General features: G+C 39.2%; 191 protein-coding genes (2 of these 191 running past the window's edge). 65 read left to right on the top strand and 126 right to left on the bottom strand.

Annotated features, from left to right (window positions below):
* From hisC to HQN86_RS09185, 8 genes are all read left to right on the top strand, one after another.
* On the top strand, nt 1-43 hold the end of the coding sequence (gene hisC / locus HQN86_RS09150) for a histidinol-phosphate transaminase (RefSeq protein ID WP_172660695.1). 998 nt of this gene lie to the left of the window's left edge; 43 of the gene's 1,041 nt are visible here — the last part of the coding sequence; the start codon falls outside the window, past its left edge; the stop codon is at nt 41-43.
* Nucleotides 43-1,176 (top strand): bifunctional histidinol-phosphatase/imidazoleglycerol-phosphate dehydratase HisB, encoded by a 1,134-nt coding sequence (hisB, locus tag HQN86_RS09155; protein ID WP_172660696.1) that lies wholly within the window; start codon nt 43-45, stop codon nt 1,174-1,176. Before hisC ends, hisB begins: the two co-directional genes overlap by 1 nt.
* Before the next feature lie 62 nt (nt 1,177-1,238).
* The gene (hisH, locus tag HQN86_RS09160; RefSeq protein ID WP_172660697.1) at nt 1,239-1,832 is read left to right on the top strand and encodes an imidazole glycerol phosphate synthase subunit HisH; all 594 of its coding nucleotides are present in this window, start codon (nt 1,239-1,241) and stop codon (nt 1,830-1,832) included.
* Between the two features lies 1 nt (nt 1,833).
* Nucleotides 1,834-2,583: a 1-(5-phosphoribosyl)-5-[(5-phosphoribosylamino)methylideneamino]imidazole-4-carboxamide isomerase gene (hisA, locus tag HQN86_RS09165; RefSeq protein WP_172660698.1), complete on the top strand. Its 750-nt coding sequence runs from the start codon at nt 1,834-1,836 to the stop codon at nt 2,581-2,583.
* Between the two features lie 3 nt (nt 2,584-2,586).
* Nucleotides 2,587-3,342 (top strand): imidazole glycerol phosphate synthase subunit HisF, encoded by a 756-nt coding sequence (gene hisF / locus HQN86_RS09170; RefSeq protein ID WP_172660699.1) that lies wholly within the window; start codon nt 2,587-2,589, stop codon nt 3,340-3,342.
* A gap of 131 nt (nt 3,343-3,473) precedes the next feature.
* Nucleotides 3,474-4,064 carry a bifunctional phosphoribosyl-AMP cyclohydrolase/phosphoribosyl-ATP diphosphatase HisIE gene (hisIE, locus tag HQN86_RS09175; protein ID WP_172660700.1) on the top strand — a complete coding sequence of 197 codons (591 nt, stop codon included), beginning with the start codon at nt 3,474-3,476 and terminating at the stop codon, nt 4,062-4,064.
* A 4-nt stretch (nt 4,065-4,068) separates the two neighbouring features.
* Entirely contained in the window at nt 4,069-4,971 is a 903-nt protein-coding gene (locus HQN86_RS09180) for a WD40 repeat domain-containing protein (protein ID WP_172660701.1), read from the top strand.
* Between the two features lie 57 nt (nt 4,972-5,028).
* The gene (locus HQN86_RS09185; RefSeq protein WP_172660702.1) at nt 5,029-5,505 is read left to right on the top strand and encodes an OsmC family protein; all 477 of its coding nucleotides are present in this window, start codon (nt 5,029-5,031) and stop codon (nt 5,503-5,505) included.
* Between the two features lie 25 nt (nt 5,506-5,530).
* Here HQN86_RS09185 and HQN86_RS09190 read toward each other — a convergent pair whose 3' ends face one another.
* Nucleotides 5,531-6,310: a C40 family peptidase gene (locus HQN86_RS09190; protein WP_172660703.1), complete on the bottom strand. Its 780-nt coding sequence runs from the start codon at nt 6,308-6,310 to the stop codon at nt 5,531-5,533.
* A gap of 82 nt (nt 6,311-6,392) precedes the next feature.
* Between HQN86_RS09190 and HQN86_RS09195 the strand changes: the two genes are divergently transcribed.
* The gene (locus HQN86_RS09195) at nt 6,393-6,848 is read left to right on the top strand and encodes a universal stress protein (protein ID WP_172660704.1); all 456 of its coding nucleotides are present in this window, start codon (nt 6,393-6,395) and stop codon (nt 6,846-6,848) included.
* Nucleotides 6,849-6,903: 55 nt separating this feature from the next.
* On the opposite strand, the gene HQN86_RS09200 is transcribed toward HQN86_RS09195, so the two are convergent.
* Nucleotides 6,904-7,254, bottom strand: coding sequence for a 4Fe-4S dicluster domain-containing protein (locus HQN86_RS09200; RefSeq protein ID WP_048904300.1), 351 nt, complete (start codon nt 7,252-7,254; stop codon nt 6,904-6,906).
* A 77-nt stretch (nt 7,255-7,331) separates the two neighbouring features.
* Here HQN86_RS09200 and HQN86_RS09205 point away from each other — a divergent pair, with 77 nt between their 5' ends.
* Nucleotides 7,332-8,351, top strand: coding sequence for an acyl-CoA reductase (locus HQN86_RS09205; RefSeq protein ID WP_172660705.1), 1,020 nt, complete (start codon nt 7,332-7,334; stop codon nt 8,349-8,351).
* 68 nt (nt 8,352-8,419) lie between these two features.
* On the opposite strand, the gene HQN86_RS09210 is transcribed toward HQN86_RS09205, so the two are convergent.
* Genes HQN86_RS09210 through HQN86_RS09225 form a run of 4 tightly spaced genes read right to left on the bottom strand, consistent with a single transcriptional unit; the run spans nt 8,420 to nt 14,847 of the window.
* The gene (locus HQN86_RS09210) at nt 8,420-9,406 is read right to left on the bottom strand and encodes a DUF5007 domain-containing protein (protein ID WP_172660706.1); all 987 of its coding nucleotides are present in this window, start codon (nt 9,404-9,406) and stop codon (nt 8,420-8,422) included.
* 27 nt (nt 9,407-9,433) lie between these two features.
* Nucleotides 9,434-10,093, bottom strand: coding sequence for a fasciclin domain-containing protein (locus HQN86_RS09215; RefSeq protein ID WP_172660707.1), 660 nt, complete (start codon nt 10,091-10,093; stop codon nt 9,434-9,436).
* 23 nt (nt 10,094-10,116) lie between these two features.
* Complete coding sequence (locus tag HQN86_RS09220) at nt 10,117-11,646, bottom strand: RagB/SusD family nutrient uptake outer membrane protein (RefSeq protein ID WP_172660708.1); 1,530 nt, start codon at nt 11,644-11,646, stop codon at nt 10,117-10,119.
* A gap of 39 nt (nt 11,647-11,685) precedes the next feature.
* Nucleotides 11,686-14,847 carry a SusC/RagA family TonB-linked outer membrane protein gene (locus tag HQN86_RS09225; protein WP_172660709.1) on the bottom strand — a complete coding sequence of 1,054 codons (3,162 nt, stop codon included), beginning with the start codon at nt 14,845-14,847 and terminating at the stop codon, nt 11,686-11,688.
* 852 nt (nt 14,848-15,699) lie between these two features.
* Between HQN86_RS09225 and HQN86_RS09230 the strand changes: the two genes are divergently transcribed.
* From HQN86_RS09230 to HQN86_RS09255, 6 genes are all read left to right on the top strand, one after another.
* On the top strand, nt 15,700-17,619 hold the full coding sequence (locus tag HQN86_RS09230) for a gliding motility-associated C-terminal domain-containing protein (protein WP_172660710.1): 1,920 nt from the start codon (nt 15,700-15,702) through the stop codon (nt 17,617-17,619).
* A 48-nt stretch (nt 17,620-17,667) separates the two neighbouring features.
* Nucleotides 17,668-17,871, top strand: a complete 204-nt coding sequence (locus tag HQN86_RS09235; RefSeq protein ID WP_048904292.1) for a hypothetical protein — start codon at nt 17,668-17,670, stop codon at nt 17,869-17,871.
* A gap of 2 nt (nt 17,872-17,873) precedes the next feature.
* Nucleotides 17,874-18,557, top strand: a complete 684-nt coding sequence (locus HQN86_RS09240) for a cell division ATP-binding protein FtsE (protein WP_048904291.1) — start codon at nt 17,874-17,876, stop codon at nt 18,555-18,557.
* Nucleotides 18,558-18,686: 129 nt separating this feature from the next.
* Nucleotides 18,687-19,286, top strand: coding sequence for a nucleotide exchange factor GrpE (locus HQN86_RS09245; protein ID WP_172660711.1), 600 nt, complete (start codon nt 18,687-18,689; stop codon nt 19,284-19,286).
* 4 nt (nt 19,287-19,290) lie between these two features.
* Nucleotides 19,291-20,454 (top strand): molecular chaperone DnaJ, encoded by a 1,164-nt coding sequence (gene dnaJ, locus HQN86_RS09250; RefSeq protein ID WP_172660712.1) that lies wholly within the window; start codon nt 19,291-19,293, stop codon nt 20,452-20,454.
* A gap of 75 nt (nt 20,455-20,529) precedes the next feature.
* Entirely contained in the window at nt 20,530-21,444 is a 915-nt protein-coding gene (locus HQN86_RS09255) for a Ppx/GppA phosphatase family protein (protein WP_172660713.1), read from the top strand.
* Here the strand turns inward: HQN86_RS09255 and HQN86_RS09260 are convergent.
* The 13 genes from HQN86_RS09260 to HQN86_RS09320 form a co-directional block, all read right to left on the bottom strand.
* Nucleotides 21,433-22,002 carry a Maf family protein gene (locus tag HQN86_RS09260; RefSeq protein ID WP_172660714.1) on the bottom strand — a complete coding sequence of 190 codons (570 nt, stop codon included), beginning with the start codon at nt 22,000-22,002 and terminating at the stop codon, nt 21,433-21,435. The genes HQN86_RS09255 and HQN86_RS09260 overlap by 12 nt on opposite strands.
* A 69-nt stretch (nt 22,003-22,071) precedes the next feature.
* Nucleotides 22,072-22,473, bottom strand: coding sequence for a periplasmic heavy metal sensor (locus tag HQN86_RS09265; protein ID WP_172660715.1), 402 nt, complete (start codon nt 22,471-22,473; stop codon nt 22,072-22,074).
* A gap of 116 nt (nt 22,474-22,589) precedes the next feature.
* The gene (locus HQN86_RS09270) at nt 22,590-23,117 is read right to left on the bottom strand and encodes a KdsC family phosphatase (RefSeq protein WP_172660716.1); all 528 of its coding nucleotides are present in this window, start codon (nt 23,115-23,117) and stop codon (nt 22,590-22,592) included.
* 6 nt (nt 23,118-23,123) lie between these two features.
* Entirely contained in the window at nt 23,124-23,366 is a 243-nt protein-coding gene (iscX, locus tag HQN86_RS09275; protein ID WP_048904286.1) for a Fe-S cluster assembly protein IscX, read from the bottom strand.
* Between the two features lie 26 nt (nt 23,367-23,392).
* Complete coding sequence (locus HQN86_RS09280; protein ID WP_048904285.1) at nt 23,393-23,725, bottom strand: 2Fe-2S iron-sulfur cluster-binding protein; 333 nt, start codon at nt 23,723-23,725, stop codon at nt 23,393-23,395.
* A gap of 40 nt (nt 23,726-23,765) precedes the next feature.
* Nucleotides 23,766-24,527 carry a Rossmann-like and DUF2520 domain-containing protein gene (locus tag HQN86_RS09285; protein ID WP_172660717.1) on the bottom strand — a complete coding sequence of 254 codons (762 nt, stop codon included), beginning with the start codon at nt 24,525-24,527 and terminating at the stop codon, nt 23,766-23,768.
* Nucleotides 24,527-26,998, bottom strand: a complete 2,472-nt coding sequence (ccsA, locus tag HQN86_RS09290) for a cytochrome c biogenesis protein CcsA (RefSeq protein WP_172660718.1) — start codon at nt 26,996-26,998, stop codon at nt 24,527-24,529. Before ccsA (HQN86_RS09290) ends, HQN86_RS09285 begins: the two co-directional genes overlap by 1 nt.
* A 5-nt stretch (nt 26,999-27,003) precedes the next feature.
* Entirely contained in the window at nt 27,004-27,414 is a 411-nt protein-coding gene (locus HQN86_RS09295) for a cytochrome c maturation protein CcmE domain-containing protein (RefSeq protein ID WP_172660719.1), read from the bottom strand.
* 124 nt (nt 27,415-27,538) lie between these two features.
* The gene (msrA, locus tag HQN86_RS09300; RefSeq protein WP_172660720.1) at nt 27,539-28,198 is read right to left on the bottom strand and encodes a peptide-methionine (S)-S-oxide reductase MsrA; all 660 of its coding nucleotides are present in this window, start codon (nt 28,196-28,198) and stop codon (nt 27,539-27,541) included.
* A 129-nt stretch (nt 28,199-28,327) separates the two neighbouring features.
* Nucleotides 28,328-29,749, bottom strand: coding sequence for a Glu/Leu/Phe/Val family dehydrogenase (locus HQN86_RS09305; protein ID WP_048904281.1), 1,422 nt, complete (start codon nt 29,747-29,749; stop codon nt 28,328-28,330).
* A gap of 149 nt (nt 29,750-29,898) precedes the next feature.
* Nucleotides 29,899-30,117: a CcmD family protein gene (locus HQN86_RS09310; RefSeq protein ID WP_172660721.1), complete on the bottom strand. Its 219-nt coding sequence runs from the start codon at nt 30,115-30,117 to the stop codon at nt 29,899-29,901.
* 1 nt (nt 30,118) lies between these two features.
* Nucleotides 30,119-30,778, bottom strand: a complete 660-nt coding sequence (gene ccsA / locus HQN86_RS09315) for a cytochrome c biogenesis protein CcsA (RefSeq protein WP_172660722.1) — start codon at nt 30,776-30,778, stop codon at nt 30,119-30,121.
* 52 nt (nt 30,779-30,830) lie between these two features.
* Nucleotides 30,831-31,490: a heme exporter protein CcmB gene (locus HQN86_RS09320; RefSeq protein WP_172660723.1), complete on the bottom strand. Its 660-nt coding sequence runs from the start codon at nt 31,488-31,490 to the stop codon at nt 30,831-30,833.
* A gap of 99 nt (nt 31,491-31,589) precedes the next feature.
* Here HQN86_RS09320 and HQN86_RS09325 point away from each other — a divergent pair, with 99 nt between their 5' ends.
* Complete coding sequence (locus tag HQN86_RS09325; protein ID WP_172660724.1) at nt 31,590-32,105, top strand: DUF421 domain-containing protein; 516 nt, start codon at nt 31,590-31,592, stop codon at nt 32,103-32,105.
* 4 nt (nt 32,106-32,109) lie between these two features.
* On the opposite strand, the gene HQN86_RS09330 is transcribed toward HQN86_RS09325, so the two are convergent.
* From HQN86_RS09330 to HQN86_RS09340, 3 genes are all read right to left on the bottom strand, one after another.
* Complete coding sequence (locus HQN86_RS09330; protein ID WP_172660725.1) at nt 32,110-32,523, bottom strand: hypothetical protein; 414 nt, start codon at nt 32,521-32,523, stop codon at nt 32,110-32,112.
* 5 nt (nt 32,524-32,528) lie between these two features.
* Nucleotides 32,529-32,864, bottom strand: a complete 336-nt coding sequence (gene gldC / locus HQN86_RS09335; RefSeq protein WP_048904276.1) for a gliding motility protein GldC — start codon at nt 32,862-32,864, stop codon at nt 32,529-32,531.
* Nucleotides 32,865-33,151: 287 nt separating this feature from the next.
* The gene (locus tag HQN86_RS09340; protein ID WP_172660726.1) at nt 33,152-34,474 is read right to left on the bottom strand and encodes a DEAD/DEAH box helicase; all 1,323 of its coding nucleotides are present in this window, start codon (nt 34,472-34,474) and stop codon (nt 33,152-33,154) included.
* Nucleotides 34,475-34,643: 169 nt separating this feature from the next.
* On the opposite strand from HQN86_RS09340, the gene HQN86_RS09345 reads away from it, so the two are divergent.
* The 4 genes from HQN86_RS09345 (at nt 34,644) to dnaK (ending at nt 39,518) form a co-directional block, all read left to right on the top strand.
* Nucleotides 34,644-35,978: a dihydroorotase gene (locus HQN86_RS09345; protein ID WP_172660727.1), complete on the top strand. Its 1,335-nt coding sequence runs from the start codon at nt 34,644-34,646 to the stop codon at nt 35,976-35,978.
* Nucleotides 35,978-37,051 carry a DUF3810 domain-containing protein gene (locus HQN86_RS09350; protein WP_172660728.1) on the top strand — a complete coding sequence of 358 codons (1,074 nt, stop codon included), beginning with the start codon at nt 35,978-35,980 and terminating at the stop codon, nt 37,049-37,051. The genes HQN86_RS09345 and HQN86_RS09350 overlap by 1 nt, the downstream gene beginning before the upstream one ends.
* Before the next feature lie 184 nt (nt 37,052-37,235).
* Nucleotides 37,236-37,565: a DUF4143 domain-containing protein gene (locus tag HQN86_RS09355; RefSeq protein WP_172660729.1), complete on the top strand. Its 330-nt coding sequence runs from the start codon at nt 37,236-37,238 to the stop codon at nt 37,563-37,565.
* A 93-nt stretch (nt 37,566-37,658) separates the two neighbouring features.
* Nucleotides 37,659-39,518, top strand: a complete 1,860-nt coding sequence (dnaK, locus tag HQN86_RS09360) for a molecular chaperone DnaK (protein ID WP_172660730.1) — start codon at nt 37,659-37,661, stop codon at nt 39,516-39,518.
* Between the two features lie 506 nt (nt 39,519-40,024).
* Here dnaK and HQN86_RS09365 read toward each other — a convergent pair.
* The 8 genes from HQN86_RS09365 to HQN86_RS09400 all read right to left on the bottom strand — a co-directional run bounded on the left by HQN86_RS09365 (nt 40,025) and on the right by HQN86_RS09400 (nt 47,443).
* Nucleotides 40,025-40,681 (bottom strand): DedA family protein, encoded by a 657-nt coding sequence (locus HQN86_RS09365; RefSeq protein WP_048904269.1) that lies wholly within the window; start codon nt 40,679-40,681, stop codon nt 40,025-40,027.
* 81 nt (nt 40,682-40,762) lie between these two features.
* Nucleotides 40,763-41,446: a DUF4397 domain-containing protein gene (locus tag HQN86_RS09370; protein ID WP_172660731.1), complete on the bottom strand. Its 684-nt coding sequence runs from the start codon at nt 41,444-41,446 to the stop codon at nt 40,763-40,765.
* Nucleotides 41,447-41,522: 76 nt separating this feature from the next.
* Complete coding sequence (dnaN, locus tag HQN86_RS09375; protein WP_048904267.1) at nt 41,523-42,647, bottom strand: DNA polymerase III subunit beta; 1,125 nt, start codon at nt 42,645-42,647, stop codon at nt 41,523-41,525.
* A 34-nt stretch (nt 42,648-42,681) separates the two neighbouring features.
* Nucleotides 42,682-44,364 carry a gliding motility-associated ABC transporter substrate-binding protein GldG gene (gene gldG, locus HQN86_RS09380; protein WP_172660732.1) on the bottom strand — a complete coding sequence of 561 codons (1,683 nt, stop codon included), beginning with the start codon at nt 44,362-44,364 and terminating at the stop codon, nt 42,682-42,684.
* Nucleotides 44,358-45,086 (bottom strand): gliding motility-associated ABC transporter permease subunit GldF, encoded by a 729-nt coding sequence (gene gldF / locus HQN86_RS09385; RefSeq protein ID WP_172660733.1) that lies wholly within the window; start codon nt 45,084-45,086, stop codon nt 44,358-44,360. Before gldF ends, gldG begins: the two co-directional genes overlap by 7 nt.
* 10 nt (nt 45,087-45,096) lie before the next feature.
* Complete coding sequence (locus HQN86_RS09390; protein ID WP_172660734.1) at nt 45,097-45,618, bottom strand: hypothetical protein; 522 nt, start codon at nt 45,616-45,618, stop codon at nt 45,097-45,099.
* A gap of 461 nt (nt 45,619-46,079) precedes the next feature.
* Entirely contained in the window at nt 46,080-46,616 is a 537-nt protein-coding gene (locus HQN86_RS09395; RefSeq protein ID WP_172660735.1) for an outer membrane beta-barrel protein, read from the bottom strand.
* Nucleotides 46,617-46,732: 116 nt separating this feature from the next.
* Nucleotides 46,733-47,443 (bottom strand): ATP-binding cassette domain-containing protein, encoded by a 711-nt coding sequence (locus HQN86_RS09400; protein WP_172660736.1) that lies wholly within the window; start codon nt 47,441-47,443, stop codon nt 46,733-46,735.
* Between the two features lie 105 nt (nt 47,444-47,548).
* On the opposite strand from HQN86_RS09400, the gene HQN86_RS09405 reads away from it, so the two are divergent.
* Nucleotides 47,549-49,030: a glycine--tRNA ligase gene (locus tag HQN86_RS09405; protein ID WP_172660737.1), complete on the top strand. Its 1,482-nt coding sequence runs from the start codon at nt 47,549-47,551 to the stop codon at nt 49,028-49,030.
* Between the two features lie 158 nt (nt 49,031-49,188).
* Here the strand turns inward: HQN86_RS09405 and HQN86_RS09410 are convergent, their stop codons facing one another.
* The 10 genes from HQN86_RS09410 to HQN86_RS09455 form a co-directional block, all read right to left on the bottom strand.
* Nucleotides 49,189-49,935, bottom strand: a complete 747-nt coding sequence (locus HQN86_RS09410; protein ID WP_172660738.1) for a succinate dehydrogenase/fumarate reductase iron-sulfur subunit — start codon at nt 49,933-49,935, stop codon at nt 49,189-49,191.
* Nucleotides 49,936-49,943: 8 nt separating this feature from the next.
* Nucleotides 49,944-51,860 carry a fumarate reductase/succinate dehydrogenase flavoprotein subunit gene (locus tag HQN86_RS09415; RefSeq protein ID WP_172660739.1) on the bottom strand — a complete coding sequence of 639 codons (1,917 nt, stop codon included), beginning with the start codon at nt 51,858-51,860 and terminating at the stop codon, nt 49,944-49,946.
* Nucleotides 51,851-52,534 (bottom strand): succinate dehydrogenase cytochrome b subunit, encoded by a 684-nt coding sequence (locus tag HQN86_RS09420; RefSeq protein ID WP_172660740.1) that lies wholly within the window; start codon nt 52,532-52,534, stop codon nt 51,851-51,853. The genes HQN86_RS09415 and HQN86_RS09420 overlap by 10 nt, the downstream gene beginning before the upstream one ends.
* A gap of 10 nt (nt 52,535-52,544) precedes the next feature.
* Nucleotides 52,545-53,975, bottom strand: a complete 1,431-nt coding sequence (locus tag HQN86_RS09425) for an anion permease (protein ID WP_172660741.1) — start codon at nt 53,973-53,975, stop codon at nt 52,545-52,547.
* Nucleotides 53,976-54,004: 29 nt separating this feature from the next.
* The gene (locus HQN86_RS09430) at nt 54,005-55,123 is read right to left on the bottom strand and encodes a porin (protein ID WP_172660742.1); all 1,119 of its coding nucleotides are present in this window, start codon (nt 55,121-55,123) and stop codon (nt 54,005-54,007) included.
* 205 nt (nt 55,124-55,328) lie between these two features.
* On the bottom strand, nt 55,329-57,767 hold the full coding sequence (locus tag HQN86_RS09435) for an outer membrane protein assembly factor BamB family protein (protein ID WP_216854365.1): 2,439 nt from the start codon (nt 57,765-57,767) through the stop codon (nt 55,329-55,331).
* A gap of 10 nt (nt 57,768-57,777) precedes the next feature.
* Nucleotides 57,778-59,577 (bottom strand): RagB/SusD family nutrient uptake outer membrane protein, encoded by a 1,800-nt coding sequence (locus HQN86_RS09440; protein ID WP_172660744.1) that lies wholly within the window; start codon nt 59,575-59,577, stop codon nt 57,778-57,780.
* 17 nt (nt 59,578-59,594) lie between these two features.
* Nucleotides 59,595-63,032, bottom strand: coding sequence for a TonB-dependent receptor (locus HQN86_RS09445; RefSeq protein ID WP_216854366.1), 3,438 nt, complete (start codon nt 63,030-63,032; stop codon nt 59,595-59,597).
* A gap of 131 nt (nt 63,033-63,163) precedes the next feature.
* Nucleotides 63,164-64,084, bottom strand: a complete 921-nt coding sequence (locus tag HQN86_RS09450; RefSeq protein ID WP_172660745.1) for a FecR family protein — start codon at nt 64,082-64,084, stop codon at nt 63,164-63,166.
* Between the two features lie 54 nt (nt 64,085-64,138).
* Nucleotides 64,139-64,681 (bottom strand): RNA polymerase sigma factor, encoded by a 543-nt coding sequence (locus HQN86_RS09455; RefSeq protein ID WP_172660746.1) that lies wholly within the window; start codon nt 64,679-64,681, stop codon nt 64,139-64,141.
* 348 nt (nt 64,682-65,029) lie between these two features.
* Here HQN86_RS09455 and HQN86_RS09460 point away from each other — a divergent pair, with 348 nt between their 5' ends.
* The 6 genes from HQN86_RS09460 to HQN86_RS09485 all read left to right on the top strand — a co-directional run bounded on the left by HQN86_RS09460 (nt 65,030) and on the right by HQN86_RS09485 (nt 71,412).
* Nucleotides 65,030-65,719: a CAP domain-containing protein gene (locus tag HQN86_RS09460; protein WP_172660747.1), complete on the top strand. Its 690-nt coding sequence runs from the start codon at nt 65,030-65,032 to the stop codon at nt 65,717-65,719.
* Between the two features lie 98 nt (nt 65,720-65,817).
* Entirely contained in the window at nt 65,818-67,746 is a 1,929-nt protein-coding gene (locus tag HQN86_RS09465) for an LTA synthase family protein (protein ID WP_172660748.1), read from the top strand.
* Between the two features lie 4 nt (nt 67,747-67,750).
* Nucleotides 67,751-68,233: a GtrA family protein gene (locus tag HQN86_RS09470; protein ID WP_172660749.1), complete on the top strand. Its 483-nt coding sequence runs from the start codon at nt 67,751-67,753 to the stop codon at nt 68,231-68,233.
* A gap of 85 nt (nt 68,234-68,318) precedes the next feature.
* Nucleotides 68,319-70,106, top strand: a complete 1,788-nt coding sequence (locus tag HQN86_RS09475; protein ID WP_172660750.1) for an aromatic amino acid hydroxylase — start codon at nt 68,319-68,321, stop codon at nt 70,104-70,106.
* Nucleotides 70,106-70,807, top strand: a complete 702-nt coding sequence (locus HQN86_RS09480) for an SDR family oxidoreductase (RefSeq protein ID WP_172660751.1) — start codon at nt 70,106-70,108, stop codon at nt 70,805-70,807. Before HQN86_RS09475 ends, HQN86_RS09480 begins: the two co-directional genes overlap by 1 nt.
* 62 nt (nt 70,808-70,869) lie before the next feature.
* On the top strand, nt 70,870-71,412 hold the full coding sequence (locus tag HQN86_RS09485) for a C40 family peptidase (RefSeq protein ID WP_172660752.1): 543 nt from the start codon (nt 70,870-70,872) through the stop codon (nt 71,410-71,412).
* Here the strand turns inward: HQN86_RS09485 and HQN86_RS09490 are convergent.
* On the bottom strand, nt 71,407-72,294 hold the full coding sequence (locus HQN86_RS09490) for a flavin reductase family protein (RefSeq protein WP_172660753.1): 888 nt from the start codon (nt 72,292-72,294) through the stop codon (nt 71,407-71,409). The genes HQN86_RS09485 and HQN86_RS09490 overlap by 6 nt on opposite strands.
* Before the next feature lie 133 nt (nt 72,295-72,427).
* On the bottom strand, nt 72,428-73,426 hold the full coding sequence (locus HQN86_RS09495; protein ID WP_172660754.1) for a fumarylacetoacetate hydrolase family protein: 999 nt from the start codon (nt 73,424-73,426) through the stop codon (nt 72,428-72,430).
* Between the two features lie 330 nt (nt 73,427-73,756).
* On the opposite strand from HQN86_RS09495, the gene HQN86_RS09500 reads away from it, so the two are divergent.
* The 3 genes from HQN86_RS09500 to HQN86_RS09510 all read left to right on the top strand — a co-directional run bounded on the left by HQN86_RS09500 (nt 73,757) and on the right by HQN86_RS09510 (nt 77,140).
* On the top strand, nt 73,757-74,923 hold the full coding sequence (locus HQN86_RS09500; protein ID WP_172660755.1) for a homogentisate 1,2-dioxygenase: 1,167 nt from the start codon (nt 73,757-73,759) through the stop codon (nt 74,921-74,923).
* A 124-nt stretch (nt 74,924-75,047) separates the two neighbouring features.
* Nucleotides 75,048-76,178, top strand: coding sequence for a 4-hydroxyphenylpyruvate dioxygenase (gene hppD, locus HQN86_RS09505; RefSeq protein WP_172660756.1), 1,131 nt, complete (start codon nt 75,048-75,050; stop codon nt 76,176-76,178).
* A 41-nt stretch (nt 76,179-76,219) separates the two neighbouring features.
* Nucleotides 76,220-77,140, top strand: a complete 921-nt coding sequence (locus HQN86_RS09510) for a YihY/virulence factor BrkB family protein (RefSeq protein WP_172660757.1) — start codon at nt 76,220-76,222, stop codon at nt 77,138-77,140.
* On the opposite strand, the gene HQN86_RS09515 is transcribed toward HQN86_RS09510, so the two are convergent.
* Nucleotides 77,137-77,418, bottom strand: coding sequence for a hypothetical protein (locus HQN86_RS09515; RefSeq protein WP_172660758.1), 282 nt, complete (start codon nt 77,416-77,418; stop codon nt 77,137-77,139). The genes HQN86_RS09510 and HQN86_RS09515 overlap by 4 nt on opposite strands.
* A 110-nt stretch (nt 77,419-77,528) precedes the next feature.
* Nucleotides 77,529-78,116: a porin family protein gene (locus tag HQN86_RS09520; protein WP_172660759.1), complete on the bottom strand. Its 588-nt coding sequence runs from the start codon at nt 78,114-78,116 to the stop codon at nt 77,529-77,531.
* A gap of 156 nt (nt 78,117-78,272) precedes the next feature.
* Here HQN86_RS09520 and HQN86_RS09525 point away from each other — a divergent pair, with 156 nt between their 5' ends.
* Complete coding sequence (locus HQN86_RS09525) at nt 78,273-80,042, top strand: sensor histidine kinase (protein ID WP_172660760.1); 1,770 nt, start codon at nt 78,273-78,275, stop codon at nt 80,040-80,042.
* Nucleotides 80,043-80,082: 40 nt separating this feature from the next.
* Here HQN86_RS09525 and HQN86_RS09530 read toward each other — a convergent pair whose 3' ends face one another.
* Nucleotides 80,083-80,382 (bottom strand): hypothetical protein, encoded by a 300-nt coding sequence (locus tag HQN86_RS09530; RefSeq protein ID WP_048904240.1) that lies wholly within the window; start codon nt 80,380-80,382, stop codon nt 80,083-80,085.
* A 181-nt stretch (nt 80,383-80,563) separates the two neighbouring features.
* Between HQN86_RS09530 and HQN86_RS09535 the strand changes: the two genes are divergently transcribed.
* Entirely contained in the window at nt 80,564-81,709 is a 1,146-nt protein-coding gene (locus HQN86_RS09535) for a tetratricopeptide repeat protein (RefSeq protein ID WP_172660761.1), read from the top strand.
* Here the strand turns inward: HQN86_RS09535 and HQN86_RS09540 are convergent, their stop codons facing one another.
* Genes HQN86_RS09540 through HQN86_RS09550 form a run of 3 tightly spaced genes read right to left on the bottom strand, consistent with a single transcriptional unit; the run spans nt 81,710 to nt 84,834 of the window.
* Complete coding sequence (locus HQN86_RS09540; RefSeq protein ID WP_172660762.1) at nt 81,710-82,294, bottom strand: riboflavin synthase; 585 nt, start codon at nt 82,292-82,294, stop codon at nt 81,710-81,712.
* Nucleotides 82,295-82,299: 5 nt separating this feature from the next.
* Entirely contained in the window at nt 82,300-83,784 is a 1,485-nt protein-coding gene (accC, locus tag HQN86_RS09545; protein WP_172660763.1) for an acetyl-CoA carboxylase biotin carboxylase subunit, read from the bottom strand.
* 9 nt (nt 83,785-83,793) lie between these two features.
* Complete coding sequence (locus HQN86_RS09550) at nt 83,794-84,834, bottom strand: threonine aldolase family protein (RefSeq protein WP_172660764.1); 1,041 nt, start codon at nt 84,832-84,834, stop codon at nt 83,794-83,796.
* Nucleotides 84,835-85,267: 433 nt separating this feature from the next.
* Between HQN86_RS09550 and HQN86_RS09555 the strand changes: the two genes are divergently transcribed.
* Nucleotides 85,268-86,125 (top strand): N-acetylglucosamine kinase, encoded by an 858-nt coding sequence (locus HQN86_RS09555; protein WP_048904235.1) that lies wholly within the window; start codon nt 85,268-85,270, stop codon nt 86,123-86,125.
* A gap of 77 nt (nt 86,126-86,202) precedes the next feature.
* Here the strand turns inward: HQN86_RS09555 and HQN86_RS09560 are convergent, their stop codons facing one another.
* Nucleotides 86,203-86,892: an NUDIX hydrolase gene (locus tag HQN86_RS09560; protein WP_048904234.1), complete on the bottom strand. Its 690-nt coding sequence runs from the start codon at nt 86,890-86,892 to the stop codon at nt 86,203-86,205.
* Between the two features lie 254 nt (nt 86,893-87,146).
* Between HQN86_RS09560 and pfkA the strand changes: the two genes are divergently transcribed.
* From pfkA to gap (HQN86_RS09575), 3 genes are read left to right on the top strand one after another with little or no spacing between them, the layout of a single operon-like run.
* On the top strand, nt 87,147-88,133 hold the full coding sequence (gene pfkA / locus HQN86_RS09565; RefSeq protein WP_172660765.1) for a 6-phosphofructokinase: 987 nt from the start codon (nt 87,147-87,149) through the stop codon (nt 88,131-88,133).
* 2 nt (nt 88,134-88,135) lie between these two features.
* Complete coding sequence (locus HQN86_RS09570; protein ID WP_172660766.1) at nt 88,136-88,978, top strand: hypothetical protein; 843 nt, start codon at nt 88,136-88,138, stop codon at nt 88,976-88,978.
* Between the two features lie 4 nt (nt 88,979-88,982).
* Complete coding sequence (gap, locus tag HQN86_RS09575) at nt 88,983-89,981, top strand: type I glyceraldehyde-3-phosphate dehydrogenase (protein WP_048904231.1); 999 nt, start codon at nt 88,983-88,985, stop codon at nt 89,979-89,981.
* A 100-nt stretch (nt 89,982-90,081) separates the two neighbouring features.
* On the opposite strand, the gene HQN86_RS09580 is transcribed toward gap (HQN86_RS09575), so the two are convergent.
* Nucleotides 90,082-90,435 (bottom strand): DUF6717 family protein, encoded by a 354-nt coding sequence (locus HQN86_RS09580; protein ID WP_172660767.1) that lies wholly within the window; start codon nt 90,433-90,435, stop codon nt 90,082-90,084.
* Nucleotides 90,432-90,929, bottom strand: a complete 498-nt coding sequence (locus tag HQN86_RS09585) for a GNAT family N-acetyltransferase (RefSeq protein ID WP_172660768.1) — start codon at nt 90,927-90,929, stop codon at nt 90,432-90,434. The genes HQN86_RS09580 and HQN86_RS09585 overlap by 4 nt, the downstream gene beginning before the upstream one ends.
* 167 nt (nt 90,930-91,096) lie before the next feature.
* On the opposite strand from HQN86_RS09585, the gene HQN86_RS09590 reads away from it, so the two are divergent.
* Nucleotides 91,097-91,906 (top strand): hypothetical protein, encoded by an 810-nt coding sequence (locus HQN86_RS09590; RefSeq protein WP_172660769.1) that lies wholly within the window; start codon nt 91,097-91,099, stop codon nt 91,904-91,906.
* A 94-nt stretch (nt 91,907-92,000) separates the two neighbouring features.
* A complete protein-coding gene (gene dcp, locus HQN86_RS09595; RefSeq protein ID WP_172660770.1) occupies nt 92,001-94,145 on the top strand; it encodes a peptidyl-dipeptidase Dcp in 2,145 nt (714 codons plus the stop codon).
* A 21-nt stretch (nt 94,146-94,166) separates the two neighbouring features.
* On the opposite strand, the gene HQN86_RS09600 is transcribed toward dcp, so the two are convergent.
* Nucleotides 94,167-94,802 carry a Pr6Pr family membrane protein gene (locus tag HQN86_RS09600; RefSeq protein WP_172660771.1) on the bottom strand — a complete coding sequence of 212 codons (636 nt, stop codon included), beginning with the start codon at nt 94,800-94,802 and terminating at the stop codon, nt 94,167-94,169.
* A gap of 156 nt (nt 94,803-94,958) precedes the next feature.
* On the opposite strand from HQN86_RS09600, the gene HQN86_RS09605 reads away from it, so the two are divergent.
* A complete protein-coding gene (locus tag HQN86_RS09605; protein ID WP_172660772.1) occupies nt 94,959-96,746 on the top strand; it encodes an alpha-L-fucosidase in 1,788 nt (595 codons plus the stop codon).
* Nucleotides 96,747-96,762: 16 nt separating this feature from the next.
* On the opposite strand, the gene HQN86_RS09610 is transcribed toward HQN86_RS09605, so the two are convergent.
* From HQN86_RS09610 to HQN86_RS09690, 17 genes are all read right to left on the bottom strand, one after another.
* Nucleotides 96,763-97,509: a LytR/AlgR family response regulator transcription factor gene (locus HQN86_RS09610; protein ID WP_172660773.1), complete on the bottom strand. Its 747-nt coding sequence runs from the start codon at nt 97,507-97,509 to the stop codon at nt 96,763-96,765.
* 140 nt (nt 97,510-97,649) lie between these two features.
* On the bottom strand, nt 97,650-100,637 hold the full coding sequence (locus HQN86_RS09615) for a sensor histidine kinase (RefSeq protein WP_172660774.1): 2,988 nt from the start codon (nt 100,635-100,637) through the stop codon (nt 97,650-97,652).
* Between the two features lie 70 nt (nt 100,638-100,707).
* Nucleotides 100,708-102,117 (bottom strand): c-type cytochrome domain-containing protein, encoded by a 1,410-nt coding sequence (locus HQN86_RS09620; protein ID WP_172660775.1) that lies wholly within the window; start codon nt 102,115-102,117, stop codon nt 100,708-100,710.
* Nucleotides 102,118-102,120: 3 nt separating this feature from the next.
* Nucleotides 102,121-103,059 carry a sugar phosphate isomerase/epimerase family protein gene (locus HQN86_RS09625; RefSeq protein WP_172660776.1) on the bottom strand — a complete coding sequence of 313 codons (939 nt, stop codon included), beginning with the start codon at nt 103,057-103,059 and terminating at the stop codon, nt 102,121-102,123.
* Nucleotides 103,060-103,094: 35 nt separating this feature from the next.
* Nucleotides 103,095-104,603, bottom strand: a complete 1,509-nt coding sequence (locus HQN86_RS09630) for a DUF1501 domain-containing protein (RefSeq protein ID WP_172660777.1) — start codon at nt 104,601-104,603, stop codon at nt 103,095-103,097.
* A 5-nt stretch (nt 104,604-104,608) separates the two neighbouring features.
* Nucleotides 104,609-107,347 carry a DUF1553 domain-containing protein gene (locus HQN86_RS09635; protein ID WP_172660778.1) on the bottom strand — a complete coding sequence of 913 codons (2,739 nt, stop codon included), beginning with the start codon at nt 107,345-107,347 and terminating at the stop codon, nt 104,609-104,611.
* Between the two features lie 271 nt (nt 107,348-107,618).
* On the bottom strand, nt 107,619-109,610 hold the full coding sequence (locus HQN86_RS09640) for a heavy metal translocating P-type ATPase (RefSeq protein WP_172660779.1): 1,992 nt from the start codon (nt 109,608-109,610) through the stop codon (nt 107,619-107,621).
* Nucleotides 109,611-109,655: 45 nt separating this feature from the next.
* Nucleotides 109,656-110,087, bottom strand: a complete 432-nt coding sequence (locus HQN86_RS09645; RefSeq protein ID WP_172660780.1) for a Fur family transcriptional regulator — start codon at nt 110,085-110,087, stop codon at nt 109,656-109,658.
* Between the two features lie 29 nt (nt 110,088-110,116).
* A complete protein-coding gene (locus HQN86_RS09650; RefSeq protein WP_246269527.1) occupies nt 110,117-110,584 on the bottom strand; it encodes a VOC family protein in 468 nt (155 codons plus the stop codon).
* Nucleotides 110,585-110,593: 9 nt separating this feature from the next.
* Nucleotides 110,594-111,220: a class I SAM-dependent methyltransferase gene (locus HQN86_RS09655; protein ID WP_172660781.1), complete on the bottom strand. Its 627-nt coding sequence runs from the start codon at nt 111,218-111,220 to the stop codon at nt 110,594-110,596.
* Between the two features lie 35 nt (nt 111,221-111,255).
* Nucleotides 111,256-112,842, bottom strand: a complete 1,587-nt coding sequence (locus tag HQN86_RS09660) for a CotH kinase family protein (RefSeq protein ID WP_172660782.1) — start codon at nt 112,840-112,842, stop codon at nt 111,256-111,258.
* A gap of 80 nt (nt 112,843-112,922) precedes the next feature.
* Nucleotides 112,923-113,849: a TIGR01777 family oxidoreductase gene (locus HQN86_RS09665; RefSeq protein WP_172660783.1), complete on the bottom strand. Its 927-nt coding sequence runs from the start codon at nt 113,847-113,849 to the stop codon at nt 112,923-112,925.
* A gap of 5 nt (nt 113,850-113,854) precedes the next feature.
* The gene (locus tag HQN86_RS09670; protein WP_172660784.1) at nt 113,855-114,676 is read right to left on the bottom strand and encodes a thiol-disulfide oxidoreductase DCC family protein; all 822 of its coding nucleotides are present in this window, start codon (nt 114,674-114,676) and stop codon (nt 113,855-113,857) included.
* Nucleotides 114,677-114,952: 276 nt separating this feature from the next.
* Nucleotides 114,953-115,492 carry a tetratricopeptide repeat protein gene (locus HQN86_RS09675; protein ID WP_172660785.1) on the bottom strand — a complete coding sequence of 180 codons (540 nt, stop codon included), beginning with the start codon at nt 115,490-115,492 and terminating at the stop codon, nt 114,953-114,955.
* 31 nt (nt 115,493-115,523) lie between these two features.
* Entirely contained in the window at nt 115,524-117,431 is a 1,908-nt protein-coding gene (glgB, locus tag HQN86_RS09680; protein ID WP_172660786.1) for a 1,4-alpha-glucan branching protein GlgB, read from the bottom strand.
* The gene (locus HQN86_RS09685; protein ID WP_172660787.1) at nt 117,431-119,887 is read right to left on the bottom strand and encodes a glycoside hydrolase family 31 protein; all 2,457 of its coding nucleotides are present in this window, start codon (nt 119,885-119,887) and stop codon (nt 117,431-117,433) included. Before HQN86_RS09685 ends, glgB begins: the two co-directional genes overlap by 1 nt.
* A gap of 203 nt (nt 119,888-120,090) precedes the next feature.
* Nucleotides 120,091-122,991 carry a TonB-dependent receptor gene (locus HQN86_RS09690; protein ID WP_172660788.1) on the bottom strand — a complete coding sequence of 967 codons (2,901 nt, stop codon included), beginning with the start codon at nt 122,989-122,991 and terminating at the stop codon, nt 120,091-120,093.
* 210 nt (nt 122,992-123,201) lie between these two features.
* Between HQN86_RS09690 and HQN86_RS09695 the strand changes: the two genes are divergently transcribed.
* Genes HQN86_RS09695 through HQN86_RS09705 form a run of 3 tightly spaced genes read left to right on the top strand, consistent with a single transcriptional unit; the run spans nt 123,202 to nt 127,011 of the window.
* Nucleotides 123,202-125,643: a penicillin acylase family protein gene (locus HQN86_RS09695; RefSeq protein ID WP_317171686.1), complete on the top strand. Its 2,442-nt coding sequence runs from the start codon at nt 123,202-123,204 to the stop codon at nt 125,641-125,643.
* Nucleotides 125,644-125,647: 4 nt separating this feature from the next.
* Nucleotides 125,648-125,998, top strand: a complete 351-nt coding sequence (locus tag HQN86_RS09700) for a hypothetical protein (RefSeq protein ID WP_172660789.1) — start codon at nt 125,648-125,650, stop codon at nt 125,996-125,998.
* 29 nt (nt 125,999-126,027) lie between these two features.
* On the top strand, nt 126,028-127,011 hold the full coding sequence (locus tag HQN86_RS09705) for a LuxE/PaaK family acyltransferase (protein WP_317171687.1): 984 nt from the start codon (nt 126,028-126,030) through the stop codon (nt 127,009-127,011).
* An 8-nt stretch (nt 127,012-127,019) separates the two neighbouring features.
* Here HQN86_RS09705 and tyrS read toward each other — a convergent pair whose 3' ends face one another.
* Nucleotides 127,020-128,306, bottom strand: coding sequence for a tyrosine--tRNA ligase (tyrS, locus tag HQN86_RS09710; protein ID WP_172660791.1), 1,287 nt, complete (start codon nt 128,304-128,306; stop codon nt 127,020-127,022).
* A 104-nt stretch (nt 128,307-128,410) separates the two neighbouring features.
* Here tyrS and HQN86_RS09715 point away from each other — a divergent pair, with 104 nt between their 5' ends.
* The 3 genes from HQN86_RS09715 to dapA all read left to right on the top strand — a co-directional run bounded on the left by HQN86_RS09715 (nt 128,411) and on the right by dapA (nt 132,073).
* Nucleotides 128,411-129,097 carry an ACP phosphodiesterase gene (locus HQN86_RS09715; protein ID WP_172660792.1) on the top strand — a complete coding sequence of 229 codons (687 nt, stop codon included), beginning with the start codon at nt 128,411-128,413 and terminating at the stop codon, nt 129,095-129,097.
* Between the two features lie 71 nt (nt 129,098-129,168).
* Nucleotides 129,169-131,181, top strand: a complete 2,013-nt coding sequence (gene ligA, locus HQN86_RS09720; protein WP_172660793.1) for an NAD-dependent DNA ligase LigA — start codon at nt 129,169-129,171, stop codon at nt 131,179-131,181.
* Nucleotides 131,182-131,191: 10 nt separating this feature from the next.
* Entirely contained in the window at nt 131,192-132,073 is an 882-nt protein-coding gene (dapA, locus tag HQN86_RS09725) for a 4-hydroxy-tetrahydrodipicolinate synthase (protein WP_172660794.1), read from the top strand.
* A gap of 189 nt (nt 132,074-132,262) precedes the next feature.
* Here the strand turns inward: dapA and HQN86_RS09730 are convergent, their stop codons facing one another.
* The 19 genes from HQN86_RS09730 to HQN86_RS09820 form a co-directional block, all read right to left on the bottom strand.
* The gene (locus HQN86_RS09730) at nt 132,263-132,439 is read right to left on the bottom strand and encodes a hypothetical protein (protein WP_048904203.1); all 177 of its coding nucleotides are present in this window, start codon (nt 132,437-132,439) and stop codon (nt 132,263-132,265) included.
* 259 nt (nt 132,440-132,698) lie between these two features.
* On the bottom strand, nt 132,699-133,940 hold the full coding sequence (locus HQN86_RS09735; RefSeq protein ID WP_172660795.1) for an aminotransferase class I/II-fold pyridoxal phosphate-dependent enzyme: 1,242 nt from the start codon (nt 133,938-133,940) through the stop codon (nt 132,699-132,701).
* 159 nt (nt 133,941-134,099) lie between these two features.
* Nucleotides 134,100-135,734, bottom strand: a complete 1,635-nt coding sequence (gene ftsZ / locus HQN86_RS09740) for a cell division protein FtsZ (protein ID WP_172660796.1) — start codon at nt 135,732-135,734, stop codon at nt 134,100-134,102.
* Between the two features lie 129 nt (nt 135,735-135,863).
* Nucleotides 135,864-137,222, bottom strand: coding sequence for a cell division protein FtsA (gene ftsA, locus HQN86_RS09745; RefSeq protein ID WP_048904200.1), 1,359 nt, complete (start codon nt 137,220-137,222; stop codon nt 135,864-135,866).
* A 51-nt stretch (nt 137,223-137,273) separates the two neighbouring features.
* Nucleotides 137,274-138,152, bottom strand: coding sequence for a cell division protein FtsQ/DivIB (locus HQN86_RS09750; RefSeq protein ID WP_172660797.1), 879 nt, complete (start codon nt 138,150-138,152; stop codon nt 137,274-137,276).
* Nucleotides 138,145-139,500: a UDP-N-acetylmuramate--L-alanine ligase gene (gene murC / locus HQN86_RS09755; protein ID WP_172660798.1), complete on the bottom strand. Its 1,356-nt coding sequence runs from the start codon at nt 139,498-139,500 to the stop codon at nt 138,145-138,147. Before murC ends, HQN86_RS09750 begins: the two co-directional genes overlap by 8 nt.
* A complete protein-coding gene (gene murG / locus HQN86_RS09760; RefSeq protein ID WP_172661078.1) occupies nt 139,500-140,615 on the bottom strand; it encodes an undecaprenyldiphospho-muramoylpentapeptide beta-N-acetylglucosaminyltransferase in 1,116 nt (371 codons plus the stop codon). Before murG ends, murC begins: the two co-directional genes overlap by 1 nt.
* A gap of 9 nt (nt 140,616-140,624) precedes the next feature.
* Entirely contained in the window at nt 140,625-141,791 is a 1,167-nt protein-coding gene (locus HQN86_RS09765) for an FtsW/RodA/SpoVE family cell cycle protein (protein WP_052334066.1), read from the bottom strand.
* A gap of 3 nt (nt 141,792-141,794) precedes the next feature.
* A complete protein-coding gene (gene murD, locus HQN86_RS09770) occupies nt 141,795-143,138 on the bottom strand; it encodes a UDP-N-acetylmuramoyl-L-alanine--D-glutamate ligase (protein WP_172660799.1) in 1,344 nt (447 codons plus the stop codon).
* The gene (gene mraY, locus HQN86_RS09775) at nt 143,138-144,409 is read right to left on the bottom strand and encodes a phospho-N-acetylmuramoyl-pentapeptide-transferase (protein ID WP_172660800.1); all 1,272 of its coding nucleotides are present in this window, start codon (nt 144,407-144,409) and stop codon (nt 143,138-143,140) included. The genes murD and mraY overlap by 1 nt, the downstream gene beginning before the upstream one ends.
* Nucleotides 144,409-145,866 (bottom strand): UDP-N-acetylmuramoyl-L-alanyl-D-glutamate--2,6-diaminopimelate ligase, encoded by a 1,458-nt coding sequence (locus HQN86_RS09780; RefSeq protein WP_172661079.1) that lies wholly within the window; start codon nt 145,864-145,866, stop codon nt 144,409-144,411. Before HQN86_RS09780 ends, mraY begins: the two co-directional genes overlap by 1 nt.
* A gap of 1 nt (nt 145,867) precedes the next feature.
* The gene (locus HQN86_RS09785; RefSeq protein ID WP_172660801.1) at nt 145,868-147,964 is read right to left on the bottom strand and encodes a penicillin-binding protein; all 2,097 of its coding nucleotides are present in this window, start codon (nt 147,962-147,964) and stop codon (nt 145,868-145,870) included.
* Nucleotides 147,954-148,364, bottom strand: coding sequence for an FtsL-like putative cell division protein (locus tag HQN86_RS09790; RefSeq protein WP_048904192.1), 411 nt, complete (start codon nt 148,362-148,364; stop codon nt 147,954-147,956). The genes HQN86_RS09785 and HQN86_RS09790 overlap by 11 nt, the downstream gene beginning before the upstream one ends.
* Nucleotides 148,361-149,266, bottom strand: coding sequence for a 16S rRNA (cytosine(1402)-N(4))-methyltransferase RsmH (gene rsmH / locus HQN86_RS09795; protein ID WP_172660802.1), 906 nt, complete (start codon nt 149,264-149,266; stop codon nt 148,361-148,363). Before rsmH ends, HQN86_RS09790 begins: the two co-directional genes overlap by 4 nt.
* On the bottom strand, nt 149,256-149,729 hold the full coding sequence (mraZ, locus tag HQN86_RS09800) for a division/cell wall cluster transcriptional repressor MraZ (RefSeq protein WP_172660803.1): 474 nt from the start codon (nt 149,727-149,729) through the stop codon (nt 149,256-149,258). Before mraZ ends, rsmH begins: the two co-directional genes overlap by 11 nt.
* Nucleotides 149,730-149,941: 212 nt before the next feature.
* Nucleotides 149,942-151,135 carry a phosphoglycerate kinase gene (locus tag HQN86_RS09805; RefSeq protein ID WP_172660804.1) on the bottom strand — a complete coding sequence of 398 codons (1,194 nt, stop codon included), beginning with the start codon at nt 151,133-151,135 and terminating at the stop codon, nt 149,942-149,944.
* An 87-nt stretch (nt 151,136-151,222) separates the two neighbouring features.
* Entirely contained in the window at nt 151,223-152,218 is a 996-nt protein-coding gene (gene gap, locus HQN86_RS09810; protein ID WP_172660805.1) for a type I glyceraldehyde-3-phosphate dehydrogenase, read from the bottom strand.
* Complete coding sequence (locus HQN86_RS27150; RefSeq protein ID WP_172660806.1) at nt 152,215-152,376, bottom strand: DUF4974 domain-containing protein; 162 nt, start codon at nt 152,374-152,376, stop codon at nt 152,215-152,217. The genes gap (HQN86_RS09810) and HQN86_RS27150 overlap by 4 nt, the downstream gene beginning before the upstream one ends.
* A 174-nt stretch (nt 152,377-152,550) precedes the next feature.
* Nucleotides 152,551-153,102, bottom strand: coding sequence for a dihydrofolate reductase family protein (locus HQN86_RS09820; protein ID WP_172660807.1), 552 nt, complete (start codon nt 153,100-153,102; stop codon nt 152,551-152,553).
* A gap of 155 nt (nt 153,103-153,257) precedes the next feature.
* On the opposite strand from HQN86_RS09820, the gene HQN86_RS09825 reads away from it, so the two are divergent.
* On the top strand, nt 153,258-153,626 hold the full coding sequence (locus tag HQN86_RS09825) for a VOC family protein (RefSeq protein ID WP_172660808.1): 369 nt from the start codon (nt 153,258-153,260) through the stop codon (nt 153,624-153,626).
* On the opposite strand, the gene HQN86_RS09830 is transcribed toward HQN86_RS09825, so the two are convergent.
* The 4 genes from HQN86_RS09830 to HQN86_RS09845 all read right to left on the bottom strand — a co-directional run bounded on the left by HQN86_RS09830 (nt 153,623) and on the right by HQN86_RS09845 (nt 161,875).
* Nucleotides 153,623-155,002, bottom strand: a complete 1,380-nt coding sequence (locus HQN86_RS09830) for a trehalase family glycosidase (protein WP_172660809.1) — start codon at nt 155,000-155,002, stop codon at nt 153,623-153,625. The genes HQN86_RS09825 and HQN86_RS09830 overlap by 4 nt on opposite strands.
* A 4-nt stretch (nt 155,003-155,006) precedes the next feature.
* Complete coding sequence (locus HQN86_RS09835) at nt 155,007-156,995, bottom strand: glucosidase family protein (protein WP_172660810.1); 1,989 nt, start codon at nt 156,993-156,995, stop codon at nt 155,007-155,009.
* Between the two features lie 119 nt (nt 156,996-157,114).
* Entirely contained in the window at nt 157,115-158,773 is a 1,659-nt protein-coding gene (locus HQN86_RS09840) for a RagB/SusD family nutrient uptake outer membrane protein (protein WP_172660811.1), read from the bottom strand.
* 18 nt (nt 158,774-158,791) lie between these two features.
* Nucleotides 158,792-161,875 carry a SusC/RagA family TonB-linked outer membrane protein gene (locus HQN86_RS09845; RefSeq protein ID WP_172660812.1) on the bottom strand — a complete coding sequence of 1,028 codons (3,084 nt, stop codon included), beginning with the start codon at nt 161,873-161,875 and terminating at the stop codon, nt 158,792-158,794.
* 227 nt (nt 161,876-162,102) lie between these two features.
* On the opposite strand from HQN86_RS09845, the gene HQN86_RS09850 reads away from it, so the two are divergent.
* The 3 genes from HQN86_RS09850 (at nt 162,103) to HQN86_RS09860 (ending at nt 166,591) form a co-directional block, all read left to right on the top strand.
* Entirely contained in the window at nt 162,103-163,119 is a 1,017-nt protein-coding gene (locus tag HQN86_RS09850) for a GntR family transcriptional regulator (protein WP_172660813.1), read from the top strand.
* Nucleotides 163,120-163,128: 9 nt separating this feature from the next.
* Nucleotides 163,129-164,727 carry a solute:sodium symporter family transporter gene (locus HQN86_RS09855; protein ID WP_172660814.1) on the top strand — a complete coding sequence of 533 codons (1,599 nt, stop codon included), beginning with the start codon at nt 163,129-163,131 and terminating at the stop codon, nt 164,725-164,727.
* 364 nt (nt 164,728-165,091) lie between these two features.
* Nucleotides 165,092-166,591, top strand: a complete 1,500-nt coding sequence (locus tag HQN86_RS09860) for a serine hydrolase (protein WP_172660815.1) — start codon at nt 165,092-165,094, stop codon at nt 166,589-166,591.
* Here the strand turns inward: HQN86_RS09860 and HQN86_RS09865 are convergent.
* Nucleotides 166,588-167,046 carry an SRPBCC family protein gene (locus tag HQN86_RS09865; RefSeq protein WP_216854367.1) on the bottom strand — a complete coding sequence of 153 codons (459 nt, stop codon included), beginning with the start codon at nt 167,044-167,046 and terminating at the stop codon, nt 166,588-166,590. The genes HQN86_RS09860 and HQN86_RS09865 overlap by 4 nt on opposite strands.
* Before the next feature lie 131 nt (nt 167,047-167,177).
* On the opposite strand from HQN86_RS09865, the gene HQN86_RS09870 reads away from it, so the two are divergent.
* The 3 genes from HQN86_RS09870 to HQN86_RS09880 all read left to right on the top strand — a co-directional run bounded on the left by HQN86_RS09870 (nt 167,178) and on the right by HQN86_RS09880 (nt 173,415).
* Entirely contained in the window at nt 167,178-168,215 is a 1,038-nt protein-coding gene (locus tag HQN86_RS09870) for a bifunctional transcriptional activator/DNA repair enzyme AdaA (RefSeq protein WP_172660816.1), read from the top strand.
* An 81-nt stretch (nt 168,216-168,296) separates the two neighbouring features.
* On the top strand, nt 168,297-169,706 hold the full coding sequence (locus HQN86_RS09875; RefSeq protein ID WP_172660817.1) for an MFS transporter: 1,410 nt from the start codon (nt 168,297-168,299) through the stop codon (nt 169,704-169,706).
* A 73-nt stretch (nt 169,707-169,779) separates the two neighbouring features.
* Nucleotides 169,780-173,415 (top strand): CheR family methyltransferase, encoded by a 3,636-nt coding sequence (locus tag HQN86_RS09880; protein ID WP_172660818.1) that lies wholly within the window; start codon nt 169,780-169,782, stop codon nt 173,413-173,415.
* 50 nt (nt 173,416-173,465) lie between these two features.
* On the opposite strand, the gene HQN86_RS09885 is transcribed toward HQN86_RS09880, so the two are convergent.
* From HQN86_RS09885 to HQN86_RS09895, 3 genes are all read right to left on the bottom strand, one after another.
* Nucleotides 173,466-174,653, bottom strand: a complete 1,188-nt coding sequence (locus HQN86_RS09885; protein ID WP_172660819.1) for an efflux RND transporter periplasmic adaptor subunit — start codon at nt 174,651-174,653, stop codon at nt 173,466-173,468.
* 8 nt (nt 174,654-174,661) lie between these two features.
* Nucleotides 174,662-179,047 (bottom strand): CusA/CzcA family heavy metal efflux RND transporter, encoded by a 4,386-nt coding sequence (locus HQN86_RS09890; protein WP_172660820.1) that lies wholly within the window; start codon nt 179,045-179,047, stop codon nt 174,662-174,664.
* Between the two features lie 94 nt (nt 179,048-179,141).
* On the bottom strand, nt 179,142-179,459 hold the full coding sequence (locus HQN86_RS09895; RefSeq protein WP_172660821.1) for a hypothetical protein: 318 nt from the start codon (nt 179,457-179,459) through the stop codon (nt 179,142-179,144).
* A 151-nt stretch (nt 179,460-179,610) separates the two neighbouring features.
* On the opposite strand from HQN86_RS09895, the gene HQN86_RS09900 reads away from it, so the two are divergent.
* Nucleotides 179,611-181,107 carry a sulfatase family protein gene (locus HQN86_RS09900; protein WP_216854368.1) on the top strand — a complete coding sequence of 499 codons (1,497 nt, stop codon included), beginning with the start codon at nt 179,611-179,613 and terminating at the stop codon, nt 181,105-181,107.
* A 52-nt stretch (nt 181,108-181,159) separates the two neighbouring features.
* Complete coding sequence (locus HQN86_RS09905; protein WP_172660823.1) at nt 181,160-181,711, top strand: hypothetical protein; 552 nt, start codon at nt 181,160-181,162, stop codon at nt 181,709-181,711.
* A 7-nt stretch (nt 181,712-181,718) separates the two neighbouring features.
* Here HQN86_RS09905 and HQN86_RS09910 read toward each other — a convergent pair whose 3' ends face one another.
* The 11 genes from HQN86_RS09910 to HQN86_RS09960 form a co-directional block, all read right to left on the bottom strand.
* Nucleotides 181,719-183,119, bottom strand: coding sequence for a sialate O-acetylesterase (locus HQN86_RS09910; RefSeq protein ID WP_172660824.1), 1,401 nt, complete (start codon nt 183,117-183,119; stop codon nt 181,719-181,721).
* A gap of 10 nt (nt 183,120-183,129) precedes the next feature.
* The gene (locus tag HQN86_RS09915) at nt 183,130-184,368 is read right to left on the bottom strand and encodes an MFS transporter (RefSeq protein ID WP_172660825.1); all 1,239 of its coding nucleotides are present in this window, start codon (nt 184,366-184,368) and stop codon (nt 183,130-183,132) included.
* Nucleotides 184,365-185,390, bottom strand: a complete 1,026-nt coding sequence (locus tag HQN86_RS09920; RefSeq protein WP_246269529.1) for a galactose oxidase — start codon at nt 185,388-185,390, stop codon at nt 184,365-184,367. The genes HQN86_RS09915 and HQN86_RS09920 overlap by 4 nt, the downstream gene beginning before the upstream one ends.
* 38 nt (nt 185,391-185,428) lie before the next feature.
* A complete protein-coding gene (locus HQN86_RS09925) occupies nt 185,429-186,340 on the bottom strand; it encodes a dihydrodipicolinate synthase family protein (protein ID WP_172660826.1) in 912 nt (303 codons plus the stop codon).
* A 25-nt stretch (nt 186,341-186,365) separates the two neighbouring features.
* Entirely contained in the window at nt 186,366-187,532 is a 1,167-nt protein-coding gene (locus tag HQN86_RS09930) for a sialidase family protein (protein WP_172660827.1), read from the bottom strand.
* An 11-nt stretch (nt 187,533-187,543) separates the two neighbouring features.
* Nucleotides 187,544-188,482 carry a dihydrodipicolinate synthase family protein gene (locus HQN86_RS09935; RefSeq protein ID WP_172660828.1) on the bottom strand — a complete coding sequence of 313 codons (939 nt, stop codon included), beginning with the start codon at nt 188,480-188,482 and terminating at the stop codon, nt 187,544-187,546.
* 21 nt (nt 188,483-188,503) lie between these two features.
* Nucleotides 188,504-189,973, bottom strand: coding sequence for a RagB/SusD family nutrient uptake outer membrane protein (locus HQN86_RS09940; RefSeq protein WP_172660829.1), 1,470 nt, complete (start codon nt 189,971-189,973; stop codon nt 188,504-188,506).
* A 10-nt stretch (nt 189,974-189,983) separates the two neighbouring features.
* Complete coding sequence (locus tag HQN86_RS09945) at nt 189,984-193,355, bottom strand: SusC/RagA family TonB-linked outer membrane protein (RefSeq protein WP_172660830.1); 3,372 nt, start codon at nt 193,353-193,355, stop codon at nt 189,984-189,986.
* A gap of 75 nt (nt 193,356-193,430) precedes the next feature.
* Nucleotides 193,431-194,693, bottom strand: coding sequence for a sialidase family protein (locus HQN86_RS09950; protein WP_172660831.1), 1,263 nt, complete (start codon nt 194,691-194,693; stop codon nt 193,431-193,433).
* Between the two features lie 156 nt (nt 194,694-194,849).
* Nucleotides 194,850-195,536, bottom strand: a complete 687-nt coding sequence (locus tag HQN86_RS09955; RefSeq protein WP_172660832.1) for a FadR/GntR family transcriptional regulator — start codon at nt 195,534-195,536, stop codon at nt 194,850-194,852.
* A 92-nt stretch (nt 195,537-195,628) separates the two neighbouring features.
* Nucleotides 195,629-196,471 carry a hypothetical protein gene (locus tag HQN86_RS09960; RefSeq protein WP_172660833.1) on the bottom strand — a complete coding sequence of 281 codons (843 nt, stop codon included), beginning with the start codon at nt 196,469-196,471 and terminating at the stop codon, nt 195,629-195,631.
* A gap of 184 nt (nt 196,472-196,655) precedes the next feature.
* Between HQN86_RS09960 and HQN86_RS09965 the strand changes: the two genes are divergently transcribed.
* From HQN86_RS09965 to HQN86_RS09975, 3 genes are all read left to right on the top strand, one after another.
* Nucleotides 196,656-197,264, top strand: a complete 609-nt coding sequence (locus HQN86_RS09965) for an RNA polymerase sigma factor (RefSeq protein WP_288879864.1) — start codon at nt 196,656-196,658, stop codon at nt 197,262-197,264.
* The gene (locus HQN86_RS09970; RefSeq protein WP_172660834.1) at nt 197,251-198,492 is read left to right on the top strand and encodes a hypothetical protein; all 1,242 of its coding nucleotides are present in this window, start codon (nt 197,251-197,253) and stop codon (nt 198,490-198,492) included. The genes HQN86_RS09965 and HQN86_RS09970 overlap by 14 nt, the downstream gene beginning before the upstream one ends.
* Nucleotides 198,493-198,806: 314 nt before the next feature.
* Nucleotides 198,807-199,223 (top strand): DUF1801 domain-containing protein, encoded by a 417-nt coding sequence (locus HQN86_RS09975; protein ID WP_172660835.1) that lies wholly within the window; start codon nt 198,807-198,809, stop codon nt 199,221-199,223.
* A 45-nt stretch (nt 199,224-199,268) separates the two neighbouring features.
* Here HQN86_RS09975 and HQN86_RS09980 read toward each other — a convergent pair whose 3' ends face one another.
* On the bottom strand, nt 199,269-199,775 hold the full coding sequence (locus tag HQN86_RS09980) for a DinB family protein (protein WP_172660836.1): 507 nt from the start codon (nt 199,773-199,775) through the stop codon (nt 199,269-199,271).
* A gap of 273 nt (nt 199,776-200,048) precedes the next feature.
* On the opposite strand from HQN86_RS09980, the gene HQN86_RS09985 reads away from it, so the two are divergent.
* Nucleotides 200,049-200,318: a hypothetical protein gene (locus tag HQN86_RS09985; protein WP_172660837.1), complete on the top strand. Its 270-nt coding sequence runs from the start codon at nt 200,049-200,051 to the stop codon at nt 200,316-200,318.
* A 4-nt stretch (nt 200,319-200,322) separates the two neighbouring features.
* Here the strand turns inward: HQN86_RS09985 and HQN86_RS09990 are convergent, their stop codons facing one another.
* Genes HQN86_RS09990 through HQN86_RS10005 form a run of 4 tightly spaced genes read right to left on the bottom strand, consistent with a single transcriptional unit; the run spans nt 200,323 to nt 205,820 of the window.
* Nucleotides 200,323-200,700 (bottom strand): c-type cytochrome, encoded by a 378-nt coding sequence (locus HQN86_RS09990; RefSeq protein WP_048904159.1) that lies wholly within the window; start codon nt 200,698-200,700, stop codon nt 200,323-200,325.
* A gap of 59 nt (nt 200,701-200,759) precedes the next feature.
* Complete coding sequence (locus HQN86_RS09995) at nt 200,760-201,875, bottom strand: Gfo/Idh/MocA family protein (RefSeq protein ID WP_172660838.1); 1,116 nt, start codon at nt 201,873-201,875, stop codon at nt 200,760-200,762.
* 32 nt (nt 201,876-201,907) lie between these two features.
* Nucleotides 201,908-202,765 carry a sugar phosphate isomerase/epimerase family protein gene (locus HQN86_RS10000; protein ID WP_172660839.1) on the bottom strand — a complete coding sequence of 286 codons (858 nt, stop codon included), beginning with the start codon at nt 202,763-202,765 and terminating at the stop codon, nt 201,908-201,910.
* A 28-nt stretch (nt 202,766-202,793) separates the two neighbouring features.
* Nucleotides 202,794-205,820, bottom strand: a complete 3,027-nt coding sequence (locus HQN86_RS10005; protein WP_172660840.1) for a PVC-type heme-binding CxxCH protein — start codon at nt 205,818-205,820, stop codon at nt 202,794-202,796.
* A gap of 121 nt (nt 205,821-205,941) precedes the next feature.
* Here HQN86_RS10005 and HQN86_RS10010 point away from each other — a divergent pair, with 121 nt between their 5' ends.
* The 5 genes from HQN86_RS10010 to HQN86_RS10030 all read left to right on the top strand — a co-directional run bounded on the left by HQN86_RS10010 (nt 205,942) and on the right by HQN86_RS10030 (nt 212,010).
* On the top strand, nt 205,942-206,817 hold the full coding sequence (locus HQN86_RS10010) for an AraC family transcriptional regulator (RefSeq protein ID WP_172660841.1): 876 nt from the start codon (nt 205,942-205,944) through the stop codon (nt 206,815-206,817).
* Between the two features lie 285 nt (nt 206,818-207,102).
* A complete protein-coding gene (locus HQN86_RS10015) occupies nt 207,103-207,309 on the top strand; it encodes a hypothetical protein (RefSeq protein ID WP_048904154.1) in 207 nt (68 codons plus the stop codon).
* 63 nt (nt 207,310-207,372) lie between these two features.
* Nucleotides 207,373-208,545 (top strand): HlyD family secretion protein, encoded by a 1,173-nt coding sequence (locus HQN86_RS10020; protein ID WP_172660842.1) that lies wholly within the window; start codon nt 207,373-207,375, stop codon nt 208,543-208,545.
* 7 nt (nt 208,546-208,552) lie between these two features.
* Nucleotides 208,553-210,718 carry a peptidase domain-containing ABC transporter gene (locus HQN86_RS10025; protein ID WP_172660843.1) on the top strand — a complete coding sequence of 722 codons (2,166 nt, stop codon included), beginning with the start codon at nt 208,553-208,555 and terminating at the stop codon, nt 210,716-210,718.
* 59 nt (nt 210,719-210,777) lie between these two features.
* Entirely contained in the window at nt 210,778-212,010 is a 1,233-nt protein-coding gene (locus HQN86_RS10030; RefSeq protein WP_172660844.1) for a TCR/Tet family MFS transporter, read from the top strand.
* Here the strand turns inward: HQN86_RS10030 and obgE are convergent.
* The 10 genes from obgE to HQN86_RS10080 all read right to left on the bottom strand — a co-directional run bounded on the left by obgE (nt 212,007) and on the right by HQN86_RS10080 (nt 226,418).
* Nucleotides 212,007-213,005, bottom strand: a complete 999-nt coding sequence (gene obgE, locus HQN86_RS10035; protein WP_172660845.1) for a GTPase ObgE — start codon at nt 213,003-213,005, stop codon at nt 212,007-212,009. The genes HQN86_RS10030 and obgE overlap by 4 nt on opposite strands.
* Before the next feature lie 104 nt (nt 213,006-213,109).
* The gene (locus HQN86_RS10040; protein WP_172660846.1) at nt 213,110-213,679 is read right to left on the bottom strand and encodes an adenylate kinase; all 570 of its coding nucleotides are present in this window, start codon (nt 213,677-213,679) and stop codon (nt 213,110-213,112) included.
* Nucleotides 213,680-214,017: 338 nt separating this feature from the next.
* On the bottom strand, nt 214,018-215,589 hold the full coding sequence (locus HQN86_RS10045) for a right-handed parallel beta-helix repeat-containing protein (protein WP_172660847.1): 1,572 nt from the start codon (nt 215,587-215,589) through the stop codon (nt 214,018-214,020).
* 84 nt (nt 215,590-215,673) lie between these two features.
* Nucleotides 215,674-216,981, bottom strand: a complete 1,308-nt coding sequence (locus HQN86_RS10050) for an IPT/TIG domain-containing protein (protein WP_216854369.1) — start codon at nt 216,979-216,981, stop codon at nt 215,674-215,676.
* 32 nt (nt 216,982-217,013) lie between these two features.
* A complete protein-coding gene (locus HQN86_RS10055) occupies nt 217,014-218,885 on the bottom strand; it encodes a RagB/SusD family nutrient uptake outer membrane protein (RefSeq protein ID WP_216854370.1) in 1,872 nt (623 codons plus the stop codon).
* Between the two features lie 24 nt (nt 218,886-218,909).
* On the bottom strand, nt 218,910-222,338 hold the full coding sequence (locus HQN86_RS10060) for a TonB-dependent receptor (protein WP_216854371.1): 3,429 nt from the start codon (nt 222,336-222,338) through the stop codon (nt 218,910-218,912).
* 222 nt (nt 222,339-222,560) lie between these two features.
* On the bottom strand, nt 222,561-223,736 hold the full coding sequence (locus HQN86_RS10065) for a FecR family protein (RefSeq protein WP_172660850.1): 1,176 nt from the start codon (nt 223,734-223,736) through the stop codon (nt 222,561-222,563).
* Nucleotides 223,737-223,797: 61 nt separating this feature from the next.
* A complete protein-coding gene (locus tag HQN86_RS10070; RefSeq protein ID WP_172660851.1) occupies nt 223,798-224,385 on the bottom strand; it encodes an RNA polymerase sigma factor in 588 nt (195 codons plus the stop codon).
* 89 nt (nt 224,386-224,474) lie between these two features.
* Nucleotides 224,475-225,575: a glycoside hydrolase family 2 TIM barrel-domain containing protein gene (locus HQN86_RS10075; RefSeq protein ID WP_172660852.1), complete on the bottom strand. Its 1,101-nt coding sequence runs from the start codon at nt 225,573-225,575 to the stop codon at nt 224,475-224,477.
* 27 nt (nt 225,576-225,602) lie between these two features.
* On the bottom strand, nt 225,603-226,418 hold the full coding sequence (locus HQN86_RS10080) for a phytanoyl-CoA dioxygenase family protein (protein WP_172660853.1): 816 nt from the start codon (nt 226,416-226,418) through the stop codon (nt 225,603-225,605).
* A gap of 155 nt (nt 226,419-226,573) precedes the next feature.
* On the opposite strand from HQN86_RS10080, the gene HQN86_RS10085 reads away from it, so the two are divergent.
* Nucleotides 226,574-227,437 (top strand): AraC family transcriptional regulator, encoded by an 864-nt coding sequence (locus tag HQN86_RS10085; protein ID WP_172660854.1) that lies wholly within the window; start codon nt 226,574-226,576, stop codon nt 227,435-227,437.
* On the opposite strand, the gene HQN86_RS10090 is transcribed toward HQN86_RS10085, so the two are convergent.
* The 3 genes from HQN86_RS10090 to HQN86_RS10100 form a co-directional block, all read right to left on the bottom strand.
* A complete protein-coding gene (locus HQN86_RS10090; protein ID WP_172660855.1) occupies nt 227,434-229,347 on the bottom strand; it encodes a GxGYxYP domain-containing protein in 1,914 nt (637 codons plus the stop codon). The genes HQN86_RS10085 and HQN86_RS10090 overlap by 4 nt on opposite strands.
* A gap of 51 nt (nt 229,348-229,398) precedes the next feature.
* A complete protein-coding gene (locus HQN86_RS10095) occupies nt 229,399-229,869 on the bottom strand; it encodes a carboxymuconolactone decarboxylase family protein (protein WP_172660856.1) in 471 nt (156 codons plus the stop codon).
* 101 nt (nt 229,870-229,970) lie between these two features.
* Nucleotides 229,971-230,686, bottom strand: partial view of a M14 family zinc carboxypeptidase gene (locus HQN86_RS10100; RefSeq protein ID WP_172660857.1) — the end only. Its footprint extends 1,939 nt past the window's final position; the window shows 716 of its 2,655 coding nt (coding positions 1,940-2,655); the start codon falls outside the window, past its right edge; it ends in the stop codon at nt 229,971-229,973.

A 230,686-nucleotide genomic window follows, 5' to 3' on the forward strand; every position in this document is an offset into this window, starting at 1 on the left:
CCAAGAAAACGAAATCCTCTTAAAAGCCCTAAAAACACTATAATGAAGAAAGTATTATTTATAGACCGTGATGGTACACTCATTAAAGAACCCGCGGATGAGCAGATTGATTCATTTGCCAAATTAGAATTTTACCCTAAAGCACTATACTATCTTTCAAAAATTGCAGCAGAGCTGGATTATGAGCTGGTAATGGTTACTAATCAGGATGGTTTAGGCACAGATTCTCATCCTGAGGAGCACTTCTGGCCGGTACATAATTTCATTATGGATACTTTTGCCGGTGAAGGCGTAGAATTTAGTGAGGTAATTATCGACAAAACCTTTGCCCACCAGAATGCAATAACACGCAAACCCAATACAGGACTATTGCAACATTATTTTACCGAGGCCTATGATCTGGACAATTCATTTGTAGTTGGCGACCGTATAAACGACGTTATCCTGGCTAAAAACCTTGGTGCAAAAGCCATATGGATCTGTAATAATGACCAGCTTGGCGCTAATGAAAAGCTTGAAAAGGCGGAGCATTTAACCGAGTATATTGCTTTAAGAACCCAAAATTGGGTGGATATCTATACCATGCTTAAGGCTGGAACAAGAACAATTACTCATGAACGCAATACCAATGAAACAAAGATTAGCATTGGCATTGATCTGGATGGAACTGGCAAAGCTGATATCGATACAGGCTTAAATTTCTTTAACCATATGCTTGACCAGATTGCGCGTCACGGAAGTATTGATTTACGAATCAAAACCAATGGCGATTTGCATATAGATGAGCACCATACTATTGAGGATACTGGTATTGCACTTGGAGAAGCTTTTGCCAAGGCTATAGGTAACAAACTTGGTCTTGAGCGCTATGGTTTCTGCTTGCCTATGGACGATTGTTTAGCTCAGGCAGCAATAGACTTTGGCGGGCGTAACTGGATTGTTTGGGAAGCAGATTTTAAACGTGAAATGGTTGGCGATATGCCTACGGAAATGTTTTATCACTTCTTTAAATCATTTAGTGATGCGGCAAAATGCAACCTGAACATTAAAGCTGAAGGCGAAAACGAGCATCATAAAATTGAAGCTATATTTAAAGCCTTTGCCAAGGCAATTAAAATGGCCATTAAACGTGATGCTGAAAAGCTGGTTTTACCCAGCACTAAGGGAGTATTGTAATTAGATAGCCGTCATCTCGACTTTAGGAGAGATGATGGGAACGAGAAATAAAGAATTGAATAATGATTGGAATAGTAAACTACGGCGCCGGCAACATCTTTTCCCTTACTTCTGCATTGGAAAGGTTAGCTATACCCTTCGGAATGGTAAACACAGAAACTGACCTGGACAAATACACCCACATCATTATTCCAGGTGTGGGACATGCCGGAGCAGCAATGAACAAACTGGAGCAAACAGGGCTTGTTGAGCCAATAAAGGCATTAAAAAAACCGGTACTTGGCATCTGCGTGGGCATGCAATTACTTACCGAACATTCGGAAGAAGGAAATGCCGACATGATGAATATAGTACCTGTTAAAACAAAACTATTCGATAAGAATCAAGGGATTAAAATCCCGCACATGGGTTGGAATAATATAGATCATAAAAACAATTCCTTGTTTGAAGGTGTTGAAAATCTGACACAATTTTACTTTGTGCATTCGTACTTTATTGAATATAACCCTACTTTTGATATCGCGACTGCAAATTATGGAAAACCATTTTCTGCAGCAGTGCAAAAGGATAATTTCTATGGCGTACAATTTCATCCAGAGAAATCTGGTATCGCCGGAGAGCGTTTATTAAAGAATTTTTCAAACTTAAAACAGTAAAATGTACATAATTCCCGCAATTGATATTCTAGATGGTAAGGTAGTTCGCCTTAGAGAAGGTGATTATAACCAAAAAACAGTATATGATGTTTCCATCGCTGAAATGATAGACACTTACCGGTCTAATGGTACAGAATTCATACATATTATTGATCTAAATGGAGCAAAAGGAGATTTCAGTAACCAGGCAGCGCTTTTTGACATCATTAGGAAAACCGACATGCGTGTTCAGTATGGAGGTGGTATCCGCACAATTAAGCAAGTTACAGATTTGCTTGACGCAGGTATTCATCGTGTTATTGTTGGCACACAGGCCATTACCAACCCTGATTTCTTAAAAGATCTTAGTGCTGAAGTAGGCAAAAAATATGACTATGCCAACCGTATTGTTATTGCTATTGACGTATTAGACGAAGTAATTAAATACTCAGGTTGGATGGAAAGTTCACCAATTAAGCTAATGGATTATGTTGACAAGTGCTTACAACTTGGCTTTTTCAGGTTCCTATGTACAGATATCAACAAAGATGGCAAACTAGGTGGCGCAGCCGTAGATTTGTATAAAAAACTATTGGAGCACTCTCCGTTTATAAAACTGATTGCATCGGGTGGTATCAGTTCAATGGCCGACATTGAAGAACTGGCAAACCTGGATATCCGTTCAGTAGTTGTTGGCAAGGCAATATATGAAAACAGGATTTCTATTGATGAAATTAAGCAATGGAATCTGAAGCAAATGACCTCTCTTTAACCGATGTTAAGCAAACGTATTATTCCATGCCTTGATGTTAAAGATGGGCGCACGGTTAAAGGTGTAAATTTTGTTGACCTTAAAGATGCCGGGGATCCGGTTGAACTTGCCTGGCAGTATGCGCAGCAAGGAGCTGATGAACTGGTGTTTTTAGACATTACCGCAACTCATGAAAGACGTGGTACCACGATAGAAATGGTGAAGTCGGTAGCCCGTCAGCTAAATATCCCGTTTACCATAGGTGGGGGTATAACTACCATTGCTGACGCTGAAGCACTATTGAATTCCGGTGCTGACAAGATCAGCATTAACTCTGCGGCAGTCAGAAACCCCTCGTTAATTGAGGATTTAGCTAAAGCATTTGGTGTTCAGTTTGTAGTGGTGGCTGTTGACACTAAACTGGTAGATGGCAAAAATATGGTTCACCTTAATGGCGGACGGTTGATTACTGAACTGGAAACAGAAGACTGGATTCTTAAGGCTGAAAGTTTGGGAGCAGGTGAAATTCTATTGACTTCAATGGATCACGACGGCACTAAAAATGGCTTTGATTGCTTATTACTTGATAAAATAGCACGATCTATCAACATCCCTGTAATTGCCTCGGGTGGCGCAGGGAAGGTTGAACACTTTACGGAGGTATTTTTAGAGACAGGTGTTGATGCTGCTTTGGCAGCCTCGGTTTTTCACTTTGGTGAGATTCCTATCCCCTATTTAAAAAGCGAATTAAAAAAACACAATATACCGGTAAGGTTGTAGCAAAATCTTGTAACTAAAGCGGCCGTCATCCTGAATTTATTTTAGGATCCCGCAAGAGAAAGATAAATAACATGGCCGGGATGCTGAGATAAATTCAGCATGACGAGATCGTGTAAAGAGTTAAAAAAGATATGAACATAGATTTTGAAAAAACACAGGGTTTGGTACCTGTAATTATACAGGATGTACAAACCCTGGAAGTTTTAATGCTGGGTTATATGAACCAGGAAGCATGGGATAAAACACTTGCAGAGGGAAAAGTTACTTTCTTTTCGCGCAGTAAAAACAGACTATGGACTAAAGGTGAGGAAAGCGGAAACTTTCTTTTTGTAAAGGAAACGCATATAGATTGCGATAATGATACAATTTTAATAAAAGCTACGCCGGTAGGTCCTACTTGCCATACAGGTTCTCGTAGCTGCTTTAAAACTGACTACAACCAGAACTTTATATTTGAGCTGGAACAGATCATTGCCGATCGCTATGAAAACCCTTCTGAAGAATCTTATGTAAATAAGCTTCGTTCAAAAGGGCTCAATAAAATTGCACAAAAAGTTGGTGAAGAAGGTGTTGAAACTGTTATAGCTGCACTGGCCGAAACTGATGTGGATTTCGTTAACGAAAGCTCCGACCTGATCTTTCATTTATTGGTTTTACTTAGAGAAAAGGGCAAAACCCTGGCAGATATCGGCTTAAATCTAAAAGGTCGACATAGCAAATAATTATATGTTAAAGCACTTACATACACTTAGCGGTCATCAAAACCCAATTTATGCACTTGCAAGTCCTGCTGCAAAAGAAGGCTTCTTCTTTAGCGCAGGCAATGATAAAGGCGTAGTAGAATGGTCATTAAAAACAATGACCTTTGTTAAGGTTCTGGTGCCCGTACAAAGCTCCGTATATGCTTTACATAGTTATAAAGATTTACTCTTTATAGCACAAAGAAGTGGGTTAATTCTTGTATTTGACATAAAGCTTGAGAAAACCATTGCTACTTTAAGTCATCACCAAAAGGGAGTATTCGATCTAAAAACCATTGCTTATAAAAACGAACTTTTAAGTACCGGAGAAGATGGAACAGTGGCTGTATGGTCGCTCAGTGATTTCTCATTGCTATATAATTTCCCTGTTTTACACAATACAGTTCGTACCATTGCGATAAGCAATTCAGAAGAAGAAGTTGCTTTTGGTTGTAAAGATGGAATTATCAGAGTTTACAATTCTTTGGATTATGGCTTAAAGATTGAGTTGAGCAGTCATAAACTCCCAATCACTTCATTGCAATATGCTCCGAATGGAGCATCTTTAATTTCGGGTGGCCGTGATGCACAATTAAAGGTATGGAACTTACCAAACTATGAATTGGCAAATAACATAGCAGCACATATGTTCAGTGTATACACTATCGCCTTCCACCCTACTCAGCCTTATTTTGCTACCTGCAGTCAGGACAAGAGCATTAAGCTATGGGGAGCCAATGATTTCAAACTATATAAGATCCTTAGTTTAGAAAAAAATACGGAGGGCCATTTCCATTCTATTAACAAACTCATCTGGAGTTCAGATGGTAAATACCTGATCTCTACAGGCGATGACCGACAGGTAATGGTTTGGGAGTTTAATTCTTAAAGTATACTATTTTTTTAAGGAAAGTTTGTTTAAATTGGAGGCTACTAAGTATAAGTTATGGCCAAAGAACATCTATATCAAACGAGTTTAACATGGACAGGTAATAAAGGTTCAGGAACAATGGACTACCGGTCTTACGAAAGAAGTTATATCATATCAATAGACCATAAAGCGGATATCCAGGGATCATCAGATTCGGCATTTTTAGGGGATAAAACCAAACACAATCCAGAAGATTTGTTGGTTTCATCATTATCATCATGCCACATGCTTTGGTTTTTACATCTATGCTCTCAAAATGAGATCATAGTATTGGATTATACCGACAATGCCGTAGGAAAAATGGCCGAAGAACCTAGTGGAAGCGGTCATTTTACCGAAGTTATTTTAAACCCTGTGGTGGTAATTAACAATGAGGACCACGTAGAAAAAGCGAATTCATTACACGAACAGGCAAACAAGATGTGCTTTATTGCTAATTCTTGCAATTTCCCCGTATCCCACAACCCTAAATGTATAGTAGAAAAGGGTTAAATTGATCGAGCTTAACTTAGAATCGTTAAGTTAATCGCTTAATGATTCTAAGCTTATGAGAATATCTTCCTAATTCAGCATTGTAAATACCCTGATTATCCATTGGATCTATCCTGACTTTACCTGAAGCGTGAATTATATCAGTTGCATTTAACATAATACCAACATGAATAATGCGACCATCTTCATTATCGAAGAAAGCTACATCCCCTGGTTTAACTTCAGGCAAAAAATCAACTGTGGTACCTTGTTCTGCCTGCTGCCATGCATCTCTGTTTAACTGTATCCCGTTTAGTTTAAAAACGATCTGCACAAATCCGGAACAATCCATTCCAAACAAATTTTTGCCCCCCCATAAATAAGGAACGTTTTGAAAGAAAAGTGCCGTATTTATAACATCGATTTGGTCCGAAGGAGGAACTACTCTTGGACTAAACAAAACCTTGTACTTTTCAGTGCCTATACTGCAATAACCATTATTAAACGAAGGAAGATTACTACCTGGAGAGATATAATATTTACTGCCCTGCTCATCTGTTATTACATTCCCTATTTCGGCCGGGGCCAGGTATTTGCAACTATGATTACTTACGAACTCTTCTAACGATACTTCTGTTAACTGCTTAAAGTCTAACCAACCCTCATATCCATCAAAAGCATTGCGTACTTGCCACCACTTTTCATTTCGTTGCAGTATCTCCACATGATCTCCAAAAAGCAATTGAGATGCAATTTCAGCTCTGTCTGATGGTTCAGATCTTAAGGGTGCAACTGCCACCCTACATATTCCATAGTATTGTTCCATAGCATAAAATCAATGGTATAAATGTAAACTTTTGCACAGTTATTTTGTTATTTTTATAGTATAAACCTTAATCTATAAGACGATGAACCTCAAAAAAATTTTAATTGCTGTTGATAATAGTACTTGTTCAGAAAAAGCAGCAAAAGTTGGTTATGAAGTAGCGAAGACGTTTGGCGCAGAGGTTGCACTTGTCAACATTATAGAACCCGTGCCTGCGAACATCAGCCCTGACTTAACACTGGCCCCTGTTTTTCTGGAAACTTACGACAACAGTGAAGAAAACAGTCATTTATTATTAAAAGAAATTGAAACTAAATTTAGTCATGGCATAGCTACCACCTATTTAAGCGTGGTTGATAGTGCTGCACACGGGATTATACAGCAATCTGATGAGTACGGTTCTGATCTTATTGTAATTGGTACTTACGGCCGAACAGGTTTATATCATTTTTTAATGGGAAGTGTTGCTGAGCACGTAGCTAGAAAATCTGCATGTCCCGTTTTAATTGTTCCAAACAAGTATGAAGAAAAAGCTTAAATAAAAAAGGACACCCTTTGGGTGTCCTGTATAAATTTGATTATAAAAGCTAAAACTAGTTCTCTTGGTGTAACCAAGCTTTTTTAGCCAATAATTCTTCTTCTGTTTCGCGAACATCCTCGTCATCAACGCAGCAATCTACCGGACAAACCGCAGCACATTGAGGTTCATCATGAAAGCCTTTACATTCTGTACACTTATCTGAAACAATATAATAGACCTCATCAGAGGCTGCATCCTGTGCAGCTTCAGCATCTATTTGTTTGTCGCCAAAGTCGATAATACCATTTAAGTTAGTACCATCAGAAAATCTCCAGGCAGTGCCTGCATCGTAAATTGCATTATTTGGGCATTCAGGCTCACATGCTCCGCAGTTAATACATTCGTCTGTTATTTTAATAGCCATGTCTTCGTGTAAATCTATTGCTAAGGGTTACCTTTGCATTGCAAATATAACACTTAAACTTTAAAATTGTTGGAAATATGCCAATCCTTACTACGGAAAAACTAATTATTGCTTTAAAAAAACTTAGTGACTATATAGCCAATCCCGATCAGGGATTCAAAAACCTGATTTTAGCGGCTCAAAACAGCAATGCCTGGTTTACTATAGATGAGGTTGAAAGATCATTAAATGCTTTGCATAAAATGCTTAACCAACAAGATCTGGAAACCTGGTTCAGAAATATTACGATTAATAAAAACCCTAAAAAAGTTGGACTAATATTGGCAGGAAACATCCCTCTTGTAGGTTTTCATGATGTATTATCTGTTTTGGCGACCGGAAACATAGCGCTTATTAAGCTCTCATCATCTGACGATAAATTGCTGCCTGCCCTACTCGCTCAGCTAATTATTATTGAGCCTCAACTGGCAGATCATATTGTTTATGTTGAACGTTTAAAAGATTTTGATGCTGTGATTGCTACCGGCAGTAATAACACTTCAAGATATTTTGATTTTTATTTTGGTAAGGTCCCAAATATCATTCGAAAAAACAGGAATAGTGTTGCAGTCTTAAACGGACAAGAAAAGCCTTCTGAAATCGCATCACTTGGTCATGATGTATTTGATTATTTTGGGTTAGGTTGCAGAAATGTTTCTAAACTATTTATCCCGGAGGATTATAGTATCAAAGAGTTCTTTGAACCAATAGAACATTTCAAAGAAATTATTAATCATTTCAAATACAACAACAATTACGATTATAACAAATCTATTTACCTGGTAAATATGGCTGAGCACTACGATAACGGTTTCCTATTGTTAAAAGAAGATTCAGGAATGTCATCGCCATTAGCTGTATTGTATTATGAGCGTTATAAAAACATCGATGATGTTGCAACTAAGCTAAGGGCAGAAGAAGAAAATATTCAATGTGTAGTAAGTAACATCCCTTTTGAACTAAAAACCGCTGTATTATCATTCGGAGAAAGTCAGGTTCCAAAACTATGGGATTATGCAGATAATGTTGATACCATAGCATTCCTTAAAACGATATAAAAAACCCGGCATACTTAACATATAAACGATATATTAAGTATGCCGGGTTTTGCTTTTGATACAACCTATTATTTGTGTATTACGCCATTTAATTTAATGGTTATTAAATAGGTACCCAGTTGCTTAATCTGGAATCCAAATCTTGGATTGATACTAAATGTGGTTCCAGGAGGATGATTTGCCGGGAATGTAGTTAACGACGCAAACTTACTTGGTATTCTGTAGTACATTAGAAAATCTCCATATCCGCTAATTCTCTTTATCGGGAAAGGCGTAATCTCAAAATTACAAACCATCGAAGTATCTGTATACGTTACAGGGTTAAATTTCGCATAAGATTCAAACGTCGGCCTATCTCCTCTTTTGATGATCTCTCCTGTCTTAGGGTTAAATGGAACTCCATTTTGATCCACAATCTTTACAATTGCATTTGTACCCTGGTCACTGATTTTTTCAATGATCATTTCTGGATTAGCAGACAATGCGCCATTGTCAGTCGCAACTCCATTATCATTAAACCAGCTTGCTGCTATTGCATAAGGCTTAAACAATTCCGGATCTCTAAAATGAATTTCGCCAATGTTTTTAAACACCTTTGTCCCGCTCTCATTACTTACCTCTACGTCAAATTCATATTCAGATCTTGCTGGCAAAAATGCGGTTCCTGCATTAAACAGAAATTGTCCGCTAGGCAAAAACTCAAAAGGAGGCAGCATTTTCTTCTCTCTTTTCGCATTTACCTGCGCAATGGTAGTATCTACGTCCGGATCAATTGGCTGTTTGTAAACATAAACCTCATGTTCTGCATAAAATTCCTCAGCTTTTTGGCTTGTTCCTTTTTTTCTTACTTCCAGTAACTTAACTAAAACAGGAAGCGTTGACCCATCTAAATTTAGTGAGCTTGTTACTACTTTTACATTACCCTGTTCAATTGAAAAGGGGCTGTCTTTATAATACATTGTTTCTCCAATAAAACCTACAGGGATCTTTTTACAACCCACCCAGGCTAAACTTGCGCATACAATTAGTATTAGTGCATATCTTATAATTTTCATTTCGTTCAATTTAATTGAGTAAAAGATTTACCAGTAAAATTTGTGGGTATTATTTAATACGTGGAGTACCCCGTTGGTAGTCAAAATCCCTGAGGTCTGAACCAGCTCTATTATATCCCTGTCCTCATCCAGATAATCATCAGGAATTGGATTCGGGTCCAGACCATTCCTGATCTTGGTTAGATAAAGATACTGTGGTCTAGTGGTTACAAGCCCGGTATAGCTATCAACTTGTTTTAGTAAAATAGAAAAATCCTCGCCAGACAGACTCTTGAAAACTTTATTTTCTAAAGAAAGCTGCTCACGATTAATCTTACCGGTAAAAAGATGAGATCTTAGTGAATCTCTTAGCTCCGGAACAGGCAAACTATCCAACGTATACTTGATATTCTCATCCTGATACTTCTGTTGAATAATTAGTGTTCTTCTTGCCAGAAGTGCTTTAATTGAATAATCTGTAGGAGCAAAAAAGGTATTATTCCCGTTGATTTCATCTTTCAATCCAGCCTTATCAATAAGAACTACCAGGGTATCAAATAGAGGTTTGGTTTTAAGAAAATCATAAGTCGTCATATTTACATGTGGATCATGTAAATCGCCTCCGATGATATAGTCGTTCTTTTTACAGGCGGTAAATGCAACACAAAAAGCGACTAGAGTTAAAATGTATGATAATTTAATTTTCATGATATTTAATTTAAGTGACCAGGTTATCTTAATTTTCCGATCCAGTATTTATTTTGTGTCAATTGTTTATTATCAACAAATAATCCTCTGTTAATAGGCCATTTCCAACCTTCCTCATCGTATCTTGATTGAGGGAAGCGACTAGCATCAAGATAGTCAACGACCATCTTGTTTCGCACCATATCGTACCAGGTATGGCCTTCACAAAACAATTCGCGGAAAGTCTCATCAAATATTTCATATCTAAGATCTTCTCCACTTCCGGCATAATTCTCAAGATTAGACCTTCTTTTAACTTCATTTAAATCTGTGAGTGCCTGACCATCTTTATTTAGTAATGCATTACACTCTGCCCTTAACAACAACATTTCTGCTAATCGGAAAATGCTGATATTACAATCTATTACCGCACCTGTCTGGGCATTAGGATCTTTAAAAGTTAAATTCTGTTTGTTTTTACCAATGTATTTTGTGAGAATCATATCTTCAGGTTTAGACCTGTCGAAATAATAGTTATATCTCGCATCCGAATCATCAGCAAAAATTGCATTAACCATCTCCCTATCAAAAATGGTTGATTTAGACTGTCCTGGTATGTAAGGAATGCCTAGGGTATAATTATAAAAACCGCTTTCCTGATACTCGCCCTGACCGAAACTTGTATTGATCTCAAAGATGCCTTCTGATGATTTACCTTTAAATAATCTGGCAAAATTTGAAGCTGGCTCCAGCATGTACTTCCCAGAAGCGGTTATAGAATCTATTGCTGCAACCGCATTATTTAATAATCCTTGGTCAGCATCTTTAGTTACAAAATACTTCCATCTATTTAAATGAGCCATTAGCGCAAAAGCAGCACCTTTATCAGCCCTTACTATCTCCTCGTTACTGGTTTTCCAATTTAAAAGTTTAACTGCTTTATTCATGTCCACAACACAAGAATCTAAAACTGTAACCTCTGAGGTACGCGCAATATTCTTAGACGATACAGGATCCGGGTCAAACTGAAGTACCAACGGCAAATCTCCCCATATACGAACCATATAAAAATAGGTGTAGGCACGAATAAAATAAGCCTCTCCAATAATCTTCCTTTTATCAGCAGGTGTCTTAAATACATTATCAGGCATTTTACCTACTTTTTCGATTACGGTATTTGCTTGTGTTATTGTTTTATAAAAGGGAGTCCAGGTTTGGAAATCATCCAGATAATCACCTCTAAAATCATTAACATTTAATCCTGTTCCATAATACTGGTCTCCTTTAACAAGGAAATTTAATGCATAATCACCTCCCTCGGTAAAAACTCCCGCGGTAAAATCGCCAAACACAAAATTTGACATACCTTGTCCGCCAAGAGTAAGCGACTTACGCAATAAGGAATAGGCCCCCATTAAGCCAGAAGTTGCATCATCCTGAGTTTTCCAATACACTCCTTCATATACCGAACCTTCAGGTTTTAAGTCTAATAATTTTTTGCAGGAAAATAGTCCTGTGCAAAGCATTCCTCCTAAAAGAAAAATACTTAATGCTCTATATTTTGATAAAATCATGATCTATGTTCTAATTATTAATTATTTATTTAAAGCCGCTTAAAAAGATGCCTGAATACCAAAGGTGAATTTTCTAGGTACCGGATAACTATCTCCTGTATATATTCCCAGCTCATTCACTGCTTCAACATCCGGTAATGTTGATTTCTGGAAAGAGTAAACATTATCTATGATGGTATAAACCTGCAAGCGTTTCATTTTTAATTTTTCCAGCAACTTGGTCGGAACATTATAAGCTAAATTGATGTATTTAATTTTCGCATAAGATCCATCTTCCATATAGGCTGAAGAGAAATTATTAAACTGATAATAATAATCACCGTAAGGATTTAAGTCGGCGTAGGTAGCCTTATCGCCCGGTTTACGCCATATAGGCAATTTATCCAGATTGATAAGCCCAGTGTTTGGGAAGCTTCCAAGTTGTTTATATTGATCAAGTAAACTTGAGATATAAGTGTTATACACCTCTCTGCCTAATAAGAAGGTTGTAAAAACTTCAAGAGAGAAATTTTTATAAGTAAAGGTATTGCTTAAACCACCTGTAATTCTTGGATTCGGATTACCAACCCTTACTTTATCAAAATGATCCCATACATCATAGTCAAAGTTTTGATCTATCCATCTGTATGAGCCAGGTTTTGCAGTCTGCGATCCGTTCCAATAAGTAATCAGATCTCCAGTGCGCGGATCAAAAGGGATTTCATTTTTATCTGTATATACCCCTGCCGATTTAACCAGGAAATATTCATAAATAGGACGCCCTTTTGTAAGTATAAAAGTAGTACCTGTATTACCATCTGTAACCATAATGTCTCTATTACCATTAGGCAACGACATGATTTGATTTTTGTTGAATGACATTACCAATCTTGGATTCCATTGAAATTTGCTCTCAGGACTGAATACTCTTCCTGTAACATTTAAATCAACCCCTAAATTCCTAACATCAACAGCATTAGTTCTAACTTTATCATACCCGCTGGTAACCGGCATAATCAAATCGAAAATAAGGTCTGATGTACCACGGTTATAAGCATCAACAGATATGTTTAATCTGCTTTTAAATAATTCTGCATCAATACCAATATTCGATTGGATTGATCTTTCCCATGTTAAATTATCTTGTGTAATAGATCCGGGATTATAAGTTACCGAGTTTACACCATTGTAGGTATTTGTAGCGGCAGAGCCTTGATACCCTGCACCACCATTTCCGGTAATGTATGAGTTAAATGGCGCATAGTAATCGGCCGGTAAGTTACCTGAAACACCATAACTACCTCTTATTTTCAGTAATGACACCCAATTCTCTGCTGATTTCATAAACGGCTCGTCAGATATTACCCAACCTGCCGAAACAGAAGGAAAGTGGGCCCACCTGTAATTCTTACCAAAACGAGATGAGGCATCGGCACGGAAACTAACAGAGAAGAGATACTTATCTTTATAATCATAACTTGCTCTTCCGAAAAACGACAGCATTCCTGAAGCTTCGCGTTTAGACCCCGTTATCATATTACCGTATGGATCACTATACGCATATTCATTAATACCCTGAACAGTAGAAATTACATTATTCCCTTTTCCAATCCCCCCAATCCCTGTATATTCTCTTGTCAGGTAGTTTATCGTATTTCCACCCAGTACGGTAATGTGGTGGTCATTATTCACCGAAGTAGTATACGAAAGAAGGTTGTCTATATTAAAGTTATCAAAGTTCGATCTAGACGATTGAGCATAAAAATTACCCTCCGCATCCAAAATACTTGGCCTAAAGATGTCTCTGCCGCCTTTGCTTGATTGCAACGATCCTTGTGTTTGAAAATGAAACTTTTTACTGATATCGTAATTTAGTGTTATACTAGACGTAATATCATCATTGATATTCTTATCCTTAACCTGATCCAGCACACCTGTAAAGTTTTGCATATCCACATCACTTATATATAACAGTGAAGTTGGAAACGTCCCTGCATTTATTGGAAGAGGGTTTTCCCAAGGTGCTTGTCCACGTCCTCTGGCGCGGTCTCCCCTCGACAATCTAAATAATGCATCAAGTTTAAGACGCTCTGAAAGCTTAACTCCCATTGATCCCGACATGGTATAACGTTTAAAACCTGTTCCTTTAATAATACCACCCTCGTTGTAGTAGTTACCACTAAAGCGATAATTCATAGTCTCTGAGCCACCAGATGCAGAAGCATCATAATTTTGAATGATACCTGTGCGATAAAATATTCCCTGCCAATCGTTCGCATTATTAAATGCAGGATTTAAACTATCGGTTAGTATCATAGGATATAGCCCCTGTTGCTCATGGCTGGCGTACTTGTTCAAATAATCCATTTTATACCTGCGCTCCTGAGCACCTGTGATGTACTCTTGCATCTCACCTTGTTTAGAAACACCGGTATACGCACTTACATTAATCTCAGGTTTACCAGACTTACCACGCTTAGTTTTAACAACTACTACTCCGTTTGCACCTCTTGATCCATAGATTGATGCGGCTGCAGCATCTTTTAAAACATCAATGGATTCTATATCATTAGGATTTATTCCTGCAATGAAGTTGGTTCCTGTTAAATCTCCAAATGAGGTTACATCCTCACTTGAAATAGGAATTCCATCTATCACAAATAATGGGCTGCTTAAGGCACGTGCTGCATTTACTGCTCTTCCGATTGATGAATTACCACGTACAACAAATGTTGGTGTACCACCGGGCTCACCTGAGAATGCCTGAACATTTAGTCCCGCCACCCTACCTTGCAAGAGTTTATCAAATGTTGGAGATGGTAAATTTTCAATGTCTTTAGCTTTTACTGTAGATACTGCTGCAGTAGTTTTTTTCCTTGATACTTCCTGGTATCCAATTACGACTACATCTTTAAGCGCATTTGCAGAAGGAGCCAATTGAACATTGACCTCAGTTTGCCCGGCAATGTTTACATCCTTGGCATTATATCCTATATATGAAAAATGAAGAACACCATCTGCAGGTGCATCAATTGTAAATTTTCCATTTCCATCTGTACTAACCCCCTTAGAGGTTCCTTTTAATGTAACGGATACTCCTGGAAGAGGACCACCGTCGTCTGATCCTTTAACTGTTCCGCTAATCTTTTTTTGTGCGAATGCAATTACAGAAAACAGTAGCAACAGGCAGGTCAAGAGTTGCTTCTTGTAAAAATTATTCATAAACATTTTTTTAGTTTAAAATCAAATAGTTGAATTCAATGAAGAGCGATTTTCTTTCAATCTGTTAAGTGGCTGGACTATTCCTGGATAGCCATATTCACCAATTGCAGTTAGGTGACTTGATTTTTCATGGGTTGGTTAGTTGTTAGTTTAAGTTAGTTTGTTAATACAATTAAGGCATAGGAATTCCCCGGCTATATTTATTGTAAATAGCTAATTGAGGTTTACCTAATTCCCTCGTTTAAAATTATATATGGTTATTTGTTGTTCTGGTTTGATGCCCTAAATCAAATCCTGGTTAATGGTTAATAATTAATTCTCAAGCTTTTATGTGCTAAAAATATTATTGCTGTTTTAGTTGATAGCCCTAATCTAGTGTTATTGAAATGTCATTTAACAATCTTTAACAACGCAACCGTTTGCATTAACCAAATAAGATTATACATAGTCCTCATATCAAGATATAAGTCTTAAACAATATTGGAAATAATTTAACTATAAAGACATATTCATTCACAATTCATTACATATGCAAATGATAGGAAAACCAAATAAGTTAGATATATCAATAATTCAACACAAACGGTTGCTTTAGATAAAAAATGTTACTTTACGGTATTTAAGACGGTTTTTAGCAATACGTCCATTCTTGTGCTCTTTCGTTAAAAAAACACCTCAAACAACTAACAATAAGGCACTTAACTAAAATAATAATTTTAGCCCATTATAATTTGTCTTCTATGTTATTATGGTAGACGGCATAAGTAAGATTCAGACGGGTACATTAGGTATAGCAAGGCTGTTTAAAATACAGAGAATAAGCAGTATATTGTATTAGCTTAAATAACTGTATTGACCTGGGGATATACAAAACTTACCGCATTGTTTTTACTGCTCACCTTTAGTGCTGCAAAGGTGAAGGCACAGGTATGTACCGGCTCTTTAGGAGATCCGGTAGTGAACATAGATTTTGGAAGAGGAAGTGCGGATGCTGGCCCCGATCCTGGCTTTAGCAGTTATACCTATGTAAGCGACAGAAATGTACGGGACGGCACCTATACTATTGCAAAAACAACTATTGGCATGAACAGGAATTGGTATGCAGTAACCAATCATACCCCTGATGATGTAGACGGCTATATGATGGTTGTAAATGCAGACCGCAATCCTGGTATTTTTTATGAATCAGATGTACAGATTAATCTCTGTCCAAATACCAAATACGAATTTGCTGCATGGCTACTGAACATGCTTGACTATTCCGGCTTAAAGCCAAATATCACATTTGTAGTATTAGATATGAATGATATAGAATTAGGTAGTTATAACACTGGTGACATTCCGGATCAAGACCGTAATTGGAGGCAATATGGGTTCATTTTTCAAACCACAACTTCAACACGCGTGAAAATCAGAATGATCAATAATGTTTTTAATGTAAATGATGCTGGTGGAAATGATATCGTGATAGATGACATCACATTCAGAGCCTGCGGACCAGATATTAAAGCTGGAATAGGCACTAGTTTTAATCGAGTTCAAGATATTTGTGAAGGGACCACCACAACCTTAAATCTGTCGGCTCAAACAGTGGGTTCGGGAACCCTCCGGTACCAGTGGCAAAAAGACAATGGTGGCAGCTGGGCTGATATTCCCGGGGCTACAAATCCTTCAAGTTATAATGAGTCATTTACTAATGCGATTCCTGGATTGTACAATTACAGATTAACTGCAGCTGAACCAGGAAATTTTAATTCTCCTAATTGCCGAACAGTATCCCCTATCTTAACCGTTAAAGTAAACTCGCCCCCAATGGTAAACGCAATAAGCAATGGGCCTGTATGTATAGGAGATGCCATAATGTTTGATGTAAGTACAGACGGTACCTACGAATGGCGAAGGCCCAATGGAACTTTATTTTCGACAGAAAAATCGCCTGTAATTCTAGATGCTACAGCAAGTATGTCTGGCTCCTATACCCTTACCGTAAAAAGTCTGGGATGTGAGGTTACTTCCGCAATAAATGTGAACGTTATTCCTCCACCAATTCCGGTTGTAGACAATCCGGCACCCCAGATTTGTGAGGGAACTAGTGTACAACTGAATGCTTCAGGGGGTACAAGCTACTCCTGGTCGCCGACAATTGGGCTTTCAGATCCAAATGTTGCGAATCCCATCGCTTCGCCAACTGTAACTACATTATATACAGTTCAAGTAAAAAGTGGTACGTGTTACAGGGAGGCCCAGGTAGATGTAATTGTTAACAAAGTACCAGCTGCTGATGCGGGTCCTGATAAAAAAATATTAAGTGGATATGATGTCAAACTAAACGGAAGTGTGTCAGGAGATGGAGTAAGGTATTTCTGGACACCGAATACTGATATTGATGATAAAAATTCCCTTACTCCCAGGGTATCGCCTAAAGAGGATACAGACTATATCCTGCACGCAGAATCGACTATGGGCTGTGTAACCGCTCTGGACACGGTATTTGTTAAGGTCTATAACGGACTTACAGTTCCAAATGCTTTTAGTCCAAATGGCGACAATATTAATGATGCGTGGAATATCACCGCTATAGATGCTCTGGATGCCCCTGTGGTAAAAGTCATGAATCGTTATGGAACCCTCATCTTTGAAAGTACCGGCTATGAAAAGCCCTGGGATGGGAAGTACAGAAATGAGGATGTTCCTGTTGGTGTTTATTACTACATCATCGATCTGAAAAATGGCATGAAACCAGTTACCGGATCGCTTACCTTGATTAGATAAATACATCACATGCCTTAATTCTCAATTTGAAATACTATTTTTGACCTAATGTATGTTATTAAAGTAAAAGGCATTGCCAAGATCCCTGATTACGTACAATTAAGGGATGATAAATTTACCTTATTGGCCTACTTTAGGGTAGACAGGCCTGATAAATCGCTTGAAAAATTGGGCTTAGGTGATAAATTGCCCTACATTATGAATTTTGTAAATGATTTGCCCTTTGGACAAATTGCTAAAATAGATATTTAAAAATGACAGGAAACGCAGTTATAAATCTAAAGAATGTAGATGTATTTCAACAAAAACATCTGGTCTTATCAGATGTAAATTTAAATGTTGATAAAGGAGAGTTCGTTTTTTTAATTGGCCAAACCGGTTCCGGGAAAAGCAGTTTACTTAAAATCATTTACGGAGATCTTCATATCGGTAATGGCGACGGACAAATTGCTGGCTTCGATTTAAAAAACCTGGCCATTAAAGATGTACCCTATTTACGCAGAAAATTAGGAATTGTATTCCAGGATTTTCAACTGCTTACCGACAGAACAATTGAAAAAAATCTTGAGTTCGTATTAAAAGCTACAGGTTGGAAAGATCAAGCCTTAATTGAAGAACGTATAAAAGATGTTCTTGAAAAGGTAGGCTTACGATCAAAGATCAGAAAAATGCCGCATGAGCTTTCGGGCGGCGAGCAGCAACGCGTTGTAATTGCACGTGCATTATTAAATAACCCAGAAATAATACTTGCTGATGAACCTACAGGGAACTTAGACCCTGATACATCAGAAGAAATAGTAATGTTGCTTAAACAGATTAGTCAGAGTGGAACTGCCGTACTTATGGCTACCCACGATTATCATATTATAAGAACTTTCCCTTCAAGAATTATCAAATGTGAAGGTGGAATTGTGCATGAAGATGCACAAATTGTTTAACCGCCAAAATCTGACAAAACATTCCTTTTCAGTCATTCGCGTCAGTTTATTTTAAATAAAACTGACACCATGACTGATATATTTCATTGGCAAAACTTTTGAGTTTACAATCAAAAATTCTACTATACCATGTTTAGCAAGAAGAAAAAGAACGATAACACAGATCCAATTGTGAAAAATAACGCTGAAGAGCAGATGAATAATACCGAAGATCAAATAAATACTGAAGAAGTAACTGCAGAAAATCCAGTTACGGAAACCGAAGTTGTGCCAGAGCTTTCTGCCGAAGAAAAATTACAACAAGAGAATGCAGCTTTAAACGATAAATATCTACGCTTGTTTGCCGAGTTTGACAATTTCAAACGTCGTACCCAAAAAGAGCGTAGTGAGCTTTTACAAACTGCGGGAAAAGATGTAATAGTTTCACTGTTACCTGTTTTAGACGATTTTGATCGTGCCACCAAGGCCATAGAAACTGCTACTGATATAAATCCAATCCGTGAAGGCGTTGCGTTAGTACATAGCAAGCTAAAAAGCATTTTAGCTCAAAAAGGTTTAAAAGAAATGGAAAGCATCAACAATGTTTTTGATACTGATAACCATGAGGCTATTACTAAAATACCTGCCCCAAATGAAGAGTTAAAAGGAAAAGTAATTGATGAATTAGAGAAAGGCTACACTTTAAATGATAAAGTGATTCGCTTTGCTAAAGTTGTAGTGGGTAGTTAATATTATGAGTAAGAGAGATTTTTATGATGTACTTGGTGTAACCAAAAGCGCATCTGCCGAAGAAATTAAAAAGGCTTATCGCAAACTAGCCATCAAATTTCACCCTGATAAAAACCCTGGGGATAAGGCTGCCGAAGACAACTTTAAAGAGGCTGCCGAGGCCTATGAAGTTTTAAGCAATCCGGAAAAGAAACAACGTTATGACCATTATGGGCATGCTGGCGTTGGCGGAGCTTCTAGCGGTGGATATGGCGGTGGCGGCATGAACATGGAAGATATCTTCAGTCAATTCGGGGATATTTTTGGTGGTGGTGGCAGTCCTTTCGAAAGTTTCTTTGGAGGCGGCGGTCAGCAGTCGCGCGGCGGCCGACGTGTAGCTAAAGGAACTAACCTGCGCATCAAAGTAAAACTCACTCTTGAGGAAATTGCCAACGGTACAGAGAAAAAAATCAAAGTAAATAAGCAGATTAGCTGTAAAACATGTGACGGAACAGGAGCTAAAGATCGCTCATCGGTAAGTACATGTAAAACCTGTGGTGGAAGCGGTGCAGTTCGCAGAGTGACCAACACAATTCTTGGTCAGATGCAAACTACCTCTACCTGCCCTACTTGTAATGGTAGCGGACAACAGATCACGGCTAAATGTACATCATGCCATGGTGAGGGTATAGTTCGTGGCGAGGAAACAATTACAATCAATATCCCAGCTGGTGTAAGTGACGGTATGCAATTAAGCATGAGCGGAAAAGGTAATGCAGCACCTAGCGGCGGTATCCCCGGAGATCTGATCATCCTGATTGAAGAAATACCTCATGAAACTTTAAAACGCGAAGGCAATAATGTAGTTTATGATTTACACGTTTCTATCATTGATGCTGCATTAGGCTATAGTGCCGAGGTTCCAACCATTGATGGTAAAGCAAAAATCAAAATTGAACCAGGTACCCAAAGCGGAAAATTATTACGCTTAAAGGGTAAAGGTATTCCTGAAATCAATTCATATCACAGAGGCGATGAGATTATCCATGTAAATATATGGACTCCAAAAGCGCTAAGTTCTGAAGAAAGAAGCATGCTTGAGAAATTAAGAGACTCTCCTAATTTTAAGCCACAACCTGGTAAGCACGATAAGAGTTTCTTCGAAAAAATGAAAGAATATTTCGAATAATAATTAAATAGTTTTTAGAAAGCCGTCCAGTAGGATGGCTTTTTTTTTGCACTTTTACCATCAAATAAACCTTTAATGAAAGCCGCAGTTATTGATCTTGGTACAAATACCTTCCACCTGATAATAGCAGAAATATCTGCTACAAACGTCCAGATAATCTATAAAACAAACGTACCCGTTAGGCTTGGTCAGGGACGCATTAACGAAAACATCATTATACCCGAAGCATTTGAACGAGGAATTGAAACCTTAAAAAACTTTAAACAGAAAATTGACAAGTACCAGGTTCAGCAAACACTGGCAATTGCTACCTCCGCAGTAAGGAGCGCAGCCAATGGAATTGATTTTGTTGAATCTGCAAAGAAAAACGCAGACATCATTATAGATGTTATTGATGGTGATAAAGAAGCTGAATACATCTATAAAGGAGTAAAAGCCACAGGTACAATCAATGGAACATCATTGATTATGGATATCGGCGGAGGAAGCACCGAATTCATTATCTGTAATGATAAAGAACTGCTGTGGAAGAAAAGCTATAACATAGGTGCAGCCAGATTAATGCAGGCTTATTTCCATTCAGATCCAATTAGTGAGCTGGATAAATCAGCTATTATTAACCATCTGAACAATGAGCTCACAGATTTAAAAGAAGCTTGTACACTGTATAAACCTGATCATTTGATTGGTTCTGCCGGCGCTTTTGAAACCTTTGCCAGTATGATTTTAAAAGAAACACATATAGAAAACATAAAATCTGCGCCTATAGAATTTACTGCTTACAATAGCCTTTCAGAAAAACTAATTACGTCTACCCATGCAGCACGCCAAAACATGCCTGATCTAATAAAATTAAGGGTTGATATGATTGTGATTGCCGCAATTCTTACCAATCACATTTTATCACTGTCTGAGATTAAACAGATCAGTTTGTCCACTTACGATTTAAAAATGGGCGTTCTATATTCGCTATCAGAATTAAAATCCTGACAAAGCTTTGTATAACTTTTCAGTTGGCAAACCCATTACATTTGTATAAGAACCAATAATCTTATCGACAGCTACAAGGCCTATCCAATCCTGAATACCATAAGCACCGGCTTTATCAAAAGGATTAAAATTGGCAATATAAAAATCAATCTGTTCTGCTGTAAGTGGATTAAAAAACACTTCAGTAACATCGTAAAAAGAATGCATTTTATCCCCATAAGCAATGCTCACACCAGTGTATACCTGATGGTTTGTACCAGACAGTTTGGTTAGCATTTCAGTAGCATGAGTTACATCCTCAGGTTTACCCAATATTTCATTATTATAGGCAACAATAGTATCTGCAGTAATCACTATGTTTTCATGGCTATCATCTGCAAAAGCTGCTGCCTTCTTTTCGGCAATATAAACCGCAATTTCGGCCGGGAGCAAATCTTTCGGATAGCTTTCATCAACTTCCTTCAAAACTACTTTAAAATCAAGGTTCATCGATTTCATCAATTCTTGTCTGCGTGGAGATTTTGAGGCGAGTATTATTGGAAGTGTCTGCTTATACATAATTAAAATTTGCTCAAAAATAACAAAAGCGGCCATATGCCGCTTCTATTATTTTAAATGTTTTAATGATTATTGACCTCCGCCATTACCATCTTGTCTTTTTTTCATTGCTTCTTTTCTCTCTTCTTTCCAGGTAGTGTAAGCTTTTTTCTGGTCGTCGTTTAACAAAGCATTAATTTTAGTATCGCTTTCCTCGTTAGATTTCACCATTGCAGCCCGCATTGCGTCTCTATCTCCTGCCGCATCTTCACGCAATTTTTTCATCCCCTCGGCTTGTTTCAGGTAAATGGCGGAAACTTTGGTTTGCTGATCCGCCGTAAGATTAAGCTTTTTAGTCAACATTTCGGTATTTCTTTTTGCTCTCTCTTCAGGTGTTCCTCCTCTACGACCACCTTGACCCTGACCCTGTTGTGCTTGTGCAAATGTTATTACACTAAATAACAATCCGCAGATAATCAATAATTTTTTCATACTCTTTTACAATTTTTAATAGTTATAAAGCTTTTAGCTTCGGTTTTGTAAGAGATTGGAGTATGAACAGTGGAATAGGTTTAATCTAACAGAAGTAACATAATTGTTGCAGGCTGCTACTTTCCCGAATCGGCTGCAGAAGGGTTCTCATCGAACCATTTTTGCTGTACTTTAAGCACCTTTTCAATAATATCCCGAACTGCAGTTTTACCTCCTGAATATGGAGAAATATATTCAGAAATTGCTTTTATTTCGGGTACAGCATCTGAAGGGCACGTTGGCAGCCCTACCAGTTGCATCACTTTAAGATCGGGAATATCATCCCCCATATACAATACTTCGTCGGCCGTAATGTTATGCTTAGCCAAAAGAGAATTAAATACATCTACTTTATCTGAAACACCAAGGAATACTTCCGCAATACCTAAACCTTCAAAACGTCTTTGCATTGCCAAACCCCGCCCTCCGGAGATGATACAAATAAGGTAACCCCTTTTCACGGCCAGCTGTAAAGCATAACCGTCTTTAATGTTAAATGTGCGCAGAAACTCCCCACTGTCTGATGCAATAATATCACCATTTGTGAGCACACCATCCACATCAAAAATAAGGGTGGTAATGTTTTTAAGTTTCTGCAGGAACATATCTTACTAATCCTGGTTATCTCTCCATTCGTAAACCCAGGCCGACTGGATTTGCTCCAAATGACCTTCACTGCTTTCTTCTCTGGTCCCTTTAAAATTAGGTAATTCCAATACCCATTCTATTAACTCAGTGAATCTGATACGGTATATTTTGGCTTCATTAAAATCATCACCAAATTTCTCATATAACTCCTGGGCTATATCCTCATGGTCATTCCAGTATATTGGTAAAGCAAATTTATCTTGCATGTCTTTGTATAATTTATTGATTTATATTAGTGACCTAAAAATTCTGATTGATCAGGGATTGTTACTTCTATGTCTCCATCTATAACAACACACTGGCAACCTAATCTTGAAGTAATTCTAGGACGAACAGCTCTGTCAATAAAATCTTCTTCTTTATCAGAAATTTCCTGGATATTATCCATTCCCTTTAGTACGTAAACATGACATGTACTGCAGCCGCATACTCCGCCACAGTTATGCTGTAATTCTATTCCGTGATCTAAACAAGCATCAAGAACCGATTCTCCACTTACAATAGGTAATTCAAGAGGTTCTTTTCCTTGTTCTTCAAAATTTATCTTTAATTTAAAAATACTCATAATTGTGTTCAAAAATAAGCACGAAAAACGGCATTTATAACTATAAATGTGTTTTTTTAATGCTTTTACTTAAAGTTTGATAGATTTCTTTTAATTCAGGCATACCATTCAGTAAAACCTGATGTTTAATCATAGTTTGCTCATCATCCCGAACGGCAGGTCCGGTTTGTACATTTATAGGCAGTTCAGTCTGTACTTTTAATGCAGTCTCCATTATTAATGGCTTAAGCATCTCAAAGTCGAGCTCAAAATGTTCCACTATCTTATCACTCAATGTGTAAAGATGGTTAACAAAATTACAGGCAAAAACTGCCGCCAAATGCAATATTTTCCTTTTCTCGCTATCCACTTCATAAACAGGCGAAGAAAGCATATCCGCGACACTTCTTAAGACCTCCAAAGTATGTACATTGCTTGCCTCAATACATAATGGAACGTTAGCAAAATCAATTGGCTTGGCTTTAGAAAAAGTTTGCAGAGGATATAAAACACCGTAATTTTTCAATGCCGACAAGGCATCTATTGATGTAGCTCCCGAGGTATGAACTACCAATCCATTTATTTCTCTTAAGCTATCAGATACTGATGCAATGGCATCATCTTTCACCGCAACAATGTATAAATCAGCCGAACGGTCAATTTCATCCAGATTTGAGATAGCTACAGAGTTTGTGTTCTTTGCCAGCTCAGAGGCGTTCGCCAAATCACGGCTCCATATCTGAATCAGATCTACACCCTTTGCTTTTAGCGCATTAGCCAAATGCGTTGCCACATTACCAGAACCAATACAGACTACTTTCATTAAACAGCTTTAACTTCTTTTTGTCTCCTGAAAATGGATATTAAAAATCCTGCAACCATCACTATTGTACCAATCCAATATAAATTGATGTAAGGGAACTCAATAGATTTAAAAACAACCCAGTCCTTCGCCTGCTGAGGTTTTTCAAAAACCTGCAATTCTACTTTGCCTTGATCAGGAATTACTTTTGTAAACCTAACCCTTAACCCTAAATCATCAATATTACGGGCAAAGTCAAATACGTTATTTCCTTTAACCAAAAAGATAGGTTCAGTTTTATATATTTTACCATTAACGTCAACCTCAATTGGCATACCTACAGCTAAATCCTTAGGACCAATTATTAAATCTTTTGCCTGCGGTTTTGGATTTAGTGCTTTAACAGTAAGTACCCCACTACTTGTATGTAAAGTATCACCAACGCTAACTGTCACAATTCTAGGAGCCTTATAGTTTTCTTCTTCACTATGTCCTTCATGGTCTCCATGCTCCTTGTCTTCTTTCAAAGGAGCGCTGGTAACGTGAGTATAAATATCGTAGGTTAAGTAATGTTTAGTGTCAGGTGAAGCAATAAGCCCCATTTTCTCGTTCGACTGAATATGAGGATTTACTTCGAAATCTTCTTTTACTTTGCCAGTACTTTCATCATAAACTTTAAAGTTCAATTTGTAAAAAGTATTTGGAGCAACGGTAGTATCGCTGATATAGGTAACGGTGTACTTACCCATTTTCTTTGGCTCATTTTTGTAGAGAACAATGTTCTCTCCAGGTTTCTCAGCCTTCTCGAAATCTTTAACCGGAATAAAGTTAGATGCATTTAAAGAGATTGGTTTGTTAGTAGCGGCAGCTACCAAAGCGCCAAGCAACAACAAAGCAAAACCAATGTGTGCAACGGCCGCACCTACCAATTTCCGCTTACCTCCAAAACCTTGTCCCAGAATCTTCGCGTTAGACATAACTGCAAAAACACAGCTAAAGGTTAAAAGTATATACATCAGGTTATGATATACATTGGTGATATAAACAAAACCAGCAGTAATTACAATTGAGAAAACCACAGTAGCCGCAAGACTGCTGTAGAATTTACGGATATCAGTTCTCTTGTACTTCATGAACTGGGTGAATCCAGATATGACCGTTACTAAAATAGCAAACGGAGCCTGCCATTGGTTGTAGTACTTAATGGCATCTATAGGAGGTGCAAAGTTAGTTCCAAATGCTGCGTTAAACACAGGTACAGAAGTAGAGAAAATTACCTGAATACAAGCTACAGTAATTACTAGTGCACCTATAAACATCCAGAATTCTCTTGAATAAGTTTCTTCGTCTTTATTGGTAATTGGCAACTCTTTCCATCTTACAATCAGTAAAATTACAGGTAAGGCCAAAAAGACAACATTGTATAATATAAGGTGCCCAAACATACCTAGATCTGTAAATGAGTGGACAGATGTTTCGCCCAAAATACCACTTCTGGTAAGAAATGAAGCATATAATACCAATACAAAGCTGAGGAAGATCAATACAATTGCAGTAAAGAATGCATGCCCTGTATTTTTAAAGGCAATCATTACGTGTACACCTGCTATGAGGGTTAACCAGGGAATAATAGAAGCATTTTCTACAGGATCCCAGGCCCAGAAACCGCCAAAATTAAGTGCTTCATATGCCCAAAATGATCCCATAATGATACCCGTCCCCAAAATCATTACGGCAAACAATGCCCATGGCATTGCTGGTTTTACCCATTCTTTATATTTCTTTTGCCATAGCCCCGCAATTCCATAAGCAAATGGCACAACCATGCTGGCAAAGCCTAAAAACAAAGTCGGTGGGTGGATAACCATCCAATAATTTTGAAGTAGCGGATTTAATCCGCGTCCGTCGGTTATAAATTTAAGGTAGTTTTTAAAGTTTTCAGGATCAGCAAATACAACTGGCGCCATCTCCTTAAGGTTTAAAGCATCTCTTAAAAGGATGAAGGGAGAGCTACCTATTCTTTCGCCAAAGATTTCAACACCTAATAACATTGAAGTTAAAAATGCTTGCGAGAACGCGACAATGGTCATTACGCCAGTTTCCCAGGTTCTGGCCTTCCACATTAATATTACGCCCAGTAATGATTGCCAAAACGCCCATAACCAGAAACTTCCCTCTTGCCCTTCCCAAAATGCTGACACAATATAATATACAGGCAGCTCTTTCGAAGAGTGTGAATAAACGTAATAGTATTCGTTGTAATGATTTAATATTAGAAAAAAAAGTGTAGCTCCGATGCCTATTACACTAAACCAGTTTATTAGAAATGAGATGCGTCCGATGCGTTTCCATGATTGATCTGCAAGATCCTTATTTTGGGTAGCAAAAAAATAAGAGATGGCTGATAGTAACGACGCAGCGAATGCTAAAACAATAAAGAATTGCCCGACTTTACCCGGAAGGAGGTTCTCTCCAATAAATTGTATATCCATTAAGATTAGTTGTATTTTTCCACTTTACCGTCCTTCTTGACTTCTACAAGATCATTATTATATTTAGATGGACATTTCATGAGTATTTTAGAAGCGTAGAAGGTATCATCTTTCATCTTGCCGATTAATACCAGTTTTTCGGAGCGTTCAAAGTCTTGAGGTTTAGTGCCATTGTAAACAACTTTATTCACAATGCCTTTTTGATCCTTCATGTAAAAAGCAAAGTGGTTAGCATCTTTCTGAGCGTCGTAATATGTACCCTTTTCTTTTTCCCAGTATCCCATTACGTGAAATTCCTTAGGATCTTTTGCAGCTTCAGTAAATGTAGAATAGCTATTTGTATCAGCATTTAGACTAACTAAAAAACCTACACATATCGCTATAGTAATTAAACCAACAATTGCACTTTTTCTCATGGTCGTAATAAAAATAAATTGAACCCTACAAAGATAAAAAATATAAGTACCTAAAGTCTTTTAGCTACATCCAATTCGGGATGATGACAGTTTATTGATAGTTCTCTGACAAAAAGCTCATTTTTTAGTCTTTATATTCAGATTTTATGAGGTAAGGCATAGTTTTTCTGAGTTTTAGCACTTTTGGGCGAGAAACATTTCTAATGTATGGATCCCAGCTACGTCTTCTATAATAATCCTGATGTTCGGTTTCGGCTGGATAAATGACTTTAAATGGAATCACTTCAGTTACCACCGGCCTGTTGTAACCATTTATAGAATCAATTCTACTAATTAGGTTGTGAATTATTATTTTCTCTGAAGGCGACCGATAAAAAGCGATCGAACGATAATCAGGGCCCAGATCAGGCCCTTGTCCATCCTCCTGGGTAGGATCGTGTGCATTGAAAAATGCTTCGGTTAGTCTTTCAAAGCTTATTACGTTGGGATCATAATAAACCTGTACCGCTTCCGCATATCCGGTAGTTTTAGACAATACCTCATTATAACCCGGATTTGGTTTAGTACCGCCCGAATAGCCACTTATAACCTTACTCACTCCCTTTAACTCCAGCATACATTCCTGCATTGCCCAGAAACAGCCACCAGCATAGGTTGCCACAGCTTCTCCCCTTTTTGCTGCTGTTATTACTGCAAATCCATTTTTAGTTTCCAGTTTTTGCGCCTCATTACAAGCGCAAGATAAAGTAGTCAGAAGTATCCAAAATATTAGCTTAACTTTCATAATCAGGCTTTATGTAATATACGCTGATAAACGCATTTTAATTTTAACATCTGTTTAATTAGCAAACTGATGACAAAAAAAATCCGCATCACTATGTGTGATGCGGATTAAAATAGCTGTCTTTAAAACCTACGGCCAGATACCAAGGTTCATATAAGAAACTGCGATCTTATCAATTGAACCCACAAAAGCAGCGGTCCTTAATGTTTGAACACCAGGTTTGGTAATTAAATTCTCTCTGATCTCATGGTAGGAATGAATCATTGTGTCCTCTAATCCTGAATTTACAAGCTCCATCTCAGAAGCTCCCTTAACAATCATTAAACGATTTTCAGCTGGGATCTTTTTACCAGTAAGATTTTCTAGGGTATTGATTAAGTTGGCATTAGAATTCTCTGCATAACGGTTTTCCATGCGTCCAAATGCTACGTGCGAGAGGTTTTTTAACCATTCAAAATAAGAAACAGTAACACCACCTGCATTACAATACATATCAGGTATGATGATCCCTCCCATTTCGGTAAATATTTCTTCAGCCTCAGGCGTAGTTGGCCCATTTGCACCTTCAGCAATAATTTTTGCTTTTATATTGCGAATGTTGTTTACAGTAATTTGGTTTTCTAAAGCGGCCGGAACTAAAATATCGCATGGTTGCTCTAATCCTTCCATTGAATTTTTGAAATCAGTAGCTCCAGGGAATCCCAATATCGATCCTGTATTTTTACGATGAGCAAAAACTTCATCAATATTTAATCCATTTTCGTTGTAAATTGCCCCCTCATACTCGCAAAGACCAACAATTGTTGCTCCGAACTCTGAAAGGAATTTAGCTGAATGATAACCCACGTTTCCTAAGCCCTGAACAATAACACGTTTATCGCCTAATCCTGCTTTAAATCCAATCTTTTGCATATCCTCGGCTACATTAACGCATTCCTTAACAGCGTAAGCAACACCACGTCCGGTAGCTTCTTTACGGCCGCGAATGCCATGTAAAGCAATTGGCTTTCCGGTAACACAACCTAAAGCATCAAGTTGCCCCGGATTCATAGTCATATATGTATCTGCAATCCAGCTCATTTCACGTTCACCAGATCCATAATCAGGAGCCGGGACATCAATACCAGGACCAATAAAATTTTTCTTTATCAACTCAGTTGTGTAGCGGCGTGTTATAGTTTCTAGCTCGGCCACAGAGTAGTTCTTAGGATTAATACAAATACCACCTTTTGCCCCGCCAAAAGGAACATTTACAATAGCACACTTGTAAGTCATTAGGGCTGCTAAAGCCATTACCTCATCTTCATTTACCATCTCACTGTAACGGATACCACCCTTTGTTGGGCTCATGTGATGAGAGTGTTCTACTCGCCATGCATCAATAACTTCAAATCCATTTCCTCTTCTAATTGGGAACTGGAAACGATACACACTGTTACAGGCTTTAATTTGATTTAATAGTCCCTCGGGATGGGAAGTGAACTGCGCTGCACTGTCAAAATTTTTACACACGTCGGCAAAAAATTTTGTCTCATTTGCTGAATTAGCCATTATTTGTTTTTTATGAATTTTGAATAAGTTCTCAGTTATGAGTACAAAATTGCACTAAAAAAAACGATTATTACAAATGCGGAATTACTTAGTGTACGCCACACACTAGCCTTAAAAAGGTATAAAAACGACGATTAAACGATTTAAAATTAGTTTTTGTCAGATGATTTCTTTTCTATTTTTTTTAATCTTTTATCTAGAGAGAATAGATAAATCAATAAACCAACAAGAATTATGACAATGCAGATCACAACAACATATATCTTTCCATTGCTGCGTAAAGCATCAGCCATCTCCACATCATTAGATTGAGCAAATAATTGTACTGAACTTAATAGCAGCATTAAAGCAAATATGATCTTCTTCATCTTATGAATTTTGTTTGTTTTCTATTGTACGAATTCTAAATCTAATGGTATAAATCCAATACCCAATTATCGACCAGCCAATGAAAGCCGGGTATAAAACAGCGCGCATGCGGCTATCTAAATCGTAGCTGTTAAAGCCCGGATTACCACCGTTTCCGGGGTGTAAGGAGTCTGACAAACGAGGCAATACCATTATAAGCACTACCATCATCGGAAAGGCAAAAATATTGTAAATAGCCGATATCTTAGCCCTTTTTTGTTGCTCATCAATCGCATTTCTAAGTACCAGATAGGCAAAATATAAAAGTATGGCAACTGCTGTAAAATTCTGTTTCACATCAAAACTCCAGAACTGTCCCCAGGTAAATTTAGCCCAGACTGCGCCTGTAATTAGACCCAGTATACTAAAAATGATCCCCACATTTACACTCTCTATTGCTCTGATATCATCCGATTCCTTACCGTATAATAAATATTTAACACTGTAGAATACCGAAATAGAGAACAATGTAAGCATCGCGAACCACATGGGTACATGGAAATACAGGTTACGAATTGTCTCATTTAATATGGCCAAATGGGGTACTCCGGATAGTAATCCTGCAATGGCGGTATACAAAACTAATACCGACCCTAAAATCTTCCACCAAATCTTGTTCATTATATAGGCTTAATTGTAACAAAGGTAATAACTGGGCAGGGGATTTTAAAGCTCAATCTCTCCATAAATAAGGGAATAGCAGTAATGTTACCGCCGCAACCAGTGCATTTATAATCAAAAGCAGGCCAATTTCATCTAAACTCACACTTCTGTCCAGGCCGTCAATTGCATTTTTTGTAAGCTTAATCAGTACAATTAACACAGGTATAATAACAGGAAAGCTAAGAATAGCCATTAGCATACCTCCGTTACCTGCTTTAGAGGCAATTGCTGAAATCATTGTAAAAATAGTTGAAAAGCTTAAACTACCCAATACCGTGGCTATGATGTAGAGTCCAAGATCCTGAGGCACATAATCGAAGACCATCACGTAAAAAAACAAGGCTATAAGGGTAAGAAGCATCATCAAAAGCACATTGTATACTGTTTTGGAAATGATGAGTGCAAGTGGACTTGCAATGGTATAAATGTATAATTGCTGCCCTTTGCTTTCGTGTAAAAAACCTTTTGAAACTGCATTTATGGAAGCAAAAAGCATGATAATCCAAAACAATGCATTCCAGGTAACTGGAGCTATGCTTACAAACGACAAAAAACAAACAAAAACAGTTGATACTACATACAGCAGAACGCCATTAAGTGCATATTTGGAGCGCCATTCCAGCAGTACTTCTTTCTTAATTAAATATTTTACCTGATGTAGTAATTGCATACTGTGGCAAAGATAATTTTTAATCGGTTATTTTCGATTCAAATAGGTGTTTTGTAAACTAAATATGAATAATATTGTATTAATAAACGCATCCTGATCATGAATCAATATCTTGACATCATTTTAAGAAGCTTGGCAGTTTATGCCTTTATGCTTGTTGCAATTCGCTTAACCGGCAAAAAGGAGCTTTCACAGCTCAACACTACTGATGTGGTATTGATTTTACTGATCAGTAACGCTGTTCAAAATGCTATGGTTGGTAACAACACAAGCTTATTGGGAGGATTAGTTGCTGCAGCCGTTTTGTTTGCTTTAAACTACGCTTTAAAAAAGCTCATGTTCAAAAACAAAAAGCTGAGAGACTTTATCTCTCAGCATCCTGAAATCCTTATCCACAATGGTAAATTCAATTTCGACAAACTCAGCAAGTTGGATATTACCAACGAGGAACTTGAAGAAGCCATGAGGGAGCACGGAATTGAAAAATATAAAGATGTAAAATTGGCTATTCTTGAGGTTGATGGTAACATCAGCATCATCAGCGGTGACGAACATCTAAAACAAACTCAGTTTAAAAGGAAAAGAAAACACAAATCGCTGGGCGATTTGAATTAACAATTTACTTTACCTCAACCCCTTCATTTACCAAAACAACTTTCGGTTTTCTTACAGTGATCAATATAAATGCACCGGCGGCAATAACATACCAACCCCATTTTAATTTTACCATACCTGCACCAAAGTTTATTAGTTTCTTAAAATGAAGAAAACCAAATGAATCATGTGCCTTAAAGTATATGCCAGCCAGGGTAATTAGAACTAAAACAATTCCTCCCCAACCGGCCAATTTTATCAGTCCGGCTTTATTTGCGAAGGCCCCTATCAATCCAATTACCACCAATACATAAAAAGCAATGGCTAACCTCTGGTCTATATCAAAATAATTCCAGCTGCCAATAATTGGAATACGCATAAGTGGGCACATCCCTCCTACGGCCATAAGTACTGAACCAATAATTCCCTGCAGTCTCATTTTATCTATCCTTGAGTATTGATCCCCATTTTATCAGCAAAATGCGCACAGTAATCACGCAAATCTTCTACTATAAGCGTTTCGCCTGTAGCTTTTAAAAAACTATCGCCCATAGTTTGCAACGTTTCGTAAAAAAAACGTTTCATCTCATCAACAGGCATGTCTTTAGTCCAAAGATCAATACGCATTGAGTTCTTATAGTTGTGATCCCACAATGCAAGCATCATAGACTTAACCGGAACTTGTTCCTGAGTTTGTGCATCTGTAGATTCCCAAAGAATATTATCAGGAACATTATTATCGTCTAATTGAACGGTGATTTTAATTTCTGCTTGCTTCATTAACTTATACTAGCTTTTATTATAAATATTAAAATGATGATGAAAATAATTAACACGCCTTCTACAACCCATAGTTTCTTTAGATTTAAAATAAACCTTCTGAAAATTTGATCTGATATGAAAGCAACAACTGCGGTTAAAAAGCTAAACCCAATAAGAATTCCTGTAATATCCACATATTTGGGATTTCCCTCATCTTTCTTATTTATCAGCAGCATTATGGCAATAACCAAACAGATGGCTGAAACAATATTAAGCGGGGTCAGTCTTACTTTCAATGTCTTTAACTATTTTTTGAATTTCTTCTTTTTCCATGCAGGCTGCTTATTTGTTTTATTTCTTGCAGCAGCTGCAATGGCGGCAGCATGTTTTTTCTCATGGAATGCACCTTTAAAATCAGGATCTTCTTTACGCTTTTGATCGTCTATTGCACGATTTATGGCTTGCTTCTCCTCATAAGGGGTTTCTTCCACAAAAACCTCAGTCGGCAAAGGTACAACAGGAATTTCTTGTCTTATTAATTTTTGTATTTTCTCAATGTAATATTTTTCGGCTGGCGTACAAAAGGTAAGCGCATCTCCTTTTGAATATGCTCTTCCGGTACGGCCAATTCTATGCACATAATCTTCAATGATAATTGGAACATCAAAATTAATCACATGACTTACTTCCGAAACATCAATACCTCGTGATGCAACATCAGTTGCTACCAATACCCGGATATTACCTTCTTTAAAATTATTTATAGAATTAATCCTGGTATTCTGGCCTTTGTTCGCATGAATTACCCTAACAGCCTCTGCTCCAAACCTACGCTCAATGAAACTAAAAATGTTATCGGCTACCGTTTTGGTTTTACAGAAAATGATCAGTCGTTTAAACTCCTCATCATTTTTCATTAAGTGTTGCAGCAGGTTGATCTTGGTTTTAAAGTTAGGCACTTCGTACAAAGTTTGAGTAACCGTTGCAGCTGGCGTAGCTTGCTCAGCTACTTCAATTAAAGTTGGATGTTTTAAAAAGTCGCCCGCAATCTTTTGAACAAGATTACTCATAGTAGCCGAGAACAAAAGGTTCTGCCTTTTACGAGGTACAATCTCTAAAATCCTATGAATAGAACCAATAAAGCCCATGTCCATCATTTTATCTGCCTCATCTAACACCAAAAACTTTATGTATTGGGTATTGATATGGCCGGCTAAATAAATATCTAAAAATCTTCCAGGTGTAGCTACAATAATATCAACACCGGCTTTAATCTGTTCAATCTGAGTTTTAGGTCCAAGTCCACCATAAACCACAACAGTACGCAGATCCGTGTATTTAGAGAAAATCTGGATATGCTCGGTAATTTGCATGGCCAACTCTCTTGTTGGAGCTAATATTAATGCACGTGCTGAGTCTCCCTGCGCATATTTCAACTGCATTAGAATGGGCAAAACATAAGCTGCAGTTTTACCTGTTCCGGTTTCGGCAATACCGAATATATCCTGACCCGATAATACAGGGGCTATTGCTTTTTCTTGTATAGGAGTAGCAACAGTAAAGCCTGCATCAGCTACAGCATTTAAAATCTGTCGATTTAGGTTAAACTCTTCGAAATTCTTGGCCATTCGGCAAAAGTAGTCAAAATTTATTTCCTAGCCCTTGTATTTAACCTCCATGTCATCCTGAATCTATTTCAGTACCCTGCACCTGCAATGCCTCCTTTCTCTTTGGAGGCCCTGAAATAAATTCAGGATGACGTAAGCTGAAAAGAATATTTTATTTAAGTTTGACACCATGAATACCATACTTATAAAAGCTGCTTCAATTGTAAATGAAGGCCAAATAGTAGTCGCCGACGTACTCATCAAGGCTGGGTTTATTGAAAAAATTGCACCAAACATTGATGAGCCTGCAGATCAGGAAATCAATGCGGAAGGATTACATCTTTTCCCTGGAATGATTGATGACCAGGTACATTTCAGAGAGCCTGGACTTACAGACAAGGCCGATATCTTTTCTGAAAGTATGGCAGCAGTTGCAGGTGGCATTACCTCTTTTATGGAAATGCCCAATACAATACCTAATACACTAACGCAGGAATTACTTGCAGATAAGTATCAGATTGCGGCTGAAATGTCTCTTGCCAACTACTCTTTCTTTATGGGTGCATCAAATACCAATATTGAAGAAGTACTAAAAACAGACCCTAAAAACGTTTGTGGAATTAAAGTTTTCATGGGTTCATCAACAGGAAATATGTTGGTTGATAATGAAAAAGTTTTAGAAAACATCTTCAAAGAAGCACCCATGCTGGTAGCAACTCATTGCGAAGATGAGCAAACCATAAGAGCCAACATGGCCATATATAAAGAAAAATATGGCGAGAACATAACCATTGATATGCACCCACTTATCAGAAGTGCAGAAGCTTGTTATATTTCTTCATCAATGGCTATAGAGCTTGCTAAAAAACACGGAACCCGCTTACACATATTACACATATCCACTGCTAAGGAAGTTGCATTGTTCGACAATATAACTCCTTTAAAAGATAAAAAGATCACAGCAGAGGCCTGCGTTCATCACCTTTGGTTTGACGACAGGGACTATGCTACCAAAGGAAACTGGATAAAATGGAACCCCGCCGTAAAAACCGCAGAAGATAAGGATGCCATTTTAAAAGGAGTACTAGACAACCATTTAGATATTATAGCTACAGATCATGCTCCGCATACCATAGCAGAAAAGGAACAGCCTTACCTGAAGGCCCCTTCCGGTGGGCCATTGGTACAGCATGCATTGCCTGCTTTATTTGAAATGTATCATCAAAAGAAGATCACTTTAGAAAAGATTGCCGAAAAAACTGCACATAATGTGGCTATTTGTTTCAATATCGACAGAAGAGGATTTATTAGAGAAGGGTATTGGGCAGATCTGGTATTGGTAAACCTGAATGATCCGTTTAAAGTGACCCGGCAAAATGTGCTTTATAAATGTGGATGGTCTCCTTTTGAGGGTCAAACATTCCAGGCCGAAGTAACACACACCTTTGTATCGGGCAATCTTGCCTATCAGAAAGGACGATTTACAACAAGAGAAAACGGGAAAAGATTAACCTTTAACAGGTAATGAATGCAGCTTATAAACCTGAAATACGGAAATTTGTTATCCTCTTATCGCTTTCAGTAATTGTATTTTTAGCCGGCTTTTTCAGCCGGTTCATTGAAAACATTTATTCAGAGGGACTTTATCAGGTCAGTTCTGTTATCCAGCGTTTTATAAGCTCATTAGTTCCTTTTGCCCTTGGAGACTTTCTTTATCTGCTGCTCATACTTTTTGTAATCAGAAGCTTATTTCTATTCTATAAAAAGATAACCCATAAATCATTAAAAAAAGCTGATCGGGTAAAGGTGCCCTTACAGGTAATTAACTTTATTCTTATTCTTTATTTAATTTTTAAAATTCTTTGGGGTTTAAACTATTCACGTCCTTCAGTTTCAAAACAGCTGGGCATCAACAATGAAAAATACAACACACCTGAGCTGGTTTTACTGGGTAAATTTTTCATCAGTAAACTAAACCATCTCCAAAAAGTAAAGAAAACAAGATACAACATTAAGGAATTAGCGATTAGAGCTAAAGCTGGTTATGACTTGATGGAACAAAGAAATTCCATTTTCAAATACCGCAGCCCTGCGGTAAAACCGGTATTAAATAGTTGGATAGTTACTAAAATTGGCATCGAAGGATATTACAATCCAATCTCGGGAGAAGCAAATGTAAATATGAGATTACCGGCCATAGCCCTACCCTTTGTTACCTGTCACGAAATAGCCCATCAGCTAGGCATTGGTCGCGAAGATGAGGCAAACCTTATTGGTTATCTTGTAGCCGCAAATAGTGCTGATCCTAATTTTCAGTATTCCGCATCCTATGCCATGTTAAAAAGCATACTGTTCGAGATCAGGATCAAGTCTCAGAAAGATTATGATGCTTTGTATACTACCATTAATCCTGGTACAATACAAGACTTTAAAAACGACCGTGATTTTTGGCGCAAGTATAACAGTGAGATGTTTGGATACATGGATGTTGCTTTCGACAGATTTCTAAAACTAAACAATCAGGATAAGGGAACAGACAGTTATCAGGATATTGTACTTTGGCTTTATAATATTCATAAAAAGGAGCTTGACCTTTAAAAATCAGCCGTTCAATTAAAATATTTCTTTAGAAATTACGAATTACTCAATACATTGAGTAATTCGTAAATCATGTTGCAAAGACCTCATATTAAAGAACTTACATCTAGAATCTTAGAGACAAGAAAACACATCCAAGTAGTAATTGGCCCACGTCAGGTAGGAAAAACCACATTAGTTAATCATGCGCAATGAGCTTTTCGATGAAGTTAGGCAAGATCCAAAAGAATGGGGTAGAATGGCAGAATCTGCCATAGGAGCTCATTTGGTTAATTCAGCGCTTACCGAAGGCTTTAAAGTATATTATTGGCGCGAGCGCAACAATGAGGTAGATTTTGTATTGGAGCGTCGGGGAAAAGTCATAGGGCTCAAAGTAAAAAGTGGCCAAGATTTAAGTATATCCGGTTTAAATGAATTCCAAAAACAATTCAAACCTGAGAAGATATTACTCATCGGAAAAAGCGGACTGAGCATAGAAGAGTTTTTGAAACTTAATCCCGTTACTTTATTTTAAACCTCGTAATAGAACAAATTAATTCCCAGGATCTGAAAAACATTACAACCTTAAAACAAAAAAACAGCTAAACATTCCTAAATTTGCCGAACTATGGCAAAAATATCCATCAACCTGGCAACAGGCTCATTCCAGCAAGAAGAAATCATCGTTGGGATTGATTTAGGGACAACAAATAGTTTGGTTGCCTTTATCGATCCGGACAAAAACCCCAAAGTGATAAACGACACTGGTAAAGGCTTATTGGTTCCTTCTATTGTACATTTCAATGGGCAAGGTGATGCTTTGGTTGGAAATGAAGCCAAAGAATTTTTAATTACCGATCCTTCAAACACCATATTTTCTGTTAAGCGCCTACTGGGAAGGTCATACAAAGATGTAGCCAGTCATCAGGATACCTTCTCTTATAAAATAATTGATGATGAGAACGATTCCCTGGTCAAAATTAAAGCCGGCGATAAGTTCTATACACCAATTGAATTATCAGCTGAAATACTAAAAGAGCTTAAAGCCAGAGCAGAGCACGCACTTAAAACCCCTGTAAACAGAGCAGTAATAACTGTTCCCGCTTATTTCAACGACAGTCAGCGACAAGCAACCCGTGATGCAGGAAAACTAGCCGGACTTGATGTTTTAAGGATTGTAAACGAGCCTACAGCTGCTAGTTTGGCCTATGGACTGGGCCTGGATCCTACTCAACAAAAGACAATAGCCGTTTATGATCTTGGTGGAGGCACTTTTGATGTATCTGTACTTTCAATTCAAAACGGGATATTTGAAGTATTATCAACTAATGGCAATACTTTTTTAGGCGGAGATGATTTTGATCGCGCCATCGTTCATTATTGGATAGACAAAAACAAACTAAACAAACAAGACCTTGCTGCAGATTCAGGTTTAATGCAAGCTTTAAGGTTAAAAGCCGAAGAAGCAAAAAAAGCTTTAACCACTCAAAATTTATTTAATGAGAGGCTTGGCGAAATCTGGTGCTCAATAGATAAACAAACTTTTGAACAACTAATTGCTCCCAAAGTTCAGGAAACCATAAACTCTTGTAAACAGGCCTTAACTGATGCTAAATTAGACATTGAAAATATTGATGAGGTGGTTTTAGTTGGCGGGTCTACACGTACCCCTTATGTTAAAAAACAAGTTGCAGATTTCTTTGGCCGCACTCCTCACGATCAGATTAACCCTGATGAGGTAGTTGCTTTAGGAGCAGCCATACAAGCAGATATCCTTGCTGGAAACAGGTCAGATATCCTTTTATTAGACGTGACCCCTTTATCACTAGGAATTGAAACTATGGGTGGCTTAATGGATGTCATTATTCCAAGAAATGCAAAAGTTCCCACCAAGGCTGGCAGGCAATACACTACCTCAGTGGATGGACAAGTAAACATGAAAATATCTGTATTCCAGGGCGAACGCGATCTGGTTCAGGAAAACAGAAAATTAGCAGAATTTGATCTTAAGGGAATCCCATCTATGCCGGCTGGGCTACCAAAAGTAGATATCAACTTCCTTTTAAACGCCGATGGGATTTTAACTGTCCAGGCTGTTGAACTACGCTCTGGTGTAAAACAGGAAATAGACATTACTCCTAGTTACGGTTTAACCGATGAAACTGTCGAAAAAATGCTGATCGATAGCATTACTCATGCAAAAAGTGATGTAGAACAAAGGATGCTGATTGAAGCCAGAAGTGAAGGCGAACAATTAGTTTACACGGCCGAACGCTTTATCGAAAAACATGGAACTTTCCTTACCGCAGATGAAATCGAAAACACCAACATCCATATCCTGGCACTCAAGGAAGCACTTGCTAAAGCAGAGAAAGATGAAATCCTTAAGAAAGCCGACGAACTAAATGAATTTACACGCCCATTTGCCGAAAGGGTTATGGATGTAGCTGTTTCTTCGGCAATGAAGGGGAAAAGCATCGATAAATAACCACATTAAAGGTTTCTTCATATAGTTTTACGGAAATGAAATATCCTTTTATTTCCGTAACGCTTGTTACAACAATTATTCTGTTTAGCGCCAGGGGCTTCTTTGCTCACATGAGAATTAACTACCTGGCAGTTTTCACGCTTCCTTCCGGCATTAATATATTCTTCAAAGCGACATAAAACGTTGTGCTGAACATGTGGATGACCACAGACAAACGTCGATATACAGATACTGTAGCGCATCCTGGCACTATCTTGACGTTGATTATATGAACCACCTAGGTCGCTGCTGAGAAGCTAATTTGAACAAATATTTCCCGGTCATAGAAAGTGTAGCTTTTCTGAAAGAAACAATCAAGTGCATAAGCAATACTCCATAGAATAATACCAAAGCATCTCATACTTCGATGAACAGTGTGGTAGACAGGCAGACGAAATCAGCGATATTAACCATAGGATCATCCTGGTACCCAGCATGGGTTGATGTGGGTTACCCCTGCTACTAATCTACTCTTTTACCTCTTTCTTTTTAAACTTAGATCTTAAAGCTGCAAATATTGCGGGGAAAAAAGTAACAACAGCAATCACTACAATTACTATGTCAAAGTTCTTTTTAACCACAGGAATCTGCCCCAATAAGTATCCCGCCATAAGTAAACTTGTTATCCAGGCAACCCCTCCAATAACATTAAAAAGAGTAAATCTTCCAAACGGCATCTTCGCAACACCCGCAACGAATGGAGCTATTGTTCTGAAGATAGGTAGGAAGCGACTAAAAATAATGGCTTTACCACCATGCTTTTCAAAAAACATGTGCGATTGATTATAATATTCGAGTTTTAGTATTCTGTTGTTCTCTTTAAACACCCGAACACCAAAATAACTACCTAATTTATAATTTAATGAATTACCTAATATAGCCGCCACAATTAAGAGGATCAGCATCACCCAAATACTTAAACCTGTATTTTCTCCGGCAATTAAAGTTCCCATGGCGAACAGCAAAGAATCGCCAGGTAAAAAGGGAGTAACTACAAAACCTGTCTCGGCAAAAATGATTAAAAAAAGAATGGCATATGTCCAATTCTGATAATCTCTGATGATCTCCTCCAAATGCTTATCAATATGAAGAAGAAAGTCTATTAAAAAAGTGAAAAATTCCAAGTTTTATAAATTAAGCCCAAAAATAAAAATATCATGCTTATTACCATGATATTTTTAAACTTAGAAATGTCATTTAATTAATTAGTGTGCTATAACGTGTCCTGTTAATTCCGTTGCTGTAACCCCATCAACCCAAATGGTATAATTTTTATTGGCTTGCAAATTCGCATCAAGTTCAGCCGAAACTGGTGAATCTACTATATCCGCAACAAACTTAAATTTAGTACCCGGGTCAAGATCGATATAAGACGATGCACTTTTAAAAGGTATTTTTTCTGAGATCTTGGTAGTTCCAGATAAAACCGAAATCGTATTAGCTAATAAGTAATTCAAATTAATGAACCTCACTTTAGCTTTACCCGCAACTGCCGAAGGTTTCATATCATCATTGATGATTGTTGCCATGTGCAATTCCTTCTGGGTGGTCTGACTCTTTGATTCGGTATAATAGAAAACGGTTGCGTTAATTCCTATTGGAACACCTACAACCGGTGTAGCAGCATTAGCTGTATCTGAACTTATATTACCAAAGGCAAACTGACTATTTCCTGAAGTAACAGTAATATAGCCACTGGATGCACCATACGGAATAGGAATAGAATTTTTCTTGCTTCCATTTAAATAAAATTCCTGCGGACTCGACCCTCTCACTGCGTTAACAGCATTAACATATGCGTCTCCAACAGGCTCTGGTTTGGGTTCTTTAAAACAAGAGCTCAGGAGTATAACACCCAGAGTTAAGCATAAAAAGAATGATTTTTTCATAGTAGTATTATTAAAATTACACTAAACAACGATGACCTGGTCAAAAACCAAGCCATCCAAAATATTTAAATGAGTATTAATTATAATTATTCAACATTACTGGCATAACCAACATTAAAACATCTTCATTTTCATCATTAGTCTGAGGAATTAACAATCCAGCGCGATTTGGCGTAGAAAGCTCCAAGGTAACTTCCTCTCCACTCAAATTGCTTAACATCTCAATTAAGAAACGTGCATTAAATCCTATTTCCAGATCTTCACCTTCGTACTGGCAACTTAAACGCTCATGCGCTTCATTCGCAAAATCTAAATCCTCAGAAGAAATGTTTAATTCACTTCCATTGATTTTTAGTCTTACCTGGTGAGTGGTTTTATTAGCAAAAATAACTACCCTGCGTAGTGTATTCAAAAACAAAGCCCTGTCAATCACTAACTTATTCGGGTTATTAGCCGGTATTACCGCTTCATAATCCGGATAACGCTCATCAATCAAACGACAAACCAGGTTTATATTCTCAAATTTAAAGAAAGCGCTTGTTGCATTATAATCAACAGAAACATTCACATCAGTTGATGGTAATGCCGCTTTCAATAAAGTTAAAGCTTTTTTAGGAAGGATGAAAGAAGATGTTTTATCTGCTTTACTATCCATACGTCTGTATCTTACTAATTTATGTGCATCAGTTGCTACAAAAGTGATGTGTTCTTCAGATAATTGACAAAAAACACCAGTCATGGCCGGTCTTAACTCATCATTACTTACCGCAAAAATAGTTTTGGTAATGGCCTCGGTCAGTACAGACGCTGGTAAGTTTACAGACGAAGCATTTTCTACAACCGGTATTTTTGGAAAATCATCTCCATTTTCACCGCTCAGTTTATATTTACCGTCTCCTGCACTAATCTCAATAGAGAATGATGCATCGTCAATATTAAAAGAAATAGGTTGATCTGGTAAAGTCTTTAAGGTATCTAACAGTATTCTTGCCGGCACAGCTACTTTACCGCCTTCTTTAGATTCAACAGCCAAAGAAGTGGTCATGCTGGTTTGTAAGTCCGTTGCAGATATCGTTAAATTTCCGTCTTTAATTTCAAATAAGAAATTTTCCAGTATAGGCAAAACAGTACTGCTGCTTGATGCACCATTTACTGTTTGCAAATGTTTTAATAACGTTGATGTGGATACAATAAATCTCATAGTATGATCTTGTCAGTTCTCAAAAATATAAAAATTACCTTGCATACTTATGTTTGCGGTAATAATGTTGAAAAATTGCGAACGATATTAACAATAGTAAAGGAAAAACGACATTAATAAGCTGCCATTGTAGCTTTTCGGTACGCAAACGCACCTTGTCCAACAACCTGATCTTAACTTCTTTATTGCGTAAAGAGATCAAATTATCATCATTAGATAAAAAGTCGGCAATATTTAATAACAATGCCTTATTTCCATAGTTTCTTTCTGTATATCTGTCAAAACCCAATGGAAAAACAGATCCGTCTCTGGCACTTATTTGATTTTTGAAGACATCTCCATCCCCAATCACTATCATTTTTGTGGCTTTACTCTCTGCAGGCACACTGTATTGTTCAGTAATTCCGGCAGGAGCCGACCTGTTTAGAAACACAGATTGAAATTTGCCCTCCAAGAGTACGCCAACAGTTCGCTGCACGCTGGCATACTCGCGCGGATCTGGCTGTTCCGCAACCATTTGCAGCGAAAGCATCTTTGGTGTATGATGCACCTTATTATAAGCTGAGCTTTGTAAAATCACCTTTTTATTAACTCCTTTTACTCCAATAGTATCAACAGTGCTAACAAATTCACTCCTTATTCCATCCATATTTTTTACGAGGCTATTAGCTGTATCAGGCATCAGTATTGGATAAAACACCCATGGTGCCATTTGAATCTGTCCCTGCTGTCCACCCATGCTTAAAGGAATTTCTGCACAGTTGGCATCAGCTATAAGATCATAGTTAATTCTTGCGCCATATATAAACAGCATATCATCAAGATTCAGCTTTTTGTTAAAAGCCAGTTGTTCTCCTGCCCCCCTTAAACTATCTAAGCTGGCGCTCACCTGATCTATACTCCAAACTACCCTGCCACCGTTCATTACAAAATAATTGATCTTGTATTTTTCGGCTTCTGTAAATTCCTTTTCGGGTTTTGCAATTATCAATAACTTTAATTTATCTAAACCCGCCTTATCAATTTGGTTAAGGTTTACCCTACCCACGTCATAACTATCCGACAAGCTTTTTATCGCATCATTCAACAGCAAATCAGAGAGCTCACCATTTCCTTCCGTAAAACCAATTCTTGGATGCTGTCCGCTCAATACCTTTTGAATGGCTGATGTAAATACATATTCCAGGTTTTGTATAGAATTATTGATATTTTCTTCATAGTTGCCTGAGGCATCCAGGTTTTGCAATAATTTTAAAGCCAGCTGATTTCCATTCCCTTCAACCATTGCCATTGGAAATATGGTTTTTTGAGCAAACCCGTTATCGTTCTTAATATTTAAGGTGGTAGGCTCTATTCCTACCTGATATAGATGATTAATAACTGTGTCCTGCTCGGCTGCAGACAGCCCGGATATCGGATCAACAAATTCAACGCTAATATCAGTACCTGCATAGGCTTTGTAGTCAGTTAACAGATCTTTTGCAGCATTTCTCAAACGCTTAAAAGCCGCTGGTAAATCGCCCTCCAGAAAAATAGTAATTGTTATTGGTTTCTTAGCTTCTTTTAAAATCGTTTTAGATTTTGGTGTTAACGTAAAACGCTTCTCTTTTGTAAAGTCTATCCGGGTATAAACATACTGTGATACAACATTCAATAATATTAGCCCTGCCAAAAGACCAATTAATCCGGCACTCTTGCTGTTCTTCAACTTTACCATTTTCTCCCTCCCATTACCAGCTTGGTAATTCCTAAAAAGAAGAATACAAAACTTATAAAATAAACAAGATCACGAGTATCCAAAACTCCTCTGCTTATAGATTGATAGTGCTCATTTACACTTAATCCTAAAAAAATACTTTCCAGGTAACGCATCGAAAAAATTTTGCTCAATGCATCAAAACCGCTGTACGCTACAAAGCAGATAAATACTGCAACTGCAAAGGCAATAACCTGATTTTTAGTAATAGATGACGCAAATATGCCAATGCCAACAAAAGCACTTCCCAGTAGCAATAAACCCAGATAAGAACCAATTACCGCGCCAGTATCAATATTCCCGGCTGGCAAACCCAGCTTGTAAATAGAATAATAATAAATTATAGTAGGCACCAATGAAAACAACACCAGTACCAAACATGCAAAATACTTTGCCAGAATAATTTGCCAATCTGTTAATGGCCTTGATGCCAGTAAAATATAAGTACCTTCTCTCCTCTCTTCAGCAAACGAACGCATGGTTATTGCAGGGATCAGAAACATGAATAGGAATGGCACCAAACTAAAGAACCCGGTGAGTTCAGCATATCCATACTCCAATATCGAGGTATCAGGAAAGAACCAAAGCAGCAAACCTGAGGTTAGTAAAAACACACCAATGGTAATATAAGCCATTAATGAATTTAACAAACTGAATAATTCCCTTTTAAAAACTGCGTACATTCATTTGCTTTTAAAAATTGTATCCGGCTCTTAAACCAATAAATGATAAAGTTCCCGTATTTTTTGTCCACCCTTCATATCTGGCTCCAATGTCTAAAGAACCTGTACGTGAAACAGGAATTTCAACGCCCAAACCAGGTGTATAAATAAAAGAAACTCCACTGCCATTAGCTGTCGCGATAGACGACCCCACTTCAGCTGTTCCGTAAATATTTTCGGTGATGAAATATCTTGCTCCAACTTTAATCGGAATAAAACTTTGCCTGTATTTCAAGGTACCAATAGTTTCTTTGCCATTGAATCTGATATAGCCTACATTTCCGGTAATGTTTAATGACTTTGATACCGGATGCTGATAAAGTAGAGAACCCCCTGTTCCATAATTTGCAAAGTCTCCAAAATCGCCGATAGGTAAGCCTACGTCAAACCCAATTCCCAATCTCGGCTCTGCAATTTGAGCGCTAGATTGTGCCTTAACATCAACCAACTGGAAAAATCCCGCAGTAAGAATTAAGAAAAATATTTTTTTCATTAGTTAAATTTCAATGAGCTGCAATATTATAAAATATAGCTAGTATAACAAAGCTTTGGATAATTACCAGGTTGTCTTCTTTTTTATGATAACACCATACTATAGGCAAAGATGCTTTTAAGAAAATACTCAACTTATATTCTGTTAAATAAGATTACAGTATAACCTCATATTAACAACATAACGAATACATAGTTGAAATACCATTGAAATAGTATGTTAATTATGTTCTTTATTTGTACTTATATTGTTATTATTATATTTTCATTATTAGCGTGGTAATAACTGCATATCAGAGGTAGTACTACCTTTCTTAGTTCCTAATGCATTAGGGAAACGGTAATTTGCAAGATGATAGTTTACATGGAGGTCAGAAACGAGGTACTGATTAACAAAAAAAGCCGCTTGAACTTAATCAAGCAGCTTTTTTTATTCGTTTAAACGAACCTTTTGGTTTTTGATTATAAACCGAAATTATATGCTAATCTTAATCCGATGAAAGAGCTGGTTCCATTATTAGACCATCCTTCATAACGTCCACCTAATTCTATAGTTGATTTATCAGCAACAGGAAACTCAACACCAATACCTGGAGAATATGCAAATGCAGTTCCTACACCACTTTTTGTTGAGAAAACCGCTCCTAATTCTCCGTTAACAAAGATGTTTTCGGCAAGAAAATATCTTAATCCAGCTTTAACCGGGATAAAACCAATGCTAGGATTTTTAAATGTAACCCCCATAGCACTTACTTCTTTACCAGTGAAATCTAAATAACCAGCGTTACCAGTTAAATTTAGATTAGCAGCTATCGGGTGTTGGTACGTTAGTGAACCACCATATCCTAATTTGTATCCATCACCAAAGTCGCCCATTGGAAATGCAAACTCAGCTCCAATACCTAACTTTGGACCTGTCATAGCAACATCTTTTTGAGCCTTAACGCTCGAGAATGCAAAAAGACCTGCAATTGCTGTTAGTAAAAATACTTTTTTCATTTCTGTTTAATTTAAATTGTGTAATTATAATCCTTAGATACAAAAACTTGGCCAATCGTTACAAAAAATAAAACTCTACAGTAAATAATTATTAACAAACGCACAATTGACTTATTTTATTGAGAAGTCAGTTTTCTAAAAATCTCTTCAAGAGACGAAGATTGGTGTTGCTTTTTAAGTTCATTGATTTCGGCATTTGCTACAATCTTTCCTTTATTGAGGATGATGACCTCGTCGCAAACTGCCTCTACTTCTTGCATAATATGTGTTGATAGGATAACCGTTTTGTCCTTTCCCAGCTTCTTAATCAGTTCCCGAATGTCGGTAAGCTGATTTGGATCTAAACCTGATGTAGGTTCATCAAGTATTAAGATCTCGGGATTATGAATAATTGCCTGAGCCAATCCTACCCTCTGCTTGTAGCCTTTAGAAAGCATATTTATTTTTTTGTGCTGCTCGGCCCCTAAGCCAACGGCATCTATTGTCTCCTTAACTTTTTGCTCGGGGTGCTGAAGCTTATAGGTATTGGCAACAAACAATAAAAACTCTTTTACATACATATCTGTATATAAAGGCGTGTTTTCTGGCAGGTAACCAATAATACGTCTAACATCCAAACTCTGGGTTTGCGAATCGAAGCCGCACAACTCAGCGGAGCCGGAGGTTGGCTTCAGATAACCGGTAAGCATGCGCATCGTGGTAGATTTTCCGGCACCGTTTGGCCCAAGGAAACCTAATATCTTTCCGGGTTTAACCTCAAAACTAACTTCATCGACAGCCTTTTGCTTATCGTAATACTTAGACAAATACTGTACTTTAATGCTCAATTTATTTAATTTTTAGGTTTACCGGAGTGCTCATTTTCAAAAGTAGAAAAAACACCACTGCATTCATGAAAACCATTAAAATATTTTATCTAAGTTTGCATCATTATGGCAAAAAACACTAACGACGAGCAATTTAAAAATGTAATATCACACGCCAAGGAATATGGTTTTGTATTCCAAAGCAGCGAAATATATGATGGACTAAGTGCTGTATACGATTACGGGCAGTTAGGGGCAGAATTAAAAAACAACATCAAAACTTATTGGTGGAAAGCCATGGTACAAATGCATGAAAATATTGTAGGCATTGATTCTGCAATATTTATGCATCCAAAAATATGGAAAGCAAGTGGTCACGTTGACGGATTTAACGATCCTATGATCGATAATAAAGATTCGAAAAAACGCTACCGTGCTGATCAGTTATTAGAAGATAAAATTGCACGTTACGAAAAAGACGGCAAAACAGATAAAGCTGCAAAGCTACAAGCTGATATGGATGAGGCTTTAAAATCTGAAAACCTACAGCAATTAAAAACATTAATTGAAGAACACGAAATAGCATGCCCGGTAAGCGGCACAAAAAACTGGACAGAAGTACGTCAGTTTAACCTGATGTTTAGTACCCAGTTTGGTGCTATGGCCGAGGGGGCAGAAGAAATATACTTACGTCCTGAAACTGCTCAGGGTATTTTTGTAAACTTCCTTAATGTTCAGAAATCGGGAAGGATGAAGATTCCTTTTGGTATTGCACAGATAGGAAAAGCTTTTAGAAACGAGGTAATTGCCCGTCAGTTCATTATGCGTATGCGTGAGTTTGAACAAATGGAAATGCAATTCTTTGTACGCCCGGGTGAAGACAAAAAATGGTTTGCATACTGGAAAGAGGCTCGTTTAAAATGGCATTTGGCTTTAGGCACCTCTGCCGAAAAATACAGATACCACGATCATGTTAAACTTGCTCACTATGCGAATGCAGCTACCGATATTGAATTTGAATTCCCGTTTGGGTTTAAAGAGGTAGAAGGTATTCATAGCCGTACAGATTTCGATCTTTCTCAGCACCAGGAATTCTCTGGCAAGAAAATGCAATATTTCGACAATGATCTTAATGAAGAGGGAAAACCATATGGCAACTATGTACCTTATGTGATAGAAACTTCTATAGGTTTAGATCGTATGTTCCTTTTAACCATGATCAATGCTTTTGAAGAGCAGGACCTTAGTGATGGAGAAAAACAAGATAGCAGGACCTTATTGCGTTTACACCCTTGCCTTGCTCCTGTTAAAGTAGCGATATTCCCACTTACTAAAAAAGATGGTTTACCGGAAAAAGCAAGAGAAATTATGAACAGCTTAAAGCTGGATTTCAACTGTGTATATGAAGAAAAAGATGCCATTGGTAAGCGTTACCGCAGACAAGATGCTATTGGTACTCCTTTCTGCTTAACAATTGACCATCAGACACTGGAAGATGATACGGTAACCATTCGTCATCGTGATACAATGGAGCAACAACGTATTGACATTAAAGATCTTCAAACATTAATTGAAAGCAAAACAAGCTGGAAAAACTTGTTAAGGTAATATTTGCTAAAGCATTCGTCATGCCGCTGAAGAGCGGTATCTCGCTTTTTCCAGGCAAACTTTCCCTTGAGGGATGCTGAAATAAATTCAGCATGACGACCGAGCTCTCAGGATGACGAAAGCACAAAGTAGAGGGGGCAGTAAACTGCCCCCTCTACTTATTTTTTCAAAACGCTACTCAATGAATATTCCCAGTTCATTCTTGCAATATTAAGAACTGAAATCTGTTGGGGGCATTCTACCTCGCAGGCCTCTGTATTACTGCAGTGTCCGAAATTCTCTTCATCCATTTGTTTTACCATAGAAAGCACCCTTTTCCGCGACTCCATTTTTCCTTGAGGCAATTTTGCCAGGTGGGAGATTTTGGCTGATGTAAATAAGGCCGCACTTGAGTTTTTACAAGTAGCAACACAAGCGCCGCATCCTATGCAAGCAGCAGAGTCAAAAGCAGATTCGGCCTGTTCATGTGTAATGGGTATTCCATTTGCTTCAGGTGCCTGACCAGTATTTACAGAAACAAACCCACCAGCCATAATAATCCTGTCAAATGCTGACCTATCAACCCTTAGATCCCTTTTTATAGGAAAAGCCAAAGCTCTGAATGGTTCAACATAAATGGTGTCGCCATCTTTAAACTCACGCATATGAAGCTGGCAGGTAGTAAGATTTGCTATGGGGCCATGTGCTTGTCCGTTAATCATCATTCCACACTGCCCGCATATTCCTTCCCTGCAATCATGGTCAAATTCAACAGGGCGGTCACCTTTTAAAACCAGCTGCTCATTTAAGGTATCCATCATCTCCAGAAAAGACATATGAGGGATCACATTATCCAGTTCGTAATCTACCAGCTTACCCTCGCTGGCAGCATCACTTTGTCTCCAAATTTTTAGATATAACTTCATCAGCCTATTTATTTATAGCTTCTTACTGCCAGTTCAACATTTTCAAAGTGTAATGGTTCAGGGATCAGCAATTCTTCCTGTCCTTCTCCCCGCCATTTCCAGGCAGATACGAAACAGAACTTTTCATCATTCCTTAAAGCCTCTCCTTCCGGAGTTTGATATTCTTCTCTAAAATGGGCACCACATGATTCGTCTCGAGTTAAAGCATCCAGGCACATCAACTCTGCCACTTCGAGGTAATCACCAATACGACCTGCCTTTTCCAATTCTCCGTTCATCTCATCTTCATCGCCAGGAACTTTAAGGTCTTTATAAAAATCAGCCCTTAGCTTTTTTATTTCGTTTATGGCGTGGATTAATCCTTCTTTGCTTCTTGATAAACCACAATAATCGTATAATAACTTGCCTAAAGTCTTATGGAAATAATCGGCCGTTTTAGTACCATTTATTTCCAGCAGTTTACTTAGTTGCGCTCTTACCTGAACTTCGGCATCGATAAATGCCTGATGATCTATCGGCACTCTTTCTGATTTAATTTCTCCGGCCAGATAATTTGAAACCGTATATGGTGCAATAAAATAACCGTCTACACATGCCTGTAACAAAGAATTTGCACCTAACCTGTTGGCTCCATGATCAGCAAAGTTAGCTTCACCAAGCGCAAACAACCCTGGTATGGTCGTCATCAGTTCATAATCAACCCATAGTCCGCCCATTGAGAAGTGAGCCGCAGGAGATATCATCATAGGCTCTACATAGGCGTCGGTAGCCGTAATTTTGCGGTACATGTCAAACAGGTTGCCATACTTCTCTTTAATACGCCCTTTTCCCTGCTCCTTAATCGCCTTGGAAAAATCCAGATAAACGGCATTCCTTTGCGGCCCTACTCCAAATCCTGCGTCTATGCGTTCCTTTGCCGCTCTCGAGGAAATATCGCGTGGGGCAAGATTACCGAAGGCAGGGTAACGTCTTTCCAGGTAGTAATCACGTTCTGATTCAGGAATATCATTAGGTTTCCGGTTTTCAGAAGGTTTTAAAGGCACCCAAATTCGCCCATCATTCCGCAGCGACTCAGACATAAGTGTGAGCTTAGATTGGTAATCGCCCGATTGTGGTAAGGATGTTGGGTGTACCTGGGTCCAGCTTGGACATGCCATTAATGCACCCTTCTTGTGTGCACGCCATATGGCAGATGCATTGCATCCCATTGCAAGGGTTGATAAATAATAGATTTTACCAAAGCCCCCGGTGGCCAAAATTACGGTATGAGCACTATGCCTTTCTATCTCTCCTGTATCAAGATTTCTTACAATAACGCCTCTTGCTTTTCCATCGATAACTACTACATCCAACATTTCATGCCTTGTGTAAAGCTTAACGGTTTTGGCAGCAACCTGACGCATTAAAGCCTGATAAGATCCTAAAAGCAACTGTTGTCCTGTTTGTCCTCTTGCATAAAAAGTCCGGCTAACCTGTACACCTCCAAAAGATCGATTATTCAGATACCCGCCATATTCTCTGCCAAAAGGCACACCTTGGGCAACTGCCTGATCTATTAACTGAGCCGAACATTCTGCAAGCCTATAAACGTTTGCTTCGCGTGACCGGAAATCGCCGCCTTTAATGGTATCATAGAACATACGATAAACACTATCTCCATCATTCTTGTAATTCTTGGCCGCATTTACTCCACCTTGTGCAGCTACTGAGTGTGCACGCCTTGCTGAATCCTGAAAACAGAAAGATTTAACATTGTATCCCATCTCGGCCAATGATGCCGCAGCAGCACTACCTGCCAGTCCGGTACCAATAACAATAACGTCCATTTTTTTTCGGTTGGCGGGATTAACCAGCTTAGCATGGTCTTTATAGAAACTCCATTTATCTTTTAATGGTCCCGGTGGTATTTTAGCGTTCAGTTCCATAAAACATGTTGAGTTAAGTAAATATAAATTGGAATAATAGCGAAACCGATAGTGATGATATAGCTATAGCCTGTACCAAAAGTCCTTACCCACGAAACATATTTAGGATGATACAAACCCAGTGATCTGGCTGCACTATAAAAGCCATGCAGCAGATGATAACCCAGCGCGAACATAGACAGCACATAGAAAAGTACATACCACCAGTCGTGATAGGCTGCCACCACTATTGCGTATAGGTCTTTATGCCCACTTTCATCTTTCGGTAAGCTTCCGAACTTGTACTGATACCAAAAATCCCTGAAATGAAATACCAAAAATATCAGAATTAGTGTGCCAAGTATCCCCATATTTCTTGAATACCATTTGCTGGCTTTGCCCCTGTTATCCACGGCATACCTGCCTGCTGTTTTTTTATTTTTAAGCGTAATTATCAATGCATCCAGGCAATGAATTACAATAGATGCATAGAGAACATAAGAAATGATCTTTATAAAAATATTGCCGGATAGCAGCTGAGAATAACTGTTAAAGCTGGCTTTTGCTTGTTCGGCAGGTAATAATAACTGCAGATTTCCAAGCAAATGAATGACAAGAAAAAAACACAGAAACAACCCCGTAACTGCCATTAGCGTTTTTCGCATCAGTGTAGATGCTCTGTTTTTATTATCCATAAGCTTTAAATTAATACAAGCCGATCATCTTCCACCACAGCCCGCCTATTCCCATCCAGATCAAAAGAAAAACGATACTCAAAACAAATCCCTTTGACCACCAGTCCTTGACATCAACGAATGTACTTCCAAAAAATACCGGTGCCGGACCATGCCCGTAATGGGTTAATGTTCCAAAAATACCACCACAAAAGCCCAGCGATAATGCAAGCAGCATGGGCGGAATGCCAATGGTGATACCCACGCCAAGCAAAGCTGCATACATAGACGCAACGTGCGCTGTTGCACTTGCAAACAAATAATGACTGTAAAAGTAAACCAGAATAATAATAGGAAAAGCCATGGTCCAGCTCAGCCCTCCTATTTTTGCCCTTACCAATTCACTGAACCATGGGATTAATCCCAGCGTATTCAAAGAACTACCCATCATTACCAAGGCCGAGAACCATACAATTGTATCCCATGCGCCCTTTTCACTTTTCACATCTTCCCAGGTTAAAACCTGCGATAACAACAGGAATACCAGACCAATAAAGGCAGTAGTTGTGGCGTCGATTTTAAAAATATCTCCTGTTATCCATAAAAAAAGCAAGACAACAAATGCAGTTAACATCAACCATTCGTTGCGTGTTACAGCTCCCATCTCTTTCAATTTTTCGGAGGCCATTTTAGGTGCTCCTCCCGTCGATTTTATTTCCGGAGGATAGATTTTGTATAAGATATATGGCACCAGAATCAAAGAGATAATTCCTGGAATTATTGCGGCCCACATCCAAGACATCCATGTGATATTTATACCAAGATCTGCAGCAAATTTCTGACACATGGGATTACTCGCTGTACCTGTTAGAAACATTGAGGACGTGATGAGGTTGATGTTATAACAACTTAATGTTAAATAGCCTCCTAGCTTACGGTGCGTTTCCGGTTTTTCTGGAACTGAATCGAAATTAAGGGCCATAGACTTCATGATCGGATAAATAATACCACCCCCTCTTGCAGTATTACTTGGAATAGCGGGTGCCAGTACAAGATCTGCAAGGCCCAATCCATAACCCAAACCTAGAGAGCTTCGGCCAAACACTCTGATAAAAAGGTAGGCAATTCTGCTTCCAAGACCCGTTTTTATAAAGCCCCTTGCGATGAAAAATGAAATGCCAATTAGCCAGATAACCTTATCTCCAAAACTACTTAAGGCCATTGAGATCGATTTACCCGGGTTTCCTGGTGCCAACACCCCTGTTAAAGCAACTATTGCGATAGCAATCATAGACATGGTACCCATGGAAGCTGCTTTTAAGATAATACCTAAAATAGTTGCTAAAAAAATAGCCAGCAAATGCCATGCTTCGGGCTTTACACCTTCTGGTACTGGTAAAAACCAGATTAACAACCCAAAAGCCAATGTAGCCAGCATCATTTTGTAGTTGATCTCTTTCATAATTTAACGGATTAGAGTGAATTAGATAATTAAAATCTTGCCTGAACCTGGCAAATAATCCTATTTGTATTGTACTGCGTTGTATTGGGGATATTTCTTTCGTATCTGTCCATTAGCAATCCCAATTGAACTCTAATGGCGTATGCTTCAGCAAAGGCCGCACTGATCATTGGAATATAACTTTGTCGGGAATTTCCCACTTGCTTAAAATCTGAATCGAGGTATTCATATCGCACTGCAAATTCCAAACTTTTGAGTCTAGCATTTTTAATACTGTAAGCCACATTTGGCAATACATAGATGCCGCGCATTGCATACTCACTTACCGGGATTACCGGATTTTCCTGGCCAAAGAATGCAACACTGTTTATCCCTTGTTTATATTCTGAAACAAGTTCTATACCCCACCGCTCATTCAGCTGCTTTTTATAATCAACATCGGCACCATAAGCCCATATTTTTTGGCCCATGTTTTTGCCAACTCCACCACTGGCACCCAACTGCGTAGTTTTACCTAAACCAACTACAATTCGGGCAGGAATTATTTTACCGTCGTCGTTATCACTTACCTGATTTCGGTTGTTGCCATTAAAAATACCTATATAATATTTTACAGGAACATCAGTATTTTTAATCTCTCCAAAATAAGTGGCACCTATTTGAAAGCTCTGCCAACTGTTTGAACCAAAAAGATAATATTGATTTGAATAATCAATGGAACGCACAAAATCAACAGGATAATTATCTTCCTGACCAAATTGAGGCCTGAACTGACCGAATTGGAAATTCACATAATCATTAATACTGTACTTAATGTATGCGTTTTCGAGCACTTTGTTTTGAGGGTTGCCTGTAAAATCACCAAAGTTGACCAGTATAACAGCATTAATTCGATCGTTTATAGTAGCATTCAATTGTAAACGTGCCCGTTTTACAGAAAAAGAATTTCTGGAAAAATGCTCATCGCCGGCATGATGCATACCAGCAATATCAATATCGTCATCAAGCGAATAATTAAATTGAGTTTGCAGCATTCCTGAAAAATTGATCTTGGCTTTTTCAGAAACGGGAACGCTTATTCCTTGTGCTTTACTTAAAAGGGGGCTGCAGAATAAAAAGACGGCCAGGAGGTGAGAACGACATTTCATAGGGATGATTTACGTAAGTGTTTCCGTTAAAGCAAATTAATAAAAATTTGAGGCTAAAAAAAGTGTTCAGAGTTATTATTTTTAATAATGTATATCATTTTATTATAAAATGTTTCATTTTGAAAAATGTCCACGCTCATCTAAAGTAAAACAGCCCTGTCGCTATTTGCAACAAGGCTGTTCCGGAATTTAGCAATCGTTATTTCTAGAAATTTGTGAGGGCAAATACATTCCCTGCAAAATCTGCTACATAAAGGGTGTTTTCAACAACTGATAAATCAGCAAATATTGGAGCGCCCAGATTAATTTTCCTCAGTACATTTCCAGAATTTTCATCCAAGACATAGATATATCCATCAGAGGCTCCAAGAAGAAGCTTATTTTTATACTTAATAACTGAACATTCTACAGTAGCCGACTCGGGACCTGCATACGGAGCAGAATAAACAAGCGCATTGCCAGTTGTAGTATTCCACGTTTCTTGTAAAGTATTAACATCATAAGCAACAACTCCATGTTTAGCGGTTGGCATAATAATATGCTTATCTGTAACCAAAGGTGCTGCCATTACCTTAAATTCATAATTGGCATCAATTTTTTGAAGTGTCTTTCCTGTTTGAGGATCTAACACAAAAATGGCGTTCAGACCAGTGATGTATAATTTACCATTTACATACTTCCCGGTACTGCTTCTAAAACGCAAACCTTCGTCACTTCTTTTCCATAGTAATTTACCAGTTCTTTTATCATGACCGAATAGACTTTGCCAATTACTGCCGGTAATTATGACATCGCCCGCAATTGTCATCTTTTCAGGTGTACCTTCTCCTCCTTGCCACTCTTTATTTACCCAAATAGTTTTACCTGATTTAACCTCAAGTGCCTGGAAATAACCTTCAGCCCCTGTATAATAAATACCGTTCTCTGCTACCCCTGCAGAGATGTAGCCAGGCAAGCTCTTCATGCCCAGGTCTTTCTTCCAAACCAATTCACCAGATGATGCTTCTAGCGCATAAGTAAAGCCTTCCATATCTGTACATAGTACCAATCCGCGGTCATAAGCTATTTCATGTTTGATGGAGTTACGGGTTTTATAATGCCATAAAACTTTTCCACTCTGCGGATCAAGTGCTGTAATTCCGCAATTGATATTGTTACCATCATCTATTGTAGCCGCAAATAGTCGCCCTTCGGCAAACAGGGGTGCAGTTTTCCATATATTTCCTTTTATGTTACTTATCCATTTTAATGATGTTTCTGTATCAATTTTAAAAGACTGTTTCTGTATGTGCTGCTCGCCATCTGCAAAAACAACTTCGGTTTGTATTGTTAAAGGTTTCCCTTTTGCCAACTTAGTCACGGGTATTTTCCCTTCCCAATTCCAATCAGTATTTGCGGTCAAAGCTGTTTCGGCCAGCTTATTTCCTTTACCATCATAGATTATGCTCTTAACATTCATTACAGTAGTTTCACTATCGTAAACATTCGCATTTACGATTAGTGCTCCGTTTTTCACCTTTACCATATCCGACCCGGATGGAGTAGTTACCACCAGGTGCTTATGCAAATAAGTATAATGTGGTTTTACTTTTTTTACACCATTTTTATCAATTTCTATAGACAGGAATTGTCCTGCAGAGTTATCTATTCCCCCTTTATCAGGTGGTGCAGATGAAATGTAATGAATCCCTGTCTTTTCGCTTTTCCTTACAAAATTATTGTGCCAATGGCCATAAACCCATGCTTTTAAATTATTATCATTTAAATTGATAGAATCGTTTTTACCTTTTAAAATGAATTGATCGTTGTAAGTAAGGAGATCATGATTAAAGATAATTACGGGTTTGTTTTTATCTACAGCAGCAAGGTCATTTTTCATCCAGCTGATTACCTCATCCACTGTATACGATGGCTGAAAATCGCCAGACCTCATTGGAGTTACAATAAAATGTGCTGGTCCGGCATCAAAAGAGTAATATACCGGGCCAAACAAATTTTCAAACAGTTCCTCGCCATAAGCCCCTTTAACGAGGTCATGATTACCAATACAGTAAAAAATTTGCTTACCCAATGTTTCAGATGTAATCTGGTTGGCATGGAAGTTTAATCCCTTTTCGTAACAGATATCGCCGGTATGAACAATAAAGCTGATGCCCTGTTTTTTTGCATAGTTCTTTACATTCACAATCCAATCGTTGTACTTATCAGTCTCGGTATCCGTAATCTGAAGCATTTTAACAGATGTTCCGGCACTTGTAGGATCTTCAACTAAACCAAAATTATATACCTTATCTGTCGTCTCACCTACTTTGATATAATGTTTATCAGTTAGTTTATAACCAGCAGGAATAGTAATGAATATAAACCTCGTTTTTGAATGACCAGGCAGGTTAAAGCTACCCTCTTTATCTGTGCTTAATACATTTTGCCCATCAGATACGGCTACATTGGCTATACCCGGCTCAGATGTATCAGCAAGTTTGTTCTTATTTTTATCTAGAAAAACCTTTCCCTTAAATTGGGCATTTGCTATACCAACAAAAGATAAGTAAAAAAATAAAATCGCTAGTATTCTCATGGTTTGTTTGTGTGTAAATTTAAAAAGCAGCAGGCGATTAAACCTGCTGCCGGAGAGTGCTGTCATTTTAATATTATTACCAGCCAAACACTTGTTTTAAGGCCGGGTTAACTACAGTTTCACTTATTGGTATTGGCCTGTAATAATACTTTGGTTCAATAAATGTTCTCGGCTGATCTCTATCGCGCGTAAATGCTACAAAACCAGAAGTGCCATTAGTAAGGTAAAAATTCTGGTCCTTACCGTCTTTATCTTTTAAGTAGTATTTAGATAGGTTCTTTTTCACATCCTCTGGGAGATTTGCGATCGCAGATTCATCATTAGGAGAGGTTAGAATTGCAATATCAGGTATACCATCTCCTGTAACATCCAATCCACCCATTGCCGGAACATACATCCCTTGCTGACTGTTTTGTAAAACTTTACCTACTTTCCAACGAACTATATCATCATACCTTAAACCTTCGCAAGCCATCTCCACCCTTCTTTCCCTGCGAATTTCAAGCAATACCGCTGTATTTGCTCCCATGGCATTAGGGTAAGTAGCTGAAAGTACCGGATCTAGTGCTACCCCCATGCTTAATGCAGGCATTTGCACCCTATTCCTTAACTTATTAATTGTCTGATCCAGGTCGGCTTGAGTAATCGTTCCGGATTCAGCCTTTGCCTCTGCATTTATCAAAAGAACCTCAGCATATCTAAATATTGGCAAGTCTGTGTAGTTCATTACCCAGCCTTGCATTAAATCAGCAGAACGGGGATAAAATTTAATTTGATTATAACCTCCAAGGGTTGGCTTTATTCTATATGGCGCCGTAGCATTATTCGGCCCTCTAAATGCCGGATTAATAATAGTTTCTGCCATACGAGGGTCGCGACCGGCAAATACTTCTGTATATAACTTGGTATTGTAGCCGGGTGTTGAGGTGAATGGAGAACCATCTGTTTTAAGATAAGTATCTGCCAGATTTTTACTAAGAGACCAGATATAGTCTAATACTGTATGGCTATTGTTACCAACTCCAAGTTCTTTTCCATAATCAGCCCACATAATCATCTCTTTATTCGCGGCTAAATTTGCACTTGAAAATAGGGCACGATAGTCTTCACCAGCCTTTCCTGTATTGTAGATAACAAAGCCACCGTCTTTTATAATTTGGGCTGTAGCGGTTATAGCAACGTCAAGAAAACGCTGATAGTCGTTTGTTAATGCTATCTCATCATGGTATTTCCTAAAAGTACCCTCGTGAAGCGCAAAGCGTGCCAATAAAGTAAGTGCCGCCCATTTGGTGACGCGTGTATTGCTTCCATCTGCTTTAATATTATTTGCGGCATAAGTAAGATCGTTCAAAACCGAATCGGCAACCGTTGCTCGTGGATCCTGACCTTTATAAAGATTAGGATCTTCGGAACTTACAACCTTTGAAAACCATGGTACATTGCTATAGGTTTTGATCTTTTTAAAATAATAAAAGCCACGGAAAAAACGGGCAATACCTACATAATGATTAATTAGTGTTTGATCACCTTTTACCTGATTAATATGATCAAGCATATAGTTAATTTGACGCAAATCTGCCCAGTCCTTTTTATCCCAGCCACCAACGTTTGAAGATGATATGCCGCCTCTTACCAGATTATCAACCTCACCATTTGCATTATAGTTAGCAATATTATCAGAGTTAATATCATCGTACGAAGGGCTCAACTGCTTGTAAAAGCCATTGCTATATGTTTCGAGGTCTGATGGTGACTGAAAAAAGACGGCGTCAGTAATTTGTGTTTGAGGATTACGTTGCAAAAAATCCTTCTTGCAGGCTGTTATTGCTATAGCTATAAATCCTATTATAAGGATATAATTTATTCTTAGTTTCATAATACTTTCTGCTTGAGTTAAAAATTAAGGTTTAAACCAAAAGAAAAGGTTTTTTGGAATGGATAGACCTTACCATCGAGCCCTTCAGGATCCAGATTTGCTTTAATATGAGATACATCAAATATGTTTTCTGCACTGAAGTAAAGGCGCAGTTTATCCAGTTTTATCCGATTCGTTAAAGTTTTTGGCAGTGTATAACCAAGTGTTAGGTTTTTTAACCGTAAATAAGAAGCATCCTGCAAATATTTAGTCTGTGGATTTCCAAGTTCAGTAGCATCTTCTGCAATATAGGCTTTAACCCTCGGGAAGTAAGCATCTGGTGTTTCGGGAGTCCAGTGGTCAAGATTATGAACCTGAACATTGGCCCATGGTTGTGCATAAACGCCCCAGAAATAATGGTTGCTTGGACCAGGATACCAATCTCTTTTACCAACACCCTGGAAGAATACCCTTACATCAAATCCCTTCCAGCCTGCGTTCAAGTCTATTCCATATTGGTACCTTGCCCTATTATTACCAATGATCTTCTGATCTCCATGATCGGCAAGTGTATTTTTACCTTTATCTATTTTGCCATCACCATTTAGGTCCTTAAATTTTAAGTCACCCACATCAAATTTATACCCTGTATCATCAGCCCCAACAGCAGTTTGGTCAGCATGGTTAGCAAGTTCTTCTTTGTTCTGGAAAAAGCCTTCTGTTTCCAAGCCCCATATCTCTCCGATTTCTTTACCAACATAATGATCAGATAACAAACCATTTGGATTATCAAATCTGGTAATATACGAACGACTATCGCCCATATTAAATCCTATGTTATAGTAAAATTGGCTTTCAGCGAGCATAAAACCATCTTTCCAGCCCAATCTTATTTCCCAGCCTTTTGTTTTCAAATCTGCAGCATTTACTTTTGGTTCATTAACACCAAAAGGGCCAGGTAAGGTTTTACCCTTTGTAAGCATACCCTCTGTGTACCGGGTATAAGCATCAAAACTCAAATCAAAACGATTTTTGAGAAAGCTTACATCACCACCAAAGTTAATTGTTGATACCTTTTCCCAGGTTAAACTTGGGGCAACTGCTCCTGGAGGGAGAACTTGAATGGGTCTTTTGCCATCAAGAATCTGATCAATCTGCCCAGATGCCATTGAAGGAATGTATAAATATGAATCCACATCCTGATTACCCAATGAACCATAAGACGCACGTAGTTTTAATAAATCAAGTCCGATGCTTTCTGCTACAGGCTTAAAGAAATTTTCACCCGTTACTACCCATGCAGCTGAAGCTGAAGGGAAAAATCCCCAACGATCGTCGCTTGGGAAACGTGAAGTGCCATCATAACGGCCATTTAATTCCAGAATGTATTTATTATCAAAAATATAATTCAAGCGATAAAACCATCCCCTTACTGCCCAATCTTCAATTCGTTCGCTACCGGTCATATCACCGGTTGCTAAAGAAATAGACGGTAGTGTATTGCTGATCAATCCCTTGCGTGTAACAGAATTAGTGGTACGATATCTATATTCCTGATTAAAGCCTGCCAATACTTGCAAATAGTGTTTTAAACCAAAGGTTTTATGAAAATCTGTATAAATGTTATAAATATTATGTCTCACAAGCCTAGTATCATTTTGAGCCCAGGTTGGGTTCGAACCACTATAACTTATGGCCGAATTAGGTCCTGTTTTATATGGTACGGGTACATCAAACGATCTGCCTGCAGTATCTATTCTTCTAAAGGTAGCATCAGCCTTTAAATCCCATACATCCTTTACCAGTTCAGCTTTGGCATTAAATGTTGTTTGAAAATTATTGCTTCTGGTTACACTACGTCCGCCACTTTGTAATCTTCCCAATAGAGCGGCACCGGTCGAGGTCCAGCTTCCATCAGGGTTCTTTGGAACATCAAGAGAACTCTGCCTGTTAACATTATGAAAGAAGCCTTCCCCGCCATAAACAGATTCATCATAAGTGCTAGACATAAAAGAGGTATTATTACCAAGAGTTAACCAATTCCTTAGCTTATAATCTGCTTTTGCTCTTAAATTATACCGATCATAGTTATCATTTCCGTAGCGCAACATTCCTTCATTTGTGAAATATTCACCTGAAGTATAATAGCTTAGTTTTTCGTCTCTTTTAGATATGCTGAAATTAGCGCTATAAGTTGGGGCAGTGTTATGATACACCTCATTCATCCAGTTTGTAGATCCATAATATGCCCATGCATTAGGATCTGTTGGCGATATAATTACAGACGGAAGAGAAGGATTTTCTGAACGTTGTCTGGCATACTCTCTTACATTTTCTGGAAACAGGTTGTATAGCGGATAAGCAGCATCGTGCTTAAACTCCATGGTTTTAAGGGGATCAGTTACAATATCAGGAACCTTACCCAAGGTACGTATTGCGTAATAAGTATTTGCAGATACCTTAAGATCGTTACTCTTAGCAGTTTTTGTTGTAATCAAAATTACGCCAAAAGCTCCTCTGGCACCGTAAATTGCAGCTGATGCTGCATCCTTTAAAGTCGACACACTCTCTATGTCATTAGGATTTAAAGCCATTAATTCATCGGCAGTAAATGGCACATTATCAACCAGAATATAAGGTGATCCGCCATTTAGTGATGTATAACCTCTGAGGTTAAAAGCTGGTGCTTTATTAACCTGTCCACTTGAAATAGTTATATTAAGGTTTGGAATTAGTCCCTGTAAACCAGCTCCTACGCTTGAAAAAGGCCTGTTTTCGATTTCTTTACTGGTTATTCCATCAACTGCACCGCTCAAATTTATTTTTTTCTGTGTGCCATATCCAACCACAACAACTTCATTCAGAATCTTCTGATCGTCTTTTAAAACGACATTGATCTGTTGTTGTGTACCTACAACAACTTCCTGAGTGGTTAAACCCATATAAGAAAACACTAAAATATCAGCAGAGGACGCTACATTAAGTTCATAAACTCCATTTACATCAGTAGTTACAGAAGAAGTGGTCCCTTTAATCTGTACCGTTACTCCTGGCAATGGTATACCAGTTTCGTCGGTTACTTTTCCCTTTATCAATTGCTTCTCTCCAGACAACTCATTCCTCTTCCTGAAGATCACAATATTTTGATCTATCTCCCTATAGGAAAATGGCGTCTGATCTAATAAACGTACAAGCACTTCGGTTATCGGCTCGTTAGATACGTTTATCACAATTCCTTTTACCTTTCGTAATTCATTGTTGTTATAAGAAAAGTCAAGCTTACTTGTTTTACTGATCTTTTCAATTGCTCTTTCTAATGATTCGCCATTAAGGTTGAGAGTTACCCTAACATCTTTAAGATTCTGGCTAAAAACAGTTTCTGCTAAAAGGGTTCCGGCAGAAGTAAGTAAAGTAGCAAACACTATTAATCCTACCTTCATTATCTTAAGAATTAGTGTAGTAATGTTTTTTTTCATATTTTTAATCGTTTTATAGTTTAAATGAAACACAAAACAGCCATACGGAAGATTTTTCGACGAATTACCCGCATGCTGTACATTTAGATCAGTATCTGCTCCAACAGGTACTGATCATTATTTTTTCTGGTCTAATTACACCCGTTTCCTGTTATCAGTACCTCCTTTTCTTTAATTTGATAAGTAATTCCCTGAATCAGGGCGATTAGATCTAAAGTTTCTTTAAGACTTTGTTTCGCGTTAATGTTGAAGGTATTCTGGCAATTCTTAAATAATTCCTTGTCATAATCTATTTTAACTCCGTATGCATTTTCAACAGCGAGAACAGCCTCTTCAAAATACACTCCGTTTAAATTAACTTTGCCATTATTCCATTCTGTTTTTTCAACAGCCTTAGTTGTAAGTGTTTTCGGCTTGTGGGTAACTTTATTATACACCACCTCTTGATTGGGGGTAAGTACACTGATCTGTTTGTCATGATTACTAACCGCTACCTTTCCGGTTACAACAGATACTGAGGCTGTAGAGAGGCTTTTATAAGATTTAACAACAAATGATGTTCCCAGAACAAATGTTTTTAACGATGAGGACTCAACAATAAAAGGTACTTTTTCATTGTGAACCACATTAAAGAACCCCTCCCCGTCTTCCAGATAAACTATCCTTTTCGCTCCAAACTTTTTGGGATATTTTAAGGTACTAGCGGCGTTAAGCCAAACAGTGGAACCATCGGGTAGTGTAACCAATTGGGTTTTGCCCATAGGCACTTTAACTATTACAAAGTCGTTGGCTTTAAAATAAGAATTGTAATAAAACACGATACCAGCCGAGAGCAGAACAAAACTAATGGCCGCAGCCATTGCCAGCATCAATTTCTTACTTATACGTTTTTGCTTGTTTGCGGATTGTTTGTCATGAGCATACCTGCTTGCAGTAATGCGCGCAAGCATCTCCTTGCGTAACTGCTCTTTGTCATCCTGATCCTCAAAAAATTCTGAAGGATCGGAAATGCCAAATTCTTTATAGATTTCTTTTTTATTCTTAGCGTCCATTCTAAATACATAACGAACAAGAATTAAAGAGGTACTATGTAGAAATAAAATATTTTAATTAGCCTGATATTTAGACCTAAGTCTTTTAAGAGCACTCGTAATTTGATTTTTTACGGTTTGAGAAGAAATGGATAATTTACCGGCTATTTCATTAACCGAAAGCTGTTCTTCCCTACTCATTAAAAATACCTTTCGCATTCCGGAAGGCATATCTTGAATTTCTAATTGCAATTGCTGTGCCATGTCCTTAGATACAAGTTGGTCAAACACATCATTATCTGCGAAAGGATGGGTCTTTATTGCTTCATCATCGTGCTTAATACGAAGTGTTTGCCTGCGATTAAGATCGGTAAGCTTATTTTTGAGGATCACGTAAATGTATCCGACAAATGTAGTGGTGATATTGATCGAATGACGTTTAACCCAGATGAGCATAAACAGATCATGTACAACATCCTTTGCCTCTTCACGGTCATTTAGTTTTTTACAGGCAACAGCGTACACCAAGTCCCAATAGCGTGCATAAATTTCATTAAATGCATCATCGCTATCATCTTTTAGTAAATCCAATAAAGCTAAATCAGTCAGGCCCTTCAAAAGATGTTGGTTTTAAAATCGTTTGGTCATCACAATGTATTAAAAATTTCAACAAAAGTAAAACTCTAAAAAAGCTTAAAGACTAACGATACATTAACTTTTTATTAACTTATGGAAACTATTTAAAATTTCACATCGCTCTGGATTTGCCCTGATTCTTAAGCTAAAACGGATGTGCTGTAACTTTAACACATTGCACTTACGGCATAAACAGAAGTTGTTTTATTATTTAAATAGTCCTAAATATATTTACTGAACTCATAAACCCACATCAAATGGTGGGATAAACATAATAGCATTACGTATTGTAACCCCAAGTATGGCCTGGCTTTTGCTATTGGTCAAAACATGAAACTGTTTTCGATATCTATCCTTTTTCTATTTTCTATTTTTACAAGTACGCAAGTCAAAAACACATCCGACGACTACACATGGTCTAAAGAGGAGCTAAAAATGGCCAACACCGCGGGTAACTCCAGTTACCTTACCGGGGAAGAAAAGGATCTGGTTATCTATATGAATCTGGCGCGTATGGATGGCGAAAAATTCTTTAATACTTATTTTCAGGATTTTGTGGAGGCACACAACAAAAAAGCCATGAAGTATAGCAACTATGATGAGCTTAAAATAACCACAAGTAATAAGTACTACCGGAGTCTGGCACAGCAGATTAGAGCGGTAAAGGATCTTCCAATGCTTTGGCCAGACGAGGCTTTAAGCATAGTAGCAAAACAACATGCAAGGGATATGAACCGCAACAATTTTAGCGGGCACAATTCCAGTGACGGAAGGTCGGTTAAAGATAGAATATCAGAGATTTACCCTAAAAGATCCAATGGTGAAAACCTTGCATTTGGTTTTTCTTCGGGTCTGGACAACATTTGTATGTTATTGCTTGATAAAGGTGTTCCAGATCTTGGACATAGAAAAATGATCTTAAATGATTCCTATGGGTTAAACTATATTGGGGTAAGTATTCAACCTCACAAAAAATACGGCTATTGTGCAGTAATTGATTTTGTGGCATTACCCAGGTAGTTCCTCGTCATCAATATTTCAAAAAGAACATATCGTAAATTTATTGTTAACAAATCGTTTTCAAAATACTTAGTTTTACTGCCTCTAATTAAAGGCAGTTGAAAATTAAGAACACAAAAGAGGTAAATCTTTACCTGGCACTGGCATACCGGTTTTTTATTGTATTGGTTTTATATACGCTTTGCAGATTGGGCTTTTATGCCTTCAACCATAGCTTATTTCAAGGCATTACTTTCTCTAAATATCTTGTTATCCTATATGGAGGTGTGAAATTTGATGTTTCCGCCCTGCTGTACATTAACCTTATATTTATATTATTACATGTTATTCCCTTCACTTTCAGGTACAAGGAAGGATATCAAAAGTTCTGCAAATGGCTTTTCATTATCACCAACAGCATAGGTATAATGGCAAACTTTGCCGATTTTGCCTATTATAAGTATACCTTAAAGCGTACCACAGCAACAGTTTACAGTCAGTTTAAAAACGAGCAAAACAAGCTTAAACTATTAGGTGACTTTCTTGTCGACTATTGGTACCTTCTGATCCTTTTTGCGGTGTTTGTGTGGTTATTTATTAAGCTTTACGATCTTATTAAAATTAACAAAGCACCTCGTTTCACCTGGCCTGTTTATTTATTACATACCGCGCTTATGCTAGGTATAGCGCTAGCCTGCCTTACTGGAATAAGAGGCGGCTGGGGTTTTGGAACTAGGCCAATTACACTTAGTAATGCCGGTGAATTTGTGGATACACCTGATCAGATGAACCTGGTTTTAAATACACCATTTTGCATATTCAGAACACTTAAAGCTTCTAAGTTAAAACCTGTTCATTTTTATGATGAACAGACATTAAATTCTATTTACAATCCGGTCCACATCCCTACTGATACCGGTAAGTTTAAGCCGCTCAATGTAGTTTTTCTAATTATTGAAAGTTTAGGGAAAGAGCACGTGGGAAGCCTAAATACTGATCTGGACGGAGGAAAATACAAAGGCTATACTCCTTTTCTTGATTCTTTGATTTCCCAGAGTTACACCTTCACTCATACCTATGCCAACGGCCGCAAATCTATTGATGCTTTGCCTTCTGTTATTACGGGTGTTCCAAGTATCAGAGAGCCCTTTATTCTTTCCATCTATTCTGGCAATAAAACTACCAGCATTGCTAAGCTATTAAGTGATAAAGGATATGAGACGGCATTTTTTCATGGTGCCCCAAATGGTTCAATGGGTTTTTCATCGTACACCCACCTTGCAGGTATAAAACATTACTTCGGACAAAACGAGTATAAAAACACTGGTGATACCGATGGTACTTGGGGAATTTGGGATGATCCTTTTATGCAGTACATGGCGCAAACCATGAATACCTTTAAACAGCCGTTCTTTTCAAGTTTCTTTTCTTTATCATCTCATCATCCGTTTAGGTTACCGGATGAATACAAAGGCAAGTTTCCTAAAGGCCCTCTTCCGGTACAGGAAATTTTTGGCTATACAGATATGGCTTTGCGCAACTTTTTTAAAACAGCGTCAACTATGCCTTGGTATAAAAACACCTTGTTTGTCCTTTGTGCAGACCATGCAACTGTTTCTTACTACCCTGAATATCAAACAACACCAGGATATTTCTCAATCCCAATTGTGTTGTATTATCCGGGCGGAAACTTAAAAGGAAAAGCTGATAAAGTTGTGCAACAGATAGACATCATGCCAACCGTATTAAACTATTTACATTACGATAAGCCTTATTTTGCTTTAGGTTTTGATGCATTTAAAGAAGGTAATGATAACTTTGCTGTGAATAATAACGATGGTACTTTTAGCTTTTACCAGGGCGATTATCTGTTAATTAATGATGGGAAAGAAAATAACGCTTTGTATAATTTAAAAACAGATCGTTTAACAAAAAACAACATTCTGGAAAAAGAACCGTTAATTGCAGAGAAAATGGAGAAATACCTGAAAGCATTTATCCAGCAATACAATAACAGGATGATTGAAAATAAACTAACAGCAAACTAATTGCATGAGGAAAGCCTTATTAAAAATAATAGATTTCTTTTATCCTCCATTCTCTCGCTGGCTACCCATTCATACATTCAGATACATGGTGTCTGGCGGCACCACTGCAGCCACTGGAATTGTAGTATATTATATTTGCTATAACTGGGTATTACATCAAAAAGATGTTCATCTCTCTATACCTTTCTTTCCGAACCTAATTACTGCGCCAACAGCAGCTTTGGCCATAGAATCTGTAATTACTTTCTTTATTGGTTTTATATTAAATAAGTATTTGATTTTTACAAAATCAGACTTAAAAGGACGGATCCAGTTGTTTAGATATGGATCTGTAGTAGCTACAAATATTCTGCTCAACTATGCCCTGCTTAAGGTGTTTTTATCTTTCGGATTTTACCCAACTATTTCTAAGATTATTATTACCACTATTCTAACTGTTTTCAGTTATTTTTCTCAAAAACACTTTTCGTTTAAAGTAAAAAAGTAGTTCGCTGTGTCTATAATCCAATTAATTTTACTTGTTTAAAGCCTGTTATAGCCTTAACTTAGACGCTTCATATTCAATTTTAGAAATGAGCGATTTTAATGACTTTAATAATCCACAAGTAGCTAAGTTGCCAACGCATCTAAAGCAATTTATTGTAGAGCAACATTACGAAAGATATACGCCAGTTGATCAGGCAGTATGGAGGTATGTGATGCGTCAAAATTATAGCTATTTAAAACATGTTGCTTATTATCCATATATAAAGGGCTTACAACGGGCAGGTCTTAGTATTGAACATATTCCTGATTTGCAAAACATGAACGACAATCTTGGCAAAATAGGCTGGGGTGCAGTTACTGTGGATGGATTTATTCCACCTTCGGCATTCATGGAATATCAGGCATACCGTGTACTTGTTATTGCAGCCGATATCCGTCAGATTAATCATATAGAATATACTCCTGCTCCCGATATTATTCATGAGTCGGCAGGTCATGCACCAATTATTGCGGATACTGATTATAATAATTACCTAAGTTATTTCGGCTCTATTGGTGCCAAGGCGATGTTCTCTTCAAAAGATTTTGAGTTGTACGAAGCTATACGACACCTCTCTATATTAAAAGAGGCTGCCGATGTTCAGGAACAGGAAATTGCAAGGGCTGAACAGCGCTTACAACAAATCTCTGAGGATATGGGCGAGCCTTCAGAAATGGCTTTATTGAGCAGATTACATTGGTGGACTGTAGAGTATGGCCTGATAGGCACCTTAGAAAACCCTAAGATTTACGGGGCTGGCCTGCTATCATCAATTGGAGAAAGCTCCTCGTGCATGAAGCCTGATGTAAAAAAATTATGGTATAATAAAGACACCATAAATTACGCATACGACATTACTAAGCCACAGCCTCAATTATTTGTAACCGAAACTTTCCAAAATCTGATTGATGTTTTGGAAGATTTTGCAGATACAATGGCATTCAGGCGCGGAGGTTCAGAAAGTATTGTTAAAGCTATTGAATGTAAAAACCCGGCAACTGCTGTTTACAGTTCTGGTTTACAGGTAACTGGAGTATTTACAGATATGGGTGTCGATCAGAATGATGAGCTTACGTTTATAAAAACCACCGGACCATCGGCCCTTGCTTTTGAAGGTCAACAACTTGAAGATCATGGCAAATTTCATCACAAAGATGGTTTCTCATCGCCGGTAGGTAAACTGAAGGGAATGGATACGCCGCTGGAAGATATGGACACATTTCAATTATTGAAATGCGGTATCAAGCCTTTTAATCTGGCCATCCTGGAGTTTGAAAGTGGTATTTCTGTAAAAGGTATTGTTAAGATCATCCATCAGAAAAATAAAAAAACTTTCCTTATCAGGTTTGAAGATTGTACAGTTAAGGAAAGTAACGGAAATATACTTTTCCAACCAGACTGGGGCGTATACGACATGGCTGTTGGTGCGACCATTGTTTCTGTATTTAATGGTGCGGCAGATAAAGGTTCTTATGAGGAAATTACACATGTGAGCGATAAGCACACTCATAAAGTAAGTTACGACGAGAATACACAAAAGCTTCATGACATCTATAAAAGCATGCGTTTGATAAGAGAGAACGAGGCAGGCTTTGAGCAATTACCTGTTTTGTTTGAAAAAATAAAGACAGAACATCGCCAGGATTGGCTTTCCGCACTTGAAATGCTTGAAATTTTACACCATAAAAAACTTTTCCCTGAATTGGAAAAAGAGGTCCGCAATTATTTAGAGCTTAAGTCTGAGAACGAAGCTGAACATAAAAAACTGATTAATGATGGATTACATGTAATCGAAAATCCCATTAGTCAATTAATCACTGAAGAAGATAATTAATGAATATAGTATTAACCGGTGCAAGCAGCGGAATTGGTTTTGAAGCCGCTTTAGAATTTACATTAAGTAGTGAGAACAAGGTAGTATGCATTGCCCGGTCTTCTGATAAGTTACGTAAACTTTTGGAAATAGCAAAAGGCATTAATCCTGATTGTACACTGCTGCCCGTAGAGTTTGATATTGTAAATGATGACTATGCGGCCCTAATCCCCTTTTTAAAAGAAAGACTTGGCAAGGTTGATATTCTAATAAATAATGCTGGCGCATTAATTAATAAACCATTTCTGGAAACTACTCATGCTGATCTTTATGAGATGTTTGAAAGCAATGTTGTGGGGCATTTTAGTATGATCCAAAACCTAATTCCTTTGATGGGTGAGAGTAGTCATATCGTAAACATTGGCAGTATGGGTGGGTTCCAGGGAAGTGTTAAATTTCCGGGGCTTTCGGCCTATTCTTCGAGCAAATCTGCTTTACATACTTTAACTGAATGCCTGGCATTTGAACTGGCAGAAACTGGTATTAAGGTAAACTGCCTGGCTCTTGGTTCTGCGCAAACAGAGATGCTTGAGCAAGCATTCCCGGGTTACCAATCGCCGGTTTTAGCTTTCGAAATGGGTAAATATGTCGCTGATTTTGCCAGAACAGGACATAAATTTTTTAACGGAAAAGTAATTCCTGTTGCGGTAACAACGCCATAATCAACAACTTATCAACATTTTTAGGGTTCAAAGATAATTTTAATATCTTTAACCCTATTGATATGAAGAAAACCATTATTCTATTCAGTGTAATACTTTTAAGTTTTACGGCAGCTAAGTCGCAAACTTCTATACCCGTTCAATTTCAGGAACTGGTGCATAAGCTTAGCCAGGAAGTACCAGATCAGGATAAGAAATCAGCAATCAATGCTTCGCCAAATCGCTTATTGGAATTTGCAAGATCTATGCTTGGTATCCGGTACCGCTCGGCTTCCAGTAGTCCTAGCAAAGGTTTTGACTGCTCCGGCTTTGTCAATTACGTTTTCAGCAATTTTGGTTTTAAAGTGCCTCGTTCATCCAGAGAATTTGCAACAAGTGGTGAAGCCAAAAAGCTAGAGGACGCAAAAATTGGAGATGTAATCCTGTTCACCGGAACGAATAGCAGATCAAGAACCCCCGGCCATGTTGGGATTATCTATTCTATAGATGGAGATGAAATCAAATTCATTCATTCTTCTTCGGGAAAGAAAAGAGGAGTAACGATTACCAGTCTGGATGATGGTTTTTACAAAAAACGTTTTATAAAAGTAATCAGTATCCTATAGCAATACTATCTTTAGCGCGTCGTTCACCTTGCCCTGCGCCAGCCACTCTTTAGCAAGTTCATGGAGCTCACGTTCACGATTATTAGCATCACCAATAGTTGCGTCTAAAATCTCCTTAACATCTGGTACATTTCTGAATGCGTCAATTTCATCGTCAGTTGGTAAATGTTCCATATTACCAAGTTTCCCTAGGTCGTTACCCGTTAATACAGTTGAATTACGAACTGCTTTAGGTAATGCGTCCACACCTATTCCAAGTGTTGTTAATGGCTTAGCTACTTTAAACAAATTTTCTGGTGTAACCCTGCAATACCAATCGCCCCCTAAACGTGCTACAAGATCAATTTTCGCCTGATCAATTTTTCCCTCTTCGTCTAATATCTCTTCTTTAATGTGAATTAGCTTTACCTCGGCCAATATAAGGTTCCCTGCCCCTGGATTTTCTCCCAGGTGAATTACTTCCCTGACCACACATTCCATCTGCACAGGAGCCTCTGCAACCCTTGGTGGCTTAACCAATTGTGAAGGGAGCATAGTAAACCCGGCCTTTTCAAATTCATTTATTCCTTTTGGGTATTCAGTACTCGCTAAACTGGTTTGCTGTACCATAGGATAATTTACAATATTAATAACACACTCCTTAACCTCTAATATGTTTTCGAGTGTATGTTTGGTTGTATTGTCCCGTACCCTTCTTGCCGGAGAAAATATACACAATGGCGGGTTGGTACTAAACATATTAAAAAAACTAAAGGGGCTCAAATTAATATTTCCAGCCTGATCGATAGTTGTGGCAAAACAAATTGGTCTTGGTGCAATTGCATATTGCATATAGTTCTGCAATTGCAAAGGGCTTAAATCGGAAGTATTGAGGGTTAGCATAAAGTTATTGATTGATATATGTTATGTCATCACGACAAGAGCCCGTCATCTCTCCTATCGTCGAGATGACGTAGACATACGAGATGACGTAGACATACGAGATGACGTAGACATAATAGTCGAAAGGAAATAATTACTTCTTCTTCAAGGTCAAAATAGAAAAATCGGTATCGACCTTCTTAATGGTATTACTTAAATGACCAAGACCTGTGATTTCCATTTCTACAACATCACCGTCCTGCAGCCATTGAGGCTTAAAATTTGGGTCATTTAATAATCCTGTACCATTCAATTCAAGAAAACATCCTGTTCCAACAGTACCGGATCCGATTACATCGCCTGGTAAAATATCTACACCATACGCGCAACGTTCAATAATTTCAGCAAAAGTCCAGTCCATATCTGCCATGTTTCCTGCAGACACTTGTTTACCGTTCACGGTACATGTCATTTCAAGATTATAAGTATTACCAGTGTGTCCTGATTTAGCTGAGGTTTTGTATTCTAACAACTCATCTGGAGTTACCAGCCATGGTCCTATTACGGTAGAAAAATCTTTGCCTTTGGCAGGCCCAAGATTTAACAGCATTTCTTCCATTTGTAATGTTCTGGCACTCATATCATTCATAATGGTAAAACCAGCTATATAATCATCTGCCTCTGCAGCTGTAATATTTCTTCCTTTTTTGCCTATTACTGCGGCTACTTCCAATTCAAAATCAAGTTTTTGGAAATGATCGGGCATACATTCAATTTCGCCGGGACCCTGGATGGCATTATGATTGGTAAAATAAAAGATTGGATATTGGTCAAACTCCGCAATCATATCAACTTTACGATTTCTTCGGGCAGCAGCTACATGCTGACGAAATGCATAACCATCTCTGCACGAGGCTGGATGAGGTACCGGAGCAAGCAATTCAAAAAAAGCTTCCTGCTTTGGTGACAGCTCTCCTGATTTGATCTGACTATCAACTTTTTTTGCACGGTCCATCAAAACTTCACCACCTTGCAAAAAGGCATTCATCTCATCAGGCAATTGTTTATCGCATGAATTTAAATTGTAAATGTGTCCGTTTACAAAAACACCAAGGTGTTCTCTGTCTTCTGTTTTATAGGATACCAGTTTCATATGATCAATAGTTTTTTGTAGTTATTCAAATCTATATAAAAAATAAGGCAAACAGACTAAATAATTTTCGCAGAGAATTATCGCCTACAATTTGTTGATTAGCAGATTAAATACTTAATTTAGCCACCGCAAAAGAAAAATGATACAAAGCAATTTTATATATCAGAGTCAGATAGCCAGGCAAGCATTGGCTTCATTTAGATATGCCATGCTTTCCAAAATCATTTTCGCGCAATATTCCCTTTAAGCTCCAAACCATCCTGCTTTATTTAAAACGTTTTGCACGTTTTAATCGTTATTAAATTACATTTTAACCAAATACCTACTGCTATGCCTATATATCATACCTTAGGAACTATACCTGCTAAACGCCATACTGTTTTTCGTAAACCAGATGGTAAATTATATGCAGAAGAATTAGTCTCTACTGAAGGGTTTTCAAGCCTATATTCACTCGTTTATCACTGCCATCCACCTACTATTGTAAAGTCATTAGGAGAACCATATTCTGTAGAGCCTAAGATTGCCCGTGAAAAACATTTACGCCATACCAGTTTAATCGGTTTTAATATCAAACCTGAAGATGATTATTTACAAAGTCGTAAACCAGTATTGGTAAACAGTGATTTACACATTTCTCTGGCCGCTCCAAGAAAATCAATGACCGATTATTTCTATAAGAATAGCCAGGCAGATGAGGTAATTTTTATACATGAAGGTACCGGCACCTTAAAAACAGGCTTTGGAAAGATCCGCTTTGAATATGGCGACTACCTGGTAGTGCCACGGGGAACCATTTATCAGATGGAATTTGATGACGAAAAGAATCGTTTGTTTATTGTAGAAAGCTTTAGCCCTATCCGATCACCTAAGCGCTATCGTAATGAATATGGACAATTAATGGAACACTCCCCTTATTGCGAGCGGGATATTAAGCGACCAACAGATCTGGAAACCATTGATGAATTTGGTGATTTTAAGGTGCTGATTAAAAAACAAGGACTAATGTATCCTTATATCTATGGAACCCACCCTTTTGATTTTATAGGATGGGATGGCTTTCATTACCCGTGGGCATTCTCTATTCATAACTTCGAACCAATTACTGGTCGTTTGCATCAGCCACCGCCTGTTCATCAAACATTTGAAGGACACAATTTTGTTATCTGTTCTTTTGTGCCCCGCAAATACGATTACCATCCCCTTTCTATACCTGCTCCTTATAATCATAGTAATGTAGACAGTGATGAAGTACTTTATTATGTTGACGGAGATTTTATGAGTAGAAAGAGCGTAGTTAAAGGCCAGATTACTTTACACCCGGGAGGTATTCCGCATGGCCCACATCCGGGTGCAGTTGAAAAGTCTATAGGCAAGGAAAGTACAGATGAGCTTGCAGTTATGATAGATCCTTTCAGACCATTAATGCTTACTGAAGATGCGGTTAATATTGAAGATGAAAGTTATCATAAAAGCTGGCAGGAAAATATCGAGTAAAAAATTCAGCTGTTGCTCGCTTCCTCAAAATCTTGAAGGGAAGATTTTGTATGTCAGTTCACAACACAGAATTTTTTAAGGAAAAAGAAGATAAAAACTAACTTATTATTCAAATAATACTAAAATGACTACACAAACATTTGCAGAAAAGATTGCCAAAGCGCAAGATTTTCTTCCTATAAATGGAACAGATTATATAGAGTTTTATGTAGGAAATGCCAAACAGGCTGCGCATTTTTATAAAACAGCATTTGGCTTCCAATCATTAGCATATGCAGGTCCGGAAACAGGGGTACGTGATCGGGCATCTTATGTACTGCAACAAGGAAAAATCAGATTGGTATTAACAACGGGGTTAAAATCTGACACCCAGATTTCTGAACATGTAAAAAAACATGGTGATGGAGTTAAAATATTAGCCTTATGGGTAGACGACGCTTACAGCGCTTTTGAAGAAACCACCAAAAGAGGCGCTAAACCGTATTTAGACCCGGTTACCAAAACTGATGAGTATGGAGAAGTACGCATGTCAGGTATTTATACCTATGGCGAAACGGTACATATGTTTATCGAGCGTAAAAACTATAATGGTTCCTTTTTACCGGGATATCGGGATTGGGAAAGTGATTACAACCCCGTTGATACGGGTTTGCTTTATATAGACCACTGTGTTGGCAATGTGGGCTGGAACCGAATGAATGAAACTGTTAAATGGTACGAAGATGTAATGGGTTTTGTAAACATTCTTTCGTTCGATGACAAACAGATCAACACAGAATATTCAGCCCTGATGAGCAAGGTGATGAGTAATGGGAATGGCTACTCTAAATTCCCGATCAATGAACCAGCAGAAGGCAAAAAGAAATCGCAGATCGAGGAATATCTGGAGTTTTATGAAGGCGAAGGGGTGCAACATATTGCTGTAGCAACTAAAGATATTTTAGCTACGGTAAAGGAATTAAAAGCTCGAGGGGTTGAGTTTTTAAGTGCACCCCCTGAAGCCTATTACAATATGATGCCAGAACGAGTTGGAGAAATTGATGAAGAAATAGTACAACTAAAAGAACTTGGAATTCTTGTAGATTGTGACGAGGAAGGCTATTTGCTCCAAATATTTACTAAACCGGTTGAGGATCGTCCGACTTTATTTTTTGAAATAATACAACGTAAAGGGGCCCAATCTTTTGGTGCAGGAAATTTCAAAGCACTGTTCGAGTCTCTGGAACGCGAACAAGAACTAAGAGGGAACTTATAAAAAAAATAGTTACTTTCGGGGTTCAAGGCTATAATGTGCAAATGGAGATTAATAGAGTTAACAAGATAATGCTGTTTTGTATACATTTCAAAGCAGCATTTAAATTATTTCAAAAAAACGATCCATTACGTTTAGCTGGGGCCACCGCTTTTTTTGCAAATTTTGCACTACCTCCTATCCTGATTATATTAATTAGACTTTTTGGGTACTTTATTGACAGAAAAATACTCGCTTCAAGAATGTTCGAGCGTCTGGCCAGTATTTTGGATGATACCAGTACAGGGCAAATCAGACAGACCTTAAGAAATATAAGAGGAATTGATCATAAATGGTATGCAACTTTACTCAGCTTTATTTTCTTCTTATTTGTAGCCACTACACTGTTCACCGTTATTAAAAATTCTATGGACCAAATCTGGTCTATTGCAAATAAAGAACATGCAGGGTTTATGTTTAAAATGAAGTTAAGGGCACGCTCAATGATAATCATTTTACTGGCCGGACTGTTATTTACGATGGGTTTTATAACCGATAGCATTCAGGCATTTATTGGTTCGTACATAAACACGGCCGCTCCTACTTTTGGAAAAATATTTCTTTCAATGTTAAATCAGCTTTTATTTATAGCCATTGTAATGATCTGGTTTACAGTACTGTTTAAATTTTTAACTAATGGCCGGCCAACCTGGAAAGCTGCACTAAAGGGCGGTTTGTTAACAGCGGTATTATTCACAATAGGTAAATATATACTAAGAATAATGCTTCCGCTCAGTGGAATAGGCAACATTTATGGTACTTCTGGTTCTATTGTTCTAATTATGTTGTTTGTATTTTATTCTTCTTTTATATTCTATTTTGGGGCTTGTTACATTAAGGTACTAAGTGATTCCAAAGAAACCCCTATACGCCCGATAAAAGGGGCGTTTGAATATGAAATAAAAGAAGTGTTAAAAAACACTTAGCATACCTGTGGTTTGGAAATCTGCTCAAACCCATGCATTTCAAATACTGCCAGCTTACTTAATAAATTGTAATGTAAAGTACCAAAGAAGTTAACAATCCCATCTTTGTTTTTACCTTCAATACAAATGTTTTCTTTAACAATCTCCTGGTGTTCTAATTTATGATCAGCAAGAAGGACATCTTCATCCTGAATTTTCACATCATTTGCCTCGATTGAGAACTGATTTAGCAGCTTAGAGAAGCTTTGACCGTTTAGCAATAGTTCTTTGATATTCATGATCAATTTGATTTAAGTAGGGACGGAAGCATCATCAATTTTAAAGCCAAAAAGAAAGGGTAAATGATTTACATTTACCCTTTATACAAAATGTGGAAAACTTTTATTTACTAGAACAACCTGTAAGCCAGTCCGAAAGTAAAAAGGCTCAGTTTGGTATCGTTATAGCCATCTTTTCCGATTTTAGAAAGTCCGGCTTCGTATCTTAGATCAAGACCTAAATTACCAATATCGACACCTGCGCCAAATTGCCAGGCGAAATTCTGTCCTTTAAAATTACCTTTAAATACGCTTCCTGCAGCTTGTCCAAATGACTGTTCATCGTCCAAAATAAAGGAAACTACGGGGCCTGTATTTAACCTTAGGCCAACACCAGCTGCGCCAAGTTTTGTACCTACCAATATAGGTACATCTAAACTGGTAAACTTAACTTTATTTTCTTCACCTGAACTCGCTTTTAATGTGGTGTTTTTACCACTCAAATAAAGCTCTGGCTGCAAATGAATACCTGCTGCACCGATGCGGGTCCATATACCAGCATAGTAACCAGCCCTATTGTCGCTGCTAAATGTATTTTCTGTACTTAATTTTGAAAGGTTTGCTCCGGCCTTTAACCCCATTTGGAAGCTAGGCAACACCTGACTAAAAGCAACCAGATTAAAGCAAACAAATAATGCTGATAAGATTAATTTTTTCATATTAGAATGATTAGTATTTTATTAATTAAACGACTATTACTATGTAAAACTAAGAATATTTTTAATTTGTATCTAAAATACGTAGTTTTATCTTAAAAGATCAACACAATATCATTGTTGTCCTCTTATCCCTCATTATTATTACCCTACTGTTTAATGGATTTTACATTTAATTTATACTCGATTGTTCTAATTTTATTTGGCACAGCTACTCTCCTGCTATCTTATTATATCTATAGAAAAGAAGGAGGAGCCGTTCGCTTTTTTGGCATTATGATGTTCTCAAGTGCCATATGGTCATTTGCGTATGGCTTTGAGTTAGCAAGCACCACAATTGAACAAGCAAAACTTTGGATAAGTATTGAGTATATAGGTATCTCTCTGCTTCCATTATCCTGGCTTCTATTCTGTTTAAAACTATCAGGAAAGGATCATTGGTACCAGAATAAAATAAATATGTTTATTCTAATTGCCACAGCAGTTATTCCCACATTATTGGTTTGGACAAATGATTATCACCATTTACATTTTAAAAGTTACCATATGGACACTACAGGGGATTTTCCAATGGTTGCTCTTGAAATGGGGCCATCATTTTGGATATTCACTTTATATTTCTATCTGTTATTGGCTACTGGAAGCTACTTATTAATCATCACGTTTCGCAAATCAGACCCTATTTACAAAAGTCAAAATTATAGTATAATAATAGCTGCATTTATACCCTGGATAACAAATATCACCTATTTTTTGGGGTTCAGACCTTTAGGTCAACTCGATATTACCCCTTTTGCTTTTATTATTACAGTATTTTTAATCAGCATAGCCATCTATCGTTTTAAGCTCTTCGATATTTTACCTGTTGCAAGGGAAAAAGTATTAGAACTAATGCAAGATGGTTTCGTTATACTGGATAGCAAAAACAGGGTAATTGATTATAACTCTTCTTTTAGAAGATACTTATCAGATATTAAGAAAAGTAAAATAATAGGAACTCAGATTGAAGCACTTTTTCCCGACCACAAAAAGCTTGCTGCATTGATTAAAGAAAGACAATCGGGGAAAATCGAATTAAAAATAGAAAACCATAACGGATCATTTGAACTGGAAGCAGAAATCAGAACTTTAAATGAAAATCAGCTTAAATTAAACAGCGAGGCGGTCATTATAAAACTACAGGACCTTACTACGTTAAGAAAGGAAGCGCTACGTTCTAAATCACAGACAACAGAACTTCAACAGCTTAATCAACTTAAAGACAGGGTATTTTCCATAATCGCTCATGATTTACGAGGGCCTTTGGTTAACCTTGGAGAAATCCTTAAAATGACCTCAGACGATGTAATTACTATTGAAGAATTCAAAACACTGTCGCCCACTTTAAGCAGAGACATTTCATATACCACAGAACTTTTAGATAATATTTTGCATTGGTCTAGAAGCCAATTAAAAGGTTATGGAATCGATCGGGACTTCTTTGATCTGAAAAATATCCTGGTCAATGAAATCAACTATCACTTACCAGCGGCAGAGGCAAAAAATATTCGAATAATACAAGATGTTTTTCCAGGTGAGATGGTTTATGCTGATAGACTGATGATACAGATTGTAGTTAGAAACATATTAAACAACGCCATTAAGTTTTGTAATGAAAATTGTGAAATACATATAACAGCTGTATACAAAAATGGCTTTATTGAACTTCGTATCGAGGACAACGGCGTTGGAATGTCAGAGATTGCACTCCAAAAAATACATAATGGAGATAACATATCCACAAGGGGTACAATGAATGAGAAAGGCACAGGATTAGGCCTGGTGATATGCAAAGAGTTTATGGAGAAAAATGATGGCAAACTTATAGTCAGAAGTGAACTGGGTAAAGGCTCTTCTTTTTGCATATACCTACCGGTAGATCTAAAGTAAAATGCCCGCAAGTTGCGGGCATTTCATTGCGTTTAGACTTTTATTTACCTGTGGCGTCGTTTATAGCTTGCTGTTCTTTTAAGGCATCAACATTGTTTTTGTTACCAAAGTTTTGAGTTTTATCTGCAAAATAGTCTAGTATGCCAACAATCGTGTCCAAATTATCTGAAACTCTTTGATGCATATCAGGCAAATCCTTCTCTAACCTTTTATCTCCAAGCTCTATATTATCAACTTCAATTTTCCCTATTTTTTGAATTATTGCTTGTTGTGAGTGCTGTAAGTCTTCTAATTCTCTTACGATTTTCTGCATCAATTCAAACTTCTTTAAAGTATCCATATTCGTATTTTAATTAAGATTAATATTCATTTTATATTATAATTCAACCAATTACCCTGCCAATATGTTTTGATTTTTTATAATGAGATCATCCGGGCATCGTTATATACATAAAAAAATAGAGACAAAACTTGCAATACCAATAAATAACTAATACTTTAGTTGTTTAAATATTACCCGTATGAAAAGAGCACTTCTTGTATTTTTTGCAGTCATTTCTTGCCAGATTACTTACGGACAGAGTAAAGCTGTCCTTGATAATGAGAAACTGCTGGAATTTTATCAAACACAAAAATATATCGATGCAGCTCAATATTTAAAAAGCATTTATGCTGAGGATACTCAGGATGAAAAAGAAATATCGCAACTTGCTTATGCCAATATGATGGCAGGCAAACTTCCGGAAGCAGAAAAAAATTATTTAAAGCTCCACGATAAACAACCTCAGAACTTACCAGTATTGTTTAGCCTTGCAAATATCAACCTTAGAAGAGGAAACGATGAAAAGGCCAAGGCATATTACATGGATATCCTTAAAATCGATAGCACAAATTTTACTGTATATAAGCAATTAGCCAATTTGAATAAGGGAGAAATGAACCTGGCTAAAATAGGTTATCTTAAAAAAGCGAATGAAATAAATCCTATTGATCCGGATGTGGTATTTGATTTATGCGAGCTCTATTTTAAAATGAACTTTTTTGACAAGGCAAGCAATATATTACAACCGGCCTTAGATGCAGATAGCACAAATCTGCAACTGCTCAAAATGAAAATGCCTATTAGTATGGCGAATAAAAAATATGATGAAGCTATCAAAACCGGAGAGAAATTATTAAGTTATGGTGATAGCTCGACCTTTGTCCTCAATAATCTGGGAAAATCTTATTTTTTCATTCTTGATTACAAAAATGCATTAAAGAATTTTTTAGTAATAGAAAGTAAGTCGATGGATAGCGAAGCATTATATTATTCCATTGGACTTAGCTACAGAGGATTAAAAGATTATAAAAATGCTATTCCTTACCTCGAAAAAGCAATACAAGAAGGAATATCAACCAAAATTGCCAGCTATTATGGCTTACTTGGAGATTCATTTGAAGGTGTAAACAAGAATACTGAAGCAAATGCAGCGTACAAAAAAGGCCTCCAATTCGAAAACAATGGAAGCCTGTTGTATAATATTGCTCTTGTCTACGAAACAAAGCTTAACGACAAGAAGAATGCAATTGACTATTATGAGCAATACTTAAAGACAATCAACCCTAAAGAGCAAACAAAGCTGATCGGATTTATTAAAAACAAGATTGCCGAATTAAAAAGATAACTACCTGTTTATTAGTCTGGCAACGTATTTACCTATAATATCAAACTCAAGGTTTACTGTGCTACCTACATTAACCTCATGTAAATTAGTGTGTTCAAAGGTGTAAGGTATTATGAATACAGAGAATTCATCAATATCTGAATTTACTACTGTTAAACTGATACCATTAACTGACACAGATCCTTTTTCTACGGTAACATTCCCACTATTAGCATCATACTTAAACCTGTACTCCCAGCTCCCGTCAAGCTCAGCTCTCTTAATGCATACTGCTGTTTGATCTACGTGGCCTTGAACAATATGCCCGTCCAATCGTCCATTCATTAACATGCAGCGCTCCAGATTTACTTTATTACCTATCCTTAACTCATTGAGATTGCTTTTCTGCAGCGTCTCTTCTATTGCCGTAACCGTATGAGTATTTTCTGACAACGCTACCACAGTTAAGCACACCCCGTTATGCGAAACACTTTGATCTATCTTTAGCTCATTACTTAAATTCGATTGTACGATATAATGTTTGTTTGTACCTTCCGACATTATATCTGTAACCTCCCCAAGTGTTTCTATTATTCCTGTAAACATATTTATTAATTAAACTTAACTCTATTTTTTCTCCAGTTGCTCACTACTTCCACCTGGTTTTGTATCGGCACCACATCGGGCTTTTTCAATGAAATTACCGCAATTAAAGCTGCCATGAGGGCCTCATCCTCATCTTCATTTTTCAAACTTTCTGCACTAAAGTATTTACTTACAAAATGAGTATCAAAATTACCACCTTTAAAAGCATTGTGCTGCATTACAAATTTCCCAAAAGCAAGAGTAGTTTTTATACCCGTAATGTCATATTCATCAATGGCACGGATCATCCGTTCAATTGCCTCTTCCCTATCCTTACCGTATGTGATTAACTTCGCAATCATTGGATCATAATAGATCGGAATTTCCATGCCCTGTTTAAAACCATCATCAACACGAACTCCGTTCCCCTTTGGTGTATTGTATGTTTGCAATACGCCTATATCCGGCAAGAAATTATTTTCCGGATCTTCAGCATATACTCTCAGTTCAAGCGCATGCCCATTAATCTTCAAATCCTCTTGTTTATAGGAAAGTTTTTCACCTCTGGCAATCTTAATCTGTTCTTTTACCAGATCCAAACCGGTTATCATTTCAGTAACGGGGTGCTCTACCTGAAGTCTGGTATTCATTTCAAGGAAAAAGAAATCGAGGTTTTCATCCAGAATAAACTCAACTGTTCCAGCACCCACATAACTTACAGAACGCGCTACATCTACTGCACAGGCTCCCATCTTTCGACGAGTTTCTTCAGTTAGAATACTAGATGGGGCTTCTTCAATTACTTTCTGATGTCTTCTTTGAATAGAGCATTCACGTTCAAATAAATGAACAATATTACCATGAGTGTCTCCAAGAACTTGAATTTCTATATGTCGTGGCGACGAAACATAACGTTCAATAAATACACATCCATCACCAAAGGCTGATGTAGCTTCACTAACTGCCAACTGCATTTGCTCTTCAAAGTCGGTCACTTGCTCTACCACCCTCATTCCTTTTCCACCGCCACCGGCAGCAGCTTTAATCAGAATCGGGAATCCAACTTCAATGGCTCTTGCCTTTGCTTCTTCAATATCCGTAATTGCTTCTTCGGTGCCCGGCACCATGGGAATATTATATTTCAAAGCAGCGGCTTTGGCCGATAATTTATTTCCCATAATTTCCATTGCCTCAGGCGTTGGCCCAATCAGAATTAATCCTGATTCTTTAACTAACCTTGCAAAGCCAGCATTTTCCGATAAGAAACCATATCCAGGATGTATTGCTTCAGCTCCGCTAGCCTTGCAGGCTTCTATTATTTTTTCTCCTAATAAGTAAGATTGATTTGACGGAGCCGGGCCAATGCAAATTGCTTCATCAGCATAAAGTACATGTAACGCTTCTCTATCAGCCTCAGAAAATACAGCAACTGTTTTTATTCCCATTTCACGTGCAGAACGCATAATGCGCAATGCGATCTCACCTCTGTTGGCTATAAGGATTTTATTCATCTGTTAAAGTTATTTATGGGCAATTGGATGTAAATGTATTATGTTTTCGATTGCCATGTCAATCATCTCCGAAGAAACATCTAAATGGGTGACCATTCTGATCGTATTTGGACCAGTAGTATTACAAGCAATACCTTTTTCAGCCAAAAGAAGAACGATATCATTAGCTCTAAATCCAGGTGCTACATCGAACAGCACTATATTTGTTTGGACAGGCAGTACAGACGACACATAATTAACTTCATTTAAAGCACCTGCCAATGCAACTGCATGCTGATGATCGATGGCTAAACGCACTACATGATGGTCTAAGGCATAGATTCCCGCTGCTGCTAAAAAACCTGCCTGTCTCATCCCGCCACCAAATGCCTTACGTATCTTCCTTGCCTTTTTAATAGTTTCCTGAGATCCTAGCAGTACAGAGCCTACGGGAGCACCAAGCCCCTTTGATAAGCAAACCGATATTCCGTCGAAATACTTTCCGTAGTCCTTTGCATGATCGCCGGTAGCGATTAAAGCATTAAATATCCTTGCCCCATCTAAATGAAGTTTTAATCCTTTAATATTACAAAGTGTATGGATCGGTTCTATTTGATCTAAAGTATAAGCTATGCCTCCGCCCTTATTTACTGTATTCTCTAAAACTACCAGGCTGGAGTTCGGATAGTGAATATTATTTTCATTTATTTCTGGTTCAATTAACTCAGGTGTTAATATCCCTCTGTCTCCATATAACAGGCGAACTGAAGCCATAGAGTGATAAGCAATACCGCCACCCTCATAACGATAAACATGAGATGTTTGGTCACATATCACCTCGTCCATAGGCTGAGTAAAACACTTAATTGCAATCTGATTGGTCATTGTACCTGATGGGCAAAACAATCCGGCTTCCATATTAAATATACCCGCCAATTTCCTTTCCAATTCATTTACTGTCTCATCTTCGCCAAAAACATCATCACCTATTTTTGCACTCATCATAGCTGCCCGCATTTCTGCTGTAGGTTTGGTTACTGTATCGCTTCTAAAATCAACTTTTATCGCCATGTTATTTTTTACTGAATACAAAGATTTATTTTTAATGTTCTTAATGAAAGAAAGATTGATAATATTACAAAATACAATATAAAATAACGGCTTTAGATAAAAAAAGAATTAACAACGCCTTTAAACAGATAAAAATCATATTATCGTTCATTTTTAACCAAAAAACTACTATTATAGCGGCTGTAACCTAAATTCATAAAAACAAGAAATTTTATAATTTGGATTTTAAAATAACAAGTGTATTTTAGCCTTAGTGTTTATTTAACAATATGGTAATCTAAAAATCACGAGCAAAATTAAAAAAAACACTGTTTTTAAGCATTTAAAGGCAGAAAACTAACAACTAACCAAAACTAAAAAATTAAATTTATGAAAAAAAACCATACGAAAGTTGTAGGATTATTTACTTTTATCCCGAAAAAATCAAATTAAGATGATAGTTATTGCAGATGGTGGTTCAACTAAAACCAATTGGTGTTTAATTAATGAGGCTGGTAGAAAAATTCATTTTAATACAGAGGGCTATAACCCGTACTTTTCGAGCACAGAGTACATAGTAGAGTCATTAAGAAAAACCTTACCTGATCACTTGGAAACTGACAAGTTGAAAGAGGTAAATTATTATGGAGCGGGCTGTTCTACAGACGCCAAACGTAAAATTGTTGCTGATGCAATGAAGCAGGTTTTCCCAAATGCGGAAATCAATATCGGCCACGACTTATTAGCTTCATGCAGAGCATTATTAGGCGATGAACCTGGTTTTGCCGCAATCTTAGGAACAGGAACAAATTCTTGTCTATACGATGGAAAAGACATCACTTTAAACATTGATTCACTTGGATATTTCCTTGGTGATGAGGGAAGTGGTTGTTTCATTGGAAAAAGAATTCTTTCAGACTATATGAAAGGCTATATGCCAAAAGGCCTTAGAGAGAGCTTCTATGATAACTTTGCATTAACCAACGAAGATATTTTTGACCATATTTATAACAAACCATTGCCAAATCGCTTCTGCGCAAGCTTTAGTAAGTTTTTATATGATTTCAAAGACAATTATGAGGATTATACATTCTCTACAGTTGAATATGCATTTACTGCATTCTTTGAAAACCTTGTAATTCATTATCCTAACTATAAAGAACATTCGTTAAACTGCGTAGGTTCTGTTGGTTATAGCTTTAGAGATATATTGAGTATAGTAGCAGACAGGTATGAGATGGGTGTTGGTAAAGTTATCCGCTCACCTATAGATGATCTGGTTGATTATCACTTGTTAGTAGCCAACAAGTAATAGCTAAAAATAAGCACAATAAAAATGGCCTGTATCATTGATGATACAGGCCATTTTTATTATTATATCGCACATGCTTAAAAAGAAATCTCCTTTTCAAACAATTTGGCATATTTTCTCTTGTCAAATTTATACAAGGTAGCCGCCCTAAAGGAAACACCCTGTTGCTTTTCCTGAAGGTCTCGTAAAACGCCGAAGCTTAGCATTTTCTTTCTAAAATTTCTTTTATCCAATTTCTTGTTCAAGATAATTTCATAAACATTCTGCAGCTGGGTTAGTGTAAACTTCTCCGGCAAAAGCTCAAATGCTATTGGTTGATGTTTAATGCGGCGCTTTATCTTTTCAAGCCCTTTATCAAAAATCTGCTGATGGTCAAATGCCAGCCTTGGCAAATCTTTTACATTAATCCAGTGTGCCCGCTTTGCATAGGTACTAATAGGCTTTACAGCCTTATCACCACCTAAACGCAAAAGTGCATAATAGGCAATACTTACTACCCTTCCTTGTGGATGTCGGTTAACATCGCCAAAAGTGTAGTACTGTTCCATATAAATGTTACTTAGTCCGGTAAGCTCGTTTAAGATCCTGGAGGCCGATTGGTCTAAACTTTCAACCTCTCCAACAATATTACCCGGCAATGCCCACCAGTCTTTAAACGGCTCTTCATTTCTCTCGATTAAAAGGATCTTTAATTCTCCCTCGTCGAATCCGAACACCACACAGTCAATCGAAAAAGTGGAATCAAACTTTGGTAAGACTTCTTTCAAAATATTAAATATTAATTACGCTAATTACTCGTTATACAACATGAATTTCTCCATAAAGATAGATAAGAATCCCAATTTAGCAATATTTTCCATTCCTTTGAAACCGGGTTCAAGCTAGACACTTATTATTCTGTTTCAATATATTAAATTTTTAAATATTAAAGCAAATAAATATACTTGTCCCCAAATTACACAGAAAATAAAAAATAAATTACTTAGTGTAAAAAATACACCCTATATTCGTATAATAAATCATGAAACCAAATATCAAAAATATCGCTGTGTTGACATCTGGAGGAGATGCTCCGGGAATGAATGCTTGTATTAGAGCTGTAGTAAGAACCGGAATATACAATGGTATAAATATGTTTGGAGTTTTGCAGGGATACCAGGGATTAATAAACAACAATATTAATCCAATGGATGCAAGGTCCGTAAGTAACATTATCCACCTCGGAGGAACAATATTAAAAACAGCACGTTGTCTGGATTTCAAAACTGAAGAAGGACTAGATATTGCTTTTGAAAATTTAAAAGCAAGAGACATAGATGGACTAATTGTCATCGGTGGAGATGGAACTTTTACAGGGGCCCAGAGATTTGCAAAGAAACATGGCGTAAAAGTTATAGGTATTCCCGGAACTATTGATAACGATTTATACGGATCAGATTTTACTTTAGGATATGATACGGCAATAAATACAGTTATTGAAGCCATTGACAAAATCAGGGATACAGCCGACTCGCATGACAGGTTGTTCTTTATTGAAGTAATGGGCAGAGATTCGGGGTGTATCGCCTTAAGAAGCGCAATTGCCAGTGGTGCAGAAGCTGTTTTGTTACCTGAAAGGGAAACTAGTGTTGATGAATTGGTGGCTCAACTGGAAGCAGGTGCATCTACTAAAAAATCTTCGAGCATAGTTATTGTTTCTGAAGGACATAAAGACGGTGGAGCTTTTGACATTGCCAAAAAAGTTAAGGAGAGGTTTAACCACTATGACACAAAAGTGACTATCTTAGGCCATCTTCAACGTGGAGGCAGCCCGAGTAGTTTCGACAGGATACTTGGAAGCAGACTTGGCTTTGCTGCTGTAAATGAACTTTTGAAAGGAAACACCATGCAAATGGTTGGCCTGCGTGGTAATGATATACACACCACCACTATTGAAGAAGCACTTACAAAGCATAGCTTTAAATTGGAAAGTGATTTATTGGAAATGACTAAAGTCTTATCAATATAAATATGATTGCAGTAGTTTATAGCGGATCAAAAACAGCGTTCTGGAAAATTGCACGGGATGGAAAAACCATCGCCGAATGCACTATGCCCGGTATAAACCCTTGTTTTAACGATCAAAAAGCAATACTGCAATTTTTAAATAAGAAGGCTACGCTGATTAATCATGCCGAAAGCATAAAGAAAATATATGTGTTTGCTGCAGGAGCTTCCTCAGTAGAAAGAAGGAACGAATTGGCAGAAACGCTTGGTATCTTCTTTAAATATAGCAAGATCACCGTTAAGGATGATCTATATGGAGCAGCAATTTCAGCGTGTTACAACAACAGTGGCATCGTGGGTATATTAGGCAGTGGTGCCAACTGTGCATATTTTGATGGTAAAAGCCCCGAGAAAAATAACTTTGGCCTTGGATTTATTCTGGGCGACGAGGGTTCAGCTACCTACCTGGGAAAGATTCTTGTGAAAGCCTTTCTTCAGGAAAAATTACCAAAAGATTTGCAAAGTGAGTTTGAGGTTAAATACAATCTGGACAGACCGCAAATACTTGAGCGTGTGTATAAAAAACCAATGGCTCAGCAATTTTTCAGTTCTTTCTTCGATTTTTTCCTTGAAAACCGCAACCATAAATATATACTAGATCTAATAGATAAAGCGTTTGAAAGTTACTTCAATATATATCTGTTACCAACAATAAAACTACATCCTGGAAAGGAAATACATTTTGTAGGTCTTGTTGCAGGAACATTTCAGGAGCAACTAAGGGAAACAGCAGAAAAACACGGATTAAAAATAACATCAATTACTAAAGAACCAATATATAATTTACTAAACTACTATTCAAATTAATAAGATGAGCAAAATTGGAATAAACGGCTTTGGCCGTATCGGCAGACTGGTTTTTAGAGCTGCTTTAAAAAGAGGATTAGATATCGTTGCAATCAATGACTTAGTTGAGCCTGATTACATGGCTTATATGTTAAAGTATGATACTACACATGGTCGTTTTGATGGTACTATCGCTGTAGAAAATGGAAATCTTGTAGTAAACGGAAAAACCATCCGTATCACTGCTGAAAGAGATCCGGCAAACTTAAAATGGAATGAAGTTGGTGTAGAAACTGTTATTGAGTCGACTGGTTTATTCTTAACTCAAGCAGACGGTGCAAAACACATTGCTGCAGGTGCAAAAAGAGTAGTATTCTCTGCTCCGGCAAAAGACGATACCCCTACTTATGTAATGGGTGTAAATCATCATAAATTAACTGCTGACCAAACTATCGTTTCAAATGCATCTTGTACTACTAACTGCTTAGCACCAATTGCTAAAGTATTAAATGATAATTTTGGTATCGTAGAAGGTTTAATGAGTACTATTCACGCGGTAACTGCAACTCAAAAAACAGTTGACGGTCCTTCAGCTAAAGACTGGAGAGGCGGACGTGGTGGTTTCTCTAACATCATCCCTTCATCAACAGGTGCTGCTAAAGCTGTAGGCTTGGTACTTCCTGAATTAAAAGGTAAATTAACTGGTATGTCTTTCCGCGTTCCTGTAGCCGACGTTTCTGTAGTCGATCTTACTGTACGTTTGGAAAAACCTGCTACTTACGAAGACGTAAAAAAAGCCATGAAAGCTGCCTCTGAAGGTGAGTTGAAAGGCGTATTAGCATATACTGAAGACGAAGTAGTTTCTTCTGATTTTATCGGCGATGAGCATGCATCAATTTTTGACGCTAAAGCTGGTATTTCATTGAATGATAACTTCGTTAAAGTGGTTTCTTGGTATGATAACGAATGGGGCTATTCTAATGCATTAGCTAAATTCGTAGAGTACTACGGAAACTTAAAGTAAAACCCGTTCATACAGGTTTATATTTGGTTAGAAAAGGGATGTGCGTGGATGCGACATCCCTTTCTTTGTTTCTATCCATTTCCAAAATCACATTTTGGATTTATAAATTAACCGGGGCAATATAAATCACTTTAGGTAATTTATAGAATACATCAACCGTGACCTGGCAAAGCCACATTTCATGATTAAACAATTCACCCCTATAGGTTTCCATAATATAATTACCACCACCAATAGTATTAGTTAAGTCTTGAACAAGTTTAATCCTGTCGGCACCCTCAAACTGTTCATCACTCATTTCTAAGTAACATTCATTACTATATCCACTAACTTTATCGAGCATAGTATCTGCCCCATCTACCATTTGCAAATCATCAATCGAGCCACCCCATTCAGGCAGATCAATGTACCACTTACCGTCAGCCGTCTTGTAAAATCTAAATGTGTCTTTCATATATTATCGGGTGAGGAAATAAAAACCATTTTATGAATGTCGTAACTTATGCCTTTATGGATCATCGTTTTACTTTTCTCTGTTAAGAATTTGAAACCAACCGATTCATAACACCTAATTGCCGCATAATTCTTTACCCAGGTAAAAAGTTCAACAATACTTGTATTGTAAAGTCGCTTAGATTCCTCTAGGAGCATTTGAATAAAGTACCTTCCTAATCCCTGGCCTCGAAGTGCTGGTTCTCCCACAAGAATCCTGGCTAATCTTGGGTAGCCACTTTCTTGAGGAATAATCTCTCCGAAAGCAAACGGAAGCTTTTCTAAGGTATAGCCTATATAAAGATGGCGATCTGGATAAGTATCCTGATAATCCTGAATTTGCTGTTCCGTTAAAGGATAAGAAAAATCTGTCCCAGAGAACTGAAGCAAAAGTTCTGCATCGGTTACCCAGTTCTCCAATAATTTAAAATCTGAACTTTTGTATGGTTTAAGCATTTCCTTAAATATCTATTCCAAATCTATTGTTAAGGATTTACACCACCAAGAAGAAAGTTAAAAGCATTAATTTTTTATTCATATCAATGTTACCAAGTTATATTTGGATATTTAATGTCAGAATTTAACTTTGTTTAAACCAAATATTCCTCTTATCTCAAAATTTTATGAAAACTATTTTTTACGCCCTTTTAACAACCGTTGCTTTCTCAGCTTGTCAAGGCAATAAAGAAAATGCTGCAACTTATGCCCCGAGAGTGCTAACTGCAACAGAAAAGTTCAATTATTATCCCGAAACCAGAGGCGACACCTTAGCGCTTATTACTGCCGAAAGTGATAAAAAAGCGGCTGAAGAAACAGAAGAAGTATTTAATGTAAAATACAAGGATACAGTCATTCAAATCCAAACAAATCCGGCAGACAAAGCCTCCGCTATAGGTAAATTTTCTACTGCTGAATATGTAAACACTCAAAAAACCGCTTTACTGGTTCAAATTGCCGACAACTCAGGTCTGGTAGCTCCTGTATATTTAATCACAATAACAGATAAAAAACCAGACGTGATTAGCCTTTACAGAGCATCTAAAGGTAAAGAGGATAAAAAATATACCAAGGGAATTATCAAAACCGGAAGAGATGGTTATTTAGTTAATAATGATTTCTTTGTTGCCAATGTTAACGCTAAGGTTTTCTTAATTAAAAGACAAAATCCGGACGAAAGAATCCAGGGAGAATTCATGTTGAAGTCTCCGGATAAACAAACATTTGCATTTCTAGGCGAAAAATCTTTCTTCCAGGTGCACTATCCTACAGGAAAAACATATGATCAACCTTTAAAAACTTTGCCAACCGCAAAAGGAAATGACCTGTTTGTATGGATTCAGGAAAACTATAAATGGGATAGAGATAAAGAAGGCATTTCACACTTAATCCCTAGCGACAACGATAAGATTGTCGATTTAAAATCATTCAAGTAAGCATTGCAAGTTTTACATAAAAAAGCGCCTGTATCATAAGTGTTGATGCAGGCGCTTTTTTATGTACATTAGATCAACAAAATAAAAAAACTGCATGAAAACATCATTTAAGGTTCCTTTATTTGCAATGCTTGCAATTCTAACATCTTGCCAAAATACCGATAAAAAGTCGACAGCAGACGGCACGGCTTTATCATCCTCAAACCCCTTTCTTAACCAGAGTAAACTACCTTACCAGGCGCCTGATTTTGATCATATAAAAGATAGCGACTTTAAACCTGCTTTCGAGGAGGGAATGAAAATTCATTTAGAAGAAATCCAGAAAATTGCTGGCAATACCGAAACTCCGACATTCGAAAATACGTTTGTAGCAATGGAGAAATCAGGTGAAATGCTCACAAGGGTAAATCGGATATTTGGCCTTCTTACAGGTGCAAATACAAACGATGATCTACAAAAATTACAAGAAGAAATTGCACCTAAACTTGCTGCTCACCAGGATGCTATATCATTAAATCCAGAGCTATTCAAAAGGATCGAATCCATTTATAATACAAGAGAAAAGTTAAAATTAGATCAGGAATCAAAACGATTAGTAGAGTATTACTATCAGGCATTTGTTTTAGCCGGAGCTAAACTTTCAGAAACAGACAAAACAAATCTTAAAAAGCTGAATGAACAAGAGGCCTCGTTAAGTGCTAAATTTTCTAATCAGCTTCTTGCTGCTGCCAAAGCAGGTGCTTTAGTTGTTAATGACAAATCAGAACTTGCAGGCTTATCAGAAGGTGAGCTTGCTGCTGCCGCCCAAACTGCGAAGGCAAACAAGTTAGAAGGCAAATGGATGTTATCTCTTCAAAACACCACCCAACAACCTTCACTACAAATGTTATCAAACCGTGCAACCAGACAACAGCTATTTGATGCCTCCTGGAACCGTGCTGAGCGAAATGACACAAATGACACCAGAAAAGCTATTGTAGAAATAGCAAAAATCAGAGCAGAGAAAGCAAAACTTATCGGCTTTCCTAATTATGCTACATGGAAACTGCAGGATCAAATGGCTAAAACTCCGGCCGCAGTTGAAACCTTCTTCTCTAAACTCGTGCCCTCCGCAACAGCAAAAGCCAAAGCTGAGGCTGCTGATATCCAGGCTGTAATTGATCAGCAAAAGGGTGGTTTTAAAGTAGAGCCGTACGATTGGAATTACTATGCAGAACAGGTTCGCAAAGCGAAATATGATCTGGATGAAAATCAGATAAAACCTTATTTCGAATTAAACAAAGTACTTCAGAATGGTGTATTTTATGCTGCCACCCAACTTTATGGCATCACTTTTAAGGAGCGCACGGATCTTCCGGTATACCATAAGGATGTTAAAGTATATGAGCTCTTTGATAAAGACAATACTACCATAGGCTTGTTTTACTGTGATTATTTTAAACGCGACAACAAATCTGGAGGCGCCTGGATGGACAATATGGTTGGCCAGTCTAAGCTATTGGGTACTAAACCTGTAATTTTCAACGTATGTAACTTCACTAAACCTGCAGCCGGTCAGCCGGCATTAATCAGCTTTGATGACGTAACCACAATGTTCCATGAGTTTGGTCATGCGCTACATGGTTTCTTTGCAAACCAGCAATATCCAAGCCTATCTGGTGCCAATGTTGCCAGGGATTTTGTGGAGTTCCCATCTCAGTTCAATGAACATTGGGCAATAAATCCAATGGTATTTAAAAATTACGCTGTTCATTATAAAACAGGTGAGCCAATGCCACAAACATTGATTGATAAAATCAAAAAAGCCGGTACATTTAATCAGGGTTATGCATTAACAGAAGTCCTTGCCGCCGCCGCCCTTGATATGCAATGGCATAAGCTATCAGCAACGGATCCTTTGCAGGATGCAGATAAATTTGAAACTGCCGCCCTACAAAAAACACATCTTGACCTGTCGTATGTTCCATCACGCTACCGTTCTTCTTACTTCTTACACATTTGGGGAAATGGCTATGCAGCGGGTTATTATGCTTACCTGTGGACAGAGATGTTAGATCATGATGCATTCTCCTGGTTCGAAGAAAACGGAGGATTAACCCTTACTAATGGGCAACGCTTTAGAGACATGATACTTTCAAAAGGCAATACAGAAGATTATGGTAAAATGTTCAGAGATTTCCGCGGACATGATCCAAATATTTCGGCAATGCAGAAATACAGAGGCTTAATTACAAAATAACAGATAAAGGGAACCGGTTAATTACCGGTTTTCTTTTTTAAACCTTCCTCCTATCCAAACCGATAAAAACGACAACACGAGGAATACAACAAGCACATAAAAACAGTTTACAAATACTGTTGCGTACCCATACTTCGCCACGTCTACAAAAGGGTAAGGGTAAAATCCTGATGCAGATCCTCTGTATAAGATAAACATCAAATAAATAAAAGGGTAAATAAGCCAGCTAAAGGTACCATTCCATTTCAATGAATCCTTGGATACAAACAAGAACCAGTATAGCACAAATAAAATAGGAATAATTAAATGGAGTAACTCATCAACTACCAATTGTAAACCCTTTGGTTCCCACGTAAACCTCAATATCAAATTATAAATTAAGGCCACTACAGTAATATACACCGCAGTTGCTGTAAGAGTAGTCGGCTTTGTAAAGAAACCGCTGTCCTTTCGTTTCAGCAAAAGTGAAGTAAAGCACAATGCCACAAGAATATTAGTTAAAACAGTAAAGTAGCTAAAGTATCGAATAACCGACTCATCAACCGGCACAATATTGCTTTGCATAGTAAGATAAAGCTGCGCTATTAGTGCAAACCAGCCCAATATAACACCTGTTATTAACAACCAATTACCACCTTTGGTATCGCTCTGTTCCATGTATACCAAGTTACGGAAAAAGGAATAATTAGCGTAACATAAATCTCAGGCCAAAAAAGTTTAATCATTAGCTATTAAGGAAGAATAATCTTATTCTCTATCCCCTATCTTAGTATTATTAACCAAATCAATAATCTTCCTATAAACGAAGCATTCATGTCTATTTTAAAAGTATTTATAACCACAGGTATTCTCACTGCATTCCTATTTAACTCATCAATAGCACAAGACATTGAACGATGGGACAAACAAGTAAATGAAAAAGAAAATCCTAACGCCAAGTGGTTTAAAGAAGCAAAATTTGGCATGTTTATTCACTGGGGTCTATATTCAAAACTTGGAGGCGTATGGAATGGCAAGGATTATTACGGTAGTGGCGAATGGCTAATGCATCAGGCCAAAGTTCCTGCTGCAGATTATGCAAAAGTTGCCAAAGAATTTAATCCCGTAAAATTTAATGCAGATGAATGGGCCGACCTTGCAAAGGATGCTGGCATTAAGTATATGGTAATTACCGCTAAACATCATGAAGGTTTTGCAATGTACGATTCAAAAGTAAGCGATTTCAATATCGTAAAGGCATCTCCTTATGGGAAAGACCCTATGAAAGCGCTTTCAAACGCCACAAGAAAAAGGGGTATACAATTTGGCTTTTACTATTCCCAGTTCCTGGATTGGCACGAACCAAATGGTGGTGGTAACAAATGGGACTTTGACGAAACAAAAAAGGACTATCTAAAATATTATAAAGAAAAGTCAATTCCGCAGCTAAAGGAATTGCTTACCAATTATGGTGATCTGGGTATTGTTTGGTTTGATATGCCAGGCGGTCTGGATAAAAAACAAACTCAGGAACTGGTAGACAGCATGCATGCCCTACAGCCTAAGAGCCTGTTTAGCAGCAGGGTTGGACAAGGGCTGGGAGATTATCGCACCTTTGGTGATTCTGAAGTTCCTGCAACGCCAATTAAGGGTGCCTGGGAATCCATATATACGCATAACGATTCATGGGGATATATTAGTCATGATATGAACTTTAAATCTCCAAAAGAAATCATCCAGCTCCTTGCAACTGTAGCTTCTAAAGGTGGTAACCTTATGCTAAACGTAGGACCTGACGGAGAGGGTAACATCCCTCCTTATTCAGTGAAATATTTAAGAGAAACCGGTAAATGGCTCCAGGCAAATGGCGAAAGTATTTATGGAACAATCTACGGATTAGTCCCTGCCCAACCCTGGGGTGTTACCACATCTGCACCGGGCAAACTATACCTTCATGTACTAAATAACCCTGGAAACGGAAAAATCAGGATACCAGGCGTAAATGTAGCAGTAAACAAAGTGTATCAGCTTGCAAACAAACAACCGGTTAAATGGATAAAACAAGGCAGCGATATTATTGTAGACATGCCTAAATCCTTAAACGAACACAACACGGTGCTTGCTGTTCAGTTTAGTGGCAATCTTAACGATGGTTATGCGGCCTCAATACCACAGGTTTCATTACAGTATGAGTTCAATACAATAGATGCAGTAAATGCCGAAGTTAAGGGAAATGCAGAAATAAAATCGCTTACTTACAGCCATTATTTTGGCGACTGGAAACACACCACCTGCGTAACAAACATGAGCAGCCCTGGGGATGAAGCTTCTTTTAAGTTTTCGGTAGCAGAACCGGGCGATTATAAAATATTACTGGAATATTCATGCCCTGAAGCAAGCAGTAAACAAGAAGGTCTGATGAGCTTTAACAACACAACCTATAAGTTTCTAACATTAAGAACATCAGAATTTAGTGCAGGCAAACCATTGTTATTTATTAAACACCCCGTTGCCATCGTTTCTGTTGATAAACCTGGTATTTACACCATAAAATTAACTCCAGACACTAATGGAAAAGCTTTATTTAGTTTAAAGTCTATTATTCTGCAACCGGTATTGTAAAAACATTATTTCCCAACTATATCTTGGTAAAGAAATTCAGAAACTCCTGTTTTTTTGTCCGGCTTAGGTTGATGACAGTGTTATTAGTCATAACTACTTCCCCTCCTTCACCTCTGATATAGTGTTTTATATAATCGAGGTTAATGATAAAGGATTTATGAGCCCTAAAAAACGAATGATCGCCCAGGGCCTCTTCAAATGAGGAAAGTGTTTTACTGACTAAATGAACCTGCCCGTCGTTCATCATAATGTTCGTATAACAACTGGTTGCTTCCAGGTATAATATTTCTTTTATCTTGATAAAATGAAGTCCCTTACTACTGGATAAAGCCAACGTATCCATGATTCTGGTTTGTGTAAAGTGCTTGGCCATTTGAAACTGTTTCTTAGAAGCAGCAGTTTCGTTGTTTAAAAACCTGTCTACAGCATCCTTCAGTTCCGTTTTATCAATTGGCTTTAATAAATAATCCAATGCATTTAACCTCAATGCAGCAATTGCATACTGATCATATGCGGTAGTAAAAATTGTCTGAAAGTTAAACTCATCAAATTGTTCCAGAACATCCAAACCACTCATTACAGGCATTTCTATGTCCATAAAAACAATATCCGGATGGCTTTCTTCAATAATTAATTTAGCCTCAGTACTTTTCTGACAAGTAGCAACCACCTCAATTTCCTTACAGCACTGGTTAAGCAAGTGCTGTAGTGTTATTATACCATGCTTCTCATCGTCAACGATAATAGCTCTGATTGCGTTCATATCTAGATAATTTTAGGTCTATAACTTTTAGTCCTTGCCAATAAATTTAATTCATTAATTCGTAAAACACGAAAACCAATTAGTAAACGGTAAGTTTTAACTATCAAATGGTTATCTCTTGGAAAAATTCTTTTACAAGTTTAATAAATCATGTTAAGATAAATATGAACAGCAGTACCTATTGCCTGGTTGTGTTTATTATACAGGTCCTCAATTACAATCTGGCTATCGCTGCTCAATAGCTTCAACCTGCTCGATGTAATATCAACCCCATAAGATTTATGTTTAAACTGGCTTGGCATAAAAGATCCGGCTGCAACACGACCAATGCCATTGTCTTTTATTGTGATATGTAATATGTTCTCATCACTTTTTTCTATCAATACTTCCAAAAGCCCCATCCCCTCTTTATTTCTTAACCCATGCCAAATGGCATTCTCGGCAAAGGGTTGCAAAATAAGCGGAGGAACTTTTAAAGATTCCGGATGGATATCCTTGCTGAACTTAATAATATATTCAAAACAATGTTCCAGTCGAACAGCTTCCAGATTCAGGTAAAGCTTCAGTGTATCAAGCTCCTTATCCAAAGAAATAGCGGTGTGTTTAGAATTATCCAATATATTTCTCATCAGCTTAGAGAAAGTGGTAATATATTCACTCGCCTCTTCAGTTTTGTGTTCAATAACAAAGCTATTAATAGAGTTAAGTGTATTAAACATAAAGTGCGGATTCATTTGCGATCTAAGGGCCTGCATCTCCGCATCTTTGAGCTTCCGTCTATACTGCTCTTCTATCTTATGCTGATGAAATAAATACCTGTAAACATAAACTATACCCAATATAATAAGCCCAAACATCAGAAATAAAAACCATTGCGTTTTATAAAATGGGGCGGGTAAGTATACTTTTACCAATAATCCTTTTGATTGCCAGTTCTCCATGTTGTCCCCGGCCTCAATTAATAAACTATAGTCTCCGGGAGCAAGATGTCTTAAAGACAATTCAGCCTTATTACCTAAGTAATTCCATTTGGTCTCATCTTTAAATTTATAGCGGTATATTATTTTTCGCTTGTCAATATAAGTAAGTGACGAGAAAAGCAATTCCAGTTCTGTCTCTCCTTTTTTTAGCTCAATATTAGGATTATTTGTATTAATGGTTTTGCCATTTATCTTAATGCCGCACAGTTCCAGTTTGTTTACCAGTTGGGATCTTACAATTTTACTTACGTCAATAAACGATAAACCGTTCTCAACCCCAACAACAAGATTCCCATTTTTCAGTTTTCTAAATCCGTAAATCAAATCGTCGCCTGGTAATCCATCTATTTGCGATATTCTGATTACTTTATCGGTATTCTTATTGTAAACATTTAATCCTTCCTCTGTCGCAAACCAAATATTTCCATTATGGTCTTCTGTAATCCCTTCAACCCTATCATTTGCTACATCATAGGTTTTAGTGTTCAACAACTTTTTTATCTCTCCATTAGCATTAAGCAGGTTCCAACCGCCATATCCTGAAACAAGTACATTATTATTCGTTGCCGGGGCAATCCGGTTATAATAATCGCCAGAAAACATCGAATGATTGGCATTTGCTTTAAACTTACTTACTTCAGTAAAAGCCTTTTGCGATTCATTATAGATGGTAATCCCGAAATCTTTAGGCATCCAGCCGATCAACCAGATCTTACCGTCATTGTGAACATATATATCATTCCACAAATTGTCAGACCAAAACTGTTTATCATTCATCACCAATCCCTCCTCTTTTTCAAGAGAAGGCCATTTGTAAACCTGAACAGGCTGTCCGGCAGGCAATATCCAAAGTTGTTTATTTTTATAAAGAATGCATTTTCTTATTGCCCCATTTAAGGGTATTGGCAGCTTTTTAATCTTTTCGTTATCAACAAGGAAAACACCAACATTTGTACTTACAAAAAGCTGATTGCCATTAAGCTGTAAACTCTCACATTTAGCGTTCTCATCTGGTAGTGGGAGTTTGCGCCACACCGATGCCCTGCTATAAATCCATATTAAGTTATCCCTGCCACAGGTGTAGATATCGCCATTCGGCATTTCAGCAATATCCACCAACATATTCCCCGGTTTTTGGAAATCAGCGGGTAGCATCTCATTATTTATCGAAGCATAGCGATTAAACAGTTTCACCAAACCCTTATTTGTGGCTATCCAAATAACTTTCGTTTCGTTATTTACAATAACTTCATTAATGATCTGTCCTTGTGTTTTATAAAGTAGCTTAGGTGTTAAATCGGTATCGCTTAACAGATATACGAACTGATCAGAATACAATAACGTCTGGTTAAGCCCATCAAAAACTATTTTGCCTAATCCAATAATCCGGTCATTGCCGGGCAAAGAAGGGAATTGTTTTATCTCCTGTGTAATCAGATTATACTTGGCAAGCAATCCGGTAGTTGCCCCGAAAAGAACTTCTTCTTTATTGATTCGCAATGCTGAAATATAGTTTAAGCTCCTTAGTTTAGCATCAGGATGAATACTAAGCTTATCTGTACTCTTTTGCCAAACATATAGTCCACGATTTGTAAACACCCAGATTTCGCCTTTTTGTATTTCTAAAAAAACGATATTCCTCTTTATCTTATCAGCATTTTTATCAGTAAAGAACACTTTACCCCTGGAACCGTTAGCATTATAATATTTAATGTTGTTAAAATCACTGCACCATATCCGATTCCCAGAATCAACAAAAATATTCTCAAAATGATCATTATTTGGATCAGTATCATGATACTTATTGGACACAATCACCTTTGGCTTGTCATAAAAGTTCTTTAACAAGCACAGCCCATTATAAACATCGTGGTAATAAATAACATCGTTTTTAACTAAAAGCGAGGTAATATTGGTAAGGGCTGCTGGATGCTCTAAAAAACGATAACCATCATATTGCGATAAGCCTCTTCTGGTTGCCAGATACAGATAACCGTTTTTACTTAAACTGAGCTGTCTCACGTAATCAGAGGGCAGTCCCTCATCAAATCTGATAATCTCATCCTTTAAATGACTTTGCGTCTTGCCATAAAAAGGCAAAATACAAAGCCACAATAAAATGTAATTAACAGATGCTTTAATGCCCATTGTGTATTAAACTTATCAATTTGCAGCGTAATTTGCAAATGATTAGTTTACAACAATAAAGTCATCGTCTCTATTTTGCCACCGGAGGTTTCACTTCGGTTGTATCTTTTTCAAGAGTAGGCACAACGTAGCCACCAAAATCCAGGGTCACTTTAGGAAATACCTTTTTAAGCTTTACCTCATCATCTTTAGTAATCCCTGTTTGGTATAAGTAAATACTATTTAATTCTTTTAAACCTTTTAATTGCTCTACTCCGGCAGCAGTAACTTTAGTACCAACAAGATTTACATATTGCAGATGACTTACACCTTTAATCAACGCTATTCCTTTATCAGTAACTGCAGTTCTGCTTAAATTAAGACGGATCAGATTATCGAGTTTAGCAACTGCCTGAATCCCTTTATCATCTAAAGCGGTGTTGGCAAAATTAAGCCAAACCAATTGTTTGTTTAACGGCTCTAAAAGCTTTAACACATCAGCATTTGCCTTTGCAGTAACAAAACTGGCAGATAAATAATTACTGGTACTTAGTACAGGAATAACCACTACACCTGCCTGTTTAAGCTTTTCAATAGCCGCAGCATCTGCCTTTCCAATTTCTTTTTCAGGAATATCAGCTAATTTATTTTCTTTTTTAGCTGCTCCGGTCTGGAAACTTAGCAGAAGTGCTTTTTCTTTCTCTGATTGTTTAAAATCCTGCACCTTTTTGTTAAAGTCTGCTCCTTGTTTTACCCACCACTGCAGCAATTCAATCTCTTCGGCAGTAAGCTGTGGTTTTTCTTTTGGAGGCATATGATCCTCATTAGAAGGCGGCAAAAGCAATCTTTTGATCAACTCACTTTCTTCAGCACTTCCCGGAACCAATGTTTTACCGTCTTCGCCTCCTTTTAATATAAAATCCTTTCCGTCGAGCCTCAGTTTTCCTTTCTGTTTTTCTGCACCATGACAATTATAGCATCTGTTTTGCAGCAGGGGCTGAATCATATGGGTATATGCCATTGCCTGTTGTACATTTGCGATTGGCGGTATAGCGGCCTTTCCTTTCCCATCATCTTTTAACGCAGAGCTGATATAATCAGATCCATGAGTAAGTGAGCCCCCATAATGCCCGGTAATGGTTATCAGAACGATTAAAATTACGGCTACCAGGTTTAATACGCCTTCTTTAGCCTGCTTTTTATACATCGTATAAACAAGCAGCGAAATAACCGACACGCTAATGCCTAGCCACTGATGGATGCCAACCATATTGCTATCGTAATCTCCACTTTGCGACAACAAATAACCGCTTACTGAAGAAAAAACAGCACCCAGTCCTCCAAGTAAATAAATAAGGGGCACTGCTGGCTTTAGCGCAGAAAACTTAGTATTAATAGTTAACAGTTGAAAAAGGCATCCCAGCAACAAAATACCTATTGGTAAGTGAACAAGAATAGGATGAAACCGGCCGATAAGGTCGGGAATGGATAATAATGTCATCTCTTACAACTGATAACGCTTACGCAGCAGGTTCATCATATAAACATTTATCGCCCATTGGTCGGCCACTGGCTGTCGGGTGTAGGGCAAGGTCTGTAAGTAATCAGGTGGACCAAATTCTGTTAAAATGGTCATCCTTTCGCCTTTCAATTTCTTACGTTCTATAACCTTATCCCACCATGCAAGATGTGCTTTTATAGGACCATCCCATTCTGGTGCGCGCGGATCGTTAACCTGTGCTCCTTGCGGATGGCCAACTCTGGAATGAATATGACTTACCCTTTCCAATGCAATATCAATAGTTGCTTTCTGATCTGCCAGCAAACTTTCATGTACCACACACCAGTGCGATATATCCAGAGTTAACCGCAAATCAGGATTTTTCTCAATAAAGTTTCTTGCTATAGGTGCGCAGAAAAGCATTCGCCCACGATGTGTTTCATGATAAATCGGAACACCGGTTTCTTTACTCTTTTTGGTTGTATAATCTATAAATAGCTTGTTCTCCTCATAGGTAAAATAATCTTTACCAGAATGACAGTTCACATAAACAGGCTTTTGAAAACTATTCCCTGTTGCTGCATCCAGATTTTTCTTAAAGGCATTTAAATGTACCGCTGGCTCACTCTGGCTGCCACCGCATAAAAAACCGACCTGTAAACCATGTTTCTTTAGTGCGGTAAATAAATTTTCCTGCGCTTTGGCATCATCTCCAGGCCACCAAACCTCAATCCCCTCATAGCCTTCTTTTTTTGCTAAAGCGCAAAACTCATCGGTAGTACCAGGGAAACCCCAATCGGTAGCCATAAATAACAATTCATAGCCTGCCTTTGCTTTAACGTAAGGAATTTCCTGAGCAGCTATTTCGCCTAGCGGAATCAATAATCCGGCAGCTGTTGCCGTTGCAGTAGTTTTTAAAAAATGTCGTCTGTTTTGGTGCATTTATAATTGCGGTAAAAGTTCTTTAAGTAAATTAATTAAGCAATAACATCATGAATAACCTTGCCGGCCACATCCGTCAGTCGGAACGGGCGACCCTGAAAAGGATAAGTAAATTTCTCATGATCAAAACCCAGTTGATTCAGTATGGTGGCTTGAATATCAAAGGCATCCACCTTACCACTTACGCCGCTGTATCCGATCTCATCAGTTTCTCCATGGGTAAAACCTTTTTTAATGCCGCCTCCGGCCATCCAAATGGTAAAGGCATCCGTATGATGGTCTCTTCCATTATACGGGTTCTGAACCCCGTTACGGTTCTCCATCATTGGCGTACGACCAAACTCACCACCCCAAACAACCAGGGTTTCTTCAAGTAAGCCACGCTGTTTCAAATCCAGAAGTAATGCTGTAATCGGTTTATCAATACTGCGGCATTTATTCTTCAGTCCTATATTTAAGGAATTGTTAGGTCCATCACCATGCGCATCCCAGCCCCAATCAAATAACTGTACATACCTTACCCCTTTTTCAACTAATTTACGGGCAAGCAGAACGTTATTTGCAAAGCAAGATTTGCCTGGTTGTGTTCCATACATTTCATGTATGTATTCAGGCTCATCATTAATATTCATCACCTCTGGTGCAGAAATCTGCATCCGGTAAGCCATCTCATATTGCGATATACGCGATAATATCTCAGGATCATTGTAAGCTGCATACTCTTGCTCGTTAGATGCATTAATCGCATCTATAGAAGCCTTGCGCAAATCACGGCTCATTCCATGAGGGTCTTTGATAAATAGTACCGGGTCTCCCTCACTTCTGCATTGTACCCCCTGATATACAGAAGGCAGGAATCCACTGCCCCATATGCTCTTACCGGCATCAGGAAAACTTCCGCCACTGGTAAGTACCACAAAGCCCGGAAGGTTCTGATTTTCGGTACCCAATCCGTAAGTAGCCCAGCTGCCCATACTTGGCCTGCCTAAACGAGGGCTCCCTGTATGGATTAACAACTGCGCGGGCGCATGGTTAAACTGATCTGTCGAAACTGCCTTTAAAAAACTAACGTCATCTACCATTGTAGAAAAATGCGGAAGGTTATCGCTAACCCATGCCCGGCTTTGGCCATGCTGTGCAAACTTTGCCTGCGGGCCAAGCATTTTAGGCACTCCGGTAATAAAAGCGAACTTCTTACCTGCCAGCAAAGATTGCGGACAATCCTGTCCGTCCATCTTCATCAGCTCCGGTTTATAGTCAAATAATTCCAGCTGAGAAGGTGCACCTGCCATATGCAGGTAAATTACACTCTTAGCCTTACCTAAAAAAGGTGGTGCCTTTGGTAACAAAGGATGCACCGGATCATACAAAATATCATTATTGGTTTTACCTCCCAAACCACAGCTGCCCAACAAGGCTCCCATAGCCACGGCACCAAGTCCCATTGCACTTTCTTTAAGGAAATGCCTGCGTGTAAAAGCCCTGAGTTCAGTTTCCTGAGCTTCTTTTACCAGGCGATGTGCGTTCAATTCATCTCTTGTCATTACAATTAGTTTTTTGTTACCGCTTCGTCCAAATTCAACATTGCATTTGCCACAACCACCAGAGCGGCTGTTTCCGGATACTTATCCGTTTGCTGGCCTCCAAGAATTTGCTTTGCTTTATCGGGGTGTACTTTATAGTCATTCAATGCCGTCAGATAAAGGTTATCTAACACCTTAAGTTTAGCACCTGATATAGGCTTATACATCATCCACTCATATCCTTTAGCAATTTGACTTTTTATTTCTTTCCCACCCTCCTTCTTCATTCTTAAAGCAAAATATTTAGCCATATCTATATATGCCGAGTCGTTAAGTGTAACCAATGCCTGCAAAGGTGTATTGGTTCTGATCCTCCGCGGACTACAAACTACTCTTTGCGCTCCATCAAAAGCAATCATAGATGGGTATGGCGAGCTTCTTTTCCAATAGGTATAAATTGCTCTTCTAAATTGGTCTTCACCCGTAGCATTATTCCAGGTAGCTCCATTGTATGGCGAATTCCAAATACCATTTGGCTGCCAAGGCATTACACCCGGACCATACATCTTAGCACTTAATATTCCACTCACAGAAAGGTGCTGATCTCTGATCTGCTCTGAAGTCAGTCTCATTCTCGATCCACGTGCATAATACTTATTAAACAGATCTTTCTTTTTCGTATCCTCAGTTACTTTCGAATCTTGTCTGTAAGTTGCACTCATCACCATTTCCTTAATCAACCGCTTCATACTCCATTTGTAATCATTCATGAGTTGCCACGACAAATGATCCAGCAGTTCTTTATGAGTCGGGTTCATTCCTTGTGTGCCCATATCCTCCAATGTTTCTACAATACCTGTCCCAAACAGCTGCTCCCACAAGCGGTTGGCCATAGTTCTTGACAGCAAGGGGTTCCTTTTATCCGTAAGCCACATGGCAAGCCCTTGTCTGTTTTGAGGCGCATTAGCCGGCATGGCGTAGGCTAAAGACTTAGGAACGCCGGCATGTACTTCTGCTCCAGGTGTAATCCATGCTCCTCGCTTAAACACAAATGTTTTGCGGGATCTGTCCGACGGATTTTCAACCATAATAGGTATCGTTTGTACGTTGGCATTCAACAGCGTCCAGAATGTCGCTTTGTTTTCTTCATATCCCGGCTTACCCTTCCCAGGAAACTGTGGTGAGAAACGGAACCAATCAAAGTATACAATAACTTCGTCCCTATTAGTTGCTGTTGGATTAGTATAAGTCAGGTAAACATCATGCACACCGGTCTGAGCTTTAAAATCAACAGCCAGATTTCGGTAACCGGGGCCTTCAGGAACTTTCCATGAGGCAATTACCGGCCCACCAGGCTTATCTAACCTTAACTGCATACTTCCACCCGGCTTACCAGATGAATATCTATAAATCAGCTGATCAACCTTGTTTAGGTTCACGGCAGGAATCCTGGCTACTGCATTATTCTTAAAGAAAAGTGCAATGTTGTTATTTCCTATAATCGCGTTGACCATACTATCAGCAATAACAGAGTTGATAACCGGTTGACCTGTTTTTAAGAATTTATGAATCTCCTTTGATTTTTCAGGCGATACATTCACCTTTAACCATTCAGTTAATGAAGTTAATTTTGTTTGCAAGGAATCATCATACTGTCTTAACAAAGGATATTCCGACGAAATATCTTCATCTCTGGTGTTGTTAAAATAAGCCATGAATTTATAAAATTCATCATGCTTAAATGGATCATACGGATGGCTATGACATTGTACGCAGGCAAATGTTGTACTCAACAATCCTTCCCAGGTAGTATTAACGCGGTCTAAAACCGCAGCAACCCTAAACTCTTCATTATTTGTCCCACCCTCATCATTGGTCATGGTATTTCTTTGAAACGCTGTAGCGATATACTGGGCGTCGGTAGGATCTGTAAAAAAATCACCTGCTATCTGTTCAGTAACAAATTCATTGTAAGGCATGTCCTTGTTAAATGCACGGATCACCCAATCGCGGTATTGCCAGATGTTTCTGCCCACATCGGCCTCGTAGCCTTTGGTATCTGCATATCTTGCAACATCTAACCACATAGATGCCCATTTCTCTCCAAAACGCTGAGAGGCCATTAATGAATCTACTAAGATTTGGTAGGCTTTATCTCCATCTTTGGCTGTTAAGTATTGTTCTGCCAGTTTTTTTGGCGGAGCCATCCCAATCAGATCAAGACTTGCCCTTCTTAATAAAGTTGGTCTGTCGGCCTCGGCAGATGGTTTTAATTCCTGTTCATCAAGTTTCTCAAGGATGAACTTATCAATATCATTCTTAGCCCAGTCGCCACTAACATCTGGTATCTCTACCTCTTTTACTGGCAAATAAGCCCAATGATCGCCCCATTTGGCACCTTGTTTTATCCACCTCTTAAAAATGTCTATTTCATCTTCATTGAGTGCTTCATGTTTGTAAGGCATACGCTCTTCAGGATCTTTGCTTAGCAAGCGTTTTATCAGCTCACTTCCATCAGGATCTCCGGGGATAATAGCAGGCTTACCACTTTTAGTAGCAGCAATTGCTTCCTCATGGAATAACAAGCTAAATCCTCCTTGTTTTTTCACGCCTCCGTGACAGGAAATACATTTTTTGTTAATAATAGGTTTTACTTCAGTATTGAAATCCACTTTCTTATCATACGACATCAGCAGTGAACATACAATCACCACAGCAAAAAGGACAAGCAGGACCAATAGTTTCTTGTTGCGAAAAAATTTCATAACGACATTACAATATTTGGCTTCAGTGTGTTAATGTAAATTACCTATTATTTCACATAAAAACCTAACAGCCAGTGCAAAAGTTTCTAACAAGAGGCGGCAAAAACAAGCAAAAAACCCTTTTAACTAGCAAAACAAACCTTTGCGCAAAATTTTCAATGTCGATGCAACTTTTTCAAAAAACAAGAATACTTATCATCCTAACACGCAGTGCACGCGTTTCATCCTTATACTCGTCATCTCTCCTATAGTCGAGACGGCGTATTCTCCCTTAAAATTTAATGTTCTGTATTCTAACAGCATTCAGAATAGCAAGCAGTGCCACACCCACATCAGCTATCACCGCTTCCCACAATGTAGCCACACCACCAGCACCCAAAATCAATACAGCAACCTTCACAATCATAGCCAGAGCAATGTTTTGCCAAACTATGCTGCGCGTAATCTTACCAATCTTTATTGCAGTTACAATTTTTGAAGGCTGATCGTTCTGTATTACAATATCGGCAGTTTCTATGGTAGCATCACTCCCCAATCCCCCCATAGCAATTCCGGCATCCGCCAATGCCACAACAGGCGCATCGTTTACCCCATCACCAATAAAAGCAATCTTTAAATTTTTATCCTTAAGCGCCTGCACTTTCTCCACTTTATTTTCAGGTAAAAGATCACCAAATGCATCATCAATACCTAAAAAGGCCGCTACCCTGCTTACCACACTTTGCTTATCACCACTTAGCATTACCGTTTTTATACCCAGGGCATGCATATCCGCAATGGCCTGCTTGGCATCTTCTTTTACTTCATCCGCAATAGTGATATAACCGGCATATATCTTATCAATGGCTACAACTACTACGCTATCGGTAATGTCATCTATGGCATTATCATAAGCTATGTTAAACTTTTTAAGCAATTTCGCATTACCCGCAAGCACCTCCCTGCCATCAATGATTCCTTTTAAACCATGACCGGCAATCTCCTCAACCTGCTCTATTTTTACTCCTGAGATTTCATCTCCGGCATATTCCTTAACTGCTACAGCAATTGGATGGGTTGATTTACTTTCGAGCGCAGCAGCTATCCTTACAAGCTCTTTTTCATTATATCCGTTAGCCACAACTACCTCCTGGACATCAAAAACTCCCTTGGTAAGCGTTCCTGTTTTATCCATCACTACAGTATTTACAGTAGTAATTACGTCCAGAAAATTAGACCCTTTAAACAATATACCATTCTTAGATGCCAGGCCAATCCCGCCAAAATACCCCAGGGGGATAGAAACCACCAATGCACAAGGGCAACTAATTACCAGGAATACCAGCCCTCTGTACAACCAATCGCTAAAGTTATAATCGGCTACAAAAAAATAAGGGACTGCAACCACAAGAACAGCCAATAAAAACACTATTGGAGTATACACCTTGGCAAAGCGCGAAATGAACAATTGTGTTTGAGATTTCCTGGCCGTAGCGTCTTGCACCATTTCAAGAATTTTACTCAGCTTACTATCTTTAAACAAGGCTGTAACCTTTAATTCGGCAAGCTGGTTCAGGTTAATCATACCGGCAAGTACAGATTCACCTTTTTCTTTATTGTCAGGTCTGCTTTCGCCAGTCAGGGCAGCAGTATTAAAGGTTGCCTTATCCGATGTTAACACACCATCAAGTGCTACCTTTTCACCCGGTTTAACCTGTATAATTTCATCAATTTGAACCTCAGCAGGCAGCACATTAATTACCTTTCCATCTCTGATCACATCCACACTATCCGGCCTGATATCCAGTAAAGCCTTAATACTTCGCTTTGCGTTACTAACAGCTGAATCCTGAAACCATTCTCCTATCGAATAGAATACCATAACGGCAACACCCTCGCTATAAGATCCAATTGCAAAGGCTCCAATGGTAGCTACACTCATCAGAAAAAACTCATTAAAAAAATCAAGTCTTATTGCTTTTCGAAATGCCAGGGCAAGCACATCATACCCGGCCAATAAATAAGCAGGGATAAAAACTACCAGCTGAATAACATTACTAAACACAATACTGAAACCATACTCCAATACCATCATAACAATGATAATGGCCAGCGCTGTTAATAATGGCCAATGCCCTATTATCCCTGATGGTTCCTCGGCGCCATGATTATGCCCATCATCATCAGAATGTTCGTGTTGATGGTTCTCTTTATGATTGTGTGTTGCTGCTTTTTTTGGTTCCTCAACCGAACAGCAATCTTTATGATTATTTGATAATTGCATAACTCTAAATATATAGCCAAAGGTACAGGCTACAGCTATGCAATGCTATTGCAAAGGTATAGATGGATTACACTGATCGCATATTCCTTTAATAATGAGGTTCATCTCCTGACGAAAGAAATTAATAGGCAGTGAGATATCAGGTATTTTGGTATTTGGCAGACAAAATGTTTCCTTACAGGTATTGCAATAAAAATGAACATGAAGATCATGATGATTTTCTCCATCACAATCTTCCTCGCATAAAGCATATTTTGTGGCACCGGTGCCGTCCTCAATACTATGAACCAGCCCCTTTTCTTCAAAAGTTTTCAATGTCCGATAAAGCGTAATCCTATCCGATGGAGCCATCCCTCTTTCCAGGTCGTTTAAACTGATGGCCGCATTTTGCCTGGTTAAAAACTCCAACACTAACAAACGCATAGCGGTGGGATTAATATCCTTTACCTTTAATTTATTCTCAATATCTATTATCATAAGCCTTGCACTTTTTATCGAAAATCACACTATTTATGATCATCGTTCACTTCAAGCCAATGGCCGTCCGGATCTTTAAAATATACTTGTTTTATACCATCAACCCTTAAAGTAACTGCCTTACGTGTTCCCGCCCAGTCTTCAAATTCAATTTTCTTAACATTTAGCAGCGTAATGAACTTGTCTACAGAAGGTACACTAAAACATAAATGTTCATTCTTATCATGCTCTACGCCTGCTTTTGCACCTTGAATTAAATGCAGATGTCCGGCAGGGCCAATAGAGAACCAGGTATGTTTACCATCTTTAAACGGCTCCGGAATAATCTCCAGATCAAAAACATCTTTATAAAATGCTGTAGACTTAGCCAGATCAGTAACATACACTGCAATATGATTTAGAACTGCTCCTTGTTGCTTCTTTTCTGCTTGCGCCATTGACTTTTGGAACGGGGTTAACATTACCAGAGTTAAAACGATTAATGTAAGGGTTTTCATATAGAATGATTAGGATTTCTTGAACAAGATGGTTAAAATTCTTGGAATATCTGTTCTGTTATTGTCATCAAAATACTCCTCAACATCAACCAATGTCAGTCCATGCTTTTTACCAGCCTGAATAAAATCTGATATATTATGGTTAAAACAATCTACAATCTGCTTACCCTCTTCTGTGTCAAATCTGGCTTTAGTACCAGTGTATTGCTTAAAAGGATGCAATTCACCGATGTACACATACCCCTCAGGATTTAAAGATTTAGATACCTGATTAAAAACATAATCCAGATTATCGATGTGTTCCAATATTAAACTAAAAGTTACCAGATCGTATAAGCCATCTCTGAAATTCCAGCGGGCAGTAATATCTGCCTGTTTAAACTCAACCCTGTTAGATGTTATTTTATCTTTTGCTCTGGCCAGCATTTGATCTGAAAGATCAACCGCTGTAATCATGGCGGCTTTTCCAATCAGCCATTCTGTATTTTTCCCTGTTCCACAACCAATCTCCAAAACTTTATTAAATGGAACACGGGCAAGGCATAACTTTAAAGCCAAACCCTCCAGATCTCTTGTTTTATTATCGTTAGTATCGTATTGTGCAGCCCAGATGTTATAAGCTTGTTTAGTATTCATAAAGCAAAAATAATAAAAATCCCCTTTTTCTTAAGCTATTGATATTCGCTGCTGTTGAATTTCGCATCCAGCCAGTCAATATGCCTTGTCAGGAAATTTTTCAGATACGCAACTTCTCCTTCGTACGACCCCGATACCTGGAGCTCTAAATATGACTGTTTCTTTAAGATATCCCATGTGGTAAAATTCCTGACCTGCGAAACCGCAAGCTTCTTGGCAAGCGGTATTGTTGCATCAGGCAATGTTTTTATTTTGGCTTTAAGCTCGTTCCATCGTTCTCTTATTCTCTGCCTGAAGGCGCGATCCTCCATTAATCTTTTAAACCATATCTTAGGCTCAAAGGCTGAATTAGACATTAGTCCGTTTACCTGATCGCCCAAACGGTTATCATTATTTGCCGCCTTATCAAAATCCCAAACCGGGCCAACATAAATCTTATCGTCGTTACGTTTTTTAAACATAAAGGTGCTCCTAAACGCATCCGGATTACCAATTACTTCATTTACAATATAAAAATCCACATAGCTATTTACATCAAAATACTTTCTGTAGCCATTTACCGGATCTGTAAAATCAGCCGAATACAAGGCGTCCTCCAATTGCTGGAAATGGTTTTTGATATAATCCTTTTGCTGCTGATTGATCTTATCTTCATCAGGATACTTAATTACAAAAGGCATATTCTTTTGTGTCTTAAAATATACTGGCTCGCCATCAGCAAAAAGATCCTGTTCTATCAGGTATCCTCCTGCAAGATCAGGCAAGGCGGTGGTACCATTAGGCTGCTCTTCAATATCAACCAGTCCCTTGCCTTCTTTAATCTGTTCGGTTAGCTGATAATTACCAATAAACAATCCGTTTAAATATACTTCAACATATCTCGAATTTGTAGTAAAAGCACGCCCCATATTTCTGCTCAGCATAAAAGCGAGTTCATTACGCATCAAAGTTTTGTCGGCATAATTAGCTAAAAGCACCCAGTTCTTACTTTCTGCCATACCCAGCAGACCTGCTTTTTTATCGAGTTTAATGCGATAAGGCTTTTTAGGCATATCATACCATGTCGAATTGCCTCTTCCCTTTATTTCCGTTTTACCTTCATAAACTACATCTTTAAAATTGCTCACTAACTTTAAGGAGCCCGTTACATAAGTATCCTTACTGGTTATAGGAACATTATTTGTGTTGATGTAAAGTGCCGCAATACCGTTGTCTGTAAACTTAACAACATATGTCTTTTTGGAATTGTCTTCAGCTACTACACTGTAACTTACCAAACGTGTAAAGTCATTAACGGTGGTATCGCTTTTCTGAGTTACTTCACCAATAACGATCTTTGCCCCATCGTAAGTAAATGATGGTATCAGCTTACTGATATCCGTTCCGGCAAATGCCCTGGCATATATGGTATCGCCTACAATCTCGCCGTTAACATCATTCACCAGAACATGGTTCTTCCTGGCACTAAAGCTAAAGGTTTTTAACTGCTTGTCGCTTTTTGGTATTACCGGCGGATCTTCATGCTTATTATCCTTTTTACAAGAAGAAATTACAAGCAGCACTGATACAACAAACATCCATCTGCACCAGTTTTTACCGGATTTTAAAGTTCTACAGGTCATAAGGCTTAATATATTTGGCTATTCAAGATAAAGATTATTTCTGATAACCACTCAGATATAGAACCCCTTATGAAACACCATTAGACCCTTATGCTCAAAATATCATGAATAGCATGTTTTGCATTAGGAAACTGAAATACAAAACCTGATTCAAGCAAACGATTTGGTACTACCCACCTGCTCTTTAAAACCAATTCTGTTTCTGAACCTATCAAAAGCATACCTATTTCCAATAACCACTGCGGACTAGGCAATCCAAATGGAATACCAAAAGCCTTACGGATCAAGCGCATCAGTTCTGTATTTTTAACTGCCAGCGGGGCGACACAATTAACCACACCCACAAGTCCTTCGTTATTCAATAACCATTCGGTACACCTGGCTACATCATGTTCATGAATCCATGAAACATATTGTTGTCCATCGCCCTGATGGCCGCCCAAACCGAATTTAACAAGGTTAAGCAGACGAGGGAACACGCTGTCATTTCTACCTAAAACAATGCCCATCCGCAATGCAACTTTAGGTGTTAAAGCTGTTTCTGTTTCAAAGAATGAAGCTTCCCATTGTTTACACACATCAATAGAAAAGCCATAACCAATTTCTCCCGTATATTCATCCTGTGAATGATCTTCCGCATGGCGATAAATTGTAGCAGAAGTTACATTGATCCAAAGTTTTGGAGGGTTAGCCATTTCGGCAATTACTTTATTTAACAATCTGGTGGGTACTGTTCTTGAGGCAATGATTTCTTCCCTATTCTTTTCATTATAACGGCAGTTTACATTTTTCCCGCAAAGATTGATCAGCATATCTGCATCCTTAAGCGTTTCGGTCCACTGCCCTTCAGTTCTTCCGTCCCATAAAACTGTTTCCACATTATCTTCAGCAGCTTTACTTTTTCTGCTGAGGATCACCACGTGCCTGGCAATGGTTTTATAGTAGTTAGCTAAAACACTACCCAGATAACCGTTACCTCCAGCCAGAACTATTTTTGCGTATTTCATATTCTTTAGATAAAGAGGATCAGTAAAAGAACAACTATTCTGTACAGCACCCAGGTTAAGGTAGGTATATATCCTAGTTTTAAAATACCCATTCGTCTAAAATGTTCCAGAAACATAATGCCGGCCACTCCCATAAAATAAGCAGCGTAAAAAAGTGCAGGCAATACCAAAAACTTAGCCATCAACAAAGCAGGTACCAGCAATAAAGATCCGGCAAAAGATATCGTCATCATATTACCCAGGTACTCCCACTTTTTATCCCATGCCATAATGCTTACCACAATTGCCTGAAAAACAATTTGTCCGCCACAAATAAAATACTCTCTATAGGTACTACCAACAGGCATTAGCTCTTTTAATAAACCCACATAATGTGTAAGTATAAAACTGGCCATAAACCAGGTGAATATTAAATATGCAATGCGATACCTCAATTTAAAAGTAGGCTGAATTGCAAAGCTATCTTCTGTAATTTCAGCAGGTATAATTACTTTTCTATTGTAAGATACAAAAGCGTATACCTTACTCATTATCCAGATAAAAGGTTTAAGAGAAAAGAGTGGCCCTAACAACGGGATTGAGTTTGCGAGCACTTTAAACAAACTGTTTATGCCGTATGTTACCTGCCCTGTTTCAGTATCAACCAGTGCAATTTCATTCACCGCCCGCTGCTGGTCTACATAAGGACAAACATTTTGAGGCATGTTCTGATAAGGTTGTGCTCCTGTCGGATCAAGCATTCCAACCTTAGTAAAACCTTTGGTATACAGCTTGCACATTGGGCATTCTGCATCAAAAAGGATCAAGTGGTTTTTTAAGCTTTTCATAGATCAAATGTAAGAACAAATTATTAAACTTTCAAAACTTATTGAAAGTTTAATCTTAAAACACACTTAAGAGTTCATAGATCTATCCATGAAACGCATTGACATAATGTGTAATGTTTATGTACAATTTTTTTTGCTATTGTTTTGCTTTCCTCTTGCTGAAGCAAACAAAAAGTAAAATTTACCCAAAAGAAAAGCAACGTATCAGCAAAATTTAAATTACGCCTATTGTAGTTCACGCACTATCCTGATCTAGGATATTCATTAATAATTGATTTACAGTTTACCTGAAAGTTCTTTCGCTTTTTGGTAATTCGGGGTACCTTGTGGGATTTTGGATAACCAAATTAAGGCCTCTTTTTTGTTGTCTTGTTTAATATAACTCAATGCCACATAATAGGCAGCATCGTATTTAAACGCTGACTCTCCTTCGTACAATTTCTTAAGTACGGTTCTTGCCTCATGTTCCTGGGAATTCTTTATCAGCGTAATAGAAAAATAATAAGAAAGCAGCGGATCCTGCGGGTTACTCATGTATTCTCTTTGCATGATCTTACGTGCAGCAGTATAGTCTCCTGCGTTATATAGTTCAGCCGCTTTATTAAGCACGCCGGCACTTTCACCACGCTCTGTTACCGACATTTGTTTGCTGATCTCATATTTATTATACAAGCCCGAAGACCATGGTGCCCAAATAAACAAGCCAACACCTAAAACCACAACTATACCAATCCATAGGACAAAAGATTTATAGTTCGCTTTCTTAAGAGGGGTTTCTGCATGTTTACCTTCTTCTGAAAAATGTATATTGGCCATTGAGGGGTTATAATAAAATACTGAAATAAGATTATTTAGCTTGCTTTAAAACCAGTGCGCCCAATGGAGGAATATTTAAAGAAATAGAATACTCCCTTCCATGGCAGTTCTCTTTTAATGGCAGCAACACTGCTTCATTCAACTTTCCACTTCCAAAAAACTCCTCGGCATCCGTATTGAATATTTCTTTCCATTTAGCCTTAAACGGCAAACCTACAAGATAATTCTCACGGAAAACAGGAGTAAGATTCAGGATCACAATAAGTGTGTCTTTTGCTTTTAGACCTTTCCTAAGGTAAATGTAAACCGAATGCTGGGCATCATCGGCATTGATCCATTCAAAGCCCTCATGCGAAAAGCTGTGCTCATATAGCGCCGGTTCAGATTTGTATAGTTTATTGATGGCCCTAACGGTTTTCTGCATTCCCAAATGAGGAGGATGCTGCAACAGATGCCAATCTAACGAGTTCTTAAAATCCCATTCGTGTGTTTGAGCAAACTCATTACCCATAAAAAGTAACTTGGTACCCGGTTGGGTAAACATATATGCATATAGCACACGCAGGTTGGCAAATTTTTGCCACTCATCGCCTGGCATCTTATAAATCATTGAAGATTTGCCATGCACTACCTCATCATGAGAAAAAGGCAGCATAAAATTTTCACTAAAGGCGTAAGTAATGCTAAAAGTGAGTTGATGATGATGGTATTTTCTGTTAAGCGGATCGTTTTTAAAGTATTTTAACGTATCATTCATCCAGCCCATCATCCATTTCATTCCAAAACCCAGTCCGCCGGCAAACACAGGATGTGTTACCCCCGGATAAGTACTGCTTTCTTCTGCGATGGTATGGACACCTTCAAAGGAGCCATACACAGCTTCATTAAGGTCTTTAAGGAATAATGTTGCACCAAGGTTCTCGCTGCCCCCAAACTCGTTGGTAGCTGCTTCTTCGGCCTTTCTGGAGAAATCAAAATAGAGCATCGATGCCACCGCATCTACACGTAATCCATCAGCGTGGAATTTATCTAACCAGTACATTGCATTACTGATCAGGAAAGACCGTACTTCATTTCTGTCGTAATTAAAGATGTATGATTTCCAATCGGGATGAAAGCCTTTGCGCATATCGGCATGCTCATACAAATGGGTACCATCAAATTTGAAAAGCCCATGAGCATCGCCGGGAAAATGCGAAGGAACCCAGTCCAGTATCACACCGATATTGTTTTTATGCAGTTCTTCTATCAAAAACATTAACTCCTGCGGAGTTCCATGCCTGGAGCTTGCTGCAAAATAACCTGTAATCTGGTACCCCCATGATGGGTAATATGGATACTCCATAATAGGCATCAGCTCTACATGGGTAAAGCCCATATCTAATACATAAGGCACCAGGCTTACTGCTATTTCTTTGTAGGTTAATACCCTTTTTGGTTCTGATGGGTCGCGCTGCCATGAGCCAAGATGTACTTCATAAACCGACATAGGTGTATTCAGTGCATTTGCTTTTGGGCGCTTATTGAGCCATGTTTTATCTTTCCAGGTATAATCTGTATCCCATACAATAGAAGCAGTTCTTGGTGGATGCTCCCATTTGGTAGCAAAGGGATCGCCTTTTTCTATATCGCTGCCATCAAAACCTTTAATGGCGTATTTATAAACTTCGCCTTTGCCAATGTTCGGGATAAAACCCTCCCATATACCAGAAGAATCTAACCGCCTGTTAAGCTGGTGCGATGTTTTGTTCCATTGGTTAAAATTTCCGGTAACATTTACTGCCTGGGCATTAGGTGCCCAGACAGCAAAGTAAGTTCCTTCCGTTTTATTGTGTTGTATTAGGTGTGCACCAAATTTCTCATACAACCGAAAATGCTTGCCTGAAATAAATAATGAGATATCAAAATCGCTAAATAAACTGTAGGCAAGCACTTCCATTAATTATAGATTTTTATTGTGGTGAAATTTTTATTTGATTTAAAACGCAAGCAATTACGCTCATCCAATGTATAATCGGCGACTTCATGATCATCAACCGTGATCTTATTGACGTTGAACGGCAAGCCAACAATGTTGTAATTGTACAACTCGTAATTAGGTGTATACAACCCACTTCTCGACTGCTCAATAGTTAACGCATACTGCGTTCCTTTAACACTGAATTTTTTCTCTGAGTAAATGTCCTGCTCATAAGCAAATGTATCACCATGATCTTCGTACAAGAACGAGTTCACTTCATAATCAGAAAAATAAACATTCAGCAATACCTCGTCAATGTCCTTTTCGCCAACATATTGCATTACAGGATATTCCGGAATTACGGAACCTGCTCTAACAAATAATGGCATATGATCTAATGGTGTAGCAATGCTATGCTCGCTCTCTCCGGTTAATACCTCATGCGTCCAGAAGTTATACCATTTTCCTTTTGGCAGATAAACCATACGGGATGCTGCACCTTGCTCTAAAACAGGGCAAACCAATATTTTATCACCAAATGTAAACTCATCCTGGCGGTAACCATTGCTGATGTTCTCTTGCTCAAGCATTACCAATGGTCTTAAAATTGGGAAACCATAACGGTGATGCTCCCAGAATACCGAATATAAATAAGGAAGCAACCTGTATCTTAATTCAATGTATGTTCTGTTAATGCTGGTATATGGTTCTCCGAAACTCCATGGTTCTCTTTCAGCTGTATCACCGGCAGAGTGTGCACGCATAAACGGAGAGAAGGTACCCAGTTGGATCCATCTGGTAAATAATTCCGGATCAGGCTCTCCACTGAAACCTCCTATATCGGTTCCGCAAAAAGGTACCCCTGAAACTGACATGCGCTGACATTGGATATTACCAATTTTTAAGTGTTCCCATGTAGCCACGTTATCACCGGTCCACACACAACCATAGCGCTGCATACCAGAATATCCCGCCCGGGTAATGGTAAACGGACGCTTATTACGCATTAGCTTTTTCAAGCCGTCGTAAGTTGAACGTACCATCTGCATACCATACACATTATGTGCTTTGCGATGCGAACCTCTATAACCATCATAGTTATGTCTTACATCGTTAGGGAATGTTCCTGAACCGAATACTGCCGGCTCGTTCATATCATTCCATACTCCTGCAACACCTATATCTACTAATTCTTTGTATAAGTTACCCCACCATTCTCTTACGGTTGGGTTGGTAAAATCAGGAAACTGGCATCTTCCCGGCCATACGTGGCCTTCCATAAAGTAGTCGTCGCTACGGCGACAGAAATAGTTGTTTTCCTTACCTTCTTTAAATACCCAGTAGTTATCATCGACTTTAATTCCCGGATCTATCATAACAACGGTTTTGAAACCATCGTTTGCAAGTTCCTTAATCATCCTTTTAGGATCAGGAAAGTGGCTTTTGTTCCAGGTAAAGCAACGGTAGCCATCCATATAATCGATATCCAGATAAATGGCATCGCATGGAATATTACGTGATCTAAAGCCTTCTGCTATTTCTTTAACCTTCTTTTCAGGATAGTAACTCCACCTACACTGGTGATAACCTAAGGCCCATTTCGGAGGCATTGGATGCGTTCCGGTTAGGGTCTGATATCTTTTTACCACGTCCATCATATGCGGGCCGTGGATGTAATAGTATTGTAATTCACCTCCATCTGCCCAGAAACTGGTTTTGGAGTTGTCTTCTCTTCCAAAATCGAAATAAGAACGGAAGGTATTATCGAAGAAAATACCGTAAGCCGCCTGCTCATTTACGCCAACATAAAATGGAATGGTACGGTACAATGGATCCTGATCCCATCCAAATGAGTATGCATCGGTATTCCAGTTTTGGAAATGACGCCCTCTAAGGTTCATGTTTCCTGATTTATCGCCAAGACCAAAGAAGTTCTCTTCCGACCCACACTTTTTAGTGGCATATACATAGTAACCACCAAATTCTATATTTTCTTCCCAGTGCATTGGTGTGGCATCTTCACTCATCACCTTCTGGTTCAGATTATCTGTGAAAGAGATGTGGAAATCGTCTTTTCTTACTTTACAGGTAACAGTATTGGTTGATATCGCATAATACTCTGGCAGTTCTTCGAATTTAAATGTGGTTACCTTTTGGTCTACCACCGGAACTGCATAAGAGAAATCATCCAGAAAAACACCATGTGGTGCCAGTCTAACTCTGATGATTTCGTCGCTTACCACTCTGATTTCAACTTTAGCATCCCCATCAGCAAAGAAAAATTTGTTTCCAACTGTGGTAACACTTTGTACCGGACTAAGATATTTTTTAACTATTGGTTTTATATCCGTTACCGGATTGTTTAAATGCTGAACTTGCTCCTCAACAATTTCCTTTGTGATTATATTATTTATTATTTCTTTATTTTCTTCCATGAAAAATCGCTTTAGTAAAAATTTGCCCCCCTTTTGATCATGTAATAGATCGTGTATTCTGTACATACTAAAGTGTTAAATTTTCTATTAAAACCAAAGGATTATTATTATATAAAAATATACGCATAAAAAAGGCCCTGACATTGCTGTCAGGGCTCTTTTATAAAACTAATTAATTGATGAAGAGCTGTGTTAATTTGATTTTATGGGTTAAATGTAAATCCTATGTAGTAAAGTGCGCCTACAGAAGGGTTACCATAAGAAGTAAAGTAATATTTATTTAATATGTTTGAGCCCCCAAGTTTAACCATTGATTTTACTGAAGGTATTTTTAAGTTAACCTGTGCATCAATTGTATTGAATGAAGGAACATCTCCTGAAGCAAATGATGAGTTCCAGTAAAACTTATCTTGCCAGCGGTAATTAACATTAAAACCAAAGTTTTTAATGATCTCTTTGTTACCAAGACCTAAATTATAACGAATCTCCGGAGTATTAAAATCATTAATATAATCTGTAGGAAGGTCGCCTAATTTGTTGTAAGATACGTTACCGCTTAAGTTATAACCGCCTATTAAATAATCCAAGCCCAATGCGCCTCCGTAAGAAGTTACTTTACCGGTTGCATTTACAGGTACTCCAAATTTAGAGAAGGAATTATCGTCGTTTTGCTGAAAAACATCCACTGCTGTAATGAAATTCTTATAAGTATTGTAGTAAGCATAGGCATCTATCAGGAATCTTGATCCTAACAATCCTTTATACCCTACTTCGTAGGCCTGCACGCTCTCAGGACGAACCCCTCTTGGATCAAAGTTGTATTGTTTTAGCAGAGCAGGATTAGGAGCACCAGCTGCTACAGAACCCAAGAACGCGCGATAACTTACATCAGTATAAGGAATATCTGTTGTAAGCATATGGTATTTCTCCAACATACTAGGTATACCACCAATAAGCCTTTGTAAACCACCTGCTACCGACAAATCTATGTACTGGTTTTGGGTTGTTGGATTCCGATAACCTGTTTGGTATGATACCCTGATGTTATTATCCGGAGCTACAGTAAGTACTCCTGATACTCTTGGTGTGAAACGGCCATCAAAGTTAGAGCTTTTATCATATCTGCCAGATACAGCCAGTTTGAATTTATCATCAAACATTTTTTTAGCGATCTGGGCAAATGCACCGTATTCATTTATATCAATTTTATCGGTAAGATCATCAAAAATAGTTCCCCCTGAACGCAATTGGTAAATCCGGTATGAACCTCCAACCTGTAATTCAACTACATTATTAAGTGCATTTGAGAAATTATACATACCCTCATAATGGTATAGATTGGTTTTATCGTCGAATTTAGCACCTGTTCCCGAAGCAATGGTACTGTTTACAATTTTATCTTTTGCAGCTTCAAACTGAGGGGTACCAGGCACAAAGCGTCCCTGATCGGCAACATTTCTTGCAGCTGCATGGGCTTGTGCATCAGTAATTCCCGGAGTGGTCAATTTTGCTCCTATGTATGTACTGATGTATTGAGGGTACCATGTTTGTGATGTTTTTGAAGCTTCGTTGATGAATGCTCCTAAAATAGAGGAGATATATGAATCACCCGAACGTTCTTGTGTGGTATAACCCCTTACAAAGAAATCCTGTCCTTTTAGTTCTAATTTGTATTGCCCGATGCTAAAGTTACGCAATGAGTAACGATCTGAACCGGTATATACCGAAGTACCCGTTCCCCAGTTTATCTGGGCAATACCTTCTATTGTAGGTGTAAATCTGTAGTGTAACGATCCGGAAGTTTTAAGCGATTGGGTATTGTAATCTACCAGTGCATTTTCATTATAACCGGTCCTTGTTACTTCCTGATTTGGAAGAATGGTTTGATTTTTAAGCCCGAAATAGAATGGCAGATACTGACCAGATACTGCAGGGCGCAATGGAGCCGGAACATTTGCATTTATAAAGTTCAGGTAGGCAGGATAGCTTGTTCCTGCAGGAAGATTATCAAGGACCGTTTTTGGATTAAACGCTCCACCAGATGCAGCTAAGATACCCGCCCGTATAGTAGGCTCAATGCTTTGCTGAACTATACTTCTCATATTTTGCGAGCTTTCATCACCATAAACGTTTATACCATCATAAGCCGGATCTGAAGCCCTATCGCCTGCTTTAAAAGCGCGGCCATTGCGATCAAAGTTGCTATAGTTATCTGCCTGCCAGTCTTTTGCCTGAAGGAACGAGAAAGTAGCTTTTACAGCGAACTTATTATTCCAGGCTTTTGCCAAACGTACATCCAACTGGTTATACTGCTGATTTCCGGTATTGTTATCATTTACATGATTAATTCCCGACTTATAAGAAAAGCTGGCTCCCTGGTAATCAAAAGGGCTTTTTGAGGTCATAAGCATGGTACCGCTGATACCGCCCGCACCATATAGCGCTGAAGATGCTCCCGGCAGTAACTCTACGTTATCCAGATCAAGATCTGAAATACCAATAATATTTCCTACAGAGAAATTTAATCCTGGTGCCTGATTGTCCATTCCATCAACAAGCTGATTAAAACGGGTATTGCCATTAGAGTTAAATCCTCTGGTGTTTATTGATTTAAAAGTTAAACTCTGTGCACTGATCTCAACACCTTTCATATTGGTTAGGGCGTCATAAAATGAGGGAGCAGAAAGTTCTTTTAATACGGCAGGGCCCATACGCTCTACAGACACCGGAGATTCAAGAATTCGCTCCGGAGTTCTGGATGCAGAGATAACCACCTCCTGACCTAAAACGGTAGCAGTTTCTATCTCAAAGTCCAGATTCGAAGTATTTCCTGTAACTTCTTTCTCAATTGAAGCGTATCCAACATAAGAAATAACGATTGTAAATGGAGCGGCTTGCTTAACGGTAAGTGTGTATTTACCACTCATATTAGTGGCTGTGGCTATTGTAGTTCCTTTGACAGTAATCCCAACACCTGGTATTGGTTCCTTAGTGGCTTTATCGGAAACAGACCCACTAATGGTTACATTTTGAGCCTGCGCTACCAAACCGGTAATACATAGCAATAAAAATGCAAAGATTGCTTTGGTAAAAATTTTATTCATGCAGTTAATTTATATAAGGTTAATTTATTATAAATATAATACATTAATTTAATTTTCCAAATCCAATTTTGATGAATATTTCATTGCCAAAATCGGATTTTGATTGCAATTGATTTAACTTTTATGTTAACTTGCAAAGTCAATTTAAATTCAAAGGAAGTAGTAATCAAATACTTTCATTTATGTTTTAGATGTGCCTTTAACTGAGCTATGATGAATAAAATAAAAGCCCTCATTTGCATTGTTATCCCAATACTATTAACATATGCTCTCAATACAAAATTTGGCGATACCCCTCCTCTTCTGAAATTCCTGAATCCCTTTACCGGTTTTTGGCAAAACGCAGAAAAAAATACAGTAAATCCAAATAGAAAAATTACCCTAAAAGCTACTTATCAGAATGTTGATATCGCATTCGACGACAGGATGATTCCGCATATTTTTGCGCAAAACGATCACGATGTTTATTATGCTCAGGGTTACGTAACAGCAATGCATCGTTTATGGCAAATGGACTTTCAAACCCGTTTTGCTGCCGGCCGCATCTCTGAAGTGGTAGGGAAAAAGGCCATAGAACTTGATAAATATCAACGTAGGATGGGTATGGTTTATGGCGCTGAGAAATCTCTGGAAGGAATGATGACCGACCCGAAATCAAAAGAAATGATACTGGCATATACCGCTGGTATAAACGACTATATACATTCTTTAACGCAGGCCAAACTACCCATTGAATATAAATTATTGGATTTTAAACCTGAAGACTGGACTCCTTTAAAATGCGCATTACTGCTAAAACAGATGTCGGCAGTATTGGCAATGGGCTCCGATGAGTTTTATATGACCAATATCAGAAAGAAGTTTGGCACTGATGTGGTTAAAGATTTATTTCCTGACTACCCTTTCAAAGAAGATCCGATTATTCCTGCTGGTACCAAATGGGATTTTGATCCACTGCCCGTTCCTACTCCGCCTGCTGATGCATTAAAGGAAATGACAACCGGAAATATAGAAACCAAACAAAAAGAAGAAGGAATTGGAAGTAATAACTGGGCCATATCAGGTGCAAAAACAAAATCCGGCTACCCTATTTTAGCAAACGACCCTCACCTTGATTTAACCCTTCCTTCTATCTGGTACCAGATTCAACTTCATGCTCCAGGTCTAAACAGCTATGGCGTATCATTACCGGGAGCACCGGGAGTAATTATAGGCTTTAACCAAAATATTGCCTGGGGAGTTACCAATGTAGCCGCAGATGTGCTGGATTTTTATGAGATCAAATTCAAAGACAATACCCATAAAAGCTATTGGTATAATAATGAGTGGAAAAATACCACAACCCGACTTGAAAAGATCCTGATAAGGGGTAGCAAAGCTGAAATAGACACCGTTTATTATACGCACCAAGGTCCGGTAGTTTATCTTCAGAAGCCAGAAAAGTTTTCTAAGGCTCAAAATATTCCTATCGGAAATGCACTAAGGTGGATTGCTCATGATAAATCTAATGAGCTTAAAACTTTCTATTTGCTAAATCGCGGCAAGAACTACAACGATTACCGCAAAGCACTTACTTATTATACGGCTCCGGCACAAAACTTTGTATTCGCTTCGGTTGATAATGATATTGCCATTACCGCAAATGGCAAGTTCCCACTAAAATGGAAAGATCAGGGTAAATTTATTATGGATGGTTCTGATCCTAAAAATGATTGGCAAGGATGGATTCCTGCTTCTCAAAACCCAACTGTTAAGAACCCTCCAAGAAACTTTGTTAGTTCGGCCAATCAATCATCTACCGATCAAACTTACCCTTATTACATTAACTGGGAATTTAGTCCGTATGAACGGGCGAAACGCATAAACGACAGGTTAACAGTAATGACTAACGCTACTGCCGACAGCATCAGAACGATGCAGACCGACACTTACAGCATCCATGCCCAAAATATCTTACCCGCTATTTTACCTTTGGTAGATGGCAGCAAGTTAAACGCCACACAAAAAGAAGGGTTCTCTTTAGTGTCTGCCTGGAATAAACATTACGATGCAAAAGAAGTTGCAGCAAGTATTTTTGATCTGTGGACCAAACGCATTCAATACAATATCTGGGATGATGAATTTAGTATTGACGGTGTTCCAATGCGCTATCCTTCCAGAGACAGAACCGTACAACTGATTTTAACACAGCCAGATTCCAAATGGGTCGATAACATTAAGACACCAGAGAAAGAAACGTTAAGTGATCTTGTAAATGAGGCCTTTAAGTATTCATGCGATAGCCTGGAACGTAAATACGGGCCTATTGGCGAAAGATGGCAATGGGCCAACTTTAAGCATAGCAATGTTCCGCATCTGGCAAAAATACCGGGTTTCGGCTCTAAAACATTAATGATTGGTGGTGGTAAAATGACCATAGATGCATTAAGCGAAAGCAATGGCCCCTCGTGGCGAATGGTTGTTGAATTAGGAAAAACACCTAAAGGACATGGCGTTTTCCCGGGCGGACAATCGGGCAACCCTGGCAGTAAATTCTACGACAATATGATCGACACCTGGGCTAACGGCGAGCTGTATGACCTTTTCTTTATGCAATCTGTTGATGACCCATCGGCCAAAATAATCTCTAAATTAAAAATATCCAAAAAATAGCATCATGGTATTTATTGTAATTTTAATAGCCTCTTATTTACTTCAAATGGTTTTGCCCTGGTGGATAATCGTAGTGATTTCATTTGCAACATGCGGTTTAATTGGTAAAACAGGAAAGATATCTTTATGGTCGCCTTTTTTTGCGATCCTGCTCTTGTGGACAGGAATGGCTTTATTTAAAAGCTTACCTAACAACAATGTTTTAGCATTAAGGGTAGCAGGAATGCTTGGTGTAAGTTCATGGATATTGGTGCTGGCATTGAGCGCTATGCTTGGTGCATTTATAGCGGGAGTAAGCGGTTTTTGTGGTTATCATTTCAGAAAAGCTGTTCTAACCAAGAAAACCAATTCTTAATTAAAACTTTGTTGTGTATTTTTGCACACGTGAAAGATTTAACCCGGCAAATTTTCTCTATTGAGACTAAAGAACAGTTTGAAAAAGCATCCCTTGAAGTATTTAAACATCAGGCAAAAAATTGTTCAGTGTATTGCGAATACATATCTCATTTAAGGATTAAGCCTGAGGAGATATCTTCATCAGATCGTATTCCTTACTTGCCGATCAGCTTTTTTAAAAGTCATGAGGTACTAAGTTCTGCTGACGAAACTGAGATTATTTTTAGCAGTTCAGGCACTACAGGTATGTTGCAAAGCAGACATTTGGTTACCGATGTTAAAGTATACGAACAAAGCTTTAACCTTGCTTTTGAGCAGTTTTACAGCAAACCCGAACAAACTTGTTTCCTTGCGCTACTGCCTTCTTATCTGGAACGGGATGGGTCGTCTTTAATCTACATGGTTGATGCGCTGCTAAAGCAGAGCAAACATAAAGACAGTGGTTACTTCTTGCACAATCATGATGATTTGTTCCAAAAACTAAAAGAGCTGCAAGCCTCTGGCCAGAAAACCATTCTAATTGGTGTTACTTATGCCCTGCTTGATTTTGTTGAGCAGTACAAAATAGATTTCCCCGAACTGATTGTAATGGAAACAGGTGGTATGAAAGGCAAAAGGAAAGAAATGGTGAGAGAAGAATTACACGAAATACTTCAGAATGGCTTTGGCGTTAGTGCCATCCATAGCGAATATGGCATGACTGAACTTTTATCGCAAGCCTATTCTTATGGAAATGGAGTGTTTAATTGTCCTCCCTGGATGAAGATTAACCTTAGGGATACCAATGATCCTTTAAGTCTGATCGCAAACAACAAAACAGGAGGAATCAATGTTATCGATCTTGCAAACATCAATTCCTGTTCTTTTATAGCGACCCAGGATCTGGGCCGCGTATTTGAAGATGGATCTTTTGAGGTTCTAGGCCGTTTTGACAATGCTGATATCAGAGGCTGCAACCTGTTGGTAAATTAGCTTTCTGATTATTTAGCTATTATCAGATAATAGTTCTTTTTACCTTTTTGAACGATAATAAATTGATCATTCAATAGGTTTTCAGCATTAAAAACAGCCTGAGCATCACCAACCTTTTCTTTATTTACAGATACTCCGCCACCTTGTATCAATTTCTTCGCTTCGCCTTTAGAAGCAAAAACGCTCGATTTTTCGGCAAGCAATGTAGCGGCGTCAATTCCTTGTTCAAGTTCCGATTTTGAAATTTCAAATTGAGGGATACCTTCAAATATTTCTAAAACCTGTGTTTCATTTAAAGTTTTGAAAAACTCCAAAGAACCATTACCAAATAAAAATTCAGAGGTTTTAATTGCAGTTTCCAATGCCTCAACAGAATGTGTTCTGATGGTTATATCCTCGGCCAATGCTTTTTGAAGAACGCGCAAATGTGGCGCAGTGTCGTGCTCTGCCTCAAGGCTTTCTATTTCTTCTTGCGATTTAAGCGTAAAAATTCTGATCCATTTTTTAGTATCATCATCAGAAGCATTAAGCCAAAACTGATAGAATTTGTAAGGCGACGTTTTTGCTGCATCTAACCATACCGCCCCGCTTTCAGTTTTACCAAACTTAGTACCATCAGCTTTTTTGATCAGATTGGTAGTCACTGCAAATGCAGTACCGCCATCTTTCCTTCTGATGAGTTCTGTTCCGGTAACAATATTGCCCCATTGATCTGAACCACCCATTTGCACCAGGCAATTGTGGTGTTTCCACAAATAGTAAAAGTCATAACCCTGAATCAGCTGGTAGCAGAATTCGGTAAAAGAAAGTCCCGAATCACCTTCCAGTCTTCTTTTAACACTATCTTTTGCCATCATATAGTTTACAGTAATGTGTTTACCTACATCTCTGATAAAAGTAAACAGGTTCATGTCCTTGAACCAGTCATTATTGTTCACCATCACTGCACCATTACCTGCCGCTTCGAATTTCAAAAACTTAGAAAGCTGTTTTTTCATTCCGGCTAGATTATGTTCTACTGTGGCCTCGGTTTGAAGATTTCTTTCGTCAGATTTACCTGAAGGATCACCTACCATGCCGGTAGCTCCGCCTACTAGTGCATATGGCTTATGGCCGGCACGTTGAAAATGAATAAGCGTCATGATCTGAGTTAAATGTCCTACATGCAGTGAATCAGCAGTAGGGTCAAATCCTATATAACCTGAGGTCATTCCTTCATTCAATTTATCTTCAGTACCCGGCATGATGTCCTGTAACATGCCTCTCCAGCGTAGCTCTTCAACGAAATTGGTCATTCTTATATCCTTTTGCCGCAAATATAGGAAAACCTATGTTATCCTTTAAATTCAATACGCCTCAAAAACGCTTAAACTGAACAAAATTAGCTACTTTTAGGGCAATGAACTTTTTGTCGCATTTTTATTTTGAAAGAGACAATCATGATGCAAACATGGTAATCGGAGTTGTTTTGCCAGATTTTGTAAAGAATGCACAGAAAGACAGCAACTTATATCCGCTAAAAGAAAAACATCTTTTTGAATCTGATGCTGATGAAAATTCTATCCTTATTGGATGGGGCCGACACATTGCAGTAGATGCTGTTTTTCATTCATCGGAGTTTTTTAAATTACATACCAACACCTTAAAACAGATCATCTTACCGGCACTTAAAGATAGCCCTGTTAAGCCTTTTTTCCTAGCTCATATTGGTCTTGAGCTAGTGCTAGATCATTTGCTAACCATCCATGGAACAGTAAACATTAATACTTTTTACGAGCAGTTAGGCCAGGCCAATAAACAAGCAATAGATTCTTTTCTGAAAAAAAGTGGTGTACCAGACACAACGGTATTCTTTAAATTCCTGAACAGCTTTATTTCCAGCAGATACCTGTTTAGTTACCAGAAGATCGAGAACATCTCTTATGCCCTGAACCGCATTTGTATGCGTTTGTGGGACAGCCCATTTACAGAACCACAACTTGCATTATTAACAGATAAACTCTCTGTTTTTAAGACCAGTATTGAAGATGATTACATGTCTATATTCAGCGATGTGGAGCAACATTTAAACACCGGTAACCACTAGAATCCTCAACATCAAAAATATTTCATATAAATCTCAATTAGCTCCTAAAGCTAATTTGTATCTTCGCTTCTATGTCACTATTTGATATAAAAGATAAAATGGATGCATTGGTTAAGGAGCTTAACCAACACAGTTACAATTATTATGTATTGGCAATGCCTACCATTGCAGATTACGAGTTCGACAAAAAACTTGAGGAACTTGGCAAGCTGGAAAAGGAGCATCCGGAATTTGCAGATCCCGACTCTCCTACCCTGAAAGTTGGAGGCGAAATAACCAAAACATTTACCACTGTAAAGCACAGGTGGCCAATGCTTTCATTGGGCAACACTTATAACGAACAAGATCTTCGTGATTTTGATGAGCGGGTAAGAAAAACCATTGGCGAAAGTTTTGAATACGTTTGTGAACTTAAATTTGACGGACTTTCTATTAGCCTGACCTATGAAGACACCAGGCTTGTAAGAGCAGTTACCCGCGGAGACGGAACCAAAGGCGATGATGTAACCACCAATGTTAAAACCATTAACAATATCCCTCATAAATTAAAAAATGAAGAAGTACCGCCTCTGTTCGAGATCAGAGGTGAAATCTTTATGCACCGTGCTGCTTTTGAGCGCCTAAATAAGGAACGCGAAGAGCTTGGGGAGATCCAATATGCCAACCCAAGAAATTTTGCCGCAGGAACCGTAAAAATGCAGGACTCAAAAGAAGTAGCCAGACGCCCTCTTGACTGCTTCCTGTACTCACTAAATACCGATAAAAATTATTTTAAAACACATTGGGAAAGCCTGCAGACTTTAAAAAGCTGGGGATTCAACGTAAGTACCAATTCCAAACTGGCTAGCAACATTGACGATGTATTGTTGTTCATTAAGCATTGGGAAACCGAGCGTTTTAAACTATCATATGACATTGATGGCATTGTAATTAAAGTGAACAGCTATGCACAGCAACAGGAACTGGGCTTTACAGCTAAATCTCCACGTTGGGCCATTTCATTTAAATTCAAAGCAGAAGAAGTAGAGACCATACTGGAAAAGGTAACCTATCAGGTGGGCCGCACAGGTGCTGTTACTCCTGTAGCAAATTTAAAACCGGTGCAACTTGCCGGCACTACTGTAAAGAGGGCCACCCTGCACAATGCAAATGAGATTGAAAGATTGGATTTGCATGAGGGAGATAGTGTGTTCGTAGAAAAAGGCGGAGAGATTATCCCTAAAATAATTAATGTGAACCTGGATAAACGCAAAGCCGGTGCACCTAAAATTATTTACCCTTCAGTTTGCCCTGAATGCCAATCGACCCTGATTAGAAAAGAAGGTGAAGTTGCCTACTACTGCCCTAATGATGAAGCTTGTCCGCCACAAATTGTAGGCAAGATCCAACATTTTATTGGCAGAAAAGCAATGAATATAGACGGTCTTGGCGACGAAACCATAGAAACATTTTATCAAAAGGGATTAGTAAAACACATCAGCGATCTATATACACTTCATGAAAAAGCGGAAGAACTGAAAACCTTAGACCGCTTTGGAGAACGTTCCATCGAAAATATGCTTAAAGGTATTGAGGAGTCTAAACAGATGCCTTTTGAAAAAGTATTGTTCGGATTGGGTATCAGGTATGTAGGCGAAACTGTAGCCAAAAAATTAGCTTTCGGCGCTAAAGACATCGAGAAATTATCGACAGCCAGTCTCGAAGAACTAACCGCAATAGATGAAATCGGACAGCGCATTGCAGAAAGTATCATTGAATATTTTGGAAATCCGGAACATTTACATCAAATTGGGCTTTTAAAATCCTACGGACTTCAATTTGAAGCTATAGAAAATGAAATTGCTTTACAAAGTGACAAATTAACTGGAAAAACATTTGTAATTTCGGGCGTTTTTGAAAATTATAGCAGAGAAGAACTTAAGGATCTGATAGAAAGCAATGGTGGCAAAATCTTAAGCGGCATTTCGGCCAAGCTTAATTATTTGCTTGCCGGCGACAATATGGGTCCGTCTAAACTGGATAAAGCGAAAAAACTAAATGTACCACTGATTTCAGAGGGTGATTTATTAGAGATGTTGAAATAATAACTAAACAATGAACAAATTTCATGGAACGGGTGTAGCACTGGTTACACCATTTAATGCAGATGGGTCAGTAGATTTTGACGGGTTGAAAAACCTGATCAACTACCTGATCGAAGGAAAGGTAGAATACCTGGTATCATTAGGTACAACAGGAGAAGCATCAACACTCAATAAGGACGAAAAAAAGAAGATCTGGGAATTTACAGCAGAAATAAATAATGGCCGTTTACCACTAATTGCCGGTATTGGCGGCAACGACACCAATGTTATAGCGCAAAACATAAAAGATTTTGAAGTAAGTGGTTACGACGCCATTTTATCTGCCAGCCCATACTATAATAAACCAACTCAGGAAGGCATTTACCAACACTATAAAGCACTTAGTGAGTCTAGCTCACTACCAATTTTGTTGTATAACGTACCAGGACGCACAGGAAGCAATATCAGCGCCGAAACGACCTGTCGCCTTGCTACAGATTTAAAGAACATCATTGCCATTAAAGAAGCTTCTGGAAACTTTGATCAGTTTAATCAGATCATGAGAGATAAACCAGCCGACTTTATGTTAATTTCCGGCGATGATCCTGTTGCAATGCCAATGATATCGTTAGGTGCCGTGGGTGTAATTTCTGTAATTGGAAACGCATTGCCAAAGCAACTGTCTGACATGATCAGATTATGCCTTGCTGGTGATTTTGCTAAAGCACTTCCGCTGCATCTTAGCTTAATCGAGTTTACCAGATTAATGTTTGTAGAAGGCAATCCGGCAGGCGCAAAAGCTGCCTTAAAACATTTTGGTGTATGTGATGATAACCTTAGACTTCCTTTGGTTAAGGTATCTCCTGCTATACGTGAGGCAATCATTGCCGAATCGAAAAAGATTACAGCTTAGTATTAAGTTGTACCACCATCGTCATCCTGAATTTATTTCAGGATCCTGGATTAGAAAGTCAGACCAGCGAGTGCGGGATCCTGAAATAAATTCAGGATGACGGAAAGTTTTAAAATATTATACAATAAAAAAAGCGTCGCGATAATTCGGGACGCTTTTTTTATTCATCAAAACAAAAATAAAGTGGTTCTAACCTTTATTTTTTGTTTCTTGAATCTCCAAACGAATCGTTTGAGCTAAGTTCTTAAGATCTTGCATACCTTTACGTACACGAGTACCTGCAGCGCTGTTCGCCTTGTTGTAGAATTTGTCGGCATCAGCTTCTAAAGCTGCTACAAGCTCTTTTACTTCATTAAATTTTTTCATCGTTAATTTACTCCTTTTAGGTTTTTAAGGTTTTGATTAATACTCTATTACTAAAGTAAGATGTTTATTTTACAAAAAAAACTTTTGGATTAATAAAAAAGTGCCTAAAACACTGTTTTTTTCCACATTATAGGGGGTTATGCACAATTAATCCGCCAAAAAACAAATTATCCAGTTGAAAATCAGATAATTACAAAACAACACAACATAAAAAAGCCCCTCCAATATACTTAGAGGGGCTTTTTTTATTGAATGAATTTTATGCTATTGAGAATTGATTCTCTTTATAGTATCCGCTTTTCAATTTATCTGAAACCTCGCTAAAGGCATCTAATGTACGCTGTACGTCTTCCATTGTATGAACAGCTGTTGGTATTAACCTCAACTCAATAAGTCCTTTAGGGATTACAGGATACACTACAATAGAACAGAATATTCCGTAATTCTCTCGCAGGTCCATTGTAAGCGCAGTAGCCTCCAATAGCTCACCTTTCAAGAACACCGGGGTAACCATTGTATTTGTTACACCTAAATCGAATCCACGCTCCCTAAGTCCTTTCTGCAAGGTAGTAGCAACATTCCATAGTTTCTCTCTAAGCTCCGGGTTGTTCTTTAACAGTTCCAGTCTTTTTAACAAACCAATAACCATTGGCATAGGTAACGCTTTGGCAAAAGTCTGAGAACGCATATTGTAACGGAAGAAATTAGTCATCTCTTCTGTTGATGCAACAAATGCTCCAATACCAGCCATAGATTTAGCAAAAGTACCAAAGTAGACATCAACCCCATCAATACAGTTTTGCTCTTCATGAGTACCCGCACCTGTAGGTCCCATAGTACCAAAACCATGTGCATCATCAATTAATAAACGGAAGTTGAATTCTTTTTTAAGGTCAACAAGTTCCTTTAATTTTCCTTGCGCGCCCGACATACCAAAAACACCTTCAGTAATTACCAATATACCGCCACCGCTTTGTTCAACCAGCTTAGTTGCTCTTTCAAGCTGTTTGCGTGCGCTATCAATGTCGTTATGTTTGTACACAAAACGCTTACCCATGTGTAAACGTAATCCGTCAATAATACATGCATGAGATTCAGCATCATATACAATAACATCATTCCTATCCACAAGACTATCAATGATAGAAACCATTCCCTGATACCCGTAATTTAATAAGAAAGCGTCTGGTTTACCCACAAATGCCGCAAGCTCCTGCTCCAGTTGTTCATGGTATTTAGAGTTTCCCGACATCATGCGGGCACCCATTGGATAAGCCATTCCAAATTCTGCAGCACCTTTTAAATCAGCTTCCCTTACTTCAGGGTGATTGGCCAAACCTAAATAGTTATTTAAACTCCATACCAGATGCTCTTTACCGCGAAAGTTCATGTGAGGGGCAATATCACCCTCTAATTTAGGAAATGAGAAATATCCATGTGACCATTTGTGATGTTGCCCGATCGGGCCCATATGCTTTGCTATCTTTTCAAAAATATCCAATGTTATATGTATTAAGTTTTTTTATATTTTTTGCAAATTTAAGGTTAATATGACTGATACGCAACATCAGCATTTACCAAAGGCTAATACGCTATTATTATGCCAAAAAAGCCTTAACATATTTATTGTTAAGGCTTTCTATTTTTTTTATGTTAATAATTAATCAACGTTGTCATGAAGGAATGAGTTATTAGGTCTGATTTCAGTAGATCCATCTTCATCATTACTTAAAGTAAATCTTGAAACCTGAGACTCAGATGAGTGCTGAACCTGTTGCAACTGCATTTGCTTACGTTTGTAAGCTGGCTCATTCTCTAACTCCTGCAAACCATTGCTGGTTCTTAATTTCATGCTCAGATCTTTTAATCTTAAGATTCTTTCTTTCGATTTTTTAAGCTGATCTTCTATTGACTCATCATTTTTGTCATCATCCAATCCTGCTTCCTGAACATCTTCTCTATGAGCTTCAACATCATTATTAAATACTGATGCCGGGGTTTCAAATACAAAATCAGTTTCTGCAAGCTTAATTTCGAATTCAAAGCCAGATGACTCTTGTTGAGTTTCCTGAGCAGGTTCTTCTTCAATTAAGGTATGTCTTACCACTGTATTTTCAGGCTCATCAGTTTTTCTGGCTTTATTGATATTAAATAAATCACCGAAAAGATCTGATTGCTTTATTTCTTCTTTGGCTTTCATAACCGGCTCCTGAGCAGGAACGTCAGCTTTAGGTTGTATGAAAGAATTGACAGGCTCTACCGGACGCACCATAGGTGCTTCTTCTGGAGTTAATAAAGAGATCTTTTTAACGTTCTTTTTATCTTCTTCACGCTGTTCTTTAGTTTGGAAGCCGGTAGCAATAATGGTTACAGATAATCTTTCACCAAGGTTTTCATCAATACAGTTACCCCAGATCAAATCAGCAGAAAGACCTGCTTTATCCTGGATATAATCAGTGATGATCGTTACCTCGTCCATTGTTACTTCCTGTACTCCTGAACTGATATTTAATAGGATATATCTTGCACCTTCAATCTCATTGTCTTTCAACAATGGAGAAGCCAAAGCACCTTCAACAGCATTTAATGCTCTGTTTTCGCCTTCGCATGCAAAACTACCCATTATAGATACACCGCTATCTTTCATAACAGTACGCACATCTTTAAAATCCACGTTGATGTATCCAGGTACAGTTATAATCTCGGCAATTCCTTTTGCAGCAGTTGTTAAAATATCATCTGCCTGAGCAAATGCTGAACCCAAAGTAAGGTTACCGAATATTTCGCGCAATCTGTCGTTAGAAATAACCAGGTAAGAATCTACATATTTTTTTAGTTCATCTAAACCATCGTTAGCCTGCATTTTACGTCTTTTACCTTCAAAGGAGAAAGGCGTAGTAATAATAGCTACCGTTAAAATATCTAATTCTTTTGCAGCTTTAGCTATGATCGGGCTGGCGCCTGTTCCGGTACCTCCACCCATTCCTGCCGTAATGAACAACATTTTTGTAGTGTTGCCCAGCATCTGCTTAATATCATCTATATTCTCTATGGCTGAATTTTTACCAACTTCAGGAATAGAGCCTGCACCCATACCTTCAGTTAAACTTGCACCAAGTTGAACCTTATTAGGAATAGGACTAAACTCCAAAGCCTGCGCATCAGTATTACAAATGATAAAGTCAACACCTGTAATTCCAGAACGGTACATATGGTTTACCGCATTACCTCCACCGCCACCAACACCAATTACCTTGATGATTGACGACTTATCTTTTAACATTTCAAACTGCATATCTTTATGAATCAGTTATTTAAAAATTCGTTTTTCCTGTTCATCTCTCTATGTAATATTAACACTTTTTTAACAGGCGTTTTCCACAACTGTTAAGAATGTGGAAAAATCGTGTTTTGTTGAAAAATATTACGGCTTTATATAATCTTCATCGCTTACATTCATGTCATCCTTGATGAAATCCTTTGTTTTAGCTAGAAGTTTATCAAATAATCCACCACCTGAACGTTTTACTTTCTCTTTATCTTTTGGTCGCTCTACAAATACTCCCGGTTGCTTCATTTCCTCAAGCAGCTCCTCAGCTTTTTGTATACCTTTAATTAATAAACCAACACTGGTAGCATACATCGGGCTTTTCAAATCATCATAGATGGTTTTAGGCATGTCTTCATATTTAGACAAATGCTCATTCGGATATCCAACACGGCAATCTAATCCGGTGACATATTCAACCAACTGCGACAAGTGTTTCAACAACGCACCACCACCAGTAATCACCACTCCTCCGATTAGTTTTTTCTCATATCCCGAAGATTTGATTTCGTAATAAACATGCTCAATAATTTCCTCCATACGGGCCTGGATTACATAAGCAAGATTTTTCACTGAAATCTCTTTAGGTTCTCTTCCTCTTAATCCCGGAACACAAATAATCTCGTTCTCTTTATTCTCTTCTGCAAGCGCAGAACCAAAACGGGTTTTCAACAATTCCGCCTGGTTTCTCATCACAGAACATCCTTCTCTGATATCTTCAGTTACACTGTTACCTCCAAAAGGAATAACAGCAGTATGACGGATAATTCCTTCATGGAAAATAGCGATATCGGTAGTACCACCACCTATATCTACCAAAGCCACGCCCGCCTCTTTTTCTTCATCGCTCAACACCGATTCAGAAGAAGCTAATGGCTCCAGTATCAATTCCTGAGTTTGTAACCCGGCATTGGTTACGCATCTCATTATATTTTTTACCGCAGTTACCTGACCGGAAATGATATGGAAGTTTGCTTCCAAACGCACTCCTGCCATTCCAATAGGATCTTTAATACCCGGCTCATTGTCGATAGTAAACTCTTGTGGCAATACATGGATGATTTCTTCTCCTGGGGGCATAACCAGTTTGAACATATCATCAATTAGCTTGTCAATATCCTTCTTTCCTATCTCATTATTTAATTCTCTTCTGGTCAAAATACCTCTGTGTTGTAAACTTTTGATATGCTGGCCAGCAATACCTACATTAACAACGCGGATTTCGACGTTCGATTGCCCGCTTGCAAGTTCTACCGCCTGAGCTATCCCCTGAACTGTTTTCTGGATATTGGATACCACACCACGTGTTACCCCTGCGGATTCTGCTTTTCCTATACCTAATACTTCTATTTTTCCGTGTTGTGTTCTGCGACCAACGATCACACAGATCTTAGTAGTACCAATATCCAACCCTACTACGATTGGAGACTGAGTGGTTAATTTTTCTTTGCCCATAACTATATTGATTTGTTGAGTTTATTATTTCTGTTTTTCCTGGTATCTGTTTTAATTATCATCCTTTAGTTCTTCCGGCATCTCTTCGCGAACCATCGTATCTATCGGTTTCTTTTTCAGAGAATCTAACCTGGCTACCTCTGATAAAGAATCAATCTTGTTCTTTTCGCAAACAACCTGATTGGTATATTTTATATTGATGGTTTTATAGGTGTCCCATCCCACCTTCGGCATTGCCTTATCGTAAAAAGCGCGCAAATTCCTCATCTTAACTTCCAGTGAATCTGCAGTTCCCAAAATGATCCGCTGATTGCCTACTCGCGGCACCAATTGAATATCATTTTTATCATCTACAATCAATTGCTCGATCTGCTCATTCCATAATGTATCCTGTTCTATATAAAATGCGGTTTTATACAGATCCTTAGCCAGCTTGGTAATCAACGTATCTACCTTACCACTAAAATGCTCCATTATTTTTCCGTTTGCCACCAATACGCTGGCTGTAAAATTTGGAGAAATAGGCATTTTCATTCCATTCCTATCGATATAAAAATCCTGATCACTCGCATTTATGACCCTTAATATCGGCTGGCGCTGTTTCACGTTAATATGAATTACCCCATTCATATCTGCGTAAACTGTTGCAAAAGCGATATAAGGATTCGCCTTTAATTTTTGTTCTATTTCTTCCAGATTAATCTGCTCCAGTTTCTTACCAATCAATATACCCTGACTCTGTTTTAAAATTGCATCTACTTCTTCCCTTTCAATAAAGTTATCCGCTCCCGGAATTAAGATTTTAATATTGGTACAAGTCACAGTATCTTTCTTAATGCTCACAAAACTCATGAGCACTATAATTCCAGCCAGACTAACTATCCAGGCAAAACCTTTAAATACCGATTTCCAATTTATCCTCTTAAGCATTTGTCAACAGGGTTTTTAGTGGTTGTATCAATGTATCTATATCACCGGCACCTACAGTTAAAAGTAACTCAGGCTGCTTGTTCTTTATGCGTTCTACAACTAAATCTTTTCCACATATCTCTTTGTCTTTCAACGAGATCTTATCTAACAAATACTGCGAATTAATCCCTTCCAGCGGCAATTCCCTGGCCGGATATATTTCCAACAGTATCAAATCATCGGCAGTGCTTAAAACTTGTGCAAAATCATCTGCAAAGTCGCGGGTACGGGTAAACAAATGTGGCTGAAAGATCACTGTCAGTTTCTTATCAGGATACAATTGTCTTACCGCGTTAAAGCAGGCCCTTAGTTCTTCAGGATGATGGGCATAGTCATCTATATAAATATGCTCGGGAGAATTTACGATATACTCAAATCTTCTCTTTACACCCTTAAAATTACCTACAGCAGTTTTTATCTTTTCGGGATCAATACCCAGTTTCAAAGCAACAGCAATTGCTGCCACCGTATTTTCTACGTTATGTTTTCCCGGAAGCATCAGGCTTATTCCTTTAATCGAATGATCGGCATCCTCATAATCGAATACAAAACTTGCATGCTCCACCCTGATGTTTTTAGCCTTAACCTGCGAATCCAGATCAGCACTATAACTTATCGAACCGGCAATAGGCAAGCCTTTTTTAGCAAACAGGGTACCTTCAGGTTTTAGCTGACCGGCAAACAATTGAAACGACTCCTGCAATTGCGAAGCATCACCATAAATATCCAGGTGATCAGCATCCATAGAAGTGATTACCGAAATATCCGGATGCAGTGTCAAAAATGAACGATCATATTCGTCAGCCTCTACCACAACCACATTGTTACTGCCAATCAAAAAGTTACTGCTATAGTTCGTAGCTATACCGCCTAAAAATGCGGTACAGCCATAACCTGTGTCAGTTAAAATATGCGCAACTACTGATGAAGTAGTGGTTTTACCATGTGTACCGGCAACAGCAATACAAAACTGGCCTTTACTAATGATGCCCAAAACCTCCGAGCGCTTTTTAAGTTTAAAGCCATGCCCTTTATAATAATTCAATATTTCAGAATTCTTAGGAATTGCAGGCGTATAAACTATCAGTGTTTCTTTATCATCAGCAGTAAAGCAATTAGGCAAGGTATCCTCATTGTCGACGTAAGATATCAAAACACCCTCCTGCTCAAGAGCAGTTGTAAGGTTGGTCTTTGTTTTATCATAACCGCAAACAATACATTTTCTCTTCACAAAATAACGGGCAAGGGCACTCATTCCAATTCCACCGATACCCACGAAATAAACTCTTTTTATATTGTCCAGTTCCATTATTCCTGCCCCCCCTTTCCAGCTAAAATTAAAACCTGTTGTGCAATCAGATTATCGGCATCAGGCAAAGCCATCTCAGCAATGTTCTCAGAAAATATCTTACACCGTTCCTTATCTTTTAGCAGCGACAATGCTTCAGGCACCAGCGTATCTTCGGCAGAGTGATCTGTTATTAACATTGCTGCATTGTTTTTCACTAAAGCCAGGGCGTTTTTGGTCTGATGATCTTCGGCCACATTTGGCGAAGGAACCAGGATAACCGGTTTTTTAATCAAACACAATTCTGCAATGGTACCGGCACCAGCTCTTGATATAATAAGATCAGCAGCGGCATAAGCCATGTCCATCTTATTCAGAAATTCCAGAATTCGTACATTCGGATGAAAATTCAAACCTAAACGTTCCACAATTCCTTTATAATAAAACTTACCGGTTTGCCATACCACCTGTACATCTTCCTTCAATAGCTCAGGCAAGTGTTTTTCAATGCTTTTATTTAAAGTACCGGCCCCCAGGCTACCACCTGTAACCAATATTGTTTTCTTAAGCGGATCAAGCTTTAGCAATTCTGCTCCTGCATGATGCTTGTTTAAAATATCAACAACATCTTTTCTTACCGGGTTTCCGGTTTTCAATATATTGGCAGCAGGGAAAAACTGATCCATACCATCAAAAGCCACGCAAACTTTAGCCGCCTTTTTCCCCAGCCATTTATTAGTTATACCTGCATAAGAGTTCTGCTCCTGTATCAGGTAAGGAATATTTTTTAAAGATGCAGCATACAATATCGGTCCTGATGCATAGCCTCCAACCCCAACTACAACATCTGGTTTAAATTCAGAGATCAGCTGCATGGCTTTTTTAACACTTCCTAAAAGCTTAAATGGCAGGCCAAGGTTTTTAATAATAGATCCCCTTTGGATACCGCTGATATTTAAACCCACAATTTTATATCCGGCAGCAGGTACCTTTTCCATTTCCATTCTGCCTGTAGCACCAACAAATAATATTTCGCACGCTGGCTCCATACGCTTCAGCGCATTGGCAATAGATATGGCCGGAAAAATATGTCCGCCAGTACCGCCACCCGAAATAATTACCCTTGTTGGTTTCATCATCTTATTTTATGCCATTGCAGGTATTTCACCCACAATCACTTTTTTACTATTATTTTCTTCAACATCCTTGCTCACACTCAATATTATCCCAAATGCAATACTGGTAAATAACAGAGAGGTTCCACCCATACTCACCAGCGGTAAAGGCACACCGGTAACCGGGCCCAAACCAACAGCAACAGCCATATTTGCAAAGGCCTGTATGGTTAAACTAAAACTTAAGCCTGCCGCCAGCAATGCCCCAAATGCCTTGGGTGCCCTGGTTACAATCTTTATGCATCGATAAAGCAGCACCAGATAAAGCGACATTACAATTATCCCCCCTATAGTTCCGTACTCTTCAATGATCATTGCAAACACAAAATCAGAATACGGATGAGGCAAAAAGTTCTTTTCTATACTATTCCCCGGACCTTTACCAAAAACCCCGCCAGAGGCCAAAGCAATTTTGGAATGGTCGGACTGAAATGTTTTATCAGAGTTCTGACGCTCCGGGTGCATATAAGTTTCAATACGAGATTTGTACACTTCCCTACGTGGACCTAAAAAGGCTACAAAAAGCAACAGTACAAAACCACCCGCACATACCATCATGATCTGCTTAATACTGATACGGCCAATAATCAACAACAAAATACTTACACCAAAAAGCATTAAAGCGGTCGACATATTTGCCCATGCAATCAGCACAAACACCACACAAACAGAACCCATAATCGGGATAAATGCTTCTTTAACGTCTTTAATATTCTCTTGCTTTCTGGTCAGCATCCTGGCCAGAAATGTAATTAAAGCCAGCTTGGCCAAATCCGAAGTTTGAAACGTTAAACCGATCAGCGGTATCTTAACCCATCTCGAAGCATCATTTACATTGGCTCCAAAGATCAGCGTATACACCAGCAATGGAATCGTAATTACCATCAGTACTTTAGAAATTCCGGCATAGTACCTGTAATCCAAAAGGTGGGCTATATAAATCATAGCAATACCTATCAGCACAAATATCACGTGTTTGGTCAGCAATAATTTTTCCACTCCTACACCACGCTTAAATGCCAGAGTACTGGTAGAACTGTATACTACCAAAATGGAAATAAGCGACAACAAAATGATGATCAGCCAAATCCAGCGATCTCCTTTTGTCTTGTCCAGAAGTTTATTTATTGCAACCATAGTCTACAATTCTTTAACGGCACTCTTAAATTGATTGCCTCTGTCTTCGTAATTTTTAAATAAATCAAAGCTTGCGCACGCTGGCGAAAGCAAAACCGTATCTCCTTTTTTAGCCAGGTGATATGCTACCTGCACCGCTTCATGAGCAGAAAAAGTATTCACTATAATCTCTACATCATCTTCAAAAGCCTCATGAATACGCTTATTGTCTTTACCCAAACACACAATGGCTTTCACCTTCTGGTGCACCATATCCTTAAGCATATTGTAATCATTACCCTTATCAACACCGCCCATAATCAGAATCACGTCAGTTCCTACACTCTCCAAAGCGTACCAGGTCGAATTCACGTTAGTGGCTTTAGAATCATTGATGTAATCCACCCCCGAAATCTTTGCCACATGTTCCAACCTGTGTTCAATATTCTTAAAATCTCCCATACTTTCGCGGATGGAAGTATTTCGAATGTCTAATACTTTGGCTACTATGCCCGAAGCCATAGAGTTGTAAATATTATGCTTGCCCTGAAGGGCTAACTCTGAAATAGACATGGTTAGTTCGTCGTTTAGGTGTATATTTATGTGTATGTTATTGCTTTCCAGGTATGCCCCGCTCTCAATCTTTTTACGAATGGAGAAGGGATACATTTTTGAACTTACGTTCGTTGTTTTTAAAACCTTTAAAGTTTCAGGGTCATCAGCGCAGTAAATGAAAACATCATCAGCTGTCTGATTTTGGGTAATGCGCATTTTCGATGCTGCATAATTACCCAGTTTATAATCATACCTGTCTAAATGGTCAGGTGTAATGTTCAATAATACCGCTATATCGGCTTTAAACTCATGCATGTCATCCAGCATAAAGCTCGAAAGCTCCAAGACATACCAGTCATAATCGGCAGTTGCCACCAAGGCCGCAAAGCTATGCCCAACATTTCCACCAAGTCCTACATTAAAACCTGCTTTTCTCAGCGTGTGGTAGGTAAGCATGGTAGTGGTTGTTTTACCGTTCGAACCGGTAATACAAATGGTTTTTGCATTGGTATACCGTTTGGCAAACTCAATTTCCGAAACCACAGGAATCCCCTTTTTCTTAATCTCCTTAATGATCGGAGCGGTATCAGGTATTCCCGGACTTTTTATCACTTCCGCTGCATTCAATATCTTTTCAGCAGTATGCTGTTTCTCTTCAAAAGGGACACCTAATTCCTCTAAAATCTCTTTATACTGGGTGGCAATAGCACCAAAGTCCGACACAAAAACATCAAAACCCTGTTTCTGCGCCAGCATTGCCGCTCCAACCCCACTCTCTCCTGCACCAAGAATTACAATTCTATCGTTTTCCATTACCGCAGTTTTAAAGTGACTAAAGTGATGATGGCCAATAAGATTCCAATAATCCAAAACCGGGTTACGATTTTAGCTTCATGGTATCCTTTCTTTTGATAGTGATGGTGCAAGGGCGACATCAGGAAAACCCTTCTGCCCTCGCCAAACCGTTTTCTGGTATATTTAAAATAGCTTACCTGAATAATTACAGATAAATTCTCTATCAGAAAAACCCCACATAAAACCGGGATCAATAATTCTTTTCTAATCATGATAGCAAAAACGGCAATGATACCCCCAATGGCCAAACTTCCTGTATCACCCATAAATACCTGGGCAGGATAAGAATTGTACCATAAAAAGCCCACACAAGCACCCACAAAAGCGCCCGCAAAAATCATCAGCTCACCCGAATTGGGGATATACATGATGTTCAGGTAATCGGCAATGACGGTGTTACCCGACACGTAGGCCAACAGACCAAGTGTTAAACCAATAATAGCCGATGTACCCGTGGCCAGCCCATCAATACCGTCGGTAATATTGGCACCATTGGATACCGCAATTACAATTACAATTACAAATAACAGAAAAACTACAAAAGCATATTTCTCATAGCCAGGGCCTAAAAACTTAAGCACCTTAGCATAATCCATTTCGTTATTTTTATAGAACGGAACATTGGTAAGGGTCGACTTAACATCCTGAGTATAATAAAAACTCTCTCCCTTTTGTCTCAAAACCATAGGTGCAGTAGTCTTGGCACCTATACCGGTTGTCGCTTTTGTATTTGTGGTCTCATCAACAGTTTGCCTTACCACAATATTCGGGTTAAAATACATTGTCCAGCCAACAATAAGTGCCAGCCCAAATTGTCCAACTACCTTAAAACGACCTGCTAATCCTTCTTTATTTTTTCTAAAAACTTTAATGTAATCATCAACAAAACCTATAACCCCCATCCATATAGTGGTTACAATCATCAGGATCACATAAATATTAGTAAGGTTGGCAAACAACAATGTAGGCACCAATATGCCCAGCAAGATGATAATACCCCCCATAGTAGGTGTACCTTGTTTTTGCATTTGCCCTTCCAGGCCAAGGTTCCTAACCGTTTCACCCACCTGCATTTTGTGCAGGTAATTAATCAATCTTCTACCGTAAACAGTAGTAATGATCAGTGAGATAATTACAGCCAACGAGGTACGGAAGGTGATGTATTGAAACAACCTCAATCCTGGAAATTCATAATTCTGATTCAGATACTCGAATAAATAATACAACATTAGCCCATCAAGTTAAATTGTTCCATCAATACCTCTTTATCATCAAAATGATGTCTCACACCATTTATTTCCTGATACTTCTCATGCCCTTTGCCTGCCAATAAAATAATATCACCAGGTTTGGCCAAATGACAGGCAGTTTTAATTGCCTCTTTCCTGTCCACTATGCTTAATGTTTTTCTTTTATTTGTTGGCGAAACACCTTTTTCCATATCCTCCACTATCGTTTGCGGGTTTTCCGTTCTCGGATTATCCGAAGTTAAAATCACCTTATCACTCCAATCACAGGCTACCTGTGCCATAATAGGTCGTTTAGTTTTGTCCCTATCGCCACCACAGCCAATTATCGTAATTACCTGTTCGGTGCCTTTTCTTATATCCTGTATGGTGCTCAGTACATTTTGTACTGCATCAGGAGTATGTGCGTAATCTATTATCCCAATTATGTTCTGGGTAGAAGTGATGTATTCAAACCTGCCTTCAGCGCCTGTTAACCTGCTCAATACAGTCAGTACAGAAAGCTGATCCTGCTCCAACAACATTGCCGTGCCATATACCGCAAGCAAATTATATGCGTTAAAAGAACCCACCAGTTTAAAGAACACATCAGCCCCGTCAATATCAAGATGCAAACCGCTAAAGCTGTTCTCAATCACCTTTGCGTTAAAATCAGCAAGCTGTTTAAGCGCATAGGTTTTTTTCGATGCCTTAGTGTTCTGAAGCATCACCATTCCGTTTTTGTCATCAAGATTAGTCAATGCAAAAGCCGATTTTGGCAACACATCAAAAAATGCTTTTTTAGCTTTAATGTAATTATCAAAGGTTAAGTGAAAATCTAAATGGTCGTGGGTAATGTTAGAAAACACTCCTCCCGAAAAGCTTAAGCCCTCAATTCTATGTTGCACCACCGCATGCGAGCTTACTTCCATAAAGCAATAGCTGCAATCGGCCGCTACCATATCCTTTAATAAGCTATTTAAAGCCAGCGGATTTGGTGTAGTATGCGTAGCAGGAATCACCTCGTCGTTAATATGGTTCTCCACTGTCGAGATCAAACCAACCTTATAACCAAGTTCTCTGAATAATTTAAATAACAATGTAGCAATGGTAGTTTTACCATTAGTACCGGTAATACCAATTAACTGCAGTTTAGAAGAAGGGTTGCCATAAAAATTAGAAGCCATAATGCCCAGCGCAGCAGCACTGTTTTCGACCTCTACATAGGTTACCAGCTCATTTTTAACCTCAGGTATCGTTTCACAAACTATAACACTTGCACCAGCTTCAATGGTAGCCTGAATAAAAGCATGCCCGTCAGACAAAGTACCTTTAACAGCAAAAAACACAACATCCTTAACAACCTGACGCGAATCAAACACCAAAGCGCTAACCTCCCTGTTGGTTGATCCAACCAGGTTTGTTATTGCTACTCCATATAAAACTTCCTGCAACTGCATCCTATTGTAATTCAAGTTGAACTAATAATCCTCTTCCTATTCTATTTCCGGCAGGAATAGACTGCGCTATAACCTTACCACCACCTTTTACCCTGGTTTTTAAACCTGCATTACCCAACAGGTATAAAGCATCTTTTAAACCCATCCCCTTTACATCAGGCATCACCCCTTTTACGGCAGCATGCTCTTCGTAAGGAACGCCGTTATTGGTATCAATACCACTTACAGACCTATCTGCATAAAGCGCTTTAATACCCAGGGCTTTGTAAATCTTTTTAACCGCTTTACTCTCGCCCACCTTCGCTTCGGGAGCCTTGGTATTACCTACCAGGTGATTTGGAATATCGTTGTACATTTCCATATCGCTGGCATAAATGCGATCAGCAATCTCTTTAAATACCGGCCCGGCAACTGCCGCACCATAGTATCCATTTTTAGGGCCGTTAATGGCCACCATAATGGAGTATTTAGGCTTATCAGCAGGGAAATAACCGCAAAAAGAAGCCTGATAGCTTTTCTTAGCTTTATAACCTTTATTACCATCAGCTACCTGAGCGGTACCTGTTTTACCGGCTACCCTGTACAATGGCGATCCCATTTGCTTACCGGTACCTTTAGTAACTACCGATTCGAGCATTGCCTGTAATTTTTTAACCGTTTTCTCAGAGCAAACCCGTTCCGAGATCACCCTTGCTCTGAACTGCTCAATCGGATTACCCAGTCTGCGGATTTCCTTAACAAAAATTGGCGCTATATACTTACCATCATTAGCAATGGCATTATAAAAGGTTAGCATTTGCAAAGGCGTAATCTGCATTTCATAGCCATAAGCCATTTGAGGCAGGGTCATGTTTTTATTCCAGCTTTTAAACGAAGGATTTTTTATCACGGGTTTAGTTTCTCCCGGTATCTGCAATCCAAGTCTTTCATTCATATGAATATCATACAGGTGATCTGTAAATTGCGATGGATTATCCTGATAAGCCGCATTCACCAATTTAGCCACAGCTGTATTTGCCGATTGCTCAAAGGCCTTCATTACCGTAACCGTTCCAATACCACCATGCGAATCCTTAATGGTATGTCCCGGAATCCTGTAATACCCATCTCCTGTCGCTACCATGGTATTGGTATCTACTTTATTATCTTCCAGCAGCGCCATGTACGAAGCCAGTTTAAAGGTCGATCCAGGATCCTGACTGCCACCAATGGCATAGTTAAACTTCTCTTCGTAAACCCCTTCTTTAACCCTTGTGTAATTGGCAACCGCCCTTACCTCGCCAGTAGTAACCTCCATTAATATCACCGTTCCGTGATCAGCATCGCTTATTTTCAATTGTTTTTCCAACGCGCTTTGCGCCAGATCCTGCATGTTAATGTCAATGGTCGAAATAATATCGGCACCCTCTTTAGGTGCTACCTCAGCTTCATCATTAACAGGCATCCAAACCCCACCTGATATTCTCTGAACCAGTCTTTTTCCGCTTTCACCATTAATATACTCACCATAAGCACCTTCTAAACCAACCCCATTGCTTACATTTTCATTTTTATAACCAATAGTTCTTGCGGCCAGGTATTTAAACGGCTTAATTCTTTTATTTTGCTGAACAGCAATTAAACCACCAGTATACTTCCCTACATTATATAAAGGAAATGTTCTTATGGTTTTCAATTCCTGGTATCCAACTTTACGCTTAATCAATAAATAACGAGCACTATCACGTCTGGCAGAGCGTAAATACCTCGAGTACTCTTTAGGCGTTTTATCTTTAAAGAATTGCGATAACCTTAAAGCCAGCGAATCCACCTTACTATCAAACACCTCACTATCAGCAATACCACCGGCATACATATCCATACGGAGCTCATACTCAGGAATAGAAGTTGCAAGCAAACTTCCATCGTTTGAGTAGATATTTCCACGCGCGGCTTCTACATTGATATACTTTGTAGAGAGACTATCGGCCATGGCACGCCATTTATGTCCCTCCACAAACTGTACATCGCATAGTCTGATCAGTACTGCCACGGCAAACAGTACAATCAGTCCGAAAGACAGATAAACACGTAATAATATGTTAGCTCTAATATTCATTACTGCTTATTACAATTTTTTTAGGCGGCTCTGTTAATTCCTTAATTCCAAGCGTATCCACCTTTTTAGCAACCTCTGTTAGTTTACTTTTGAACATCAAATCAGCTTTAAGCGATTTGTATTCCCAGCTCATTTCTTTTACCTCTTTACTTAACTGATCAATATTTCTGATGTTTTTGATGGCCATATGGCTATTCGCGATATACAGCATTCCTAAAACCGACAGAAATATCAAAAACGGCAACATCTCTGTTGCAGCTTCCTTACTCACTACACCCTCAGTAAATAACTTTTTAAAGAACTGATTTTCAGATACAGGCTCTTTCTTCTTAATCCTGATATCCAATTCCTCTTCTTCTTCAGGCTCTTCGTCTATATGTTCCCTAAACCTGTTATTCATAACTTCTCTCCAATCCTTAATTTCGCACTCCTGGACCTGCTATTGCGTTCCAGCTCAGCTTCATCAGCCATCACAGCTTTCCTTGTTATTACTTTAAAAGGCTTTTGTTCGTTACCAAAAAAGTCTTTATCAACCTCGCCTTTAAACTTTCCTTTAGCCAGGTAATTTTTTACCGGCCTGTCTTCCAAAGAATGGTAAGACATCACCACCAGACGTCCACCACTCTTTAGCACATCAGCAGTCTGTGCCAGAAAATTCTCCAGCACTTCTATCTCGGCATTCACCTCGATGCGCAGGGCCTGAAAAACCTGCGCCATATATTTATTTTCTTTTCCCTTTGGAATGTGTGCCGCAACTGCCTTTTTAAAATCAGCCAGTGTTTCTATGGGGCGTTCTATTCGACCGGTCACTACAGCCTTAGCCAGCGACTTTGCATTTTTCACCTCACCATAAATACCAAATATCCTGTGCAGCTTTTCTTCAGTATAAGTATTCAACACCTCCGCAGCAGTCAGTTTACCCTGTTTGTCCATCCGCATATCTAATGTAGATTCAAACCTGGTCGAGAAGCCTCTATCCGGTTCATTAAACTGATGAGAAGAAACACCAAGATCAGCCAGAATGCCATCAACAGCTTTAAAGCCTAATAAGCGAAGGTTATTTTTAAGGAATGCGAAATTCTGATCAACAAAATGAAAGCGCGGATCATCAATCTTATTTCTTTGTGCATCCGGATCCTGATCAAAAGCGATCAACACGCCATCTTTACCGAGATGTTTAAGGATTTCTCTCGAATGTCCGCCACCGCCAAATGTCACATCAACATACACTCCATCTGGTTTAATATTTAAACCATCGATGCACTCTTTCAACAAAACCGGAACATGGTAATTATTCTCCATTTTCCCTCCTGTTCTTATCCCCCATTACTTCGGCAGCAAGCAGCGCAAAGTCGGCAGGATCTTTATCAAATAATGCTTCGTATGATTTTTTAGACCAAACCTCAATCTTATCAAACTGACAAGCCAGTACCAGTTCAGTATTAATTTCAATACCTACCGATTCCATTAAAGAGTTAGGCAAATTAACCCTGCCGGTTGCGTCCAGCGTCAATTCTGTAGCACCGCGGGTAAATAATCTTATAAATTCTCTGTTTTTTTGTTCGTACGGATTCAGCTTACTCAAGTCCTCCACTATCTTTTCCCATACTTTTTTAGGATAGATTACCAGATGTTTTTCAAAACCCCGGTTAACCACAAGTCCCTCTTGCTCAACATTAGGCAATTGTTTTTTCAGGCTCGAAGGGACCATCAAGCGGCCTTTCGCGTCTAATTTACAATCAAATTCTCCTAATAACTGAACCATTATAATATGTGCACTTTTTATGTAGTGTAAAAATAGGTACTTCTACCACTTTTTACCACATTCTACCACAAAAAGTTTTCCACATATTATTTCTCTACCACTTTCCCCCATATTTAGCATAAAAAGGCCATAAATCATGGTGGGAGGAAGTGGTAAACAAAACAGGCGTTTCGCAAAAACGAAACGCCTGTCCTTAAAATTAGTCAGGTATACTAGTCATTTATAGCCTTAACACCTGGTAATTCTTTACCTTCCATATATTCAAGCAATGCTCCACCACCGGTCGATACATAACTTACTTCATCTTCTAAATTAAACTTCGCAATTGCAGCAGCCGAATCACCACCGCCAATTAAAGAGAAAGCGCCGTTTTCTTTGGTAGCTGCAACAACTGCATCAGCAATTGCGCGTGTACCTACCTCAAAATTAGCCATTTCAAAAACACCCATCGGGCCATTCCACAATAATGTTTTAGAGTCTTTAATGATGTTCGAGAACAATTCAGCCGTTTTCGGGCCAATATCTAATCCCATCCAGTCAGCAGGAATTTGTCCAGAATCAACTGTACCTTTTTCTGCATCATTGTCAAACTTATCAGCAATAACAGTATCTACAGGTAAAACAAGGTTTACACCTTTGGCCTTAGCTTTATCTAACAACTCAAGGCAAAGCGCCATTCTATCTGCTTCCAACAATGAGGTACCAATTTCACCACCTTGTGCTTTAGCAAAAGTATAAGCCATACCACCACCTATAATCAGGTTGTCTACTTTTTCAAGCAAACTTTCAATTAATAAGATCTTGTCCGAAACCTTAGCACCACCCATAATAGCGGTAAAAGGTCTAACAGCACCATGATTTACTTTTTCAGCATTTTTCAATTCTTCAGCCATTAAATAACCGAAATATTTTGCGTTAGGAAAAAACTCAGCAACAATAGCAGTTGATGCATGTGCACGGTGCGCAGTACCAAAAGCGTCGTTTACATATACATTTCCAAGTTTCGATAACTTTTCAGCAAAGGCTTTATCACCTTTTTCTTCTTCTTTATAAAAACGCAGGTTCTCTAATAAAAGAACTTGTCCCGGAACTAGGTTTTTAGCCTTTTCTACGGCTTCAGCACCAATACAATCATTAGCAAACTTCACCTCAAGATCCAGCATTCTTGAAAGGTCACCTAAAATGTGTTTCAAAGAATTTTTATCATCCGGACCATCTTTTGGTCTGCCAAGGTGAGACATTAGAATAACACTACCGCCATCATTTAAAATTTTATTGATTGTAGGTAGCGCTGCACGCATTCTTTTATCATCAGTAATATTAAAATCTTTATCCAAAGGGACGTTAAAGTCAACTCTGACTAAAGCTTTCTTATCTGCAAAGTTGCATTGATCTATTGTTCTCATTTTTTAAAATTATTGTTTTGTAATGGTTGGTTCTAAATTTAAGCTGTCAAATATGCCGAACTGGCGACGCGCCAAATATAAGAAGCATTACCCATTATTCTTTATAATTTTTTGCACCACATCTACCAAACGCGCAGAGTAGCCTGATTCATTATCATACCAGCCCACCACCTTTACCAGGTCGCCCACTATAGAAGTAAGCTGACTATCAAAGATGCATGAATGCGGATTGTCTAAAATATCAACGGAAACAATCGGGTCTTCTGTATATTCCAGTATTTCGCTCATCTCATTTTCCGAAGCCTTTCTAAAAGCAGCATTAATCTCTTCTATGGTAGTTTCCTTTTTAAGGATACAGGTAAAATCGGTTAAAGAACCATTTAATACCGGAACCCTGATGCCGGCACCACCCAGCTTACCATCCAGATGGGGAAATATATGAGTAATCGCTTTTGCCGCCCCTGTACTGGTAGGTATTATAGATGCCGATGCAGCTCTTGCCCTGCGTAAATCTTTATGTGGTGCATCGTGCAAGTTCTGGTCGCCTGTCATAGAATGAACAGTGGTGATGTAACCATCCAGAATACCCCAGTTGTCGTCCAGTATCTTAACCATTGGCGCCACGTTGTTTGTGGTACACGAAGCGTTCGAAAGCACTTCCGATTTCAAGTCTACCTCCGCATCATTTACACCAAGCACTACCATTTGCACACCCTTGTCACCACATGGAGCCGATATCAGTACCTGTTTAGCTCCTGCTTTCAAATGAAGATCAGCACCTGCCTTGCTGGCAAACTTTCCTGTCGACTCCAATACAAGGTCAATACCCAGATCAGCCCATGGCAGTTTTTCAGGATTAGGCTCAGCATAAACAAGAATCTTCTTTCCATTAATGATCAAGCTGTCATTTTCAAATTTTACAGTACCCTTAAAACCTCTGTGTACGGTATCATATTTAAAAAGATGGGCTAAAGTAGCCGGATCTCCCAGATCATTGATGGCAACAACGTTGATGTTTTTTTCGATAGCAGTACGCAGAAAGATGCGTCCGATCCTACCAAAACCATTAATTGCGATATTCATTTTACTCGTTTTGTTCTGGGGGCAAAAGTACCTATATTCTTATTAGCAGTGGTATAATTTCCGAAGGGATTATTAAAAATTACCTCTACGTTGTACCAGCACGCTACTTTACGCATTATTGCTCCCATTTCTTCGCTATTAAAAACTGAACTCGCCATTTTTCCAGAGTATAGTACTATGGGCGTCTACTTTTTTGACGTTAATGGCGTTACCAATTAGTGTCGCTTGGCTTCCAGGCTTGAGAATTACGTCCTCTCGAATTTTTCCGTCCTCTCGAACTGCAGGGAGAGAGGACAGGCTGCTTTAAAAATGTTTTTATTGCCTCTGTTACATTATCGTTTCAGATAATGAAGCGATACGCATCCCGAGTCAAGCACTCTCGAGTCCGCTAGTTTTAAACGCTGCTGCAGATCAAAACCGGTATCATCGAACAATCTCCTTCCTTCACCAACAATAGTAGGATGAACCAGGAAATAAAACTCATCAACCAAACCAAGTGCTATCAATTCCGAAGGCAAACTTACACCCCCAATTGAAATATTTTTGCCTGACTCCTGTTTCAGTTTTAGAACTTCGTCTCCAAGATTTGAACGAATAAGCTTCGTATTTCCTTCAACCTTATCTAATGTTCGGGAAAAAACAACCTTATCAATGGCATCAAATGTTTGTGCAAATTCATTCACTACTTTCGTTTCCGACTGTTTCTTTGCTACATCAGGCCAATAAGGAACCATCAGCTCATAGGTCTTGCGCCCATAAATAATGAGGTCAACGTCCCGCATGAGGTCCGTAAAATACTCATGGGTTTCTCCTCCGCCACCGAATTTGGTATGATCGCAACAACCATCCGCGCTCAGATTAATACCATAGATTACCTTTCTCATAAATTAAAGATAACAAGAATCCACCACTCTCTTCAAGGGCAAGCCGGACAAAATAAAGGGGCATTTACGCCAAAAGTACCACCCTTACCCTTTCTCACATTTCACGCATACTTTCAATATCTATTATTACATTTATATCTACTAACTTCAAAATTATGGCATCACGTATATCAGGCATTGGCGGTATTTTCTTCCGCTCTAAAAACCAGGAAGCACTTGCAGATTGGTATGAAAAACACTTTGGCATCAACTCCATGAAAACCGGGTACATCTGGGATCAGGAAGCAGGCCCTACCGTGTTTTCTCCTTTTGCCCAAAACACAGATTATTTCGGCAACGATCAGCAACAGTTCATGCTCAACTTCCGCGTAAACAATCTGGATGAGTTGCTTGCGTTACTTAGAGAAGAAGGTGTCAAAATCGATGAGAAAACCCAGAACGAAAGCTATGGCAAATTCGCCTGGGTTTATGATCCTGAAGGCAACAAAATCGAATTGTGGGAGCCATTAAATCCAGAAGACTAACTTCTGCTTACCGCTAAAGTCCCTCCTGCTTTTACCCAAACCGCTGCTTTAACAATTACCTCTCCTTTGTCGTTCAAAAACTTAGGCTGCCATAGTATTTTCTTTTTTCCAGCATTTGTCAACACAGATTTTTTATTCCCTTCATGCCTTACCGTGATCAGGGTTTTTAATACCGGAACATCCTTCAGTTCCGAAGTCACATCGCTTTTTCCGCGGTATAGCGTAGTTAATTGACTGGAACACGCATCAGCCTCTAACCCCATTAATCCTTCTACAAAACCTTTAATCACACCATAAGATACCTCTGGATACTCCCTTCTTTTCGTTTCAGGATTGGTCAAATGCAGCATGTAATTGTAAGCTTTATCCGCTTGCCCATTCTGATACATGATCAATGGAAAGTATGACAGGTTTTCTACATTCCAATCTCTCGACAATAAGTGCTGTATCGTCTTTTCTTTTCTGTCGCCTTCTTTCAATGCATCAAACCACAGCAAAAAGGTTGCTCCCTCTTCCATCCCAAACTTATGATCGGTCGAGTAATAAGTATTATAAAGTGAAGCAGATTCGTTCCACCACAGATCATCAATACTTTTCTGATAAGCTGCAGCTTTTTCCCTGTACAATTTGGCCTCCTCCCTTTTACCTTTCACATCAAGTATAGAAGCATAAGACATCAGTCCTCGGTATATCGCCCCTACCAGATCCACTCCCATTTTAATGTTAGGCACACCTTCAGAATAAGAAGGTAAACCACGACAACGATGAAAAGAATCTTCATTGTTAAAAGGTACCGGTGCATTTGGATGGGTCGGTCTGCTCAACAATGAATCAGCCTGCAACACCCACCTATCTATAAATGAGGTAACAGATTTTTTATGAAAATTTTCAAAAGCTGCTCCTTTAATGTATTCTTCATCACCCGTCCACAAATACAATTTCCAGTTGGTTGTCAATACATCAAAGTTGGCATTCAGGTTATACCAGAACTCTTTATCATTGCGGTAATCCTCTACTGCTGGTTTTCCCAAATGATTAATTTCCCAGTAAGAACACCAGTCTTTAGCATCAGATATATTGTTCACAAATAGCCTGAGCATATTTTTGTTCTCCTTATTTAACCCCAGAATCTCTCCGCCAATGCTCTGGTGGGATACATCACGCATGCAAAATGCTGCCCTGGGTGGCAATGCCGATTCGTACCATGGGCCAACCGGATCGCCCGGTTTTCCTTTGTAGCTTAAAGCCATTTCTTTAGCCCTGGCAAATGCAGTTTGCAAGGCAGCATCTGATGATTTAAAAGTTACTCCGCCATTCTGGGCATATGCACCGCAGCAAAGGCAAAGCAATAAGTATAGAAAAAGGTTTCTTTTCATGTGTTTAATATAAGTTTATTTCTACTGCCTTTCGTCCGTCCCAGTTAATTTCCTGGTTTTTACTACCGGCCTGTTCTACAATAATTTTTAGTTTCTGACCAGCTCTTACAACCGTAATATTAAAGTCTTTGTTAAAAGCCTTTATGTGATTTAGCGACATCTCTTTCCAACCTGCAGGAAGATAAGGCTGCAGTAAAAACGACCTAAAGCTTTTTGGCTGCATCCCAAACAACCCTTCTGTTATCGCCCTGCAATACAAACCACTCTCTGCTGCTAAATGGCGTTGGTCTCCCTCTGGCCAGGCCTCTACGGCATAAGGCACATGCTCACCAAGCAAACGCTCGGAGGTATAGTATTTCAGGTATTTAAGTGTAGTATCGGTAATACCTGCATTAAACAATCCGCGAACGGCATATAGAAGCGAGCGGTCCCAAAAAGTCTTCGATCCTGACTCAGTCAGCATCCCATCTTTTGTCCACAAATGGTTTGATAAAAGCGCCTTTGCAGTTTCGGCTTTCCTATCATATATCCCCATTACCAGCGGCATACCTATCCATGATCTTAACTTATCATTTCCATCGAAATAGCGATAGGTGTTATATCCCTGTACTTTTGCGCCAAAATACTTTTCAATTGCAGTTCTCAATTCTACAGCTTCCTTAGCTAATTTTTCTGATACCGTTTTATCGCCCAGCGTAGCCGCAAGATCCGAAGCGCTGATCAACGCCCCGTAAGCAAGAGTATTGGTTGACAAGTTTATTTTTCCTGCCGGAAACCTGCCCTCCAACTCATCAGAGTCTGACGCAATTACCCCGTCAGCACTTTTCTTCCTTCTCGAAAATTCAAGGCACCATTCTATTAGCGGCCACAATTTCCGGGCTTCAGCAGTATCCGCATAAGCTAGCGCAAATCTTGATGCACCATAGGCAATCATAGCCATATCTCCGCGGTCGCCCGCCCCATTCCACATTCCTGCTCCCTCTGCTATAATGGAACTCGGAATTGGTTTGTATGCATCGTTCATGTATTTCGCAAACATCCGAAAGCTGTTCATACCACTTTCGTTTCCCGCAGCATTACCTAAAAAAGGAAAAAGCGGGTTCATGTATTCGGCCTGGTCATTTGCCCAGATTCCTGCGTAATAAGATCCTCCACCCGGACTGTGCATCAGCCCCCCCTTAGTATCAAAGATACTTTCCGAAGCCCTGATCTTTGCAAACGAGAACATCTGGTTCAGAGTATCATCAGGAGTTTTCAAAACCAGTTCCTTTGTTATCTCAGCTATGAAGTTTTTACGTTTTACCAATTCGTATTCAGAAGAGAATTCATAGGCCTGGTCGGAGGTTTTTCTGGCTGAATATACAATGGCATACGCCTGCTCTTCGCCCGGGTTTAAGGTAAACTTACCTGATCCGTAGATTTTAGTATTTAACAGATAAGTTCCATAAACTCCTTCACTTTTCTTTGTACTATCTGTTCTATCTAATTCTGGAATCGTAATCTCAACAGGTTTTGTTCCCTTGTTCTTAAAGGTAAGTTGCTCAATAAATGCTGGCTTATCAACCGATGGGAAAAGTCCGTGCGATATATTTACCGTTCCAATTGCCGATTTGACTTTTATAGAGCCATTAAATGAAATGACATCAGGCTGTTCTTCTATGGCTTTCCCATTTATGGATGCTGGCTGTATAACCTGATCAAAATCCCTGATCAGGCTTCCTCGTGTATCATTAGGAATAATGCGGAGCATAGGAAACACCAATTTCCTTTTTAATATGAAATTACCTTTATCATTTACACCATAAGTAATTATTGCCGAGATCTGTTTCCCGCTCATTTCAATCTGATCGGTATGGGCAGCACCTTTTTTCACGGCCCATTCTATACCGCCGTTTTTCACCAAATGCCATCGGAGGTTCTGGCCGTTTACATCAGTAACGCTATACAGCAGAAACAGGAAAAATAATAAACTTTTTATAGGGAAATATTTCATATTAAAATTGGTTTTTTTGGCATTAAAAATGGTGTTTGCACATTCGTTTATGTTATCGTCATCCTGCTAACTCAATCATCATCCTGAATTTATTTCAGAATGATGAAGATGCATCAAATCTAATTGTAATTCGGGTTCTGCACTATTGCCGGATTTTTCTGTATCTCCGTTCTCGGTATCGGGTAATAGTAAAAACTCGGCACCCACGTACGTTCCTGAACCGTCATCACCTCATAGGTAAACGTACCGTTGCTCTGCTTTCTGATAATTACACCCTTCGCATCTTCCGAACCTATCTCTGCAATTCCCCACCTTCTAATGTCAAAATAACGATGTCCTTCAAAACACAATTCAATCCTGCGCTCATGTCTTATTTTCTCCATCAATGCTGTTCCTGCACCACTAACCACTGGCAAACCTGCCTTTTCTGTTCTTATTTTGTTCAGATAAGTCAGTGCCTCTCCATCCTCGCCCAACGCCGAGCAAGCCTCTGCATAGTTTAGGTAAATTTCCGACAATCTGAAAACTGCCCATTGTGTAGCATCATAATCCTGAACATTCCAATCATGGGTTTCGTCAACCATTTTCCTTACGCAATACCTTGTTTTAGAAGCATTCCATGGCGAATAAGGACTTTGCGGAGAATCATCACCTCCTTCAAAAAAACCTGTAAGCCTTCCTTTGAATTGCTGGTTATTGGCCAAAATAGTTGCATAAAACCGGGGCTCTCTGTTCAAATATGGATTTTTTGCCTGCTCCGGATTACTCCAGCTAAACTTTGTACCATCAGCCATCTCAAAATCATCCACCATTTGTTGCACCACATTATATGCGCTGTAACCATTATAACCATTCGGACTTAAATCTCTGCTTACGGTATTATATCTGTCCGCTTTTACCAAACCACTATATACCCTCCCAAAAATAATCTCCGGATTAAAGAAATCAAGAAAGGTTTTATTGTAGGTACCATTGGCCGCATTACCATACAGAGCATATTTAACACCTGTATAATCAATCACTGCTTTTGCAGCCAGTTTAGCATCTTCCCACAGTTTCCTGTCATTGCTTTTATTAAAATACGGACTTGCAGCGTATAATAACAGTCTCGATTTTAAGGCCAGTGCCGCTCCTGCTGTTGCGCGCCCTTTATCAGGATCGTTAGGATAAACCGCCGGCAAGGTTTTTAAAGCTTCAGCAATATCTGCTAATATAAAATCTTTGGTCTCCAGCCAGGTGGCTCTTTTTTCATTAAAATTCCTATCGTTCACATCGTAAACCTTTACAATAAGTGGTACGCCTCCAAATCTTTTCAGCAGTTCAAAATAAGCCAGTGCCCTTAAAAAGTGTACCTCTCCCTTCATGGTATTTACCGCTTCATCTGCTCCCGTTACCTTTTCAATATTTGTGAAAAAGATATTGCTCGAACGGATAGAGGCATACATTTTATTCCAATGGTTCAGGGAACCAGAAGTCTGGTTATCAGGTGTGGCTTCTCCGCGTACATACAGGTTTTCATTTGTCCAATTAAAATTCCCGTAAAGCTCATCGGTTTGTGCTGCCCAGCCAAAACCTCCGTCTTGGTAAGCAAGTACTGTTTCGCTGTAAATATTGTTCACAAAAACCTGGGTCAGTTTCGGATCCGACCACACATCCTTTTCAGAGTAAGAGTCAAGAGGTTGCAGGTCTAAAGCCCTTTTGCATCCTCCAAATATCAACGCAGTGCAAACAAGTAAAGCAGCGCTGTTGATTTTAAAATTATTTATATTCAGTTTCATGATATACTTTATAAGTTTTTAAAATGTGATGTTTGCGCCAATATTGATTAAACGCTGTTGTGGATAGTATTGCCCTGAATTGGCTGGCACTTCCGGATCAAATGACGGCCCGAACTTGTCAATAGAAAACAGGTTTGTTCCGCTGATATAAATCCTTGCGCTCTGCATTTTTAATCTTTCGGACACCGATTTTGGCAAAGTATATCCTACTTCTACATTTTTAAGCCTTACAAACGATGCATCTCTTAACCAAAAATCAGATTCAAATGTATTTACCCCAAAAGTTCTTCCGGTTGGGCCGCTAAAGTTTCTCGGATACTTAGTATCACCCGGTTTTTGCCATCTCTCATCAAAAAATTCGGTTACCATATTTAAGCCTGCAGGCGCCAGGTATGATTTAGCCCTGGCCTGCCCCTGGAAGAAAACGGAAGCATCTATGTTTTTCCACGATCCGCCTAAGGCCAAACCAAACATGATTTCCGGCGTGCGTACCAACGGCATTCTCACTTTATCAAGGTCGTTTATAGCACCATCGTTGTTTACATCCTTATACCCGATGTCGCCTACGCCTGTTCCTGCCGGATGTGGACTATTATCAATTTCCTGTTGATTCTGATAGATACCATCTGATTGATACAGGAACCAGGAATCAATAGGGATACCGGTTTTACGCTGGTACTCGGGGATATTCGCCGCCTCGTCCATAAAGATCACCTTGTTCCTTGCAAATGTGATGTTACCCCTGATGTTATAGACAAAGGAATTGCCGATAGTGTTATTGTGCGTAGCTTCAAGCTCAATACCACGGCTCAATACTTTTCCTAAGTTTTCATTTGGCAGGGTCAGCCCGGTATATCCCGGAACTGATTCACTTCTGGTGATCAGGATATTGGAACGCATAGACCTGAACACATCTACATTAACCCCCAGTTTACCATTAAAGAATTGTGATTCTAAACCGATATCGCTAGTGGTAGCAAGCTCCCAGGTGATGTTAGGATTGGGCGTTGGCCCAAGTACCAATGAAGAAACCTGTGAAGCTCCCGATCCTAGTGAGTAACCATAACCAGTACCCAGCAAATAGGTCTGCAGGTAATTGAAATCACTCACCCTATCATTACCGGTTCTACCCCAAGATGCTCTTAATTTTAACTCATTGATCACTTCCGATTTAAAGAAGTCTTCCTGCGAAATACGCCATCCTGCAGAAACTCCTGGAAAAAATCCATAGCGTTTTCCTTCAGGAAAGTTTTGTGAACCGTCGTAGCGCATAGTATAATCAATCAGGTATTTACTCTTATAATTGTAAGATAAACGACTGATGTAATTGATACGGGCAGCTTCTGCAGCATCAGAAAAGTTTTGCTGACCAATAAGGCTTCCTGCTGACAACTGATCCAGACTGTTACTCAAGAAATTTGACCTTGAAGCATTAATGATATCGGTATTCCCCTTAAAGCTCTCAAAGGCCACGAAGGCATCAAAGCTATGATCACTGATGGTTTTTGAATATCCCAGTTTTAAATTGAGCAACCTCTCGCCAATGTCGCCTCTTTGTTCAATAAGCGATGGTGCTATTGATGAGGTTACCTTTACATAGTCTTTTGTAGCGGGATCATACCTATATGCCGGTGGCGGCGTTTTGGTAAAGGATTTTGTTTTAGATAGGGTTTTGTCATAAGCGTAATAACCATCTACAAATAGTCCTTGTGTAATTTTGTCCAGTTTCCAGCTAAATGATGCTTTTGTTTGCAGATAATCGGTAGTAAACCGCTGGTATCCTGCTTCGCCAGAGGTAACATACATCATGCTGTTATCGGGGCCGCCACCAATACCTACACCAACAAGTCCGTTGCTATAAACAGGGGTTAAGTATGGATAGGCTAACCATAATTCTCTAAAAATACTTCCAGCATCATAACCATTTTTTGCAGCATTGCGAAATTCATTACGGTACGATACATCAACTCCGATTTTAAAGTTATCGGTCACATTCACATCCACGTTTGCCCTTGCCTGATCTTGCTTATAATAAGCTGCATCCTGCTTGTAAATTCCGTCTTGTTTCTGGTGCTGGCCCGAAAAAAAATAACTTACCTTATCTGTTCCTCCACTTAGTGACATGATGTGATTTTGTTGTAATGCACGTGTTTTCATCACTGCATCCCACCAATTGGTATTTGGAAAAGCTAAGGGATCTGACCCATTACGGAATTTTTCAATAGCTTCTGTTGTCCATGTAAGTTGTTGCCCCACTAAGGCATCGTATTCGTTTGTCGCCTGCGCATATTGATATGAGCTCAGCATCTGAGGAACGCGTGTTGGCTGGGTGCTGGCCCAGTTGGTTCCAAGTGTAAGTACAGGCTTGCCCGACTTGCCTCTTTTTGTTGTAATCAGAATAACACCATTAGCTGCTCTTGCACCATAAATAGCAGCACTTGCATCTTTTATTATACTAAATGATTCTATATCCGCCGGATTTAACCTGGCGAAACCGCCTGCCCTGTCCGGAATTCCATCAATAACTATCAAAGCACCTGAATTACCAAGCGTACCCTTTCCACGAACAAATATATCTGCATTGTCGTTACCCGGTTCGCCGCTTCGGGCATTTACAATTAGCCCGGGAACCTGACCTGCGATAGAGTTGGTTAAATTGCTTGATGGTGATTTGCCCAGTTCCGCACCACTAACTGTTGACACAGCTCCTGTCAGGTTTGCACGTTTTTTTGTACCATAACCTACAACAACGATCTCGTTCAGTCCGGAGCCTGCTGCTTCTGTTAGCTGCACTTCAATGTGCTTCCTGCCGTTCACAGCTATCTCCTGATCGGTAAAACCGATATAACTGAAAATCAACACCGCATTATCCGGGACACTCAGTTTAAATTTCCCTTCATCATCTGTTTTGGTGCCAAGCTGCGTGCCCTTTACACGTACCGTGGCATTTGGCAAGCCACTATTATTGTCTGTTACCCTTCCGGTGATCTGCTGCTGAGCAAATGCCTGGGCACAAAAAACAAAAAAGAGCAGTAATAGAATAAGCTTTTTCCAGAGAAAATCAGGATAGCCCAACTTTTCGATAGTAAGTTTCACGTTCATATTTGGTTATGTTTTGGTTAGGAATAGAACAGTTTTTCTTTCTAGTCTAGTCTATGCTGTTCTATTATTAAGTAAATATAAAGGAAGTTTTTTTATAATTGCAAATTTTACTTTCATAAGTGCCTTAATTTGTATTTAATGATTAACTAAAAATTATTACCTTGTGAAATAAAAACTAAAACAAACATTTTTTATACCTATAGACTAGTGTAGCCCAACCTATCAATATGATAACCATTTTTGAAAAAATACAGGAACTTGAAGAAGTACCATCCTTTTCCAAACACGAGCAATTTGTACAGGGTATAATTAATGCTATCGACGAAAGAATCATTTCTAAAGGAGAGGCGCTGCCTTCTATAAACGTCCTGATCAAGGAACTTGGTTTTGCAAGGGAAACCGTAATGAAAGGATACAGAGAACTCATCAGCCGCGGAATAGTGGAGTCAAAAAACAGACTTGGCTATTTTGTTGCAAATGACGATACTGAACAAACCTTAAAGGTGGCACTGCTTATGTACCTTATCGACTCCTTTCAGGAGCAGTTCTACCGGAACTTCAGAAACGAACTGGGGCCAAATGTACATATCGATGTTTTTTTTCACCATGGCAACATCACCATGTTCGAAACCATGCTGAACATGATTAAAGGAAAGTATGGGGTGTATGTGATTTCACCTATACCACATCCAAAAACCAAACATCTGCTGGACATGCTGCCGAGCAACAAGTTCATTATGTTCGACCGCTATGAACCGCTTAAAGGCGAGTTCAACTACATTACTCAGGAATTTGAACAGTCTACCTATAGAATATTGGCAGAATTGGCAGATACCATAAAGAAATTTGATGAAATGATCTTTTTCCACGTACCTGGCTCTCTGGATCCGGTTGAGATCATTAAATCATTTAAAAAATTCACTAAAGATTTTAAGGTAAACGCCAGGATATTAAACGAATATGAGCCCGGCAGCGTAGAAAAGGGAAAGGTTTATTTTACCCTAAACAACTCCGAAATATGGAAAATACTTAAAGATTGCGAGGCAAAACAGTTACAGCCTGGCAAAGACATAGGCATCCTGTCGCACAACGACGAGGTGGTTAAAGAAATCATTGGTGGTGGCATCACCACCTACTCTGCAGATTTCTCTTTAATGGGTATAAAAGTGGCGCAGGCGGTATTGAAAAAGGAAAAAGTACAGGAAACAATTCCTACCGTACTGATCAGAAGAAAATCGCTATAACCTGCAAAAATGAATGCGACAGCCTTTATCACCTTTATTGTTGTTACCTTTCTTGTAGGGGTGATTTCCTGGTTCAAAACCAGAAGGCATAAAATAACTACCTCTGCAGGTCTCTTTCTGGCCAACCGAACCTTAAGCTTTACCGCTGTAGGCAGTGCTTTGTTTTTTACGAACATCAGCGCCGCAGAATTTGTTGGCAGCAGTGAATCGGTATATGTGAACAACATGACGGTAATGGCCTGGGGAATAAGCTCAGTATTTGCCATGCTGGTTGTTTCTGAATTTGTGATCCCCGTTTATTTAAAGGGTGCCATGTCTACCACTCCCGATTTTCTGGAAAACAGGTATGATCCGGGAACAAAGAAATTGGTTTCCTTCCTGTTCCTGATCAGCTACATGGTAAATCTGCTTCCTATTGTGCTTTACAGTGGCGCTGTAGCATTGAATGGCTTGTTTCATTTTTCTGATATATGGCACATCAGTTATGGAAGCAGCATCTGGATTCTGGTATGGTGCATAGGTCTGGTCGGCAGTTTATATTCTATTCTGGGAGGTTTAAAGGCCATCGTGATCTCTGACCTGGTTTTAGGCATCTGTATGTTTACCGGAGCATTATTACTGGCTTACTTCGGACTAAGCCATGTAGGCAACGGTAACCTTCAGGAAGGCATACACACCATCCTCACTTCAAAAACGGAACATTTTAATTCCATAGGGACATCTGCAGATGCAGTCCCTTTTTCTACCATATTTACAGGCATGATCCTGATGAACCTCTTTTATTGGGGAACTGAACAGGTTATTGTGCAACAGGCATTGGCGTCGTCTGATCTCGAAACCAGCCAGAAAGGCATTGCCCTTGCCTGTGCCGGAAAGCTGCTTGGGCCCCTGCTTTTTATTTTGCCCGGAATAATTGCCGTTCATATGTACAGCAGCATGCAAAACACTACCGAGGTATTTTCAAGGGTGGTAAGTGATGTATCTCCGCCCATACTAAGTGGCTTTATTGCCGCAGTTATTTTTGGCGCTGCAATCACTTCCTTTTCGCCTGGTTTAAACAGCGCCAGCACCCTGTTCACCTTAAATTTGTACAAACCTTTTAAAGAGAAGAAAGGAAGAACCGTTACAGAAGCCGATTTGCTAAGAAACTCTAAAAGATTTGAGATGTTTGCCTCTTTACTGGCTATGTTCATTGCCCCGCTAATCATTTTCTCAAGCGATACCTTCTACACCTTTATGCAGAAGATAAATGCGGCCTTCAGCATCCCCATTTTCACCATTATGTTTGTAGGCTTTGTAACTAAAAAAGTTCCTCCGATCGCTGCTAAAGTAGGTCTTGGATTTTGTTTTACCGGCTACATCCTTACTCAGATTGTATTCGATACAGGCATCCACTTCCTGCATATCCTGGCCATCCTCTTTTTGCTAACAACCACCATCATGCTAATCATCGGAAAACTGTTTCCTATGGAAAAGGCTTATATGGCACAGAACAAACAGGTTGTAGATCTAAAACCATGGAAGAACCGCCACTGGGTTAACGGGCTGCTATTACTGATCATGATCCTTTTATTTGTGCTGTTCTCCAGATCAGGAATTGCAACCTAAATTAACGGTTTTCAACAGTCAGGTAAGCACTTCCACAGTAAGCAAACCGCCAAGAGAACTGCGCAACTGACTTAATGCTCTGGTCATATGGTTGTCAACCGTCTTTGTCGAATGTTCAGCCTTTGGGCAATTTCTTTGTGACTCAGGTTTTTTTCTTCCCTGCTGAGTTTATAAACTGCACTTCTCTGGCAAAATTCCCACAATTGAGTTGATCTGCTGAAGCAATTCTTTATGCGCTAAACTTCCATAGGCTGAGGGATCTCACACATTCCCGTTATCTCGACGTTAGGAAATCCCCAAGCCTTACTAATCAAAACAACACAATTACAGATTTATGTATATTTGATATACAAGCCCTAAACCAATGAACCACAAGTCATTAACCACAACCATCCAAAAGATCTTTATAATCCTGCTTTTGCTTGTCCCATACCTTTCTTTTAGCCAACAAACAGATTCAACCCATCTCGATCAGTTTATTGCAAAACAGGTAGCCGACTACAAAATCCCTGGCCTTGCCATCGGCATAATCAAAAACAATAAAGTAATCTTTAAAAAAGGATATGGTGTAACCAGCACAGCAAAAGGATTTCTGGTAAACACCCAAACTATTTTCCCCATATCATCCTGCACAAAAGCCTTTACCGCTGCTGCACTGGGCATACTTGTAGATGATGGAAAAATCAACTGGGATGACAAAGTCATTAAATACCTCCCGGATTTTAAATTGAGCGACCCATGGATTACCAAAGAACTTACCATTACCGATATTTTAAGTCACAGATCTGGCTTAAAAACATTTGATGGCGACCTGCTTTGGTACGGCACAAAAAATACCAGACAAGATATCGCAAGGTTAATCCGTTACTCACCAATCCGAACCAATTTCCGCACAGATTTTGCTTACCAGAATATCATGTACCTTGTAGCGGGGCTTGTTGTTGAATCCGTTACCGGAAAAACATGGGACGAATTTTTAAAAGAAAGGATTTTCAACCCCCTCAAAATGACGGGCACCGCTACCAACAGGGATTCCATAACCAGCGAAAGTAATTTTGCCCTACCACACATCCAGAATAAACCGATTAAACCACTCAACATGTACAACATCAGCCCTGCGGGCGGTGTAGATTCAAATATCGACGACATGCTGATCTGGATGCAGATGCTGCTTGCACATGGCCGAATTGATGACACCACCTTATTAGCCGATGGCACCATTAATACCTTAACAAGTGTCAAAACACTGTTCTCCATTAATAAAGACGATGGCTATGGACTAGGCTGGTATATTAAACACACCAAAAACGGTAAAGTAATTAACCACAACGGTGGGATGCCGGGTTATATATCCAGCGTAGTGTTGCTTCCCGACAGCAGCTCTGGAATAGTCATCCTTACCAACAAAATATCTCAGATCAACGATGAGCTGGTCAAAGCAATTACCGGCTACATGACCCGAAATAACACATTTGACTGGAAAGAAGCCGACAAAGAAATGTCTGGAAAAAACACCGTTTTCGATTGGGATAAGAAAAGAAAACCTCAGCCTAAAAAGAGTGCTTTAATACCCAACTTTAGCCGCTATGAAGGGGAATACGAAGACACAGCTTATGGTAAAGCGGTGATCAGACGAGAAAAAGGAAAACCTTTTCTGGAATTGCTTCCCACAAAGGAGCTCTTTTCGGGCTTTTTACATCACATAGACGCAGATCACTGCAAAATCATCTTTAACGATCCCTTTGTACCCGAGGGTGAAGTAATTTTTATAAGGGATACGGAAAAAAAAATAACCGGGTTCAAGCTAAACATCGATTCAAACGACTTCCTCTTTGACGATCTGGAATTTGATAAAATCCCTTAATTTTTCGCAAACTTGTCTGCTATTAGATTCAGATTGATGCCATGCTCCAGATAGGCCTTCAGCCCATCTACCACAGTAGTAAAGCCACCGCTTGCGCCATTGATCTCTGCAAGCAGTTCATCACCGGTTGTCTGAAAACCATACTGCGTAATGGTAACATACGTAGTGCCTTCAGTCAATGCCTCAAATTCAAAATCTACGGGAGTTGAATATTGATCCCACTCAACAGCTATTTTTTTATTCGGCACAATTTCTTTAACCCGCACAGCGCTGGAAACATTATACATTTCCCATTCCCAGGTAATTGTTTTGCCCTGCTCTAGCCTGCCACTTCCTTTGGTAAACCAAAAATGCTTGGTGATCTCAGGATCAACAAATGCTTCAAATACTACAGCCACCGGCCTTCTGATTAGCATCTGCGCCTGTACGCTTGGTATTTTATTTTCCTTCTCCATATTATAAATATAACAATTATCCGCGCCAGGTCTGTAGAAAACTGCTTAGGTTTAAGAACAAAAAAATACTTGTCCTGTTTTCGGTTGTTCGCTACACCCAACTAAGCTAATTTTGAAGAAAAAGAAACAGAATGCTGACCAACGAAATCATGTACAACGCCATCCTTAAAAAAGACATCACTTTTGAGGGGACTTTCATAACGGCAGTTAAAACTACAGGCATATTTTGCAGACCTACCTGTACCGCAAGAAAACCAAAGGCAGAAAATGTGGAGTTTTTTAAAACGACCAGCGAAGCCATACGCAAAGGCTACAGACCTTGTAAAGTGTGCAACCCCCTTGAAAAAATTGGAGAGACCCCTGATTTTATTAAATCGATCCTCGACGAATTAAACGCAGATCCATCTTTAAAATTTAAGGACTGGGACCTCATTCAAAAAGGTATTGAGCCCAGCAAAATCAGAAGGTGGTTCCTTAAAAATCATGGCATTACCTTTCATGCCTACCAACGGATGTTTCGGATCAATTCTGCATTTAAAAGAATCCAGGATGGCCAGGCCATTACCACCGCCGCATTTGATGCCGGGTATGAATCGTTAAGTGGTTTTGGTGATTCCTTTAAAGCGATCTTTGGCGTTTCTCCTTTAAACAGCAAAGATAAACAGGTAATTAATATCACCCGATTAGAAACACCACTGGGAACTATGTTTGCCTGCGCCGTTAAACAAGGCATCTGCCTTTTAGAGTTTACCGATCGAAAAATGCTCGAGACGGAATTCAAAACACTCGCAAAACAATTAAATGCCACTATCATTCAGGGCAGCAACCACCACTTCGATCTGCTAAAGCAGCAGCTTGATGAATATTTCGCTGGCAACCGAAAACAATTTTCAGTGCCCCTGTTTTCACCCGGAACAGAATTTCAGCAGTCTGTATGGCAAATTCTGCAGGAAATCCCTTATGGCGCAACGCGCAATTATAAGCAACAAGCCCTGACTTTAAATAAACCCGAAGCTGTTCGCGCAGTGGCAAATGCCAATGGAATGAATAGAATCTCAATCCTGATTCCGTGCCACAGGGTAATTGGCACTGACGGAAGCTTGACCGGCTACGGCGGTGGACTGGCTAGAAAAAAGTGGCTGCTCGAGCTCGAAAAATCAAACTCCTGATTTCTTAATTAAAAATGCATTTCATTCATTCATATCAGAATGAGCGGGATCTGCTGTGCCTAAAAAACAGATTAGACGATCATGAAAAAGAAAAAAAATAACTCAAAATGGCTTGCATTGGTAATCGTTTTAACCGCGCCAATGCTCTATGTAATAGATATTTTCATCATCAATATGGCAATACCGGGTATTAAAGCCGGAGTGAATGCTAGCGACGGAGAAGTACAGCTGGTGATAGCAGGCTATTTGCTGGGAAGTGCGGCTTTTCTGATCATTGGCGGTCGCGCCGGAGACTACCTTGGCAAAAAGAAAGTACTGTTCTGGGGCCTTTTCCTCTTCACATTAACCTCCTGCATCTGTGGCATTACACAAACGGCCCTACAACTTAACATTGCCCGCTTCTTTCAGGGCATCAGCTCCTCTATCATGGTTCCTCAATCCATTGCTTTTATACAGGTGCTGTTTACCGATCCTCAGGAGCGGGCAAAAGCAATAGGCTGGTACGGTGTTACCCTCAGTATTGCTGCTATTATAGGCCAGATATTGGGCGGATACCTGGTAGACAAATCTTTCTTGGGAATTGAGGGCTGGCGGTTGATCTTTTTGATAAACCTTCCCATAGGAATTGCAGCGTTATGGGCAATATCGAAGTATCTAACCGAGACAGTTAAAGACACCATGCAAAGCTTCGATTATTCCGGCGCAATGATTTTAACTGCAGGACTATTTTGCCTGATCTATCCGCTTGCAGAAGGCCGCGAAGCTGGATGGCCCTTGTGGAGTATAATCATGATACTGTCGTCGGCCCTTATTTTTGCCTGCTTCATTCGCAATCAAAAGAAAAGGCTGTTGCTTAACAGCGCTCCTTTAATAGATGTCTCGCTTTTTAAACTAAGGGAATTCAACATTGGCCTGCTCGCGGTATTGTTCCATTTCATGATGCATACGGCCTTTCTACTAATGAGCGCGGTGTATCTTCAGAACGGTCTTGGCTTATCTGCCTTAGATTGCGGTTTGTATTTCGTATTACATGCAGTGCTTTTTATGATATCGGCAATGCTGGCGTCTAAGCTGATCGTTAAATTTGGGAAACGCGTCTTGCAATTGGGCGTGGCCATTATCATGGTATCCTTTATGCTCCAGATCCTGCTTTTTAAACCGCAGGTAAGCGGGTTATACGTCATTTTACTCATTGGACTCTACGGTCTGGGCAACGGACTTGTCCTACCCTCTCTGCTTACCATTGCATTAGGAAGCATCCCAGCAAAATTTGCAGGCGTTGCTGCCGGCATCTTTTCCACCTTCCAGCAAACCGCTTCAGCCCTGGGGATCAGCATTTTGGGGGGCGTATTTTATTACGAAATCAGCACAAATAAGGCCAACCCCGATTACCTTAAAGCTTTCGATTATGGTATTGCCGCCAACATGGCCTGCCTTTGCTTAGTATTATACATGCTTTACCTCATCCCTAAACCCATTAAAGCCAAATAATGACGGGATAACCATTAATATTGATTATCTTTGAGTAGGCAGCGATAAGTGTATCGTCGTCGAATTTGACTTCATGACCAGACTAAAAAAAACAGAACTCGAAATTTCTGACGATCAGTTCCCTGTAGTGGGAATTGGGGCTTCAGCAGGAGGACTAAAAGCCATAAGTCGATTTTTAAAGGCCATCCCGCCGAAGTCTGGAATAGCTTACGTATTTGTTCAGCACTTAAGTCCTGATCATGAAAGTTCCCTACCGAAATTGCTTCAGAAAATATCAAAAATCCCCGTACATCAGATAACAGACGACATCCATTTGGAACCGGACAACTTTTATGTTATCCCAGAAAACAAGATCGTAACCGCTACAGATGGAGTGCTTAAACTCTCATCACTCGACGATAAACGCTATAAAGTAAAAGTAATAGACCGCTTTTTCTCTTCACTGGCCATTGTGCACCAGGGTTATGCAATAGGTGTAGTCTTATCGGGCTCATTAAACGACGGCACCCTGGGTTTAGAGGCAATTAAGGCCTATGGAGGAATCACCTTTGCACAGGATGAAGATTCTGCAGAGTATAACGAAATGCCTGCAAGTGCGATAAAAGCTAAAACAGTAGATTTTGTATTAAACCCTGAAAAGATTGCAGTGCATCTTCTTACCATTAATGCACCTTTTTACAATAATCATATCAATCCCTCCGAAGATAAAGGTTCAAGGGACGAAGCGGTTTTCAAGCAAATACTTACATTACTTCGGGTACGCAGGGGGGTAGATTTTTCATTCTATAAGTCAAGCACTTTAAAAAGGCGCATTGTACGTAGAATGGCCTTAAAGGGAACTGACAAACCGGAAGTCTATTTATCCGTTCTGCGCGAAAAAAAGGACGAACAGGACGCGCTATACAATGACATGCTCATTTCTGTTACTAATTTTTTCCGTGACCCGGACATCTTCGAAACCCTGTGTACCACTGTGCTCTCTTCGATCATAGATCAGAAGAAAAACGGTGAACCCTTACGGATCTGGATTGCAGGCTGCGCGACCGGAGAAGAAGCGTACTCTATGGCAATCTGTTTAACAGAACAATTGGGTGATAAAGCTTCTGCAATGAAAATACAGATCTTTGCTACTGATATTTCTGAAACGGCAATTAACAAAGCACGTACCGGCGTTTACAGACCTACCGATATTGAGGGTGTTTCGGAGTCTCGTCTGCGTCAGTTCTTTAATAAAATTGACGGCAACTATCAGGTCAGAAAAAGCATCCGGGACATGTGTGTCTTTGCACATCATAACTTCTTAAAAGACCCACCTTTCTCCAGACTTGACTTAATTACCTGTCGCAATGTTTTAATCTATCTCGAACCGGTATTGCAGAAAAAAGCAATTACGGCCTTTCATTATGCCCTGGCCAATCATGGTTTTTTAATGTTGGGAAAATCAGAAAGTATTGGCAAAGACTCAGATCTTTTTCTGCCATACAACCATGCAGGCAAAATTTTTCAGCGGATCGGCATTCCCGGCAGGATTATGCTGGTAACCACACAGGGTAGTGAACAGAATTTTAAAAATGTTGACACCAGTGCACGTAAAGGAGCCGAAGAACCGGATATTTCTAAACTTGCCGACCAGGTGGTACTGGCTAAATTCTCACCTTCTGGAGTGCTGGTAAGCGATAACTTCGACATTATTCAGTTTAGAGGAAAAACAGATGCCTGGCTCGCCCCGTCCCCTGGAAGAGCTAGCTTAAACCTGCTAAAAATGGCAAGAGAAGACCTGGTTTTTGAACTCCGGAATTTATTGCAGCAGGCAAAGAAAAATCAAACTCCTGTGGGAAAAAAGAATGTGATCTTCAACCTGAATGAACAGCAGGAATTTGTTGATATAGAGGTTACCCCGCTTATAAAACCTGAAAGTGTCCATTACCTGGTCTTGTTCCAAACCAGTTTTTCAGCGGTCCGTAAAAGGCCTTTATCAAAAGTCGGAAAACGGGTTGAAAGTGACAAAGACCTGAGGTTAAAGCAGCAGGAAATGGAGCTAACCCAGCTTAGGGCAGAAATGAGGAATGCAACAGAAGAACAGGAAGCGGCACATGGGGAACTGCAAAGCGCAAATGAGGAGCTGCTTTCTGGTAGTGAAGAGCTACAGAGCTTAAACGAAGAACTGGAAACTTCAAAAGAAGAGCTGCAAAGCACAAACGAAGAGATCAACATCATTAACAATGAACTCACCGGACGTAACCAGGAACTAAACAATGCAAGGGTATACACAGAAGCCATCATAAATACAATTCGTGATCCGTTGATTATTCTGGATAAGGATTTAAGGGTAAAAAGGGCTACGGATGGATTTTACACCAAGTTTCATGTCACTAAAAAAGAAACGGAAGGTGAATATTTCTATGATCTTGGTGACCGGCAGTGGAACATTCCACTACTCCGCGATCTGCTGGAGAACATCTTGCCGGAGAAAAAAATCTTAACTGATTTTGAGGTGAGCCATATTTTCCCAACAATTGGTCTGCGCATCATGAGTTTAAACTCAAGACTACTGGATGGCTTAATATTATTGGCCATTGAAGATATTACGGATAAACGTAAGGTTGAACAAGGCCTGGCTGAAGTGGAGTTGCTATTTAAAGAAAGTAAAGAACGGTTAAAACTTGCCGTAGAAGCCGCAGGTTTAGGCACCTGGGATTACAATACACTTACCGACGAATTGATATTTGATGGCAGGTCTAAAGAACTTTTCGGCCTTAAGCCTAATCATGACATCACTTATCAGCAATTCATAAATATGATCCATGTTGATGATCGTGCTGATGTAGACAAAACCCTGAAACAAGCGCTCACTGGCATCAATAATGGCGAGTACGAAAAGGAATTCAGAACATCAGAAAACCTAGATAAAAAACTCAAATGGGTTAAGTTTAAGGGTAAAGCGTATTTTAATGCAAAAAATGAGCCTTATCGCTTTGTTGGAACATCATTAGATATTACTCCCCAAAAGATGCATGATCAGGCGATAAAAGAATTGTTGCAACACAAAGATGATTTTATCAGTATTGCCAGTCATGAGCTAAAAACACCGCTGACTAGCTTAAAAGCATCGATGCAGCTGATCAACAGGTTAAAGGACGATTCCTTTTCTGACAAGCTGAATTCATTGATTGCCATGTCGACCAGGAGTTTAGATAAAGTAAGTATATTAATAGAGGACCTGTTAAATGCCAGCAGGATTAACCAGGGTCATCTTGAGCTTAACAAAACGCAATTCAATATTGCTAAAATGGTTGATGATTCGTGTTATCACATTCGTGCAGCAAATAAATATTCGATAATTACCACAGGTGATTTAACCCTGGAAATTTATGGAGATAGCGACAGGCTTAGTCAGGTAGTGATCAATTTTGTGAATAACGCCATTAAGTATGCCCCCGAAAGTAAAGACATTACCATTTCTATTGACAAACTAAAAGAGAACATCCGGGTTTCTGTAAGCGACAAAGGGCCTGGCATTCCTGAAGAAAAAATACCTCATTTGTTTGAACGGTATTACCAGATAGATAGCAAAAATGCCGCTTACTCTGGCCTGGGGCTAGGCTTATTCATCTGTACCGAAATCATCAAGAAACACGATGGAAAAATAGGCGCTGACAGTAACCTGGGCCAGGGCAGCACATTTTACTTTACACTACCTATAAAATAGCGTTAGCGAGTGTGCTGTAGCACACTCGCTTGCAACATGGCAACTTTACCCTAATGCCCGTGCCCGGCCTCTTCACTGTTTTTCAATTTCGACAGCAAATCATAAGTTCCTTTTAAAACCACCTTTCCATTTACAGCGACACCTTCCGGAATCTGGACCTCTAAATACCCGCCATCATTTACCCCAATACTTACTTCTACCATTTTAAAATAATACATCCCTTGTTTCTCCGAACCTTCTGAAACAAAGATGTATTTCTTACCTCCAAAATCAACTACAGCACTATTCGGCAATGCCTGCACTTTACTAGTACCCGTTTCAATATATGCTTTAAGGTATGCTCCCGGAATAAAGCTGGTGCTTCCTTTTGAAATGGCATGAACAGTAATCGTTTTATCGGAATTAATTTCCCGACCAACCAAATCTACCACTGCAATTTGCTCTTCCGTATCATTGGCCATAGAAAAACGAACCCGTTGACCTGCCTTAACTTTCGAAGCGTCTCTTTCAAATACATTCAATTCAACATGCAAATTAGCGCTATTTACGATCTCAAACATCGCATCATTCGGATTCACAAACTTTCCTGTATTCACATTTACTTTAGTTACATAACCCGTAATTGGCGAATAAATATTGATCTGGCTCCTAATATTAGCGGCCGACAAACTTGCCGGATTAATGTTGATCAGCTGCAACCTTTGTTTCAACGCACTTTCTCGTGCCAGCATACTTTGAAACTGCGCACGTGCCTGCTGCAATGTTTTCTTTGCATTTACATTCTGCTCTGCAAGTGTTTGTTGTCTCTTATATTCCGAATCGGCAAGTTCCAGCTGGCTCTTGCTTTCCAGGTAATCTTGCTGTAACAAGACATATTCCTGATTTTGCAAAACGGCAATCACTTGTCCTTTACTAACGGTGCTTCCCTGCAGCAACGGAGTCGATTTTACGATTCCTCCCATTTGCGTAGTAACACTCACCAGATTTTGTGGCGGCACATCAATAAAGCCATTAACCTTTAACAAGCCACTTAAATCTTTCATTTCCGGCGACCCTAGTGCGATGCCTGCAGTCTTATATTGTGCAGAGGTAAATTCCACGGTATTTTCATCCTCATGGTTTACGCCTGCTGTTTCTTTAACTGCTGTTGTTTCTTCTGATTTCGGTGTATTCCCTCCGCATGAGGTTAAAACCGCAGCAAATAGGACGTAAATGGTCACTTGAATAGTTCTTTTCATTTTCTTAATTATAAACCACTGAGGTATTGAAGTGTATAAACTGATTGATTGTATTGATTGATAGCCTGCAAATAGCTAAAATGTGTTTCCGAATACGTCCTTAATCCCTGAAGATATTCTACATAACCGATCTCTCCGTTTTGAAACGCGATTTGCGATTGCTTCAAAATCAGGTTGGCATTCGGCAGGGCACTTTTTTTATAATAATCGATGCTCCGTGAGTTTTTAAGCAATGCCTGATTGGCCTTATTGTATTCGCCCTGCAAATTGGTCTGAAAAAGTTCATACTGACTTTCCGTAACCTGTTTTTCTATTCTGGCTGCTTTTATACGGGCCGAAAAAGGTTTAAAGAATAACGGAATGGCCACTCCTGCCTGTACCCCCTGAAATCTTTTACCACCATTAAAGTACTGGTCCTGTCCGTTTACCGTTTGCGTACCGATAATGGACTGGTTAAAATAACCAACAGTAAAATCAGGTCCTGAGCGGGCTTTCTCTACACCTAGTGCTTTATCGGCAATATCAATCTGCTGTTTTTGCAGGGCAAGTTGCGGGTTTGCACCAACACTATTGCCAGCTGCTACATTCCATTCGGCCTGCGTAAATTGATCCTTAACAATTTCAACGGGTTGCTGCGTATTCAGCAATCGCTGCAGTTCAGAAGTATAAGCCAGTATATCTGATTCATTTTCACTCATCTGATTTCTTACTTCATTATACTGCGTTTCGGCAGTGGTTTTCTCCAGCAGGTTCGTCTCGCCTGTTTCATACCTTAAGGAAGCGGCTTTTAAGAAATTGCTGTATACGGAATCCTGACTTTGATACAGATCTTTTAAAGCAATAAAATAAGCAAGGTGCATATAAGTACTTTTAACCTGATAGCTCAGTTCGTTTTGCGTAACGGCCACATTAATCTCTGCACCCTTGATCTGCGCATCATACAGATTACGCTGATTTTTAAACAGTCCGGGATTCGGAATACTCTGGGAAACACTAAAATTATTGTCCTTTTTAATTCCATTAATTTGTCCATACTGCACATCAAGATTGGTTTTTCCTAAGTCGGTCGAACTGCCTCTCAATGCCTGTTGCTGATTTACCTGAAGGCCTGAAGATTTCATGGCCTGGTTGTTTTTAAGAGCAGTTTGCACGGCCTGTTCCATTGTAAGCGGAATCCTCTTTAAAGACGTTTGTTGTGCATTTGCCCCAGCAGGTACGGTGAAAGTGAGCAAAGCAATAACGACAATTATTGCAACTGGAACACCTGTTTTGGGCTTACGTTTATAGCCTTCGAAATAAGTATATAACACGGGTAATACAATTAAAGTTAAAATAGTAGAGGTAATGAGACCACCGATTACAACCGTAGCAAGTGGCTTTTGAACCTCTGCACCCGCCGCTGTTGAAATGGCCATAGGCAAAAAGCCCAACGAAGCCACGGTTGCGGTCATCAATACTGGTCTCAAGCGGATGGCTGTACCTTTAAGCACAATTTCATCCAATCCATATTTATTAAGTTTCCGGAGCCTGTTAAACTCGGTGATCAGTACAATCCCATTTAATACCGCAACACCAAAGAGCGCAATAAAACCAACTCCTGCAGAAATACTGAAAGGCATTCCACGAAGCAGCAGCGCAAAAATACCACCTATTGCCGCCATTGGAATGGCAGAAAATATAAGTACCGATTGCTTAACCGATCCAAATGAGAAATACAATAAAAGCAGGATTAGCGCCAGGGCAACAGGAACAGCAATAGAAAGCCTTTGAGTTGCTTCTTTCAGGTTTTCAAACTGACCGCCATAAGTGATGTAATAACCGGTTGGCAACTTGATCTGTGCGTTGATCTTTTCTTCAATCTCGGTTACCACACTGGCAATATCGCGACCTCTTACATTTAATCCAACAATGATCCTTCGCTTGGTATCTTCACGCTGGATCTGATTTGGCCCCACCTTAAATTCTACATCAGCAAGCTGATCAAGGGGAACCTGATTGCCGTTAGGTGCCGATACGTAAACATTTTTTACATCGCTGATGTCTTGCCTGTTCTGTTGCGACAAGCGCACCACCATATCATAGCGCTGCTCACCCTCGTAAACTACTCCGGCAGACTGGCCCGCAAAGGCGGTGTTAAGGGCTTGGTTTACCTTATCAACGGTTAAGCCATACTGAGCAATCCTATCCCGGTTGATCTTTACCACGATCTGCGGAAGACCCGTAGCCTGCTCCAGATAAAGGTCTTTTGCGCCCTCAACTGTAGAAACAATTTTGCCGATCTTTTGCGAAATATCGGTTAAAGCACTTAGGTCATCTCCAAAGATTTTTATTCCGATATCCTGCCTTACTCCCGAGATCAGCTCGTTAGAGCGAAGCTGAATAGGCTGAGAAAAACCAAAGCTTACGCCAGGCACATCCTCAAGGGCTTTACCCATAAGTTCGGCCAGTTCTACCCTGTCATTAGTGGTTGTCCAGTCTTTTTTATCTTTTAAAATAATGGTAAGATCACAGGCCTCCATAGGCATTGGATCGGTCGGAATCTCGGCTGCACCAATCTTTCCGATCACCTCTTTTACCTCTGGAAATCTCTTAACCAGGATATCAGATGCCTGATTTACTTTATCTATGGTCTGCGAAAGCGAGCTTCCGGTAAGCAAACGGGTTTCAACAGCAAAATCTCCTTCTTCGAGGGTTGGAATAAACTCTCCTCCCATTCTCAAAAACAGCAATATACTGATGGCTAAAAGTATTATAGACGACGCCACCACAGCCATACGTTTACGCAAAGCGGCACGTATAATCGGTGTATACTTCCTTTGAAAGAAATCCATCATACGGTCCGAAAAATTCCTTTTATGCGTTGCTTTTTTACTTAATAACAGCGATGATACCATGGGCACATAAGTAAGCGAAAGCAGGAAGGCGCCAAGAATAGCAAATGAAACAGTTTGCGCCATGGGGCCAAACATTTTCCCTTCTATACCCACCAACGCAAGAATGGGCAGATATACAATCAGAATAATGATCTGACCAAAAGCAGCAGCACTCATCATACGCACAGAAGATTTCTCCACCTCTGCATCCATTTCACGTTGGGTATAGGCCCTGCCTAATTTATTGCCTGCCAAAATATGCATGGTGGCTTCCACGATAATTACAGCCCCATCTACGATCAGGCCAAAATCGATAGCACCCAGGCTCATCAGGTTTCCTGATACCCCGAAGAGGTTCATTAACGAAATGGCAAAAAGCATGGACAGCGGAATAACCGAGGCGACTACCAATCCGGCCCGGAGGTTCCCTAAAAAGAGCACCAATACAAAGATCACAATTAACGCTCCCTCTATAAGGTTTTTAGCTACGGTACCCATGGCACGGTCTACCAATGCACTTCTGTCTAGAAAAGGTTCAACAACAACCCCTTCGGGCAGGGTTTTATTGATCCGCTCTATTTTAGCTTTAACCTTTTTAACCACATCGTTGGCATTGGCACCTTTCAGCATCATTACGATACCGCCAACGGCTTCGCCATGGCCCTTGGAGGTTGCCCTGGTTAGTGCTCCATAACGGATAGAACTGCCCAACTGAACGGTGGCAATGTCGCGGATAAGCACCGGAATCCCATTGGCATTGTTCTTAACCACTATTTTATTGATATCATCTAAACTGCCAATTAAGCCCTCACTTCGGATAAAATAAGCAGTCGGTTTTTTATCAATATAAGCACCTCCTGTATTTTGGTTACTGGATTCTAAAGCAATAAAAACATCAGCAATGCTTAAATTAAGGCCTCTTAACTTATCAGGATCAAGGGCAATTTCGTACTGCTTTAATAAACCGCCGAAACTGTTTACTTCGGCAATACCGGGAGTTCCCAGCAATTGTTTCCTCACAATCCAGTCCTGAATACTTCGCAGGTCACGGGCATTGTATTTCTCTTCAAAGCCCGGTTTTGCATGGATTACATACTGATATATTTCGCCCAGTCCGGTTGATATCGGAGATATTTCGGGATTCCCCAATCCTGCCGGGATGTTGTTCTTTGCTTCGGCAAGCTTTTCATTTACCTGCTGGCGCGCCCAGTAAATATCCACATCATCATGAAAAACGATGGTTACTACCGATAAGCCGAATCTGGAAATAGAGCGTACCTGTTCAATTTCGGGTATGGTAGACATGGTTTGCTCCACCGGATAAGAGATGAGCCTTTCTACCTCCTGAGTAGCCAAAGAAGGGCTGAGTGTGATGACCTGTACCTGGTTATTTGTAATATCGGGTACGGCATCTATAGGTAATTGTTTTAGCGAATATACACCCCAGGCAATAAGCGCGAGGGTAAATAATCCTATAACTAATTTGTTCTGTATAGAAAACTGAATGATTTTTTTCAGCATTGAATTTTAAATTAGGTTAAAGAAAAAACAAGGCAATGCATAACGGAATCATTCCATGAGGATAGATCCGGTGCAATAAAACCTGAAATTTAAACTAACCTAACTTAGGTGGCTGCCAGACTGAAGGATCATTAGACGCGATATGGCCGGGAGCGATATCTGAATACTCTTTATCAATAATCAATGAAACCGTACTGGTTAATAATGTTTGCGTTACAACCGTTGGTGTACTGCAGCAACAGCATACGCAAAACGGAGAGCAATCGTCATTTGCCAGGCTGTTGTGATCATCGGCATGCCCTGCTTTTGAAACGCTGGTCTGTTCAGAAACTTTGGCGTTGGCGAAATCCTTGCAAGGGGTAAAGCTCACAACAATAATGATCAAACAAATAAGCCAACTGAAGAATTTCACAGCAAACAATTTTTCCAAAAGTATAAAAAATTCTAATATTCCGTATCTTATCCACAAATTCAAACCTGTTACTTTTTAAGAAGATATGATAAGATCAGTCATTTTTTGGAGTGTCGTCTGCATACTTGCAATATTGGCAAGCCTAAAATTTATGGGGTCAAAAACCAAAGCTACCCCACAGCCATCAGATCAACCCAATATCATTGTAATTATTTCCGACGACCATGCTTATCAGGCAATTGGCGCCTATGGCAATAAAATAGCACATACACCAAACATAGACCGGCTTGCCAAAGAAGGCGCATTGCTAACAAATCAGCTGGTTACCAATTCCATATGCGGACCAAGCAGAGCCTGCTTTTTAACCGGCAAGTACAGTCATATAAACGGCTACAAAGCAAACGACGGCAAGTTTAACGTGGATCAGCAACTGCTACCGCGACTATTGAGCAGTGCCGGCTATCAGACCGCATGGATTGGCAAATGGCATTTAGGTACTTTACCGGGCAAGGCATTTGACCATTGGGAAATTATGCCCGACCAGGGATTTTATTACAACCCTGATTTTATCAATAAAAACAACGATACCACCCGAACCGAGGGATATGTTACCAATATTATTACCGATAAGGCAACGCAATGGCTCAACTCACGTGATAAAAGCAAGCCTTTCTTTTTGGTAGTAGGCGAAAAGGCTACCCACAGGGAATGGTTACCAGATATTCAGGATCTTGGTGCTTATGATGATATAGATTTTCCGCTTCCCGCAACATTTTTTGATGAATACGAAGGAAGGCCCGCAGCCAAACAGCAGTACATGACCATTGCAAAAGCAATGGAACTTGATCGCGACCTAAAGGTTAATGTGGATTTTAACAATTTCAATCTTTATAAAAGGATGAACCCTACTCAACGCAAAGCCTTTGCAGATTATTACCAGCAAAAGGTCACCAAAGATTTTGAGCAGAAAAAACCATCGGGCAAAGCCTTAGCCACCTGGAAATACCAGCGTTATATGAAAGATTATTATGCTACTGCAAATTCGCTGGACCGGAATATCGGTGAAATCCTTAATTACCTTGATAAAGCAGCGCTAAGCAAAAATACCATTGTAATTTATGCCTCAGATCAGGGTTTTTACTTAGGAGAGCATGGTTGGTTCGATAAGCGTTTTATGTACGAAGAATCTTTAAAAACACCCTTCATAATAAGATATCCCGGTCAAGTAAAAGCAGGGAGTACCATTAACAATATAGTGGCCAACATAGACTGGGCACCTACTTTATTGGACATTGCAGGTGCTAAAGTACCAGCCGACATACAAGGAAAATCTTTCTGGCCTTTGCTTAAAGGCAACAAAACGGGAAAACCAGATAAGCCTGTTTATTATCACTACTATGAATACCCCGGTCCGCATTTGGTAAACCCTCACTTCGGCATCAGAACCAATCAATACACGCTGATCCGTTTCTATGGAAAGCTTAATTACTGGGAGCTTTATGATGTAAAAAAAGACCCTGGCGAATTGAAGAACCTGGCTGATCTTAAAGAATATGCACTGGTCATGGCCGATCTAAAGAAAAAGCTAAACGCAGCTACCCACGAATACAAGGACGAGGAAGCCGAACAAATTATAAAAAATTTATAATTTGACATTTATTTGATAATATTCCTTATATTCCGTTATTAAAGGGGAAATTATGAGGTTATTATTCATGTTTACATTTTGCCTGTTTGCTATAACTGCAGTAGGCCAAACCAGTCCGGTATCTGATAAAGTAAATGTTGTTTATGAAAAGGATGCTAAGAAGCTGCCAGCGGGAATCCAGCCTAAGTATTTTCTGGATAGTGTGCTGATCGGTTCCTGCCTTCCGCTCTTCAGTCAGGAAGAAATTAAAAACATTAATGTAAGTACTGATAGTAAAATCGGTGAAGTTTATGTAATGACTAAAAATCCCGGGGCATTCAGGTTCATGACCTTAGATGAGATCAAAAACAAATATGTAAAATCTCCATCGCCTGCCACCTTGTATATGATAGATAATGACCTGGTAAAGGGCAATATAGCCAACCTTAAAATTGATGAGAATTACATTCTAAATATTAATATTTTGTCTGAAAGTGATTTTGGTTCTTTAAAAGGAGCTGTAAAAGACATCGACATCATCAAGATCACCACTAAAAGCAAAGAAAACCTGGAGAGAGCAGGCCAGGTTTATATAAGAGGGACTGAGTTTCAGGCAGGGTTATAAAGCTGGGTTACCAGCTATCCGTCCTAAAGGGTTCAGCAGGCAATCCTTCTACGTTATACAAATTTCCCTCTGCTCTGTCTTTAAAGGCATATCTAACAGCGACCGGGCTTTTAACCGACTCACTGCTTACTACTACCGTTTTGCCTTTAATTAATGCTTCGGCTGGATAAAACACCTTATCAATACCGGCGATCTCGAAAGAAATCAGCTTCTGATCATAAGCGGTCAGTCCGTTGGGGATTTCATCAAAGCTCAGCACCGCCTTGTCGCCCGTTATTTCTAAAGATTTATAAACCGGCCCCCTGAATACAATGCCTTGTTTGCCATAAGTATTGTTAAGTGCCCAATAAGCCAGCCTTTTACTGATAATGGTTTTATCAGGCGGATGGATGGTAGTCATACTGCCCACATCAACACTAACCACCATTCCGGAGTTGGGTATCAGTTTCATTGCTCTTGATTGCGCTTCATACAAAAGCGGTATCTGATCAGCATGGTCCTTATACACGTTTGGTGCAATCTGCACATAGTAAAAAGGCCATTCACCGGAGTTCCATAGCTGTCGCCACTGCTTAACCATAGCCGCCATTTTTTTATCGTAAGTAAGTGGGTTCATCCTGTTATTTTCTCCCTGATACCATAATGTGCCTTTAATGGAATAACCAATAATCGGGTTGATCATGGCATTAAATAATACCCCCGGGTTGTTCTTGGTAATTTTAGCAGTATCGGCCGGAATTTTAAAATCATTGAATCCCTGCAGGCTGCTTGTGGTCATCCATGCTTCGATGTCTGTACCCCCAAATGCCGATTGGATAATTCCAACAGGGACTTTTAGTCTTTTCTGAAGTATCCTTGCAAATTGATAACCAACCGCACTAAACTCTTTAACTGAGGCTGCATCGGCACTTTCCCATTTGGCATCCAATTGTGTTTGCGGGGTTTTAGACATTTTCTTTTCTACTCTGAACAACCTGATGCCCGGCTCATCGGCATCCATTAATATCTCGTTGGAATTCAAAATTGGCTGATTGGCATATCCCTTCACGGGCATTTCCATATTTGACTGGCCAGAGCACAACCATACTTCTCCAATAAAAACATCATCCACTACCAGTTTACTGCCATCGTTAAAAGTAATTTTATAAGGCCCACCGGCTTTAGGGGTGGTTACAGCCAGCCTCCATGTTCCTTCCTTTGTGGTGTTAATATTGTATACTTTTTGGTTCCACGAGGTCTGTACGGTTACTTTTGCATTGGCTTTGGCTGTACCCCATAAGGTAACATTGCTTTGCTGCTGTAATACCATGCCACTGGAAATGATGGCCGGCAAGGTTACATTTGCTTTAAGAACTGTGGTATTCCATAAAAGCATTACAGATACCAGGACAATAAAATGTTTTTTCATACCACTAAATTTATACATTATTCTTTTTTAGTTTCACCGCAAATAACGACCATGTGGCCAATAGCATTGCAACTGCTGAAACCTGATAGACAATAGAAAGATCAACCTGAGCATCTTTTAATGCACCACCAACATACACCATTAAACCACCAATAATTGTACTTAGAAAATTAAGGAATCCATAACCTGTGGCGATGTATCTTCCATCGGCCACTTGTCGTAATATCGGCATTAAATTCGCGTCATTAAACCCTCTTGCCAAACCAAAGACAAGCATGGCAATAATGGCGATGCTGAAGACATTTGTAGAGGCCATTAGAAACAAGAAAGGCGCACCAAGTGTAAAACCAATGATGAGCATGTACAAACGGCCCCTGTTATTTTTTCGGGTCCATCTATCGGCCAGAATCCCCCCCACAATTACGCCCACAAAGGAACCGATCTGGATATAGCCTGTTGCCGAAATACCGGCCTGGCCAAGATTAAGGTTAAAATGGTCTTTTAGAAACGTTGGCAGCCAGCCATAAACAAGCCAGTTTACAATACCCAATATGGCAAAATAGAACAACAGGATAAAGAAAGAGGCTTCACTAAAAAGTACTTTTAAAGCTCCTGTAAGGCTAATTTTCGGCATTACCTCTTCTTCTCCTTCTGTAACCACAACAGGATCAGGCTTATGGTCCCTCAACACATACAACAGGATCAGGGAATACACAATACCTACAATTCCAAAAACATGGAATCCGGAACGCCAGCCCCACAATTCGGCAATATATCCGCCTAAGCCACCAAGTGCCAGACCTGCATATAAACCACTCATATGCAAGCCCGTTGCAAGGGAACGGGTTTTTCCTTTATGATAATCGGTAATTAAAGCCAGTGCCGCAGGGATATAGCAAGCCTCGCTTACGCCCATTAAAAAACGGGCAGCCAGCATTTCGTGAAATGAGGTGGTAAAGCCGGTCCATAAAGTAACCACCGACCAAACCATTACACTAAAAACAATTACCTTTTTTCTGCTGTACCTATCGGCAAAGTAACCGCCAAAAGGACTTAAAAAACCGTAAGACCATAAGAATACAGAGGTAAGCAATCCAAATTGTGCATCAGTTAAATTGAAATCTGTAACAATAGGATCGCGCATCGAGGTAATTAAAATGCGATCCAGATAGTTTAAAAAAGCTACTATCCATAGCATGGCTACAATGATCCACGAGTAGAAGGAGGTAGTTTGTCCGGAATTCTTCATTTGTAAGTTGCGATTAATACGTTAGGGGTTCTCACTGCAGGTCTGATTTCGCCACCGGGAATAATTACATTTCCGTTCCAGACTGTTAAAGTTGTAGTTACAGGCGGCCGGGTAGCAAATGCCTTTCCATCAGAGGTCCAGGTATTGGTAAGCGTATTATAATTTAAAATTCTATTTGAAAAGCCAGGGTGTTTTTCTTTTAATACCGCAGCGCTTGCGGCTAGTTTACCATCATCGCCACCAAATATTTGTAATGAGGATTGCCCTAAAGCATAAGCAGGCGTTGGAGCCGCCGCTACCGAAGCCGGAAGGTCTGCTATCTTCTTCCATCCTGTTTCGGGCTGATACCGATAAGCATCTTTTAAATACTCGCGGTTGCCATCGATCAGTGCTACCCCGCTAAACAGGTAAAATGCGTCACCTTGTGCACCGGCAACGCTAAGCATTCGTGGGGCGCCCAGCCAGGTTGGCAATACCTTCCAGCCCTTTTCAATTGCATTAAGATCCAATGCCCAGAAATTAGCTCCGGCAACCTTATCATCTGGTTTCTCAATTCCGCCGGCAACATAAATTACACTTCCAACCAGCGCCGCCGATGTATTTGCAATTGCATGAGGCAGGTTTGGCAAGTTGACGGTTTCAATTTTCCCGTTCTTATAATTCAGCATAAACACTTCTGCACGGTGGCCTTTTTCATTACTGCCGCCAAGAATAATTAAGGCATCTTTCCAGTTTATGGAAGCCCCGTAGCCTAATGGATAGGGTAATTTACCTGCTTCTTTCCATTTCCCTTTTGGGTTTTCGAGAACAAAAATATGATCGTGCCATGCCTTGGCAGAGCCCGTCCACGGTGCACCGCCATCAGGGAAATTTGCACCACCTGCAACCAGTAATGCGCCATTGGAAACACCAGCAAAAGAACCTGCAAAACCTACGCGATCGGGAACCGGCGGCAGGTTGCTCCATAATAAGCCAGACCTGGAGACCTGCTGCGCCAGCCCTTTATTTAAGAGTATAGTCATAAAAAAAATAAGAAGAAGATTAAAGTACCTGTTCATCATCAGGATTGTTTAACGATATCGAAAAATCCGATCTCATCAAGGGATGTTTTAAATTGTGCCGCTTGTGCATCTGAAAGAGGCTCAAGAGGTAATCTGCAAGTACCTAACTCCAGTCCCTCCATTTTCATGATGGCCCGCTGTGCAGGAATTGGCGGATATTTAACCAAAGCACGAACCATATTTACCGAATGCAGCTGCATGGCTGCTGCTTCCTCCTGCTTTCCTTCATTGTAAAGCTTTATTACTTTCAAATACAGTGGAGCAGCGAAGGTATAGGTGCTGCCAATAGCCCCCTTTGCCCCTACTGCAAGTGCAGGAAGCAACATTTCATCGTAACCAAAAAGGATATCAAATTTTCCGTTCTTATAATTCAGACAGGCCTGGTATTCATGCAAGGTAGAGGCGGTATACTTAATCCCGGCAAGGTTAGGAATTACCTTTTCTGCCTGCTCCAAAAAGGTGATCATATCCATACCTACCCCGGTAAGGGTTGGGATGCTATAGTAATAAAATGGTGTATTGGGTGCGGCTGATGCAATCTCCGCCATGCTCTTAACAAGATTATCAACACTTGTTGGTTTAAAATAAAAAGCGGAAACAGAAGAAATGGCATCGGCACCAATCTGCTCCGCATGAGCTGCAAGCTTGCGGCATTCCTGAATGGAGCTATGCCCTACATGCACCAGTACAAGGATACGTTTGGCCGCAGCCTTCACATAAGCTTCGGCAATAGCCATCCGCTCTTCAATTGTAAGGTTTGGCCCTTCGCCATTGGTGCCGCAAATAAAAACGCCAGATAATCCATCAGCTATCATTTTGTCGACTATCGTTGGGATAATGTCTAAATTAATTGTTCCATCTTCACGATAAGCCGCAAAAGTGGCGGCTATTAATCCGGTTATTTTGTTCATATATATTAGATTGTTTGTTGATTATTTATTTCTCCTTGGGAGTTGTAAGCCATTTAGCGTTAAACCTTTTAAGCACCATGGAATAATTAAAGTCGTTGCTGGTATTGGTTTCGTACAGGCAATAAATGGTTCCATCTGGTGTAACAGCCACATCAGAATAGCCTGATGAACCCGCATTGATCACTTTCTTTACCGCCCAGGTTTGTCCTTCATCATAACTAACTCTGGCAGTAAGGTTTTTGCGTGGCGGTTTAGGTACGTCTTTGGTATCTGGGTTGATAAAAAGCATACCGGATTTCTGTTTATCCTGCAACCTGATGATGGTAGCCATGCATATTGGCTCGTATAATTCTTCGTCAAATACAGGCTTTGTCCATCCGCTTATTCCATCATTGCTATAGCTGATTCCTCTGCGGTGCTCATCAGAAGTATTTCTGATGTTTACCATCACACGGCCATCATTAAGTTCAATTGCCATGGTTTCACTTGGGTTTTTAAACTCCGGGGTGTTGCCGGCAATGATGGCACCACGTTTCCAGGTCTTACCCAGATCATCACTATAAATTGTAGCAATGCAAGATGGCGCATGGCTTCTTCTTGGTGTAGTTTTAGCAGGATCGCTTAACCATACAGGCACCAGCAGCCGACCATTTTTTAACTGTATGCTGTGGCCCGGGCCAGGTGCCAGTACTTTCCAGTTATACTCTGGCTTGAAGGCCTCAAACGCATAGGTAATGTCTATTGCAGGGCTCCACGTTTTACCCTCATCTGTAGAACGGGTATAGTAAGCAGTAGCATAATCACGCTGATACAGCAGGTGAATGGTACCATCGCGATCTACAATTGGTGTAGCATTACTTGTTGGCTGTCCGCTTTTCCTTGCGGCAATCACTACATTACTTTCCCAGGTGCGTCCTCCGTCAGTGCTTCGGCGCATCAGCAGGTCCATATCAGCCCAATCGCTGGCAGTACCTATCCTTCCCTCACAAAATGCAAGCAATGTTCCTTTTTTGGTTGCTACCAATGCAGGTATCCGCATGGAGGCATATTCCCCTCCGGGTGAAAAGACCAGGGTACTGTCAAGCAATGCCCGATCGGCAGCGCCTTTTCTTGTTTTACATCCATTGCCAATCATGAGCAATACCAAGCTGGTACAAATTAGGATAAAGCAGTTTCTTAGTGTTTTTTGCATTTGGGAAAATATTAAACTTGGTTAGTAAAAACTTCAGGTAAAAGTTCAGCACATTTTTCTCTTACCGGCAGTACCTCTGCCTGTGGTATCCATTTATAGGGCCAGCGCAGGCGGGTACTTATGGGCGTCCAACCACCTACAGCCGCCATAAATTTATCAACAGCCTGGTTGGAGTATCCTTTATCTCTAATATAAGGAACAATACACTCCTCCATAAATTGCTGGATTCGGGCCTGCAGCTCAAAGGGATCTCCGCTGTGGTTTGCAATGTTATTATACCAGCGCTGTGCAAGCCCCGGACTTAAACAAGCTACATTGGAATAAGCACCATGGGCACCGTTTGCAATTCCCGTGGCCAGATGATGGCCGGGAATAAACACAGAAAACGGGATATTTATTGCATTCATTTCCTTGTACCACTGCTCATCGCCACCAGCAACTTTGCATCCTGCCAGAGGGATACCTGCTTCAAGTATTTCTGCAAATTCTTTCGGCAGAAGTTTTCTTTTGGCATGCGGAGGGTTGTATAAGATCAGCTTTATGGGATCGGCGGCCGCGCATATCACCTTTAAAAAGTCAATGATCTCTTCCATGGATGGCACAAACCAATCGGGCAAAATGATCTGTATGGCAGAGGGCTGCAGTGCCTTAGCGCGCTTAACCCTTTCCAGTGATATTTTAGGGCTCATATGCGAGCAGCCAATTTGAAATGGCATACCTGCAGCATTACATTTTGTTGCAAGGATGCCATTTACTTTATCAAATTCCTGCTCGGTCTGGTTATAGAATTCGCCGGCCGTACCATTAGAATAGATTCCATTTACGTTACTGGCAATCAATACATCAATTTCACTTTCCAGCTGCTCATAATTGATGCTGTCGTCATTGTTGATCGGAAGCAGCAAGGTTGCCCAATTGCCATAAATTTCATCTGCCTTTAGTGGAGTCATTTTATTCTGAATTGCGATAAATTAATATCCTTCTGTTTGTTTAATGTTAGGATTATTTGCAAATACCGTAGTATTTAGCGGCCAGAACAACGGAGTAGTTTTACCAACCAGGTTAGGAACATAGGTATACACATTAATGGTTCCCCCTTTATGAAAACGGACAAGATCGTACCAGCGCTTGTTCTCAAAAAACAACTCACGACCACGTTCATCAAGGATTTCACGCTCTACATCGCTCTTAATGGTAGATGCGGTATAGTTCCCTGTATTGGCCCTTTGTCTTACTTTGTTCAGGTATTCAATTGCCAATGGTATGTTATTTAATCCGGCGTAAGCCTCTGCCTTCATCAAAAAGATATCCGACAAGCGATAGATGATCAGGTCATTATCAGAAACACGGCCATCGGCATAGATGTTTCCGGAATATTTGGTGATCCATGAAATTTTCGGACCGCTTGCCTGCAGTTCCGTAATCCAGGTATATGGGATTCTTTTATCATCAGGGTTGGTAAATAAAGCTTTTGATTTTGGGCTAATCTGATAAGCACCCTGTCCATTTGCTGAGGTTTGCGCATAAGGGATTTTATCCAGATTCAATGCCCCATCAACCCCTGTTAGATAAGGAAGTGCATTTACACCATAATTGCCCCCAGCCTCATCCCTTTGAAAGTAAGCTGCCAGTGCCACCTCAGGATTGGTAGCTGCCCTTACCCCGGTTACATTTTTATAATCCTGGTTTAGGGTTAATCCCGATGCTTCTACCTCAGTAATTGCCGCAGCGGCAGCGGTAAGGTCAGCATCGCCACCACCAAGTACTTTTGCATTCCATAAGTATGCATCTGCCTTTAGTGCCATTGCTGATCCATATGCAAAGCGATATTTAGAAGGATAAGCGGTTTTTGAAAATCCACTTATAGCAGTAAAATTCTGGATGGCCAGATCCAGATCTGACTGGATCTGCTTCAAAACATCCACAGCTGTTGCCCTTGGCAGCAAAGGCACATTTTCATCTTCAACTGCGGTAAGCATTAAAGGCGCATCGCCAATGATGCGGGTAAGGTTAAAATAGAAATAGGCCCTTAAAGAATAGGTTTCTGCAAGGATCCTTCTCTTCGCATCCGGATTGCTTGCAAAAGAAAATCCTTCGATCTTTTTTAGCAATAAGTTGCAATGTCCGATGGCTTTGTACCAATCGTTATAATTAATTGCACCTGAAGAAGGTGTAATGATCTGACTCCACGATACTCCAAACCTGGAATTAAGCGCAGCAACCAGTTCCTCGCTACGCTCAGTGCCGTACACAATATTATTGGCAAACAAACGCATATAAGTATAGATACCGGTAACGTATGGTTCAAAATCATTCTCATTTTTAAAGAATACCTCATCGGTGATACTGGATTGAGGATCTACTTCGAGCAGCTTTTTACAACCAGGAGATATGGCTGACAGAGATACTATGGCTATTATAATTAATGTAATCTTTTTCATAATTGGTTTTTTAGAATTTCAATGTGGCCCCTAATAAAAATTGTCTTGGTCTTGGATAACCACCCGGATCAAAACCGGTATATACTTCAGGGTTTAGCCCTTCATATTTGGTTAAATAGCCCACATTGTATACCGTAGCGAAAATATTAAGCCCCGAAGCTTTTATTTTTTCAAGTACTTTTTTGGGAACATCATAAGAAATTGAAATCTCCCTAAAGGCCAGGAAATCGCCTTTAGAATACATTGCAGATACATCTGAATTGTAACTATTGTTGTTTCCAAGCGGCGCGTTGCGTAAGTAATTGCGCTGTCCGAAATCATAATCTGCAAAAGAGAAACGGGCATATTTTTTACCCTCATCACCTTGTTTCTGCCAGATATCCGGACCAATAGCGATTGATGGTGCACCTTCGTTAAACGCCCTGCCCTGGCCTAGTGAACGGGCTAAAGCGCCATTACTGATCAGGTGCCCCATGGCATAATCCACTGTAAACCTTAATGAGATGTTTTTATAACTAAAGGTATTTTGCATACCTCCCATTTTATTAGGATTTCTATAACCCATAAAAACCTGGTCTTTTGTATCAATCACCCCATCACCATTCACATCATCAAAAATATAATCGCCACCACGTTTCCCTACTGTTATCCCCTGCGGAGAAGCAAGGTTATCTTTTACCTTGGCATTCCAGGCTTTAGCCTCCTCGTCTGTAGCAAACACACCCGTTACCCGGTATGCATAGATTGGGTAAGGACGCTCTCCTTCTGCAAAACCTCCTGCTTCTACCAATGAATTGGAAGCCGGATCGAAGATCATATCACCACCTTGTCTGTTCTTCGCTCGACCATTATCAGGCAGTTTAGTAATTAAAGCCTGGTTGTATGCAAAAGAAAAATTAGCGTCCCATTTAAAATCATTTCCTTTAATGATGGCTGCACCAAGTTCAATTTCCACACCTCGGTTGCGCAGCTCGCCGTTGTTAAATGCGATTGATCCAAAAGGAGATTCCGATGGCAAAGGTTTAGAAGCCAGCCTGTCCTTGGTTCTTTTGTTATAATAATCTACAGTCAGGTTAATGCGGCTGTTTAAGAAAGAAGCATCAAATGCCAAATCAGTAGTTTCGGTTGATTCCCAACGCAGGTTATAGTTTGCCAGGTTGGACCTTAAAATACCGGAGCTTTGTCCATAATTAGCTGTTCTGTTATCCAGAACCGAAGCATAGCCCCCATAGGTATCAGTAATACTCAGGTCGCTAAGCCCCGCTGCACCCCAGCTTGCTCTTAGTTTTAAAGCATTAATCGCTTTTACGTTCCAGAAATCTTCTTTATGAACATTCCATCCAATGGAAGCCGAAGGGAAGAATGCGTATTTGTTTTCAATGGCAAAGTTCGAGAAACCATCGTAACGAAGTGAACCACTAAACAGGTATTTAGCTTTGTAATCATAGTTCACCTGTGTAAATGCACTGGCAGATCTGGATTCGCCAATGGTAGTAGCAAAGTTGGTAACATTACTCATCACCACCCCATTGATTACGGTTGTTGGTGGTTCGTTTATGGTATAGATATAATCGTTGCTTCCTCTCTGAGAACCTAAGCTGGCCACGTGATCTGTGTTCCTGATAAAGTTAACCCCACCAAGGGCAGTAAAATTATGCACATCTTTTATACTAAAATCGTATTGCAAAACCTGATCGATCATCAGCTGTCTCGCGTTTTTGGTATAGTCATTTTTCTGACGCTGTGTGGACGGCTGCACCTCATCGGCAGGTGTTCCCTTTCTCATGAACAGTTCTTTATAATCATCTATCAGATAAGAAAAGGAAGGTTTAAAATGCAACCCTTTGGTGATGGTCAAATCGCCGGCAACCCTGGATACCAACCTTTCACTTGAGGTACGGGTATCATCATACATCAATGTATGGAAGCGGTTACGAACAGTATACAGCTCACCCGGCATTGGATTTCCATCGTCCTTAAAAGTACGGATCAAAGGCGTAATGCGTGTACCTCTAACCAGCTCATTTTGAAAACCATCTACATAATTAGGCATTACGTTCTGATAGTTTAACATTACATCGATGCGGAAATTATCTGCAGCTTTGAACCCGAAATTCCCAAGTCCATCATAACGTTTGTATTTGGTTCCCACAAAGGTACCTGCCTGATTGGTATACCCCATCGACAGGTTAAAGTCAGATTTTTCGCCACCCCCACTGATAGACAGGTTTTCGTTACTGCTCAAACCAGTGTTCCAAAGCATATCCTGATAGTTGTTATCCGCATATAATAGTTTTGTACCAGGGTTAATGGGATCGTCCATTACTTTCCAGCCTTTGGACAACAGGTTGTCTACGTAAGATTGTCCTTCTACAGATACGATATTATCATATAAGGCAGTAAGGTTAATGTTTTTACCATACTGGCCTTTTTGTGTATAAACACGAGTACCTGCAGAGAAACCACCATTGTTTAACAGGTTGTTTTTATCAAGTGCATCAGCAGTATTTTTAACTGTGGTACGCGCCAAACGCAGGTACTGTTCGGCATTCAGGTAATCGTAATCCCTTGCTGGCGTTTCCCATGTGGTTCTGTGGTTTAGCGCAATGGTCATTTTACTATTCGCTTTACCACCTTTTGTTTTGATTACAATAACCCCATTTGCACCCCTTGCCCCATATATTGCGGTTGAAGCTGCATCCTTCATCACCTGCAGTGATTCTATATTATCAGGATTCACATCATTCATAGACCTGAATACCCCATCAACAATTACAAGCGGAGAACTGCTGTCGGAAGCACCTGTTGAACTACCGCCATTGTTACCCAAACCAGAACCATAAGCGTTAGGTTTGGTACCACCCCTGATGATGATGTTTGTAGCACCTACCCCGGGCTGCCCGGTGGTAACCGGTACCGAAACACCTGCAATTTTACCCTGCAGGGCCTGTACGGGATTTGGACTGGCGATGTTTTTTAGCTCATCGGCACCAAGCTTTGAAATGGCAGCTGTGGTTTTGGTTCTCGACTGCTGTGTATAACCCACAATCAAGACTTCTTCCATTGAAGTTACATCAGATTCCAGCACCACGTCAATTTGTTTTTGCCCGTTTACAGGCACCTCCCTGGCTTTAAAGCCAAGATAAGAGAATACCAAAATCCCTTGATCTGATGGTATTCTAATGGCGTATTTACCGTTCACATCGGTAGATATCCCGATAGTACTACCCTTAAGTTTTACACTAACACCCGGTAGTGTTTCCCCCCCTGCACCCGAAGTAACCTTCCCGGAGATTTGCAGTTCGCGTGTCTGCCCAAAGAGGTTTTTAGTTGCGAAAAAGCAACAGAGAACGGATAGAAAAATAAAAATCCTTTTCTTCATAACTGGTTTAATTTTAATATTTGGTTTATGGTTGTGATGTGCTCAAGGGATGATAAAAACACATGGTATTTGGTTTTATGGTTCTGTACTGCCGTTTAAGATCCAGGCGAGATTGAACTTGTCAAATTCAATAGATTTATTGCTGCTGGCTGAATCATGAACATTTTCATTGTATTCTACTAAGGCACCAATGCAGTAATCGGCGGTTTTTACCATGCTAGAGTAGCCACCGTAAACTACAGTGCTGTTGGTATAATCGCAATTAGCAGTACTATAAAGTGCACGGCTTCTTGGCCAGGTAACCCCATCATCATAACTGATGCGCACGGTCATGTTACAACGCTGACCGGTTCCGTTGGGATTAAGGAATATGATCCTGTTCGGGTCGTCGGTATTATATCTTAACATGGATCCTTCGCACTTTGGATCGGGCAATGCAGTTACCGTTGAAAAAGCGGGGAAACCGCCGACAATAGAACCCACTGATTTCCTTCTGGTTTTTGATAAATTCCACTCGGTAGTACCCGGCCTGTCATTTCTCATCAGGCTTCCATTCATCAATTCCACTATGGTACTTTCATCTGTACCACCGGCAGTTAATTCATATTGCCATGTTGCACCATGATCATCACTATAAATATTTCTTCCGTATGCCGGAACAATCAACCTGCCGGGGTGATCGTATGCTGTTCTGATACCTATACCCGGACCAACACAATCCCATTTGTACGAAGGTGGCGTTAGGCTGCTCGTACGATCTAAGGGAACAGACCAGGTAACACCATCATCATCGCTATATGAAGTATGAATTTTTCTATCGCCCCATGCCTGAAAATCTGACCATTGGGCTTTAAACTCATCATTCCACTCCAGAAACAGCCAGATTCTTCCGTTTACGCCCTGAGTTGGGTCGTAAACAGCTGTTGGATTGCCCCATGTACCAGCGCCACTCCCAACAACTTCACCTAAGGTAGACCAGCTGGTTCCGTTGTTTACAGATCTTTTATATACAACATTGATATCGCCATAATCACTTGGGCTCCATCTTCTGCCTTCGGCAAAGGCAACCAGGGTTCCGTTCTTTGTTTTTATGATTGAAGGAATTCTGAAAGAATGGTATATACTTTCATTGCCTCCGTTAAATACGACCACACGCGTATTCACTGGAGCGGCCAGTACGGCAGCGGCTACCTTGGCTGTGCCTGAGGCTGTTGGTTTTTCAATGGTACTTGCACTTATTGAGTTTTTAGAACACCCGATGGCAAGAGAGACGATGAGAAGGAGACAGCAAGATACGATGACAAGATATTTGCTATCATTTTTTTTGAAGTGATTCATAGCGGTCATTTAATATTTGGTTATAAGCCCTTATGTAGGACATATCAAATGTGGGAACTATTTTTTATAAAAGCAAATATTTAAATTTCATTTATACAGGAACGGCCTTCAAATATAGTTTGAAGGCCGTTCCTGTATAAAGATGTAAAGCAAAAATTACTTTAACCGATCGAAATGAGGCTTAAGATGTGCCTCCATCCCCTTTTTAAAATCAGCTTTTGATCCTGTTTTCAGGATCTGAACCAGGTCCATATGGTTAATTTTTCCTCTTGTTGGCTTCTTTTCCAGGGTAACAACATAGTCGAAAATAGGAAGCAGCATAATTTGAAATCTTTTCAGTGTATCGTTGCCCGACATTTCGTAAAGCTTACCATGAAAAGCAATTTCATTTTTAATTCTGAATGAATTATCAAGGTTCACTTCTTTTTTAGCTATACTTTCCAATTCGGCAATATCCTTATCGGTTTTTCTGATGTAAATCAGATCAGCCAATCCCATTTCAAGTACAAGTCTGAGCTCAAAAATATCCTGAAGCGTTTCCTTATCTATTATCAACGGGTCAAGAACACGCTCAAACGTTCCCAGAATATCTGGTCTGGCCAGCACCATCCCTCTTTTCTTTTTAGTTTCAATCATGCCCAGCATACGCAGTCTGCTCAGTGCTTCTCGTAAAACATTTCTGCTTACACCTAAAGCTTCTGCCAGCTCCAATTCTTTTGGCAACGCATCGCCGGGCAGGAAGGACTTCTTTTTTAAATATTCTCTGAGTTTTACTTCAACAACATCTGCCATCGTAATTGACGCGATGGGAGCCAGATCTTTACTTAAATCGTTAATTGCCATAATGCATCAAAAATGAGATATTTTTTGTTAATATGTACTACAAGATAAAAATATTCTCACTCCACAATTTCGGCAAATTACTTTTTCTCAGCTTAATTTAAAGGCGGTGTATTCAGTGTAAGTATAGGCCAAACACCCGGTCTAGGGTAACTTACTCCTTTGGTTTCGCCTTTAGCAGCATCTGAACCAAAATAGTAGAGCGGATGACCTTTGTACGTTAGCTGATTTTTACCAACAGAAGTTATTACTGTAAAATCTGCTTTTTTTAGTACAGAGGGAACGTTTAAAATCTCCGATTCAAATATTGGCCATACGGCATTGTTACTAAGATCAGGCTTGGTAAAATTGTTTTTGTTAAAAGTATCGGGCGTAAAGGCATACAGTGTGCGGCCCTTTGCATCGGTTAGGTAAACGGTTATCCCCACTCCTTCTTTTGAATCGGCAGTATAATTTTTACCATCGTGACCAACTAATTGCTGGCTGGCCATCATAACAGAATAATCTGGTTTGGCAACAAACCAGATGCCACCTACCCCATCTCCTTTGATCTCGTCTTTGCCCTTATCGCCGGCATAATAATACAGTGGCCATCCTTTATAGGTAGTTTGTTTTGTACCATCGGCCCTTGTGATGGTGGCAATATCCGCAGCATTTAATCCTACGGGAGGGGTCGCATTTTCCGCATAATATACCGGCCATGTGATTAAGCAGCCATCAACACAAGTGGATGCACTATTGGCATCTTTTACAAAACAATAAAGGGTTTTACCTGTACCATCCGTAATAACACTACCGAAGGTTGCCGATGCTGCAAGTTTAAGGTCCAAAGAAACTTCTGGTTCTTTGATCACATCATCTTTTTTCTTTGAGCAGGCAGTAAAAAGTACTGCAGCTAAGCTAAACAGCACAACTGTTTTTTTGAATAAGGGTGACATAGTTGTTTTTTTTAAAGTGAATTAAAGAATTGATTGATAACTAATATGGATTACGGGAAGGCAGCATAAATGGTTGCGCAGAGATCAGAAAATAAATATTTATTTTTAAAGCAACCTATTGCGTAACTTCAACGTACTATAGTTAGTATAGGTGAAAATGGCCAATGTAAAATCGAAAAAATAGGTGCAGGAAATTATTGAAGGTTGCATCAGGAATGACAGAACAAGTCAGTATTTGCTCTATAAAGAATTTTATAGTTATTGCATGGCCATATGCCGACGGTACGCTTTGAATGACGATGATGCGGCAGATGTATTGAATAGTGGGTTCATGAAAGTGTTTACACATATTGAAAAATATGACCCCGAAAAGCCCTTTAAATCATGGCTTGGAAAGATTATAACCAATACCGCCATTGACCATTACAGGAAAAGCCTGAAGTTTTCAAATCACGACGAGCTGAGTGAACACGAAGACATGGGCGGGCCTGCGCAAGTATACGAGCAAATGGCCTATAAAGATCTGCTGGTACTGGTTCAGGGATTGCCCCCCGCATACAGAACTGTATTTAACTTATTTGCCATAGACGGATACTCACACGAAGAAATTTCGGAACTTTTAAATATATCGGTAGGGACATCGAAATCAAATTTATTTAAAGCAAGACAAAAGCTGCAAGAAAGGCTTAGTTCCGCGGGTGGAACCAGGTCTGGGGACGTATATTTTAATAACTTTAGTACTCAAAATGAAGTGCCTTTACAAAACAAAATAGCTGTAGATGGAAAAAGATAATGGAATAGATAAGCTGTTTAGAGATGGGTTGAATGATCCTGAAATCCCTTTCAATGAATTGGACTGGGCAAAGATGGAACAGAAACTGGACGCGGGTGCTAAGAAAAGGGTTATCCCATTTTGGTTGTATGCTACAAGTGGCATTGCCGCTGCATTGGTTGTTGGTTTGTTCTGGTATTTTTCGGGGTCAGACCATGTAATTAAGGAACCTAAAAAAACGGAAATAGTTGAATCAAAAAAAGAGAAACCTGCAAACAATAAGCCCTTAGGCACAGATACCGGCGTTGTTGTGAAAACAAATCCGGAAGCGGTTGCTGTTGAACAGATTATTAAGCCGCCTGTTAAAAATATAGATCATAACTACGTTGAGACCCCGCAGGTTATAAACCGCAGTCAGGATCTTATGATTACTCCTGACACCTCTTCAGTTAAAGAAAACAAGAAACGGGAACTCATTGCTGAGGCAGTAACACCAAAAACAGAAGATAAACAAACTGTTACTCCGGTTGACAGCTTACCGACGGGCAAGAAAGCTGATGTTTTAGCGCAAACCAATGGGCCTGCTACAAAAACTGATACTCCTGAAAAGAAAGACAATAAGCCACTGCCACCAAGCTTTACCGCAAAACGAAGCGCACTTACATTATCTGTTATGGCAGCGCCAGATATTTCGACTTCGAATAGGAATGTGGATACCAAAGTAAGCTCCAACATAGGGGTGCTTGCCACTTATGCAGTTACCGATAAAATTAGCGTAACCACTGGCGCTGTTTATTCAAGAAAGCTATACAATTATGGCGGAGTTGGATCGGCAGGAACGACCTATATGAAAAATGCCTGGCAGGTCGATGCGGATTGTATTGTTTTGGATGTTCCGCTGAATGTAAATTATACGTTTTTAAAAAGAAGAAACTTTTCTGTTGGTGTAAACTCCGGGCTATCAAGTTATTTTATGCTTAATGAAAAATACAAATACTTTACCGGACCGCAGGGAGGGGCACAAAAGGTTTCTGAACTTGAAATCAAGAATCAGAACCAGCACATTTTTGGTGTAGCCAACTTATCCTTAAGTTTTGAGCGCAGAATAACCAACTCGCTGAGCTTTGGGGTACAACCTTTTATAAAGCTACCGCTTACGGGAATTGGAAATGGCAATGCCAGATTAAAATCTACGGGTGTTGCCTTTTCATTGAATCTGGGTTTATTTCCCAAATCCGGGCGCAAATAGAACTTTCTTATCGCTATGATAAATGGTAGGCTGCTCTTTTGCCAATGTCATCTCCTCAATTACAGCTCAATCGGCCATAAGCCTATTTTATTTACACCGGATTACCTGCTGTAAAATCTAGGCTACCTAAGCCATATAATTTAATATAATTACTTATATTTAAAGCTCATCCCAGTTTATTATATGTCTTAAATTGTCACAAATCGCCCTTTAAAATGTCGTTTACGCACCGCATTAAATCTGCTTTGGCAATATAAATTTGCTGTACTAAATTGCTGCACTAAGCATTGAATCAGAATCAACCATCTCAAAATATGACTATATCTAAAACCGCCACAAATTCAAACAAGGTAAGTGCACACATCAAAAGATTAGAAGCACCCATAGCAGCCGCAACTCAATATATAAGGCAGATTATTTTAAGCACAGATAAAGAAATTGCAGAACAAATAAAATGGAATTCGCCCTGCTTCTATTATACAGGGCCAATGAAACCGTTCGATCCTAAAGAATATAAAAGAGATATCGTAGTAGTAAACCTCCATAAGGGCAATATCTTACTGGTTTTTCCTACCGGGGCAAAAGTTAATGATACCAGTGGATTGCTTGAAGGAAATTTTACAGATGGCAGAAGACTGGTTAGGTTTAAAGATATGGATGATGTTAAAGCCAAACAGGACTCGTTAAAGACAATAATTACAGAATGGCTTAAGTTGGTAGAAACCAATTAGCGTAGAAAGCGTCTGAATCATGATTTATGATTCAGACGCTGACGACTATTTCATAGCTTGATATAAATACGTGCTGTAATCAGTTGAAACTCCTGCATGATCTAATTGCCGAAGCATCGCTGCAATATTTCCTCTATGATAGGTCCCGTGATTTACAACGTGTTGTATTACCTCACTATGTTGCATGGACAGAGTCGAATAGGTCGTAGTTTGTTCCATGTCAGTAGTACTAACAAAATCATAGTAGCTTTTGGACAACAGATCCTGCTTTTTCCCGAAATCGGGAAGACTTAAGGCTTTTACTTCTTCTGTAAGTCTTGCAATTGTACTCCTTATGGCCTCATAATCATCTGAGGCATATCTCCTAATTAATAGTGAATGCCATCCATAGTCAACAATATAAATATGCATTAGCGTATCAAAAATAGATGGAAAAACACTTTTGATATTTTCATGGCATAGTTCAGACGGGAGTTGCATTAAGTGATCTAAAATGGTTTTATTTGCCCAGGTATTATAATCGAATAGCTTTATTGAATGATTGTTCATCATTGTCTTTATTATGTGTAAATGAAAAAGGATTAGATTTCTATGTATAAAAAATACATACATTCTTATGCCGTAAATTGATACAGAAATATCAATGCGGCATAATCATAGAATTACCAACTAGCTTTGAGATTTAGCAGGTCAGTTTTGTGGTTATATGTGTGATGGGATTTTTCATAGTCACCTCCTTCTTTTTAGGCAATTAATAAGTCAAAAATATACTTTTTTCCCCATCGGACAAATTAAGAGGATGTATGCAGGAAAAGTGTTCGTTTTATGTGGCTGAGCGTTACGAGTAAGCCCGATCATAATAGGATTAACCATATTCGTGGGACTCGGTTAAAACAGACCCTTAGAAGGGCATTTGAAGAGGTGGTTAAATATCGCAGGAGAAGGATTATTCGTATTGAAGAGGTTCGTACCGATAGAACCAAGATCGCGACCAATGCACCAAAATTCAAAATCGAGAAAATACGCTGGATACAGAATGAAGTCCAAAAAGAAGAGGATGTTCATATTAATAATGAACATCCTCTTTTAGTTTAAGTTATTACTTTGTAGAAAGTATATACTTTACAATTTTCTCGGCGTCAGCCTGAGTAACTGATGGGTGAGGTGCCATAGGGATTTCGCCCCATACTCCACTTCCACCTTTAATTACTTTTTTAGCAAGCAAAGTAACGTTTGCCTGTGTTGCTGGATATTTCTTTGCAACATCTGAGTATGCCGGTCCAACTAGTTTTTCAGTTGGCTTATGACATGCAAAACAGTCTGATTTTGTAATCAGTGCTTTTCCCTGTGCAACATCTGCAGGTGATAAAACACTAGATGCCGGTTTAGCCCCCTTACCGGTTTTCTTAGTTTGTGCGTATCCGCTTGTGCATACTGCAAAAACAGAACAAATTAAAAAGACAAAGCTCTTTTTCATATTCAATACATTAAAATTAATTGAGTTCGGTTCATTTGATAATGCAAATAAACTAATTTTTATGATTTAAACGTGAAATCTGGCAAAGGAATTATTTCTCCACCCTTCATTGCCGACTCATGCGCCAAAATACCAACACAAGTGATGTTGGCAGATTCCTGAGCATCAGGATAGGGAGCCCTGTTTTCAGTTAAAGCTTTTAAAAACTCATTTACAAGATGTGGATGCGAACCTCCATGGCCAGACCCCTGGATAAACGATAGATGCTGGTTCTCCTCAGAATCATAAACACCAGCAGTGGTAAAATGCTGAATTTCCTCGGGAAGAAGATGCGCATAATCTGGTATTTTAACTTTTTCAGGAGATTCACCGGTATGGATTACACTATCCTCATGTTCAATCAACGTCCACTCAAACGATTTTTTAGAACCATACACGTCAAAACTCTCTCGGTATTGTCTCGCGGTATTAAACAGCGATCTGGTAACTTCCGCAGACAAATCTGAATCACGGTATTTGATATGACAAGTTTCGATTGCAAATGGAGATCCATATTTTTCAATCAGATGATCATCAATTTTTCCAGAACCAAAACAAGAAACATATGCTGCCTGTGCTTTTGGTAAAGCCAGTACAGGGCCAACACAATGTGTTGCATAATGCATTGGTGGCAAACCTTCCCAATACCCCGGCCAGCCTGCCATTTCCTGCTGGTGGGAAGCTCTTAAGAATTGTATTTTGCCCAGGTCTCCCTTTTCATAAAGCTCCTTTACAAATAGAAATTCGCGACTGTAAATAACTGTTTCCATCATCATATACGTTAAACCGGTTTCTTTTACTGCTTCAACAATCTGACGGCACTCCTCAACAGTAGTCGCCATTGGCACTGTACAAGCCACATGCTTTCCGGCCCTTAGCGCTGCAATAGATTGCTCAGCATGATTTTGTATCGGCGTATTGATGTGAACTGCATCTACATCAGGATCTTTAAGCAATTCCTCATAACTCACATACCTTTTTTCTATTCCGAATGCATCTCCTATTTCTTTTAACTTATCCGGATTACGCTGACAGATTGCGTACATGTTTGCATTGGGATGTTTTTGATAGATCGGAATGAATTCTGCACCAAATCCAAGTCCAACAATGGCAATATTTATTTTTTTCTGACTCATATTATTAACTGATACAATGTTTATTTGATATGTTATTTACTCCAGTTTCTTAAAAATTTACCCCCTTCTTCGGCAAAACTATCCTGGCTTGGCGCAAGTGTACGCCAGATGCAAACCGCTCCGGCCAGTTCTTTTATCTCAGGGGTAAAACTTTCGATTGAAACCGCACCCTGGTAGTTTATCGCTTCTAATCCTCTTTTATAGGCATCCCACCTGGTTTGACCAGTACCTGGAGTACCTCTGTAGTTTTCAGAAACCTGTACATGCAAAAGGTCCTTACCTGCAAGCAAAATTGCCCTTTCAATATCAGGTTCTTCAATATTCATATGAAATCCGTCCAGCAATATCTTTGCTGTCGGATGATTGATATCTTTAATCAGGCGAACAACATCTTCGGCAGTATTGATCAGATCAGACTCGAAACGGTTCAACGGCTCTATGGCCAACTGAAGTCCTCTTTCCTGCGCCATTCCCCCTACTTTATGAAGATTGGTCGCCGCCCTGTCCCACTCTATTTTTTTCTGTTCAGGCGATACTAAACGTGCCTTACCTACTGCAGAATACATTGGCCCGGCAAAAAAACCGGCCCCAATTTCATATGCTATTTCCAGGCAAGATTCTATGTAATCAAAACTGGTATCATGATACTTTACGTCTTCATTTGTTAAATCTCTGGTTGGTCCAAAAGCCCCACAAATGGCAGGCACTAAATCAAATTCTTTAAGTGCTTCTTTAACCCTTTTTGTGTCAATTAGTGCAGGATCTTCAATTGGTATTTCTACCATGTCGTATCCCATACTCTTGATCTTCGAGAACAGTGAAATGGTGTCTGTTTTAAATGGCGATGTCCATAACCATGTACTAACACCTAACTTTATATTTAAACTCATAATGTACCGGCAGATATTTGATTGCTATTTATTTGGTTACTTTCATTACACCATTCATGATGCTCCAATGTCCCGGAAAAGTACACAGGAAAGGATAGTCTCCTGGCTTATCAGGTGCAGTGAACTGTAAGGTAACTTTTTCTTCCGGATTCAGCAACTTGGTTGCGAACAAGATCTCAGGAATAGCAGGCACATAATTCTTCTCTGCACCGTTAGGATCCTTCGCCATTTCATCTGCGGCCGCACCCACTTTTTTAAGTGTGCCGGGTTTAGAAATCACCATGTTGTGCTGCATAAAATCCGGGTTTTCCAGGTTAATGGTTACCGTTTGCCCTGCTTTTACCGTGAATGAGGTTTTGTTAAACTTCATTACATGCTCTACAACCTTGATGTTGATCACCACTTCATCAGAAGGCTTAGCAGAATGATGTTCTTTTTCAGCTGAAGCCACATCTTTGTTTTTCACATTCGGAAGGATGTCCTTAACTATCGTCTGAATATATGCAGATGGATTTGAGGCTGTTTTAGACATCGCCAGGAACCCTTCATGATGCAGTAATGCTGCTGTATACAATGCCTGAGCAATGTATTTATCTTTTGCATTTACCGAATCCGCAGCGGCTTCGTACAAAAGATGTCCAAGATGAACAGAAGCAGGTATATCTGATATGGCAAGTATAGCCGCCAGGCGAACACGAAGATCTTTGTCTTTAAGTAAACCTGATTTTTGGATTGAGCCAATCATTGCATTGTCTTTTGGAAGCGCTTGGATGGCAGCCTTTCTTACACCAGCTGCAGGATGATTTAAGGCCTCCTGTACTGCCTTTAAGGCTTCAGCATTAGATCCATCTAAGGCACCTAATCCTTGTAAGGTCCAGATCGCATTTACTGCAGGTCCGTTTAATCCTATTTCGTCTATTTTTTGATTGCTGATGATTTTGTAAAGTCCAGGAATAACTGACCGGTTTTTAGATTCCACGATTAAACGCTGAGCAGTCATTCTCCAGAATAGGTTATCGTTTTCTAAAGCGGAAAGTAATCCTTCAGGATGGTCTTTAGACAGCTTAATTGGGGTATATGCTTTCGCATTTTTATATTTAATTCTGTAGATACGGCCACGTACACGGTCACGTAGTGGATTGATGTATGCATTACCTTCTCCATTCTCAAATCCACGCGGCGTAGGGTTGTGCTGAATGATAAAATCATACCAATCTGCTACCCACACTGCACCATCCGGTCCCACTTCGGCGTGTACAGGACCCACCCATTCGTCGGAACTCGCCAAGAAATTCCAGCCGTCTTTTTCTATGAAACCGGCACCTTCTTTTTTAAGTAGGGCACTGTGAATTACCCTTCCGGTGGGTTCACAAACAAAGGCTGTGCTGTTCCAGTAACTTTTAGGAAAATTCCTTGCAGTATAGAAATTATGACCTGCAGCGGCGGTAAAACCACCATGCACATCTACCTGTCTTAAATTTGGAAATACCACATGCATTTCATAATGACCATCAATCTTTTGAACCGGTTGAACCTTAGAACCAGGTAATACTTTTTGCATATATTTTTCCGGCATTGAGAAAAATGCAGTATGCGTATTGTTGGCAGTAGAAATAAACACATCATTCTCTTCTGTAAAGGCTAATCCCCAGGTGTTGTTGCTGGTTTTACCTTTGAAATCAAAGTTTTTGCCATCAGGTGTAAAGCTGTACACTCCCTGACTGAACTTCAGATTCTGATCGCCTATTTTACCTTCAAAGCCAGCATATCCCACTACTCCCCAGATCCGATTATCGAATCCGTATTTTAAATTTGAAGGGCCGGCATGGGTATCGCTTTTACCCCATCCGGTGATGATATTTTCACGAATATCAGCCTTATCATCGCCATCGGTATCTTTCAGGAAAATAAAGTCAGGGGCCTGTGCAACGATTACACCACCGTTTGAAAACATGATACTGGTAGGAATGTTCAAACCATCGGCAAAAATTGTAAACTTATCTGCTTTACCGTCTCCGTCAGTATCCTCACAAATCTTTATTCTGTCGTCGCCCTTGCCATTTTTATTTCTTATTGTATTTGGATAATCTATCGTTTCTATTACCCATAGTCTTCCTTTTTCATCCCATGCCATTGAAATTGGGTTAATAATATCAGGCTCTGATGCAAAAAGCTGTATGTCAAAATCTACAGGAACCTGCATACGCTTTTGGGATTCAGCAGCAGTAAAGGCATGCTGAAATCTTGGTGCCGGATCACGTTTTTCGTAATTAGGAATATTGGCATCAGAATACACGCCAACAGGAATTTTGTAATCGGCAATTTGCTTTTGCACTTTATCTCCCAAAGCCCAGATGACCCCATTACTGATCAGTTTTATAAAATCAGGTTGTTTCCAGGTGCTATCATTGTGACCACTTGCGGTATAAAACACCCTCCCTTTACCTTGTTTGCGAACCCAGGTATAAGGCTCATGTAAGTCGCCCTCAACACGTTCCTGCAGAACTGTCATATCGGGATTAAGCTTGGTATGAACATAGGTTTCATCCCATGAGGAGAAAGGATTAACGCCTTTCATGACAGGGTGATTTTTATTCACCGTTACCGCCGAGAATACCCCTGTTTTATGGGTACTAAACTGTCCGCCAACGGCCTGAATATACCAATCAGAATTCTGAAAGCAGAAAGATGCAGAGTGAATAGGGATTAAAGCTTTCCCCCCCTCTACAAAATCTTTAAGTGCTTTTTCCTTGTCCGGAGTAATGGTATCATAGTTACCGTAAATAATGATACCATCGTATTTATTAAGTGTCTGAGTGTTTAACAAACTCGTATCAGTGGTATAAGAGACATTAATCCCCAGTCCGAAAAGAGGACTGATCAGCATCGGAGCAAGCTTTGATGAGTTATGATGCATACTTTCGTTTCCTAAAAAAAGCACCTCAGCTCTTCGGGGATGCTGTTTCTCTGCATTTCCACCGACTACTCTTGTTTTATTTGAACAATACTGAAACAAGACACTACTTAATACGATTAGAAAAATAATCTTTCTCATTGGGTCATTATTATATTTGGAAATACAAATAAGCTATTTTTTATATCATTATTCTATCTAAATATTATCAGTTTCTAAGTGTATTTTGTCATTGCCCTATTTTTTTATACTTTCACATCAAATGAAAAGCATTGTTCAAAAATCTGCCATCCCTCATTCCAAATTACTGGTTGTTAAGAGACTGGAGGAATTAAATTTCGATCCCAGCCTCCACCAACACCCTGAATATCAATTATTTTTAGTTCTAAAAGGATGGGGAACACGCTTTATTGGAGATAATATTAAACCATTTAAACCAGGAGACCTTGTATTTACAGGACCTAATCTTCCACATTTATGGAGAAATGACCCTGACACCAAAAAATCATCAAAAACGCTAGGCATAGTAATATACTTCCCTCAGAATTTTCTTAATGAAATTATAAGTTCAAAAGAAGAAATGGAGAACATCCGTTTACTATTTGAAAAAGCGGGAAGGGGACTGGAAATTTATGGCAAAACCAATAAGATGGTAAGTAAAATGATGCACGAACTCCTCAATGCAAAGGGGGTTTCGCGATTAATTATACTACTTCAGATTCTAAATACAATTGCAGACTCAACAGACTGCCATCCGATCACGCATGTCAACTACATTCCAATAAATAACAAAACCGAATCTGACCGGATGAATAAGATCTATAGGTACATTATGAAAAACTATAGAGATAAAATAAGTCTGGAAGTGATAGCCGAACTGATAAACATGACACCCAGTTCGTTTAGCAGGTATTTCAAATCGAGGGTCAACAAATCCTTTTCAGATTTTTTAAAGGAGTTAAGAATAGATTATGCACGCAAACTTTTGAACGAAAACAAAATAAGCATCAACAGTGTGAGCTATGATTCCGGTTATACTACGCTTTCTAATTTTAACAAACAGTTCAAAGAAGTAACCGGAAAAACGCCACTTCAATATAGAAATGAATACCTTAAAATAAGGACAGAAAGTATCTAAAACGATCTTAAATTTGGGGATGAGGTGCCCGCTTACCTATAGTGCACTAAATGAACAAATTGAACAAATCCATACGCGCTATCGATTTTCCCTTAATACAAATGGTTTTCTTGTCAAAAACCCACATTTTACCCATCTAAGTCAACAATTTGGCGCTTTCTGGCAGATTTCCCCTGCCATGGTTTTCTCACTTTTATTATTACTTTCGTTTTAGTGTTGGCCAACATAGGCGTATCCTGAAAAGCCTTTAACGAGTAAGGAATTTAACAATAACAACCCCCTATTATGAACAAGTTAGAATTAAACAATCTTGGTGTTCAAGAAATGAACACAACTGAAATGACAAAAGTTGAAGGCGGTGGTTTACTTGGCGGTATATTAGATAGTCTTTTGACTTCTGTAGTAGGAACCGTAAACTCTGTAGCAGCTGACACTTCAGCTTTCTTAAGCAAAACATTAACCAATGTTTTGAAACTGGTTTGGAGCCTGTAAGAAAAAATATCGGCAACTGTTATTCTGAAATTCAGAATAGCAGTTGCTTTAATATCCAACTATATGCCCCTTTCTACCTATTCCGCCGAAACAATTTTAAGCACCTCACTTGTTTATCGATCACAAATCAGTAATTCAACCAAGCTCATATACCTGATTGCAGTTTTTGCAATCCTTGGAACTTTTGCCGCACTCCCATTTATAAAAACGCCAATAAGTGTAAAAAGCACTGGACTATTACAATCTTCAGTTGAAAAAACGGAGCTAACAATACCTGTAAACGGCAGACTTACGCTGCTTAAGCTTACAGACAATAAGAAACTTAAACAAGGCGATACGCTCTTAATCATTGATGGAGCACTACCCAAACAGCAGGGTGCTTTGGTACAAAACCGTCAGGGACAAATTGGACAGTTCCTGCAGGATATACATATGCTGTTAATTTACATTAATCGAAACGGATACAGCTACCCTAGCCTTCAAACAGGCCAATATAATGCTTCATGGCAACAATTTGCCCAAGAACTTGAAAATGCGCGAATAGCAAAAAAACAAGCAGAAAGCACCTTCAACAGATACAGCAAATTATACCAGAATAAAGTGCTTACAGAATCTGAATACGATAAGTACAAATTCGAACTTGAACAAGCAGAATCTGCCTTTTTGATGGTAAGTACAAAATATAAAACCCAATGGCAAACCGAAGCAAACCAATTGCGAAATGAATTACGCGAACTTTCAGGTCAACAGGTAGAAATAAACGAACAAAAAAAGCAATACATATTAAGGGCCCCTATTGCCGGATCCTTACAAAATTTGGTTGGTCTTCAAAAAGGAGCCTACGTTTTTGCCAATCAAAAAATAGGAGAAATATCTCCTGACACCAACCTAACGGCCTTTTGCTATATAAAACCAGCAGATATTGGCTTAATTAAGAAAGGGCAGGAAGTACGCTTTCAAATAGATGCTTTTAATTACAACCAATGGGGTTTGGCTGAGGGTAAAGTGCTCGATATTTCTGACGACATCATTATAATTAACAATAACCAACCTGTATTTAAAGTAAAATGCAGTTTGGACCAGAATTATTTAATGTTAAAAAATGGTTACAAGGGCTATTTAAAAAAGGGTATGAATTTTACTGCCCGCTTTACGGTAACCGAAAGAAGTTTATACCAATTGCTATACGACAAGGTAGATGATTGGGTAAATCCAAACGTTAGCGGAGCGATATGAGAAGGCTATGAGCATCAAAGTAAAACAACACGATATAACCGACTGTGGAGCAGCTTGCCTTGCTTCTATAGCATCCCACTATAAATTGGATTTGCCTGTTGCACGCATCAGACAATTGGCAGGCACCGACAAAAAAGGAACCAATGTACTTGGCATGGTAGAAGCCGCCGAGAAATTGGGTTTTGAGGCTAAGGGAGTTAAAGGCCCATTTGAAAGTTTGTTTAAAATCCCCAAACCGGCCGTTGCACATCTTATTGTGCATGATATTCTGCAACACTATGTAGTAATTTACAAGGTTACCAATAAGTATGTAGAGGTGATGGATCCTATTGACGGACAGATGCACCGCAAAAGTCACGAGCTATTTAAAAAAGAATGGACCGGCGCTTTAGTACTGCTTCTGCCGGCTGAAGAATTCCAGTCGGGGAATGAAAAGGTGTCTGTACAGGGCCGTTTCTGGAACCTGATAAGACCACACAAAAGCATCCTGATTCAGGCACTGTTTGGCGCAATTGTATATACGATCCTGGGTTTGTCTACATCTGTATTTGTTCAAAAGCTGGTAGATTTTGTTCTTGTAGATGGCAACAGAAATTTACTCAACTTAATGAGTATTGGAATGATCATCATTCTAGCCCTGCAACTCTTTATTGGTACAGCAAAAACCATCTTTACCCTCAAAACAGGGCAAATGATAGATGCTCAGCTGATATTAGGATACTATAAACACCTGTTAAAACTGCCTCAACAATTTTTCGATACCATGCGTGTGGGCGAAATCATTTCAAGAATTAATGACGCGGTAAAGATCAGAACGTTCTTAAATGATGTGAGCATAAATTTTCTGGTAAATATCTTTATTGTGTTCTTCTCATTTATCATGATGTTTACTTATTACTGGAAGCTGGCCTTAATCATGCTAACAGTAATTCCTTTGTATTTGCTGATCTATTATATAACCAATAAACTGAACAAAAAAGCGCAGAGAAAACTAATGGAAGATTCGGCTGAACTGGAATCACAATTGGTTGAAAGCTTAAATGCAATAGGAACAATAAAGCGCTTCGGGTTAGAAGGACATGCCAATGAAAAAACGGAAACACGCTTTATTAAACTGTTGCAAACAGGATTTAAATCGAACATTAACGCTGTTTTTTCGGGAACATCCTCTGAATTGGTTTCTCGTTTGTTAACCATTATATTGTTATGGGTAGGTGCCGGTTATGTACTGGAAAGTAAAATCACTCCCGGCGAGCTTTTATCATTCTACACCCTTATAGGTTATTTCACCGGGCCGGTATCTTCTTTGATTGGCATGAACAGGACCGTTCAGGATGCCGTTATTGCAGCAGATAGATTGTTTGAAATAATGGACCTGGAGCGGGAAAACGACGAAAATCAAATTGACCTTACTCCTGATAAAATAGGTGACATTCATTTTGAAAATGTTTCTTTCCGTTACGGAACAAGAGTTACCGTATTTGAAAACCTTAACCTTAGAATACCTAAAGGTAAATTTACAGCGATTGTTGGAGAAAGTGGTTCTGGTAAATCGACGCTTATGTCTATACTCCAAAACATCTATCCGATACAAAAAGGAAATGTGAGTATTGGCAAGTACGACCTCAAGTATATTCGCAACTCCTCTCTTCGGAATGTGGTTTCTGTTGTACCGCAAAAGATTGATCTATTTGCAGGTAATGTTATCGACAATATCGCTGTTGGTGACTATGAACCCGACATGCAAAGGATTATAGATATATCTACCCAGCTTGGAATTATTGACTTTATAGAAACCTTACCATCAGGATTTCAAACCTATCTTGGCGAAAATGGCACTACCCTGTCAGGTGGACAAAGACAACGCATAGCAATAGCCAGGGCCATATATAGTAATCCCGAGATTCTTATTCTTGATGAAGCTACCTCTTCATTGGATTCTGCGTCTGAACAGCATGTGCAAAGAATGATTGATCTATTAAAAGTTCAACATAAAACAGTAATTGTTATTGCCCATCGCCTAAGTACGCTGAACAACGCGGATAAGATCATTGTATTAGACAAAGGTCTTGTTGTTGAGGAAGGAACACATAATGAGCTTTTGTTCAACAAAAACTCTGCTTATGCAAACCTCTGGAAATTGCAAACTCCGCAATTAATAACACACGGATAGCTCTTTATTTTCCCACTCAAATGTTATACCTTGCGCGGTCTAAAACATTTCTATAATTTATGGCAACATCCCGAAAGGCTGCGTTAAGTTTTATTTTTATTACCCTACTACTTGATGTTATTGGCATTGGCCTTATCATTCCCGTATTTCCTCAATTAATTGAACAGCTCATTGGTGGCAATATTAGCCAGGCCTCCCAATGGAGTGGTTGGCTTACCTTTGTTTACGCCATTATGCAATTTGTTTGCGCGCCTATTATAGGAAATCTTAGTGACAAATATGGTCGGCGGCCTGTTCTTCTCTTATCTCTTTTCGGATTCGGAATAGATTATATTTTCCTTGCCCTTGCACCTACCATCTGGTGGCTTTTTGTGGGCCGTATCATAGCTGGCATTTTTGGTGCAAGTATGACCACTGCAACAGCATATATAGCCGACATTAGTACAAACGAAAACCGTGCGCAGAACTTTGGAATGATTGGGGCTGCATTTGGAGTAGGTTTTATTATCGGTCCGGCATTAGGAGGTTTACTTGGAGAAATCGGGCCACGTGTACCTTTTATAGCCGCCGCAATATTAACATTGATTAATGTGGTTTATGGCTATTTTGTATTGCCAGAATCTCTGGATAGGGAACACAGGCGTGCCTTTGAATGGAAAAGAGCCAACCCGCTTGGGTCATTAATGCAGCTTAAAAAATATAAAGGTCTTGGCGGCTTAATTATAGCGCTTGTTTTCCTGTACATAGCCAGCCATTCTGTGCAAAGTACCTGGACATTTGTCAATATAGAGAAGTTTAAGTGGAGCACCTCTATGATAGGAATCTCTTTAACGGTGGTAGGCGTGCTTGTAGCCGCAGTGCAAGGAGGATTAATCCGGTTCATTAATCCCAGACTGGGCAATGAGAAGAGTATCTACGTGGGTTTCATATTATACGCCGTGGGCTTGTTTCTTTTTGCCTTCGCTTCAGAAACCTGGATGATGTTTGCTTTCCTTGTGCCTTATTGCCTTGGTGGAATTGCAGGCCCTGCTTTACAGGCAATTATGTCTGGCAATGTCCCTCAAAACGAACAGGGCGAATTACAGGGTGCATTAACAAGTTTAATGAGCGTAACCGCAATTATAGGGCCTCTATTCATGACAAACTTATTTGCATGGTTTACAAGCCCTGGTGCTGCAATTAAATTTGCGGGAGCTCCGTTTCTTGCCGGAGCTGTATTAATGCTAATTAGTGTGTTAATTGCTTATAGAACAATGAAAGGTCATTCGTTTATGAACCGAAAGAATGCTTAGCTGTTAATAGCTGCCCAAAGCATATCTTTTAATTCAACCAATCCCTTTTGTGCCACAGAGGAAATAAATATGGAAGGAATATTTTTAGGAAGTTCCTTTTTCATTTCTGCTACCAATTCCTCATCAAGCATATCTGATTTGGTTATGGCCAGTAAATGTGGCTTTTGCATCAGTTCAGGGTTGTAATCCTTAAGCTCTGCTTTAAGTATTTCATATTCTTGGGCTATGGTTCTTTGCGTATCCGCCGGTACCATAAATAGCAATACTGAATTACGTTCAATATGTCTGAGAAACCGATAACCTAATCCTTTACCTTTAGAAGCTCCCTCTATAATACCGGGAATGTCTGCCATTACAAAAGATTTGCTATCTCTGTAAGACACGATACCCAGATTAGGTACAATCGTTGTAAATGGATAATCGGCAATTTCTGGCTTGGCAGCCGAAAGTACAGATAACAAAGTTGATTTACCGGCATTAGGGAATCCAACAAGACCAACATCAGCCAGAACCTTAAGTTCAAGCACCATCCATTCTTCCTTGCCCGACTCTCCTGGCTGTGCAAAACGTGGAGTTTGCAAAGTAGGAGTTTTAAAGTGCCAGTTACCCAAGCCTCCTCTTCCCCCCGGAGTAAGTATCTTGGTTTCGCCATCCTGGGTAATCTCAAAAAGAACATTTCCGGTTTCGGCATCTTTGGCAATAGTACCCAGAGGAACATCAAGGATTTCATCTTTACCTTGTTTTCCTGTTGAGGTACCACTAGAGCCTGGTGCGCCGTCCTGAGCGATAATATGCTTGCGGTATTTTAAGTGAAGCAACGTCCAGAACTGAGCATTTCCCCTTAATATAATGTGTCCACCACGACCACCATCACCCCCATCAGGCCCACCTGTAGAAGTTCTTATATCCCGGTGCAAATGTGCAGAGCCCGACCCTCCTTTTCCAGAGCGACAGCATATTTTAACATAATCTACAAAATTGGAACCTTGTGACATAACCTTCTATTTTTTAAAAAAATAAGCCTGAAAAAACTTTTCAGGATATATGAAAATAGCGGGAAGAACTAAAAATTCGCCCCGCTACTTGTATTATTATTGATCTAGTATTTATCTATTACAGCGCTTAAATCAGCAAAAATGTCATCGATCTTTCCGATACCATTCACCTTACTTAGCTTATTTTGTCCTTCATAATAAGGCAAAACATGAATCGTTTTGCTGAAGTACTCTTCTATACGTTTTTGCAATTTATCAGCCTGATCATCAACGCGACCTGTCTCAATTTGTCTTTGCGCAATACGCTTAGTCAGCTCCTGCTGATCCACATCAAGTGCAATTACGCCAGCGATTGAACTTCCTTTACTCTCAAGAAACTCATCTAAAGCCTCGGCCTGAGGAACCGTGCGCGGGAAACCATCAAATATAAATCCTTTAGCATTTGGATTTTTATCAACTTCTTCCTCCAGCATAGCAATCGTAATTTCATCAGGAACAAGTTGCCCTTCTGCAATCAGGGCACTCACGCGTTGTCCTAAAGGAGATTGATTTTTGATATGGGCCCTAAAAAGGTCGCCTGTTGAAATGTGAATCAATTGATACTTCTCAATTAATTTTTCTGATTGGGTGCCTTTGCCTGCACCCGGTGGGCCAAAGAGAACAAAATTAAGCATTCGGGTTGTCTTTAAAGTTAAAAAGCCTTCTGCGCAAGCAGTAAGGCTTTTGGTTGTTATTTATACATTCACAGTTAAAAATCTCTAAGAAATTTATTGAAGATCTAATAAAATTAACTTCTACAAATAGAGATTTAACCATTCAAAATAATTTACTTATACCTATTAAATCAGTTGTGATAACTCTCCAGTTCTCAATTCATTAATCTCAACAAATACCGAGAAAAGAAGGTTACTTTTTAGCCTGCAAATATATAATTATTAATTTACTATATTGATTTTTTTACAAATAACCCTCGTCAAGGGTCAATGCAGGGCGGCCAAATCTTTATTAAAGACTATTGATAGGCCCCCTTGCTAATCAAATTATTCACAATACGAGTCTTCCCATCCTTGTCGGTTGTACCATTTATCTCAGCAGAAATAACTGTTCCGGTATTTTTTGCAGGCGAGGCAGATTTAAGATGAAAATCATAAATTAGTTTATTTACAAACAAAGGATCTGCACCCCATAAAGAGCCAGCATCACCACCGCAAGCAGCTTTCCACAAATTAAAATCAGTATAAGGAACATTATTCCAGCGCCAAATACTTAACCCTTCTGAATAATACAGGTTGTCGCTAACAACATTATTTGTACCGCCAGTAACTTGTTTATTGATAAAAACGCCTCTATCTGGTCTCGGATAAATAATGTTATTTCTAATCACATTATCGTTGCAATTCTCTGTTAGTCTAATCTCTCCCTCAACTTCATTCGAGTAGCCCAAATCTTTGCTATTGTGATAGACAGTATTATTCACTACATAACATTTATTGGTACCTCCCCCGGTATAACCTATATATCCACCCATATAAATTCCACCCAATGAACAATTGTATACTACGTTATTCCTGACGATGCACTCCTGAGTGGGAAAATTATCTGTTTCGCTAACAATCCCTATACCCCTGCCACTATCTCTAACCAGATTCCTTTCAACCAAAATATTTCTGGCACCATCAATATAAATGCCGATAGCACCGTTATGGTCCTTATAGGCGGGAATTGGTCCTGTCTTCCCATCTATATTAAAAACTTCATTGTCGGCTATTATACCATTGCGAACATAATTATACCAAGGGTTGGGATTTGCAGCATAACCGCCAGCAGCCACAATGCCTATATTTTCACCGTTGTAAACCTTATTTTTTCTGATCTCAAAACCGTCCACGTATCCATTTATCGTCAAGTTTTCGCTATAACCCGTGTTACAGTCAAAAACCTCATTTTCCTCGACCAAAATCTTTGTAAGTGCCACATTAGTATTGCCTATAATATGAATACCGTGTCCACTTCTACCCAATTCTGGAGCAGCATTATTTTCGATATTAAATACCCGATTCTTTCGTAGGGTAATATTACTTGAACCGCCTTTTACTACTATTCCATCAACATTGGCCCAGGCATTAGTGGTTTTAAAATCACAAATATCGAAACCGTCAATTACAATAAAGCTTACATTATTTACTGTAACCAGTGCTTCGTTACCAGACACAGAAAGGCCATCACCACTAATAATCGCTTTTTCTCCCTGATATGGCTTTAAAGTAATCAGCTTATCCTTTCTGCCGGATTTAGCAAAAGAGACTTTTTCCTTATAAGTACCACCCCTTACAAAAACCGTAAAACCGGGAGTAACCAATTCAAGTCCTTTGTTAATCGTGCTTACCGGAGCCTCCAATGTCCCGCTATTTGAGTCATTTCCGTTGACAGCCACATAGATGTCTTTTCCAGAAGCTTGTCCTTCTGGTTTATCCGAACCTGCTGAGGAACTTTTCTTACTGCATGCAGATAAAACACCATAATTCAACATGATGATCCCTAAAAAAAAGATGCGCTTAAAATACCCTAGCTTTGATGTATTCATAACTTAAATTCAAGAGCTAACCAATTAAAAGCTATTTACTTTTAATTGGTTAGCAAGTTTGTATGTTAAAATTAAAGGAGTTGTTTATTCCGAAACTATTTTTCGAATGCTATTGTTGTTTTTATCCAACACATATACGGTTCCATTCTTGTCCACAGCGACTCCGGAAGGCGCACTAAATGCTGCAGCTTTGCCAACAGCATTTACATTTCCCGCATTTGCAGATCCAGCGAAAGTACTTACTGAGTAAGTCAGGCCATCTACATAACGGATACTTTGATCTGGATTAGAAGTACTCCCGCCTCCAGAGCCATTTCCAGCTATGTACAAATTATTTGAGGCATCTATTGTCATACCCCATGGATAGGCAAATTTAGCGGATGAAGCTGGTCCATCTTCATAACCAACCGACCCAGATCCTGCTGCGGTTGTGCCGATCCAGTTAGAGGATTCGTATTTTTTAATGACCTGATCTCCATGTACAGTAACAAACAGATTTCCCGTATTATCAAAAGCAAGTCCTGATGGATAGTTCAACCCTGCAATAACCTGACTCGTTACGCCAGCTGGTGTCACCTGATATACATTACCTGGAGAATTGCAACTTGCATAAAAAATATTACCGCTCTTCTTATCGAAAACCACACTCCAGGGCTCTTGATTCGCCCAGGTCAAAAGACTAGCTGTACCATCAGGTGTTATTTTTCTAATGTCCCAATTCCCTGGATCAACACAATACAAATTACCTTCAGGGTCTATTGTAAGCCCATAAGGAATGCTAAATTTAGCTGCAGTGCCTTTCCCGTCGGCATAACCGCCACTCGTTGGATTACCTACAAAAGTTGTCACGTTGCCATCCTTATCAATTTTTCTAATGCAATGGTTACCTACATCGGTTACATATACATTAAGCTGATCATCAACAACGATACCACTGGCCCTGTACCAGGATTCCCCACTAAAATTAAACATGGCATCTGTACCTTGCGCATTTGCAAATCCTGCAACTCCAGAACCGGCTAGTGTAGTTACAGTTCTTGTATATTCATAAGTAAAAGTACTTGTACTTGTCGCAGTTTTATCACCAATTTTTACGGTAATCGCACCTGAACCTGCCTTTTTAGGCACCACAACCATCAACTGTTTACCATTAACGCCAACTACTTTTAACGGCTTACCATTCAGCGTTACCCTAATTTTTGAGGTATCGGTAGTAAAATTACTTCCGTTAATTAATATTTCAGTACCACCACTACCTTTCTCAGGAAGTATTTTATCAATTGTCATTGGAGAGGAATCATCATGTTTAAATCCTTCATCCTTTTTACATCCTGCAATCACTACCAACAGGAAAGCGGCAATAAATAAGCAAGCATTTATATATCTTTTCATATTCTTATACGTATTAATAAATGATGAATCCATTACCAACCCGGGTTTTGTACTAAAGATGAATTTTTATCAATATCATCCTGTGCAATAGGAAATAAGTACATCTTATCAGTCCAGGTTCTGTTTTGAAGCAAGGTTCTTTTGTTAAAATCAGCAAAAGCAAAACCCTGGTTACCATCGTTTGTAATGGTATTCATTCTATAAATGCTTTGCATTTTGGGATCCCCCATCATCAACCTTCTGATCAAGGTAAAGTACCTATCACCTTCAAAAGCCAATTCTATTTGCCTTTCCCTCAAAATCCATTTCCTCATTTCATCCTGATTGCCTACAGCTCCCGGATAAACAGTTTCCAAATTAGGCACACCTGCCCGCTGTCTTACCAGATTCACATATTTTAATATATCCGTGTTACTTGGCTCCACCTCATTCAATGCCTCTGCATAATTCAAATACATTTCAGCAAGACGCAGATGAATAAAAGGACGGTAGGTCACAGAACTGGTTCTTATATTAGAAGCAGGGCTCACATTTTTTAACACATCGTAACCGGTAATATCTCCATTATTGTTTACACCAACGCCCGATTTTCCTGAGTAGTAAAACTCAGCACGTCCGGTACCATCCTTGTTTGCGTCTGAAGAGAAGAAATTCCTGTCATCCGCAGTAGGCGCAGGTAGAACTGGTTTACCATTGTATTGAATACTCACGTAAAACCGTGCTTCCCTATTAACGTACATATTTGAATTCCCTTTAACATAACCTCTGTTTAAGCCATCTCTGGATTTACCCCAGTTGGCCGGGTCATCGGACTGCACAAAACCTGTTTCCACATACTGAGCTTGTGGATCATCAATAGTCCTTCCGTTACGCATATAAAAGGCATCTACAACATTCTGCGTTGCATTTTGCATATCAAATCCACCTGGTTTAGGTGCACAACGCACCTCATGTCCCCATTGCCATGAACCAGCCATATTGGTAGAGAACAGTATTTCATTGTTCCAGTTTGTCAGGAACAGGTTACGGAAAGATAGGTACGGATCAAACTGAGCATCACCTTCATCAATATTTGTAAATAGTTTATAACCCTGCAGGTCAATTACCGCTTTAGCGGCATCAGCAGCTGTTCTCCATTTATTTGCATCATACTGCAACGGCGCTAAAGAAGTACCGTCATTATTTTTAAACCCTGCAAACTTTGGGTTGCCATTCCACAGCGGACTCGCTGCTAATAAGGTTACTTGCGATTTAACAGCAAGACAGGATGCTTTGGTTGCTCTGCCATAGTTTACCGAAGAAGACCAGGCATCAGGTAAATCAGCCGCTGCTCTGTCTAATAAGGAGTTGATGTGATCAACACATTCATTAAATGGACTACGAGGATATTTATTATAGTCGTCATTAAGACTCAATAATTCAGTCACCTTAACAAAAGGCCCATATTGTCTTAATAATTTCCAGTAAAACCAACCTCTTAAAAAGATAGCTTCTGCTTTGTATTGCTTTTTCAAATCTGCACCGATTAAACTCTCAGACATTTTATCAATATTTTGCTCAAATACAATACTTTGTCTTATACCGGCATAATTATCACCCCAGTAATACCAATAATTACTCTGAGCATTCCAATTTCCAGTAATCATTTTACGAACGGCAACCCCCTGGATACTACATGAGGTTTCATCACTTGCACCAAGCATACTATAGGTATCTGCTGGAATTGAAACATGACTATAAATCTGATTCAGATAGGATTCTGCATTTGCTCTGGTTTGCCAAAGCATATCAGAAGTAAGCAAATTATCAGGTGTTTTATCTAAATATTTACAACCAGGACTAAACAACAATATGCAAAGTGCAATACTGCCAATAGATAGAAAGTTTTTATATAAGTTATTCATTGTAATCATTTTAAGTAATGGTTATTAAAACTGCGCCCTTAAACCAAAAGTTACCATTCTTGTAATGGGATACTTTGCACCATTAGATCCCAATTCCGGATCCCATATTTTGAATTTACTGAAGGTCAGCAGGTTCTGACCTGATGTATAAAAGTACAATACCGGTACACCTGCTTTTTTCATAGATTCTGACGTAAGTGTATATCCCAGAGAAGCCTGTTTTAAACGGATATAAGAACCATCTTTAAGCCAGTGTGTACTGTTTAAATAGTTGTTATCGGAAAGACCACCCACAGTTAAACGAGGATAATATGCATCCTGACGAGGATTATCCGGGGTCCATCTATCTAAAACTTTAGCCAGGGTATTGTTTTGATATTGACCTAAGCCGGAGAAAGGTATCACACCTACCCCGTCTACGCCCATGCCATTTCCCCTAATCTCTGATCCATTTGCCATAATCCCTACATCAGCCACTCCCTGAAAAAATAACGAAAGATCGAATCGTTTATAAGCTAAAGAGAAACCAGCCCCATACAACCAGGAAGGGAAAGGCGACTTACCTAACCTTCTACTGTCATAGGCATCAATAACACCATCTCCATTCTGATCCAGATAACGAATGTCCCCTGGCTGCACTGTCCCGAATTTTTGTTCCGGACGTGAGTCTATATCATCCTGATCGGTAAAGTATCCGTCAGCAACATACCCCATAAATTCATTAGATGCATATCCTGCCGCGCTTTGGTAGGCAAACTTTCTTTTAGGCTCGTCTGCAAAAGTAATTTTATTTTTACTGTGGGTTACATTTCCAAACACACGCACACCTACGGCGCCTATCTGATCATTATACTCAATACTTGCATCTATGCCCCGATTACTCATTTCACCTAAATTGGCAAAGATCGCAGTTGAACCGAAGCCGCCAATTGAAGAAATTGATTCTCTTCTGATTAAAATATCTTTACGTCTTTCATCAAAAGCATCAACAATTAGGTTGAACTTATTAAACAAACCGATCTCAAGTCCGATATCTCCTTTGTAAGACTTCTCCCAGGTTAAGTTTTCAATACCTATTAAATTTTCAGTTAAACTACCATAATATGTTCCATTTAATCCGAATCCGGTACCTCCACCTCCACCAATTTGTGTTAAATAAGGGAATCTATTCCCAGTACCTATATTATCATTACCCACAACACCATAAGAACCACGAAGTTTTAAAAGACTGAACGTCTCGGTAAATGGTTTAAAGAAACTTTCATTAGAGATCACCCAGCCTCCGGATACTGAAGGGAAAACTCCAAATTTCTTACCTTTTTCAAAATTCTCGGAACCCGTGTACCCCGCATTCACTTCAAGTAAGTATTTATCCATATAGCCATAGGTGATCCTTCCGGCCAAACTTTGATTACGGAATGGAATGGAGCCAATCACATCCTCAGCTGTACTTTTCAGCCTGTTCCTCATATTATATAAAAACATTCCGCCAAATCGATGATTTCCGAAGGTTCTATCATAATTAATATTCCCCTCTAAATACATCATCCGCTCACCAGCAGAAGATCGACCATAACCTAAAAATTGCTGTCCAATTCTCGTCTGTGTAAACATCAATTCGCCATTACCATCACGACCAATCGCTTGCCAATTGTCGTTTATACCTGATCTTCTGTTATCAAACTGTCCGTAACTGTCAAATGAAAATCTTGCATAAGACGACAAACCAGGAGTGACCACATCCAATTTTTGATTTACAGTAAATACGGATTGAACTGCAGGCCTAAACTCATCAGAGTAGCCATTGTTCTGAACCTCATTTAAAGGATTGGAACCACCATTTGTTGTGGGGCCTGCCCATTTACCATCAGGATATCTTGTAGGATAGGCAACTGGTGTGGTAGCATAAGACTGATACCATAAACTACCTGCAGAAATACCCGGGTAACGGGAATTTACCAACATTGCCCCAAGATTTAGCTGAAGCAAAGTACTTTTAGTCACATTTACATCAATATTACTTCTAAAGTCATATCTCTTAAAATCCAGATTGGGATTAAAACCATTCAAATTTGAAACTTTATATGGGCCCTTTTGATTATAAAAAGAGGTCGAAATGTAATATCGAACAGATTCAGTACCCCCATTTATGTTTAAGTGCGCATTAGTTAATGACGAATGACTTTTGTATACCTCATCTATCCAGTTTACATTTGGATACAGATAAGGGTCAAGACCGCTCGCAGTTTTCTGAATAGTTTCCTCAGAAAAATTAGGCAGAAGCCCCATATTGGTTCTGGCTTCATTTAACAATTCCATATATTGAATTCCATCCAGCATCTTTGGTCTTTCCGTAAAACCGGTCAACCCATTTTCAGCTTTCAAAGAGATCTTAGGTTTACCCTCTACCCCTCTTTTTGTGGTAATGATCAATACGCCATTGGCACCTTTTGCACCATACATTGCTGTTGAAGAGGCATCTTTAAGCAGGGAAATGCTGGAGATATCCTCAGGATCTATGTTATTAAATGAACCCCCAAAATCACTGTTCACATCATCTCGCTGAACACCATCCACGATGATAAGCGGCGAGGTGTTTCCGCCGTTAAATGTTCCCAAACCACGAATAGTAAACTGTGAATTATCGTACCCAGGTTCTCCACTTGATTGCATAGAGATAATACCAGCTACTTTTCCGGCCAATGCGTTAGAAAGATTTGCAACCGGGGTTCTCATATCAGCCATATTCACAGAGCTGATGGAACCGGTTACCGTAATCTTTTTCTGGGTACCATAGCCCACTACCACAACCTCCGAAAGCTCATCAACTGCCTCTTTAAGCACCACATTTATGGCATTCTGACCGTTAACAGAAACTTCCTGAGTAATAAAACCAGTGTAAGAAAAAATAAGGATAGCATTAGGCGAAGTAACAGCAATGCTAAAATCTCCATTACTGTTGGTAGTCCCGCCGCCTGTTTCACCCTTTATCCGAACTGTTACACCAGGTATTCCTTTGCCCTGCGGATCCAGCACACGGCCACGTATGTCAATAGCCCGGGCAACAACGGGCTTTATTTTTAAAAGGCCGTTAACCTTTTCTCTAATCACAACAGTTCTGTCCTCAATAGTATAAGACAGGGGCTGGCCGCTGAAAATCTTTTCCAGTACCTCATTCAGTTCCACAGAATTAACTTTGATATCTACCGTCTTTGCGTTTTGCAATAGCTCCTCGGTATATAAAAAATCATAATTGCTTTGTTTTCGTATCTCCTTAAAAATACGCTTAAGGGTCGCTTTTTTTTCCGAAAGCGTGATCCTTTGCGCAAAACCTACTGCACTCACCTGCATCATGGTTGCTATTAATATTACGGTGGTTAGTCGCATAATCAGCAGTAGTTTATTGATATACTTTTTGAGCATACCAAGTTGGTTAGCATAATTTTTATACATTTGTTGGTCTGGTTATTAGCGAGTTGGTTATTGCACTTATTAAAGCTCAATAACAGGTTCGCTGGTTAAAGTTGATTGAATCGCAAGTTTGTTGACTTAGTAATCCAGGCATTAGCCAGTTGTGTTGCAAGCACTTCTGGCTTTTTTTATTTTCTGTTAGCGAGGGCAGTTTTTACCAAAACAATTCGCTAAACCCAAGATTACTTTATTGATTTTATGTAGTTATTTGGTAACTGTAATCCTCCCTTCTTCAATTATAAAGTGAACCTTATTTGTATATTCTAATTTTCTGAGTACTTGTGACACATTCGCAAAACGACTCACTGTACCGCCAAATTTGTCTTTGGAAACATTTCCTTTAAATGCCACATCTATATTATACCATCGCGAAATCTTTCTCATTACCGATTCGATACTTTCACTATCGAACATAAAGTATCCATTTTTCCAGGCCAAAACCTCATCCATATTTGCCTCGACAATTCTTAACCCATCGTATCCATTTATAGCCTGACTTCCGGGTTTAAGTATTTGCTGTATACCTGAGGCCTTAACCAACACAGATCCTTCCACAAGCGTCGTTTTGGTCAATGGTTCATCAGCATAACTATTGATATTAAAATGAGTTCCCAGAACTTTTATCTCCTGATTTTGTGTCTTAACTATAAAAGGATGGCTTTTATCCTTCGCGACCTCAAAGTAGGCCTCACCTTTTAATTCCACTTGTCTTTCCCTCAGTGCAACGAAAGAGATTGGGTATGTCAATGAAGATGCTGCATTCAAAAACACTTTACTTCCATCTGGTAAAACCACTTGATATTGGCCCCCTCTTGGTGTTTCTATAGTGTTGGGGGCTGCATTTGCAACCTTACCTGGTTCTAAGGTATAAACAATTTTCCCATCGGCTAATTTAGTAACTGTAACACCGGATTGTGGAGGCAGCGCTCCGTTTTTAGCATCAGTAAGAATTATTTTCTTTCCATTCGCTAGGGTGAGTACCGCTTTATTTCCACCAGGAGCTACATCATGAACCAATTTATCAGACTTGGTATCTAGTCTGGACGAATAGTAAAAAGTACCTACACTTAAAGTGATCAGAATGATTGCTGCAGCAGCAAATTTTCTCCAATACAAATTCCTGTCCCGAAGAACAACAATTTTATGCCCTTCTTCACTAATGCTATCTTGTATTTTACCGTAAAGTCTGGTGATTTCATCTAAAGACATTTCTGCCCGATGGTCACTACCTACCAATCTGGAAGCTTCTTCTGCGAGCACAAAATCCCATTCACTTTTATTACTTCCTTCTTCAATGAGCTTAAAAACCCTTTCAAGTTCGGTTTTACTGCATTGATTATTTAAATACCTTGTAAACAGGTGTATGATTTCGTTGTTCAATTTCTCTCCTTTTGTAACTAATACAAATGGGAGTAACGATACATCTATCCTAAAAAAATAATTATTTTATTATTGCAGCCATTAGTACGATTACTGCACTGCGCATAGTGATAAATCCCCTTATTGATTTAAGCGCTTTTACCATTTGATTATTTACTGTGCTCTCAGAAATACCCAGTTCTGTTGCTGCCTGTTTATACGTTAATCCTTGTATGCGACAACGGATAAACACCTCTCTTCTCTGTTCTGGCAAACTTTTTATGGCTTCATTGAATATCGAGCTGCTTTCGCTATAGTCAAGCAGAAGCTCCGTAGCATTTTCCTCGCCAATTACGTTTTTCCGCATCTCCTCCACTATGCTTGTTTCATGTTGGGCCCGTTTTAACAGATTAAGCAGGTGTCTGCGCGCAATAGTATACAGATAGGGTTTAAATGGCTGTTCACTATCTATTTTATCTCTGTTTTCCCAAACCTTAATAAAAGTATCGTGAACAACATCTTCAGCAAGAAGCGAAGACTTTGCTGTTCTTAGCACAAAATATTTTAATTGTTTCACATACAAATAATAAAGACTGCTTAAAGCATCCGCATCACCCTCCCTAAGAAGTGTAACTAGTTTCTTTTCACTGTAATTATTATAAATGTTCATTCGGTTTGGTTCCCAAGCCGAAACTACAAAAAATTAACGCAAATTATATATGTTATTAATTCTCAACCACAACCCTTAACGAGCAGCCACTATTTCTGATGCTCCTGCAAATAACTGCTGTTCCTGGATTTTAAAGCGAAATCCTTTAGCAATTCAATTTCCTGAGGGTCGTAAGGTGTAAAGTCACCCCGAAAAAGATCATGCTGCCATACTGCAGGAATAGGATCTGCAGGCCGATGCCCCCACGGCAAGTCTGTTTGCGTTTTACCATTTACAAGGCCCCATAACATACAGCCAACCTTCTCATTATAAAAAACAGCCAGATTATCTTTGATTACCGATCCATTAGGTCTGTTCATCCATTCCGTATTAAATAAGGGTCTGCCCTGCGTTTTAAGTTCCACAATTTGCTTGGTCAGGTCATTTTTATTACCATAATTATGAAAAGAAATAATATCTGAATTTGCAAGCGCAATATCATTCAACCGGTTATCGCCATTCCATATATCAATTGTTATTGGCTGTGAAGGATTGATTTCGCGTGCCCATTTAGCAACCTTTTTAAGCAAGGGAAAACTAGCAGACCCCAGTCCGCCATTTGTGGGTTCGTTGTACAAGTCCCAGATAAAAATGCGTTTATCATCCTTAAAGCGCCCAATTACAGCTTTAACATATTTTTCAATGCGGGGATGGGTAGTAGAATCAACAACCATGCTGTGACCCGGACTTGGCGACCACGCCCAGGCATACCAGCCTTTAAGCGGCTCCGGTTGCTTTCCTACTCTAGGATCATGCTCAATTCCAAAAACACAGTCATCAAACAAAGCAGGCATAAATTTAATATTATGCTTATTGCAAATCGCCAGAAACTTATCCAGGGTATTTAAAAAATATTCCGGATCATCTTCATAAACTGCATACTGAAGTACAGCCCTCAAACAATTAAGTCCGGTTTTCTCTGCCAGGGCAAGTTCCTTATCAATGGTCTTGGCATCAAAACTAGTCTTATCCCACATAGCAGTATAATTAATGGCATAAGCCGGGATATAATTAAAGCCACAATAAAATGGCTGCTTGTTGTACCAATCCCATATTTTCTGCTTTGGCCAGCGTTGATCTGTTTGGGCCGTAACCGGACAAACGAATAGTAACAGCAATAGTAAATTTATTGCATAAGCTATCTTTTTCATTACAAAGTTTAAAAAATTGAGAGCCTTCTATAGCACTAGTGGATTAATTTCTGACTTTACCAAATCGCCAATAGGTGCATTCATCAGCCAACGCTCACGGTCATTTACCTGCCAGCTATTTTTAGGTTCGGCCACCCGTGCGCCTTCAGCGACGTAAATAATAGTCATTACCTCACGCATAATGTCAGATTGGTTACCGGGAGCACTATGAATGGTATTGCCGTAATGCCAGGTTGCGTCTCCGGCCCTCATCGTCGATGAACGCATTATAGGGAAGTCATTCTCCTTAACATATTTTTCATATTCAGCTTCCGATTCGTCAGAGATCTCGTAATTAAACACTACCCCTTTTTTATGAGAATCAGACGCAAATGTCAGCATCCCCATTTCTACATTAATATCTACCAAAGGCATCCACATAGTGACGGTATTATGCGTATCCAGTGGCCAATAATACTGATCCTGATGCCACGGAGTAGGTCCACCTCCAGGTTCTTTAAACAGGGCCTGATCATGATAGATACGTACATTTTCTACGCCAAGTAAATCTGCAGCAATTTTCCCCATACGTTTGGCAAGCGTAAATTTCTTCGCTTGTTCATCTACTTCCCACAGATTCATGATCTGCAAAAAAGCTTTACCGTAAGTATCTCTTTCGGCTAAATCTCTCTTTTCGGTATTGAACTTATCAGCAGCTTCTTTTATTACATCTCTGTAAATAAGCACTTCTTCAGTATCAAGTACATTTGGGATTAAAACGTGTCCGTTCTGACGGAATGCAGCAGCCTGTGCATAAGTTATTTCCCGATACTGATCTAATTCGGGCAATTTAATTGTTGACATAGCGCTATTTGGTTTAGGTTAACATTTGGTGCTTTGAATCACTAAATAACTGTTTATGGTTAGTCTGCAAAAGGAGTAAATTGGCCTTTTAATGGTTTTTTTTATCCATTTACAAGAATTAACCCATAACTTTATGAGAATATGAAATAATTAACATGGCACGAGCCGCATTTGAAGCATTAGACCCATATAATGATAATTCCTTTCTCCTTCGTGAATTCACGGAGTTTACTGCGCCTTACCATTTTCATCCGGAACATGAACTTACACTTATTGTAAAAGGTAAGGGTAATCGTTATGTTGGCAATCATATGGATGTATACAGCTGCGGGGATCTGGTTCTTATAGGCTCAAATCTTCCCCATTGCTGGAAAATTGAAAATAATGAAGAACAAGACAAGGATGTCGCATCAGTAGTTGTTCAATTTAACAATGATTTTTTAGGTACGGATTTCCTGGCCAAGCCAGAGCTATCTCAAATACTACATCTGCTGGAAAGAAGCAAGCATGGAATACAGTTTTTAAATAATACTGCAGAAGAAATAACCAAAAGATTAATTCTTTTGGCCAAACAACCAAATTCTTTTAAGCGACTTATAGAATTTTTAGAAATATTATATACCCTCGCCATTTCCAAAGAATACAAATTACTCGACAAACAAGAAACAAAGGCGCATCAGTCAGCGAAACCAGAAAGAATCAATATAGTTCTGGGTTACATCATCGACAATTACAAGGATGAAATTTTGCTTGATCAGGCAGCCGCGTTGGTAAATATGACGCCAAACGCTTTTTGCAAGTACTACAAAAAGACCACAAAAAAAACTTTTATAGAAACAGTAACCGACTATCGGATAAATTACGCCATTCAACAACTTGTAAATTCAGATAAATCTATCTCCGACATCTGCTTTGAGAATGGCTTTGGCGACTTATCGCATTTCTATAAGCTTTTTAAAAGAAAGATGAAGCTTAGCCCTTTAAAATACCGCAAGGAATTCAGGAAAGATACCGCCTAATTGATCTTCCCATTAGCAGCATCCGGGGTTTGTTTTAGATAAATACGATACAATTCGAAAAAAGTCGATGCATCCAATAATTCAATTTTAGGATCAATCAGCCTTAACTCATCAACCACTTTTACATACCAGCCGGGATCTTTTAAAATATTGCGAAACCAATGAAACGGAACCGGCCGTTTCCCTACCCTATCAAGAATGTGTTTTGCCGCTTCGGCAGGATCATCCTCATTAACATCATCATCAGCACGCAGCACAGGCATATTCCCATGTAAAGAAGTTAATGGGGTTTTCTGTGGAACTATTCCGTTAGGACTAAACTTAGCATACGCATCCAGCCCTTTCTTATTAAGCCCGGGCGCCTGGCCATCAATAATAAACCCGGTAATGCTTAAGTCCCACTTATCATAATAAGGTTTGTTGTGTGCTACCCAGGCATCAAGGCCATCCGGTAATGCAGAAATTGGTCTGGGCTGCTGCAACATTCCGGGCATTAAGTACCCCGCACCATTATCAGCTGCAGCGAAATAATCATTTTTTGTTGCCGATTCCCTCCTGTATTCCATTGCCATTGGCACTCGCTGCTGTAAAACCGGACTAATGCACCACATCAATGGAATTTTACCGCGCTCGGGACTATCCCATAAAGTAGGCGTAGTTTGAGATACCCACGAAGATGCATCGTAATCACCAACATAGAAAATAAAGAAATTACGCCCTTTAAAATCAACTTTTCCGTCCTCAGTTAAATAACCTCTTTGCTTCAGTTCAGCCTGGGTAACCCACTTTTGTTCATATTTCTTTTTAAGTGGGTAATGCTGCCAGAAAGAGGCATTTGCCAGTGCACCAAAACCAATGGCATCCGCATCTTTAAACGCGTTATAGGCGCTTATCACAGCAGAATATTCCCATTCGGTCGGCACATCATCGTGACTGCCACCGGCATGTTTAGTGTATTTAAAAGCCCATGGAGGGAAACCCCCAAGGTATGCATAATCCATGCCCTTATTATGCTGATAAGCAGTAAGCAGTAATTCTTTAAGTGTGTTTAGGTCTGTCCCTGTTTTCTGAGTAGGATCATCAGTTGCAGGCTCATCACCCCAAGGGCTCAGGTCAAAGAAAAACCCGCGTTTACTCACAAAAAAATCATGATTGGTAAGCGTATGATGGTTTGGTCCGGCAGCATGCGGATTCTTCATCCACTGCTGATCTACATAATATGCCCCATACTTTGTATTGGTTTTGCCAGCCTTTGTATATTTCTCCATAAACCACAAGTAAGCATCATTTTTTGCCGAACCTGTAGATAAGCGCTTAGTTCCGGGAATATTACCTGATCCTGTAAATAACGACGATCCATTTTTATTTAATAACCAGACCTTAACAGGTAATTTAGGGCCTTGTAATACAAGTTGTGTGTATAAGCTATTTTTAGCAGAATCGTAACGAATGGCAATTACATCTTCTTGCCCTGCAACAGAAGAGGCAACATTACTGGTTGCTGCTACAGTTGGATCATAAACCACCACGCCTTTAATCGCTGACCGGTATGCTTTAACTAAACTAATAACATCCTTATAAACCACAGTATCTCTTCTATTTAACCATTTGTCTTTTTGGCGATATTTATTCCACCAGTACCTGTCAATGTCTATTGACCCATTCTTTACCAAGTAAATATACAGTCTTGGCGATTTGCGGTTCACTATTCCTTGCAGTGTTGAAACCGTATGTACATCATCCCATGCGGTTTTTACGTCTTCAGCATTACTAAGATCTTTTGACAAGGTGTATTCCAGATCGAATATACCTATGGCATCTTTTTCGAATGATTGAGATTTTACTAAAGAGGAAAGCAAAACAAAGCATGCTCCTAAGAACATGCTTCTTGTTAAGTTAAAAGTCGTCATTATCTGTATGTTAAACAGTGAATATAAAGAAAATGACGAAATAATACTCTATTACCCTTTTACTGCAAACGCCCCTGGCTGATAATCTCCTGCCGGAGTACGAAAAGCAATATTAAGGCGATTGTAACTATTAATTGTATTTACTGCTATTGTCAAATCTATCAGTTCTTCTTCAGTAAACTGTTGTATTGCTTCATGATATACTTCATCAGAAACATCACCTCCTGTTATCCTTGTTACTGCCTCGGCCCATGCCAATGCAGCACGCTCACGCGCGGTATACAGCGGAGCATCGCGCCATGCATTCAACACATACAGTCGTTGCTCCGTTTCACCTTCTACACGCAAATCTTTTGAATGCATATCCAAGCAAAATGCACATCCATTAATTTGAGATACCCTAAAATAAATCAAGTTTAAAAGTTTCTTTTCAACCGGAGATTTAGCAAGATAACTTCCTAAACCATACATTGCTTTTATAGCATTCTGTCCTTTTGCGAATAAATTGATTCTTTGTTCCATTTTCTTTTGATCTAAATTGTAATACAATAGTTGTTTTATACCGCTATGACAATTGAGATTTCAGAAATAGGACATCAAATAAAAAATATTTTCTGTTTTTATTATCTATACCCTCCATTTAGAAGATTAGCAAAGAAAACTGCATTTAAAAACAGCCTGCTTGTTCCTAGCCAATAGCCACGATAAGTTGGGTCATCAGCAAACAAAACCACTTCACCGCTTCCACTTGCCGTGGCAATAATGGCCGCAGAATTGGCTACTTTACCAATATTTGTTTTTGATGAATATCCATTAATAAAGGGCTTACTGGTGTACTGGGCCACTGTAGCATATTTGTTTGCGCTAGGTAGTAACAAGGTAGGTCCATTTTTATTGATGAATAACTTTCTATCAGTTATACCAAATGCTATCGGATGTGAAATATCAAGATCTGCCTGAAAAATTGCACCGTTAATTCGTCTCGATCCCTCTACATCTTCTTGTCTGGCATAATCAAGCCTTTCTACTTCTGGTTTGGCAAGAGCATCTTTAGCCCCTCCCGCCGGGGCCTTCTCTTTTACTGCTGCCTGAGATGATACCAAAGGAATTTCTCCTCTTCTTGTGAAAGCCTCTGTTTCTGATAATCTTTCTTTTACAATTTCATTCTGTACTGCCCATGCTGTTGCATTTTGAAAAGTAATTAATGTTCCTCCTTCATTTACCCATGCCTTGATCTTACCTACTGTTTCTTTGTCCCATGCACTATAATTACCACCGGGTAAAACCAAGGTATTGTAACGACCTAAAGATGCTCTTGAAAAACTAGCCAGATCAATTT

Origin of the sequence: Pedobacter panaciterrae, from assembly GCF_013204795.1 — a bacterium.
GTDB lineage: Bacteria > Bacteroidota > Bacteroidia > Sphingobacteriales > Sphingobacteriaceae > Pedobacter > Pedobacter panaciterrae.

Coding starts and splice junctions, on each gene's coding strand:
- hisB (WP_172660696.1), top strand. CDS start 43: ATGAAGAAAGTATTATTTATAGACCGTGATGGTACACTCATTAAAGAA.
- hisH (WP_172660697.1), top strand. CDS start 1,239: ATGATTGGAATAGTAAACTACGGCGCCGGCAACATCTTTTCCCTTACT.
- hisA (WP_172660698.1), top strand. CDS start 1,834: ATGTACATAATTCCCGCAATTGATATTCTAGATGGTAAGGTAGTTCGC.
- hisF (WP_172660699.1), top strand. CDS start 2,587: ATGTTAAGCAAACGTATTATTCCATGCCTTGATGTTAAAGATGGGCGC.
- hisIE (WP_172660700.1), top strand. CDS start 3,474: ATGAACATAGATTTTGAAAAAACACAGGGTTTGGTACCTGTAATTATA.
- HQN86_RS09180 (WP_172660701.1), top strand. CDS start 4,069: ATGTTAAAGCACTTACATACACTTAGCGGTCATCAAAACCCAATTTAT.
- HQN86_RS09185 (WP_172660702.1), top strand. CDS start 5,029: ATGGCCAAAGAACATCTATATCAAACGAGTTTAACATGGACAGGTAAT.
- HQN86_RS09190 (WP_172660703.1), bottom strand. CDS start 6,310: ATGGAACAATACTATGGAATATGTAGGGTGGCAGTTGCACCCTTAAGA.
- HQN86_RS09195 (WP_172660704.1), top strand. CDS start 6,393: ATGAACCTCAAAAAAATTTTAATTGCTGTTGATAATAGTACTTGTTCA.
- HQN86_RS09200 (WP_048904300.1), bottom strand. CDS start 7,254: ATGGCTATTAAAATAACAGACGAATGTATTAACTGCGGAGCATGTGAG.
- HQN86_RS09205 (WP_172660705.1), top strand. CDS start 7,332: ATGCCAATCCTTACTACGGAAAAACTAATTATTGCTTTAAAAAAACTT.
- HQN86_RS09210 (WP_172660706.1), bottom strand. CDS start 9,406: ATGAAAATTATAAGATATGCACTAATACTAATTGTATGCGCAAGTTTA.
- HQN86_RS09215 (WP_172660707.1), bottom strand. CDS start 10,093: ATGAAAATTAAATTATCATACATTTTAACTCTAGTCGCTTTTTGTGTT.
- HQN86_RS09220 (WP_172660708.1), bottom strand. CDS start 11,646: ATGATTTTATCAAAATATAGAGCATTAAGTATTTTTCTTTTAGGAGGA.
- HQN86_RS09225 (WP_172660709.1), bottom strand. CDS start 14,847: ATGAATAATTTTTACAAGAAGCAACTCTTGACCTGCCTGTTGCTACTG.
- HQN86_RS09235 (WP_048904292.1), top strand. CDS start 17,668: ATGTATGTTATTAAAGTAAAAGGCATTGCCAAGATCCCTGATTACGTA.
- HQN86_RS09240 (WP_048904291.1), top strand. CDS start 17,874: ATGACAGGAAACGCAGTTATAAATCTAAAGAATGTAGATGTATTTCAA.
- HQN86_RS09245 (WP_172660711.1), top strand. CDS start 18,687: ATGTTTAGCAAGAAGAAAAAGAACGATAACACAGATCCAATTGTGAAA.
- dnaJ (WP_172660712.1), top strand. CDS start 19,291: ATGAGTAAGAGAGATTTTTATGATGTACTTGGTGTAACCAAAAGCGCA.
- HQN86_RS09255 (WP_172660713.1), top strand. CDS start 20,530: ATGAAAGCCGCAGTTATTGATCTTGGTACAAATACCTTCCACCTGATA.
- HQN86_RS09260 (WP_172660714.1), bottom strand. CDS start 22,002: ATGTATAAGCAGACACTTCCAATAATACTCGCCTCAAAATCTCCACGC.
- HQN86_RS09265 (WP_172660715.1), bottom strand. CDS start 22,473: ATGAAAAAATTATTGATTATCTGCGGATTGTTATTTAGTGTAATAACA.
- HQN86_RS09270 (WP_172660716.1), bottom strand. CDS start 23,117: ATGTTCCTGCAGAAACTTAAAAACATTACCACCCTTATTTTTGATGTG.
- iscX (WP_048904286.1), bottom strand. CDS start 23,366: ATGCAAGATAAATTTGCTTTACCAATATACTGGAATGACCATGAGGAT.
- HQN86_RS09280 (WP_048904285.1), bottom strand. CDS start 23,725: ATGAGTATTTTTAAATTAAAGATAAATTTTGAAGAACAAGGAAAAGAA.
- HQN86_RS09285 (WP_172660717.1), bottom strand. CDS start 24,527: ATGAAAGTAGTCTGTATTGGTTCTGGTAATGTGGCAACGCATTTGGCT.
- ccsA (WP_172660718.1), bottom strand. CDS start 26,998: ATGGATATACAATTTATTGGAGAGAACCTCCTTCCGGGTAAAGTCGGG.
- HQN86_RS09295 (WP_172660719.1), bottom strand. CDS start 27,414: ATGAGAAAAAGTGCAATTGTTGGTTTAATTACTATAGCGATATGTGTA.
- msrA (WP_172660720.1), bottom strand. CDS start 28,198: ATGAAAGTTAAGCTAATATTTTGGATACTTCTGACTACTTTATCTTGC.
- HQN86_RS09305 (WP_048904281.1), bottom strand. CDS start 29,749: ATGGCTAATTCAGCAAATGAGACAAAATTTTTTGCCGACGTGTGTAAA.
- HQN86_RS09310 (WP_172660721.1), bottom strand. CDS start 30,117: ATGAAGAAGATCATATTTGCTTTAATGCTGCTATTAAGTTCAGTACAA.
- ccsA (WP_172660722.1), bottom strand. CDS start 30,778: ATGAACAAGATTTGGTGGAAGATTTTAGGGTCGGTATTAGTTTTGTAT.
- HQN86_RS09320 (WP_172660723.1), bottom strand. CDS start 31,490: ATGCAATTACTACATCAGGTAAAATATTTAATTAAGAAAGAAGTACTG.
- HQN86_RS09325 (WP_172660724.1), top strand. CDS start 31,590: ATGAATCAATATCTTGACATCATTTTAAGAAGCTTGGCAGTTTATGCC.
- HQN86_RS09330 (WP_172660725.1), bottom strand. CDS start 32,523: ATGAGACTGCAGGGAATTATTGGTTCAGTACTTATGGCCGTAGGAGGG.
- gldC (WP_048904276.1), bottom strand. CDS start 32,864: ATGAAGCAAGCAGAAATTAAAATCACCGTTCAATTAGACGATAATAAT.
- HQN86_RS09340 (WP_172660726.1), bottom strand. CDS start 34,474: ATGGCCAAGAATTTCGAAGAGTTTAACCTAAATCGACAGATTTTAAAT.
- HQN86_RS09345 (WP_172660727.1), top strand. CDS start 34,644: ATGAATACCATACTTATAAAAGCTGCTTCAATTGTAAATGAAGGCCAA.
- HQN86_RS09350 (WP_172660728.1), top strand. CDS start 35,978: ATGAATGCAGCTTATAAACCTGAAATACGGAAATTTGTTATCCTCTTA.
- HQN86_RS09355 (WP_172660729.1), top strand. CDS start 37,236: ATGCGCAATGAGCTTTTCGATGAAGTTAGGCAAGATCCAAAAGAATGG.
- dnaK (WP_172660730.1), top strand. CDS start 37,659: ATGGCAAAAATATCCATCAACCTGGCAACAGGCTCATTCCAGCAAGAA.
- HQN86_RS09370 (WP_172660731.1), bottom strand. CDS start 41,446: ATGAAAAAATCATTCTTTTTATGCTTAACTCTGGGTGTTATACTCCTG.
- dnaN (WP_048904267.1), bottom strand. CDS start 42,647: ATGAGATTTATTGTATCCACATCAACGTTATTAAAACATTTGCAAACA.
- gldG (WP_172660732.1), bottom strand. CDS start 44,364: ATGGTAAAGTTGAAGAACAGCAAGAGTGCCGGATTAATTGGTCTTTTG.
- gldF (WP_172660733.1), bottom strand. CDS start 45,086: ATGTACGCAGTTTTTAAAAGGGAATTATTCAGTTTGTTAAATTCATTA.
- HQN86_RS09390 (WP_172660734.1), bottom strand. CDS start 45,618: ATGAAAAAAATATTTTTCTTAATTCTTACTGCGGGATTTTTCCAGTTG.
- HQN86_RS09395 (WP_172660735.1), bottom strand. CDS start 46,616: ATGAAAAAAGTATTTTTACTAACAGCAATTGCAGGTCTTTTTGCATTC.
- HQN86_RS09405 (WP_172660737.1), top strand. CDS start 47,549: ATGGCAAAAAACACTAACGACGAGCAATTTAAAAATGTAATATCACAC.
- HQN86_RS09410 (WP_172660738.1), bottom strand. CDS start 49,935: ATGAAGTTATATCTAAAAATTTGGAGACAAAGTGATGCTGCCAGCGAG.
- HQN86_RS09415 (WP_172660739.1), bottom strand. CDS start 51,860: ATGGAACTGAACGCTAAAATACCACCGGGACCATTAAAAGATAAATGG.
- HQN86_RS09420 (WP_172660740.1), bottom strand. CDS start 52,534: ATGGATAATAAAAACAGAGCATCTACACTGATGCGAAAAACGCTAATG.
- HQN86_RS09425 (WP_172660741.1), bottom strand. CDS start 53,975: ATGAAAGAGATCAACTACAAAATGATGCTGGCTACATTGGCTTTTGGG.
- HQN86_RS09430 (WP_172660742.1), bottom strand. CDS start 55,123: ATGAAATGTCGTTCTCACCTCCTGGCCGTCTTTTTATTCTGCAGCCCC.
- HQN86_RS09435 (WP_216854365.1), bottom strand. CDS start 57,767: ATGACAGCACTCTCCGGCAGCAGGTTTAATCGCCTGCTGCTTTTTAAA.
- HQN86_RS09440 (WP_172660744.1), bottom strand. CDS start 59,577: ATGAAACTAAGAATAAATTATATCCTTATAATAGGATTTATAGCTATA.
- HQN86_RS09445 (WP_216854366.1), bottom strand. CDS start 63,032: ATGAAAAAAAACATTACTACACTAATTCTTAAGATAATGAAGGTAGGA.
- HQN86_RS09450 (WP_172660745.1), bottom strand. CDS start 64,084: ATGGACGCTAAGAATAAAAAAGAAATCTATAAAGAATTTGGCATTTCC.
- HQN86_RS09460 (WP_172660747.1), top strand. CDS start 65,030: ATGAAACTGTTTTCGATATCTATCCTTTTTCTATTTTCTATTTTTACA.
- HQN86_RS09470 (WP_172660749.1), top strand. CDS start 67,751: ATGAGGAAAGCCTTATTAAAAATAATAGATTTCTTTTATCCTCCATTC.
- HQN86_RS09475 (WP_172660750.1), top strand. CDS start 68,319: ATGAGCGATTTTAATGACTTTAATAATCCACAAGTAGCTAAGTTGCCA.
- HQN86_RS09480 (WP_172660751.1), top strand. CDS start 70,106: ATGAATATAGTATTAACCGGTGCAAGCAGCGGAATTGGTTTTGAAGCC.
- HQN86_RS09485 (WP_172660752.1), top strand. CDS start 70,870: ATGAAGAAAACCATTATTCTATTCAGTGTAATACTTTTAAGTTTTACG.
- HQN86_RS09490 (WP_172660753.1), bottom strand. CDS start 72,294: ATGCTAACCCTCAATACTTCCGATTTAAGCCCTTTGCAATTGCAGAAC.
- HQN86_RS09495 (WP_172660754.1), bottom strand. CDS start 73,426: ATGAAACTGGTATCCTATAAAACAGAAGACAGAGAACACCTTGGTGTT.
- HQN86_RS09500 (WP_172660755.1), top strand. CDS start 73,757: ATGCCTATATATCATACCTTAGGAACTATACCTGCTAAACGCCATACT.
- hppD (WP_172660756.1), top strand. CDS start 75,048: ATGACTACACAAACATTTGCAGAAAAGATTGCCAAAGCGCAAGATTTT.
- HQN86_RS09510 (WP_172660757.1), top strand. CDS start 76,220: ATGGAGATTAATAGAGTTAACAAGATAATGCTGTTTTGTATACATTTC.
- HQN86_RS09515 (WP_172660758.1), bottom strand. CDS start 77,418: ATGAATATCAAAGAACTATTGCTAAACGGTCAAAGCTTCTCTAAGCTG.
- HQN86_RS09520 (WP_172660759.1), bottom strand. CDS start 78,116: ATGAAAAAATTAATCTTATCAGCATTATTTGTTTGCTTTAATCTGGTT.
- HQN86_RS09525 (WP_172660760.1), top strand. CDS start 78,273: ATGGATTTTACATTTAATTTATACTCGATTGTTCTAATTTTATTTGGC.
- HQN86_RS09530 (WP_048904240.1), bottom strand. CDS start 80,382: ATGGATACTTTAAAGAAGTTTGAATTGATGCAGAAAATCGTAAGAGAA.
- HQN86_RS09535 (WP_172660761.1), top strand. CDS start 80,564: ATGAAAAGAGCACTTCTTGTATTTTTTGCAGTCATTTCTTGCCAGATT.
- HQN86_RS09540 (WP_172660762.1), bottom strand. CDS start 82,294: ATGTTTACAGGAATAATAGAAACACTTGGGGAGGTTACAGATATAATG.
- accC (WP_172660763.1), bottom strand. CDS start 83,784: ATGAATAAAATCCTTATAGCCAACAGAGGTGAGATCGCATTGCGCATT.
- HQN86_RS09550 (WP_172660764.1), bottom strand. CDS start 84,834: ATGGCGATAAAAGTTGATTTTAGAAGCGATACAGTAACCAAACCTACA.
- HQN86_RS09555 (WP_048904235.1), top strand. CDS start 85,268: ATGATAGTTATTGCAGATGGTGGTTCAACTAAAACCAATTGGTGTTTA.
- pfkA (WP_172660765.1), top strand. CDS start 87,147: ATGAAACCAAATATCAAAAATATCGCTGTGTTGACATCTGGAGGAGAT.
- HQN86_RS09570 (WP_172660766.1), top strand. CDS start 88,136: ATGATTGCAGTAGTTTATAGCGGATCAAAAACAGCGTTCTGGAAAATT.
- gap (WP_048904231.1), top strand. CDS start 88,983: ATGAGCAAAATTGGAATAAACGGCTTTGGCCGTATCGGCAGACTGGTT.
- HQN86_RS09580 (WP_172660767.1), bottom strand. CDS start 90,435: ATGAAAGACACATTTAGATTTTACAAGACGGCTGACGGTAAGTGGTAC.
- HQN86_RS09585 (WP_172660768.1), bottom strand. CDS start 90,929: ATGCTTAAACCATACAAAAGTTCAGATTTTAAATTATTGGAGAACTGG.
- HQN86_RS09590 (WP_172660769.1), top strand. CDS start 91,097: ATGAAAACTATTTTTTACGCCCTTTTAACAACCGTTGCTTTCTCAGCT.
- dcp (WP_172660770.1), top strand. CDS start 92,001: ATGAAAACATCATTTAAGGTTCCTTTATTTGCAATGCTTGCAATTCTA.
- HQN86_RS09600 (WP_172660771.1), bottom strand. CDS start 94,802: ATGGAACAGAGCGATACCAAAGGTGGTAATTGGTTGTTAATAACAGGT.
- HQN86_RS09605 (WP_172660772.1), top strand. CDS start 94,959: ATGTCTATTTTAAAAGTATTTATAACCACAGGTATTCTCACTGCATTC.
- HQN86_RS09610 (WP_172660773.1), bottom strand. CDS start 97,509: ATGAACGCAATCAGAGCTATTATCGTTGACGATGAGAAGCATGGTATA.
- HQN86_RS09615 (WP_172660774.1), bottom strand. CDS start 100,637: ATGGGCATTAAAGCATCTGTTAATTACATTTTATTGTGGCTTTGTATT.
- HQN86_RS09620 (WP_172660775.1), bottom strand. CDS start 102,117: ATGACATTATTATCCATTCCCGACCTTATCGGCCGGTTTCATCCTATT.
- HQN86_RS09625 (WP_172660776.1), bottom strand. CDS start 103,059: ATGCACCAAAACAGACGACATTTTTTAAAAACTACTGCAACGGCAACA.
- HQN86_RS09630 (WP_172660777.1), bottom strand. CDS start 104,603: ATGACAAGAGATGAATTGAACGCACATCGCCTGGTAAAAGAAGCTCAG.
- HQN86_RS09635 (WP_172660778.1), bottom strand. CDS start 107,347: ATGAAATTTTTTCGCAACAAGAAACTATTGGTCCTGCTTGTCCTTTTT.
- HQN86_RS09640 (WP_172660779.1), bottom strand. CDS start 109,610: ATGCAATTATCAAATAATCATAAAGATTGCTGTTCGGTTGAGGAACCA.
- HQN86_RS09645 (WP_172660780.1), bottom strand. CDS start 110,087: ATGATAATAGATATTGAGAATAAATTAAAGGTAAAGGATATTAATCCC.
- HQN86_RS09650 (WP_246269527.1), bottom strand. CDS start 110,584: ATGAAAACCCTTACATTAATCGTTTTAACTCTGGTAATGTTAACCCCG.
- HQN86_RS09655 (WP_172660781.1), bottom strand. CDS start 111,220: ATGAATACTAAACAAGCTTATAACATCTGGGCTGCACAATACGATACT.
- HQN86_RS09660 (WP_172660782.1), bottom strand. CDS start 112,842: ATGACCTGTAGAACTTTAAAATCCGGTAAAAACTGGTGCAGATGGATG.
- HQN86_RS09665 (WP_172660783.1), bottom strand. CDS start 113,849: ATGAAATACGCAAAAATAGTTCTGGCTGGAGGTAACGGTTATCTGGGT.
- HQN86_RS09670 (WP_172660784.1), bottom strand. CDS start 114,676: ATGAAAAGCTTAAAAAACCACTTGATCCTTTTTGATGCAGAATGCCCA.
- HQN86_RS09675 (WP_172660785.1), bottom strand. CDS start 115,492: ATGGCCAATATACATTTTTCAGAAGAAGGTAAACATGCAGAAACCCCT.
- glgB (WP_172660786.1), bottom strand. CDS start 117,431: ATGGAAGTGCTTGCCTACAGTTTATTTAGCGATTTTGATATCTCATTA.
- HQN86_RS09685 (WP_172660787.1), bottom strand. CDS start 119,887: ATGGAAGAAAATAAAGAAATAATAAATAATATAATCACAAAGGAAATT.
- HQN86_RS09690 (WP_172660788.1), bottom strand. CDS start 122,991: ATGAATAAAATTTTTACCAAAGCAATCTTTGCATTTTTATTGCTATGT.
- HQN86_RS09695 (WP_317171686.1), top strand. CDS start 123,202: ATGATGAATAAAATAAAAGCCCTCATTTGCATTGTTATCCCAATACTA.
- HQN86_RS09700 (WP_172660789.1), top strand. CDS start 125,648: ATGGTATTTATTGTAATTTTAATAGCCTCTTATTTACTTCAAATGGTT.
- tyrS (WP_172660791.1), bottom strand. CDS start 128,306: ATGACCAATTTCGTTGAAGAGCTACGCTGGAGAGGCATGTTACAGGAC.
- HQN86_RS09715 (WP_172660792.1), top strand. CDS start 128,411: ATGAACTTTTTGTCGCATTTTTATTTTGAAAGAGACAATCATGATGCA.
- ligA (WP_172660793.1), top strand. CDS start 129,169: ATGTCACTATTTGATATAAAAGATAAAATGGATGCATTGGTTAAGGAG.
- dapA (WP_172660794.1), top strand. CDS start 131,192: ATGAACAAATTTCATGGAACGGGTGTAGCACTGGTTACACCATTTAAT.
- HQN86_RS09730 (WP_048904203.1), bottom strand. CDS start 132,439: ATGAAAAAATTTAATGAAGTAAAAGAGCTTGTAGCAGCTTTAGAAGCT.
- ftsZ (WP_172660796.1), bottom strand. CDS start 135,734: ATGCAGTTTGAAATGTTAAAAGATAAGTCGTCAATCATCAAGGTAATT.
- ftsA (WP_048904200.1), bottom strand. CDS start 137,222: ATGGGCAAAGAAAAATTAACCACTCAGTCTCCAATCGTAGTAGGGTTG.
- HQN86_RS09750 (WP_172660797.1), bottom strand. CDS start 138,152: ATGCTTAAGAGGATAAATTGGAAATCGGTATTTAAAGGTTTTGCCTGG.
- murC (WP_172660798.1), bottom strand. CDS start 139,500: ATGGAACTGGACAATATAAAAAGAGTTTATTTCGTGGGTATCGGTGGA.
- murG (WP_172661078.1), bottom strand. CDS start 140,615: ATGAAACCAACAAGGGTAATTATTTCGGGTGGCGGTACTGGCGGACAT.
- HQN86_RS09765 (WP_052334066.1), bottom strand. CDS start 141,791: ATGGTTGCAATAAATAAACTTCTGGACAAGACAAAAGGAGATCGCTGG.
- murD (WP_172660799.1), bottom strand. CDS start 143,138: ATGGAAAACGATAGAATTGTAATTCTTGGTGCAGGAGAGAGTGGGGTT.
- mraY (WP_172660800.1), bottom strand. CDS start 144,409: ATGTTGTATTATTTATTCGAGTATCTGAATCAGAATTATGAATTTCCA.
- HQN86_RS09780 (WP_172661079.1), bottom strand. CDS start 145,866: ATGCAGTTGCAGGAAGTTTTATATGGAGTAGCAATAACAAACCTGGTT.
- HQN86_RS09785 (WP_172660801.1), bottom strand. CDS start 147,964: ATGAATATTAGAGCTAACATATTATTACGTGTTTATCTGTCTTTCGGA.
- HQN86_RS09790 (WP_048904192.1), bottom strand. CDS start 148,364: ATGAATAACAGGTTTAGGGAACATATAGACGAAGAGCCTGAAGAAGAA.
- rsmH (WP_172660802.1), bottom strand. CDS start 149,266: ATGGAGAATAATTACCATGTTCCGGTTTTGTTGAAAGAGTGCATCGAT.
- mraZ (WP_172660803.1), bottom strand. CDS start 149,729: ATGGTTCAGTTATTAGGAGAATTTGATTGTAAATTAGACGCGAAAGGC.
- HQN86_RS09805 (WP_172660804.1), bottom strand. CDS start 151,135: ATGAGAACAATAGATCAATGCAACTTTGCAGATAAGAAAGCTTTAGTC.
- gap (WP_172660805.1), bottom strand. CDS start 152,218: ATGAATATCGCAATTAATGGTTTTGGTAGGATCGGACGCATCTTTCTG.
- HQN86_RS27150 (WP_172660806.1), bottom strand. CDS start 152,376: ATGGCGAGTTCAGTTTTTAATAGCGAAGAAATGGGAGCAATAATGCGT.
- HQN86_RS09820 (WP_172660807.1), bottom strand. CDS start 153,102: ATGAGAAAGGTAATCTATGGTATTAATCTGAGCGCGGATGGTTGTTGC.
- HQN86_RS09825 (WP_172660808.1), top strand. CDS start 153,258: ATGGCATCACGTATATCAGGCATTGGCGGTATTTTCTTCCGCTCTAAA.
- HQN86_RS09830 (WP_172660809.1), bottom strand. CDS start 155,002: ATGAAAAGAAACCTTTTTCTATACTTATTGCTTTGCCTTTGCTGCGGT.
- HQN86_RS09835 (WP_172660810.1), bottom strand. CDS start 156,995: ATGAAATATTTCCCTATAAAAAGTTTATTATTTTTCCTGTTTCTGCTG.
- HQN86_RS09840 (WP_172660811.1), bottom strand. CDS start 158,773: ATGAAACTGAATATAAATAATTTTAAAATCAACAGCGCTGCTTTACTT.
- HQN86_RS09845 (WP_172660812.1), bottom strand. CDS start 161,875: ATGAACGTGAAACTTACTATCGAAAAGTTGGGCTATCCTGATTTTCTC.
- HQN86_RS09850 (WP_172660813.1), top strand. CDS start 162,103: ATGATAACCATTTTTGAAAAAATACAGGAACTTGAAGAAGTACCATCC.
- HQN86_RS09855 (WP_172660814.1), top strand. CDS start 163,129: ATGAATGCGACAGCCTTTATCACCTTTATTGTTGTTACCTTTCTTGTA.
- HQN86_RS09860 (WP_172660815.1), top strand. CDS start 165,092: ATGAACCACAAGTCATTAACCACAACCATCCAAAAGATCTTTATAATC.
- HQN86_RS09865 (WP_216854367.1), bottom strand. CDS start 167,046: ATGGAGAAGGAAAATAAAATACCAAGCGTACAGGCGCAGATGCTAATC.
- HQN86_RS09870 (WP_172660816.1), top strand. CDS start 167,178: ATGCTGACCAACGAAATCATGTACAACGCCATCCTTAAAAAAGACATC.
- HQN86_RS09875 (WP_172660817.1), top strand. CDS start 168,297: ATGAAAAAGAAAAAAAATAACTCAAAATGGCTTGCATTGGTAATCGTT.
- HQN86_RS09880 (WP_172660818.1), top strand. CDS start 169,780: ATGACCAGACTAAAAAAAACAGAACTCGAAATTTCTGACGATCAGTTC.
- HQN86_RS09885 (WP_172660819.1), bottom strand. CDS start 174,653: ATGAAAAGAACTATTCAAGTGACCATTTACGTCCTATTTGCTGCGGTT.
- HQN86_RS09890 (WP_172660820.1), bottom strand. CDS start 179,047: ATGCTGAAAAAAATCATTCAGTTTTCTATACAGAACAAATTAGTTATA.
- HQN86_RS09900 (WP_216854368.1), top strand. CDS start 179,611: ATGGGGTCAAAAACCAAAGCTACCCCACAGCCATCAGATCAACCCAAT.
- HQN86_RS09905 (WP_172660823.1), top strand. CDS start 181,160: ATGAGGTTATTATTCATGTTTACATTTTGCCTGTTTGCTATAACTGCA.
- HQN86_RS09910 (WP_172660824.1), bottom strand. CDS start 183,119: ATGAAAAAACATTTTATTGTCCTGGTATCTGTAATGCTTTTATGGAAT.
- HQN86_RS09915 (WP_172660825.1), bottom strand. CDS start 184,368: ATGAAGAATTCCGGACAAACTACCTCCTTCTACTCGTGGATCATTGTA.
- HQN86_RS09920 (WP_246269529.1), bottom strand. CDS start 185,390: ATGACTATACTCTTAAATAAAGGGCTGGCGCAGCAGGTCTCCAGGTCT.
- HQN86_RS09925 (WP_172660826.1), bottom strand. CDS start 186,340: ATGAACAAAATAACCGGATTAATAGCCGCCACTTTTGCGGCTTATCGT.
- HQN86_RS09930 (WP_172660827.1), bottom strand. CDS start 187,532: ATGCAAAAAACACTAAGAAACTGCTTTATCCTAATTTGTACCAGCTTG.
- HQN86_RS09935 (WP_172660828.1), bottom strand. CDS start 188,482: ATGACTCCACTAAAGGCAGATGAAATTTATGGCAATTGGGCAACCTTG.
- HQN86_RS09940 (WP_172660829.1), bottom strand. CDS start 189,973: ATGAAAAAGATTACATTAATTATAATAGCCATAGTATCTCTGTCAGCC.
- HQN86_RS09945 (WP_172660830.1), bottom strand. CDS start 193,355: ATGAAGAAAAGGATTTTTATTTTTCTATCCGTTCTCTGTTGCTTTTTC.
- HQN86_RS09950 (WP_172660831.1), bottom strand. CDS start 194,693: ATGAATCACTTCAAAAAAAATGATAGCAAATATCTTGTCATCGTATCT.
- HQN86_RS09955 (WP_172660832.1), bottom strand. CDS start 195,536: ATGGCAATTAACGATTTAAGTAAAGATCTGGCTCCCATCGCGTCAATT.
- HQN86_RS09960 (WP_172660833.1), bottom strand. CDS start 196,471: ATGTCACCCTTATTCAAAAAAACAGTTGTGCTGTTTAGCTTAGCTGCA.
- HQN86_RS09970 (WP_172660834.1), top strand. CDS start 197,251: ATGGAAAAAGATAATGGAATAGATAAGCTGTTTAGAGATGGGTTGAAT.
- HQN86_RS09975 (WP_172660835.1), top strand. CDS start 198,807: ATGACTATATCTAAAACCGCCACAAATTCAAACAAGGTAAGTGCACAC.
- HQN86_RS09980 (WP_172660836.1), bottom strand. CDS start 199,775: ATGATGAACAATCATTCAATAAAGCTATTCGATTATAATACCTGGGCA.
- HQN86_RS09985 (WP_172660837.1), top strand. CDS start 200,049: ATGTGGCTGAGCGTTACGAGTAAGCCCGATCATAATAGGATTAACCAT.
- HQN86_RS09990 (WP_048904159.1), bottom strand. CDS start 200,700: ATGAAAAAGAGCTTTGTCTTTTTAATTTGTTCTGTTTTTGCAGTATGC.
- HQN86_RS09995 (WP_172660838.1), bottom strand. CDS start 201,875: ATGAGTCAGAAAAAAATAAATATTGCCATTGTTGGACTTGGATTTGGT.
- HQN86_RS10000 (WP_172660839.1), bottom strand. CDS start 202,765: ATGAGTTTAAATATAAAGTTAGGTGTTAGTACATGGTTATGGACATCG.
- HQN86_RS10005 (WP_172660840.1), bottom strand. CDS start 205,820: ATGAGAAAGATTATTTTTCTAATCGTATTAAGTAGTGTCTTGTTTCAG.
- HQN86_RS10010 (WP_172660841.1), top strand. CDS start 205,942: ATGAAAAGCATTGTTCAAAAATCTGCCATCCCTCATTCCAAATTACTG.
- HQN86_RS10015 (WP_048904154.1), top strand. CDS start 207,103: ATGAACAAGTTAGAATTAAACAATCTTGGTGTTCAAGAAATGAACACA.
- HQN86_RS10020 (WP_172660842.1), top strand. CDS start 207,373: ATGCCCCTTTCTACCTATTCCGCCGAAACAATTTTAAGCACCTCACTT.
- HQN86_RS10025 (WP_172660843.1), top strand. CDS start 208,553: ATGAGCATCAAAGTAAAACAACACGATATAACCGACTGTGGAGCAGCT.
- HQN86_RS10030 (WP_172660844.1), top strand. CDS start 210,778: ATGGCAACATCCCGAAAGGCTGCGTTAAGTTTTATTTTTATTACCCTA.
- obgE (WP_172660845.1), bottom strand. CDS start 213,005: ATGTCACAAGGTTCCAATTTTGTAGATTATGTTAAAATATGCTGTCGC.
- HQN86_RS10040 (WP_172660846.1), bottom strand. CDS start 213,679: ATGCTTAATTTTGTTCTCTTTGGCCCACCGGGTGCAGGCAAAGGCACC.
- HQN86_RS10045 (WP_172660847.1), bottom strand. CDS start 215,589: ATGAATACATCAAAGCTAGGGTATTTTAAGCGCATCTTTTTTTTAGGG.
- HQN86_RS10050 (WP_216854369.1), bottom strand. CDS start 216,981: ATGAAAAGATATATAAATGCTTGCTTATTTATTGCCGCTTTCCTGTTG.
- HQN86_RS10055 (WP_216854370.1), bottom strand. CDS start 218,885: ATGAATAACTTATATAAAAACTTTCTATCTATTGGCAGTATTGCACTT.
- HQN86_RS10060 (WP_216854371.1), bottom strand. CDS start 222,338: ATGTATAAAAATTATGCTAACCAACTTGGTATGCTCAAAAAGTATATC.
- HQN86_RS10070 (WP_172660851.1), bottom strand. CDS start 224,385: ATGAACATTTATAATAATTACAGTGAAAAGAAACTAGTTACACTTCTT.
- HQN86_RS10075 (WP_172660852.1), bottom strand. CDS start 225,575: ATGAAAAAGATAGCTTATGCAATAAATTTACTATTGCTGTTACTATTC.
- HQN86_RS10080 (WP_172660853.1), bottom strand. CDS start 226,418: ATGTCAACAATTAAATTGCCCGAATTAGATCAGTATCGGGAAATAACT.
- HQN86_RS10085 (WP_172660854.1), top strand. CDS start 226,574: ATGGCACGAGCCGCATTTGAAGCATTAGACCCATATAATGATAATTCC.
- HQN86_RS10090 (WP_172660855.1), bottom strand. CDS start 229,347: ATGACGACTTTTAACTTAACAAGAAGCATGTTCTTAGGAGCATGCTTT.
- HQN86_RS10095 (WP_172660856.1), bottom strand. CDS start 229,869: ATGGAACAAAGAATCAATTTATTCGCAAAAGGACAGAATGCTATAAAA.